This is a genomic window from Pedobacter sp. V48 (assembly GCF_000523515.1).
Lineage (GTDB): Bacteria > Bacteroidota > Bacteroidia > Sphingobacteriales > Sphingobacteriaceae > Pedobacter.
Window position 1 is genome coordinate 173,015 of sequence record NZ_AWRU01000001.1, and the last position, 184,983, is coordinate 357,997.

Here is a 184,983-nt window from a genome sequence, read left to right on the forward strand (position 1 = left end):
GCAGGTTATACCCCAGGGTAATCACCTTAAATCTTAAATAGGCTACATTCTGCATGGTGAGTGATGAGGCACGATAATCATAACTTCTGATATCATCATAACCTACACCCCCAGGTAGATATCTCGGAAATTTAGCATCGGTTCTCTGTGGCGTCCAGGTTTTTCCATTGTAATAAGAAAGCGAAGGCCAGTAAAATGTATTTGGGGTAGCAATGTTACCCTCGTACCTTACATCTCTTTTTCCTACCCCCTGCAAAAACACCTGAAGATCTAATTGTTTAAATCCTACGCTAATGTTAGAAGAAAAGGTATACCTGGGAATCAGGTTACCGAGATAAACCATATCACCATTAAGGCCCTTTGATTTGTCGCCAAAAGCAGTCAACTTTCCATCCCCGTCAACATCACGATACATCACATCACCAATGGCTACGCGTGCAGGAACACCCGTCAGCTTTTTGTAGTTATCCAGCTGTTCCTGGTTTTGAATGATACCCTCGTACACATAACCAAAATAAGACCAGATGCCATAACCTTGTCTGAATTTGTTAAGACCTTCCTGATAATTGTCCAGATTTTTCAGTTCCACCAACTTGTTCTTGCTGTCACTAAGCTGTAGCGATACGCTGTAACGAAAAGCACCCACCTGGTCTTTCCAGGTCACTGAGGTTTCAAATCCGTTGGTGACCAATTTTCCCTGGTTTGAGGAAGGTGCGGTGCCGCCATAAGTTGCAGGAACAGCAATGTCAACTAACATATCATTATTCGTTTTATTATAGTAATCAAACGAAAAATTAAGTCTGGAACTAAGTAGTGCCACATCGATACCTATATTTTTATTTTCAATTGTTTCCCAGGTTCTATCTGTAGACGCTGGATTAGCATTGGCCCCGGTTAACCCCGAATTTGGGCTGCCTATTGGATAATTTCCACCAATGGAGATCAAGGGTATGTAATCATACAGACCCAACTGCCCAATTTCCTGGTTACCCATTTTACCCCAGGATGCCCTGAGCTTTAACAGATCAAAGGTATTAAGGGACTTGATAAAACTTTCTTCAGATAAATTGTATGCCAGTGCCGCTGATGGGAATACCGCGCTCCAGCGTTTATCCGGTGAGAATTTAGAACTACCGTCAGCACGTGCCGTAAGGTCTAAAACCAGTTTCTCCCTAAAGGAATAGCTGAACCTACCAAAATAGGATCCTAATGCCTGATTGCTCAGTCGGCCCGTGAAATTGGCATACGCAGCCTTGGTTCTGTCAGCAAGGTTTAAGGTAAAGATGTCATTGCCTATAAAATTATAACCATAGGTTGTCTGGCCTTCGATTTTGGTTTTTTCAATCGATCCTCCCCCCGTAAAGTTTATTCTATGATCAGCCCCCAGCTGCCTGTTATAGTCAAGGTATACCTGATACAATTGGTTTAATGTTTTCAGATTAAGATAAGAGGCGGAATTCGGTGTGTTTCTGATGTCCTGAATGTCACCCACATAATTGTACCTTGTAAAGGTCCTGTTGGTACCATTGTCATTGAGGTAATCCAGTCCTATAGCTGCCTGTCCGATTAATTTAAGTCCCTCTAGAATGGTGTAATCAGCTTTAAAATTGGTGGCAAACCTGGAGGAGTTTCCACGCTGAGTGCCTGCCTCTTCCAGTGACTGCGCTGGGTTTTCATACCCCTGGTAGCCATAGAACTGCCCATTTGGGTTGCGCACCGGCTGATATGGGAACTGACGGGTAACATTGGTCAGCGCATTTCCAAGCATAGTTGGTGTAATGGTAGACTTATTCTCAAAACTGGTTCTTGTTTCAAAGTTGAACTTAGGGGTCAGTCGAAAATCATAGTTGAGGCGAAGGTTATACCTTTCGGAATTGTTTTCTCCGAACCGGAGTGATCCTTCATCTTTATTGTAGCCCATAGATACTACATAATTATTGTTTTCCCCGCCACCTGATATGGAAAGGTTATGTAGTTGCTGAGTAGAATTTTTATAGATTTCTTTGTTCCAGTCCGTATAACCATAAAAACCAGGATAGCTAGTGATTCCATAATTCCAGCCACCATCAAGTTCCGGCGCTGCATTAGCCCTGATCTTATCAAACACTTCCTGAGGAAAACCATTGATACCTGCGTTACGAAGTCCCTCATCCATAAATTCAGCGTACTCCAAGGTGTTCTGAATTTTCCTCAGGTAAGTTGGTGTTTTCAGACCAACTGTACCACTATAGATAATTTCCGGTTTTCCGCTTTTTCCTTTTTTAGTGGTCACAATTATCACCCCATCAGCTGCCCTTGCCCCATAAATGGCTGCAGAAGCATCTTTCAATACAGAGATTTCAGCAATGTCATTTGGGTTGATGTTATCTATGTCTCCAGGGATGCCATCAATCAGCATCAGAGGTTGGCTTTCACCTATGGAGGAATACCCACGGATCTTTATGCCATAGCTTTGATTTCCAGGCTGTCCGCTACCCTTAGTAATTGTCAATCCGGGTACCGTACCCTGCAATGCATCCAGGCTATTGTTAAGCGGGCGATTCTCAAATACATCAGACTTGACCGTTGAAATAGCCCCAGTGATAGCCCCTTTAACTCTTGTACCATAACCCACAACAACAACCTCATTCAGGCTGGTGTTCATCTTGCTCATTTTAATCTCGATAGATTGTTGGCCGTTAATGGATATCTTTTCGGTACGATAACCTAAATAGGAAATCACCAAAACAAAATTTGGCTCGGGATGGCTGATAGTAAAATTACCATCCTTATCAGTGACCGCCCCGGTCTTTGTTCCTTCAACCATGATTGACACCCCTATCAGCGTTTCATTTGTGGCAGAATCCCTGACAATCCCCTTAAGCACCTGCCATTTTTCAACAGCTGGCCAGAGCGTATTATCCCAACGCCTTTTAGCTGTAATCAGTACCGTTTTATTTCGGATCTTATAGTCAAAGGGTTGTTTTTCAAAACAAAGATCCAGAACCTTTTTCAAATCGAGGTTTTTAATATCCAGAGTAACCGGCTTAGCATTTTTTAGCGTGGCATTGTTGTAAAGGAAATCAAAATCTGTCTGCTTCTTAAGCTCGGAGATGACATCTGTTATCTGTGCGTTCTGAACAGATATACTTATTTTCTGCGCAAAGCTTTCGGCCCTGAGCTGAAAAACACTAAAAAACAATAACATATAGGTTAGTCTCATCTTTAGGGATATTAGTCGAAACATACAGGAATCCCTCCTGAAAACTATTTCAGTATTTTTTTTATACATTTGGTCGGTTGGTTTTTTAAATTATTCGTTTAGTTTGATCAGACCTCCACTCCAGTTCACTCTGGCATACCAAGGGCGGCTCAAACGTCCTTGGTTCTTGGTGTCCTAATTTTTCATTAGTAATTACACATCTTACTCCTTTCTTTAGCTTTAGTTATATAAAATTTATTGGCTACTAACAATGATATTTCGGTTGGTAACCTGAAAACGGACACCCCCAAGTTCCTGTAGGTTTGCAAGGAGCTCAGACAAGTTTGCATTTCTGGAGAAAGTACCTCCAAACCGGTCACTCCCTAAGCGATTGTTATAGGTAACGTCTACATTATACCAACGGCTGATAGTCTTCATCACACTTTTTATATCCTGGTTGTCAAACAAAAAATAACCGTTTTTCCAGGCAATTGCCTGATCGGTTTTGACATAAGCGATGTCAATATCTTTTCCGCTTTCTTTAACATTCGATTGTTGACCGGGTAGCAGCATTTTGGCACGACCGGTGGACAGCTTACTAATGCGAACACTACCTTGCAATAAGGTGGTCGCAATATCAGCATCCTCTAGATATCCTTTTACGTTAAAATGAGTTCCCAATACACTTACCAACTGATCTCCGGTTTGTACCTTAAAAGGCTGCCGCTTATTATGGGCTACCTCAAAATAGGCCTCTCCGGTTAAACGTACCTGGCGATCTTTCCCATTAGAAGTTATTGGAAAATAAAGGGTCGATTCAGAATTCATCCAAACCTTAGTTCCATCTGGCAGCTTTACCTTATACTGGCCTCCTCTTGGTACATATAAGGTATGATAGGCCATTTTATCTGGTTTAACTACCGGATTTTTTTCACTACGGTAGACCAAACTTCCACTATCCGTTTTAGTAATCAAAACACCATTCTTGTGGGAAATCTCTCCATTATTACTGTCATCAAGAATAATTTTTGTTCCATCAGCAAGTGTTAATAGTGCTTTATTCTTTCCTGGCGGTATCGGAACCTGTACCAGTTCGGCAGGAACCTCTGAGCGGCTCGGGAAAAACTTGTAAAACAAAAATCCTGTACCGAGCAAAATCAAAATCGCGGCTGCTGATACTTTCCACGACCAGCTAAGCAGCTGATGCCTCTTTTGTAGATTTTTCCTTTTGTTAAAATTACGATACAACTCTTCTGTCAACTGCTCCTCACCTCCTGCCTGGTTAATCAAATGCTCAATCTGCCCATTGCCAGCACCTAATTTTTCGTACCAGTCATTAAGTTCCTCCAACTCCTCTTCAGTACAGCTGGAAGCCTGATACCGTTCAAATAAATATTGTAACCTTTCGCTATCCATAAATGATCTATCGGGGTATGCTTATAATGGTAAGACGTATGAAAATTATCCAACCGTTATCCCTTCTTTATTTTTTTTCTGACTCGTGTATCACTTGGCTGATTTACCCAATGACAGAGCAGGATAGTAAAGGACAGTTATGATAATTATGTTGCTTATTTTCGTTTAATGGATACAGGCATCTTTCGCCTGCACTGATAATTAATTTTTGAGGATTTTCGTTGACCAAATATAGAGTTATGCCTGTGGAGCTTAGTGATGCAGAATTGATATTGCTATGGCAGAATGGAGCGGATAATGCTTTTGAAGTGCTATACAAAAGGTATGCTGTGCGTTTGTTGTCGACTGCATTGAACAAAACCCGGAGCAGAGAGTTATCTGAGGAAATTATTCAGGAAACTTTTTTGAGATTATTTACCAGAAAAAAAACGGCCAATCAAATTATCAACCTTTCTTCATTTCTGTATACCACTGTTAAACACAAAATCATAGACCATTACCGACGAGAAAAACTGTTAAAAAAATATGAAGAACATAGTTTTCACCATTTTACAGAAACAGACAATTCTACTTTACAAGCAATTGAATCAAGAGAACTGGAACAGCAGCTGGCTTTTCAGATAGAAAAGCTTCCTTTAAAGTGCAGAAGTGTTTTTAACCTCAGCCGCAACCATCACCTCTCAAATAAAGAAATCGCTTCAGAGTTGCATATTTCCGAAAACACCGTTGAACAGCACATGCGAAAGGCACTGAGACTTCTTCGAAGTTATTTCTTTGGTCACACAGAAAGAATTATCATTTTTTGCCTGTTTGTACTCTCTCTTTTTTAGCTTTTAAATCTGTAAACGTATTTCAGTATAGGACATGAGCACCCGCTTAGCTATTGCTCACGAGATTGGCTGGCAGTTACGTCGCATCATCATCGGGGTTGATTCGGTTGCAACCGAACCAACCCCGATGATGATATTGAGCAATTGTTATGCAATTGCGAAAGCAATAGCTCAACACACTTTCTCAGGGTTTATCTTTTATAGTCGTCAATAAATCCTTAAGCATTTTCACTTTATCCGGATATTTGGCAGCAAGGTTATTTTTCTCTGCCTCATCAGTTTTCAGGTTATACAGCTGCGCCTCTTTTAAACTACCCATTTCTATGCCAACCAACTTGTTATAGGCTGGCCCATTACTAGGCTCAATATACTTCCAGCCATCTTTTACAATTGAAAGTGTATTTGCATGTTCTATCAAGACAGACCTCCCCTTTTTCGACTGACCAAGAAATACCTCAATGGTGTTTTCGCTGTCAGGTGCATCTCCTGCAGGTATCGGCTGGCCGAGCAGTGCTGAGAATGAGGCTAATAAATCAATCTGACTTACAGTAGCCGCGGAAACCTGTTGGGGCTTTATTTTTCCAGGCCAACTTACAATAAACGGCACTCTGGTTCCAGCTTCCAATATGCTGTATTTCCCACCCCTAAACGCACCTGTAGGTGTATGACCATTTAATTTGGTCACTGCTTCATCCTCATAACCATCATCCAGTACAGGGCCATTATCACTTGAAAAAATGATCATGGTATTTTTGTCCAGTCCCGCTTCCTTTAACTGCTTAACAATCTCTCCCACGGTCCAGTCCAACTGTAAAATAGCGTCTCCACGTAGACCTAAACCACTTTTACCGCGAAACATTGTTGCAGGCATCCGTGGTACATGAGGCTCGGTTAATGCAAAATATAAAAAGAAGGGCTCTTTTTGATTTTTTTGTATAAAATCCTTGGCCTTGATTAAAAAGGTTGAAGAAACCTCCTCATCCACCCAGTGCGCAAGTTTTCCTCCACTCATGTAACCAATACGGCCAATCCCGTTCACAATCGTATTGTTATGGCCCTGACCTGGGGAAGATTGCAGTTTTAACAACTCCGGATGTTCTTTACCCGTTGGCTCATCCCCCACTTTCTCTACATAATTCACACTTATTGGATCTTTAGGGTCCAATGCAACCACATTATGATTTTCAAGGAAGACAGTAGGAACACGATCAGCTGTAGCCGGAAAGATGAAGGAATAACCAAAACCAACCTCATTTGGTCCGGGCTTAATTTCATTATTCCAATCTTTTGCCACGGCCTCACCCAGTCCCAGATGCCATTTACCTACAATACCAGTTTGATAGCCTGCTTTTTTAAAGAGATTAGGTAAGGTTGTTCTGTCAGTAGGTACAATTAATGCAGCGTCTCCCGGCAAGATGCCTGTTCCTTTTTTACGCCATGGGTACTCACCTGTCATTAAAGCGTAACGTGAAGGTGTACATGTTGCCGAAGTACAATGCCCATCTGTAAAACGGATACCAGAGGCAGCAAGTTTATCTAAATTTGGTGTCTTTATTCGGGTAGCACCGTAACAACTCAAATCTCCATAGCCAAGGTCATCAGCGTATATATAGATAACATTTGGCTTCTCTTCTCTTTGGGCAAAACTTAAATTAGCCATGAGGGACAATAGAATAACTAATATTTTTTTCATTTTTATTCTTTTAGATTGGGAATGTATATGCATGCATATACATTCCCCGGCCCAAATTACAAAATATTAGATAACGTCTTTATATCAATAAATCTAGAATGGATAAAAAACTGACTCAGCTCGTCCGAAATATAGCTTATTAAAAAGGGTTTTAGTCAGGGTTAACATATGGTTCGGTTCAGGTTCGTTAAGCATAAAACTAACCTCCGGATAACATACCCGCGTCATGCAGGTTTCATAGTTATGTATACCTACGATACACCTATGAAATACCTATATAACACCTTTCGTTATTATGCCGTGACCGAACCATATGTAGGCTTTGATGCTAGAAAAAGTAATCAGAAACCCCTTTTAATCTCCATGATTTAATCATTGAAATTAACCATTTGTGTTTTGCTTAACTGACCTTTAAAACGTATGCATAATCCAGAACAGGTCTTGCCGCAGCTGGTAAAGTGATGATTAGTCCATCCGCCTGACGAGAAAAATCTTTGATCTCACCATAGCCAAGCAGTGTCATCTTGTTGATCTTTCCTAAAGCCGGGTTGTTCGCATCTAGACTTTTGATTAGCAGTTTGCCATCCTCTGGCCAACCCATTGGAATGATATAAAGCTCATTGCCCTTGGTTGTAAACCTAATATCTTTCGCTTCAAAAGGCTTACCCTTGCCCTCATTAAATCCTTGTGCACTCAATGGTGCTGCATTTTCCATTGCAGGCCCCTCGCCAAATACCTTCCAGGGACGCGTACCAAAAATCGCTTCTTTGTTGATCTTCATCCATTCTCCGATTTCTTCTACAACCTTTAATGCATCTGAATCTATGCTGCCATCTCCTCTTAAAGGAATATTTAACAATAAGTTACCATTTTTACTTACTACATCCGCAAGGGTATGGATAACAGTTTTGGCTGTTTTATAATGGTGATTATCAAAAATCCTTCGATCATAGTGCCATGAACCAATACATGTATCTGTTTGCCAGGTATAAGGCTCTATATTATTACTCTGTCCGCGTTCTATGTCCCAAACCATGCATTTACGCTGCTGTTCATCCAGAATTTTACCATTTACAACTGCAGTAAGCTTCCCATCCTTTTTAATACTTTTATTATACAAATGGGCCGCAATACGTAATCCGGCATCACTAATTGGCCATAGCGGCAACACAGTATCATCAAAGTAAACAAGATCTGGGTTGTATTTATCGATCAGATCGATGGTGCGTTTATAAAACTTTTCAATATATGCTGGAGTAGGTGGAGTAACCCCGTTTCCCCAGTTCCACTGTCTGTGAATGGTACCGTCGTTTTCGCTATCCTTACTTAAAGCATGATCCTGGGCATACAGTCCTTGAGGGTCTTGTCCGTCCCACCATTTACCTTTTCCATGAACCTTGGTCACTTTGCCATCATAAGGCACCCCGGCCAATGGGCCTTTTTTATCGGACCTTTGAGCGGTTTCCATCCAGCTCCAGGCATGGGCTGCATGCACACTCACGCCAAAATGCAAGCCATTTTTTTTAGCCGCTTTCGCCCAGCCTCCAATAAGATCCTTCCTGGGACCCATTTTGGTAGAATTCCAGTCCTGATATTTACTATCATAGAGATCAAAATTATCATGGTGATTAGCCAGTGCAACAAAATATTCTGCACCCGCTTTTTTATAGAGCGCCACCAGATATTCAGGATCCCATTTATCCGCTTTCCATTCGTGGATCACATCTTTAAAACCAAACTTTGATGGATGCCCATACTTCTCTACATGATATTTATACTGATCACTTCCCTCTTCGTACATTCCCCTTGCATACCAGTCGCCACGTTCAGGCTGGCACTGAGGGCCCCAATGGGCCCAGATACCAAACTTGGCGTCTTTATACCATTCGGGAACTTTATAAGTTCTCAAAGATTCCCATGTTGGCGAAAATGGAGGTTTGGTAAATGCTGTATGTCCTAGCGGATCGAGTGTGTAAATAGCAGCGTTAAGCGCTTTAGATAAGATTAATGAAGGAATTACAATAGCCATTCCTTTTATTAAAGCTCTTCTTTTCATCAGTGTTTATATTAGTTGGTCATGAATTCACCTGCAACAGCAAGCGTAGTTCCAGACTTCAAAGAAATGAGTTCTACAGCTTCTTTGAAGCAATATATTAACCACTGATTAAGCGATATTAACATAGTTAGCTCTTAAAATCGAGCATATGCAATTAATTAACCACAACATTGCGTTTGGGTGGTTCTGCATGCAATAAATGCTTTACAAAAAAATCTCTTTTTCTTCGTCTTCCGTATGCGCCACCATCACCGTGCCCCATTCCGGGTACTGATAGGAATTCAAAATCTTTGTTTGCTTTAATCAAAGCATTAGCCAGGCGGTAAGTAGATTCCGGTGGCACATTTTCGTCCGCTTCACCAACAATCAGAAACAAATCACCTTGTAATTTCGCTGCATTGGTGATATTGGACTGCGCATCATAATGAGGCCCAACCGGATAACCCATNCAYTGCWCWYWNCCACCATTGTTTATCTATCCTGTTATCATGACATCCGCAAGCCGATACCGCAGCTTTATAAAATTCAGGATGGAACAGCAAAGCGCCCGTTGAATTTTGCCCTCCGGCTGAAGTGCCATAAATACCTACTCTGCTGATATCTGCATTAGGATATTTTTCGGCCATTGCTTTTATCCACAGTATACGATCTGGAAATCCTGCATCAGCCAGATTTTTCCAACATACATCATGAAAAGCTTTAGAGCGGTTCGCAGTACCCATGCCATCCATCTGCACAACAATAAAACCCAGTTCAGCAAGGCTCTGCATTTCGCTATAAGGCGTAAAATTCTTGGGTACAAAGCTATCCTGAGGGCCTGCGTAAATATATTCAATAACCGGATAGGTCTTACTCTTATCCATTTTCGATGGCTGCCATACTACTCCCCAAATATCTGTTTTGGCATCTCTTCCTTTAGCAACAAATACCTCAGGTAATTTAAGCCCGGCTTCTGTAAAACCAGTGGTACTACCCCGCTCTAATTCCATGATGCTTTTGGCATCTGCAGTTCTTTTAACAACGGTTACAGGTGCAACATTGATCTGTGAATAGGTATCCACATAGTAGCTTCTGTCGGGAGAAAATACTACCCGGTGATTGCCCTGCTCAAGATTGAGTGGTATTGTATTTTTACCATTAAAATTAACCCTATACTGATGTAAAAAATAAGGGTCCTCTTTTTTATTCACACCACTGGCACTAAACCATATCTCCCTTTTCTCCACATCAACACTATCAATATCACGCACTACAAAATCCCCCTTTGTAACTTGAAATTGTTTACCGGTTAGTGTATTTACCAAATAAATATGGCGGTAACCGTCTTGCTCGCTTGTCCAAATTACTTCATTGGTTTTGGGCAAATAATGTGTGTAAATACGATCTTCATAAATAAAAGTCTTTGCCTTCTCATCTATAATATTTCTGGTTTGCCCCGTTTGTATGTCTACTTCAATCACTCTAAAATGCTGATGGCCACGATCTACTTTTTCATAGAGATAATACCTGTTGTCATTATTCCGCCAATGCAAAGGTTGTGGTCCAAAAAAATCGATTTGCTCTGTATCTACCCTTATTTTCTTCTTTGTATCCATATTGAAAGTAAAAGGCTCATAACTGGTGAAGGCATCGCCAGGTTGCGCATACTCATGTGATTTTAACTGTCCTCTGGTTGTTCCAGCTACTGCGCTAAGCACATAATAGACGCGATCTATCTGCTTAGGATTCGTCAGATAACCTATAACATTTTTGCTATCCGGCGACCAACTGAATTCAGCATAAGGTCTTTCTTCTGTTCCGTCTGCTGTTAACTGCACTTCTGCTTTACTTTCGGTATCTGTTACAAAAAGATTCCCGGCCTTTAAGCTGAGTGCTTTTTTTCCATCCGGGGATAAGAAGCGCGAAGGGGTTCCCTCCCATCTCGATCTTTTTCTTTGCAATAATTTCCTGGGATCGTAATTAACAAAGCCGGTATCTTTAGCTTGCTTAAAACTATAATCGTCTAAATTAATTTCTAGCCATTTTCCATTCAAGTTGAGTGTTAATAGGGTTCCCGAATTGCCCAAAAATAGCCTGTCAAATTTCAACCTTGTAGCTTCCTGAACTTTACCAAAGAACTTGTTTGATATCATGGCAACTCTGGCATGATCAAAAGCCTGTTTATGTCCACCTTCTGTTATATCTGCATAAATAAACTCCCAGTTGCGATCGGTCAGGTTTCTTTTGTACCAAAACGAATGTCCGTCTGCGTTCCAAAATGGAATTATTTCATTGTTTACGGCTACCTTTCTCACCGTACTGTCCAGCTGTCCAGCCTGAGAATAGGCTTGTTCCATTTCCGCACCTGATGGGCTAAAGGGTAATAATTGATTTTGTTGAGCTTTGGAACTGAATGAAATAACTATTAAAAAGAGATAGATACTACTAATTTTCATGTTTATTATTTTTAAATTTTCCGATCACAAAGTAAACCGGGATACCGATCAACGTGATGATCAAGCCTGGCCAGGTGAAACGGGGTTTATATAGGATCAGCAGGACGCAAAATGCTAACCCCATAATGATATAAATAAGTGGCAAAATCGGATACCCAAAAGCCTTATATGGACGTTCAATATCAGGGCGCTTTTTTCGGAGGATAAAAATACCACCAATTGTAAGCATATAAAACATCACCACAACAAAGGAGATCATATCAAGCAGATCGCCATACCTGCCGCTAAGGCACCACAATGAAGCAACCAAACACTGAATCCAAAGGCCAAAGGCAGGTACAGAATTTCTGTTTAAGGCACCTACTTTCTTAAAGAAAAGGCCGTCTTTAGCCATAGAATAATAAACCCTGGCGCCTGCCATGATCAGTCCATTGTTACATCCGAAGGTAGACACCATGATCATTAGCGCAATAATAACAGTGCCGGATGATCCAAATATAACCTGCGAGACGGAGACAGCAACCCTGTCTTTATCTGCATGCGCCATGTCGTTGAGCGAAAGTATACCAGTATACATAATATTGGTTAAAATGTATAATATGGTGACCATGACCGTACCAAGTGCAAGGCTCAGCCCAACATTTCTTTTTGGGTTCCTGATCTCACTTGCAACAAATGTGACATTATGCCAGGAGTCGCTACTAAAAATAGAGCCCACCATAGCAGCGGCAATCGCACCAAAAGCAGCCATAGTTGTATAAGAACTTACRSNCTKMCGATCYKNNMRSTGGTTTCAACTCCCAGGCATCTTTCCAGTTACTCTGCCAGATATCTTTTTGCAGAAAAAACAAACCGAATACAATCAAGCCGAAAAGGCTCAATAGTTTGGCCATCGTAAAAACTGTTTGTATTGACTTGCCTGCATTAACGCCCCGGCTGTTTACATAAGTTAAAATAATGATGACAACTATTGCGAGCAGCTGTGCGGGCGAAACATGTAAAAAACCAAGGTCAATGGCTATATGATCTTCACTAAGCTGAGGTAATAAATAAGCAGTAAATTTTGCAAAAGCTACCCCAACAGCAGCAATAGTTGCTGTTTGAATAACCGTAAAAAAACTCCAGCCATATAAGAAACTTATCAACGGATTATATGCCTCTTTTAAATACACATATTGTCCGCCTGCTTTCGGATACATGGAGCTTAATTCGCCATAACTTAAAGCTGCAGTTAGTGTCATAAACCCCGTAATCAGCCAAACCACCATTAACCAACCTGAGCTCCCTACATTCCTGGTAATATCAGCACTTACAATAAATATTCCTGATCCGATCATACTGCCGGCAACAAGCATCGTTGCATCAATTAACCTGAGTGAAGATTTAAATCCGCTAGGTTCCTGTTTCATAATTTGTAGAATTTCCATTGGGTTGTAAAATCTCTTTTCAATGGCTGACCAGTTAATGTTGCCCTCACCATTTCCATCGGAATCAGGTTCTCTTTCATCACCCGTTCATGAAATTCATTATAGCTCATTTTTCCACTATCTACGAGTTCTTTTTTTAAAGCCATCAGTTGTAGTCCGCCAATCATATAGGCGACCTGATATAAAGGACTATAGCCACCTTCAAATGATCTTCTAACTTCTCCCTCTGCATTGGCAGGCTCATGACCCACTCGATTTACAAGAAAGTCGACACATTGCCCTGGCGTCCATTTACCTAAGTGATAATTTAGCGAAAAAATAATCCTCGCACAGCGATGCATCCGCCAGAACAGCATACCGATACGCTCTTCAGGACTTTTAGCAAAACCTTTGTCATACAAAAGAAGCTCCCAGTACAGGGTCCACCCCTCAATTCCGAAGGGTGTAGTAAAAAGCTCTCTGTAGTTCTTATAGCGGCTGTTCATATAATACTGCAGATGATGACCGGGCAGTAACTCATGTTGTACGGTGCCTCTTGAAAAATATGGATTGTTGCCACGCATGCTCATCAGCTTATCGCCTTCATTCATTGTATTTGTTGGATACGATACACTAATTTCTCTCCCTCCTGTAAAAAACGGATTGACCAGCTGTCGTTCAGCCGACATCATCACCATCCCCCATGTTTCTTCTGCAAGGGCAGGAATTTTAATTAAATTATGCTCTCTTATGAAATCAAGGGCCTCTTTCTGTAGCTGCACAATCAGTTCAGGCTGCTTACCGGGAGCAACAAAGCTTTCTTTGACTTTCTCCTGCGCTTTTTTCCAGTCTTTCCCAAAACCCATTTCCGCCGAGGCTTTTAATAACTCCTGATCACAAAATGCAAACTCTTTTTCTGCAATTTTAACGAGTTCTTCGGGGGTATAGGGGATCATTTCCGCACTTAATTGCCTGATCAGTTCTGTTTGCCCAATTGGGGTTCCTTTTATTCCGTAATCACTATCCTTTTGATCAGGTTCCTTAGTGGTTTTCCCGGAAAATGATGATGCATAATTAGTTAAAGCCACGGTTAATGCATCATAAGGTTTTGGCACCCACCAATCGAATAGCGGATCATACCCTTTATAAAATTCGTAAAAGCCTCTCAATCTCGTTTTCAAGCCAGAAATTGCCTCATTTGCAGTTGCTGATAATTTCTTAGTCAACGTTGTTTCTTTTGATAAGGATGTATTTGAAGCCTCCACTACTTTGAGTATTGCCTTTAGCTTTGTGGCCACTGCCTGCCAATCCATCGCCTTCCCTCTTCGTCTTTCCTTTTCTAATGCATAGATATCCGGGGCAAAAGGAATATATTTGAGGATAGCCTGATCGTTAATTTCCGCATCCTCCAATTGACCAATTTCTTTACCGATCTCCTTTTTCAGCAACAAATAATCAACCTTACCATAAATACTAAATGAATCAAAATCCAGATGTTCCAGCCCTTTCAGGTATTCCTTATGGACGGCAAGCAATCGCTCCCTTTGCTCAGGTGAATAATAAACACGCTCTACTTGAGGATAAGTACCTTCTATAATATATGGTGAATAGAAGTCCTGAATAGCTTTTACATCCCTTTGGTAAGTAATGATTGTGGTTCCCATCTCGCTGGTTTGCTCGTATAGAGCAGAGGCCATTTTTTCCTGCGCAAAAATGGGCGATGACCATAAACACATAATTAGGAGTCTGCATAAATGTTTTTTCATAAGTATAGCAATTTTCCTTATTATACTGCGATAAGACCTACTCTACTTACATTATTATAGGCATCTATGTATGCTCTTGGCGACTGCCCTATGATGTTCTTAAAAACACGGTTGAAGTTTGTAATGCTATTAAATCCAGCCTTGTAGGCGACTCCAGAGATACAATCCGGCTTTTCGCCTGATACCAGGCTTTTACATGCATCATTGATCCTCACTTCGTTTAAAAAAGAAATAAAAGTATGTCCAGTATGTTTTTTAAAGTACCTGCAAAATGCCTGTGGGGTCATATAAGCAGCATTTGCCACGTCTTCAAGATCAATCTGGTTGTTATAATTACGCATAATAAAATTGATAATATTACTCAACCTCATTCCCTCACGTTCCGACAAATTTGAAGAATAGAAGTCTGAACAAAGCTCCTCTGCACTTTCCCCGATATTCAGGAGCAGTTCAAACAGGCTCAAAAAATTAAATAATACATCGGTGCCAGATGTCTGATGGACTTCAAGCATCTTTGATGCTAACTGTGTCTTGTATTTTTCAGGAATTTTAAACCCGTGCTTATTATTCCTCAAAAAAGAACTGGCTGTTTTTAACTCAGGTAGATTAAACAAACCGGCCAATATTCCTGAAGGATTGAAATAAATAGAACAAGCCTTGATATTTTTTCTTTCATCACCCATAAAATATTCGGGGTTGCTTTTGAATAAATGCGGAAGATTAGCTCCTATTAAAAAAAGATCTCCGGAACGAAATGCATGCATGTTATTGCCTGCAATCAGTGTACCTTCACCACGCTCTACCCAGGTTATCTGCCACTCGTCATGTCTGTGGAGATATTGATAGAAATGAGGTAATTCAATTTGTTCAGATATCACACTCTTGTCATTCGGTACAAGTAAAGTAAACGGGAGTACTTTCATGGTCGGTTGTTTAGGTGGTGGATTAAGTTGGTTGATTAGTTGTTGAGCGTTAATATACAAATGTTACCACTTAGCTGATTACAAGCACGTTAAATTGGTTAAGATATGGTGACACATTGCTAATATACGTCAAAGTAACGCTTATTAAGAAACATAAACCTTTCTCTCACCCACCCTATAAACATAGCTTAATAACCAGGATTTTGCTTCAAATTGGGATTTTTTGCCAGCTCGTCTTGCGGTATTGGAAACAATGTACGTGTTTGTGCCTGTGGGTGCGGAGAATGGTTGAACCATCGCTTGGTTTGGAATACCCCGAAACGGATCAAATCTTGCCTGCGATGAGCTTCTGCTGCAAACTCCCAACCAAGCTCATCTAAAAATCGACCATACGCAATATCTGCCCCGCCGTTCACCACAGATACTTTTCCATCAGGTGCCTGTAATCCGTACTGATAGTTGCTGCCTTTTAAAAGATCGGCTCCGGTAACAGTTGCTTTTCCAGGATTGTTTTTGAAAGCACGTTTCCTGATCTCAGTTACGATTACAGCAGCCTCATTTGATTTGCCTGTCCTTAACAGTGCTTCTGCCTTCATCATCAAAACATCTCCATATCTTAAAAGCGGAAAATCGTTATCCATGGCTCCCGTGGCTTTAGGTTTGATTACATACTTACCTATTCGAAACCCCTGGTTACTGGCTGCAACAATTCCGTCAGTTCCACCCATACCAGGAACAAATTTCACGTAATTGATCATCACCTGACCAGAAGTAGGGTTGATCTGTGGGCCCTGTATCCAGGAATCTTTCATACGGCTGTCATCAGCATCATAGGTATCAATAAATTGTGGCACCGCACAATTCCCACCCCATGGCTGGGCGGTCATCTGGTATACACTCTGACTTAGCGGATCAAGCGTTTTTAAATGAATCTGGTTTCCTACTCCATAAATTTCATCATATGGAATGGCAAATATGATTTCTTTTGAGTTCTGATTGGTATAGGTAAATACATCGCTGTAATTATTATCTAACTGATACTTATTGCTGCTTATCACATCATCGGCTTCCTTAATACATTTTTCATATTCAGGTGTTCCCACATAGACCTCCGAATTGAGGTATATTTTAGCAAGAAGTGCCTTTGCTCCCCATTTATTCATTCTTCCATAAGTAGTGGCAGCATCTTCACTTAGCACAGGCAATACTTCATTCAATTCCTTTAATACAAATGCGTACACTTCGGCCCTTGTATTTTGTTTAGGTAAAGAAACATCCTTAAAACTTGTAACTATCGGAACATTGCCATGGTTGTCCATTAAAAGATAATAAGCAAGTGCCCGTACAGCCCTAAGCTCTGCAACCGCGCTTTCTTTAATCGCTTCTAACTTGAGGGTACCCTCTTCTATCTGCGAGAGGATCATGTTGCATTTTGTGATACTTGAATAGGCATTTTGCCAGGTATTAAAAGGTTGGTATTCCTGGGTAGTCCAGGTATGCTGATGCATCCGGCGGTATGTTCCGGCATCGTCCCAACCATTAGGACGAACTGGCGTGATGATACAGTCGGCAGCTTCTTCCTGCAAATCAAAATATCCCTGCCATCCGCACATAACTGTTCTTAAAGAAGCATAGGTAGGTGCAAGAATAGATGGGAGGTCTTTCTCTGAAGGATTGAACTTAGATGGAAGGACTTCGGAATATACTTCCTCATCCAATTTGGTACAGGAAATGATAACGCCAGAAACAAGCGTTGCAATTATTACATATTGGAATATTTTCTTTTTCATGATATTTATAACTTAAAATGAAACATTAAGTCCGGCAGTAAAAGTCCGTGTAGTTGGATAAGTATCCCGATGTTCAATTCCAGGTGCAAAAGTGAAATCACCTGAATAGCTTACCCCTTCGGGATCAAGACCTTTATACTTTGTGATGGTAAATAGATTAAGTCCGGAAACATAGATCCTGAGGTTACTTATCTTTTTGATAAAATCTTTAGGTAAAGTATAGCCAAGCGTAATGTTATCTATCTTAATGTAATCACCTTTTTCAATATAATGGCTAACATAAACCAGGTCGGTATTGAGTTGTTTGCCATATACTGGATCATATGCGGTTTTTAAAACGTTATAGGCCTTGTTAACGGGATTTTCATAATACATTCTTTGCATATTCAGCACATCATGACCAAAGGCTCCCCTAATGTTTACCTGCAGATCAAAGTTCTTAATCTGAAAAGAGTTATTCCAGCCCAGCAGGTATTTAGGAATCCCGTTCCCATAGTACTGGCGGTCCTCAGCAGTCGATTCTGCAATCGGTATAACCTGTCCATCCTTGTTCTCTACCAACCATTTCCCGTTGTCGTCTACGCCAACACTTTTAAGCACAAAGAACTGGCCGATGGGACCACCAACTTTTACACGATGGGTTGATGACTGAATGGGCTCGCCTGTGTATCCTGCATCAAAAAATTCAGTGGTTACGTCAAACTGCTTATTAGACAAATCAACCAATTTGTTTTTATTAGTCGAATAGGTTAGGTTAGTGTTCCATTTTAGCAATTTGCTGTCTACCGCTTTAACATTTAAAAGTGCTTCAAATCCAGAATTTTTCATTGTTCCCGCATTAAGAAACATGTTGCCGGTTAAGTATGGAGGAACAGGTACTGGGAAATTATAAAGCAGGTCTTCTACATTCCGTGTATAATAGTCAAGGGACCCGGTAACTCTGTTTTCTAATAAACCAAAGTCGAGACCAACATTATATTCTTTCTTTTTCTCCCATCGCAAATCCGGATTAAAGTTTCTTGTTGGAACAAATCCCTGAACCCATTTACCATTAATAAAGGCACCTTCGTTATAAGTAAAGTCGTAACTGCTCTGAGACATATAGGGTTCATTCGCAATTGTTCCTGTAACACCATAGCCTGCCCTTAGCTTCAGATCTGATACTACTGCAATATCACGCATGAAATTCTCTTTGTTTATTCTCCAACCAATAGACGCAGCTGGAAAAGTTCCCCATTGATTGTTCACACCAAATTTTGATGATCCCTCCCGTCTCACGCTTGCCATAAAAAGATATTTTTCGTTCCAGTTATAAGTAAGACGTCCGAAAAAACCGGCAAGCTGCCATTTGCTTTTAAAGCTGGTCATTTCGGCTAGTCCTCTTTTTAATGCGGAACCAGCTTCCAGTTGATTCCAGGTATACGCGTCTGTAGGAAAATCAAAATTATAAGCACTGAAATTTTCAAAAGTTGCATCTTGCCAGCTGTACCCACCAAGCAATGTAAAATTGTGTTTATTGATGCTCTTCGTATAATTAGCAGTTAACTCTATCAGATTTTCTTTATTGGAATATGTAGACCGGGATGCAGTTCCATTCAACTGACTTTTAGTGGTATTTACATGATCGAAAGTAGTACTATTGCCATTCAGATTATTGTTTTGCACGTTAGAAGCCAGTATTTTTAGACTCAAATCTTTTATCGGGTGGTAATCTAAACTTCCGCTAACCCGCATTTCCCGAAAAGTGTTGTCGTTTGTTGCCTCGTTGATTCTGGAAAGCGGGTTATCGTAAAAATAAACTGCTCTTTCCTGCCATTTTCCGTCCTCAGTTAAAATTCTGTCTGTAGGATTACGTATCATCGCCTGTCTGTAAGCATATCCATCAGCTCCCCCCTGAGTGGAGGATGTGGTTCGGTTAATTACCTGAATATTGGTTTTTAACTTATCATCAAACATGGCGTGATTTAAATCGGCTCGAATGGTAAGTCGCTCCTGACCGGTTCGCAGAAATATGCCCTCCCAGTTTCTATAGTTGACCGACCCCGTTAAGTTTGTAGTTCCGGTACCACCAAAAAAACTTAGGTTATGATTCTGGCTAACCGGATTTTGTAGAATCTCATCCAGCCAATCGGTATTACTTCCAAAATCTGTATAATTTTTACCCTCGGTAATTAATCGCCTGTAATCATCAGCGGTCATCAGTTCGGGCCTTCTTGCAATCTTTTGAACGTTTACATAATTCGTATATTCAATTGTTGCCTTGGATTTACCACGATTTTTCCGGGTAGTGATCAGGATTACACCACCAGTTGCACGTGTTCCATATATGGCTGCAGCCGAACCATCTTTTAAGACATCTATTGATTCAATATCTTCCGGAGAAACTGTATTTAAGCTTCCCGGAATTCCATCTACCAGCACTAAAGGTTCAGAAGATCCATTGATGGAGTTCAAACCCCTCAGATTGATTTGCGTACTGGCAGTGGGATCGCCAGAAGGGGTTGTAATCCTTAGCCCTGCAACTTTACCCTGAACAAGCTGTGCGGCATCTCTTACTGCCCCTTTTGTGAAATCTTCAGATTTTACCGTGGCGATGGAACTTGTTACCTCTCCTCTCTTTTGGGTACCGTAACCGACTACCACAACTTCATTTAGCCCTCTGCTTTCGGGTTCCAGCTTCACACTAACTGTGTTTTGCCCATTGAGTGAAACCTCCTGAAGTTTATACCCAAGATAACTAAATACAAGCTGCGCATTGGGATTCGAAACCTTAAGGATAAAACTACCTTTATTGTCTGTACTTGACGCATTTGTTGTACCTTTTTCATTAACAGAGACCCCAACCAGCGTAGTTCCGTCTGCAGAATCATAGACTATTCCTTTTATTGTAATTGTATTTTGGGCATACAATTGACAGGGAAGAAGGAAGAGCAAAAGAAACCATAATCCATTGCTACGGTGTTTGTAACACTCATTTTTTGCTTTCATACTTAAACCTAGTTTAGTTAATTGACTGTTATATTTAACTCGGTTAAAGTTAGAAGCAAATAAATGAGGATAGTTTTCGTATTTTATCAGGTATCAATCCATTTTTACCCCGTTTGTGGCCATGGATTAGTTAAAAGGCGGAGCGCCTGATGTCTTCAATTTCTGAAACAGTGTTTGCCAGGTGTTTACCCAGCATGCGGGCTCCCCCCTCCTCGATCACAAAATCATCTTCAATCCTGACACCTCCAAAATTCCGGAACTTCTCTACAGCTGGATAGTTTATAAAATCTGTGAACAAACCTGAAGCGGTGTAGCGGTCAATTAATTCTTTATTAAAATAAATCCCCGGCTCAACTGTGACCACATAACCCGGATCAAGTTCCTTACCCATCCGCAAGGACTTTAGACCGAACTGAATAGTATTTTTTTCCAATTCATCTGAATACCCTACATATTGCTCACCCAGATCTTCCATATCGTGAACATCAAGTCCCATCATATGCCCCGTGCCGCATTGAAAGAATAAAGTGTGTGCTCCGGCGGCTACTGCATCTTCGACATTCCCTTTCATTAATCCCAATGCTTTCAGACCGAGAGTTAAGCTCTTGCAAGCTTGAAAATGGACATCAAGATACCTTGTTCCCGGTGAGAGCATTCCCGAAGCATCCTGATAGGCCTGCAGTACAATTTCATAAATGTCTTTTTGTTCCGTGGTAAATCGTTTGGAAACGGGGAAAGTACGGGTAAGATCGCTGGCATAACCACCTGCGGTTTCCACGCCCGAATCGTTCAATACGAGTTGTCCCTCCTTTAAGAGGTTACCCTGATAATGGTTGTGCAGTATTTCTCCATTTACCGTTAATATAATGGGATAGGCCAGATTACCTCCTGAGGCGAGGGCTGCCTGATGGATGGCTGCTGCAACTTCTCTTTCGTACATTCCGGGTCTGGTCGTCTTCATCACGCTCAGGTGTATATCAGCAGATAGTGAGACCGCCCTATCTATCTCTATCAGCTCTTCCTCCGACTTTACAGATCTTTGTGAAGCGACAGCTTTCACAAACTCAACCGACGATGCTGCATTTAATTCCTCAATATTAATCTTGAGCAGGGCAGCCAGCTTGATCTCGTTATCTGCGCGATAGGGAGGTAAGAAATGAACACTTCTTCCACTGTGTTCAGCCTTCTCCAAATAATTTTTTAGGACAATGGGTATCTGGACTTCATTTATTCCGCAATTTTCACACTTGCTCTTCAGTGACTCTTCTCTTCCCATCCACACCAGTTCATCTAAAGTCATTTCTGTACCAAAAATAATTTCCCTGTCTTCATCAATATCTATGATCGCCGACAGCGCTGGTGCATTGATCCCAAAATAATACAGAAAAGTACTATCCTGTCTAAAGTGATAGGTATTGTCTCTGTAATTCATCGGGCTTTCGTTGTTGCCCATGAAAAGTAGAATCCCTTTATTAAATTTAGATTTGAGAACCTGTCTTCTTTTGATATAGATCGATTTATTGAACATAAGATAAGTTTGATTGACAAATATGTTGAATTACCAGATTTCTTCTTCAAGAAAAAATGCAATTGTTAAAATATAAGTTATATCAGCAAAATAATGCAATATTCAGCGCCTGTTTATTGTCTAATTTTATTCCACAATAACAAAGACATCAAAGCAAAAAACATGAATAGAATCTTTTACATAAACCTGCTGGCGGTTGCATTGCTCTATACTTTACCGGCGAGCGGCCAATCTTATGTGCCAAAATTTAAAGATGCAAGAATGACCGTTAAAGATGCCATTCCGATGAAAGCTTATACTTTCGACCTTTCGGAAGTATCGCTGTTAGAAAGCCCCTTTAAAGAAGCCATGAAGGTGGATAAGATTTATTTACTTAAAATAGCTCCTGATCGTTTATTAGCTGGCTTCAGAAGTAATGCCGGACTGGCTGAGAAAGCAAAAAAATACGGCGGATGGGAATCAGATGGTCTGGCTGGCCATAGCCTTGGACACTATTTATCTGCCATCTCCTTTCAATATGCCTCAACCAAGGATCCCGAATTCTTAAAAAGAGTCAATTATATAGTAAATGAATTGATTGCCTGTCAACAAGCGCGTAAAACCGTATACATTGGTGCCATTCCGAAAGAAGATACCATTTGGGCTGAAGTGGCAAAAGGCAACATTGAAACGCGGGGTTTTGACCTGAACGGCGGATGGGCTCCCTGGTATACCGTCCACAAAATTATGGCAGGCTTGCTGGATGCCTACCTCTACACCGGAAATACAAACGCGCTAACAGCATCCAAAGGACTGGCCAAATGGACTAAGGCTACGATTAATCACCTTAGTGATGAGCAGGTACAGAAAATGCTCATTTGTGAATATGGTGGAATGGCTGAGACCCTGGTAAATTTGTACGCAATTACTGGCGAGAAGCAATATCTTGATCTTTCCTACAAATTCTACGACAAACGAATTCTGGATCCGCTTGCAGCGCAAAAGGATATCCTGCCGGGAAAACACTCCAATACACAAATTCCAAAAGCCATCGCAAGTATTAGAAGACATGAGCTTACCGGCGACAAAAAAGATCTGGCAATTGCAGACTTCTTTTGGAAAACAGTTGTCAATCACCACTCGTATGTAACTGGCGGCAATAGCAATTATGAATACTTGAGTGAACCAGATAAGCTAAGCGATAAGCTTACAGAGAACACAACAGAAACCTGTAACACCTATAATATGCTGAAACTGACACAGCATCTTTTTACCTTGAACCCATCTTCAGAACTCTTTGACTATTATGAAAAAGGACTGTACAACCATATTCTGGCTTCGCAAAACCACAATACTGGTATGATGTGTTATTTCGTTCCATTACGAATGGGCGGCAAAAAAGAATACAGCGATGAATACAACAGCTTTACCTGCTGCGTAGGTACAGGGATGGAAAATCATGTTAAATACAATGAAAGCATTTACTTTAAAGGTGCAGATGGCAGTTTATATGTAAACTTGTTTATCCCATCTGTATTGACCTGGAAGGAAAAAGGCCTGAAGGTTACACAGGAATCCAGCCTTCCATATGGAAATAAAAGCAGCCTGCTGATCAACACGGGTAAGACCACAAACTTTACTATCCGAATCAGAAAACCCAAATGGTCTGCCGATGTTCAAGTACTTGTCAATGGTAAACCAGAAAATGTAACCGAAGAACAAGGCTATTATGTTATTACCAGAAAATGGAAAAACAACGATAAGATTGAATATATAACACCCGAAAAACTGTATACCGAGGCAATGCCAGACAACCCCAATCGCAGGGCCGTATTTTATGGTCCCGTTCTCCTGGCAGGTGACCTGGGTTTAACAGAACCAGATCCTGTGCAGGGTATACCTGTATTTGTAAGTGCCGAAAAAGATCCTGGAGAATGGCTAAAAATGATTGATCCAAAACAGCTCACCTTTAAAACTACAGGAATTGCTAAACCTCATGACGTAACGCTCATGCCATTTAATCAAACAGAAAATCAGCACTACAGTGTTTATTGGGATGTTTTTACACCTGAAAAATGGGTAGTACAACAAAAGCTATATGAGGAACAAAAACGCCTGCAAAAAGAACTGGATGACAGAACCACAGATCTTTTCAGATTTGGAGAGATGCAGCCTGAACGTGATCATAATTTCAAGGCAGCAAAAGAACAGACAGGTGAAGAGCATGGAAAAAAATGGCGCATGGCAGGCGAAACCGGCTTTCTTCAATTCGATTTGAAAGTCGATTCAGCACTATCAAACACACTCATAGCCTCTTATTGGGGAATGGACAACCGGGGAAGGAATTTTGAAGTATTTGTTGAAGGAACAAAGATTGCAACAGAGGATTTGAATAAGTATAAAGAAAGTCGTTTTTATGACATATCCTATCCGATTCCGGAAACGCTTACCAAAGGCAAAAATAAAGTAACGGTAAAATTGGTCCCGAACTCAAAAAACAGTGCCGGGCCAATTTATATCATTCGAGCGGTAAAAAAATGATAAATCATTTCACTTTCCATTCATGAATACCCGAAGATTGTTCTACAGGCAGCTGAACTTCAAGTTTCAAGGCTTTGGTATTTACAGGTTTAAATTTAAGAACATTAAACTGGTCCTTAGCGATTCCCGAATCACTTAATATTTCAACGGGTACCCAGGCGCCATCTTTAAAATACAACACCTTATATGAAAGCGGAATCCGGCAACCGCCCCATGGCCCATCGTCATACCAGTAAACTCTGGATTCTGAAACGGTGTGGTTTTCAGAAAAATCATATTGTACATATTCTGTGGTATTCTTTTTTGGCCACCAATGCAAATATGGATAATTCGTGTCCTTTGAATCGGCAGGCTCATATTGATCTTTGATTGCTTCCAGTAAACGCGGGTTATCTAATGAAGAACTCACCTTACTTAAAGAAGCAATAGTTGGTGCAGGCTGTGGTCTGGCCGAGGAAGCTTCATAAGGAATCCAAACGGTCATATCACTTGATCCGCGATTTGCCCAGGCATAATATGGAATTGCGGTAACCTTTTGTTTTACCTGAACCAATTCGTCGGAGTTAACTTGTCTTTTAGTACCTGTCCCTTCAACTGAGATCTCCTGGATTTCGTTTAATTTTTCTTTATTAAATGCGGTAGTAGCTTTTGCCTCTTTATCGACCATGATGTTTTGAACCAGCCCGTCTTTGTTGTCTTGCCCCTCAAGGCAGTATACAATTGGTCCACGCTGAAAAGCAAATCTGCCAACATCATCTTTTACCTTAGCATTGGCAATCACCTTCTGAACTTCCATTGGCAGATCGAGTATAAGTTGGTCTCCTTGTTTCCATTGACGCTCCACAACGGCATACCCTTTGATCATTTTATAAACTGCCGGCTTTCCGTTCAGCAGTAATTTAAAGGGCGATTTAATCTGATCCATATAGGTATACAAATCGCCCGGTACAGGTGACTGAGCAGCCCATCCCGGAATCCGAATATTGAGGGCAAATGTGGATGATTTCTCCGGTTTGATAATGATCTTTACTTTTCCGTTCCAGGGATAGCCTGTTGTTTGAGTAAGTGTAACTTTGGTTGCTTTAAGATTAACATCTGCTGTATTACTCATAAACAGGTTCACATACAGGTCATTGTTGTTCTGTGCATAAACATAGCCGGGTACAGAGGGCAAAAAACGGGTCATATTAGAAATACAACAGGCACAGGCAAACCACGCACTGCGTTGATGTTGGTGCATCGAAGCCAGGGGATTGGGGTAAAAGAAGCGATCGCCACTTAAAGATACACCAGAAAGTAAGCCATTGTAAAGTGTTCTCTCTAAAATATCCATGTATTTGGCATCGCCATGCAACTGGAACATTCTGCTATTCCAATAGATATTAGCGATGGCCGCACAAGTTTCTGCATAGGCAGACATGTTTGGCAATTGATAAGCCTCTCCAAATGCCTCTCCGGCACCCGTAGCTCCAATACCACCGGTGATGTACAGTTTTTTATAAACCACATCTTCCCAGATCTTATCTATGGCATTAAGATAGTTCTGATCGCCGGTCAATGCGGCCACATCAGCCATCCCTGTATACATATAAGTTGCCCGAACTGCATGTCCAACGGCAGTACGCTGGTCTATAACTTTGGCATTTGCCTGGTTATATGCATCACCCTTAGGCCCCCTTACGTCCAGGAAAAACTTTGCAAGATCCAGATAGTTCTGATTGCCCGTAATGCGATAAAGACGAACGAGACCTATTTCAACTATCTGGTGACCTGGATAGATCTGGAGTTTACCCGGGCCGAAATCTTTGACCAGCAAATCAGCATTCTTAAGGGCAATATCAAGTAAAGTTTTTTTCCCAGTTGCTTCATAATAGGCTGTTGCCGACTCAAATAAATGGCCTGAGTTGTACAGTTCATGACTCAGTTCCTCTTCCTTTTCCCATCGTTTGGTTCCTATCCATTCATGAGGTTTCTTTGCATTTGCCGTACGGAAAGTAAATAGGTAACCATCTTTTTCCTGTGCTTTGCCTATGATCGTAATCAGTGAATCTATATAATGCTCCAGGGCAGGATCTTTCTTCACCTGCATCGCATATGAGGCACCCTCAATTACTTTGTAGACGTCTGTATCATCAAATGTAAATTGAGAAAGCTTACCTTCCATTTCATGTGCAGCCATTAAAAAGTTATCTATCCTTCCATTTTCTTCACATTTTTGTAAAGTGTAAGGGATCGTGACTGCTGCATTAACTTGCATTTTTGGGGCCCAGAATTGATCGTTTACATGGACATGCGTAAAAGCCACAGGCTGTATAGGGTAATCTTTCTTCTGCTGCGCACTGGCAGGAAGGGCAACGATTCCGACAGCCAGTATATGGAGTGATGATTTCATATTAATATATTTAAATTCTCAAAAAACCGGTTGTACTGAAGGTTCACCTTCAAAAATAGGTCTATTAACCAGCGCTAATGAGGCGTTTCTTAACATTTACTTCATGAAAATTAACTATTTAACCAAACTAATACCCTTCAATGTAGGCTGTACCACTTTTATATTGCCCTCGGCATCAAACTCCAACTTATCAATGCAGACTTCTCGATTATAACCTGCGGACTGCCCCATATTTAATCCTGTCGGACGAGTAAAGCGATGGTAAACAATATACCATTCATCCTTACCCGGCACCTGAATTACGGAGTTATGACCTGTTGCATAGATCGCCTGTGTTACATCCTTAGAAAGGATCAGGTTATTTTTTGGTAAGCTGATTTTGCCTGTTGGCGTATCAGAAATACCATACCTCACACCATAGTCTGCATCTCTTGTATCGTTCTGCGACCATAGAAAATAGTACTTACCATTGCGATAGAAGACCTCGGTTCCTTCTCTAAATGTACTATCAGGAGTAATTACCTTAACAGATGATGAGTCTATTGATACCATATCATTATTCAACAACGCCACTGCCATATATCCATTTCCCCAATACAGGTAGCTTTTCCCGCTCTTCGGATCTGTAAATACATCCGGGTCTATTTCTTGCCCACCTTTTATTCCTTGAGGTTTTCCGCTTATTAAGGCTTTCCCACTGTCTTCAAAAGGACCCGAAGGATTATCTCCAACAGCAACTCCAATTTTCTGCCCGGCGGTAAAATAATAATAGTATTTATAGCTGTTATTGATCTTCTTTTCAGAGATCGTTGGCGCCCAGGCATTTTTCTTTGCCCAACTTACGTCTTTTGGTAAATCGAGGATTACCCCTTCATCTTTCCAATTCACGAGATCCGGTGATGAAAATGTTTTAAAGTAGGTTCCAGACCAATCTGTAAATCCATCACTTGTAGGATACAAATAATATTTTCTGGTCTTATTTGAGTACAAGATCTCCGGATCAGCATAATAACCATTTAATACAGGATTCAGATCAACGCTGGCATTAACTTCGTATAAGCGCGGTTTGGTACCTGGTAAGCTGATCTTTAACTTAACCGGTCCTTTTGTAAAATCATATGGCGCTTTGGGGCTAATTTCCATACCAGGGAACACAACAAACCCAGGATTAAACGATTGAAGGGAAGTTCCGTTCTTTACGGGCAGGTAAAGTTTAGCGTTTGCCGTGTCCATTACGACATTATTTTTCTTGATTGCGGACGATTCGAAAGATCCGACAACGTTCTCAGCGGTGTACCATTTTTTTAAAAGTACAGTAGCTTCTTGAGTAGTAATTGGAAGAACTGTTCCATGACGAGGATGAAAATTCATCTTCATCTCATGATCCACTACTGTAAACTGTTTCAGATCCTTCGTTTTGGTAAACTGATAGCGACCTTTAGTATATACATCGTACATTAGGATATATCCTTCTCCATTATTGAGTTTAAAGACCCCTGCTCCTTCCACCGGATCCTTTGTTTGCTGCACATTGCCATCGCGCAAAACATATCCTTCCTTCAGCTTATCCGAAACGGCAACACGTATGCCTAATCCTTCACCTTCGGTTTTAAAGAACAAATGGTATTTTCCATGGTCAAAGATGATATCTCCGTCGATGCAAGCTCCATTGGTTGGGCTAAAGAAAAGTTGTTTAGGCTCCGTTTCAAGATCTGTAAAGTCCTTATTGGCGTAAGCCCAGTAGATTTTATCGGGATCAGAACCATGTTTCATCGACCAATAAATCATGTATTTACCCGCCTTCTGATCATATATGGTTTGTGGGGCCCATACCCGCAGTAAGTCTTCCTGGTCAGGAAAACGTTTCTGAATATTGATGGCACTTGAGGTCCAGTTAACAAGATCAGTTGATCTTAACAATACCATTCCGCGGTTCGAGTCCCAGCCTTTAGCAGCCACCATATCGGTTACAACCATATAAAAGGCCTTGCCATCTTGTCCGCGTAAAATATGTGGATCACGCACCCCTCCGGTTAAACTGATTGCAGCCGAACTAATCACTGGTTGGTTGTTATTCAGTGCGCGGTAGGTATAACCGTCACTACTAATCGCAAAACGAATAGACTCTTCCAAACCGTTATTACCTGTAAAGTAAGTAAAAAGATAAGCGGTATTTTTTGATTTCTGGGCAGTAGCAGGCCGCCCAGTCAGCACAAGAATACTACCGATTAGCGTTAATGTGAAAAAATAATAGTTAAGCTTTAGTTTCATTGCACCAATTTATTTCATTTTTTATTTGTATTTAACCTTAAGCATCACAAAAGAGTTTGCCGGCAGTTTTATAATAGCATTTTTCCCTTTCAACTTTAGGATTGATTCTACTGGAACAATCACTGAAGGGTTTTCCATAGTATTTCTGTCTCTAAGATTTCCCTTTACTATCGTCAAACTTCCATCAGTTGCCAATTTCTTTATTCCCTCGAAAGCAACCTGCCTTGTCTGTTCTGTTTCATTGGTATTGACCATTTTCACGATCACTTCATTATTAAGGTCGTTCAGCACAGCAGAAGCATATAAACCCTGCTGTCCGGAAAGTGCCTGGCCACCCGCTAGTGCAGAAGTAGCCTGCGTACCTTTATTGATCGAGAAGAGCTTTTGAATATAGTAATTTGGTGTCCCATATACGCTCAGATTATCTACCCAAATTAAGTCGGGAGCCCACTGCCAACCTTCTGTATTGGCAAACAAGGGCGCATAAGAGGCCATATTTACCACAGCGGCATTCCGCTCCAGTCCAGTCATAAAGGCTGCTTCGGCTATTGCCGCCTGCCAGACGTTTCGGTTACTTCCTACAGTTTTTCCATCTATATGAGCGGCATACTCACCTGCAAAAACCTTTGCTCCTTTACGATCGTAGCTGTCGTATCGGGAGGCATTTTTCAGAAACCATTCAGGAGAACGGTAATAGTGTTCATCTATGATATCTGCCCCGATTGTACGCAGTTCTTTGTCCAGAAAATGGAATCGTTCACTATCAGGATCTGTACCCGAACTGTAAATCAGGTTTATCTTTGGATATTTTGCTTTGATAGCCTTCTGAAATGCTTTGGCACGTTCAATATACTGCGGCCCCCAATTCTCATTGCCTACACCCAAATACTTCAAATTAAAAGGTTCAGCATGTCCCATTGATACCCGGACCTTACCCCATTCAGAGGAAGCATCACCATTAGCAAACTCAATCAGATCCAAAGCATCCTGTATATAAGGATCCAACTGATCCAAAGGAACTAATTCAGCAGTGTTATACTGACACGCCATTCCACAATTCAGAATTGGCAATGGTTCAGCACCAATATCTTCCGCCAATTGAAAATATTCAAAAAAGCCTAGTCCAAAGGTCTGAAAGTAATCAGGTGAAGGACGATGCGCAAACTCAACATTCCAACGGTTCATGATCAACTGACGATCCTCTATAGGGCCTATTGTTTTTTTCCATTGATACCTGTTGGCCAGGTCAATTCCCTCTACAATACAGCCGCCTGGAAAACGGATGAAACCAGGTTTCATGTCTGCCAGCATTTGTATCATATCTGCACGCATACCTTTCTTACGACCCTTCCAGGTATCAGCGGGAAATAATGAGATCATATCCATATCCAATACTCCGTTCCCCTCAAACCAAATGTTGAACTTAGCCTTTACTGCGGCTGAGGTGGCTCTAAAATTCACCTCTTGTTTCGCCCATTTCCCTGATACATCAGCCGGTTTTAATACACCTGCTCCTAAGACATTATTTTGCTCATCTACCAATTCTACGTGCAGCGTGATTCCTGGATTCTGCTGTCTGTACATTAGTGAAAACTCATATTCAAGGTCTTTTTTTATACCCATCCCACCTTTGAATCCCTCATTGGTCAATCCAGCCTGTCCTTTTGCTGCGTCTTTTATACTCGCTCTAAGAAACCTTGGATTAGCAAGGTGAGCATCTTGTCTATTCAACACAAGTAGGTCACCCTCTCTGATCTTGTCCCCTTTTACAGACCAACCCATCATTGGCTTTAAAAATTCAAAGGACCGGTTCTTTACCATTTCGGCATAAATCCCACCATCTGCTCCCATGTTGATGTCTTCAAAAAAAACGCCCCACATGGTTGGTGATATCTTCCCCTCAGATTTAGCCGCATTAACTACAATAACTTCCTGTTGCTGTGCACTCGCGCTAAAAAAAGTCCCCGCAATGAGCAGAGCGATTAAATTGCTTTTGTATTTCATCTTAACCGAAATTTAAAAAACTCATACTTGGTTATCCTATCTTGTTTGTCAGGCTGTCTTCACTGAAGAAATCTCAGGATTTTCAGCTCAACTAAGGGCTAATGTAGGAATTTTAAATTAAACGTCAAATTAACGATTATTAATTTTGTAGCTTTGATAATTATTTTTATAAATTGCTTTTAAAATCTATAAAACAAGTAATCTACTTTTGACAAACGATCCCCTACACATGATAACCTATTCTGACCAAGTACGCGTTTTGGTTGCAGTCGACTGCATCATCTTTGGCTTTGACGGCGACCAACTACAAATATTATTGATTAAAAGAGGGTTTCAACCAGCAAAAGATCAATGGAGTTTAATGGGTGGTTTTGTGGGGAAAAAGGAAACCCTGGACGGTGCAGCCGAACGCATCCTGTTTGAACTGACCGGATTAAAGGATGTTTACCTGGAACAGTTGAGCGCCTATGGAAGCCCGGAACGAGACCCAATTGAACGTACCGTATCGGTAGCTTACTTTGCATTAATAGACATCAATACTTACAAAACACAGATCAGCGACAGGTATCATGCCGAATGGTTCCTCATCAATGAAGCCCCATCGCTTATCTTTGACCACAACAATATGGTTGAGGAGGCCAAAAAAAGGATCCGTTATAAAGCTGCACTACACCCCATATTGTTTGAGCTGATGCCTACCAAATTTACCATTCCGCAATTACAGAATTTATATGAACAGGTTTATAATGCTAAAATTGATAACCGGAATTTTATCCGCAAAGTAAATTCAACAGACTTATTAATCAAACTTACTGAAAAAGATAAGTCCAGTTCCAAACGTGGGGCTTTTTACTATACCCTTGATAAGAATAAATACAAAGCTAAATTCCAATCCTTTTTAAATTTCATACCCAACCCAGAGAATCTTATTAGCTGATAATCGAAATAATGAAAAAATAATTTCATAATAATTTTCTTTTGTTAAAAAAATAAACGTTAATTAGACGTTTATTACAATTACTATGAATTTAACCAAATATGTCATCGGTATAGATTACGGATCGGATTCTGTTCGCTCTGTAATTGTTAATGCGGAAAATGGAGCAGAGGTATCCTCTTCAGTTTATTATTACAAAAGGTGGCAAAAAAATCTCTATTGTGAGCCATCATTAAATCAGTTCCGACAACATCCGCTTGACTACATTGAGGGATTGGAGCATACCATTAAAGAGTGCGTTGCAAAAGCGGGTGGTGCGGCAATAGCTGATTCCATAAAAGGAATTGCCGTAGATACCACAGGTTCTACTCCGGTAGCAGTTGACAAAACAGGAACACCCCTTGCCCTCACTCCTGGTTTTGGAGAAAATCCAAATGCCATGTTTGTATTGTGGAAAGATCATACAGGAATCAAAGAAGCAGCGGAGATCAATGAGCACGCGACAAAATTTAAAACAAACTACCTTAAATACGTGGGTGGAATCTACTCTTCTGAATGGTTCTGGGCAAAACTTCTTCATGTATTAAGAGATGATCCTGCTGTTCGTGATGCGACCTTTTCATGGGTAGAGCATTGTGACTGGATCCCATTCTTGCTAACCGGAGGCGATGACGCCAGAAAGATGAAAAGGAGCCGCTGTGCTGCAGGACATAAAGCCCTTTGGGCAGAAGAGTTTAACGGTCTTCCGCCAGATGAATTTTTCAGCAAATTAGACCCCCTATTGTCTGGATTTACCGAAAGACTATTTCAGGACACCTATACTTCAGATGAACCTGCTGGAAGATTAAGTGAGGAATGGGCTGGCCGACTGGGGTTATCAACAGATGTTGTTGTTGGCGTAGGCGCATTTGATGCACACATGGGCGCTGTTGGTGGACAGATATTACCTTATCATCTTTGTAAAATCATGGGTACAAGTACCTGTGACATTCTTGTAGCCCCGTTGCAAGATCTGGAAGGCAAACTGGTAAAAGGCATTTGCGGACAAGTAAATGGCTCAGTTATCCCAGGAACAATGGGACTTGAAGCGGGTCAATCGGCCTTTGGTGATGTATATGCATGGTTCAAGAACTTAATCAGCTGGCCATTGAATCATCTCCTCACGGAATCTGCTTTAATCGATCAGGCTACAGCCCTTGCTTTAAAAGATGAGCTGGAAGCAAAAATTATTTCCCGTCTAAGCGAACAGGCTGAACAATTAGGTGACCAAGACTATGCAGAGCTAGCCGTGGACTGGTTAAATGGAAGACGAACTCCCGACGCCAACCAAGAACTTAAAGGAGCTATTGCCGGTTTAAGCCTGGGGACTGACGCACCAAAATTTTTCCGTGCCTTAGCTGCAGCGACCTGTTTTGGGGCAAAGAGTATAGTGGATAGGTTCGAAGACCAGGGTGTACCTGTAAAAGGAATAATTGGTATAGGTGGAGTAGCCCAAAAATCACCTTACATCATGCAAATGATGGCTGATGTATTAGAAATGCCAATAAAAATCCACCGTTTTGAGCACACCTGTGCGCTCGGTGCAGCCATGTTTGCCGCTGTAGCAGCTGGTATCCATTCAAATATTGAAACTGCAATGGAAGCAATGGGAACAGGATTCGAAGCAGAATATCAGCCCAATCTGAACAAACGAAGGATGTATCGCCAACATTACCAGGAATACCTGGCTTTAGGCAGATATCTGGAGAAATACAATAAGAGAGAAATCAAACCTTATGTATCATGAGCATTTATAAAATAATACGAGAAACTGCCTATGAGGCCAATATGGAATTACCAAGGCTGGGCCTTGTGTTATTCACTTTTGGAAATGTTAGCGCAGCCGACAGAGAGGAAGGTGTTTTCGCTATCAAACCAAGTGGGGTTCCATACAAAGATCTTTCACCGGATAAAATGGTCATTGTTGACTTTGACGGGAATACCGTAGAGGGAACGCTCAGACCATCTTCTGATACCAAAACCCATGCTGTGCTATACAAACATTGGGACGGAATCAATGGCATTGTACATACCCATTCAACCTATGCAACGTCCTGGGCACAGGCACAAATGAATATACCCATTTTTGGCACTACCCACGCCGATCACCTTACTGTGGATGTACCCTGTGCGCCACCAATGAATGATGACATGATTAAAGGAAACTACGAATACGAAACGGGTTTTCAGATCATCAATCATTTTAATGAGCTCGGTTATAGTCATCATGAAATTGAAATGATACTGGTGGGAAATCATGCTCCGTTTACCTGGGGCAAAACTGCAGAAAAAGCAGTGTACAATAGTGCAGTACTGGAATCAATTGCACATATGGCCTTGCTGACAAGGCAAATCAATATGCATTCACCAAAATTAAAAGATGCATTAATAAAAAAACATTTTGAACGTAAACATGGTCCGGATAGTTATTATGGTCAGTAAAAAAATAATACTAACAGGGGTACTACTGATTGGGGGCCTGGTAGGCGTGAATGCGCAGCAAAAAGACTTTCATGATTGGGCTAAGACACCTCCGATGGGCTGGAACAGCTGGGACTGCTTTGGTCCCACGGTAGTGGAATCTGAAGTGAAAAGCAATACGGATTATATGTCTAAAAATCTGAAAGCTTTTGGATGGGAATATGTAGTGGTAGACATTCGTTGGTATGTTGGAAACGACAAAGCGCATGGCTATAATGAGACGGATCCAGATTATGTACTGGATGAATATGGCAGGTTTCAACCAGCAGTAAATCGTTTCCCTTCCGCGGCAGGCGGTAAAGGATTTAAACCTCTTGCAGACTATATTCATAAAAAGGGATTGAAATTTGGCATCCACATCATGCGAGGCATCCCGGTAGAGGCCGTAAAGCGTAATCTGCCGATCATGGGGAGCAAGGCTACCGCCAAAGACATTTACAGTACAGACCTGCAATGTAAGTGGCTACATGACATGTATACTGTAGTGGCCGGACGTGATGGAGCACAGGAATATTACAACTCGCTGTTTAAGCTATATGCATCTTGGGGCGTAGATTTCATTAAAGTAGATGACCTCTCCAGACCTTACCATACCGGGGAGGTAGAAATGATCCGCAAAGCAATTGCACTCACAGGCAGAAAGATTGTGCTGAGTACCTCGCCAGGAGAAACACCAATTGCAAGTGCTCCCCATGTGCAGGGTCATGCCAATATGTGGCGCACAGTAGACGATTTTTGGGACAACTGGCCAATGCTGAAAGATCATTTTAATGTATTTGAGCGATGGAACAAATATCGTGCGCCTGGAGCCTGGCCTGATGGAGACATGCTTCCTCTTGGGAAAATTGGAGTCCGCGCAGAACGAGGAAACCCAAGAATGACGGCTTTTACCAAAGATGAGCAATACACTTTGATGACACTGTGGACGATATTCCGTTCTCCACTGATGTTTGGTGGTGACCTGCCAAGCAATGATGCATTTACCCTTTCGCTATTAAACAATGGAGAAGTGCTCAATATCCTGAACAACAGTACCAATAACAAACAGCTGTTTCGTAATGAGGATGGGATCTGCTGGGTGGCAGATGATCCAAAAACTGGAGATAAATACGTCGCTTTGTTTAACCCGGGCGATGGCAATGAGCCAGTAAACATTTCAGTAAACTTGAATGACCTTGGATTTACCGGGGCGTGCAAAGTGAGAGATCTTTGGAGCAAGAGTAACAAGGGTACGGCCAAAGGAACATATACAGCGGCAATCAATAAACATGGAGCAGGTCTGTTCCGTATTTCAGCAATTAAGTAAAACACAGTATTAAGATATGATAAACTTAAAAGAATTAGAAATTTGGTTCATCACGGGTAGTCAGCACCTGTATGGAGAAGAGACGTTAAGGCAAGTAGCTGATCATGCAAAACAAGTAGCTTCCTCACTCGATGCTGCTCCACAAATTCCCGTTAAAGTTGTTTATAAACCAATAGTAAAAACACCTGACGAGATATTTGAAACCTTGCAACAGGCCAACTTAACTACCAATTGCATTGGCGTAATCACATGGATGCATACTTTCTCACCTGCAAAAATGTGGATAAGAGGACTGAATATTCTTCAGAAGCCTTTATTACACCTACACACCCAATTCAACAGAGATATTCCCTGGGATACCATTGATATGGACTTCATGAACCTAAACCAGAGTGCACATGGAGATCGTGAATTTGGATTTATAGTAACCAGAATGCGTAAGGACCGAAAAGTAGTGGTTGGACATTGGCAGGACCAGGAAGTATTAAATGAAATTGACACCTGGACACGGGCCGCAGCTGGCTGGCATGACTGGCAAGGTGCTAAATTTGCGCGCTTTGGCGACAATATGCGCTATGTAGCCGTTACAGATGGCGACAAAGTAGAGGCTGAACTTAAGTTTGGTTTCCAGGYRMMYWCNTMCGGCANWYSSWKAYCYTGYRGCYRTTATCAACAGCATCTCAGAGGAAGCTATTCAGGAGCTGCTAACAGAATACGAAGCAACCTACCTTATGACAACTGACCTCCATCGTGGTGGAGAAAGACATGTTTCTGTTTATGAAGCTGCAAAGATAGAGCTAGGTCTTAAGAAATTCCTGGAGGACGGCGGCTTTAAAGGCTTTAGTGATACCTTTGAAGATTTGCACGGGATGATTCAGCTACCGGGTATTGCTGCACAGCGATTAATGGCCGCAGGATATGGATTTGCCGGAGAAGGCGACTGGAAAACCGCAGCACTAGTACGTGCTTGTAAAGTAATGGGTGCCGGATTACCTGGGGCAAACGCCTTTATGGAGGACTATACCTACCACTTTGACCCCGCCAATTCAATGGTATTGGGCTCTCACATGCTGGAAGTAGATGCATCGTTGGCCAACGAAAAACCACGACTTGAAGTACATCCTCTTGGTATCGGTGGGAAAGCAGATCCTGCCAGACTAGTATTCACTGTAGCCGGTGGAAATGCACTAAATGCTTCCATTATTGATATGGGTAATCGCTTTCGACTACTTGTAAATGAGGTAGAAGCAGTGGAGCCTAAGCACAAGCTACCAAAGCTCCCTGTAGCACAGGTTTTATGGAAGCCGCTCCCTGATATGAAGACCGGCTGTGCAGCCTGGATCTATGCTGGAGGTGCACACCATACTGCATACAGTCAGAATCTAACAACAGCGCATTTACTGGATTTTGCAAACATTGCAGGCATAGAATATGTAAACATCGGAGCTGACACCAAGATCAACCAGTTCAGAAACGAACTTCAATGGAATGAAATCTTTTATAAATAAGGGAAGGTGCGCCGGATAGAAGTACCGGCACATTAACCATTTGTTCAAAATAACCAAATAAGCCTAATATGAACAACAATTTAGTAACTACAGATTACGTAGTTTTCATCATCTACTTTTTAATCGTTTCTGGTTATGGATATTTTATCTATCGTCAGCGTAAAAAAAATGAGCATGATGCCAAAGCATTCTTTCTAGCAGAAGGAACACTCACCTGGTGGGCTATTGGTGCCTCCCTTATCGCCTCCAACATTTCTGCCGAACAATTTATTGGTATGAGTGGTGAAGGTTTTTTTCTTGGTATTGCAGTGGCAGCGTACGAGTGGATTGCCGCAATCGCACTTATTATTGTTGCCGTATGGTTCATCCCGGTCTACCTTAAGAACAAGATCTATACCATGCCGCAATTTCTAAAGACCAGGTACAATGAATCGGTAGCATTGATCATGGCCATTTTCTGGCTGTTTTTATACGTTTTTGTAAACTTGACGTCTATTCTTTATTTGGGTGCAGTAGCCATTAACGGACTCACAGGTGGGGATTACCTGCATGTAATTATGATAGGGCTTGCTGTATTTGCACTGATCATCTCTTTAGGAGGAATGAAGGTAGTTGCCTATACTGATGTAATCCAGGTAGCGGTATTGATTTTTGGGGGTTTAGTAACCACATACATCGCGCTGACTGTTGTMKGCRAKANMSKKTRGYRTGGSKRCCAATGCCATTGCCGGTTTCAATGTTTTAATGGAACAGGCCCCGGAACACTTCAAAATGATTATCCCTAAACCTACCGCAGAATCCACTCAAAATGAGATCAGCAAATACCTGACTTTCCCAGGATTGGCTTCTTATGTAGCTGGTATCTGGATCATCAACCTCAATTATTGGGGATGTAACCAGTATATCACTCAGCGCGCGCTTGGTGCAGATCTGCAAACTGCAAGAACCGGAATACTTTTCGCTGGCCTTTTGAAGCTGATGATGCCATTGATCGTGATGCTACCGGGTATTGCAGCCTATGTATTGTACAAAGGTGGGCACCTCCCTCAATTGATCGGTGGCAAAGATGGTGCATATTCAGCTATCCTTACCTTTTTACCTACAGGTCTTAAAGGATTATCCGTAGCGGCACTTACCGCAGCCATTGTAGCTTCACTTGCCGGTAAAGTAAACAGTATATCCACAATCTTCACTCTCGATATTTATGCAAAATATTTCAAAAAAGGTACAGAAGAAAAGAACCTGGTATTAGTTGGCAGATCAACAGTATTTATAGGTATGATCCTGGCAGTTCTCTTTACCTGGAACGATTTGTTAGGCATTGGTGGTGAAGGCGGTTTTACTTTCATTCAGAAATACACCGGTTTCATCAGTCCGGGTGTATTTGCCATGTTTATTCTTGGTATGTTCTGGAAAAGAACCACTGGTAGTGCAGCCATCGCCGGGGTATTGGCAGGTTTCCTGTTTTCAGTTTTCTTCAACGAAATGGCACCGAGTCTGTTGGGTAACGACACTTTCTTATATACGGCCTATCCTAATGGCAAAGGCGGTTTTGAGATTCCATTCCATATCTGCATGGGTCTTTCTTTCTTCTTTACAATGGCCATTATGATTGCAATGAGTTTGGCCGGTCCTAAAGTAAATCCTAAAGCATTTGAACTGGATAAATCCATGTTTAAAGTTTCTCCATCTACATTGGCTCTGATCGTGGTAACGCTACTGATCATTGCTGCATTATATGTGAAATTCTGGTAGGTTGAACTTCGCTAGCCGATGTAATTTTATATTGAGGGTATATCATAAAATTATGATATACCCTCATCAATATTTCTCATATATTAGCCATAAATCATTTCCTATGTTTAGACGCTATTTCGCTACTCTTACGGTTATTTTATTTTTCAGTTCTTTTCTTGCAACAGCACAACAGGTAAAAGAACCAAAAGATACACCAATAGAATGGTCTAAATCTTATAAGCCTTTTCGCATTGCTGGCAATTTATATTATGTGGGTACAGAAGATCTTGCCTGTTATCTCATTGTTACTCCGAAAGGGAATATCCTCATTAATACCGGACTTGCCTCTTCTCTGACAGTGATTAAGGCGAACGTTGAAACCTTGGGTTTTAAATTTAATGATATCAAGATATTACTGACCACGCAGGCACACTATGACCATATGGGAGCGATGTCTGCAATTAAAAAAGCAACCGGAGCTAAATTTATGGTAGATGAAAAGGACGCCGCGGTTGCAGCTGATGGGGGCAGTTCAGATTATGCATTAGGAGGCCATGGACCTACTTATGAACCAATAAAAGCTGAACGCTTATTGCATAATGGTGATACCGTTCGGTTAGATGGCATGAAGCTGGTTATGCTTCATCATCCAGGCCATACAAAGGGTTCTTGTAGCTTCTTGTTTGATGTAAAAGATGGAGGCCGGATTTATAAGGTTTTAATTGCCAATATGCCTACAATCGTTACTGAAAAAAAATTCTCTGAAGTAACTTCATATCCTGAAATCGCTAAGGACTATGCTTATACACTAAGCGCTATGAAAAAACTCACATTCGATATCTGGCTTTCCTCTCATGCCAGCCAGTTTGGGCTTCATAAGAAGCACAAACCCGGTAGCGCTTACAATCCTAATGCTTTCATTGACAGGAAAGGATATAATAAGTCACTCCGGGATTTGGAAATTCAATTTTCCAAAAAAGACTGATTTTCGGCCAGATAAGAAATTGAAGGGTTACTTCCCTCCCAGTCTCTTTTGTTCCGCGTCAAGCCCTGTCTGCCTGCTTCTTTCAGACTTAACACTAGTTTTTCCGAAACGATACGTGAAAGTTAACCTCACATTGGTCGAAGTACCCCATTGCTCCAGGCTGTATACGTTATCTGGCAATGTGCTAAATACCCTGCCCCTCTGACTATGAAAAATATCGCCAACACCGAGTTTCAAATTACCATTCTGGTTTGGAAAGCTGTAACGCAGACCTGCATCAGCAGTTAGCATACTTTTTACTTTAAATCCTCCATCTATCTGCGCCGTACTGGCATATACGGAAGCATCTGCACTGAACAGCTTGTTTAGCGTAAAATTGTTCTGAGTATACAAACTGGCACTGAATTGCTTTGAGTTAAGATCTGTTCCGTTAAGATCCGGTGCCTGGATTTGTTTATGATAACCAACCAGATTGTTATTCAGGTTCCACCATTTACTTATTTTTACGGGGAAATTAAGTGTAAGTGATATCACATCATTAGAAGCAAGGTTTAATACCGTCTGGTACATCGATTTTTTGGCTTCATTCTGTAATAAGATCTGTGTGATTACATCCGAAGTGTGCGAATAGGCAAGCGCCACGCTATATTTTTGTTTCCATAAATAAGTCGCCTCAAAATTTGTAGAGTATTCTGGTTTAAGATTAGGATTACCCTCGTTATAGGTATACTGGTCAAGGTAAAAAATAAATGGGTTAAGGTTTTGATAATTTGGCCGGTTAATCTTCCTTGAATAAGATAAACTAGCAACGTTATCTGCATCGAAATTTCGGCTAAATGTTACGGAAGGAAAAAAATCAGTATATGTTCGCTTATTCACCTGATTTATCGTAANNRAATWANNNGTARATKGNRGWWCSTKMWKMACNNANAYCTGNTTTGSAMMGNWGNAACNNWKACCKGNSMTSANNWGTTNAGMATANCWTWWKMMKYWMWWWCCNNTYCWTCNTACTTAAAGCGGTTGCTACGATTGTTGTCCTGTATCCACTCTCCGTTAACATCATTCTCATAAACAAAATTGTTATCACTTTTCACACTGGCTACCTTGATACCTGTTTCAAGCTTGAACACTTTATTAAGGGGTAATACATAATCTGCTTTAATGGCTTTAATGTTGATATCCGAAGGCGAAAAATTCCTATATATCTGTCCGTCCTTAAAAAAAGTTCCATCAGGAAGGAAAAAGCGATTCACAAAACTCGCCTTATTATTGCCATTAAATGTTGAGTAGTCAGCGTCAATAGTAATTTCCTGCCCTGCTGTATCCAATATCCCCTTATAATTGATATTGTAAGAAAAATTATTGCGATCTGTTGAGTTTCTGCCTGGAGTTTGCAATATGGAATCTGGTTTTGCAAACGAATCGCCGATTGCAATTCTGCTAAAACCATTTTGATCGAATCCATTCAAATTACCCTTAAACAGAACACCAAGGGTATGGTTTTTGGTCAGAAAGAAATCTGTTCCAATTTTAAAATTATTCGACGCAAAAACTGAAGTATCTTTATTTTTCTGGCTAAAATACAATTGTTTTGAATTCATACCGGGAGTTACCCTGTCAATAGTAAGGTTCTCCTGAAAAGGCCACCTGTTGTAGTCATAAGACCCAAATACATTAAAAAATTGCCTGCGATAGTTTAGATTAATACCTGGATTGGCCTGCAAACGTTTATTATAACCAACACCGAGCGTCAAATTACCATTAAAGCCAATGGCAAGGCTTTTCTTTGTTTTGATGTTGATGATTCCACCCGTACTATTTGCATCGTATCGCGCGCCCGGATTGTTGATGATTTCAATACTTTCTATCTCAGAACTTGGCATCGACTTCAGCAGGCTTACTACTTCGGCACTACTCAGGTAAGTCTGTTTGCCGTCAATAGTTACCAGTACATTGCCTTTGCCGGCAAGAGAGATATTCTCATTATGATCAATGGTGACTCCTGGAGCCTTTCTGAGCACCTCGAGGCCATTAAGTCCTGCGGCTGAGGGTGTAGCCTCAATATTAAAAATCAGTTTATCCCCTTTTCGTTCCAAAACAGGCTTTGATGCTGTAATACTCACCTCATTTAGTTTATTCGTATTTTCCTTAAGCACAATCGCCGGCAGCTCATATGTTGAGCCCTTAAGTTCAAAAACTGGTGTTTTCACTTTATTATAACCAACAAAAGTGGATAAAACATAGTAAGATCCAGGTGCAGCTGGAAGGTTAAATTTGCCCTGTCCATCKGTYAYWMMWSKRGTAANNCCANNGNTAYCNARKSWTWRRMMGTAWATRWRWKTWCNMTTAYCGAWGNGYRKGKTTNTRMYWATMANNSMTGANYYSTWCNCGGYTRTKKTKMMKTTYTGNTTSYGYWRCANMWTCRANNAARKCMAMWSATATNAAGCATAAAAAGAATACAAAAAGTAAATGTGTTTTCATTATCGATGTGTGTGTTTATAACAATAAGATGAATTCTACGCGAATAGGTTACGAAGAAATGTAAAATTCTTTTCGAAAACTGTTTATGAAACTTAGATCTAGGTAGATGATTATCTAATGGTTTATTGTTTGTAACTTTAGTATGAAATGGAAACAAAAGGTCTGCTTTTTATCCCTGATATCAGTGGATTTACTCGATTTGTAACAGAATCAGAAATTAACCACAGCCGCGTAATCATTCAGGAATTGCTTGAATTGCTTATTAATGCAAATCAAATAGGCCTCGAAGTTTCCGAAATAGAGGGCGATGCCATTCTTTTTTACAAATTTGGCGAAGCGCCCCAACTTAAAGAGCTGTATAAACAGGTAGAAAAGATGTTTTGTCTGTTTCACAAAAATCTAATGACTTATGACCAAAGAAGGTATTGTCAGTGCAAGGCCTGTATTTCGGCAGCTAACCTTTCTTTAAAAGTAATTACACACTATGGTGAGTTTGCCGGATATAATGTAAAGAATTTCAGTAAGCTGATTGGTAAAGATGTTATTGTTGCACACCAGCTTTTGAAGAATGACATCGCGCAACATGAATATTGGCTGGTAACCAAAGACCTTTTGGATGATCAGCAACCTGCTGATTTTACAGACTGGATGAGTTGGACTGACAGCATGAAGCAGACAGAGGCAGGGGAAATACACTTTCATTACACACAGTTAAGCCAATTAAAAAATGAAATACCCGATGACCCTTTACCTCCATTAGACCTGTCTGGCAAAAAGAAAACACACTCCGTTTCAAGGGTATACGAAACCGACATCATTACCTTATTTCATGCTTCAGGTGCATTTGAATTTCGGCACCTCTGGTGGGAAGGCGTAGAAAAAATAGAGGCCCTTAATCACCTTTTACCACGGGTGGGTATGAAGAGCAGGTGGACATTTACCAACGGAAAAACACTTTACTATTCGAGCAGTTACTCCTATTCGGATGATAAGATTGAATTTAGCGAAACGGATGAAAAAGGAGAACAGGTGACTTACTTCACGCTGACAAAAGTGGCAGACAAGGAAACCAAACTTACCATAGATATCTATAAAGTCAGCAACTGGATTACAGATTTTATTTTAGGATCATCAGGTCAAAAAAAACAGGAAGCTATGCTCCAAAAGTCATTAGAAAATATCATTCCGCTGTTAAAAAAGATTCCTTTGTAATCTGTTATCCAATTAAGATATAACAAAGAATGATAATGCACTCAGGTACTCTTCTTAACAAGATAGTTTTGAACTAATGAGCCTATAAAGGCAAATAATAATCCAGTTAATACCGCAGTAATAACTACAACTCCCGGTGCCAGCTCATCTGATGGAGCAATATTTCTAAGAAAGATCATTTTAAACATCAAAAGGAAGCCTGCTGCCCCTAAGATAAACCCGCTAATTTTACCTGCTTTGTTTTTCATGATTGATAATGGTTAAGATTTTTCAAATTATTCAAATATGAAGGTAAATAAATAACTTTGTATTACAAAGTACTTTTTAAAAAAAATACTGTGTGCCTCAGAATAACGGAAACACGTGTTTTTATTTTTTTATTTAAAACCGCCTGCGTTTTCAGTTGTTCTACCACCCTAAAACCATTTACCATGAGCACAAAATCAGTATCAGTATTAAACGATCTCACAGAGATCAACAACGACCGCATCGCGGGATTTGAAAAAGCTATCGCAGACATTAAAGATGAAAATGTGGATTTGAAAGCCTTATTTCAGGAGTACAGCAGCCAGAGCCGTAAATTCAGTCAGGAATTGACTGCGATTGTCGCAGGATATGGTGAAGATGTGGAAACAGGCAATAGCGTTGCAGGCACCCTACATCGTGCCTGGATCGACGTAAAATCACTCTTTGGTGGCAGTGATCGTGCCAGCATACTTTCTGAGGCAGAGCGTGGAGAAGATGCGATAAAAGCAGCCTATAAAGTGGCATTAGAAAATGGTGACCTTAGCGGCACAGCATTAGAAACGGTTAGCAACCAGGCCTCAGAGATTAAGTCTGCCCATGATGCAATTAAGGCATTACGTGATGCGGCAAGATCAATGAATTAAGCAATTTTATTTTCGGGGCAATTCTCCTGACAAAGCCACCAAATGGGTGGCTTTGTCGTAAACGATTTCAATTTCCTCATTTCACCTGCACAATTTCCACAAGATGCGATTTTGGCTTATTGATCTGGTAAATCCTCTCGGTTAATTGTTTGATATTATCTTCCCACATTGCCCTCACTTCCGGAAAACGGGCAGTTTGATAAGTTCCCATCTTACTTCTCACAAACCAGTCGGTCTTAGCTTTTTCGGCTACTTTATCAAATGCCTGCTGCGAATCATCAAATAACATATTTTGTGCTTTGAAATAGTTAAAATGCAACCAATAGTACTCCCTAATTTTTTTCTCCAGTTCCAACCTTAAGTCGTTAAGATACATGATCGAAACCGCTTGCTGGTATTGTGGCGTATTGCTCAACAAAGCCATATTGATGCCCTTTACAAACGCATCAGCACTAAATGTCCTTATTTTCTTACCATCAATCATCAGGTCATAATTTCCATTTTCCAGATTTTCGACTTTTAAATTTTCCTGATTGAACTCCATGATAAAAGGATATACGGCCAATACATCTGCCTGTGTTTGTGGATTTTCCCATACACCATTAACAGAATCTATTGGAAAAGGTAATGCACTGGCAAAATAGTTGAAACTTAATCCCTGCTCACTTTTTTTCTTAATGTTAACCTTTGCATTCTCTGCTTCAACAAGTCCATTCTTTGTGTCGATGTGAACACTTGCCACGGGTTTACCGGACAGACCCTGACTTTTAAGAAATAATGCTGCCATCACCAGATGTCCACCCCTACCTGGATGGATACGATCTGGCCCTGTAATGGTAAAATCAGGCTTTTTCTTTTGTTCCCTTACGTTGATTTCGGTCATGGGATGAAACAGATCTACATAAGCCCACCCGTTTTTTTTTGCGGCTTCTTGCTGAAAGGCGATAACCTGCTCCATGGCCTTACTTTTGCCCTTGAAATAATTGTTTTTGTTTTCCATGGTCTCGTCATAAGGCGACGAGGACATCATCACAGGTTTGATCTTGGATTGAGCCTTCAATTTATCTGCAAGCAGAACGAAATTCTGCTGTGATTTTGCTACACGCTGTTTTGCTGTTTCGTCGGCATTTGTTTCATTAAACTCAGAATAGCCGCTATCGTTCATTCCAAAGGTAAGGACCACAATATTCGGCTTTTTCGGCAATACATCCTGCTCAAAGCGTTCGTTCATTTGCCCTACAACATCGCCTCCTATCCCAACATTAATTATTGAAATCTTCCGTTCCGGAAAACGTGTCATGTAATACAGCCAAATATTGGATCCGTAGTATCCGGCCTCGGTAATGCTATTCCCCAAAAAGGCGACTCGATCTCCATCGGCAAAAGGTAGAAGCGACTGTGCTTTGATTGTTGTGTTACTTAAAACAGCCAAGAATAAAACAAGGATAATTTTTTTCATGATCATATATTAATTTGTGCTTGCTGGGGTTTACCCGGCAGATGGCTATTTTTTTTTGCAAACTACTCAATACATCTTTTTTTAGCAATTCATTCTAAACATTTTAGAATGATCACTGTACAATATACTTTTGTTTTACCTTAGCTCCGCCAACAAATAATGATCAATAACATAAAATGTACTCAACAGTATTAGCACTACATTCTCTGGTTCGCTGGCTGGTATTGGCAAGTTTACTTTTTGCTATTTTCCGTGCCTTTAGCGGCTGGAGTTCAAAAAGAAGTTTCTCCAGAGTCGATAACGCCGTAAGACATTGGACTGCGACCATAGCACATATTCAACTTATCTTCGGTCTTGTGCTTTATTTCATCAGCCCCATTGTCAATTATTTTTTGCACAATTTCAACGACGCAGTTCATCGGAGGGAAATCCGTTTTTTTGGGATGGAGCACAGCCTAATGATGGTCATAGCAATTGTTGTAATCACCATAGGATCGGCCAGGGCAAAACGCAAACTAACAGATCGCGAAAAGTTTCAAACAATGGCGCTATGGTTTAGCACCGGGCTTTTGATCATACTTTCTTCGGTTCCCTGGGCTTTTTCGCCACTAATAAGCCGGCCATATTTCAGGCCATTTTAACCCGCTTCCCAATGAGAGTGCTGTAAACTAAGCGCCTTTGTTGATTTTCTTTTGTTGTCTATATTGGTATATAGATCCCGCTATAAACAAAATGAGTATAACCAGTAAGGTTTCACCAATCAATGGGTCAGTAGGCCCATTTGCAAGTGGCGCGCTTAACGGAACACGGGTAAGTGTTTCGTTTACTGTAGGAATCATAGAGAGAAAAAAGCTGAACGAAAGGAAAAATTGTTCAAAATACCGGGCTTTATTATTTCCTGTTTTTCGCCGGTGAAGAACAAATGCGCCAACCACAAGAACCAGTACAAGTAGTGACAATACGTGCCCTGGATTGAATCCTCCATGTTTACTTAAGCCCAAAGCAGTTACGGATGTAATTATGGTTCCGACCAAGTACGTATTCCCACTTTTGCTTGCGAGGTTTATTTTTCCATGCTTTACATAAGATGCTAATGCTGCGATGATGGCAATGATACCGACTACGGTATGAAAAATGCCTAAATTTGATAATCCCATTTTATTTTTTTTACAAGTTTCGGAAAAAGCAGAATGAGTTTTTTTCACTTAAGTTAAAATACGATGGAATGTAATTTACCTAAATTTGAGTTGTTTTCCCAGCTAGAATTAATAGCAGTGAAACGCTTCATCTACTAATAAGACTATCATGACTAAAAAAAACGAGATCATAGCACAGTATCTGCGGGATTTCGCCGCGTTGACAGATAAAGACATTGAGGAGGGTCAGGCATTCTGGAAACCACGAAAAATCAATAAAGGTGATTTTTTTAATATGCAGAGTATGGTTTGCAATGACCTTGGATTAGTGATAAAAGGGATTTTCCGTATTTATTACCATGATCCAAAAGCGAAAGCGGACAAAAATATTTTCTTTTTTTCTGAGAATCAGTTCGTTGTTTCTTTTAGAAGTTTTATCTCTCAAAATCCCTGCTGGTACTTCATAGAAGCTATGGAAGATTCTGAAATTGTCTTTATTTCCTATAAAGATCTCAGCAGCCTCTATGAATCCAATAACAACTGGCTGAAATTCGGCAGGCTGCTGGCGGAATTGTTTTTTGCTTATGCACAAACACGCGCCGAGGAATTCATGTTTTTCTCACATGAAGAACGATACCTGAGGTTATTGGAAGAACATCCGAATATCATCGAGCGGATTCCTGCATATCATATCTCATCCTTTTTGGGTATAACTAATCCTTCGTTGAGTCGAATTAGAAAGCGGGTAAAAAGATAAGTTCTAATAAGAAGAGCAGAAATATTATTTTGCAGGCATATTGATCACGCTCAATTCATAAATTGAGGGAGGAGCAGCTGCTCTTAGGACTTTTAGTCTCAACTTGCTTGCATTATAACTAAATGGCAATCTAATCACCTTACAATCTCCCATAGGTTCGTCGGAAAGGTAGACGGTTCTCCATTGCCCATTTTGCATAATATCGATACTATATTGTTGTATACGTGATACTCTTACCTGAGAAAAGCCATCAGGTAATCTCTTTGTATCCTGATATTCAAATATACTGATCTTATTAAACGACTCTGAGGGATTTAACTCCATTTCGACTGTAGCCAGAGTATCTTTAGCTGCCCAACGACTATTCATTTTCCCGTCGTTTATAGCATTACCTGCATATTGCCCGTTTTTATCATCCCAAACGCTACTTGCTGTAACCGGCTTGTTCATTGAAATGAATTTGCCATTTTTAGGTAAGGGCTTATTCAAAGATAGATTAAGTCGTTTACCCAGTCCAATGGCAGTATTAGCTACATATTCACGTATGCGTCCGGTCTGATCCGGAGGAACATTCATCACAAGACAATTGTCATTGTCTGTACTCCAGTAAAACAGTTCCTCCAATTCATCTAAATCCCGGGTTGGTAATGGCTCTGATTTTTCAAACCAATTCAATCGTTTACTGATACAAATGGTATGTTCAAAAGGCAGGTAATACGATTTCCCTTCGTGCAAGTATTGTTTCTTATCTGATTTGGCTGCTAATTCCGGATCCCATAAACGAAAATCAGAAGGGAAGTACTGAAAGAAATACTTATTATCCTCAGTCATGTTGGCTGGAGGCGTGTAATTTCGTTTTCCTTCTTCATTTACAATGGTATGGTTAACACTCACTGCACAATCAGGATTGTATTTTTTCACCAAGCTATAAATCTGATCAATACCCCAGTCTGATGGCTTTTTATCCCATCCCCCATCCAGCCACAACTCACCAATTGTTCCGTAATTGGTGAACAATTCTGTTAGCTGGTTGAGCATGTAGTTAATGTATTTTTGCGGGTCCTTATCCTTATATGAAGGTTCTTTCCTATCCCACAATGAATAATAAACTGCAAACTTGATTCCATATTTCTTACAGGCATCGGATACTGCTTTTACAACATCCATTTTTACCGGAGATGACGCCACATCATAAGCTGTATATTTACTATCCCATAAACAGAATCCATCATGGTGCTTAGTGACCAGCAATACATAACGAAAGCCTGCCTTTTTTGCAGTGAGCACCCACTGATCAGGATCAAGATTTGTAGGGTTATAACTCTCTAATGGCAACGTTCCGTCAGACCATTCCGTATTGTTAAATGTATTAATACCAAAGTGGATAAACATGCCATAGCCCCTTTTAATCATTGCCTGCTGTGCTGAATTGGGTTTTGTAGCCGGAACCAATAATTGAGCTACACAGCAATTACATGCCCAAGCCAATAGAAGAGTTGTAAGTATATGCTTTCTTATAAGTTTCATATGGTGTGAATGGTATCTGACGTAGAGGATTGATATTATAATTGCTTAGTATTAAAGAAACTAAATTAAATGAGATTTACGTTATAAGAAATGGACTAAATGGCTAAGTTCATGAATTATCCGCTGAAATTCTAACCATGTGATGTTCAGCACCAATAACTATCGGCGGCATCGCAGCTCAGTTCGTCAATCACGCGATTCAGGTTTTCCGGTCTGTAATCGGCATCTTTATGCCAGCGGTAAAATGCAGAAGCGTCCACACGCTGATAATATTGGGGCAGCCTGCTCAATTCCCGCCTCACTTTCGGCAGCAACTTAAACCAAAAGCCCAGGGAGTCATATAATACCCCATTCTCAGGGTCTTCAAGGATAATCCTTGAGAGCATATTTTCATCAAAGGCGAGTCCTGTCTTTTTTGCATGATTAACCATCCATCTGAAGGCAATATCACTTATTCCAGCATCAGGATAACCCCCTCCTATATTGGAGTGTACTCCCGGAAACCAGCGTTGTTCAAGTATCTGTACCGGATTTTTTTGAAGTGAGTTTCCCTGCTGAATCCATATGGCCGGTTCAAAACTCATCCGGTGTTCATCAATAGCCAGGGCCTGAAAAGCATTATCCACATACGAACTAAGGTCGGTATCATGGAAACGGTATTTTCTATGGTTATATAGGTTAAAGATTGAAAACGGGATGCCAAGCGACCCCACTGTATCCCAAACTCCAATGAATTTAATATTGGTTTCGTGGCTGTTCTGTTTTCTGAAGTCCGTTGCCTTCTTACCGCTAGGTGCCCAGCCTTCGTTCCTGCTACGGTAATGTGTATATGCTGTTTTGGCCAAAGTCAGATCATCGTTCCTGATGATCCCGCAATTTCGGATCAGGCCTGCAATGCTTCTTGCCGTATAAGCACCGCGACTGAAACCGAAAAAGTATATCTCATCTCCCGGAAGATAGTTCCAGACCAGAAACTTATAGGCATTCAGAATATTCTCATCGAGTCCAAATCCCGTTGCGCCATCAATCAGCCTCCGAAGTTTACTCCCCGAGGTGCCCACCCCGTCGGTATAATATTTGAGCTGCATTACACCGTCTTTACCAATATTACAGATGCTCTCGAAAGTCTTCTGCACATTGGTTTTTACCCGGAAACCTTTATCGGTTTTGCCGGGTTCGTTCCAGGTGCCGTCGCAGCAGATCACAATTCTCTTATTCTTTGCCTCGTTCATTTCCTAAGCCAGTATCAATACACTCAACATAGGTAACATAGCAATCCCTCACAACACCTGCAATAGTTATTTATGACTATTCGCATCATGAAATAGCCTGCGCCCTTTGAATTAGGGAGCGCAGGCTATGTAATTAATTTGCATCCCACCAAAGTGGTGTGAGCAATCGATATTTTTCAGAATTATCTCCAACATTATCAGGGTTCCGGGTCTGCTCATTACTTTCGTAAACCATCCCTCTAATCCACTGGGTTGGGTTATTGGCATCAAATATAACAGTATTTAGGTTTAAAGGTCTAACCAGTGAAGGTCCATATATGGCCTGGCTAAAATCGGATCTGCGCATATCTACCCACGTTTCAGGATTTAAACATAATGAAATGTATTTCTGTCTCATGATATGACTTAAACCTTGGGTCAGGTTCGCAAAATGTGCATTCAAGCCGTCAGCCAACTGCGCCGTCCAATAGGTATTAATATCTGCACCTGTAACTCCAAGCTTGCGCATGTTAGATTTCACACCTTNNNNCCTMATAGGCAGCCAATGCCCCCGGTATATCCCCCGATCTCAATCGAGCTTCCGATTCAATCAATTTCACTTCAGAGTAAGTGATGAAGGGATAAGGTGAAGTTTGCTWSSKATNGAAACCGCTGTTGCTAAAAAGCCCATAATCATTACCGTTCTTTTTTGTCGCATCACCATTCTGCCCATTAGCTAAAATACCTTGTCCTCCAACCAAACCGCCTCCAGATCTTAGACCCCTGTACTGGCCATCGGAAACGGCTGGCTGCATGATCTTGCTGATCCGTGGATCCTGAAGAGTAGCATTGGTGACAGGCAATGTTGTAAGCATATTCACAAAAAACTGGCTCCATGCGAAGTATCTGGGATTATAGCTATTGTCATTTGGTGTAGAGCCCACCGGCACGGTAAATCCGCCCCAGCTGTACCATGGGTTTTCATCGGTCGGCAATGCACCTGCCAGATATGGAAATTCGGCATCCATTCCATCAGCATTAAACGCATTTCCGCAGGCTTCAATAATCTTTGTGGAATTATAAAGCGCTCCTTTTTTAGAAAGATGGTTTAGGTACCGGGCTTTAAGTGCCCAGGCAAAACGTTTCCATTTATCTACATTTCCCTGGTATATGATGTCCCCTGCTGCAGAATTTAAGGTTGTATTGTTTGTCGGATTATTAAATGCGACAATGGCTTCATCCAGCAATTTATCTATCCGTTGATAAACGGTTTGCTGATCCTGCATTTTAGGTGTCAAAGAAAGCTGAGTCTTCCCATTATAAAATTCATCAATTACAATGGCACCATACTGATCGGCAAGCAAGCCAAAGTTCATCGCCAATAAAGTTTTTCCGGCACCAACAAAAGACGGGCTCCCCTCTTCTTCTCCCAGATTGATCAAATCGATACAATTAGGCATCGTAAACACATACGTATTTTGCCAGGCAAAATAGCTTGCGGTAAAGCGCCAGGTCTCTGCATTCAGGTTGGTTCCCGTTAAAAGTTTGGTTACACCATACTGGGTTAAGCCGGCAATCTCTCTGCCTCCTCGCCACATTGCGGCACCATTAGAAGTGGTAATGGCACCGACCAGTCTGTTTGCTGCAGTTACCTTAGTGGGGTTATTCGGATCTGTATTTACATCCAGAAATTTCTTACATGAAGGGGCTATAATGGCAGCGACCAAAACCAGACAAACCAGCCCTTTTTTATATATCGTATTCATAATTAGTCCTCCTTATTACAATGTTAATTTTAAACCTAAATCAAACCCTCTGGTAGCTGGAACACCCAGATTATCAAAACCAAAAGAACCCGTTCCCCCTACTCCTGCACCACTACCCGAAACTTCCGGATCAACACCGGAATAATCTGTAATCAATAATAGGTTACGACCTGTTACGGTAAATGAAAGTCCTTTGATTTTTAATTTACCAAGGTACTTTGTGGGCATATTATAGCTAAGTGTAGCATATCTCAGTCTTACCCAGCTCCCATCTTCTACAAAATCGTAACCCTGGTTGGCGTAAATGGTCTGGTAGTAATTCTGGTTTAAAGGAACTGCAATTGTATTCTGAGCGCCGGTTGATTCAATAATTCCCTCAAACACCTTAGTTCCTCTATCCAGGGTTTTCAGGCTCAAGCCCGATCTTACCAAAGCATTCTCTGTTGCATTGAATACCTGGCCGCCCGAACGGACATCGACCATAAACGAGAACATAAAGTCCTTATAATTGAAAGTATTGGTAATTCCCATTGTAAAATCAGGATTTCTGTCACCAATATTAGCCAGGGCAGTCTGAACCTGTGGATAACCAGCATTGTTCAGCAATAGTTGTCCCTGTGCGTTTCGTTTCCAGATATTTCCATTTATACCGAATAAACTACCGTTTAAAAAAGCAGCTCCCTGTGCTACGTTAGAAGCGGCCCAGGCATCAGACAGTTCAATCCTGTCAATTTTTGCGGGTAATACCTTAACAACAGAGGTATTGTGCGCAAAGTTGATGTCTATTGACCATTTAAAATCATTGCCCACGATTGGTCTTCCATTCAGTATCACCTCTATGCCCTTATTTCGTATAGACCCTCCGTTTAGGGTTGCTAAAAAAGAGCCTGAAGATGGTGGCGTACGCAACTGCAAAATCTGGTTATCAGACTTGCTTGAATAATAAGTTACATCTAGCCCTAAACGGCTTTTAATGAACCTCAGGTCTGCCCCTACTTCAAAGGCACGTGTAAATTCAGGAACCAGCAACGGGTTACCAAAAGCATTATTAGAGTTGATAATAAACCCTCGTGGATTAATAGTGAAATCATTTGTTAGGGTAGCCAATGAGGTGGTAAGTGAATATGGCGAAGCATCCTTACCCACATTAGAATAAGCAGCTCTTATTTTACCGTATGAAAAAATACGGTCATCAGATTTGGTTCCCATTTCTTTTAGCAGGTCGGTCAAAATCAATGCCCCACTTAACGAAGGGTAAAAGAACGATTGATCTTTTACCGGCAAAGTAGACGACCAGTCATTCCTTCCCTTAAAATTCACATAAGCGATCCCTTTCCAATCCACATTAAAATCCCCAAACCAGCTGAATATCCTTCTGCGTCTCAAATCTTCTGAAGTTGTTCTATCAGAAGGCTTGGTGTTATTAAGACTGGCAAATGTAGGGTCAATAAAATTAAGCGCACTGGAGGTAGAAGTCTGCAGAGAGCTGACTTCAATATTGTTACCTACAGAAAGACTAAGATTTATGTCGGCTCCTATTTTCTTTTTACCTGTCAGAATAGCTGTTGACGTAGTGATCTGATTATTGGCTACGGATTGTGCAATAGACCCTTTGATTACATTGGGTTCCAATGTTCCCGGCATCCTTACAGATTTAAAATTCTCGGTATAATAGTCTGTACCTATCCTATAGGTAAAGTTTAAAAAGCTAACGGGATTATAATCCAGGTTACCTTGTACAATTATCCTGTTCACCTTACTGGTAAAAGGTTTATTATTTATGGTCCAGTAAGGATTGTCTGTCCCCGTAGAGTTGATAATTTTCTGAGAGCCATCAGTATTAAGGTAATCTTTCATATCTAGACTACGAGGCCAGGAAAGCGCTCCCATAATGCCATTAAAGCTTCCTTGAGAAAGATACTTCCTGTCTGTGCGGATATAATTAGCACTTCCTCCGACGGTTAATTTTTCTCCAACTTTGGTATCTGCATTTATTCTGAACGATTTTTTCCCAAAGGTAGAATTGTCAATAATCGATCCCTGTTCTAAAAAAGATCCGGAAGTATAATAATGGGAATTGTCTGTGCTGCCACTTACCGAAACATCATGTGTTTGTGCAAAGGCATTTTTAAAAATAGCACCAAGGTTATCATAGATAGGTTCCCCTGAAGAAAAGGCTGGTCCCCAGGAGCCCAATGCTGTTACATTGGCAGCACCTTGCTCGCCTTGTTTAAACTGCGATTGAAGTTCAGGAAGTTTATTGATGTGATCAAATGAAAAATTATTCTGATACACAATTCTTGCAGCTCCACCCGAACCTTTTTTAGTGGTAATAACAATTGCTCCTGAAGCTGCCCTGATTCCATATAATGCCGCAGCCGCAGGTCCTTTCAAAACAGTGATGGTTTCAATATCTTCCGGATTGATGTCTATTGCCCGGTTTGAAGCTGGAGCCACTGAAGCCACCAAACCACCCTGAGAAACGGGAGTACTGTTATCTACAGGAATACCATCCAAAATAAACAAGGGCTGGTTACTGCCGCTCAGTGAACTTCCTCCCCTGATCATGATGTTGGCAGATGAACCAGCAGCACCGCTGGAATTGGTGATCTGCACACCTGCAACCTTGCCTTGTAATGCATTTACGATATTGGGTTGCTGAGAATCTACGATATCCTGGGCCTTAACATTTTGGGTAGAAAAGCCCAGTCCCCTCACTTCCTGTTTTACACCAAAGGCCGTAACCGCAACCTCATTTAAGATTCTGCTGTCCTCAGCCAGCTTTACATTGATCACCTTGTTTACTGTTACCTGAACTTCCTGGCTTATGGTACCAATAAAACTAAAGACCAGTACATCCCCGGTTTGTGCGCTGATGGAATAATTACCCGATTCATCGGTACTGGATCCACCGGACTTGTTTTTGATTTTTACTGAAACACCGGGCAGTGGGCTATTGTCGTTTGCCGAGGTGACTTTACCTGATACGGTTATCTGCTGGGCGGCGACATGTGTAATACACAATCCTATACACAGAAATAACAAGAGTAGTTTTCTTTTCATAAAATGCCAATTTTAGTAAAATTTAAACTGTTAGTTAACGATTGTAATGCTTATTGGTTGGTTTTGCCTGGTAGGAACTTACATAACACGCATTAACCTGCATAATAGTAATCCTTATAGTAAATATCCATAATAATTTTAATAAAAATAGCTAAAAACAAACTATTTCAAGTATCCATGTACTTTATTCATTGCAAAAAACCGCAAATACCTGCATTTTTATCTCTACAAGTTCTTTTCTTAGCTTTATCAATGGTAGCCTAGACAAATTCTTTCATTATATACGTATGCCGCAGAAAATATCTGACGGATTGCGCAAAAAAAAATGGCTATCAACATTATTAACCAGGTTAATAATGTTGATAGCCATTTCTTAATCCTGAGTGGATTATTGACCATTTTCCCAAAAAAATTATCGAAAGAGCCGCGACAAGATTACTAATACCCTGCAGCTCTTTTTAGCTTTACAAACATTTTTTTGTTCGAGCCATCTCTTTTAGTCTTGTATAAATTCCAATTATTGGCATCAACACTTTCCAAGTGAAATGATAGCGCAGGATCCGACAGCTGATTTTTTACCCATATCGGAAAAGCATTGGCCGCTCTCGCATCTTCCCATGTTCTTATCGCTTTAAAAATGGCGTCTTTTTGAGGACAGCCTTCAACATCCTTTTGATTTATTTTTAAACTGTATGTTGTGCCAACCCCTACTGAAATGGCTTGTATATGTTCATATTCTTCAACTTTAGATTTGGGATTGATAGGGAAATTACCGCCCATTCCCACAGGGAAATAGTTAGCATAGGTTACGTCACGAAGGTCTTTTCCCTGACTGGTTGTGCTGCCCCATTCGCGGGTTTCAGCATCGTACAAATTCTTTCCGCCACCAACATTCCAAATGCTTTGATAATGCCAGGATCCTTCAGATAAAGTAGCGCCTGTGAAACGGATATATGGAACGCCTAATTGCTTTGCCTTTTCAAACATTTTTCCAAAGAAGCGTTTGGTCGAATAGTAACCGTGTCCATTATTAAACAAAAACTCTTGTCCATCGAAATCGTAATAAGCAAGGCCATTGATCTTACAAATCTCTGCAAAGTGCTCTGCAATTTTGTCTTGCAATTGCATATTCGGGATAAGCCCATCGTAACCATAATTAACCGTGACCTGAAGTTTATAAATGGTATCTCTGTTAGCGTGATTTGATGGAGTGGTCTTCCAGTATCCTCTCTTTACATTTAAAAGTCGGTAAGGTTTATCCTTCGAAACTCCAATATAATGGATAAGTTCTTTACCAATTTTTATCATATTTAAGTCGGCACAATGACCCTCCCAACTGGCAATCTCATCAAGATGCGTTGGATCGTCAACAAGAATGACCGTGTCAGTTGCACTGATACTTTTTACAAGTAAGCGCTTTTGCTGATAACACAAACTATCGCTGGGCGTTGGACTGGCATCCAGCGTACCTGGAGCTAAAGAATTTGTAATAGGAGTTCTGCCTATGGTAATACCATGTTTAGCGGCCATATCCGAAAATTCCTTATGCGAAACATTCCCGCTTGTTAATTTTATTGGTTTTTTCCCAAAATTCTTTCCGTCAATATATCCATTGTTACCGCGATCAGCTTTCAGAAAGCCCTGATCATATAAACTGATTGTTTTAAAACCCAATCTTGAAGTATAAGAGATAATGCTATCATTTAAATTACCACTGGTAAGGGCATCAGGAACAAAAGCTGCTGGATCTTTTATCCATTTGCCGTTAATAGTTGGATGAGGGAGCTTTTCCGCCAAGACAATTTTTTGAATCACATCCAACAAAGCTGTGCTATCCGGACTTCCCCATAACGCGACAGATGATCCGACATAATCTATCGGCAGTGGTTGCACCTGTATATGGTTTGGTTTATTGGCGGCCATAAGCGGCATAAGTGAAAAATTGATTTCTCTTTCAACAGACCTGTCTCTTGATTGATAAGCAATAGATATTTGGCCTTTTTTGTCTACCAAGGCTGCATTACCATACATAATTCTATACCAAGGTTCTTTGTGCGCATAAAAAGCTACATCACTAATACCATCTCCTCCTAGTGTAAAAATCTGTCCTTCGTGTAGATCTTTAGGTAAAGGAAAGCGCTTGGCGTCTGGTGTATGTATTATATATTGAAAAGGAGCTGCATCACCAATAGTTTCGGCTAGCCCGCTAAGGGTTTTGTCGTTCAGGGCAAGCATGCCAATTGCATAGTTAACCGTTTTGCTGGTGTCGCGCGCAACGCCAATAATTTCACCCATTAGATTGGTAATATTGGTATGGTAGTTTCCCCACTGGATCACATCAATTCCATTACGTGGTGAGAGTGATTGCAACGTAAGTTTAAAATATTTCTTTTTAGGTACAATACTAATTTTGGCAACAGAACCATTTGGATACTTAAGTACCATTGTCTGGCTGGTCTGAGTATAGGTTGCACTGGTGGGCTGGTAGTAAACATTCTTTTTACTATCATATAAACTCATCACCGGCGATGGCTTATCTGAAGGACTAAATTCGCGATTAGGCTTCACCGTAATGTTTTTCATACTGGTGATCAAGCCTTTGTTATTGATCTGGATTTTAAAATAATCGGTATTAAAATTGTATTGCGCAAAAACCGATATTGGAATTGTCGCAACAAAAAAGGCAATTACGAATTTTATGAAGTTTAGTTTCATAATGGATGTGTTATTTCAGTTGTGTGTTTTTATATCTAAATTCTACTATTTTACTAAAGTTGACTTATTCTTTGCATAAAATATAAAATCATGGCCAGAATTTCTTCCGACCACGACTGGAGCGCTAATCTCCATTTTTAAGTGGATTAACTGTTTAAAAAACTACTGTAAGGGATCAAAAGAACCACCCCACTCTTTGTTTTGCGGCAATTGATCAGGTTCAATAGAAATCTGCGCAGGATTTAAAGAATTAAACCAGTGATTCAAACTCAACTTGTAAGTCTGATTAGTCGAAGCCGTTTTATCAAGGCTTTCTACAATAACGGCAGAAAATTTAGATCTTACTGAAGCGGTCATAATATTATCGGTATTCCCGGGCAACGCCTGACCTTTATTTAGCATCAGGAATAAACCCCTTCTGGTAGATTGCGTGTTCAGGATATCGTAACGTTTCCATCTTCTTAAATCACTAAATCTAAATCCTTCAAAGGCAAGCTCCACCTGACGCTCATTCATGATCGTAGTACGGACATCGGCCTGCCCAGCCACAGTAATACCATACTTCTGGCCTCCACCAGGAGAGATGCCTGCACGTTGGCGAATAGCATACAAAGCAGTTAATGCCTCATTAGTACGACCTGTTTCATTGGCACATTCAGCAAGATTTAAGAGCAGTTCGGCATAGCGCATTGGCGAAAACCAACTTTTAGCACCAGCAGCTACACCCACTAAGGCATTTCTGTCTAAAAGCGTGTCTAAACCTTTACGCTGGAAAAATCCTGACACCCCGTTTTCATCGCCATTTTGGACAAGTGGAGAAATACCAGAGAATAAAGAATTATCTCTTGCCGGAACTACCGTACTCGGTGTTGCTGCTGCTTTCCAGGTCCAGGCCTGCCAGTAAGAATGTGATCTTGGGCTTGTCATGCCAATCGTATTTACATCGGGTGTAGGGTATACTGTACCGCCGCACCAAATAGTTGCGTAAAAACGATCATCACGGTTGGTATAAAAGTCTGTTAAAAACTGTTGATTATAAGCTGGATTAGACAATTGGTTTTTATCAAACTGCATAGGGCTGCCATCCCGTTTTGGATAAGCAATCAATAGTGGCAGTATTGGCTGATCCGTATTGGTATCTCCATTTGTAAATGGAAGTGGTCTTATGGAGTTAAAGTTCATGTAACTGTCCGGGTAGTAGTACTGCCTGGTCATGATTTGCTCTTTATTCCTCGAATACCAAATCAACTTGTAGTTTTCAAACAGGCCAAAACCTGCATCATCTGCAGCCTCCACTGCAGCTTTAGCCGCATTGTAAGCATTTACCCATCTATTCTGATCGTTTGTGGGGTTAAATAATGGGCTTGCATACCATAAAAGTACCCTGGCTTTAAAACCAAGTGCGGCAGCGCGGTTAATTCTGCCGTAGTCAGCCCCGGTATAATTGGGTGGCAAAACGGGAGCAGCTTCATCCAGATCTTTAATGATTTGTGTGACACATTCCGACGTTTTGCTGCGTGCTATTTTCAAGGAGTTTGGGTCGTTACCATTCTGAGTGTGCAAGATCAATGGTACACCCCCAACTGAACTTACCATTCCCCAATAAGTCCAGGCCCGCCAAAATTTGGCCTCGCCTATCAACCTGTTTTTGGTACTTGGACTTAACACCGATTCCGATACATTTGCCAATTGATCCATAAAATAATTGGTTTTGTCGATATAAGTATAATCCAGACTAGTGAAATTTACTGCCACATCGACTATACCTTGTTGGAAATTACCTAAGTTTCCCCCCGATGCGTTGATACCCTCGTCAGCGTTGGCTCCGCTACCAAGTGGCCATCTAGGCATAAGTCCACCGTACACGTCGTTCAAATAAGCCTTAATTAAGACGGAATCGGTCCATACATTCTGTGGATTTATGGCACCTGTGTTTTCGTAGTCCAATCCTTTTTTACAAGACGAGCCGAATACAATTAGGGCCACATAAAGGATAAATTTATTTTTATTTAGATACTTCATTTTGATTTCCTTTTAATGTTAAAATTTAAAACGTTACACTAACACCGGCATTGAATGATTTAACAATAGGGAACGCCGTGCCGCCATTCATTTCCGGATCATAGAATTTTTTATTGAATTTACTGATCACAAAAAGGTTAGATCCTGATGCATAGAAACGAACATTGTTTAAATATTTCTTATACAATCTGTTCGGAACATTATAGGCAACATTCAAAAACTTTAGGCGTAGAAAACTTGCATCAGCCAGCCAAAAATTACTTCCACTTGTATTAACCGATCTTACATCGTCATTTGCGCTGTAGCGAAAAGGTAGCCAGGCATTAGGATTTTCTTCGCTCCATGATTCATCAGACCACGGACGCCACATTCTGTTCCATTCTACCCCCCCTGACAAATCCCGAAAAGATTTTTTGTAGCCAAATGAGCCATTAAAATTAGCCGTCACGCTTAACCCTTTCCATCCCACATTTAGGTTTAAGCCCAGGACTTTAGCGTTATTGCTTTTATTGAGTACAGTGATGTCATTATCATTGATAGTATTGTCTCCATTGAAGTCCTTATAGGCAAACTGGCCAGGTTTGGGCACATTCCCATTGAAATTATACCCCGGATGAGCCGCTAGCAAAGCATCAACATCAGCTTGTGATCGAAGCAAATGATCAACAGTATAACCTGTAATCATATTGGCAGAACGACCACCTCCTATAATATTTTGATAATCATAGGTGATATTTTGATCCCTTAGGACATACCAGGAATTACCGTAGGTGGCATTTAGACCTATATCATACTTAAATTCTCCAATGTTATTACTATAGTTCAAACTTAGATCAATACCATTTGCTTTCATTTTTCCATAATTTACTGATGGTAAAGGGCGGCTAAAAGTTGGGGGTGTACTTTGAATCCTTGTACTTAAAATATCATAGGTAAGGGTATGCCAATATTCTGCAGTGGCAGTGAAGTGTTTTAAGAAACTGATATCAACACCAAAATTCTTGTTCAGGTATTTTTCCCAGGTAATATTAAGATTCGGAAATACATTGTATCGTATTCCCGGATTAAGTGAAGGGGACTCGCCAAAAATTGCATTATTCCCTGCAATGTAATTATCTTCATACTGCCAGCGTTTCGCATTCGAATCATCTTTCGCACCATTTGGGTCTATTCCCACAAAGTCATTCCCGGTTAGTCCAACTGAAGCCCTTAATTTTAATGACTCTACCCCTTTTACGTTGCTAAAGAAATTTTCTTTTGAAATGATCCAAGCTGCGGAAGCTGAGGGGAAGAAACCCCAACGTTTATCTTCTGGAAAATTTACCGAACCATCATAACGATAAGTAAATGTAGCGACATACTTATCAGCATAATCATAAGCAAATTGCCCAATATACGATTTACGACCAGTTGTAGGCAGGAAACCGTAAGTATTACTAATCCCCTTTGTAGGTGTACCATTTACTACACCCGCCCCTCCGGTAGATGCCCACCATTGATCAGTCATATAAATAGGAAAACCATTGATGACGGCATCTATACCATCATAACTCCTTTCCTGACGCTCGTACACCAATGCCGCATTTACGTGATGTTCACCAAAACTCCTTTCAAAATTTACCTGAAGGTTCAACTGTCCCTCCTGATTCCAGGCCGACAGTTTTTCTAAACTAGGTGAATGTGCAGTAAGACGCTGTCCTACAATCGTATTCAAATCCCAAATAACAGGCTCAACCTGTTTCAATTGGTAATAGGTGAAAGGATGTGTATATATTTTTTGATTGCWGWTRWWWMWRGTTTTTATATAACCCACTTTAGCACTTAACCCCTGCAAGAAGGGTGCTTTGTAAGTTAAATTTAAATTAACAACAGATTTAATGGCTTCAGAATTGTTATATCCTGCCAATCCATCTGCTTCACCAGATTTATTCGAAATCCAAAAATAATCGACCGGTAAACCAGTCGCGGTAAACGAGGGCATATAAGGTTGCCACAGTAGGAGCTTAGGATACATATCTCCTGACCAATCGCCCTGAGGGGAATTAAATTTATTATTATTTAAGCTAAGACCAGCAAAAACAGTTACATCTTTGGTAAGGTTAGCTGTTATATTTGCCCTAACATTGTATTTTTTTTCATTAGTATTCTTGATGAAAGTTTCTTGATTTACATAAGAAGCTCCAACAAAATATTGAAGTTTATCTGTACCTCCAGATGCACTTAAATTATGTGTAGTAATAGAAGGGTTTACATAAACATCTTTTAATAGATCAAAACCATATCCCTTGCCCCCACCAAAATCTGTATCTTTAAAATACGCTTTTGCAGTCTCAGTCCAGGGGGTATTTGCCGGTCCGCCGGCTTCACCCCAAATTCTGTTTTGAATAACTCCCCATTCCATAATATCTGTTAGCTCCATATTTTTTCCCCGGACATCTCGCCCAGTATTCACGGAGTAATTAACAGTTGCTTTACCTGCTTTACCACGTTTGGTAGTAACTAATACTACACCTGCGCCCGCACGGGCACCATAAGCAGCAGTAGTAGCTGCATCTTTTAAAATAGTTACTTCTTCAACGTCATTAGGACTTAAGTTGTTGAATTCCGCAGCGTCACTAGTAACTTTTCCATCAATTACATATAAAGTCGGCGCAGCATTCCACGAACTTGGTGTTCTTATACTAATACCAGGTTGCTCTCCAGGTTTACCACTAGGGGTAGAAACATATAAACCTGCCATTCTACCTGCCAATAAGTTACCAACTGAGGTCGTCGGAATTTCAGTGTCTTGTTCTATAAATTTGACGGAAGCTACTGAACCGCTCATGAGGGTTTTCTTTTGCTTTGAATAACCAACAATTACCGTTTCCTGTAATCCAATAGTAGTAGAAACCATTTCTATTACCATTCCTTGTTTAGGTGCAACAGTTACAGTCTGATAACTAATCATTGTAATTTTTAGCATTGACCCATTAGGCACGGCAATTGTAAATTTACCAGATCCATCCGCTTTTACTGATGATGCAACCTCAGCTTCGTTGGCTTGTGTCCCCGTAACGGAGATAGTTGCCCCGGCCAATGGAACCTTCCCTTCTGAATCAACTACTGTCCCAGATATTTTTTCTTGCGCAAAAACATAATGGGATTGTAGTAACATGAAGACGATTCCGAGCACCCGCAAGTGCATTTGTAATACCTGTTTCATAATTTAAATTATTTGGTTGTTGGTTATTTGACTGTTTTATCTCCTATACGAAAACAATCGATTGCTTACGGAGTAAATCTCTTAACAATAGTTATTTACAACTACCGTTAATTTGATTAATTGCAATGTTTTTTTTGCATCAAGCCCTTACATCTAACCATAAATAGACTATATTTAATTAGCTTTATATATTAGACCCAATAAACCATAGAAATGCAGTATATCTACGAGAACTTTACCTTTCCCCCTGACCAATCATTTACTGTGCGATCAGAAATTCTGGAAGTAAAAAAGTATACTTCATTAAAGTCTCATGTTAATTTTGAGATTGCATTAATTGAAAATTGTTTTGGTAAGCGTTTTGTCGGCGATCATATCGAAGATTTCAGTGGCACAGAACTCGTGCTTTTGGGAAGTTATTTACCACATTGCTGGCAATACTATAATACTATAGACGACAAAGTACAACCGCAAGCAATTGTTGTACACTTTTTCCCGGATTTTTTGGGAAGAGATTTACTATCGAAGCCAGAAGCCTCTGCTCTAAATCATCTATTCGAAAATGCTTCAAAAGGTATTTTATTTTCAGGACCTACAGTAGCAAGAGCAAAAATGATTCTGAATCAAATGTTATTTGAAACAGGGTTATCCCGGGCTGCATTAATGCTCCAGCTTTTAGATGTTTTATCTCAATCTAACTCATGTAGAACGCTGTCATCCCCTTCTTTTAATATCATAGAAAGTTCAACTGAAGCAAATAAAATCAACCGTGTGTTTGATTATATATTCAATAATTTCAAAGAAGACATTTCTTTACAGGATGTTGCTTCAATCATCCCCATGTCTACAGCCGCTTTCTGCCGGTTTTTTAAGCTTAAAACCAACAGAACTTTAGTTGAATTTATAAAAGAAATAAGGGTTGGGCATGCCGCTAAATTGTTAATTGAAGGCAACCATAATGTAACAGAAACCTGCTACATAAGTGGCTACAACAACATCTCTAATTTCAATAAGCACTTCAAAGAAGTAAAGGGCTTATCGCCAAGAGACTTTATTAAGCAATATAAAATTACTGCTTAAACTTGTAAAAAGGAATTACCTCAACCCATTTCTGTCCTTCAGAAGTACCATTAACTCCTTTTTGATAAGTATTCATTAATTTATTCCATTCTGCACAACGGGGGCTATAAGATTCTGCCAACTTTCCCATTTCGTTTAAATCTGCATTTTCAGGAACCATGATCGTCATCACAATAAGATCATTAAAATGGTAAAGTGTAATACTTTTATAACCTGCTTTCTTAAAGCCAGCCTCTACCTCCGGCCAAATTTGCTTATGGTATGCTAAATACTCATTCAGTTTTTTATCGGTATCCACTGTATTTACTACAAATACTTTTTCAACAAGTGCAGATTCCTTATCAGAATTAGCCGGGCTGCACATGATAAAGGAACAAGTAAAAATTATTGATGCCAACTGAAGGATTTTTTTTTTCATCAAAGTATTAGTTAAAAAGTAAGTAAATTATAATCATGACAGATGCCAAGCCTAACCATGCCAGCCAAATAGGTTTGGAATTGTAAGCATCTTCTTCTGTCGGCTCATTTTTTGACTCAAGAAGTGAAGGGATTACCGAGTTTATTGCCGGTTTTGTAATTAATGTTACTACTATAATAACAATACTTAACGCTACGAACAGATAAAATGAAAGCAAAAGGAAATGAGGCCAATAACCTTTATAAGGATAATTTAATACATGACATGCCCCAAGAATTAAGCAAACCAACCCACCACCATAAAGAACTATCTCCACAGATGTGCTATTCACACGTTTCCAAATGATGCCTGCCAGAAATACGACAGACAGCGGTGGAGCAAGTATAGAAACCAAGCCTTGACTTAATTCAAAAAAATTTTTCCCTGAATAGGAAAAAACCATGGCGATACCTACACCTACTATTGCGGCAATAATAGTTATCCATTTTCCCATTTTTATCTGTTGCTTCTGATTAAGCACCTTAATCTGCGAAACAACATCCAATGTAAACACTGTACAAAAAGAATTTAAACTGGAAGATACCGTATCAATCAATGATGCTATTAATGCCGCAATGCTTAGACCCAGTAAACCATGAGGCATTAATTCTTTAATCATAGTAATGTAGGCATTATCGGCCTGGGCTGTATCTTTAAATAAAACATAACACATAATACCAGGAAGAATAAATATTAATGGCATTATGATTTTAAGCGCTCCAATGAATATTGCTCCATACTGGCCTTCTTTTAAATTCTTTGCCGCCAGCACTTTTTGCACAATCGTCTGATCGGCACACCAATAATAAATAGCCACCACCGGATAACCTAAAACAATAGCTATCCATGAGTATTCGGGGTTTGACGCAGGCAAAAATAACTTCCAAAAAGAGTCTGGCGTTTGGCTAACCAGTAAATCTACGCTGCCAATTTTCTGAAAACCCAAAAAAGTAAGCAGTATTGAAGAAACTATAATAATTATCGATTGAAAAACCCCTGTACGGACTACCGCCTTTAGTCCTCCAATAGCAGTAAAACTAGTGGCCACAATAGCAATTATAACAACGGCTATAAATAAGKAACAATTAAATATTCCCGAAATTAAAAGCCCCCCCGCATACAAAGCACTGCCTAACCATACGACTAATATTGAAATTAAGCTATAGATAACCAGAAAATTATACGATCTTTTACCAAATCGAATCAGTAAAAACTGGGGGATAGTACTTATTTTGGCTTTTAAGTAGTAGGGCAAAAAAACCATGGATAACAGCATTAAAAAGACCCAGGCCAGCAATTCAAAATTACTGCCAACAATACCATGAGAAAAACCAATACCTGCAAATCCAATTAACATCATAGGGCCGGCATTGGCACTAAACATAGAAAAACCAATTTGCCACCACTTCAGCGTTCGGCCACCCAAAAATATATCTTCCTGATTTTTCTCTTTTTTACTAAAGCGAAAACCAATACAAAATAAAGCAAGGGCGTATAGCCCTAAAATTATATAATCGATGTAATTGAATGATAAACTCAAAGTTGGTCCCCTAGTTACATAGACACAACAGGGTTATATTTTGAAACATCTTGTTTTTCCCATAACCGCTCTTGTACTATCTTATTTTCTTTATAACAATAATCCCAATCAATTCTTACCGGCAGCCCCTCTATTTCGGACAAGTAGAATCTGCCGTTTTCCCAGACTGGTCTGACTAAAAAATATTTTTCTAACCCATACATCAGCGGATATAAGTACTCAATCATACTATCCCTATTTGCGGAAGTCATGAGAAACGCTGAATATAGGGAATATCCACCAGAAGAGAATTGCAAATTTTTATTTTCGCAAAGGTCTCTTATTTCCATCCACTCTTTCATTCCACCTAATTGTGTTGGAACAGGCTGTAGGTGTCTAACTCCGGAATCAACAAGGGTTGGGAAGATCTTTGATGTCCGCTCGGATTCCCCATAAGCTACAGTAACCGATAATTTTTCACAAAGTAGTTCAATTTGATCATAAGCAGCTGAATGTATAGGCTCTTCTAACCAACATAAATTTTCTTCTCCAATGGCATCAACAAATTTAAACACATCATTACAGTTCCAAATCTGATTTACGTCCACCGCGATCTTCATTTTATTACCGGCCAAACTCTTTACAAATTTCACTCTGTTAATGTCCTCATTTATTTTTGCCCCAAAGTCTTTTCCAATCTTCATTTTGTAGCAGTCAACACCTTTATTCATCAAAAAACTCACTTCGGTTTCCAGTTCCTGGAGTGTATAATTGGTACCTCCTCCACTGCCATACATTTTCACATCATTTTGAGTACTGCCAATATATCTATACAATGGAACTTTTCTACGCCTTGCGGCCAAATCATACAAAGCCATATCAACCTGGCCCAATATTGCCCCAGCCGCACCTTTAAATCCTTCATTTCTAATAGACCAATATAATTTAGGATAAAACTCTTTATAAGGGACCGATCGGCTGTGAAAAAGTATTGGGAAAATACAGGATTCCAGAATGTTCATATAGCTATTATAAACCGGGGCTTCTCCCAAGTTCCCATCCTCATCCTCTATGGTTATAATTGATATTCCGAAGTTGGGGAAAGGCCCCATAGTAGCATCCTGAAAAGGAGTTATTGCTGCAACCTGCTCCAGAACTCTTATCCTAATTCTTTTTATATTAAAAATCTCATTATCTATATCGTACATCTATTGTCAATTAAGCGTTAGTAGTATTTCATTATAAATTTCCGTAGGCAATTCACCCAATTTCATTGCATCAAGGGTGTCCCTTAATTGCATCCTGTCTGCAGCACCAATTACAATTTTAAACTCAGCCGGAATGGTTAAAAGAAATCGATGTGCAAGCTCCTGCAGCGAAATGTTATATTTATCTGCTATTGAATTAACTCTTTTCGCCTGCTCAATATTTTTTAATCCGAGCCAGTTGGGAGGAGAAGTTGTGAATTCAGAAAAACTACAACCTAACAATCCCATGTTTAAAGGACTGGCCGCGTAATATTTTCTATTGTTATCTCTACAAAAAGGGATAGTATTGTCCAAAGCATCAATACAACAAGCATTAAGCCTGTTATATTCCATAATGACATCGAACTGGTTAGATTTAAAATAGGGTTCAAACCATTCGGGTGCGTTACCACCCAAACCAATTCTTTTTGCATAGCCTTGATGCATAAAGAATTCCATCTGCTTCAAAACCTGTTCTATATCAGATGGAGGAATTGCAGCAGGGTCATGTAAAAATAGAATGTCTATAATCGGAATGTTTAATGATTTTAAGCTGTTTTCCACACTCCTTTTCATGCCATCGGCGGTGTAATTATAGTGTGCTTCGTCAACCTTGTAACCTTTTAAGCGACCCACTTTTGTACTAATCAACGGTCTTTTACCAGTCCATTGTTTTAAAGCTTTTCCTACCAGCTCCTCCGCATCTCCATAGGCAGGAGCAGTGTCTATAGCCACTATTCGGCATTTAAGGGCATCCAGAATTGTCAATATTGATTCCTGAGCATCAATCTCCCTCCAAATACCGCCAAGTCCGGCAGTGCCCAGCACCAATTTATTTGTCTCCTTTATCATAATTATAGCATTGTTATGCCATTTGCAGGGTTAACTTTAATCATTATAGTTCCGCCAGTTTTAACCTTAACCTTAGGCCATCTTAAAAATGCCGTATAACTTAAGGGTTTTCTGGCCTGTTTTTCAGTTTCGGCCAGTACCGACACACTTGCATCGTATTCCGTTTCATTTTTGAGTTGAATGGTAATACCTGATTTATCAATTGATAATACCTGAGCTTTTACATGATCAAAAACGTATAATTTTTTATGATTCATATTAACATAAATGCCAGGGATTTCCAAAGCCATCAGTACCCCATTTGTTTCTGTCCACGAGTTACGCGTGTTTATAAAATTACCAATACTTCCTTTCCCTTCGGCATCACTTAGCTGAATTCTTTCCATTGAAGAACCAATCAGGTTATTAGTTGTTAAATGCCCCGGCATATTTACTGCTTCGGCATGTGCGTGCTGAATATCTCTGATCAAATCTGCATAAAGCGGATTACCTGTAGCCCTGAATAGCTTAAAGATATAATCTCCCGAAGCCGTGCAAATACCGGGAGCCGCATGCTTATTTTGAATACTGGCCCAAATAGCGCCGGCCATATTGCTCTTAAGCTTTCCTATTTCACTATTTGGAGGAAAAACAGGGTCATAAGAAAACGTCCACGTAGCACCTAATGCAGCTTGAACTTCTGCCCTATTCAACCATTCTTTTTGTCCTGTGTAATAATACAAAGCCATTAGCGATTCTAAGAACCCAAATGCGGATTCAGAATCGGCATCTTGAGATATATCTCCACAATGACCTCCTGTTAAACCTTGCTTTTCAACATCCCGCTGATAATAAAATTTAGCTGCATCCCGAGCCACCTTCATCCATTCCTTATTGTGAAAATAATCGGATGCCATTGCCAAGCCTGCCGGAACAATAGCACCAGCCGTTGAATTATATACAGCAATTTCGCCCGTTTCAGGAACAATGTACTGACCAAATTCTCCATCTTTATTCCAGGTATTTACGAAGGCAGCAGCGAGCTTTTCAGTTGCATTTTCCCACTCCGGTTTAACACTTTTGCCATAGCCCTGAGCTTTTAACAGTTGCATATGTTTTATGAGCCAAAGCAACGCATCCGCATTTTTCCTTACCATGGCCTGAATTGGTTTAAAATCAGGAGACATCTTTTCAGGAATAATTTCTCCGCCAGCTGTAATTCCTCCATAAAAATATCCGCTTTTTCCTTGCAATTTATTTACCACAAAATCCAATTCAGCAATAACCCTATCTCTCTCCTTTTTATCATTAAGAGTTAACATTGGGTAGGTATTCATCATTCCACTAACCCATCCAAGCTGAAAATTCTTATTGTTTTCAGGTCTATAAAATGATCCTGCAGGAACATCAACAAAGTTCCCTTTACATATATTTGTAGCTACTTCAAACAATTTACTCATAGGTATTATGTTACGAGGGTGGTTTAAACCTGAAAGCGCTTTACGTACCTGCATAAACTTCTTTAAAAGATCTGGAATGTTGGCAGCATTAAAAACGTATACTTTAAAGTTTAACGTTATCTCATCACCAGAATTCCAATCGGGTGCTTTGTCACCACTTATGTGAAAATCACCAAAGCCGGTTGCCATTTTACGAACTGCAGGTGCAGAAATACTGAAAGAACAGCTGTCTTTTGCTGCATTTTCCGTAATAGTTAATCCGCTGCTACCCAATCTGGTCATTTGCTCAGTAAGTACAACAAATCCTTTTTGTTCCTTTTTTGAGAAAAAACACAATGCGGGCGTAGCCACATTTCCTGTTGTCAACTCTACAAGCGAGGCTTTATTTGATTCAATTGAAAGTCGGGGATTGTTAGAAATAGTAAGCGGCACGGAAGGGTTATAATACATATCCTTTGGGTATTGTGGACTGTAACTGTTTCCAATTGCTCGGTAACGGTTTCCATTGTAAACAGAAGCAGGTACTAACACATAGTTTTCTGGATTCCATTTACTAAAATCAAAGGAAACTGAAACTGCTGATGACTTAGCAACACCACTGTTTAAGCGAAATGACGTAGAAACATCCATAACTCCGGGATGCTTCGAAACCGGACTTGCCTTAAATTGCATACTCCAATTACCTGTTTTTGTCTGCAACAACTCTTTGTTAAATGGCTGTTCGGATAGTAAGTCTGTTCCATTAAATTCCTTTACCGACAATCTTAATGAACCGTTTATATCTCTTAATAATTCATTAAGGGATCCAACTGGTTCTTGTGCTAATGAAACCGTTCCACTGCTTAAACAAAGAAAACCAATCAACGTCACCCTTAAATTCTTCATTCCCATAATCTATTTTACTAGTTTAGCGTAAAGATTAAACTATAGGTGGCTTAATACCACCCATAATTTGACTATTAGTAATGTTTTTTTTGCATGAAATGTAGATCAGTTTTTTATAGGTCTGATAATTATTGCCTGACCATTTTTAGGCTGTAACTGAATATTTAAAACAGCTGATGCATTTACATTCATTTTCTTTATTGCGAGTTTGGTTGGTGTTAAAAGAGAGGCGTCATCATTATAAACCGTGGCTTCATACTGTTTATTTTTATTTAAAAAAAGGAGTGGCAACGCGAAGTTTCTTGCTTTATACGTTAAAGTTCCAACATACCAATCGTCTCCGCTTTTACGTGCGATAGTTCCGAACTCCCCTATCTTTGCTTCTATCACTTTTGTATCGTCCCACACAGTAGGTAGAGCATCGTAAAAACTAAGATCAGGGATTTCACTTATAACAGAAGCAGTAGATCCCGCTCCACCTTTTTGTCTAGGTGAATCGTCGGGTCGGTCGTACCAATACACAAATTGCCATGGGCTGTAAATACAAATTGCCTTTGCCATTTGAGAGGCATGAGAACCCATATTGTTTACTCTGGGGGCAAAATAACAATTGGTAAAATCCCCAGCACCTGCAATCATCCGAGTAAACATGGTAATTAATACCTGATGGTTATCTGGACTTTCTTCTTCTCCACGTATTCCTTCCTGAGTTAATAAATTCGGATAAGTTCTGGAATATCCTGTTGGCCGGTATTCATCATGAATATCAATCATCAGCTGATTGTCGGCAGCTTTTCTGACTGCTTCATGCAACCAGGACGTATTTTGTTGCGATCCTACATTAACAAAACCGTATTTAATACCTTTTACACCCCAAGATTTAAATAATGGCAGTATCGAATCTAACTGTCTGGATAATGCCCTCTGATTTACATAAAGAATTACACCAACATCTTTAAGCTTTCCGTAATCTATTATTTCCTGCAGCGCCAATGGCCCCGCAGATCTCGAAGGATCGACATTTACAGCTAATGCACTTGATGCGTTATCGTACTCATGGCCATACCAACCAGCATCAAATTCTATATATCGTAAATTGTGTTTGGCGGCAAAATCTATGCTCGCTTTACCACCTGTTGTGGTAAGTGTTACTTCACGAATTACTTTGCCAGGTTTTATCCATGATGCATCTACTAGGGCAGAAGAATGATTAAGATTCAGAATAAAATAATTGTTTTCTAACAGTTTACCGGCTGATTCTGCAATCATGACAAAGCGCCACGGAGTTGAAAAATCGGTATTATAAACTGCTTTACCATCAAGAGCAGCAACAAGCATTAAACTATCTTTTGCAGATCGGCTAAATTTCATTCTAGCATGATCTACCAATGCTGCTTCCCCCAAAGCAATGAAACGGTTTTGCCCCATTTCAATTACATATGGCCGCTCAGTTCCATTCACAGTTTTACTGATATTGCCCCGGCTGTATTTTGCCTGCGCAGCTCCGGTAATCCAGGAAGGGTAGTCCTTAGTAAACTTGAAACCAGTAAGTTCACGGGAAACAATAACTTGCTTAGTGGCAGGCACATTATATTTAAATGCGACACCTTCATTATAAACTCTTGAAGTAACCGAGAACAAACGAAAAGGCTCTTTATGCTCTTTAAATTGAATGGTAACTTCATTATAATTATCAGAATACGTATTTTTTTCTCCGTATACCGGGTTCCATTGCTCATTTACAAGTTTTCGTTTTGCAGAAACAATTGCAAGGTTTTCTGACAATGGATTGTCATTTTCAAATTCGAGTCCTAAAGGAGAATTAGCGATAACCTGAACACCTGCATAAGAAATAGAATAGCTTAAAGAATTGCCTGTGCTAAAGATTAATACTGTTTTTTTATCGGGGCTTAATACTTTTACCTCTTTTGCCTGAAGTATTAGAGAATTACTTATAAAACACAGTACCAGCAGAAATTTATTCATATTTTACAATGCTCCTATATAAGGTTTTGATTTACTAAATGGAATAAACTCTACACGGTAAGGTGTGTTGGCACACATCATACTCCAAAACACTTTGCCATTTTTATTGATAAGAAACACCTGATTTTGTTTAGAAACGCAGGTTAAAATAGTACTATCGTTAATTAGATAGGCACTTCCCATTCTATCTGTAAAAGTTCCTTCATGTAATTGAGTCTGCAATTTTAAAGATATTCGTTTGGATACCGGATTTAAATCAAAGACTAATATCTGCGAACGCTTTTTGCTGGTCCCATTATCAAATAGCACGAGGTTGCGTCTACTATTTATATGAACTGCATGTCCCTGATCGAACTCAGCACCTTTAGGCAATGCAAAATCTCCTCCCTTTCCGAACTTCCACATCACTTTTTTGTTTGTGGCATTAACTTTCCAGATCTGGCCGTTATTGTAAAATGAAATGATGTAGTTTCCATCCGTATCAATAAAAAGGCTGTTGGCATGCATCCAATCTTTTGCCTCTTTTAAAATGTTTTTTTCTTTTAAAGGATCAAGCGCTTCAAATACACTCCAGCTCCATATTTTTTTTCCTGATTTATCTAACACCAAGATACCATCCCCTTTAACTGTATCGGCTTCTTTGCCTCCTACAGCCCTTAAATCGATAAGTTTTTCATCTGCGCTTAAGGTAACGTATTGATTTTTCGCATTAAGTAATATTTCATGATGAATTGTTTGTTTAAAATCCATCACTCCTTTCTTTAAATGAAAAATGGTATCACCGGTTAGAGACAATTCCAAAATTTCATTTCCATAGCTCGTTGGATAGTCCATTGGGGCTAAAATTGAAAGAATAGTTTTGTTTTGTGTAAAATGAGCTACCTTAACCCCGGTATTATGGAATCTCTGATACCACCTTAAGGTACCCTGAAAATCTATCATCCCAATACAACCCGGTGTTTCTCTGTTGTAAACCAACATGCTACCAGCTTTAAATTCAGTTGGTAATTCCTGCTCATTTTGAAGATTTACATGATACAAGCCAAGTAATTGGTCGGGAACATCTTTTGTTTTAAAAGTATATATCTCAGATTCGAACCTTACACCGCCATTTCCCGATACAATACGATATTGATAAGTGGAATTAAATTTCAAATTGGTTAACACAATTTTAAAGTCACTTCTTTGTTTAGAAACAGGAGTTGCATTTAATTTATCCTTTTGGCCATTTAGCCAATATTCAATGTATGCATCTTCAGGTTTAGCACAAGAAAATTGAACTGCAACTCTTAGTGAGTTTCCATCTGCTGTTTCATTCAATGAAATATTTTTGAAAGTACTAAATACATAATCATTACACGCATTAACACAGATTACAATGATCATTATTCCAATAACAAATATTCTTGAGCGGTTTATTTTTGAAAACATTTAATATAAATATATATGACTTTAAATCTGTGGGTTTAAAGGTGAGGCCGTCATCATCATGATGACCACAATCATCATAATGACGACCTACCTTTTTTAGGCACCCAAAATGGGCACCCATTTTTGAGAGCCTATTTAAAGAACTACCGCCATAAGGGGTTTTGTTCAATTTTGTTATTGGTTTGTAACTCAGCTGTCGGAATTGGGAAAACATAATTCCTAGGCTGTAAATATTGGGCACCTTGCTTGTTTGTTTCCATAAAATGCACCTTTAACTGTGCAGGTGTATACCAGCGTTTTAAATCTTGCCATCTATTTTGTTCAAAAAACATCTCTAACAACTTTTGATGACTAATTTCGTTCATAACACTTGTTAAGTCAGGAAGGTTTGCCCCAGTTTTCTCTGGTAGTCCTGCTCTTACTCTAATTCTGTTAATATCAGCAATTGCTTTTGCTAAATCTCCATTTTGAGCAGCAGCTTCGGCATGCATAAGCAATACCTCTGCATAACGCATAATTACATTATTAGCAGTAGAAGGCGTTGCCGACCAATAATTGTCTGCACTCTCTTTACCGCTCCAACCATTGGTAAATTTATTGATCAAGAACTGATTAGTTCCTGATATATCTAACAATGATTTGGGGTCGATTTTCGATATATTAGCCTGAGCAGAAGCCCATAGGTCATCAAAAGTTTTGGTTCCGCCATACCAGGTGATATCGGTTTCGCCGAAATTCGAACGTTTCCATGATAAGGTATAATACATTCTTTTGTCGAATTTAGTATCCGAGCCAGCAGGTCTTTTTTCCAACATAAATTGATTGATAAGATAATTGGTTGGAACATATTTAAACCATCCGCCTCCAGCAGGAGGGCCAATCAACTGAGGTAAATAATTATACATAGGTGAGTTTGCTCCTTCTACACCCCAAGGACCATAAGGATCGCCAAAAGGGCCATAAACCCATTGAAAAACAGCTTCTTTGTTAAACTCATTTTTATCGGTAAAGTTTTCAGAATATTCAGAGATTAAATCGTAAGCATATGGAGCAGTATTTAACAAGGCCAACGTGGTCTCCGCTTTTTGATAATCTTTGGTATACAGATATGCTTTACCTAAATAAGCAATGGCAGCACCACTTGTTGCTCTGCCCAAATCTGCAGAAGGCCTTGTAGTTGGCAACCCATTTTGGGCATCTGTAAAATCTGAAATTGCCTGTGCATAAACCTCCGCGACAGGTTTGCTTGGCATAAATTGATCATCGGCAGTTTTTGCCGGGGCAATAATAAGTGGCACGTCTCCGAAATTAGACGCCAATGTAAAGTAACAAAGTCCACGCAGAAATTTGGTCTCAGCAATATATGACTTCTTCAAATCATCACTAACCTCCACCTTATCGGCATTAGCCAATACTAAATTTGCGCGATAAATGGATTTATAAAGCGATGAAAAAGTAGAAGATGCATCTGAATTTGTAGCTTCATTTGTGAATAAAGCAATATTAGTAGTAGCAGCTTCACCACCTGGAAATGTAAGCACATCATCGCCCAACGAATTGATGTTCTGGATACCAGTAAATGCACCCCAATAACCATATAAAGGCTGTCTTAAAAGACTATAAACGGAAGCTACAGCCGATTTTAAATCAGCTTCAGTTTTCCAGAATTGTTCTTCAGTAATTTTATTTGGATTTGTTGTTTTAAGAAAATCTTTTTTACAACCATATATCGTTAACAACGCAAGTGGAAGTACCACTGCCATTGTTTTAATTATATTTCTATTCATAATTTCTTTAATTATTCAGTTAAAAAGATACGTTTAAGCCTACGGAAACAATTCGCTGCAGCGGGTAACCACCGCTGTCGAAACCTCTATTAAGTGGATTACCATCATTTCCTAAATCCGGATTATACCCTTTATACTTTGAAAAAGTAAATAAATTTTGACCTGAAAGATATGCCCTTATTTTCCCAACATTTAACTGTTTTGCTATATCTTCTCCTACTGTATAACCCAATTCGAGCCTCTTAACTCTAACGTAAGCACCGTTTTCCAACCAACGATCACTATTTCCACGGGAGTTTAAATTTACATCTGCGAGTGTGAATCTTGGAAAATTTGAGTTGCTGTTTTCAGGAGTCCAGGCATTTAAAACTGAGGTAGATAAATTGGTATAAGCCGTCATTTGCTCTGTCCAGATCCTGCCTCCATTATAGATTTTATTCCCAAAAACCCCTTGCACCAATAAATTAAAATCGAAATTCCTCCAACCCAGTGTCGCCGCTATTCCTGTTTCCAGAGTTGGAATAGGACTTCCGCTATATTGTTGATCGTTGTTATCAATTTTACCATTATTATCGAAATCAACAAATTTTATATCTCCAGGCGAAGCGTTAGGCTGTATTTTTTGACCGCTTGATCCTTTATAAGCGTCAATCTCTGCCTGTGTTTTGAATATGCCGTCAGTTTTTATTAAGAAGAAACTTCCTATTGGATTGCCAACTTTAGCACGTTCTAAATCACCAAATTCCTGATTACCACTTCCTATAGTAATGGCGGTCATTCTATTGCGCATAGTAGTCATATTCCAACCTATTTTATAAGAAAAATCACCGGCTGCATCTGAGTAATCCAAAGCTAACTCGATCCCTTTGTTATTAATTGTACCGGCGTTAACTGTTGGTGTGCCACTAATCCCTGTACTGAGCGGTATTGGAACCGCCAACAATACACCACTTGCTGTTTTGTTAAACCAATCGAACACCAATGACATTTTCCCGTTAAGAAATGTTGCATCAAGGCCTGCATCAACCGATTTTGATTCTTCCCATCTTAAATTTCGAGGAGAAGCATTACCACTAGGAATAGATCCCACGATCACTCCACCGTTGGTAGCAAAACTTAAGTTGTTACTAATCCCATTAATTGTAGAATAGTTTGGTATCTGATCGTTTCCTAGCAAACCAATGCTACCTCTAATTTTTAATGAATTCATAAAGGCTGAAACTCCTGAGTTACCATAAAACTTCTCATTACTGATATTCCAACCTGCGGATAAAGCCGGGAACACACCGTAATAATAACCTTCACCAAACTTAGAAGATCCGTCTCTGCGAATTGATCCACTGATCATATACCTGGAATCATAAGAATAAGAAACCCTTCCGATAAGAGATTTCCTCCTGACATCGGCTAAATCTCCTCCTACTGATTGGTTGGACTTTTCAGATCCAAATGAATAAACTCCATTTGGGAGGTTATTTCCATTTGCATTAAAATTATTGCTTGTATCCTTTTGGGCAGTAAAACCGGCAAGCAATGAGATATTATGTAATCCAATCTTTTTATCGTAGCTAAGGGTATGTTCTAATAACCATGAACTAGAAACTCCGCTACTTTGACTTAGTCTTGGTTTGGCAAGTATTACATTACCATCATTATAGGCAAAGTCATAATTATTACCAAAGCCTCTATTTTCTGATATTGCACCATTGATTTTATACTTCAATTGATCAATCAATCTAATTTCGGCAAATACATCCGCAGTTACAGAGCTATTGTTATTTCTATAATCACTGGAATTTAAAATAGCTACAGGATTTGAAAGGTTTTTCATCCCAGAGTTTACTCCACCCCAACCGCCTGGCTGGTTTGCAGGATTATAAACCGGAACAGTTGGAGGTACAATCAATGCACTCAATATGTTACTATGAGATTGATCTCCTCCCGGAGGTAGTGTGCGTCCGCCGGTTTTATTGTAAATAAAGGTCTCGCCAATTCTTATCCTACCTTTTTCGTATACCGATTTCGCTCTAAAATTAGCACTATTGAAATCAGTTTTTACGATTGTACCCTTTTGGTTCAGATAGCTTCCTGATAGGCTATATTGAAAATGTTCTGATCCTCCAGTAACATCGGCATTAGCTTTGTAAATTGGAGCGTTCCTAAAAATTTCATTCTGCCAATTGGTATTCGTTCCATTGTAAGCAGGAAAATTTCCTCCAACAGAATTTAATAATTTAGTCCATTGCTCACCGTCAAGCACATCCATGCGCTTAGCAATAGATTGGCTACTGTAAACTGCGTTAAACTGAACTTTAGGTTCCGTATTCTTTCTACCCAATTTTGTAGTAACTAAGATAACTCCACCTGCGGCTCTTGATCCGTAAATGCTGGCGGCCGCGGCATCTTTCAGCACTTCAATATTCTGTATATCAGAAGGATTCAACCCATCCAAACTACCAAAAGGCATCCCATCAATAACAACTAATGGACCGTTGGCACCAAGAGTTCCAGTACCACGAATTGTGATGTTGGACTTTGAACCAGGTGCACCTGTACTTGATTCAATTGAGACGCCGGCCACACGTCCCTGAAGTGCATCAGTTACATTGTTAGAAGCATTTGCGCTAAGTTCGTTTACATTTACAGATGCTATTGAACTTGTAATTTCGGTTTTACGTTTGGTTCCATAACCAATTACAACTACTTCAGTTAAATCACGCAACTGAGGTTTAAGGCGGATATTCATTACTCCTCCTTCTTGGACCTTTATTCTGGCTACTTCATATCCCACATAGGAAACCAATAAGATGGCACCGTTATCAGGGACATCTAGTTGAAATTCTCCATTCTGGTTGGTGGTCGCTGCTATCGCTGTGCCTTCTATCTTTACAGACGCTCCTGTAAGTGAAGTACCGTTTTCATCCGTGACTTTACCTTTTATCAATATTTTCTGTCCAATTATTTCCGACAGGGAAAGTATTGTCCTTGTTTTAATTACAACTGTTTTATCAACAATAGAATAAGCCAGCGGTTGATTTAAAAAACATTGGTTAAGTGCATCCTCAATAGATGCATTCTTAATGTTAATATTTATAAGGTTAGCCTTTCTGATTAGATCTGTATTGCCAATAAAGTAATAACTGGTTTGGCTTCTGATTTTCCGGATAATGGTTTCCAGTGAAGCGTTTTTTTCGCTCAGGGATATCTTTTGTGCCTTAGTTGAAGCACTTACCTGGAGTAAGCATGTTACTAATATGAGAATGGTTAGCCTCATTATACGTATAATTTGTCCAGAATTTAATGCAAGCAGCTTAAATCCGGATTGATCGTAAAATTTCATACATTTGGTTTGTTTTGGTGGTACAACGAAGCACTTTACTCTTTTAAGAAGAAAGTCTACGTCGATAAATTGATTAGTTGTTTAGCTGAATTTTTTATCATGGCAAATCCAAACATCGGTCAGGGGTGTTCCCGCATCCCTGACTTTGTTTAAACTACCGTTAGTTCTGTATTTATTATGGCATAACGATAATTTTCCTCCCTTCTATTTTAAAGTGAACATTCCCTGTTGATTCTAACACTTTTAATAAGGATGATATATTTTTTGTTCGTTCTATTACACCTAAAAACGATAAATTTCCTTGCTTACCTTCAAATTCATAATCAACGTCGTACCATCTGGACACGCGATGCATAATGCTTTCCAGTTTTTCATCATTAAATACGAAATAACCATTTTTCCATGCAACGGCTTCTTCCAGACTGACCTGCATAACTTTAATCTCTTTAGCATTTTTATTAATCTGAGCCTGATCACCAGGAGTAAGCACCTTTTGGTTGCCCTGGGCTGTTACTTTAACTGACCCTTCTAATAAAGTTGTTTTTGTTGAAGCTTCATCAGCGTAGCTATTGATGTTAAAATGAGTACCCAATACTTCTACTTCCTGATTTTCAGCATGTACTATAAACGGCATCTCTTTGTTTTTAGCTACTTCAAAATATCCCTCTCCACTAAGTTCTACCAAACGTTTTTTCCCTTTAAAAGCAGCCGGGAATTTAAGTGATGATGCCGCATTTAACCACACATGAGTGCCATCAGGTAATATTACCTGATACTGTCCTCCGCGAGGTGTACTAATGATATTAAATACTTTTTCTCCTGTTTCAGAATTTCCAGTCATAGAATTTGCCTTATAAACAAGGATACCATTAGCGGCTTTAATAATTGAGCCACCAGCTTGATTAGCGAGCTGATTGATAGTTGAATCAGTGAGCACCACACGTTCGCCATTTGGCAACGTAAGAGTGGCCTTATTTTCTCCAGGCGGGATATCCTGTTTCTTATAGGCTATATTTGTTTTTATCGGCAATAAGTGTTCGGATTTAAAGAAAATTAATCCTGCGGCAAGCATCATCAGAAGAATAGCCGCCGCAGCTATCCATAATCTGTAATTAGATTTTTTTGAGTTCCCCTGTATTTCGGCTTGAATACCAGCCCACATTTCTTGCTCAATATTTGTTGTCCAATTATTTCTCTTTCCTGCACTATCCAGCGAAATTAAAATATCATCTTCCAACTGGTCTTTATAACGACCGGTTTTTATCATTGCCAGCAATTCATGCCATTCTTCCTCAGAAATGATATCTTCTTTAAAGTATTGTAATAGTATATGAAAACGGGCGCTCTTCATTATTGTAATTGAATTTTAACTAAAGACGATTCAAAAATGCAAATGGCCCAATCAGGNAAAAAAAATAATTAAAACAGCAAGAAAGGAAAGACTAATAGCGGTATCAATATGAGATTTAAAATAATCGCGTACACTTTTGCGACTCAACTCTAAATGCCGTTTAACTGTTAATTTAGAAACGTTCATTTTTTCAGCAATTTCAGCATAACTAAGCTCCTGTTCATTAACCAAAAGCCATGCTTCCTTTTGCTGAGGAGGTAATTGTCCTATCGCATTCTGCAATAATTTGTCGTATTCTATTTGCTCAATCTTTTCGTCTGTCGTATTTACAACATCACTCCCCCTTAAGGTTAATTCAGCAAAAAATTTAGTCTCTTTGGTGACTTTCTTAAAGTGATCGAGTGTTAAATTTTTGGCGATGATAAAAAGATAATCCTTTAAATTCTGTACGCCTTTTAATTTCTGACGATTGTTCCAGAATTTGACATAAACTTGTTGTACAAGTTCAATGGCTATGTGCTCATTTTTCACATAAGCCATTATAGCATTATAAATGTTCTTATTGGTCTGGTAGTACATTTGATTAAATGCCCGTTCATCGCCGGCAAAAATCTGTCTTAACAGTAAATTGTCATCATCAGCATTTTGCTTATCCAATCGTAACATATACCATAAAGCCCTAAGTTTATCCAGAGATATAACATCTCTAATATAAATATTTTAATCAACTGTTCAATCAATTATCCTACAATCTAAAATAGATTATTCAGCAAGAATTTTAGACACCCTTCACTTTTTTCGTTAAAGTATTGGTACTCAAAATAAAGCTGGCAGGTGCATAGGCTTTAAGCAGGAAAGACAATTTACCTCCAATGATATTGAGTGGCTTGCCAATTGCCTCCCCACGAAGATTTACAGGCGTAGCTTTGCGATAACCTGATCCTTTAGGCAGTTTAACACTAACATTATCCGAAATGCCACTTTGCTCCCATAAGCGCAAAACAATTTCTTTACCATCAGGGTTCTCTCCAAAGGCCGTAATTAACACTCCTTTTCTCGATATAGAAATACCTTCATTTTTTAAAGGTAATTGTCCGGCATCTTCATCTGAAACCCCAGTTAATAATGGCAAACGGGCCTCCCAGGATTTTTCCGTTAAGTTTGCAACTGTTTCGGAATTTTTATCTATAGGCCAGATTCGCACTCTTTCACTCCATGAACCTTCCTGCCATAATGGGAAATTCGTATTCCACATATTGTTATAAACATTTACAAACACAGAAGGTATTTTTGGAACATAATCTAAAGAGAACTTCCACAATCCCGGTTCACCTAAAGAAATTAAAGGAGAATCCTGGGGCATTAGCCCGATTCCTGATCTATCTTTCTGGGTAATTGAAACACCTGAATTTACTGCCATCAAATATTTATTACTACCCGAAATAAGATCGGTTGCGGGATTTATCGGGCCTCCCAAACGACCAACTGTAAATTTAGGGTCCTTAGCAGCAAAAGGAAAACACAACCAACCACCTTCAGGTTGTTTATCTGGGGCTTTACCATCTACAAACCACTCTATATCAACATAAGCTGAATTTCTAGGAAATGAAAACACTAAAGTGTACTTCTTTGCAAGCCCTTTAGTATCCATTGCAGTTAGGGTAGCCACATCGGCAATATCTGAATGAGTAACTGAAATTCCCCAATTATCAGGAGTAAACGCCATATACGGAGCTTTATCGGCACCAAGCATACCCGGCTTCCCTAGATCATTTAAACCCCATCCCTCTTTTATCCTGCTATAAACATTAAACCATAGGCCAACCTCAGTGGTACTGAATCGTTCATGCAAAAACTGACCAACAACATATTTAGAGGATTGATCTACTAATTCACGACCAGTCGTATTTTCTGTCAAAGAAGATATCCCTCCTCTTTTTAAGTCTAATACAATTTTAAAATAGGGCGTATTGAATTCAGCATTCTGATCATTCGTAATAGTTGCTTCCTTTAAATCATCTTGATTATAAGCAACATAGCCAGACGGCGCAATTTCTTTAACATAAAAATAACTTCCTTTTTTCCATGGATTTTCAACAATTCCAGATCTCTTCCATGGTAGAGGATTGTACACTACCAAACGTTTCCCTGCCACATTTACTGACTTGGCCAGTAAATCAAGATCAGTAGTTAACTCAGCATTTATAATGTCATTGGTGTTATGGATGTATTGCCGTTTTACATCGTAAGAATGCAACCATTTCTTTTTACTTCCTGTGTTTGTATTATGTGCATTGCTGTTTTTCAGTTTCGAAAAATCGCCATTTTCAGGCTCGGGTTCTGCTGCTGCTTCAGTTAGCCATTTCTTCCAATCTTCGCCATAACTATAACGCGGGCCATACTCTGCATTCATGCCCCAGGTATGTTCGGCATACAAAAGACTTTGTTCATAAGCTTTATCCAGTTTGGCTGCAATACTGTTAACAGGTATTCCCCAGATTCCCATCTGGGTATTTAATCCATCAAGAGCAGATTCCAGAGGACGAATATTGCGTCCGATCTTTGCTTCCCGTGGGTTTGAAAGCAATCCGTGAATCCAGGAATCTGGTGTATCGCCTTTAACAGTTGGCAAATCTGGTTTTTCTGCTATTACTGCTTTTGCAAAATCATCAAGGGTTCCAAGATGTATTGTTGCGCCGGGCATTTCTTTATTAATCTGAGCAATGATAGCTTCAACTTCTTTCTGATTTGGTGGCCCATGGTTGTCGCCGGTCATAATCATTGCGAGGTAATTCCTGGATGGCCAGTCTGATGGTGCTTTTATTCCGGATCCATAATCAGCGGTGTACTGGCATAGGATTTTAGACCCATCCGCCCCCTCCCACCAAAAAATTTGAGGGAAACGTGGACTCTGGCTTGCCGGATTACATCCCAGTTGCAAAAACTTGATGCCAGCGTTATTCAATAAAGTTGGCATCACCCAGGAGTGGCTGGGAACATCAGTCATTTTAGCGCTTATTGGTAAGGGTTGCCCGTACTTACGGGCAACCCTGGATGAATAAACCAATCCACGAACCAAATCTTCGTAATCAAGAGATTCAGTATGGGTAGTAAATGCTAAACCATGAGCCACAATTGACCCTTCTCTAACGGCCTTTTCTATCCTTTTTTTACGCTCCGAATCCTGTTGAGGCCCCAATATTTGTGCATAAAGAGGCCATCCTGGTACAGTCCATGCGAAATGCTGATTCTTAGGTAAGGTTGCATTCTTCTCAATTACACTTAATGCCTTATCCATCATCTCTCCCCGATACCTTGCAAAAACATTTTCAGGTAAATCAGTAAAGCCAAGATCAAAGTGAGTCTTAAATACTACCCATACATCAGTCACTTTTGGGGTAAATGCATTACTTGTTTTTTGCTTTTGGGCAACTGCCACTGCAGCAGTTAACAAAATAATAAGCGATAAAGTCTTCGTTTTTGCTATCATAAAAAAGATGGATTATTTTGCATTCCTGTTTCTATAGGCATTTGGAGAAGTTCCCATTAATTGGGTAAATAGTCTTGAAAAATAATAGGGATCGTTATAACCAAGCTGGGCTGCAACTTCCTTTACCAAGCCATTGGTTCGATAAAACAACTGACAGGCCTTTTGTATTTTTAACTGATTAAAATAATTTATAGGTGAATAACCTGTGATATTCTTAAAAATGGTTGAAAGTTGGGAGTCTGAACATCCCGCAGCAGTTGATACATCCGGAAGGAGAATTGCCCGATGAAGATTAGATTTCATATACGCCATTGCCTTTTGAATAATAGCATCATGAGAATTTGCTATATTCTTTTTAATAATTGAACCTCTTTGAAAAAGAAACAGCGTTAGACAATTAATCAATTTCATATTTACATAAGCAAGATACTCTTTATTATACCCTTGTTCCAACACACTAAATATCTCTTCGAACAACAGTATCGCATCATTTTTATAAGGGAAGTGCTTGGGGTTAAAGCAATCCCTGGTAAAAGACATGTCGTTTATGCTAGCCAGCATGTTACCTCCAAATTCCATCCAGTATATTGTCCATGGATCATCGTCAGATGCGCCATATTCATGCTCAATATTTTGAGGAAGAATAAAAAAACTATTTCCAGTTACCTTTTGAATTCCACTTGCATTTCTAATCCAACCTGTTCCTGCAACACAATAAATTAAAATATTGTGTGCATTTCCGTTCTTTCGATGGGTATAATGTTTTGACGCAACGGGATAATATCCTAAATCCTTAATGAATAATCCATTCAGCAATGCATTATTTAGCTGTTGCTTGTCTAATATCTGTTGGGGAATTGCAATGATCTTCCTTCCCTTACCCTTCCAATAATTTACTGGGATATCATTTTCCATATCTAGTTATGATGCTTACTAAATTTTTACAACATTAGATTTTTTCACCTTTACCAATACTATTCACTACTAAATCAATCTTAATCTTCTCGCTTCCTTCATGCAATGCTGCAACAGCAATATCGGATTGGCCATTTGGCAGCATCAGGTTTCGTTCATTCAATATTTCTTCACGTTTCTTTCTAAACCGGTCAGCAACGTATAACGAATTTCCTTTAAATATGATGAACTCCCCATCAGAGAACTTCCTGTCAATTAAAAATTGCTTTCCATTTTGCAAGGTAATTTTGACTCCATTTGCTTGTTCGCCTTTTGGTGTATGTATGCGAATTGCAAATTCAAGTGGCTGGCTCTCAAATTCATTTTTTAACTGGTACAACTTTCCTTCTGAGGTATAAGGTTCATTTCTGAAACGGTTTTCACGTACGGGGTATAAGATAAATGCTTTTTTTCCGGTCTGTTCCAGATGAAACTTGTAATTAAGATCTTTCAATTTCTCCTTTAATGTCTTTGAAAAATCTATTTCGCTTCTCAGATTTTCCCAGGTGCGGTAAGCTTTAAAAATCGCATTCTTTTCACTACAATTCTCTACAGCCCTTTCACTTAAACCTAGCATATAGGTAGCATCCCATCCAATTGATTTCGCCTGTAGGTTTTCAGCATCGTACATGGTCCATTCACTGTCCAGGTTAATAATACCAAATGTTGCCGGCAGGTAACTGCTCTCAAAAACGTAACGCATGTCTTTACCTTCTATACCCCACTTATTGTTTACCGGACTAAACATATGATCGCCACCCCCTACGTTGCATACACTCATATAATGCCAGCTCCCTTCGCCAACAGCACTACCCATTACACGCAAATATTTACCTCCGTTCCTCTTGTAACTTTCGAAAAGCTTACCAAAGAAACGCTTAAACGAATACTGCCCATGCCCTTGATAAATACAGCTTTCAAGCCCGTCAAAATCAATATAATCCATACCACCATCAACCAACCATTTTCCATAAAAATCTGCATAAACCTCCTGCAAATTCATGTCTGGTGCAAAACCATGATAGCAATTAGGCTGCAGCTTAACAATGGTTGTTCCAAGGCCAAAAGATCCTCTGGTTGTTCCATGAAATCCTCTTTTAACATTTAAAAAGGTATAGGGCTTTGTTTCTGTTATGCCGTTATACTCGATAAGCTCTTTACCTATCTTAAGTACATTGGTATGGTTTCCTTCCCATCCTCCAAATTCATTGAAATAGGCCCGGTCTGCTACTGTAATAACTGTATCCTGAGGAGAAAGCTGTTTGGTGATCACCGTGCGCTGCATGATGGAAAGGCTAACATTAGGAACTGGTGCAACATCACTGTTATTATCCGGTTGTAAGAATTCACAAAGGGTATGTAAACCCCAGCGTATACCTTTTTCTTTCATTAATGCGCCATATTCAGGTATGGTCATTGCAGGAGCAGATTTAAAATTAACTTTTTTTCCGCCCCATCTGTTTTGCCTGTTCGGATAATATTCGCCCATGCCTTCATCCTGAACAGATTTAAGTCCTAAACGCTGAGCATAATTTACAAGGCTGTCATGAACACCACTCCATGCAATATCAGGACGATAAGCTTTGGGGTCTTTAATCCATTTGCCATCTATTTCCGGGTGAGGAAGCCCTTCGGCTAAAACTATTTTCTCTATCGTTTTAAGGCCAAGAGAATCCGGACAAGCATACAATGCCATTGCAGAACCGATAAATCCGGCATCTGTAGGCAATACGAGTTGGTAACGGGCAGAGTTTGCTTTTCCATCCATGTTGTCGGGCAATACAGGAAAACGTATCATTTGCTCTTTTTTCCTGTCTCGAGAATGCATGGAAATCGAAGATCCAAATGTTGGTTCTAGAACAGCACCATTTCCATAGTTCATCCTATAGTATTCTTCCGGATGCGAGTAAAAGGCCACATCACTAATACCATCGCCACCAATTGTAAAAGTTTGCCCTTCTTTTAGGTTAGGAGGAAGTGGGAATTTTACAGGGTCAGGAGAGTGTATAAAATAATACATGAAAGACATATCACCGTCCGTTGGTGGGCCTCCTGTAGTATTGTCATTCAGTCCCAGCATACCTATCGCGAAATCATCATCCCGCACCACTCCAAGCACATCTCCAATGGTTTTTGAAATATTCGTTTTATAAGGGCCCCATATGATATTATCAACCTGTTCTTTCTTGGTTAGCGAAAGTAGTTGAAACCTAAAATATTCATTTTTCTGTTCTGCTTTTATTGTTGCCACTGCACCATTGCTAAAGCTAAGCAAGATTTGATTGCGCTTCGGGCTATAAAAGGATTTTATCGGATGAATATAACCCTTGTGATTAGAAAGGCTCATCAATGCTGAAGAAAACCCCTTTGGATTATATTCTTTTTTCGTATTGACATCTTTAATGGATGTAATAAAACCTTTGCCATCTATACTGATAGATGAATATCGGGTTTTTAAATTGATGGTCTGCGCATGTGATAGGTTACTGTAGCTGAACACCATTATCCAGGCAATAATTACCCTGAACATGACAATGTTAAAATTATTCATAGTGTTTGTGTGTTGTCTTGTGCGAATTTTCGCTTTGTTTCATTTGTTTGTATGTACAAACTGTTCGCTTGTTTATTCTCAAAAAAAATTTATGACAATACTGCCGATCAGTCTGTTCAATGCTAAAATTAAATATTTTAAGAGCTATAAAAATGGTCTTATATTGATCAATATCGATGCTTTTTTTGCTCATCAACTCAATGTACTTACATGACGATTCAAGCTATTAGGTAGAAAAATCCGGCTGGGGCATCCCCAACCGGATTGCTGCGCTTCATTATTATTGTTTATAAATCCACTATTTTAATGTGATTGTTTCCTCTACTTTACGTGGAGCAGCAGTATTATAAGAGTAGAATAAATGAAAAGATTTAGTTGCAGGATCGTAATAACTTGGCCCCCAATGCTGGTCAATATTAGGTGTAGCTCCAGCAGGAGTAATGGTCACTGATAAATCTCCATTAACTTTCAACTGCATGAGATAACCTGAGGAGCCCAGGTCACCTAAATTACATTGAACAATTTCATCCGTTATCCGGGCAAGGACTTTCGCTTCGTCAATATTGCGATCTCCATTGTCCGGATGATGAAACACACCTGTGGCCTGGTAATTCCCTGCGTATGCATTAAATGTTTGAATAACCGAAGGACTGTAAAATGTATCAATGCCTTTATCAGGTACGAATGCAGATTTCAATTCTATTTGCTTTCCTTTATTGTCAGCAATAGTATAAGTATCAACCGTTGATGGTACACGAACAGTTGCAGTTTTCCCTAAGGCATTGGTATAGGTTACTTCAGTTGACACATTAAAAGTTTCAGCACCGGAAAAACTCAATTCTAATCCTGCCAGGGTATTCCCAATAATCACTCCCCTATTCAAAAGCTCAGATTCGTAGGTAGTACCATAAACCTTACCACTCTTTATCACCTCTAAAGAGGAATTCCCTAATTTATCGAAGGAAACAATTTCGAAATTATATGACTGCTCTTTTAATCCGGGGATAATGGTTTTAAGAATACCCAATTCAGCTGTCGGCAATGTAATTACAGAATCAGCTCTATCGTTCCAGTAAATTACATACTTAGCAATATTTGGATCCAGGCTTTGTTGAAATTGTACTTCAATTCTGTTTCTTCCGGAATGGAGTTCTATCCCACTCGGCTTTCCGGGGTAATATTTTTCTCCCTCTGCCAGGTATGGTTTGTAGGTATTATCCATTTTGGTGCAAGAGGTAATTATCCCGATGCACACTATAAGAAAATATATTTTATTTTTCATAATCATATTTTTGTTGAAACGGTTATTTAAGATTATTGAGGATCACCCCAGAACTTTAAGCATGAAATCTCCATTCCAAGACTCTGTGAATAATTTGATACCATTACAAATCTCCAATATCTGATAGGCTGCGCTGGCAATGGCAAGGTAAATTCAAATCCCTCCTGCTTGGCAGCATCATCTTCAGCATTTCTTTTGCCATATGGTAATCCTGAGGGTTTTTTCAATTCATAAAGACCTCCCAATTGCGTCCAGGTAGCATCTAAGCTTCCATCCGGATTCGGATTGTTACTACCATATAATTTAAAGGTTTTTGGAGTACCATTTGCAAATTCTGCAATACCATTTACCCTAAACCACAACCTAAACCTGCTCATTTTAACAGTTCTACCTAAATCATATGTTATACGTGACGGGACTTTTGTATCAGGGAGGGTAATTCCATAAAGGGCCCAATCAGAAGCTCCATTATTAGATAACGGAACACTCAAAGACGAGCCGCAACATCCAGTCATATCTCCAGGTAAGTATAACCCGGATATTTTTGATCTGTCTAATTCAACTTCCCTCAAAGGAGATAATTTTGAGTATACTGTATCCGACACATTCCCCCATCTATCTCTCACATAGGCACCAAAAGTTCTCTCTTTTGTTGGAAGCCCCCTCACCGAAAAATTACCTTCAGGCTCTTTCATGTATTTTGTATCCAGATACTCAAAACCGTCAAGGGAGTCCACAATAACGACGACGCCCAACTCACTCTCACTAGGATTTAAATAGCTCACATTTACACCTCCGAAATCTGCAAATAGTTTTAATGAGGCACCTACAGTAAGGTAGTTTGGCGTAAGTGGATTAACGGTAACCTCAACAGGATCTGATTTTATTTCACTCCTGCTTATGGCATGTAATACTACCTTATAAGCACCGGCTTTAGCAAAACCACTTACCGTGATGGTATCAGAATAATACGAAGATTTTGCCTGTCTGCTAACTTTATCGTTTACCGAATAATCTGCTTGTACATACAGTATAGAGGGATCGGCATGAACATCATAAGTGATAATAGCCCCTCCTTCAACATTAGTTACTTTTATATTGGTTACAGGCGAAGGTTTTGTTTTGTCGCCAAACAAGGGAGCATGATCTAACACTTCATTCTTGCAGGAAAAAATAAATCCTGCAAGAAATAAGACCATTAAAAAAATATTAATCTTTTTCATAATCATTTGAAATTATATTTTACCATTTAGGGTTTTGAACAAGGTTAGGATTTACTGACAAGTCGTATTCCTTTATAGGAAATAGAAAGTCTCTATAGCTATAATTAGGAGTGAAAATGGTCTTAAGCCTATAAAAATTCTCTGTAGTAGTTTGAAATACGTCCCAACCTTTTATAGGTCTATTCATAATATCCAAATTTTTCCATCTTCTTACATTCCAATAGTTCTCGCCTTCAAACATCAATTCTATCATCGTTTCCTGATGAACAATTGACCTGAAGCCTTCTTTTGTACTTGGTTTTGAAGGATTTTTCGCATAAGTTGCCCAGGATTCAATGACACCTTTTAAGCCTGCTCTTAAGCGCACCAAATCTATATACTTATAAGCCTCAACTGAAGGACCTTCTGCCTCATTAAGTGCCTCTGCATATAAAAGATATAAACTAGCTAAGCGGATGGCAGGCCACACATAAGAAACAATGTTGTAATTACCACTGCTACCGCTATTCTTATAGTTAATCAATTTTTTTGGCCAATAACCCGTACAAGAAAATCGGCTATTAGTACCGGTAGAATTACTTTGTCCCCAAATGGTATTGATGTACAATAAATTGGTTTCATCTGTGCGCCCAAAACCAAATAACGAAGATCTGTCAAAAGCCAGGTCGGCATAAAAACGATATTCCCTATCCATATTAAAACTTGCAGTAATATAATTCGGATTCAGCAAACTGCTTTCAGATTGAGGAATTGTTTTCAATTTGGTAAACCTACCTGCATAATCCCAGTTCTTATCTTCATCGATAGGCACTCCATTTCGTGTATAGAACATTTCAGCTGCATTTATAGATGCTGCAAGAAGCGCACCTGAAGTCTGCTGCACATCATTTCGTGGAGTGCACATATTTTGAAGATTTCCTGTGCTCCCCTTAGAATTGGAAAACCCCCAGATTGTTTCATTGTTCCACTCTTCTGTTATTGTAGACCTTACGTTCATGCAATAGGTTGTGGCATCACTTATTGCCCCCATGTTAAAGGGCTTCTCAAAATAATGAATTGCATTCGAAGCCTCATGACAGGCATCAATTGCAGCTTTACACGCATCGGCGGCTTTTTTCCATTTTATATTGTCAACTGTAGGATTTAGCAAGGCTTGTCCATCTTTGTTTTTGAAATTTGCGTAGTCAGAATTTCCATTAAATAGTGGGCTCGCGGCCAATACCAGTGTTTGGGCTTTTATAGCTAAGGCAATAGGTTTTGTAACCCTTCCAAGCTCCTTCGCCTGATTAGAAATCTCAAGAGGCAGATCTGGAATCGCTTCATCCAAAGTTTGTACAACATAGTTCACAACAGAATCCACAGGTTCACGTTTTACCCTTACCTCTTCTACCGAGGCAGATATTGGCAGGTTTTTACGGATTACCGGAATAGGTCCGTACATCTTTAATAAACTGAAATGATAATAGGCTTTCAGAAACTTCACTTCTGCAATCCATTTGTTCCTTTCAGAAGTCTGTATATCAGGAACCTTAACAATGTTTTCCAGAAAAATATTACAATGACGTATCGCTATATAATAAGACCTGGCTCCATTTTCACCATCCCAGGTATTGCCAATTGGTAATACCCCATTCTGGCCTCCATAAGCCAGATCAATAATATTCTGATAGCCATCCATTGGCGATATTCCCGGATTAGGAGTAACCATTTCTCCGGAACCCATAAATGTTGGATTTTCGATATCACCAAGCCTTGGCAAAAATGAATAACAAGTAAATAAATACTTTTCAGCCTGATTACGCAGCGTAAAAGCATTGTCGATGGTGGCTATATTATCTGGAACGACATTCAGATATTTTTTACACGAAGAGAGCGAAATTACCATCAATCCGAGTATTATAATTTTATAAAATTTCATACAATTACAGTTTAATTTTAAGGAAAGTGGACATTGTTTTAATTAATTGAGATGAGCACGCCAAGATTCATCACTCTTTGAACAGGATAGCCTAGACCGTTGCCACCCATTTCAACATCCCATAATTTAAAATTGCTCCATAGAAAAAGGTTTGTTCCATTTAAATAGAACCTTACATTCGACATATGAGCTTTTTGGGTGATCCTATTTGGCAATGTGTAACCAAGTTCAAGCGATTTTAAACGAAGAAATGCGCCATTTTGCATTAACCAGGTGCTTGTCTGGGTGTTATTAACATTGACCGTTGTACTCAATCTTGGCCAAAGGGCATAAATATTTCTATTTTCTTCACTCCAGTGATTATCAGCATAAGCCTTTAACAATGCCCCCTGATTATTTACAAAAGGAGAAGTTTTTATGCCATCGATCCAAAAAGACTCACGTCCCAACCCCTGGAAGAAACAAGATAGGTCAAATCGTTTGTAACCTGCAGAAAGACCAAAGCCATACACAATCTCGGGAGATGTCGGGAACCCTATTGGCACCTGATCTAACGAGGTAATTTGTCCATCATGATTTACATCTCTATATTTAATATCACCTGCACCATAAATTCCGAAGTTTTGTTTTGGGGAATACGCAACGTCATTATCATCAACAAACAGGCGCTCAGCAATGTATCCCCAGTTTTGTGATAAAGAATAACCAACATGCGATTTGTTTTTCTCGGCATATTCAGGTTCTTCATATACCTCAAATTTGCTTGTCGCATAAGTAAAATTGGCCATTCCTTTGATCCATATATCTGAACCAATATTTTGGGAATAATCCATAGAAACATCTACACCATGCGATGACGCTTCGCCAACATTAGCCCTTACATTTGCAGACAATCCCATTGTGCTAGGAATAGAAGTCCTATCCATTAAGATGTTTGTTCTTCTTTCTTTATAGATATCTACCTGAATGCCTAATTTATTGAAAAGGTTGGATTCAATTCCGAAATTGAATTTTTTAGCGGTCTCCCAGGTAATGTCATTATTTGCATATCTGGTAATATCAACTCCACTAAGAAAATTATCAGTTAATGTTCCAAAAACAGCGCCATTTGAAGTACTGTTCATATTGACATTTGACAAATAAAAGAACCTGTCCTCCGGACTTCCTATCTGGTCATTCCCAACTAAACCATAGGTTGCCCTTAATTTCAATGTCGGCATAACCTCTTTGAGTGGCTTCCAGAAATCCTCATTTGACACGGTATAGGCTACACCTGCTGAAGGGAAAAATCCAAAACGATGAGAGCTATGAAAACGTTCAGAACCATTGTAGCCAAAATTAAATTCAGTAGCATAGCGATCATTATAGACATAAGTAAATCTACCCGACAAACCCATATTCCTGAAAGGAAGAGAGCTTTGTAAATCTCCGGCACCTCCTGTTAAGCTACTTTTGGCAATACCTATTAACATACCACTGAGGCTATGTACCTGATTGAAAGTACGTTTATAGTTTAGCGCTGCTTCACTATAAAAACTGGTAGAAACTTTTTTCTCTCCTTCATCATATCCCAAATATTCGGTACCTGCAGGAACTCCGGAAATTGTTGATTGAAGTTCATTAAGCCCTCTAAGTGAATAAGTTTTGTTTACCCTGTCATAGTTACTAAGTGAGTAATAGTATGGATTATAAAATCTGCTAACATCAAAGAAAGCATAACGCTGAGTATTAACCATAGCTCTGGCACTTAGTCCTTCTGTTATAAAAGAGAAATCCTGCGACAATTGAAGCTGAGCCGACATTGTTGACTGAGAGTAGTCTTTATAACCTTTTTGCAAACTTGCATAAGGGTTATTAAACTGTCCATCTCCATAGTTACCAAACATAATGTGTCTCACAAATCTGGTATCTTCTGTAGGAGCATATCGGGCTGGAAATAGAACTGGGTTAGCATTAACGATTTCGTTATATATTGCTGTCCCACTATTTATAGGCCCTCTGTAATCATCAAAAACACCTGATATACGTGTAATTAACTCTGTAGTTTTGGTTAGATTAATATTTACGTTACTTCTTAATGAATATGTTTTTAAATTGGCATTGCTATTAAAGTTATTCATAGGATCAACTTTCATGATACCATGATCCTGCGACAATGCCCCTGCAACAAAATATCTTGCTACTTTTCCGCCACCATTAACATTCAGATTATACCTTTGGTTCATGGTGTAATCTTTCAGTAACATCTTTTGCCAGTCAGTAGTTGGGTAAGCAACCGGATCTGTTCCTCTTATGGTATTGTCTATTTTGCTCTGCTGATAAAGATATCCTCCCAAGGGATTTCTGGTTAAATTGGCTTCATTAGCTAAAGTCATATAGGTCACAGGGTCTGCAAACTCTACGTCCCTGGTTGATTGTGATAAAGAATTCTCCGCTCTGAAAGATAAATTCACTTTACCCTCCTTACCTTCTTTAGTTGTAATCAAAATCACTCCGTTTGCACCTCTAGCGCCATATAACGCAGTTGATGTAGCATCTTTCATGATGGAAAAACTAGCAATATCGTCTACCTGAAGTCGCGCTAAATCAGTGGACGTTGACTCAATACCGTCAACTAAAATCAAAGGAGACACTTTATAACCAAAAGTGGTAACTCCCCTAACAAAAAAGTCTGCATTATCAGCGCCCGGCTCACCGCTTCTTTGATAGGCAATTACACCTGCCAGTTTTCCTGCAAGAGCAGCAGTTAAATTACTTGAGGGTATTTTTAAATCCGCAGGCTTTATTGTAGTCATTGATCCTACTACTTCAGTTTTCTTTTGCTTTCCAAAGGCCACAACAACTACATCATCAAGCTGAGCATCAGCCGATTTCAAGGTTACATTAATAATTGTACGGCCGTTAATCTCCACTTCTTGAGATTTCATCCCCACAGACGAGAAAATAAGCACTTTAGCTCCATCAGGAACATTAAGCACATATTTCCCATCAGTATTGGTAACCGCTCCGATACCAGCCCCTTTAGCGGTTCCTTTAACAACCACACTAACACCAGGCAATGTGGTTCCGGTTGAGTCTGTGACTACACCGGTTATTTTAATATCCACTATAGATTGTTTCTCCTTTTTTCTAATCACTACTGTCTTATCTGTGATAGAATAATCCATAGGCTGATTAGTAAAGCAAAGACTGAGTACTTTTTCTATGGAAACATTCTGAACATTAATATCAATAGGCTTTGCCAGCCTGATTAACTTAGTGTCTCCTATAAAAGAATAATTTGTTTGGTCTATTATCTTATTGATAATGGTCTCCAAAGAAGCATTTTTTTCATTTAATGATATCTCCTGCGCTTTTGACGCAGCGCTTATTTGCAAAAAACAAGCAGTAATTATGATGACTGTTAATCTCATTATGCGGAATAATTGCATAGTACTGAAAGCCCAAAGCTTAGCTCTGAACAGATCGTAAATTTTCATACATTTGTTTGTTTGGGTTTAAACTGGTTTGGTTGTGTAGTAACAATTTTAAATGGGTAGATCTAAACATATGGTCAGGGATGGTTCGAAGCATCTCTGACTTTTTTTGATCACCGTATTCCTGAGTACTATTATGGCATAACGACGACCCTCCTTCCTGAAATTTTAAAGTGAACATTCCCACTTAATTCTAAGACATTTAATATGGATGATATTTTTTTTGATCTTTCTATCTGTCCCAAAAATGATTGCTCCTCCAGTTGACCTTTATAAACTACCTCGATATCATACCATCTTGCGATTTTGGCCATAATACTTTCCAACTTCTCATCATTAAAAAAGAAATAGCCATTTTTCCAAGCAAAGACTTCTTTCATATTTACCTTTTCTAGAGCAGTCTTTCCAGTTTTCTTGTTGGTTTGGGCCTGCTCTCCGGGACTTAACAACCAGGACCTGGCAGGAGCTGCCGGATCTGATATTTTAACTGAGCCTTCCAATAAAGTTGTACGGACAAAGTTTTCATCAGCATAGCAATTCACATTAAAATGAGTACCTTTTACTTCAATCTCTTGATGAGCTGTAATTACCTTAAAAGGGACATCCTTATTTTTTGCAACCTCGAAGTAGGCCTCTCCAATAAGTTCAACCTTTCTTTCCTTTGTGCCGAATTTTACTGGAAAACGCAATTCTGACATCGCATTAAGCCAAACATTAGTACCATCGGGCAATTGTATGTTGTATGTACCACCGCGAGGAACAATTAGTGTATTGTACAATACTTCCTCTTGTTCAGATGCAATATCATTCGAATAAGCCAAGCCTCCCTGATTACCTGATACCTGGGTACCATCCTTTTCCCGCAGTGCTACCGCTCCACTATCCAGGCTTACTCTTTTTCCATCAGATAAAACCAACACTGCAACATTGCCACCTGGTAACACATCCAGTATCTGTTTATCGGCAGCAAGTGATGTGACCAACTTATTGTCCTTTGTACCATAAGCCAACCACAATGCCACAGCACTTACCGTTATAGCAAGTATGGCCACATATTTTAGAAAACTGTAATTGCTGCTTTTACCTAAATTACCATCATGGCGCTGACGAACCTTATTCCATGCTGCATCAACATCCAGACTATTCATATAATCAAGTCTTTCCTGAGCAGGAGCCGTTTGCTTATAGTATTCCAGAATTTTACGTTTATGCTCATCTTTTTCAAGTATCTGCATAAGATGAGCTTCTTCTTCTTTTGAAAGCTCATTACATAAATATCGTGAAATTAGCAGGGCAAATTCGTAAGGCTCGTTTTTCATAACTGGTTTCATCTCTATATCTATAAAGAAACCTGAAATTGAAAAATGGGTGATTTTTTTTAGAAAAATTATTTATGCAATAAAAGACTGACAAACAGCAAGTAAACAGCATCACCGAGCAGTACTCTCATTAAGCTAAGCGCTTTCTGCTTCTGATATTTAACGGAATCTATACTTATATTCAACTGTTCTGCAATTTTACGGTTTTGCAATCCCTCCAGATATCCATATCTAAGTACCATAGCACAATCTGCGGGCAACATATTAATTGCCTGATGTATTTCGGCCATGATCTCGGCATGAACAATCCCGTCTAATATTTTAGGATCGTCAAACACCTCAAATGGGAATTTTTTATTGTAGGTATCTACAACTTTGTGATGACGGAGCTTATTTAAGCATGCATTCCTGACTGATGAATATAAAAATGATTTTACGGCATTAGAATTCGATGAAATATGCTCCTTTTGCTCTAAAAACACAATAAATGCATCCTGAACAATATCTTCAGCTGCGTCCTGATCCTTTACTAAATAACAAGCAAAATCACAAAGCCTGGGATAAAATTTCTTAAAAAGCACCTCCGGAAATATTTCAGTATCCTCTTCCTTATGTCTTGTAAACATTATTGCATAGTATTAAGTTCATCAAATAACATTTTTTTATTGTATGAATATTCAATCATTTAATCAAAATATTAAGTGGTATTGGCATGACATATGACGTGAATCTTTTCCTGATTCTATTTGGTTGTACTTGTACCACCAATCATATGGCTACCCTAAAAAACACTCAAAATAATTCTGTAGATCAACAAGTTAGTTTCTAAAATTAAACATTTTAGAAACTACAAAAATTGTATTATATTGATCAATATTGATGCTTTTTTTGCTTAGTGATTTGACTTATACGTCTTTTCAAGAGAACAATATTTATAGAGCCTGCAATTTAACAATCTCATTTGGAACTGTTTTAAAGGAAATCCGAGTCCCATTAAGGATATCTGACTTTTTCCCGTTTCTGATCAAAAGTACCTTCTTATCAGGCCATGGATTTACCATCGTACAAAGCCTTCCTTTCTCACTTACTATTTGAACATCAGTAACTACCTCATTTTTCAATCTGGCGGAAACCAGAAATGCACCCCATGCTCTGATATTTTCAAAGCTCGCATTCTGTTTTTTTGATAAGCCATTGAATAAGCGGATTACATTCCCTGCGCTCATGCAGAGCATTTCATTAAGGGCATTAGCTACTGTACAACTATTTTCTATCCCATGAGGATTATTTAGCTGGAAACCGTTGGGATAAGTGCGCAAAGCATATTCATGTAATTCATTTAAGACAATAGATGGATCATACCCCACCCTGATTGCCGCCATAAAAAAACTACTACTGGTATTATTATCCTTCCAGCGTTTCATTTCGTCAATAGTATTGCGAGAACGGGTCAATAATTCAGGCCTACTGTCCAAATTAATCGCATTAGAAGGATAAATATGTTGTATTCCCAATCCATTATCCGGCCACCAATCAACACCCTTTTCCGTGTACCGAAATACATCCTTGTTATTTCGCGTTTGAATCGGAAAATCACTAAGCTTATCGAGAATATCTTTCCATTTTTCCTGTCTGTTCTCATCCATTTTCAAGGTAGAACTCAAATCAAGGATGAGATCAAAAGCATTTCGAATCAATCCAAGTGATAAAATTGGGTTTTTATCATTCCCAGAACCTTCATGAATTGCATCACCATAAATAACAAATCTGCCATTCTCAAATTTTAGGTAATCTTCCCAGAAATTAACCACAGCCAGCGCATAAGGATATATCTTTTTACCATACTTTTCATTGTAAGTGCAGCGCCACTGTTGTGCCATATTGAGCAATCCGTATGCAGCATTAGAACGTTGTCCAAAAAATAGTCCCCCCGCTTCTTTTTCATAGGTTGGAAAGTTACGGGTAACCTCAATTCCTAAAGGGCCAATTCCTACAGGATAAAGAATACCTCTTGTGTGTGTTATCTGATGTGCATACCATTCGCCTCTTGGTATAAAATCAAGAAGCGGAGCATCGTGGGGTTCTCCCTGTTCCAAGCGATTAGCTGCATATAAAGCATAAAAAGGAGCCTGGAAATTATAATTCAAATGATAATCACCATTCCAAGCCGGGTTATCTGTAGTAGTCCAACCAAATATTYMMGSWKGNNGARMKKTSGATYRCRACWGYAAKSARYMAWCRTATATAATCCCTGATAGTAGGCTTTCATTAATACCGGATCTTCAACAGCTATATTTGATTTGCTCCAATAGCGTTTCCACCAATTATTATGTTTATTCATTACTGTTGCAATCGACCTCTCATCAAGCTTACTTATTTGGTTAAATGCATCATCCAAGGGTTTCGTGTTTTTAAACTTACTTTCAATAGAAAGTCCAATAACTATTTTCTTCCCCGGCTGTAATAAAACGGTACTGTCTTTATGATTAAAGGTTTTTAAAGCAACTGCTACTTCTGTTGAAATATCTACACTATCCACGAAAGAACGTGTAAGCCAATAAACATTATTTGCTTTACCGCTTTTTAACCTGGCATGTTGATGTTCAGGAGCGGTTAAACGAATAGAAACTTTTGTTGCTTTTCCTACCGCAGTCAGTTCAATAAAAATCAGGTTTTCTGTCGCCGACACCCATGATCTTGCAGTTACGTTTTGCCTGTCCTTGTGCAGCACACAAGAAGTGACACCATTCTCAAGTGACTGTTCCGCAGAAAACTCGCCACCATTAAAACCATTAACGCTCACATCTACAAAACCAATCACTCTTGGACCCGATAAACCATCGGCTTTTGAACGCAACCGCCAAAAGTCATTCTTTGAAAGATAATACCKYARCNCGGTCTTCTTTAAACCCTACACTCATGGTCACATCACCATTCCCCATTAATGGAGCATCAACTGAAACATCATTTGGAATATGCGTTGGGGGTTTTGTCCAGATATTTTTTAAAAACCTTTTTTCCTCATTTAAAGGCGATCTACTTTGTGCCCACCCATTTAAGGAACATACGATTAAGAAAAAACTAAGCTTTACGACTTTCATTATTTTTATTTCTGATATTAACTGCTTGTTTACTAAACCTAATTCTCCATTTCACCAAGCCACTCTTATTTGATTTAATAAGTACCCTTAACCATCCATTTTCTTGCTTTGGCAACACATGAATGGTAGTTTCATCTTTATTTGCAATTAGGGAGGCGCGATCTGTCTTCCATTTTCCGCCATCATTTAGTCCTGCAATTCTAAGTTCATAATCATCACCTGCAATCAATTTACTCGTGCCTGAGAGCGTTCCGCTTTTCCATTCTTCTTCCATCAAATCAATGATGCCTTGTGTTACATGCTGAGAGGTTGAAACCACTACCGGATGATTTGATTTTGCACGTACCGCTATTATCCTGCACGATTCAGCGGGAAGGCTCATTGCAAATGAACCTGAAATATCAGGTAATGGTTTATTCTCCCAAAAATCAAACGCATGATAAGCAGTCTTTTCGGCCAGGCCGGCCCATTTTATTGAACTGCTTATAGTTTGAGTAGAAGTAGCCCAATTGAATAAACCAATTACATTTCGCTTAACACCGGCTTTCTGATCAGTGGCAATCCAAATTGAAGGAAGAGATTTATCAAAAGCATCAACGGGTCTGGCAACCCCGTTATGTGAGGCCATGCAGCGTTTCATGATTTCAATTCTGTCATTTGGCAAATCCGGAAGCCAGTCGCTACTTAAGAAAAATTGCTTTGAGACAGCAACATAGGATGGCAATAACCGTGCTCTGGTTAAACTTCCTATACCATCAGCTGCAGGATCTGCTGTTGATTTACCTTTTTCTCTTAGCATAGACGGATCCGGGTCATTCCACCAAACTCTTCCGTTTAAAAAATATAATCTGGATGCACGTATTACCCCAGTACGAATGCTCTCTCCATCATGATTAAAATCCGGGCCAATGCGCATTGAATTTACCAATCCCATTGAAGCGCCAAACGATCTCATATTCTGACTAGCACAACATCCGGAAAGAAACACTTCATTTCCAACTGCGTGCCGCAATAACCTTAAGCCATCACGGTATGCTTCGATCTGTGTTTTCATTGGATTAAATAGCGGTTTATTATTTCCTATACTGTCATTTTTATAACCATCATTGATGTAAACCTGCTCAGTAACTGTGCCCGTCCAAAGTCCATCCATTTTGAAATAATTATATCCCCATCCCTGCATTTTTTTTGCAACGTAAGAAATATGATCCTGGACTTCTGGATTAGTAAGATCAAGAGAAGTCCCACCCCATGTTGTTTCGTAAGGCTTCCCATTTTTCCTGTGTGCAAACCAATGTTGTTTGTCCCGATACTCAATATCCTGATGATTTCGTGCAAAAGGCATCCACCAAATTCCTGCCATCAGACCCTCTTTTTTTACAGTTGCAGCAACTGTCGACATTCCGTTTGGATAACCACCTTTTGGATCAACACGATCAAAGCCGCGATGAGGTCCATTATATTGTCCGCCTGGCTGCCACTGATCATCAATTTGAATCGCTCCAAGTCCAAAAGGCCTTAACTTTTCTTTAACAAACTTTGCAAGTTCAATAGTTGATTGTTCGGTGCCCGCTCCTCCGTTTTTTTCTGAATACCAGGTGCAATAAACGGCAGTTCTGGGTTTCAATTTAATATTTTTTTGCTTTGCAATTGCATCAGCAAAACGTTCTTCACCTAAACGCGCATCATCAAAATAACCAATAAGCAAAGTTTCCGTAGCTTCAGTTGTTCCAACAGGTAAAAGAAAACGCCCGTAATCAATTTGTGATTTTATTTCTACCAAACCATTATTAATTCCAGAAAACAAAACACCACTCCCCTTTTCATTTGTAAGCCAACCTGCCACCACTCCATTACGCGTAACGGGATCAACAGTGGTAAGAAACACATAGCTACCCGGGTTCTGATCTGGAGCAAGCAGTCCTCCGGTTCCTAAGGTTTTTAACCGTGACGCCGGCTTATTAAGATCAACTGAAAAAGAAACCGGATTGAGCTTCTGAATATCAACAACATCCTTTCCAGAATTTTTAACAGTTTGCTCTACAAATAAAAATGGTTGTAAAGGGTAAAGCGTAAACGATATAGTACCTCCATCGGTAGTCGAAAAAATCAATGCACTACCCTTACCAAAAACGGGGCTAAGAAGCTCCTTCTTTTTAATGATACCATTGGCATTCTTTGGAATAATATTTTTCAAAAAAGTTTTATTACCTGCCTTAAATACAACCGCCAGATTCTTTTCCACAGCATTATAATTTACTGTTAGAAACTGGTTAGTGATTACCGGGCTTTCTTTAAACCTTTGAACAGCAATACTATTTATTCTTTCCTCCGCAGCAAACACCCGTGTTGAGCATATTAGTGCAATAAAAAACAAGAGTTGAATTTTTCTTATCATAAAAACGATTAAAACAATCAACTAAACTATTAATTAATAGCACGAAACACAATAGAGTATTTTGCAAATACGATGGACTATTTTAGACAGCCAAAAGCGATCTTACTTACTTTCCAGACTCCCCATAAAGGCAATGATATCCTCTTTTTCTTTTTCAGTGAGATGAAGATTTTCTTCGGAAAGCGTTTGATTAGAAAGATTTATTCCTAAGCCTGCGCCTCCCCCATTATTATAAAATTCCATTACCTGATCTAAAGTCTTATATACTCCATTATGCATATAAGGCGCAGTTTTATTGATATTCCGAATAGTAGGAACCTTAAAAGCATTTTTATAGGAATCAACACCGATCACGTTATAATAACCCAAATCCGAGTCGAGCGTAGAATCCGCAAGGGATACGGGAACGCCCAGCACTTCCGTTTCGCTTTCTACATACTTTGGAGGAGTAACTCCATTAAATAAAGGAACGAAATGACAGGTGGCACATTTCGCTTTTCCCATAAATAAATTAAAACCTTTCAATTCCGGCTTTGACAGAGCATCTCTATTACCAAGCATATATTTATCAAACCGGCTATTTAGTTTTGTTAAGCTGCGAATATAGCAGGCAAGGGCATTTGTCACTTGGTCTGAACTGATTCCTTTTCCGGTCTTTTCAGAAAAAGCCGTTACGAATAACGAATGATATGATTTATCTGCAGAAACATATTTTAAGATCGCATCCATTGAGCCATCCATCTCCTGTTTACTACTGATTACATCATGCACCTGATCCTCCAACGTTAGCGCCCTCATATCATAGAAATAATTTGATTGTAAAGCCGCGTTGAATAACGTGGGTACATTCCTTGTCAGCAGTTTTGAAGGAACATGAACATCTGTATGCTTAGCCATTCCGTCTGTAAATGCTAAATCAGGGTTGTGACATGAGGCACAGCTTCTTGTGCCGGTGCCGGATAACAACGGATCATAAAAAAGTCTTTTCCCTAACCCCACTTTAGCACCTGTTATGCGATATTCAGGGCCTGGTGAAAATGCATCTACATTAAACGCATCCGAATCAAATAATGTCCTTACCTGCTGCCTAAGCATCCGGTTATATTTAATTTTATCGCCCGGTAAATTCTGCTCCAACTGTGCTATCCCGGCGCTGATCTCGTTCCCAAAGCTTGTAATAAATGTAGCTCTGTCGAACGAATCAAAATCAGGGTTATGATTAAGATATGCTATTGAGCCATTCAGATCCTGCAATAAAGTCGTTTTTTCCTTTTTGCTGATATATAAATAAAGGATATCCCGCAGACTTTTTAGGGATTCGGACGATTCTTTCATACTGTTCAAAGAAAGAGAATTGTCAAATCCGGTAATTCCCAAAACGATTATCCTGAATACCTCTAACTTGGCTGCATCCAATATTCGCCAATCCGCAAACTGATGATCAGTAAAATAAGAAATCAGATAGTCCGTATTTGTTATTAAATGTCTGACTTCGCTAATCAGCACTTTTTTGCCGGCTGAATCGTACTTCGGATAGATAAACTGTTCTATCACCTGGAGTCCCATTGGATCAACAGCACGGGCTAAAGAAGGATCTAGTAAATCTGCATTTTCGATCTCTTGTACAGGAGGACCATTTAACCTCTTAGTTAGGTCGGCAGTAAAATACTCTGCCGCCCATTCAAACTTTTTGAACAGTAATCTTGATTTTAAAAAGGCTTGCTGAACACGGTGTGCGTCAACCTTTTCTTTACTGACCTCAATAAATAAGGTATCTTTTACATACTCCTGGAAGGATACGATCTGACTTAAAACTTCTTTTTGAATTTTTCGTTCACGCGCGCTGGCTGGTATTTGTTCTGTTTTATTCGAATTAACGGAGGTAAAGCTTACAATAAGTAGCACTGTAAACAGAATTGCTACTATTCCAATCTTCTTATACATAACATATCCCTCCTCCTCCTGATTAACAGTAACTTATTTAAATACCAACGCATTCCGGAACGGGTTCGCATTTTTATCTCTTTCAGCCAATGGTTCTATTCCCCATCTATGCTCTATAAAAGAAAGAATGCTTACGGTTTCATATTGTGTGTGATCTACAATACCCTTTTTGGCAAATGGCCCTATAATAATTGCGGGGATACGACTACCAGGGCCCCATCTGTCTATAATTGGTGGGGTTACATGATCAAAAAAGCCACCAAACTCGTCATAGGTCAGAATAACCAATGCATCTTTTGCATTAGGCCCCTCCAATACTGCATTGATCAGGTTTACTGCCAGTTGTTCTGAAGAATATACAGCAGAACCACCCGGGTGTTCGTCATTTCCTCCGCCTGGTTTCACAAAGGAGACGCTGGGAAGGGCACCTTCTTTCGCTGCTTTAATGAAATCATTTTGGTCCTTCATGTGTTTTCGGCCTTCTGTCCCCTCTTCATATTGGGCAAAATATAGGAACGGTTCATGATTATAGGCAAAATTATTCTTCTTTCCTGCCACTGCATCGTCCCAGCCCTCAGAATACCATGCCCATGATATATTTTTTTCGCTCAGTTTGTCGCCAATAGTCGGCATCGTCTGAGATGGCAATAATTTGGAAGTATCCGATTTAGGAGGGTAAGGCTTGTTTCGTGAAAGAACATGATTTACAACATACCCATCGGGAGTAACTATGCCATCGTCTATCATTTTACCATCAGCATCAACTTTTGCGATCATTGATTTAGGGGCATCCGGCCAAACCGGCACAGCCGCAGAAATCATATAAACGTGGTTAAAATAAGAGCCGCCATAAACACTCTGAAAAAAATTATCACACAGTGTGTATTTTTGAGCCATCGGATAAAGAGGTAATTTTTCCGTGTTATAATAACCCATCGCTAGTCCTTTGGAGTCATTATATACCGCAAACTTATCCATCTTTCCTCCGTTAATTTGCAACTGATTGTGAAAAAAACGGTGAGTAACATCAGGCGTTGTCTTGTCAGACGGAACGTATTGGTCTATATTAAAAAGCTCATTTGGCAGGTTGGTCGGGAAAGAGTTGTTTCTCGGAATCTCAGGAAGGTACTTATAAGGTTTTCCATCTTTGTCTACCTGTACAAAATTTCCTCTTTTGGCATTTTCAATACCATTTGCTCCTTTGAATTCCCCGTAAAGATTATCGAAACTATGGTTTTCCATATAGATAACCACCACGTGCTTAATCTGCTTGATGTCATTATCAAATGAGGTTTCCTGATGTTTCGCTTTTTTGCTGATCCCACAACTACTGATCATCAAAATGATAAGAAACAGATAAAAAAATCGCTGTAAATACATTCCGTTTTCTTTTTTAGATTCGATTAAAAGTTATGTTACAAACATATGATATTATATTTTGTTGAAAAATCATCAGACTAAAACAGGATAGGATTGTTTGTAATTTATTGCTTACAATAGCTTAGGTTATTTTGGAAGTTTGACCCGATAAATGCGATAAGGATAGCTTGTCTTATTCATACCATCATTCCATTGGGGCAAACGGTTCATCTGAGCACAAGAGAAATATAAATACCCGTCGCTGCCAATTCCTAAAGAATCTGGCCATATTAACCTGCTATCCTGTACCAGTGTGATAAGTTCACCATTTGTGGTAAAATATTTTATGCTATAATCTGTAGAAGACGTGAGATATATGTTGCCAGCTATATCGGCTTCCATACCATGGCAAACTCCTGTTTCGCCTAAATCCTGAACATATTTAGCCAATTCATCAGCTGTTAATTTTGCATCTGCAAGATGTTTTGTTTCTACACGATAAAGATGCATGCTGTTGATTGGTCTGAAATAAAAGAACTTATTGTCCTTGGTTATTGCAATCCCATTTACATTAGATTTAAAGATATTGCCATTTTTGTCTGCCATTATCTTCCCCCCGTAAGATAAACTAAATCCAGGAACGGCTAATGTTTGAGGCTTATTTTGAAGTGCCAGCCTTGTTTTACCGCTTTTAAGATCTAATATCACAATTGCAGCCTGGCCGGGATCTGAAAGATAAGCCAGTTGTTTATCTGTATCGACTCTAACATCATTTAATGCTGATTTATCTTTTGCGAGGTCGTCAAACTGATAGACTCTTTTCACCTGATTACTTTTAAGGTCTATCTGTACCAATTTAAATTTATGCTCATCAGGTTTAGGGTCCAATACCCACAGTTGGTCTTTCGTATCTATGTAAATGTCCTGAACATTTAAAAAGGTTTCTGTTTCCTTTCCCTCTTTCCGATTCCAGCGCTCATCGGGATAGGCAACATACTTTCCATTTACAATCTCAATTAATCCATACTGGTAGGGTTCCCTTTTGGGAAATGAAACGAAGACTCTGTTGGTGGAGGAAACGCTAACACCGATAGGCTGTGACTGACCAAACTCAGCTGCTACTTCCAATTTATCTGAATGATAAGATTGAGCTTGCACGTTTAAAGCCATGCTAATTACAATTAAGCATAAAATTACTTTCATCTTGAAGGGATTATTCAATATCTTCTAAATTACGTAATTCTTAACATATTGAAATAGGACCTCATCAAAGCGCTATTACATATAAGTATACCCTTGTTCGGCAGTATACTGATCTATGTAACGAAACTCAGTATCAATTAAATTTGCGGTAACGTCCAAACTTACAAACTGCAAATTCCCGAATATACTGGCAAATGCGGTATCGGTAGCATCAACTCCGGTAGCAATCTTAACTAATCCATTTAACGGAACAAGTTTGGTTGCATCTACGATAATCCAATAACCACCAATATAAGCCTCAAAACAGGCATGGAAATCTGCAGGCTGCAATTGATATGCATAACCGGTGTAATATCTTGCCGGGATGGTTAACGCCCTGCACAAAGCAATACCTAAATGTGCAAAATCACGACACACCCCTATTTGCTCTGTAATTGTATCATATGAAGATGTTTGGGCATTTGTATAGCCTCCGCTGTATTCTACGTTAGTATAAATCCAATCACGGATAGCCATAACCTTATAAAAAGCATGATCGATATGCCCAAATTTGTGAAATGCGAACTTATATAACTTGTCGGATTGACAGTACCTGCTGGGATTTAAATACGACAAAGCGCTAACCGGCATGTTGCCAATGGGTATATCATCCAAATGTTCTGCATCAACCGCACGGACCTCTGTTTCTACTAATGCCCGATAATGAATCATTAAGTTCCCTGCATCAGGAATTTCTATGATTTTGAATCTCTTTTCACCGGAAATAGAAAACAGCTCTCTCATTTTCAGTTGCTGATTCAGTTCCATATGTTCTTCTACAAGAAACTGGCCTGCAGATTTAACGGGCTGTACATTCAAAATCAATGTTGAAGACGAAATTACCTCGTAAACTACCCTAACAGAAACCTCTAACTTCATAAATATTTAAAATACAAAATAAAAAATAGACTCAAATCAATTTTAAATCAAAAAGAAACATAAAAAGATAAAAAAAATCAATTTCAACACACAAAAAATTTAATAAATAAAGTAAAATAACATTTTATTTGATTTAAAAATCAATTTAAATAAAGATATAACTATATTTCAGAAGATTTTAACATAAAATGATCGAATATGGAAACAAAAAGCTACACAAAATCATACGATCTACCCAAAAACACCTGGGATGAAATGTTTAATGACTCAGAAACGGTAAGAGAAGAGTACAAAACTGTTATGAACTACCTCGATCTTGAGTCGACCGAAGAGCTCAACAAAAAAGAAGAACTATCTAAAGCACTTTTCATGAGCCAGGGCATCACCTTTACCGTATACAATAGCGGCGAAGGCGTAGAAAAGATCTTCCCTTTCGATATCATCCCCAGAATTATTACTGCTGAGGAATGGGCTTTTATAGAAAAAGGAATTAAGCAGCGAGTTACCGCGCTGAACCTCTTTCTGAAAGATGTTTACAGCGACCAGTTTATCATCAAAGACGGAATTGTTCCGATCGATGTAATTTACTCTTGTCCACATTTTTTACGAGAGATGGTCAACGTGAAAGTCCCTCACGACATCTACATACACATTGCGGGGATTGACCTAATCAGGGACAACGACGGCACTTATTATATCCTTGAAGATAATGTCCGCACTCCTTCGGGAGTTAGCTACATGCTGGAAAACAGGGAAATTACCAAACGTCTATTCCCCGATCTTTTACCTCAATGCAAAGTAAGAAGTGTGATTGAATACCCTACTGTCCTCTACAACAACCTGCTTTCACTTGCACCACATGACGTTGCCGATCCTACAATAGTTTTGTTAAGTCCGGGTAGTTTCAACTCAGCGTATTTCGAACATACCACACTGGCCCGTTTAATGGGAATTGAGCTGGTGGAGGGACCTGATTTAATTGTCGAAGACCATAAGGTGTATATGAAAACTACCGCAGGACTGCAGCAAGTGAATGTGATTTACCGGAGAGTAGATGATGACTACCTTGATCCGCTAGCCTTTAATCCAACCAGCCTACTTGGTGTTGCCGGGTTAATGAATGCTTACAGAAAAGGAAATGTAACCATTGTAAATGCGGTAGGAAATGGTGTAGCCGACGACAAAGCTGTATACGTCTATGTGCCAGACATGATAAAATACTACTTGAATGAAGAACCCTTACTTAAAAATGTACCAACTTACCAATTAGGAAACGCAAGTGAGCGGGCCTACGTATTCGAAAATATTTCCCGGATGGTAGTTAAGCAAACCAATGGCAGCGGGGGTTATGGCATGTTAATGGGACACGCTTCAACGGAAGAAGAAATTGAAGCATACAAGTTGGAAATACTGAAAGATCCACGACAATTTATTGCACAGCCTACCATCAGCTTATCATCCTCACCATGTTACATGCAAGGTAAATTACAACCCAGAAGGGTCGATTTTCGTCCGTTTGCACTTTGCGGCCCTAATGGGATAGACATTATTCCCGGAGGATTAACAAGAGTAGCACTTAAAGAAGGCTCACTGGTTGTAAACAGCTCTCAGGGAGGCGGCAGTAAAGACACCTGGGTACTTTCTAAATAAACAACAATAAGATTAAACACAGAATCACTATGTTAAGCAGGGTTGCTGAAAGCCTATACTGGCTGAGCCGTTATATCGAAAGAACAGATGGCATGCTACGCATGCTTAAAATAAATTACGCTTCCTCGCAAGATGCGATCTCAGAGTTTTCATGGAGTCCGGTTATGCACTTATTTTGCGACCGGAATGACGAAAGACTGGAGGCCATGGAATTTAACAGTCGTACTGTACTACAATACATGGTGATTGACAAGGAGAACCCCAACTCTATCCTCAACATCATCACACAAGTACGGGAAAATGCAAGAAGCGTGCAAGACCACATTACCAAAGACGTATGGCAGTGTCTAAATGAATATTACCATACAGTAAAGGACCCTAAACTAAACGCCATGTTGAAAAAAGACGACCCGATATCCGTATTAGACATTCTGATTAAACAAGGAATGCTGTTTTATGGCATTACAGAAATCACCATGGCAAGGAACGAAGGAAGTAGCTTTATGCGCATCGGGAAATACCTGGAGCGCAGTATTCAATCGGTAAATATATTGGACATTAAATTTGGATCGGTAGACCACAACCCGGACTTACTGACAAACACCAACTACTGGAAACACCTTTTGTTTTCTATAGGCGGATACGAACTGTACCTAAAAACCTATAGACAGGGTTTTGAAGCCGAAAACGTACTTGACCAGGTTGTACTGAACAATGAATTTCCGAGGTCTGTTATCTATTGTATCAATCAACTGTTCAAATATTTTGAAAGATTAAAAGGCGACGGGCACATTACCGCAGGAAATCTTGCTTTCCTTATTGGCAGGCTCCAAAGCAAAGTAAAATACAGTTCTATAAAGGGTTTAAAAAAAGGAGACCTTCACCTATACCTCGCGGAAATAAAATCCGAACTCTATGGCATAGGAAATGCCTTTAATCAAACTTGTTTCAACATATACTAAGCACCATGCCGGAATTTAAAATCAAACACATCACCAAATACACTTACGAATCTCCGGTAAGAGAAAGCGTAAACCACATTATCCTCTACCCTATTGAAGATCAATTCCAGAGCGTAATTAAGCACACCCTTAAAATTTCGGGCAATCCGAAAGTAGATGTATTTACTGACTATTATGGCAATAAAATTGGCTTCTTTGCTTATAGCGAGCGACACAGAGAGCTAGAAATCTATTCAGAACTTACTGTGGCCACCATAGCTAAAGAACTCCCATCAGAAACCATGTTCAGTGAGATGCAGTGGATGGAACTTGAAAAACTACGGTATCAGGTTCCCTATATTGATTACCTGAAATGGGAAGCTTTTAATGAACTTGATGAACTCAAAAAGATCACAGAACAATTCCTGCAGTCGGATTTAACGCCCTATCGGGTAGCCATGGACTATTGTCAATATGTATATGGACATTTCAAATACATACAGGGTGTAACAACAGTACAAACTCAGATAGATGAAATCTGGCAAATCAAATCAGGTGTCTGTCAGGACTTCGCACATATTCTCTGCCAGATGTTGCGTATGGCTAAAATCCCGGCAAAATATGTAAGTGGCTACATTTGTCCCAATAAAAACGGCATTCGCGGAGAAGGTGCCACCCATGCCTGGGTAGAAGCTTACATACCCGACTATGGCTGGCTGGGTTTAGACCCGACAAATAACTGCATTGCTAACGAAACATATGTAAGATTGGCGCTAGGCAGAAGTTTTACGGACTGTTCTCCGGTAAAAGGTGTTTACAAAGGTCCATCCAATCATAAGCTTACCGTTCAGGTAATTATTGGTTACGACAACGGGACATCAGATACACAAGAATCTTTCGCCGAAGAGAATGACTTAATCGCAGTGTCTGTGATTCCTACACAAGGCAATAGCTACCGTCGGAATCTGGAGCTTATGCAGCAAATTCAACAACAACAACAACAACAATGAAAAGTACTAGATAACACCAGATCAGTGCACATCAAAATCTAAGCGATAATTGAACTTAAACTTCAAATCACTGTTGTCGGTTATTTTACTCACATAGAAATTAATAGGAACACCATAATCTGCATTTGAATAGCTTCCTCCGGCCGCTAGGGACTTAACGAACAGCTGAACCTGATCATAGCCCCTAGCGGCCTCAATGTTACTGACATCCACAGCTTTAAAACCCCGCATGTATACTGTAACAACAGCCTCAGTAAATAAATTTTTATCTTCAACACTTCCCTGGCCGTTTTGAACGTTCTGGAAAGATGCTTTTATTTGCTGGAAAGAAGCATCAGATTCAATGGCAATGATGGCGCTGCGACCATAAGTTACATTACTAACATACACCGGATTACCTGATATTAACGCCGGATCAACACCAGCCTCAAAAATCCTATGCTCACTGGCAGGAAAGTCAACCGCAATATTGAACAATGACAGTTCATAATTAATAAAAAAACCAGTTTTCTTTTTGATATTACCCTTATCGTTAGCTTTTTTTTTACTAACTGGGAAAAATCCCAGTTCTTGCCGGTTGTGATCGAAATTTCACTATAATTCCTGAATTCAGTGCCATTGCTATAAGTGAAACCATCTACTTGTTTTCCGTTAGCCTTTAAAGAATTTTTAATAAAGTCATTTGAGCCCGCCAATGAAGGTATGAGCGTTGTCATAAATGGATCAAAACTAGGTGAGGTACTGTAAATAACCAGCGGATTTTGCTTGTAAACAGTGAACACAAATGGCTTATAAAGCAAGTTCTCCATACTGTCCCCCTGAAGTAAGGCTCCTGGAAATATGTTGTTATTAACCAACCCCGGAAAAGACAAAGCGCCATCCCTAAAATCTTCAGCCGTTTGCACCTTAAAAGAGATGCCAGCGCTATCTGCCCAAACACTATCGGACACCACTGCATACCAGGCGTTTTTATTCACGGCCGATCTTATAGAATCAATTTTAAAAGCCTTAGCACTCACCTTAGGTTCTTCAGTAACCGGAGGAGTAACGGTTGGCGGTACAAGAGATTCAGTTTTCTCTGCCTTTTTACAGGCAATAAAAGTAGATGAAAGCAATAAAAGCAGAATGAAATAACGGATCATAGAAAGCGTATAGTGGTTTTACATAGAGAGATGACAGCAAAGATATCATTATATAGCTATCAATTCCTTTTAGGGGGCTGAACTGATAAATTCATAGTCAAGGGTCTGCCCGTTGCCGGAAACGATTGCTTTTACGGTTCCACCTTTCCGGGTATAAGCAATCTTTTTAGGAAAGTCGTGTTCGGGGTTTTCACATACGAAGGCATCTTTGCTGATGGAGGTCAGCTTGAAATTAACAGGTCCAGAATCACCGGTAACAGTAACGGTATAAAAGATATCGCCTCCCTTGATGCTTAACTCCAGTTCTTCTACAAAAACAATTTCCTTTCCCTTAAGCGTCACACCCTTTCCTGTGAATTTAGTATTAGACACCTTAGACCAGTTTTCATACCCTGATTGCCCGGGTTTGGAATTTGTGCGCTGCCACTTACCGATCAGCCAATGTAGTCTTTTAAATTTTTGAGCCGTGTTTTCCTGTCCGCATACCATGTTACTGAAGCCGAAAATAAACATAACAGAAATAAGGAGAGAGAATCGTTGAATTTTCATAATCTTTTTCTTTCAAAATTACGATTGAGCAATGTTTGTGTATTGTACAAAACCGACGATGGTTACAGAAAATCATTTATTGAGAAAGAAGTTGGCCATATTTGGCGCTTCAAAAAAATAAGCAGAGGGATCTTCACCCGTAAAAGCTTTAAAGTTGCGAATGAAATGAGATTGGTCGTAATAACCTGACTCATAGACAATATCTGACCAGCTGCGTTTTTTATCCCTGATCAGCTGAAATATATAATTGAAACGGATGATCCGTGCGTAATATTTCGGCGGGAGCCCTATGTACTTTTTGAAAAGCCGCTGAAGCTGACGTTCGCTCTTCTTCCCTGCCAGACACAGATCCTTAACACTTGCCTTACCGTTGGAATCAAAGATAAGCTGCAGCACTTCCTCTAAAGGATTTTCAGTAGCTGATTTACTAAGCGCGAGAAAATGGTCATCCAGACGCTGTTTAAGAATCTGCTCGTTTTCAAAAGGAAGAAATCGATCCTTCAACCCGGCCAGCTCCGGATGAGGAAAGGTATCCAGGGCAACAATCTGATCAAGATAACATTCCATGTTCAGACCGAAGAGCTGGGTAAGCGCCGCGGGTTTGAGTTTAATGGCAAAAGAGCCGGTCTCTGCTGTATTCTCCAGGTGAAAATTGCTGCTGATCTGCCCAGCCAGCAGGTTTGCTGTTTGCGTATACCAGGGTCCGCTTGTTTTGGCCCTGTAGACGCTGCCGTAGTTAAAAATAAGCTCTGTAAACCCATCGGGAATAATTTTCTCTACCCGTGGCGCAGGATCATCACTGTGCATCATCCAGTAGCATTCGATCAACTTTTCTAAACTTGGATGAGGTGATATCCTGGTGAATTTCATGAGATAGTAATTGAAATATAAATATATAAACGATTGCCAAAAAAATTGATTTTAAATTTGCGTAACCAAATGGTATCCCATATATTTGTAACCACATGGTTTCGAATATATGGAATTAAGAAGAGATGTATTTCAGGCAATCTCCGACCCCACCAGGCGTGAGATTATTGATTTACTGAGTGATCAATCCTTGAACCTCAATGCAGTTGCAGGACATTTCAGCATCACCCGGCCAGCTATATCCAAACACATCAAAATTCTGGAAGAGTGCGGGTTAATAACGGTGAAGCAGGACGGCCGGGAGCGCTATTGCAGAGCTGATGTACATAAGCTAAAAGAAATCGACAAATGGCTGAATCGATACAGGAAATTCTGGAACCATAAACTAGATGCCCTTGGCGATTTTCTGGAGCGCGGGGAAAACGAAAAATCATCAGAAGATAATCCACTTAAAAACAAGTAATTATGGAAACAAAACCACTAATTGTAGAACGCAGCTATAATGCACCAATTGAAAAGGTATGGAAAGCCATTACCAATAAGGACCAGATGAAAGAATGGTACTTTGAACTTGAAGAATTCAAAGCAGAAAAGGGATTCAAATTCCAATTTAGCGGGGGTGATGAAAAGGAGCAATACCTCCATGTTTGCGAAGTGATTTTTGTGGATCCACCCAATAAGCTAAGTTACAGCTGGACTTACCCTGAACATAACGATGGGTATTCCGTGGTCACCTGGGAACTTTTTAAGGATGGAGAACAAAAAACCCGGTTAAAACTGACCCATGAAGGGCTTGGCAGTTTCCCTAAAGACAGCCCGAATTTTGCTGTCACCAGCTTTACTGAAGGTTGGAATTTTATACTTGGAAAGTCACTAAAAAATTACCTGGAGCAGGATAGCAAGCAGCCATAAGTTTTATAGCAAACATCGTCATCTTCTTTGGTTAGCCAAAGGAGATTTTTTATTTAATGGCTACGTTGATCACCATGGCAATGTGGCTATTAAAGAAACTAAATAGGAAATGAACAGCATTTTTAAAAAAAGGCAGGGTGAACTTTCGTTATCTCTGGTTTATCGTGACTTAGCGTTGCATAAGTCCCTGTTTTATCATTATCCAAGGCCTGACCAGAAAACTTTCCCGACCTGAATTCATACCAAAGATTCATCCAATTTTTCGGCAATCAACAACACTACTTTCCGCTCTCATTAAAAAGAAACCTGTCGATAAGATTGTCTAAATATTCCCTCGACAGCAATGCAGGATCGTGATACTGCATTGTCATCGTCTCTTCATCCACAATGAGTTTGCCATTAGTGGAATGGATCACAAAAGTATTGTCCTGAACAAAACTGGAAACATAAGTGCCAATTTTCGGAGAGATTTCTGAGAGCCTGAACATTAATTCGTGAAAGATAAATACGGGATAATTCATAAGCCAAAATTAAATGAAGTAAACTTGAATTTGAGATTGTCATTTTGTAATCAGCACCAATTTTGATTACATAAATTTAATGGTAAAAAACGAAGAGGGTATGCGCATTGGAAATAGTCAGGCCCTCTATTTTTTAGTATCGGAATGTAACAGTTCGTCGGACTGCTTCTTCAACTCATCCAGCTTTTGATTAGTTTGCTGACTTCTTTTTCTTAGCTTAATCAGTCGTGTCAATAAATCGAGCATTTTCCCATTCGCAAGGGGCTTTTTTTCATTTAACTTTTCCATAAGCCAAGAATTCATTACCCGAATTTACGAGCAAATCATCAAACAATCAACACTTTAACACAAAACTTACAAACATTTATGAATTAGGCAAGCTACTATCTCCAGCATGGAAACAAAAATAGAAATGCACTAAAATGGCTTAAATAAACTTAATTCTAACGATATTGAATATTTTTTTTTGCCAGATAATATGAAAAACAAGCAAACTGCAAAGCATAAAAACATTGCCAGGACAAGTGCCATCTTGCCTTTTGTGATGGTGTTTACTAATCTTTGTTATGCGCGGGAAACTGTAGCACTACAAAGGAACAGGATTTATGGCTCGGGTAAACGGAAAAAAACGGAGCGGCCAGGACACCTGCTAAAATGATTATTAATATTTGGTAAGGATTCGCCCGTCATTTGGTTAGCCTCAAAAGCCCGATGGGTGTCGCGGCTTTTTACTGTAAAAAAATAAATTAAAAGCTGACCAGACGCTTAAAAATGCCTAGTCAGCTTTTAATTTCCAGCCTGATGTTAAAGAAACTGCAAAGCAGCACGAGTCCAAAAGAACGCTTGCTTTTTCCAGTTTTATATCTTTACCTTTTTAAATCTGTAAATAATGCAGCCTTCTCTTTATTTGTTTTTTTAAGACTAAAGGAATCAAAGACTTCTCCAGAAGCCTTATATGCCGTGTAAATTAGTTTATCATGGTCAACAGATATGATTTGGAACAGTTGTGTATTTTCTGCAAATACATCCATCCACCGTGGTGTTACATCTATTTTGTACATTTTTGGGCCCGCTACTGAGACCACATACATGGGACCTCCTACCTTTCCTGAAACACCAGTCGGTAAATTCTGTCCACGACTGTAGGTATGATCATGTCCCTGCATCAGTATGTCTACATGGTACTTATCAAACAGCGGCTTAAACAGCTCTCTGAATTCTTTATTGTCCCTACCTTTTGCTGTAGAATAGATTGGATGATGATAGGTGATCATCGTCCATTGTTTAGGATTGTTCTTCAACACCCCTTCCAGCCATATAGCCTGAGCCTTCATGGAGTTGGAATCCAATACGATCATCTGGGAGTTCAATGAGATGAGACGAACATTTGCATAATCGATGAAGTATACAGATTCTTCCAAACCTTTGGGTCCATTCTCAGGCAAGGTATATTGGGCACGCCAATGTGGATCTAAGGTCAGGGTCTTTTGTTCATCTCTGAAGTATTCATGATTTCCAGATGACGGGATACTTGGGATCATTCCGTTAATGAAACCACCACCAAAATGCCACTCTCCCCATTCATTATCATTGTTGGAGCGATTGATCAAGTCGCCTGCATGAACAATAAAACGTGCATCGCCATGGGTGGCAAATGCTCTTCTGATTACCCTCGACCATTTTGACTTGATATCATTCTGAGCATCGCCCAAATAAATGAATGAAAACGGTTTCACTGTTGCCGGTGCAGTCCGAAACTGAAACCACTCGCTCCAGTTCTTACCATCTCCTACGCGATAGGTATAAACTTGATCAGGTTTTAAACCAGTCATGATCGCGCTGTGGTAATTTGCTTTTTCATATTCTACTCCCTGGAGCGTGGTCGACAGGGCCACAAATTCTCCGGAATTGTCTTTTCCGAGATCGGGCGAGCTGTCTTCCATTAATACCTGGGCATAGCTTTTAAGTACGGTAGTGTCGGTACGCCAGGTAACTGACTGTGTAGTCATCGGATCGGCCGACCAGGTCAGGATAATTCGATCTGGAAATGCTGAAGCTTTGAACGACTGTCCATTAGCCAATTGAAACCCTAAAAGGGCTATAATGACCATGATAATTTCTCTGGTAATGTTTTTCATCATTAAAAAGGGTTGTATTTAAAGCCTGCGTTGGCCCACGTTGAAAAATATTTATGGTCATTTGGTCTGCCATCGCCGTAATCCAGAATGGTTTGGGCATTGTTGATGTTACTGATACCCATAAAGATGGTAAACTTCTTGTTGATCCGCTGAGAAGCAGAAAAGTCTAGCTGTACTCTGCCTTTTTCCATCAGGTCATTGGCTTGCTCTTCTGCAAGCTCACTGATAAAAGTTTCATAGAAATTTAACGAAATGCGGCCTGAAAAACCATATTTCTCATAAGACAGAGAAGCGTTACCTACCTTAGGACGCATGGAAGGCAAACGTACGGTTCGCTCACTTACAATGCCGGGCACTTTAAACTTCGACTGGATCTGTGTAAAGTTTCCATAGATACCCAAACCGTTTAAAAATCCAGGCAGGAAAGTTAGCTGCTGCTGCCAGGCAATTTCATAACCATACACATGTGCGTTGGCACCATTCACAGTCTGCGTTACCTGATACTGATCAAACTGGCCACCCTGTTGTGTATAAATACTTTCATAAATATAATTTTCTATGTTCTTATAAAAGATACCTCCTGATAGTAAACCGAGTGATTTCAAGTAGTGTTCAAATAGGAAGTCGACATTGGTGGAAGTAGCCTGATCCAAATCCGGGTTCCCTTTCTTCATTCGCTTTCTTCTGGGTTCAACTTCCTGCCATGGAACCAGGTCATAATAACCAGGACGGGAAAGCGATCTGGTAACCGCTGCCCGCACGTTGGTACGCTGATCTATGGCATACTTCAGGTTCAGACTTGGAAAGAAGCCCTCAAATGCAGACTTGGTGTTTACTTTATTTGTACTTACGTATTTTCCTTGATTGTCAAACGATACAATGTTGCCACGGTAGTCAAACCCCGTGCGCTCATACCTCAGTCCGGTAATGATGTCAAGTTTATCCAGTGTCAATTTACCCATTACATAACCTGCTCCCATGGTTTCCTTACCGCTATAAGAATCCGGATCAGTATTTTGTCTGATATAAGTTTCATCACTTTCAAAAAGCGACAGGTTTTTCTGATAATAATCTTCCATCAGGTACCCATTGGCAATCGCTCCTGAAAGATCATACTTGCCATTGAAATAATCTTTTCTGGAATAATCAGACAAAAAATTATCCATAGATACCTTACCTGTCTTCAGGGTGTATTGGAAATAATCTCTGGTATGGTCATCTTCTTTATACCTGTAACGTCCTCCGAACTTAAACATCAGTTTATTCTTCTGGCTCAGGTTGAAAGTCCGCTGCACATTGAATGATCCTTGTCCATCTTTGTCATGAGCGATCTGGTGCCTGTTGACATAAGAGGACGTGGTATAATTGGCCGCATTGTTCACATCGCCATTTGTAAAGGCAAACTGCGGAGCGCGCGGATCGCTGATGTCTATGCCTGCATTTAAACCACTATAAGTAAAATATCCGTCATAGTAAATCGGCTGATCGTATAAACCACTAGCATAGGTGAGGTCTAAATTCAACCTCCAGTCATTGACAATCGCTTTAGTACCAACTGAAAAGCTCAACAAATCTCTATGGTAATCTCTGGGCGAACCACTAGCGCCTATGCTGATGTCTGAAGCTGTGTTCTCATCTGTATATTCCCCAATGTTATAGCTTTTTGTGCCCCTTGTTTGTAGTTCGTAAAACTTGTTGTACGACGTTCTTGCATAGATTTGGATTTTCTCTGTAGGAAAGAAGCTTAGTTCAGCCTGGAGCCCGAGGTTCTCACGGTGCAGGTCTGAGCCTTCCAATTCAAGATTAGATAACTTCATTTTTTCTACTCCCGCAATCTCGTACGTATCATAATCTTTCTGAACCCGATCTTCCCCTCTGTAGGTATTGCTATAATTTACGCCGACCAGGTAACCCCATTTGGTATCTCTGCGACTAAAATCAAATGAGCCGTCAAAGTTTTGCTTACCCAATAGAAAATTATTACCAAATGAACCCTTCACCTGCATTTGCTGAGTACCCGACTTTGGTGTCTTAGAAATGATGTTCACTGAACCAGATGTTCCATCAGCATCCATATCGGGAGTGAGGGTTTTGTTGACTTCTATGGCCTCAACAGTAGACGACAAAATACCATTCAGATCAATATCCCTTGAATTGGTTTGTGTAGAAGGCAGCCTGTTTCCATTAAGTGTGATAGATCCCATACTCTGATCCAGTCCTCTGATGATGATGTTTCTTGGCAAGCCATAACTATAGTCCATCGCAATCCCTGGCACACGTTGCATGGCTTCCCCAACAGTAGCATCGGGAAAGCGCTCAATCTGCTCCTGAGAAAGCACATACTTGATGTTGTCTGCGTTACGCATATTGCTCAATGCTATGGCCTCTCCTCTTCTAATCCCTGTTACTGAAATTCCCTTCATATCGTTACTTTGGCTTTCCAATTTCAGTTCCATCTTTGCCGTTTCACCATCGGTTATATCTACAGTAAATGATGTTGCTACATAACCAATATAGTTCACCAAAAGTGTAGCTTTTCCTGGTTTTATGTTGTTGATTACAAAATAGCCATTGGCATCGGCAACGTACTTTTGGTTGGTTTCTTTCAAAAGCACTGTTGCATAAGGCAAAGTCTGGTTACTTACCTTATCCTTTACATAGCCTACTGCCGCACCGGGCTTTGGAGCTCGGATCTGCAGTTCTGCTTTTTTAAGTACAACCATAGTCCCGTCTTCAATAAGGCGCAGGTTGTTTTTTTGCAATAAAGGCGTCAATATTATCCTAGCCGTTTTGGCCTCATCATGGATAGTTACTTTTGTATCGACAGTTTCCTTGTTCGTATACACAAAACTGACCCCTGTTTTCCTTTCAATTTCCTTAAGCAGATCGGTGAAAGCCACATTACGCATATTAATACTAATGCGCTTATCCAGTCCGCTTTGACCACGTACTGCAGAAGCCGCTACCAACTGAATGGAGATCACTGAAATAAGACTAATTACTAAACATGCATGCATAATTATTTTCATAAGGCGCCTAGCCTCATTAATTTTTTTCATAAATTTGAGTTGTTTAAATTTTTACGATTTAAATGATAAGATATAGTCAACGGTTCGCCGCCGTTTGGCTAAGAATTAAGGCCGTTCCTGCGCAAACAGGATCGGTTTTTTTATTTGTTGCTACTGCATGATCCTCCTCCTTCTATGTAAATGGTTTGTCCTACAAATTTTGATCGTATGTTCATAGAGAGATTTAGTGTTTTAAGAACTTCGTTTATAGATTTGTTCCTGAATCTTGCAGTCAGCTTGCAACCGGTATAGTTAGTTTTTCCGGTATTGATTTTGATGTTGTACTTTCTTTCTAAGGCTTCAAAAACTTCATTAAACGGAGTCTGTTCAAAGATCAGTTCACCTGACACCCAAGAATCTACATCACTACTGGAAATGCTTATTTTATGGGCCACAGACTTTCCCCTGTCATATATCAATTTTTCACTTGGCAATAGAAATACTGCCTTAGTAGTTTCAGATGTGGTTACCCCGACCTTACCCGAATTGACGGCAACTACCATAACCCCTTCGGTATCATAAGCCCGTACATTGAAACTGGTTCCATAAACCGTAGTATTCATTCCTGCGCTACTGACGACAAAAGGATGTGATGAATCATGCGTGACTTCAAAATATGCTTCTCCTTTCAGTTTCACCAACCTTAGCTTATTGTCTCTAAAGTCACGTTTATAGCGAATTTCACTTCCTGAATTCAACCATACAGCTGTACTATCTGGTAGTAAAACCCTGCTCATCTTGCCTGGGCCGGCACTTTTCGACACCCATTCTTCAGACTGTGCTGGATTTTGAGCTGCTTGGTAGTAAAAAAGCGCTGTCAGCAGGAAGATGCCAGTCATTGCTGCTACCAAGCCGTACTTCCACCAGCGAGCGACATTATCTGCCAGTGTGAGCTGAGCTGCCGGACTTGTTTCAGAAATTCTTTCCCTTACGGTTTCAAAATCTAGTTGTTGTTGAGCCGGTAATTTCCCTGTCAACCTCCAGAGCACCTGTATCTTTAGATATTCCTCTTGGTGTCCTCTATTTTCGATAAGCCAGGCATCAAGCATGGTCGCTGACTCGACTGTCTCTTCATCAGACAAACGTTTGACAATACAATCCCATAATTTATTATCCATAATTATCCTCTTTCAACAGTAAAGACAATTGTACGGGCAGAAAATACGGGCTGTACTTGGTTAAGCTTCTGTTAACTTTCTATGAATTAAATGTTGGGACTGATCATAGATAAACTGCATACTTTTTGAAAGATGGTCTTCTACAGTTCTAACCGAAATCTGCAGCAATTCCGCTATCTCTGCATAGCTGAATCCTTCAATTCTATGCATTTTAAAAACCAGTTGCCGCCGCTCAGGAAGTTTACTAATAAGAAAATGTAGAAAAACCAATTGTTCAGATTCATTTGTAACCACATCCTTAAAGGAAAGATCAGAAATTGCAGTGAGATCATCCTGCTCAAGTAAGGTCAGTGAGTTGTTCTTATGCTGCTTCAGATAATTGAGCGCGGAGTTTTTTATCGCCCTGAACAGATAACCTTTTAGGTTATCAGGCTTGGTTTTGTTAAACCAAAGCTGCACAAATAGATCGTTAACTAAACTCGCTGCGGCTTCTTCATCCTTTACAAAATAAAGGGCATATTGATGCAGCATGCCACTCCAGCGTTTATAGAGCACCTCAAAATTAACCAGCTCTTTATTTGACCCCATGATATTATCCGCAAAACTCGACAAGGGATATAAATAAGATATTAATTGTGAGTTACTTTTACTTTATTGTAAAAAGGAGGTTGTATCACATAATATGATGACGCGCCCTCCTTTTTTGATATTGCTTTTTACAGGTTGTTTACTTCAAATCCACCATAGCTTATCATTTCGGCGTTGTGCGACACAATGAGCTTAAGCTTCATTCTTTCAATAAGGTCTTTCGCCTGGGCGATATTTCTGTGCAGATCGTTAATGCCCCTGATCTCAATCCCTTTGGCCATAAGTTTAAATTTGCTGGGCTCAAATTTATCAATGAATTTTTGCAGGTCTGAGCTCATGCTTACTTGTGTTTTTTCCATGTTAATTTTTAATCTTGCTATAGGCGCAAAACAAAACAAATCGTTTAAACTCATTGGTCAGCCAATGTTATCTTATCGATCACAGCTAAATTTCGAAAAGCATATCCATGTGCCTTTCTTATTGAAACTGATCGGTTAGGATTAAAATGATGCTCTACCGCTATTGATGACCTCGGCTACTTTTAGTTGATATCTTTTAGGCGTATCTACCGAACAACCCATAGTTAGGGTGGCTGTACCTTGAATATTAAAATCAATAGCCACTTTTTCGCCAACTTTTTTTAAAGATTCAGATAGACCAGTAGCTTTTATCGCATTGGTATACTTAACTCCGTTAAGCGTAAGGGTATCACCATATTGCTGAATTGCCGAAGCAGAAGACACAATTTCAATCAACCAATAATCTTTGGAAACATCCTCGTTACAGCGCTCCCTTCCGATTACGTATCCGCTGGCCATGTTGTAGGGCACCTTAAATGGGTATTTGTTGTTGCAGCCCTCCACGATAAAGAAGATCAGGATGGAAAGAATTAGCATGATATTTTTTTGATTCATCACTTACTAAAAGTTAACATTAAATTATTATCGTAAATTAAAATGAATGCTTGAAAGGTTAGATTAGAGGTCGCCTATATTGGAAGATGGTATAAGACCAGTTTTCCTTTTTTTAGTTTGTATTTCAATGGTGTACCTGCCAGTTGGTGATCAAGGATCTGCTTTAACGAGACATCTTTGTAATTGCTCTCTTTTGCCTGATAGGCTGCCAGCATCCTGACATCGAATTCAAAAGTTGTGCCTACGCTCAACTGAAGGCGATAGATGACACTTTCAAGGATTTCTTTCTGGTAAACGATGATGTTGATCTTTTTTTCCAGCATTGTCACTTCATCATATCGATATCTTAGATCTGCAGGCCAGCAGGTGATTATCCAACATAACAATAGGATTATATTTTTAGGCATATGGCTTATTCATTAATTATCAGAGATGATCTTTATTGTGCTTTTCTGGCTTGAGTTCTGACTCGTTTAACTCCTGCTCTACTTTTTTCTGGTCTTTTCTGTTCCTGCAGATCAGGAATAGGATCAGGGCAATGACCAAGATCAGGACGGGCACGACAACCAGGTAATTGATTTCCATAATACATTTACTAAACTGATACAGAGACAAATATAAAAACGGGATATGAACTGTGTGTTAACCATGAATTTTTTAATTGCTCAGGTGATGTGTTCGTAAATAAACCGGGCCGGCGACTACCGGCCCGGAATTGAGCATAATCAAATTTAAATCCCTTATTTTAAAAACATTTTCCTGATCGCATTATTTCCCGGATCTACAATGTAAATATTGCCTTCACCATCTATCGCCATATCATCCCTGCTAGAAAACGCTGCTTCATTTAAGCCTCCATCTTTAAACCCTCTGTCAGACTGCGTTGAAACGGTATTTAACTCATTTAAGGTCATGTTCAACTTTCTTGTCTTTTGTGCAAAACCATCAGAGAAATAAAAATTACCTTTACCATCATAAATAAATCCTTTTGGTGAAACCAGCATCGACTGGTTTTTAGGCCCATCAGAATTTCCGAATTCACCATTCCCTGCCCAGCCACGCAGATTTGACTCATCCACCAGGCCAAAACGATTAATATAAAGATTATCGTTATCTGTATAGTACAGGTAAGAGCCGATAATAACCGGTCTTGCTTGTTCATTCCCCCCGTAAAATCCTCTTACAGCTGATCTGACTCCAGATTTATCTACCTTGGTCATGCTGTACTGTGTCAGCACATATAAAACTCCATCATCATCAATGGCCACTTTACTAGGACCATTAAGGTTTACCGCATAAGTATTTACCACACCAGCAGGGGTAATTTTACGGATACTCTGATTAAAACCGTCAACGACGTATAATATATCCTGCTTATCAATCACCATACCTGAGTTAAAGCTAAAGTTAAACCGGGCCGCGGTACCCGTACCATTCTGATTGCCGGCTTCCTTTGCCGGACTTCCCGCAAATACTGAGATAACGCCTTGTGGAGTAATTTTTTTAATCACATGGTTACTAACTTCCATCACAAAAACGTTTCCATGACTATCCACAGCAATACTTGCACCGCGTTCACGAATATCCAGACCAGTTTGATTTGGCCCACCTGCTAAAGTCATTACACCTGCACGATTGAAGTTAACCGGTGACAATGCACTTTGACCTGCATTTATCACTTTTACGGGGCCAGATGTTAAAGCAGGTGGTGTAATTACCACCAAGCTGGTAGCTGTTGCGCTAACTACCTGTGCTGTTATCCCATTAAAAGTCACTGTATTTGCGGCAGCAGTAGCACTAAACCCCGTTCCGGTAATGGTAACCTGTGTGCCGGCCAGGCCATTATCAGGAGTCATTTTAGAAATACCTAAGCTCTGGTCTTTAAAATCAGGACCTTGAACAATCTGATCATTTACATTTAAAATTATCTTCCCATCACCTGTTCCACCTGGTATATTTAAGGTAATCTTAAAAGGTGTTGCAGTCAGAACAACGGTACTTTTTCCATTTATAGTTATCTTATTTTCATCTGTATGGGCACTAAAGTTTAGCCCTAAAATGGTCATTTCAGCACCTGAAGGTCCGCTCAACGGCGTTACCGATTCAATTACCGGCATCGGTACAACTGTAAACAAAGGTCCCGTCACTTTTTGATCATTAGTGGTAACTGATATCGGGCCGGTCTGTACATCGGCAGGCGCAACAACTACCAGGTAATCTGCAGTTGCTTCAGTTACCAATGCAAGTTTACCATTAAAATCTACATGGTTACCAGCAATTACCTCATCAAAACCACCTCCGGAGATTTTAACGCGTGTACCTTTGCCACCACTTGCAGGCTTAATGCCCGATATAACCTGGAACTTAAAGGTTTGTCCTGAAGCCTCTTTTCCATTTACCTTAACAGTTACTGGTCCAGTGCCCGCTTCTTCAGGTACTTCAGCTACCAGCAAATTATCGCTAGCACTAACTACAATGGCTATTTTTCCATTTATATACACTTCCGCAGGGCCTGTTGTACTGCTAAAACCCGCACCGGTAATGCGAACATGTGTTCCTGCAGCCCCGTTTACCGGACTGATCGCCTGTACACTTAGCTCCTGATAAGTATAGTTACCAATATTGATGCTTTGCTCATTTACTTTCATTTCAATGGCCCCGCTTGTTGCCGAAGCCGGTGCACGCATGACCACAGCAGTAGCGGTTGCACTAACAATGTCGGCCTTTACACCAGAAAATGTGGCTGATATTTCATCGGCCTTATTGCTAAATCCAGTGCCTTCTACTGTTACCAGTGTGCCTTGTGCACCACTGTTCGGATAATAATCTGTAACTGCCAGAGGCACTTTAGTTAATTCTGTCCTGTCCTTTTTACAGGCACTGATCAACAAAATAAAAAGGCTTAGCATACCGAGCCATTTATGCATCCCGGTATTAAATTTTCTTGAATAACTCATATCGTATATCATATTTCGATTGATCTGTATCACTTAAAAAGTATATCTCGCTCCCAGTTGCAACTGTGTTCTTGAACCATAATAGTCAATACTATAAGGCTTGCCGGGCGATTTAAACTGGTACAATGGATATTCACCGGAATTTTGGGATGGAGGGAATAGTACCGGGGTTAAACCAACACTGGAGGTAGAGTTGAATGTATTTGGAGAGAAATACTGAACTCCCCAGCTTTTATTAATCAAATTGGTAAGGTTCATTACATCAGCGGTAAACGTAATAAACTGTTTTTTGCTTGCATTAATAAACAGGTCATGAGAAACATGAAGATCTGCCTGTACATTCCATGGCGTACGTCCTTCATTTCTTTCAGTAAACCCACCACGTTTGCTGCTTAAATATTTATCTGCATCAATAAAACTATTAAAAGCCTCTGCCTGCTTAATGGCTGTTGAGGTAGCGTTGTCCTGGAAATAACGAACCGCTTCTTCTTTGTAAGGGATATAGGTCAGACTTACTTGTTGTGGCAACCCTTGGATGCTATTATTAACCACACCATAAGTAAACGGACTGCCAGATTGTGCACTTACAAACAGGGACACATTGGTTCTACCCGCCTTAGCCCACATTTTATTGTAACTAATGGTACTTACAATACGGTTTCTGATATCGAAGTTGCTATTGGCCAACGTAGGGTTATTGGGTACCAGCGACTGATTCAACTGCCAGTTCGATTCCATTGAGTTACGCACGCCATTGGAAAGGTCTTTTGATTGGCCATAGGTGTAAGACACCGAAGCCTGCAGCTGATCAGCAACGTTTTTGCTAATGCTAGCCGTTAAGCTGTAACGATAACCTTTGCTGGTATTGCTAAGCAGATAGGTATTTGAAAAACGCTGATCTACTGTTCCGCTATATACCGGTTGCTGATGGCTTTTATCATAGCCATAATAGGTTGGATTATCCTGCACGTTCAATTGCTGAAACAATACATCCTTAATATTTTTAGTATAGATAGCCTCTACGCCAAATTTCCACTGGCTAGCTGTATTATAGTCCAAACCTAAGCTGGTACGCAATACCTGCGGCATCACAAAACCATTATCAATTAAATCGATCTGGGTTTTACCACTATTGGGATTATTAATCGTTGCGCCATTTTGCTGTATAAAATCAGCAATACCATTTGCACCACCGGCAAGCGGATTGCTACCGGGGACAAAAGGTTTCTGATCAGCCTTCTGGTCAAAACCTCCAAAGCTATCGCCATTGTTATAGAATGCATAAGCCAACCAGGCCATAGGAATCCGCCCTGTAAAAAGCCCTGCACCACCACGTAGAATCAGGCTTTGATCACCGTTCCAATCATACCTGAAACCTACTCTCGGCGACAGCTGTATTTTATTCAAATAGTTGTTCGTAATCCTGCTTAAAGGTGTATAGGTATAAGAATTTCCAAAATAAGAATCGGCCATTGCCTTACGGGTCTTTTGGCTCAATTCTGGCCTGTCACCCAGATAAGCCATATCTGCTCTCAGCCCTGGAATTACCTTCAGCTTGTCAGATACACGGATTTCATCCTGAAAATACAAACTGTACAAATTGATGTTAAACTTAGCTCCGGGGTGCTGTTCAATATACGAACGGTTGTTATTTTTATAACTATATGCACCACGAACACGGTAAGGATTGTTGCTGAGGTAATCTTCAATACTTAAATAATCTACCCTTCCGTTCCATGCGTTTACAAAACCATAGTTGATGTTATAAAACTCATTGTGTGTACCCATGGTAAGGGTATGCCTACCGATGTTCCAGTTTAAATTGGCAGTAAGTTCTAAGGTTCGCTGTTTCATATTAAAGACACTTGCTTCGCGGTCTGTTCCAAGGTAAATGGTAGTACCAGGCGTTCTGCCGGCAATTTGTACCTGAGGCAAACTTGGATCGCCAAAAGGATCTCTCGAATCGTTTACAGTAGTAAAGCCTGCCAGTAAATTACCCGATAGGCTATTACTAAACCTGCTTTTAAGTTCGGCCACGGTAGAGCTCTGGTTATTCTTTTGCAAAAAGGCCATACTGCTAAACCTAAAATCCTGCTGATCCCTGTCCATATGGGAAGCTTCAGAAATAATCGTGTTATTTCTAACAGCAAGCTGATGCTTGTCGTTTATGTTCCAATCTACACGGTTAAAAAACTTGGTCGACTTTGCATAGGTATTAAACGACCCTGCAGTTCCGGCGTTAAAGAAATTGGCAGCAGTAATGTCATCGGCATCTTTAGCACTTAAAATATGGCTGGTTTCGGCAATACCCGCAATAAGTTGTGAGGGATCTTGTCTGTGGGTAACCTCCTCATTGCTAAAGAAAAACAATTTGTTTTTAATGATAGGAAACCCAACGCGAAAACCAGTCTGGTAATCGTAAAAGTCGCTGTTCATTTTCCCTAATGATCCTACCCTATCCTTGCCCGTTATCGTAGCATTACGACCAAAACCATATATCGATCCACTAAGAGAATTGGTCCCGCTTCTGGTTACCGCATTTACAGATCCTCCGGTAAAATTACCGATCTTCACATCGTAGGGAGCTAAATAAACCTGCATATCTTCAATTGCATCAATGGATATCGGATTGGTTCTGGTTGAACTTCCGGCCATTCCAGATGTGCCCGATTGGCCTCCCAAAGAAGGGCTAAATCCGATTGCATCGTTATTAATGGCACCATCAATTGTTACATTGTTATACCTAAAGTTGGCACCACCAAAACTATTGTCTTTACTGGCCTGTGGTACTAAACGGGTAACATCAGTTATACTCCGTGACACCGTAGCCATATTACGAACCTGATCGGCACTGATGTTTTTCCCTGAGCCATAAGTACTGGCCTGTGCTCCTTTCTTTGTAGCTTTAATTGCTACTTCCGTAAGTTGCTGTGCCTGATCACTCAATGCAAAGTTTAAAACGACTGCCGCACCCAAACGGATAGAGATTCCATCCCGCTTATCGCTTTTCATGCTCATCATACTTGCTTCTACAGAATACGGACCTCCAATACGAAGATTGGGCAAATAATAATGGCCGTTTTTATCTGTAGCAGTCGCATATTTAGTACCTGAAGACTGATGTATCGCCGTAACAGAAGCACCCGGTAACGGTTGCCCTCCGGCATCAAGTACCTTTCCATTTAAAGTACCACTGGTTTCCTGACTTACCGCAACAAAGGGCAGCAGCATACACAGGAGTAAAAATATTTTGTGAATTGTATTTCTTACTGTCATCTCTAAAATCTTAATTACTGTGTAATTTTCAAAAGGCTTCCAATGGTATGCACTACACCGTTCCCGGTAAGTACATCCTGTTTTGTTAATTGGATAACCGACGTATTTCCTGTTCCTTTCAATTCTATACCTATAAATGCGCCCGCTACTTGTGGATTGGGCTTAAGGATCACCTGAATAGATTTGCCATCAATCATGGTTTGGTCGCTATGGTTAGAAGCACCCGTGCTCAGTACATAATCGTACACAAACCTGCGGTCAGATAAAATATGATAGCGCATTAAACCCTGCAAAACTATAGGATCCATACTATTGATCTCTTCAATAGTATTCAATCCGAAGGCAATCATTGCAGCATTACTTGGCGCAAACACAGTATAGGGGCCCTGGTCATTTAATGTTTCTGCTAAACCAGAACGTTGCAAAGCCTGATAAAACAAACTTAGATCTCTATCTGAAGCGATGGCCTCTATAACCTTATTATGGCTATATGGCTCCAGTACACGATCTATCACCTGGATTAACCCATTAGATGCACTTACATTTTTTGAGACTATTTTAGACCCATTAATTGTTAAAATGGTATCACCTTGCTTCACCCAGTGTGTTACAAAAAGCTTACCCCCGTTGGCAGATTTAACTTCCTGATTAAACAGAAAAGGCAATTTATCAAACTCGTAAACTCCATTCAGGATGTGGTAATTCATGATAGAGGACACCCTGGAAGGGTCCATACTTAAGATGGCTGTTGCATTTCCAAAACCAGCAATCTCAAAAGCAACGTCCGAGGGTGCAATAGCGGTATACAAACCTTCCTTGTCAGTAATTTTTGCCAATCCTGTCCTTATCAAGGCAGTATTATAAACAGAAAGGTTAAAATTATCTGCTATAATTGCACTGATCTTATTGTTATCGAAAACTTTAACCGCATCATCCTTTTTACAGCCGCTAAGGATCATGCCACAACTGATCAGCATAAGGAAAATGCCCAATGGTCTTATTGATATTCTATGTAAATAATTCATGTTTCTATTAATCTTTATGAGCTAATGATACTGGTCAGAATTTAAAATCCTTAGGCGGCATTAACCGGTTTACCGCATGTATTGGCCCCATTAATGTGTTGATGTCTCCCTCAACAATAGTGGCGGCCGAGTGAGTGGATGATTTGACTTTTAGAGTTACTTGTCCTGCTTCATTTTTACCAAAATCAAATGGCATATACATAATTGGAATGGTTCCTGTATACCCAGAGGTTGTCAGCGCATAGTCCGACAATAGTTTATTGTTCAGATCGTTCGAATAAAAACTATCCGGATTGTCGTCTCCGGGCCCCCAACCATCCTTTTCTTTAAAAAGCCTACCCCAACGATGCATGGCCAATAGGGTATCGGTAGCATAACCAGTACCTACCTGCTCATAGGTATCCCAATCAAAATACGGAAGAGGATTACGGTGATTCAATGCCATCAAATCATCTACAGTCTTAAATCCTGCCTGATGAAAAGCTTCATCCGTAGGAGCAAAAATAGATTTGAAGACCAGGTAATTATAGTCGATAGACAATCCTTTGGGAAATCGATCGCGATCAACTGCTCCCATCATAGCCTCATCCCAAAGCATATCGGTTTTGGTCATAATTTCCACATACATTCCAAAACGGCCATCATCCTGCAACGCCTGTAACATGGTTTTTTCTGGTTTTTTCAGCACATGGTCTATTGGCCAGAAGGTTCCGTTTTTTGCCAGTGTAGCTGCTGCGCTTCCGCTTTTCTTACCGTTAATCAGCAGTTCGTTGCCTGATACATTGATGTATTGCCTGTAGAAATAAGGATCAGTCTGATACTGATTATCGTATCCCTTTACTTTTATATAGGTATTTTCGAGTAAGCTGATACCAATCGTATTCTCTCCCCTTTCACTTAGGTCTTTAGGGTTAACAGCGATCGATAAAGCATGGTAAAGCAGTAAGCTGTCCAATAATTCGGGGCTGGTATTATTTATCACCTCCAATGTCATTCCATCGGCAATAAATGCAGCATCACTTGGCACCAATAAGGTTAGCGGCGTATTATTGCCCCTTTTTTCCAAAATGCTATTCATGGTACTTCGTTTCCACGCTGCTTTAAAAAGTGTATATGGTGATGCCTCCAACACTTCATTCAGTGTAATCGTTAAATCTTCTGCAGGTACCTGCACCCCTTCTACTTCAGGCTGAAATTCAGCTTTTCTGCAAGATGCCAGTGTTACAAATAACAGGCAGATGGCAATTAGTTTTAAATTCATCTTATTCATGTTATGGATCATCTAATTATTCTTTACTGCCTGCTCAGGAAGGATCAAGATCCCCTGAAGATCCTGTACCAGGCCATTATCTGTAAGGTTATCTATCGCTTTCTGATCGTGTCCTTTTACACTGGTAATAATATCATAAGGGTAGTTTTTATTGGTCCTTACTTCGACATTATAGCCAATAGATTGATCGTAAACATTTCCGTAGTTGAATCTACCGGCAGTAATTGTCAAGATATAAGTATCGTTAGCTACCGGATGGAAGTAAAAGGAATTGCCGTTCATGATACTGAATACCACAAAATCTGACACAAAAAAATGTTTCTTTCTCATCACGTAACAGCCAAACAGACGATCGCCCATATAACTATTTACATTTAGCTCAGCAATTGCTTCAGCAGTCATACCTACAGCTTCAAACTCCTGGTTTTTGGGGGCCAGTATGGTATACGGTCCTTCTGTTGACAATTCATCCCAGAATCCAAACTTCTTTAATCCGCTTACCAGGATGCTATATTCTGGTCTTGCAGATAACCAACCTTGTACAGTGGTATTTGTAGTAGCTTTCATTACCCTATCCAGTACATGTAATGTACCATTGGCCAGCGTTACATCTTTCCTGCTGGCAAGGGAGCCGTTAAAATATAAGGTATTGCTGTTGTCTCTGGTTACAGTTGAGGTATACAGCTCAGTACCCGCCATGGTACGGTAGCGTACATCAATCCCATTAAAAGGGATATCCTTTACCATGATCCGCTCATCTAAAATATGGCGTTGCACCAGGAATTTTAAAGTATCCGGATTCATTTTATCAAGGTCACCCGGGCGGTTTATCCCGAGAATATTAAAAGCGGCATTATTGGGTGCCAAAATGGTTAACTGCGTGGCGCTGTTTAATTGCGGCCCTATTCCTGTTTTCTCTATTGCCGCGGCAAATAAGCTGAGGTCATAGTTGTTCTTTACAAAGTCGAAGCCGGCTCTGAAATTTTCATTCGTCTTATCAATATGCAGATCATCGTGCTTACAGGAATTTAAAGCCAGTAACCATAACACCGACAAGAGGTAAAGAAATTTCTTTAATGATTTGTATTTCATTGTTCTATTTTTTGGATTAAATCATTAGTAAATTGGAGGTGCATATTTACGCTGTATGGTGCTGAGGTAAACATTTCCGTTTACAATCTCGATGGTATTTACCGTGGCAAACGACCGTGGATTATATGTGCCGGAGTGGATGTTTACAAGCATATTGGGTAGTACAATTTCGTTCCATCGCGTATAATTCGGGTATGGTGTTAAACAGTTTATAGAAGCCCAGTTTCCATCCGTTTGATTTACTGTGGGGCCATAAGGAATGTTTCTAATGTCCATTCCGGGGGCCAGAAAATCAAATCGTTGCCACATGTCAGTAAAAATACCTCCTGCGCTTGCATCGGCAAACAACGGAAAGCTGTAATACGGGCTAACTTCTAGCACATCAGCATTTCTGGTTAAATTGCCCAGGTATTTCCCATTGTAACCAGCTAATTTTGGCGAAGAAACAGTCCTGTTTTTATACAGGGTTACAAAAATGTTCATCTGGTCTTTAATTCCATTTCCCATGGCACCTTTACCGTATTCATTACCTCCTTTAGCATCGTTATCTGCCTGCCAGTAACCTTTGGCACTCATGTTATAGAAATTGACATAGACTGAAGAATCGGATAATGGCAGTTTGTGAAAATTCTCTTTCCGGAGATAAATGCCATTCCTTTTGGTCAAATAATCTTTCTGTAATACATGCAGCGTATACACTTCCTTGCTATCTAATACCATCGTGGTATCAATCAGGAAACTCTTTTTCAGTTTAGCATCCAGGTTAAAAAACGGAACCGTATTTTTTGGCCGGAACATGAAAACAACGCGGTGCTTACCTGAAGGAATCTGTGCCCAGCTGCTCAAATCGAAACCATTTAAAACAGGCCCTACCAACACATTTTCCCTGCCCGGATATTCAGGATTGTTTACACTAGTGCCACTCCCGATATGAGATGGGTAAGGTGGCGCATAAGGATCACGCTGATCCAGAAAATCTCCTTTAATCTTAGCGTTGACAGGCATACCATTCTGATCCATTTCCGGATCAATCAACATGGTTAAAAAAGGGAGCATTTCATCTTTATTATCGATCCCGATCTTATAATTCAGGTTGTTAAAAACCCTTAGATAAGCCGGATCATCGATTTTTTTATACTCTACTTTGGAACAGCCTGTTGCAAACCACAACAGGACAATAGCAGCGTAAAATATGCTATTCTTCATTCTTGATGGTAACATATGTTGTCTCTTTTATTTGGTGTGTTTCAGAATAATCATCTTTGCTTTTTGACCTGCAGGGGCTGATGCACTGGTGCTGCCAACCAAAGCAATGGTATAAATACCCGGCTCATGGTTGGGCAAACCGCCTCTTACGTATAAATCTGGTCGGGCAATAAGGTGTTGTCCTGTTAATACGGGTATATCACTTGCCCAGCTTCCAGGAATTACACCTGGCGCAGAACGGAAAGCCATAATTTTATATGGAATGTTATCCTGATCACTTTGTACATAGGGCGCTTGGGTGGTAAAAACACCTGGGGTCAGGTTATTTACTGCTGCCGGATTCTTATTAAAATTATGGAGAAAAGATTGTCCGTTGTCTTTTGTAAAAGTGACATACGGTAAATCAGGACAAAGGTTAAGAAAACGGATACTGAAAGGATAGTCCAGCTTATTGCGCACATAAGTGGCGTCATCTGTGGCCGTATTACCCGGAATTACCCTGCTTAAATCGTTAGGCACCGCACTAATGGTTGCCTTACCACTGGCATCAGGATGAATCCATAAGGTAAAATTAGTATTGGGATCTAGTGCCAGCTGATTTCTTGCCAATACATTTCCCGTAGCATCCTTAGCCTCGATCGTATAATTACCGGTTATATAATTCTGGTAATCTGTATGTTCGGTATAGGCCAGCGCATTTCCCAATGCATTTCCGTTCAGGGTTATTTTAACTCCATTTATGCCGGTCAGGGTATTCACCGCCTGCACCCTTGCATAGGTTACATTCAGTGGCTCACTGATGTCGTTCAAAATCGTGATGGCATTCTGATACCCTGAAACCTGTTCACCAGGATTACCATTTAAATAAGGGACATTAAAATTGTACGGGGCAATAACAATGGTATAAATCCCTCCCGGCACAAAACTTTTAAATGCCGTAAAAGTTAGGTGCGTGTCTTCAGGTGGCCAGCCACGGACAGAGGTAAGGGTTGATGTTGCCGGAAAAATCGGCATCTTAGTAGTACCTGGCACCTGAATCCCGGCTGGGGTTAACACCTTCAGCTGCGCTGTAGTATAGGGCAGTTCGATATAATCAGAATATTGTCCCGGCAAAATGTTATTGGTCGTAGGACTTACCAGTGTACCATCAGCCCATGCAAGGCTCATTGGCCCTACCAGGTTCTCCATATCGCTAATCTCAATAGTTGAAGAAAGATTGAGCAGCCTTACTTTAAACTTAGCAGGATCTGAGGGAGAAGAAACCGCACGCGGAATTTTAAGATACTTCGGTTCTCCGCCCGCAATACGCTCTGTAGCGAGCAGGTAATAATCCATAGCCTGTACTGCATCTTCCTGGAGATCGATCGCTAGCTTATCACCCGGGGTATTATAACCTCCTATTTCGGTAAAAAAGCGGGCCTTACCATTCTTTAAAAGCGATTGAGGAATGTTCCAGGTTGACCCCAGTTTACCACCATTTTCAGGAAAATATTTAGTACCGGACACTACTGTAGATATTGGATCCGTTGGTAAAAGATATTTATTATTGGTCAGTGTATCACCATCCATTATCACCTGTCCATAACCTCCCAGGTTTACGATACGCAGTGATGAACTTTTACGAGCATCTGTGATCAGCCTGTTGTCGTACTCAAAATCCTGCTTTTCCTTTTTACAGGAACCTAGTCCCAGCAATATTAAAAACCCAAGGAATAAGGGCAATTGCTGAATGTATTTTGTTAATTTCTTCATCTTTAATACAAATTATAAGTGAACCCCATCATAAATTCTCCCCCACGTTTATAACTGCGGTTCAGGTACTTATTTCCATACCATTTACCACCGGTACCGGGGTTGGCATATACGGTTTCAATAGCAGGGTTCAATAAGTTTTTAGCATAACCCTTAAAAATTACGCGCTTTGTTACCCGCTGACTGAACACAAAATCCAGCATAGGTACCGGGCGGGTATACAGATCCGGCTCGCCGGTTAAATTAATCTGTATCAAACGCTCACCTACCATATTAAATGTTCCGGTAAGGCTGGTACCTGATTTTTTATTATCGTAATTTATCCAGCCGTTAATGGAAAAGGGTGCCTGCTCAAACAAAGGGCTGTTGTCAGGCGTATGTCTGTCTAACGATCTGTTGGCCTCCAATCTTTCCGGTGATTTTTTGATATCACTCTGTGCCAGTAAAAGGTTAGTTCCTGCAAAGAAATTGCGAAATGGATCCCAGATCTTACCCAGATCTTTTACAATCTCGAATTCTACCCCCCATACCTTACCCACGTTTGGATCATTTTCAAATCTGATGGTTGGATATTCAGGATATGTTGCTGCTAAACCACTGGTTTTTAAGCTAAACACCTTATACAACTGATTTTCAATCCTCTTACCAAACAGAGACACAGCGATAACCTCTCCACTATTAGGAAACCATTCCCACCTAAAATCCAGGTTTTGAGTGTATTGATTGATCAGGTTGGGATTACCCACAACCAGTCCCATTTGGAAAGCATCAAATTCAAATACATTGGTAATCTCTCTTAATTCGGGCCTGGCCAGTGTGGTATTAAACCCTGCCCTGAAATTCATATTTTCCTTAAAATTATAAGTGGTGTTCAGAGAATAGTAAGGCTTATAACCAGGTTTATAAACGGAGTTAGGACTCATTAAAGTAAGCGGGATATTGGTACCCGGCGCGGTTAAGGCAGGATCCAGGAATACACCAGCGGTATCTACCGCCGACTGGATATTGGTAGATTCGAAACGAACACCACCGGTTAACCTTAAATCTTTTGTTACTTTTAAATCCAGCATGGCATAAGCCGCCTTGGTCTCAAAAAAACCGGTATAGTTGTTTGGCGATTTCTGACTGTTGTACAAAAAGCCCCCTACCGGACTTGCGCCTTCGCCCATGCCTGCAGTTGGTGCGTGAATTCCAATAATCTCATTGCTCACCAAACGATCCAGGTTTCCGGAAACCGTATACAATGGCAAAGATTTGTTGGAAGAGAAATTAGACCCTGGTAAGAACAACACATTCTCTGTAAATACACGGTCGCGGTTCAGGTAATTAACCCCAGTTTTTAATTCCTGCTTTTGTCCGAATAATTTAAACGGCACCGATAAATCAGCCTTATAGTTGTAATTGGTTTCATCCAGGTTCCTGTAACGACGACCATTGGGCTCGGCCTGAATAATTCCATAGGCCCCAAAGCCGTTCACATAACCAGAAGAAAGTGCATATAAATGCGTGCTGAATACCTGGTCCGGATTGGTGTTACCATTGCCGGTGGTAGGGTTACCATAATACCCACCATTACGTGGGGTATAATCTGCCAGGGTTACAAACCGGTAATCCGGATCATTCTGACCTGCTTTAGAAGAGGAAATGTTATAACTTAATTTAGGCGAATAGTCTGATTCCAAAAACTTATGCTCTCCCTGAAGGTTAAAGGTATTTAGTGTACGATAACTCTGTTTTAAAGAATAAATGGTACTTTTCACTTCTCCTGGCAACCCCGTATACTGATAACTACCATTCATATTGGTGGCTTGTGTTTCGCCTCCCCAACTACCCAGGTATTGCATACTGATTTCATTTCGGGCATCGAAGCGATAGGTTAAACCACCTAAAACACCGTAATTAAGTGTTTCGTTACCGGTATTTTCCTTATAGGTTTGGTAGCGTCCCATGTATAGATTGTTCGGAGTGATGTAATTTGGAATATTTCTAGGGCTGCTTACCTGCGGATTTCCGGTTACCACACCTTGATAGATACTGTATTGCTGAATATCACCACCGGAAATATCTGTAGTACGGCGATAATAGTTACCGCCGGCTATAACACCCAGTTTGTGCTTTTTAAACAGGGTGTAGCTATTACCAAAAGTGGCAGAGTACAACTGGTTTAATGGGGCCTGTTTATACCTGGTAGTCAGCACCGGATCAAAGCCCTGCATTATCCCATTAATGCGGCCAACTTCCTCCTTTGCTGCGGGACTGTACCCGCTGTTGAAGATCATATTCTGGATCTGGTTTAACCCACCCTTATATTGTGTGGCCAGGTTTAAGAAATCAGCAGACAAGTTCTTTTTATTGATCTTATCGCCCAACAAACCCATATCGCTGTTATAGAAACTATTATACTGACCACCTATCCCGATATTTGAATTAAAACCTGATTGAATAATTACATTCACCACCATGCTATCCGGTACAGACTTGGTTTTCAACTCTACAATACCCGCTGCTGCATCTGCAGGTTTATCAGGTGTAACTGTTTTATAAATTGTCACATTATCTAAGAGAGAAGCAGGTACCAAATCGAAAGGAATAGAACTTCTGTCCGGATCAGACGAAGCCAAACGCACACCATTCAGCTGACCAACTACACTCCTGTCTCCCAAACCACGGATGGCCACATACTTATCATCAGTTACCGTTACTCCAGGCACTCTTTGCAGGGCCTGTGTTGTAGTAATACTTGCGGTACGCTCTATCTGAACTGCAGATATGGCATCCTGTACAATGGCCGATTTTTTACGCTCATCGAGCACCGCCACCTCCGTATTTGTCTTTCTACGGGCCTGAACAGTTACTTCCCCTAATTGTGTAGAGGATGATTTCAGTGCTATTTTTAGCTCCTTAGTGTTGGCATCAACCTTAATCTCTCTGCTCTGGTAACCGATGTAAGAAATCACAAGTATTGCTCCGCCCTCGGGCACGGTAATGCGAAACTTACCATTCATATCCGTAGATGCACCACCACCCATTGTTTTAATGCGAATGCCGACACCAATCAATGTTTCACCCGTTTTCTCATCTACAATTGTTCCTGAGATGATTATAGGCACGGGCTTTTTGGTAATTACAACATACCCCTCAATTACCTTATACTCCAGGTTGGTATTGGTTAAAACTTTGGCCAGCGCATCAGCCACAGTAATCTCTGCAGCATCTATGCTTATTTTTTTTGTGATTTTATTTAACAAGCTAACCTGGGCATTGATCTGTATGTTCGATTGTTTTTCTATCTTACTTAAACAATTTTCGACACTTGCATTTTCCAGCTTAAGCTTAATTTTCTGATTCAAATTCTGACTGCGAACAGAACTGGCACACAGCACTCCAATAAATGTGAGGTTGACAGCGATCAGAAGGAACGAGCATTTCATAAAGAAATAAATTTTATCTGTTACCAGATTGTTATTAGCCATCTCGCTAAACTTCTTTCCGATGATAATAGCACCTTTTAATAACATGCTAATAAATCGAAAAGAAGAACGCAGATGTAATCCTTTTTGCATATTTTTGATCATTACGGGTTTTCGCCAATGGCGGATATCTGTTAATATTTATCGCTGAGCTGATGCGTCTTCGAAAACAACCAGCTCTTTGATGATTTTTGCGTCCTCCTTTGCGGGAGGGCGTTTCTTTTTTTTAGTCCAGGTGTTACATATCTTGTCCTTTCCGATTAATTAATAGTAATGTGATTGCCTTGAATATGATATTTAAACTGCCCCGAGACACTTAAAATCTTCATTAGGGTGTTGATAGGCACATTTGCCGTCAGATTAACTTTTAACAACTTTGAAGCGGTTTTTTTGCTTTTAAAACTGATTTCCACGTCATACCATCGCGCCAAAATATTTGCGATTTCTGATAGAGGGACTTTATTAAACACCAACCGTCCATCCTTCCATCCGCTGATATCCTTAACCACTGCAGCACCTAATGTTTTTATATGATCAGTTTCATTCCATGTTACGGTTTGTCCGGGCATCAATACGGCAATTGATTCTGTTTTTTTAGCGCTGTGCCTATCCACGCTAACCTTACCTGTACTTACGGAAACCGTAACCGGCTTATTAATAAATGCATCTACTTTAAAAGAGGTACCTAATACTTTGGTTGTGATTATTCCGGTATGAATAATGAATGGTTTCTTTGGGTTTTTAGTAACTTCGAAAAAGGCCTCGCCTTCCAGCTCTATTTCTCTGGTACTTCCATTAAATTTTTCTGCATAACGCAATTTGCTCTCAGGGCCAAGATAGACCTGTGAGCTGTCAGGCAGCGTTATAATCGTTCTGCGTCCGCTAGGATTATGTTTTTCTACATAAGCAACTACTAATGGCTCGCTACTTCTTTTAGATGTAATAACCCAAAGTCCGGCTCCAATAAATAATGTTGCCCAAATTGCGGCGTATTGCCAATTCGTAATTCTTTTTATAAAGGGAATAGGCGTAATTTTTTCGACGGTCGTTTCTGTGTGTAAAGATTCCCCATCAATCCGCTGATGTATTTTTCTTTTCCACTCGGACATTTGCTGCGCATCGCCGTCTGTATTATCGGCACCAATTTCACCTGACCACTGTTCATTCCACACTTCATCAAATAGTTGCTGAGCATTTTCCTGCTTAAGAAAGTCTCTTACTAATTTCAGTTCCTCCTGATCACAGAGGCCGGCAAGGTATTTTTTAATGAGCGCCTTATCTATTTTTAAATTCATTGTATCTATCCTTCACCTACAAGACACCAGGAAAGCTTAGGCAGGGTGAGCGGAAATGAAAAAAAATTAAAAAAAGAAAATAACGGCCAGTAGGATAGTTATGTCGATGTGTTCTTTCAAACTCTCCCGCAGATATTTGAGCGAAACCAGCATCTGGGTTTTGATTGTATTGACGGAAAGGTTCATGCTTTCTGCAATTTGTGGATAAGTCATTTGTTCTTCACGACTTAGTTTAAAGATTTTTCTTCGTTGTGGACTTAGCTGGCTTAGTTTCAACTGGTATACCTGTTCCAACTCCTTGTATTGGAGACAGTGATCTGCTAAATGCCCAACAGTTGCCGCCTGCTCCTGCAAAAAGCTAATGTCTGTGGTGAGCAGCTCCTTTTTGCGGAGGTGATTGAACATCACATTTTTCATTGCTGTGAATAAGTAAGCACTGAATTCTCCATTGATCTGCAAATCCTTCCTTTTTTTCCAGATATTGAACATTAAGTCCATAACCAACTCCTCGGCCACTGCAGCATTTTTAACGTAATTCAAGGAGAAATGGTAAAGTTTAGCAAAATACCGTTCAAACAACTGGTCATATGCCCTCAGGTTGTCCTGGCGACATTCTTCAAGTAGGAATTGGTCGGATAATTTCTGGTAATCTTTTGTCATTCGCTGAACAAATAATTCTTTCAGCAAAACTAAATGTTTAAAAAACCTCCTGCATTACCATAGTGTTAATTGTAAGATTGTTCTTCGGGTTTTATTGATATCTACATCTCAAACGACATTTCAATCTATCTTTAAAGGGGCAATTTTGGTTTATACGTTGTTAAAAGGCCTAAAATATCATCATCACTAATTAGGGCTGGGTTATTGAACTGTTTATCCAAAAGATAAGCAGGGATATCAAAAGAGTCTCTGGTGGTAATCACTGAAATCCCTGCATTTATTTTTCTATATGACTGATAATCACCTATTTCTGACTCAAGCTCCTGAACTTTCATTAGCAGTTCATAAATTACATATACAGAGAATTTCATGCTATAAAATTACATGATTTAAATAACATTAAATTATCATTTCTTTAACAATGGACGCTGTTATGGATAATATCCTGGAAAAGGACGTTAACTTTTTCCTATGGCTATTAAACCTTAACCATTGTTTTCAGCATCTTTATCGTTGATTTACTGTCGATAAACATACTGAGTTCCATGGTTAAGGTATCAACAAAACTTTCGGATGCCAATCCAGTCTTGATCCAGGTAAAACCCTGAAGGAAGTTATCTATGATGAACCAGTCTTTATCGCTTACAGTCAGTTTATCATCAGCAGTTCCCATTCGTGCCCAATCATCTATATCGCCATTGAACTTTTTATATACCGCTATCATTTTATCTGTAATCATTTGCCGTTCCTCCATGCTTCAAAATGCACCAAATTACTTTCAGTATTTTTGTTAGGCAGATAATATACTGCTGCTGACTGTTCAATAAGCACATCACTGGACGGAAACTCGTCGCCGTCATGCGCCAGGCGCTTATTGATCTTGCCCTTATAATCGATACGCATACCAAAGGGAAAGCACTCATCTGGCTTGTTAAGAAGGAATTTTGCTATTGAACAACTACGATTCAATAGCTCAATAACCTGAATAGGGATGGAATTCATGGTGAATTGAAATAAATAATCAGCCTAATATAACAGTTTGCAACCATTCCTCCATATTCATTTTAAGCATCTGCTGTTCAGAACTGAACAAGCCATATCCACCTTAAATATGAGTAGGTTGAAAAAAGCCATGTAATGCATAGCTAAGAGGTAACACATGATAAAAATTTAATACTGAATTAATAAACGGGCTTTAGCTTTGTCGTATAAATATTTGGTTAGTATTATATGTTTAAGTTAGTTGATAATGAAAAGCTCGGGTGGATGTCGGAGCTTTCCATATTAGGTTTTTAATATGAAAGTAAACACTGTTTTAATTGTATTTGTGGTGATCGCTTTAACAGCGCCAATCCTTTATTTGTTTCGGTATATTCAGATGGACAACGACCCTTTGGAAGAGGAGATGCTCTGGATCTGAGAGATTAAGATCTGCAAGAATACCTATTTTGCTGACTTCACATTAAACTCACGAATATCTCTCGCGTTATTAAAAGTTGCCAGACAACTATCCAACGGCTGGCCTTGTTTATAAATGCAATCGCAGAAGATTTCGCAAGCTGCTGGGTTTTTACTGCCAGCACACTGATTTCTGCAGGCAGCTTCAGAATTGCACGGGCCTATCGCAAATAAATAGAATGTACCGAAGATGACAGCGGCTAAAACTGCGAAGGAAGCCCCAAAAAAGACGAGCCTAAGGCGATTGCCCAGCGGTTTTTTGAATACAGTCGGCGATGCCACTCTGGGCTGCCCAAATGGCAAAACGTGTTTCAAACGGTCATAGTCCCAAATCAATAAAAACAGATTTGCCAGTACCATCATGGTAACGAGCCTGGTCCCTTCAAAGCGAGTAGCATAGGTCAGTACACAAATATTGACAATCATGGGAAAATACATCAGTGCACCAAGAAGGGAAGTTTTCGGAATCAGTAAAAATACAGCAGTGATGATTTGGGCAATTCCTATAAAAGTATAGTAATAGCCTGTCAATTGTAAGGCATCGAAGTAATGCCCTAAAGGATTATTGGACGGCAACCCGGCGGCGAACCGTTCACCCATGACTTTAACAAAGCCGGCAGGAAGAAAGCCAGCTGCTAAGGCTACGCGGCAAAAAACAGCAAAGTTTTGAAACCACTTGTCAGACTTTGCTTCGTAGTACAGTTCCTCAAATCTGCTCATGTTTTTTACGAGGGATTATGTTGCTCAACAGAAAATGAAGAACCAATGCGATCACAGTCCAGTATAAAGCACAGGCAAGCATCCGAATCGGTGGTGCCGGGTCCGGATCATTGAGTATTGGTGCCAGGGGCCCTACCAAAACAACTTTTACAGGATATATGATTGTAGCCAGGGTGCGCTTCCAGGCTATTGATGAGTCAGTTCCCGGGAACCACTCTCCGTTTACGGGTTGCAACAGTAAATTAGTGATAATAATAAAGGCGAACGCCGAAACAAGAAAGATGACAACAAATCTTGTTCTTGAAATTTTCATGGTGTTAATTTTATACTTTGCAGTATGCAAGTTAATTAAACAACTTTGAATTTCAAAGCACTTTTAAAAATATATCGACGAGTGAGTCATTCTTTTGCATAGTTTAACTGACATTAGCTTTCGACAAGTAAATGTCTGACGGGAAACCCTCTTATCTCGTTATTTGGAACAGCTGCATATTTCATCAAAAAAGGTGACCCCTCTATTTTGGTGCAAAGTAGCCGGTAAGTTGATTGCCAAGTAAATAATTGACATAAAAAAAGTGGAACCACAATTGTTAACGAAGGTTAAGAATTTAATAGGTAACGAATATTAAAACTCATTCCATTTTTTTTTTTCATTCAACCCTTTCAATAGGCACTTTATTTTGGATCCAGCCGGTCAGTTGGCAATTGAACGCATTGGAGACATTCTTTTTTCATAAACAAAAATGAAAAAGGGGAGATATCATATTTCCGATTCGGGTATTAATGTTGATGGTTCGCGTAGGTAAAGACTGCCGAACAAGCGTTATGAATTTGGACAAAAAGTTACTTGCAATGGTAAAAGAGGTAGCCGTACAGGAGCAATTCTTAGCGATTACAAGAGTGTCGCTTTAAGTAACGCAAAACCTTAATTTTTAGTCGATCTTTTGAAATTTTCAACCAATAGCTTGGAGTTAGAATCAGAATTCGTGGCAAAATACAGAATAACCTCCAGTCTAACATTAATATAGCCAACTACACTTACGTTTTGATCTTTTTTAATAAAACACGGAAATCACAGGTATAAAATACATTTATAGAGTTTTGATTCCTGCCAAATCCCTATCCCTTTCAATGAAAAGCAGTATATGATGTTTTAGAGATTCCTTAAATGTGAGTCTTATTTTTTCGTTGAAATGGAACTTGTTATGCGAAAAAAATCAAAGTCAGCCGCGCCGCCTATATTTTTTGTAGCGTAATTAAACAAAGCAAAACGATAGCCCATGAAATGTGGGAAAGTATAGGCCATTTTTAATTGTGTGCCCAATGGCATCCACGTTTTCCCGTCCAGGCTATAATAGAAATCTGCTACATCTTTTCTGTTCCTAAAATTACATTCCGCCTTAAAGTATACTACCTTTTGGTTTAAGGGGATTCTTTGTCCTTCTACAGGTTTTCCGGTGCTTGCATTGATCATTACTAGTGCTTTGCTATCCCCTGTTATTTTGACACCAGCCAATCCATATTTTTGTTGCAGAAGGCCCAAGCCTGCAAAATCACCATCTTTCATTTTAGAAATGTCAAGCGAAATTGTCCCAGAACATACAGGTCCGATAGTGCGTTGTGTCAATGAGTTTTGTGCCATCTCAAAATCGATGTCAATTCTACCAGTGGTGAGTCGTAGATACCCTTTCCGCTCTTTAACAGACCACAGGCTATTATCCGGGTTATGGTTCCATTGCCACGCCAGCGGCAAAGTAGGGTGCCCTTTTTACGGGTAAACTCGTCTGAAGCTACAATGCCTGGGATCAAACCTTTAGCAGCCGGCAGATCGAGTGTATCGGGCACTTTGCCTCTGGTGCCTAAAACGGGCCATCCATCCTCCCATTTTACAGGGACCAAATAGGGTATACGACCCACCGCGCCATAATCACGGAACAGATAAGAATACCAGGCCCCGTTTGGCGCTTCTACCAGCCCTCCTTGTGCCACACCTAAATCCTGGAGGCCAATTCGTCCTTCATACGGACCGGTAATTTTATCTGCCCGGTGTATGATAACAGTGCGTATGCTGCCTGGTGGCCATGTAATATTGAAAAGATAATATTTGCCGTTTATCTTAAACAGCTGAGAGCCCTCCGGACCGAGGCCAGCGCCGCCCGAAGGCGCGCTGGCCTTTTCAATGATAACCTGGTCCGTTCCTCCAGGCTTTATGCCCGAAAGGTCCTTTTTCAACTCAACTAACCTTAAATTTCCGCTCCCGCAAACCATATAAACCTTCCCGTCATCATCAAAAAACAAGGAGTGATCACCCAGGTCGGGGGCAAATGATCTTGCTTTCCACGGCCCTTTTTCGATATTCCTGGTAGAATAGATATAAGTTTTGCCCGTGGTTTGCGCAAATGTGCTTACATAATAGGTGCCATTATGGAAACAAATAGAACTTGCCCACGAACCAGCCCCATATGCGTTTTTGCCATTTGTAAGATTTAATGCGTCAACATTTGCTAAAGTATCATATGCATAATTCACCAGCTTCCAGTTCACCAGGTCGTGAGACTTCATAATTGGTACACCGGGACTCATGTGCATCGTTGTGCTACTCATGTAATAACTATTGCCTACACGGACTACTGAAATATCCGGTACATCTGCATAAATAATGGGATTAATGGCTTTTTGTGCGTATATACACGGTGCTATCAGGGAGATAATTAATGCTGTGGCGCATAACCTGTAAATCGTATTTTTCATGTTGACATTTAAGATTTTCATTCTTACCTTATTTTAAATTATTTTAATAAATGAATTTCCATTCATCAAACAAAAAATCCTCTCCATTAAATACAAAATAAATGTTCTCTACTCCTTTATCTATTTTCAGTTCTATTTTCTTTGAGAGCGTGGTCCATTCCTTTACATCACATATAAGGGAAACAAGAGGCTTACCTTTAAGATTATTTACATAAACATCAATTTTACCTTTTCCTTTCAACCTGGCTTCAAATTTGGAAGGAATCTGTTTGCTAAAATTAGCTCCCCGGACCATAAGACATTGTTTATCTGCTTGGCCTTTGACAACCATATTACCCGGACTACCAACAGCTTCGAACTGGACCTGTCCCGAGGTGCCTCCAGTGGTTTCTGCTTGCTGAAGAACAAATGGATTTAATGGGTTAAGCTGTGATGGACCTTTAAAAGTTGCTTTGCCCATGCTGATATTTACATTCTCTTCATCCACCTGCATTTCTTCGATACCTACATTACGAAAACCACCCTTAGTGCCAAAATAATCCTGCAAATACATGGCATGGTAGGTAATGTAATATTTCTCTTTAAACTTGAACAGGTGAGTATGATTGTTTGTCCAGGGGCCCACATTATCTTCGCCAGTATTCTTAAAGTAATTATCACGATATTTCCAACTACCCGGATTTAAGGGTGTTTTACTCGTCATATAAGAAATGCCGCATTTGGTGGGTTTGTCAATGTTGTTATAAGACCATTCTGTACGTTCTTCCCAACTCGTATTATAGGTATAAACCCAGGTTCCATTGATAAAGTTAAGGTCGCTTGCCTCAAAATAATAAGGAGCGGGTATCTTAGCAACATCGCTAGCCAAACTAATCATATCTGCTCCTAACTTAACGATTCTGGCATTATCTGGCATATATTTCGTTTTAGGTGTTCCGCCTCCAAAAGTCAACCAGCCTGTACCTTTATCGTCAATAAGAACTCCGGGATCGAATGGAGCATCGACATCCACACCAGGGACAGAATGGTCGACTATGTTCTTTCCTAATGGGTCGCTCCACGGGCCAACGGGAGAGATGGAAGTAAGCACGGCTGATCCACCACCGCCATTGGAGTAATACAAATAGAAATGCGTCTTACCATCTGCTTCCAGTCTGGATGTAATGGAAGGCGCCCAGGAATTCGTACTCCATGGTGCCAGCTTTGCCGTATTTATGAGGCCATGATAAGTCCAGTTGACCATATCATCGGAAGACATCATGACCAGTGAGCGGATATGTTCGTATGAGTTTTTCCCATTCTTTCCCACATGCTCATACTGCTGATGATCATTCGTGGCGTAAACATAAATCCTTCCATTGTATTCTACAGCTGTTGGGTCGGCCGTGAATATAAAATCTAATAAAGGATTCGCATTATTTGAGATAAGTTTCGGGGAAACATTTGCGAATTTTTCTTCCAGATTTTCTTTAACCTCTTTCAGTTTATCTGCATTGGTCTGAGCTTCTACATCTTTTTTACATCCCAAAAAAGAGATAGCGAAAACCGCACTTAACAACACTTTTTTTCTAAACATGTTTTTTTTATTTTACCTAAAAAACGGATACTCGTTAAAGGCTAATTTCAATTGATTAATTATGCTTTAAGCTACTTTAAGAGGCTAACCCTTCCCTGAGACTGGCGAACGCTTAACTAATCTCAGGAAAGGGAAATAACCTTACGCTATAATTCACACTATGCTGTTACTTAGATCCCGTCATAAGGGCATCTAACATAGGCTGGTCCTTCACCACATTATTCGCTCTGTCTAACATAAAACCTATCTCCCAATAGAAGGGCAGAATACCATTCGCTTTAGCCTGTTTGGTCACATAATATGTCCAGTCATTTACAGACTTGTTGTGCATAGCCAGATCCTTAGGAAGAAAATCGCTGTTATTGATGGCATTCCTCCTCCAGGCTGCATATTCACCAAGCAACACAGGGATACCTTTATCAACAAACTTTTCTTTCATCTTTTGGAATTCAGAATCGATCACATCCTCTTCTCCATAGGTAGCGTTGCGTTCTGGCTCAATAGTAGAATGATTCCCTTTCCCCCAGTAGTAAAACATTTTGCCCCAAGTTGCATCTCCACCAGTGAGTATGGTAAATGTAGCAGGCGTGTAGTCATGCACCTCGACCATCAATTTGTTAGGAATTTCGTCTATTGGCAGCGTATTCATCAAAGTAAAAGTTTTACTAGGGTCAGTGCTGGGACCCTGCACAACCAGCACCCGGTAACTGTTCCTGCCTCCCGTAGCGCGAACCGCCTTGATGAATGTTTGGTGATAACTATTGAGAATGGACATCTGCTCAGCATTTTCAACCGCAGGTTCATTCGTGCCGGCAAAAATAAGATGCTCATCAAAATCACGCATGGTTGTAGCAATCTGCTCCCAAAGCGCCTTTAGCTTCGCATTAATAGACTCTTGCTTTTCCGCATTGACATTATTTTCAAGCCAGCCATTATCTCCGTGGGTATTCAGCATCACATACATATCATTATCCACACACCATCCCACCACTTCTTTCACCCGGTTAAGCCATGCCGGGTCAATTTTAGCTTTATCCGGATCGCTTAAATGAGTCCAATTCCAGTTACACGGAATCCGTACAGTATTGAATCCCAATTGTTTTACAAATTTCACATACGACTGGGTCAGTTTACTATTCTGCCACTCCCCTTCGACTGGGGATTCCATGGTATTGCCAAAATTTATTCCCATATGCATTTTTGCTGCCAGTTGTACCGCTGTACTGCTCATACCGGTTGCATCGGGTGCTTGGGGTGAGGTATTATACGTTGGATATAAATTACCTATTTGCGTAATCTTAATTCTCCTGGCCTGGCCATTACGGGATGTAATCGTCACAATGCCATAACGCGGTGCACCGGTACCATTACTGGAAAATTTCAAGCGCAACTGTGTAGAACCCGCTTCGCCCCTTGTGCGACCGATCTCAATCCAGGGTGTCATGTCATTGATAGTTGCTGTCCATACCTCGTTGCTGCGAATGGTCACTTCTGTACTATCATCTTCCGCCTGCGCTGTAACATCCAGGGCAGAAACTACGAGTTCTGCCGGAACCTCCGGCTTCTTACAGTGTGAGCAGAATAAGGCGAGAACCGTCAGAAAACCTAAAAACATCCTATGACTTCTATTTCTCATATTTATAATATTGTTCATTTTTGTTGGTTTATATTTTATCTTTTCACCACCCTCAAATTGTCGATGGCTTTTTTTACAACCGATCTTTTGAAAAAGTTATTTCAGCGTACGTATTGTCAAAAACCGGTTTTCTTTAACTTCAGTCAGGTCATTTTTCTTATTTGTGTCCTAAGTGCATACTGAACAAGGGTACAGCCAGAAATTGCTTATTTTTTCAGTCTCTGCAGCCTACATTTTCAGCAACGCCCACTGCTGGTTACGTCCTCCATAGTAGTCCCATTGATTAGCACTGCCGCCGTTATTCAGCAAATAGCCTGAAATTTCCAGCGCCTTTCCACTATTTACATTGATCAATTTATAGTATCCGTTGTCAGTTGCCTGTATTGACCATTTTTGATTATTTCCGCCTGAATAATCCCACAAATCCGCCTGACCGCCATTGGCTACTGACCAGCTATCGATCTCTAAACACTTGCCTGAGACATGCATTGGCGTTAACCTGTAATAGCCGCTGCCTGCATCTTCAACTTTAAACTGCTGATTTGCTCCTGCTAAATATTCCCATTGATCGGCCAGGGTATGGTTGGCCGTCCCCCATCCGGCGAACTCCAGTGCTTTAAAACTATTTCTATTCATAATCTGATAGACACTTCCTACCTGAATTCCGGGCGATGCACCGTTTTGCTCCCCTTGCACAAGAGCAGCTAAACCTTGTTGATCGCCCACCGTGTTTGTTTGCCTGTTCAAGATTGCCCCTGTGTCCCAATAAAAAGGAAGAATGCCGCGTGACAACGCCTGGCGTGTAACCTGATTTAAAAAATATGCTCTGGAAGCCTGATTGAGCGTTAGCGCATCGCCTGTCAGCGACGACCGGGTATATGCTCCGAATTCTCCCAAAACCACAGGAATGCCTTGATCAACAAACTTTGTTTTCATCGATTGGAAATACGCGCTTAGGTCGGCTTCCTCTCCCCAGGTGGAATTTCTCGAAGGATCGGTGGTGGAATGATATCCGGACCCCCAGTAATAAAACATATTACCCCATGATTGGTCCGAGGACATCAGACAAAATTGGAAAGGGGTATAGTAATGAACTTCAACCATCAGGCGATTGGCTACCTGGTCTGTAGGAAGCGTGTTCATCAGATTATTTGTTTTTTCAATATCTGTTGAGGGTCCCTGGACAACCAGCACTCTGTAACTGTTGCGTCCTCCAGTCGATCTAACTGCGTTGATAAACGTTTGATGGTAAGAAAGCAGGACGTTCATCTGGGTGGCATCCTCTACGGCAGGTTCATTTGCACTGGCAAAAATTAAATGTTCATCAAAACCACGCATATGTGTCGCAATTTGCTCCCAAAAAGCTTTTTGCTTGGCATTGACTGCAGCTTGCTGGGCGGGCGTACAGTTGTTCTCCAGCCATCCACCATCCCAATGTATATTTAATATCACATACATATCTTTGTTAACGCAGTATTGAACAACCTGCTTAACTCTGTTGAGCCATACTTGCTGAAGCTCTGCTGTATTGCTGTTGGCCATATATTGATCCCAGGAGCAGGGAATCCGAATGGCGTTGAAACCGCTTTTTTTAGCCAGATCGACATATGCCTGGGTAACCAAAGGATTACCCCAGGCGGTTTCGCCACCTATTGCTTCGAGTGTGTTTCCGATATTCAATCCCAATCGCATTTTGGCAGCGAGCTGCGCTGCTGTGCTGGCCACTCCGGATTGATCCGGCGGAAGCGGCGAAGTGTTGTAGCTGGGGTAGCTGGTGATGGTTAAAGCATTCATTGCTTTTGCAAGAGACTGTTTCTCGGCCGGACTTCCGAGTTCTTGCTTGTGGCACCTGGTAAACATAAGGATGATTACGATACCAAAAAGATAATTTAGTGTTCTCATATAGGGTTATAATTGGTTTCTTGTAAAAAATCAGTCGGCAGAGGGGCATTTTTTTGCCTGGTGTTCTGATTTTGAATGCGGTTTGGATCTGCCGGCGACGGTGTTCGCTTTTGATTTGCTATAATTTCCTTAACCAGATATTGCGATAGCTGATCGGCTCACTTTTATCGCCATGGCTCTGTAATTTAATTGGTGAGGCGCCATGCTTTCTGTAGGCTGGCTGGCCAATATAAGGGGTATCCCCTTTGAGCATGGTCGCATTCTGAACGAGAATGCCATTGTGAAAAACTGTCGCTACAGCCGGTGATTTTACAGAACCATCCTCGTTAAAACGGGGAGCCGTCCAGGCCACGTCATATGTCTGCCACTCTCCTGGTTTTAAACAGGCATTTACCATTGGTGGCGACTGTTTGTAGAGACTACCCGCCTGCCCGTTTACATAGGTCTTATTGGTATAATTATCCAGCACCTGCAACTCATACCCACCTGCACCCCAGGGAAGCGCAGCCAGAAAAATACCGCTATTGCCCCGACCCTGACCAATTCCTGTTATATTTTCCGGAATCCTGTATTCAATGTGAAGCTGAAAGTCCATAAATTTCTCTTTTGTCTGGATATCACCCACGGACTTATCTACCGTCATGATCCCATCAGCTAACTTCCATTTTTTTGTTGAAGCAGTATCTCCGGAATTCACCCACTGACCCAGATCTTTCCCGTCAAAAAGAACTATGGCATCTGAAGGGGCTCCCCCATACAGCTTAGCCGGACTTACCTTTGCAGGTACCGGGGTCCATATTTCCGTATCTTCTGGCTTTGCCGGTTGCTGTGCCTGAACAATCAGGGAATTTGTTACGAGCATCCCAACAATTAATATTGATCGTTTCATATTATCGATTGATTTTCTTTAGCTATTGATGTGTTATTTATTTAATGATTTGATCCAGGTCGCAATTTTGGTAACCTCATCTTTTGGAACATTGGACATAGGCGGCATCGGAGTGGAATAATCCGGCCAATGCTCTGGTTTAGGCGTATAAATCAGGCTTATTAGTTCCTCGACCGTATATTTTTTGGTAGAAATCTCTTTAAAAGACGGGCCAACTTGTCGCTTCTCTGCATTGTGACAGGCAAGGCAGGTATTTTTAGCGAGAAGCCCTTTCACCTGATCGTAAGTTGGAATTTTTGTCGTTAACATTTTTTTACCCGACAAGGAAGCTCCACTTTGTCCCGGGGACAGTTTGTTAACAGAAGATGAATTTCTGGTGCTTACTTCGGTAAGGCTAAGTGCCTTTCCTTCCGGGATATTGTTTAAAGTATAATATGCTGTTGGATGTACAAGGCTATAGTAATTCTCCTGCGAGCGAATCCCATTTAAGGTGATATTGTGAACATATCCTTTGCGGAGGTTGGCTACGATAATACGGGCAGTCAGGCCATCAGCTGAAACGCGAACGCCTTTAACACTACACTTCTGGGTATTGACCGGGGGACTTCCATACACACTGTGGTATTTATAAATGAAGCTTTCCACTGAATAAGAAGCAAGATCCAAGGCATATTTTTTATCAACAGGTTTGGTAAATTCTATTTCAAACCCATCAGGCATGGCTTTGATGCTGAGCATTTCAAAAGGGGTTTTGTTGTTCCAAACCAGTCGCTGGATCCCCTCTGTGGCCTCACCGGCCGAACCCCATCCCCGGTTGGTCTCCCCGGCAAACAACGACCCATCCTTTCCCCAGGCCAGACGAACGATACCCGACTGAAACCCACTTCTGAAAGGCCACGCGGCCCCCTGATACTCACCGTTTATCTTCTCCATAAACACACGGCTAACCATACTCTGTCCCTGATCGCCCACCAGAAGCTGTCCAGCAAAAGGACCAAAGGAACCTGGAGGAATTTTTACAATCTCAGAATTTGAAATACCCAGAATTCCGTGAGGTAGCCACACTGCGGGTATTTGCAGTTCAGGAAAGTTCTTCTTCATATCCATCTCGGTTACCACCTTTGCATTCACATCGTTCTCTGGCTTTACACTGTTCCCCTTGCTATCGTAAATCATTTTTGTTTCATTCTTAGCAAAGAACTGTTCTGTGGTAAGTTTTATTGGAGAATGTGGTAAATTAGCCCACACCAAGCTGGATGGATGCCCCATAAATGCGCCTTTTTTCACTTGCATGATACTTCCAGAGCCAACCCAATCCCCCTGATTATCAGTATAGAAAAGCTGATCATCAATCATACTAATTCCGCAAGGCGAGCGCATACCTGCAGCCCAAGGCTCGACTCTTCCATCTTCAAAAATATGAAGTGCCCAGCCCCTCCATGGAACCATACTTATCGGGTTCCACCAGGTTGGCGGAAATCCAAGATTCAGGGTTACAAAAAAAGATCCATCGGCAGCTAGCTTAGGGCCAAAACTATACTCATGGTAATTTCCTGACAATGGCCATGCATAAACAGTTTCAAAATCATCCGCCACTCCGTCGTTGTCTGTATCTGTCATTTTAGTAAGTTCCCCGCGTTGAACACAATAAAATGATCCGTTTTTGTAGGCAAGCCCTAGCACCTCATGAAGACCCGAAGCAAACTTTTGGAATGTTGGCTTCAGTGAAGAAGGGTTTTTCACAATGAAAACATCGCCCCTTCTGGTAGTGACCCCCAAATCGCCGTTAGGCAATGTACAGAGTCCACCTACTTCGAGAATTACTCCTTCCGGAGCGGGCACTTTCATGATCTTAAAATAATCATCTTCCTTTGGAGATTCTGCCTGGGCTAAGCATATTATTGACATCAGTATAAATGTCATCATCAACAGGCACGAAATACCGTTTTTATAATAATTGAAATAAATATTCATCTGGCTATTGGTTAAAAAGAATGGAGTAAATGATCTTACCTTGGAACGGAACCAGAAGTTCCTGAGTTCCTTGTATGGTTCTGACGACAGGTTTCAATGCCTTCTCATCCTCAACGGTAATGGAATAAGCTTTATCTGAAATGACATATTTACCATCTTTCTGTTCGATAGCATTTGCTCTGGCAAGGCACAAGTATAAATCTTTGGCACTTCCCTCTGCTTCGATTTCGCGCCGGATGCCCTGGCTACCATCAATAACCCTGGTCATATCCTTAACACTTAATCCGTAAATCCGGTACTTAAACACTGGCAGACCTGATGCATCAAGTGTATAGCCCTTAGGTTTGAAGCCCGACCCAGTTGTGTCTTTTTTTAATTCACTTTGTAGTGTTGCTAACCGCTGAATCTGTGGTATGGCATCACCGATCTGGATCGCTTTTCCGAGTGGCCGCGAAGAACCATCTCCTCTATCATGCCACATTGGTGTTGCATCCAGAAATTCCCCTTTCCACAATAGCACTAATTCGCCATTGTCGGCGTCGTAGGTGTAATGCACTTGCATAGGACTACCTATGCTGATGGCATGCGAAACTCGTTTACCACCATCAAGATCGATGAAACTACGGAGCAGGGTATTGCGGTCTGCCTTAATGATTATTGGGTCGACTTTGGTCTCCTGCGCAGCCGCCGGCCGGCTAATTAGAAAACAAAAGGCCGATGCACCGGCAACAAAAAAATAAGAATATAAATTCATGCTTATCTGTATAATATTTGGTTAATTAAGCGTATTGGTTTAGTACTATTTTCAAAATTAGACTACTGATTAGCACACAACCTATCAATAGGATACCGTTTCCTTCTGTAGATCGCTGAGCATTATTTAACAACGATCTTTATTTTTTGAGAAATATTGCCTGAGGAATTTCCCATTTGGAGCATAAAGTCTCCTGCCTCAATGTTCCAATCCTTTTTCCCCTCATCATAGAAAGCAAAATCAGCAACTTTTACGTCCAACTCAACAGTTTTCGTTTCTCCGGGCTGCAGAAACACTTTCTCAAAGGCTTTCAACTCTTTAACCGGGCGGGGCACCGTACATATCGGATCATTTACATACAATTGAGCAACTTCAGCACCATACCGTGAGCCTGTGTTCTTCAGGGTGAATTTTACCCTGATAACATCGTCTTTGCTATAAGTTAATCTATCCGTAGAAAGTGGTCCCAAGTCAAAGCTGGTATAAGAAAGCCCAAACCCAAAAGAAAATTGAGGGGCTATTTTTTTAGTATCAAACCAGCGATATCCTACCAGGATGTCTTCTTTGTAATATTGATTAACGCTGTCCCCGGGATAAGAGATTTTTCCATAAAAATGTGCAGCATTATCCTCCAGTTTTTTTGGAAAAGAGAAGGGCAGTTTACCCGATGGGTTTACCTCACCCGAGATCACGTCAGCCAATGCATTTCCGGCTTCAGCGCCGAGATACCAGCCCTGGATAATGGCAGGGACTTTATTGACCCATGGCATCGACACGGCATTACCACTAAGCAGTACCACAGCCGTGTTTTTGTTCACTTTCAACAACGCATCAATCAGTTTATCCTGACCAAAAGGAAGGCTCAGCGACTGGCGATCCCCACCTTCACAATCCTGAAAGTGATTTTTGTTCAGCCCTCCGATAAAAAATACAATATCGGCGTGCTTTGCAACGTCCATGGCAGCAGCAATCAGCGAATCTGCGTTTAGCTTCGAAGGTTCTTCACGTCCGTATACTGCCGGCCCGGAGGCATAGCCAAGACTGTAAACAATATGATCTTTTCCGTATTTAGCGGTTAATCCTTCCAATGGTGATTGCTCATAGGCCACCTTGAGTGATGATGACCCGCCACCGATTACCAGACTACGGGTTGCATTTTCTCCGATCACGGCAATCTTTTTGTATTGACCCGCAGGAACGGGAAAGAATTGCTGCTCATTCTTCAACAGCACGATTCCCTCCTGAGCAATCCTAAGGGCTGCTTCGCTGTGCTGGGGAGACACGAAACGGCCAAAAGGCCTGTTGGGGCTCATGGTGGTCCGGAAAATTAAACGCAGTATGCGTCGGGACTTGTCATCGAGTAAAGTGATGTCATACTTTCCCTCTTTAATTCCTTTAAGGAAAGGATTAGCCAGATAGTAATCTGAGTAAGGGAACTTGCCCTTGGTTGTCAAACCATCGGTATAGGTACCCATTTCCAGATCCAGCCCATTATTGACCGCCTGGTCAGTATCATGAACACCGCCCCAGTCACTAATCACCACCCCGTCAAATTTCCAGTCACCCTTTAGAATCTTGTTCAAAAGCAAGTCATTATGGCAACAATGCCGTCCTCTGAATTGATTGTATGCGCCCATGATCGACCATACTTTCGCTTCCTGCACTGCTGCCTTGAAAGCAGGCAGATAGATCTCGTTAAGGGCGCGATCACTTAGGTCAACATTGATATGACCACGCCAGGCTTCCTGATTGTTCAGTGCAAAATGTTTGACGCATGCCGCTACGCCGATGGATTGAACGCCTTGTATATAAGGCACCACCATACGGGAACTGAGGTAGGGATCTTCACCCAGATATTCAAAATTCCGGCCGTTTAATGGTGTACGGTAAATGTTTACGCCAGGCCCTAATAACACTGTTTTATTGCGGTAACGCGCTTCTTCTCCGATGGATGTGCCGTAAAGCAAAGATAATTTAGGATTGAATGTAGCCGACAGGCAGGTGAGTGCCGGAAAAGCGGTACAAGAATCGTTTGTCCAATTTGCCCCACCCCATTCATCCCACAAAACTTCTTCCCGTATGCCGTGCGGGCCATCGTCGGTCCAAACTTCAGGGATTCCCAAACGAGGCACCCCTTTTGAACTGAATTTAGACTGGGCATAGCAAAGGGACACCTTTTCTTCAGCAGCCATCAGCGAAAGCGCATTTTCAACCCGCTCTTCAATGGGTTTGCTTAGGTCAAGGTAAATTGGCTGTTTCTGCTGCGCCGTTACCAGTAACGAGGCACCTATTGCTGCGACAGCTAAAAATATCGATTTCATTTAGTTTATATTCTTTGGTTTTGGTTTTCGTTTCTCTCCGATCAGGTGCCTGTCACAATTTTACAACAGATTTAAAAGTTGAGGAGCTACCGGATTTTACCACACAAAACTACACTCCGCTATACTGGCCGCAGAGCAGTAATGTTAAAGAAGTAAGCAGAAATGTTAACCAACCAGCGGTGGACCCGGAAAGATCTCCGGCTCAGGAAGGAGATAAAAAAGAGTTAAAACAATGATAATCTAATTATTATATTTTTTTATTTCTCTTTTCCGCGATATATTCAGAAGGAAGCACATTGTATTTTGCCTTAAAGGATTTCGCAAAGTAATTAGGAGTACTGAAACCGACCATATAGCAGATCTCAGCAATAGTTTTATTGCTTTTTTCCAATAATACTGCTGCTTTTTCCAGCTTAACCGATCTGATAAAGTCTACCGGAGTTTTACCGGTCACCTTTAAGCATTTTTTGTACAGGGAGACCCTGCTCATGGCAATATGCCTACTCAGGTCCTCTACAGACAACTGGGGGTTGTGAAGATTCTCTTCAATGTAAACCAACGCAGCGTTCAAAAATTTAGCATCGTCCGATTCAATTTCCATTTCCGGCGATGAGATGTTAATTTGCCTGGTATAAGTTCTTTTAAATGTCTGATGAAGAGTGAGCAGGTTTTTGATCTTGGAATGTAGGATCTCAAAATTAAAAGGCTTTGTCATATAATCGTTCGCCCCTGTTTCCAATCCCTTAAGTTGTTCTTCTTCGGTCGTCAATGCCGTTAACAAGATGATGGGAATATGCTTCGTCCGTTCATCTGATTTTATTTTTCCGCACAATTCGTTACCATTCATTTCAGGCATACTGATATCGGAAACAATCAAATGTGGGTGCAGGGCAAGTGCCTTTTGCCAACCTTCTTTGCCATTTGAGGCCTCTTCTATTTTATAAAAAACGCGTAAATTATCCTTGAGATAAAACCTGAAGTCCTCGTTGTCCTCAACCAACAATATCACAGGTGCATTTTTCGTGCGCAGACGCTCACCAGTGGACTCTTTTCCTTCATTTTTTTTATCCGATCTCCCCTCGTCCGGCCAATCAGCACATTCCGCATCTTTTTGCTCCAGCACAACAAGGGATACAGGTGCAATATTAAGGTGTACCGTAAAACAACTACCCAAACCTGGCTCACTTTCTACCCTGATTTCACCGTCATGCATCTTCACAAATTCTTTTGTAATGGAAAGGCCAATTCCCGAACCCTGATTAAGAATAGAAGCGGAAGTTTCATTTTGAAAAAACCGCTCAAAAATATGCTCCTGTTTATCTTTTGGAATGCCAATTCCTGAGTCTAACACTTTTAACTCCAATAAAACCCTTCCATCTGATGTCGGGTTCGGGAGTGTTTGTAATTCTACACTCACATTTCCTCCTGAAGGCGTAAATTTAAAAGCATTCGACAGTAAGTTGAACAATATCCGCTCGACCTTATCCTGATCATAAGAGACGTATAAATTGTCAATTGCACTTTTGAAAGTTAATTTGATTTGCTTCCGCTCTGCCAGGTCATAAAAAGATTCTGTTGCCTCCCTAATAAAGGAGACAATTTCGCCATCACTCCTGTTCAGCTGCAATTCCTGTTCTTCCATTTTACGGAAGTCGAGCAACTGGTTTACCAGATTTAACAAACGCCTTGCATTTCTTTTTATCATAGACAGCTGACCATGACGCTCCTTCTCTTTGGCTTCAACTAAAAGTTTATCTACAGGGGCCAGAATTAACGAAATAGGCGTCCTGAACTCATGGCTCAAATTGGTCAAAAATTTAATTTTCAATAGATCAAGCTCCCGCAGTCTTTCTGCTTCCTTACGATCCTGTTCCCGCAATTGCCTGGCCTGAATTCTTTCTTGTACCAAAGCAAATTCCTGTCGTAGCTTATTGATCCCCCGGTTTCGGATAAATAACAATAAAAAGCCGATGGCGAAAGCGTACAATAAATATGCCCACGTGGTGCGCCAGAAAGGGGGCAAAATTGTAATTTTCAGTTGCGACTCCGCTATAGGTATAGTATCACTTTCATTAAAAGCCTTTACGTGAAAGGTATACTCTCCTGGGTCAAGGTTTGTAAAAGTGGCCTTGCGTATTTCTGAAGGAACGGTAAGCCAGCGATCATCAAATCCTTCCAAATTATATTTATAGGTAATCTTGTGGGGGGCAAAATAGTTGAGCAACGCAAATTGAAGTGAAAAAATATTTTCTTTATAGGTAAGGGTTAAATTTTTAAGGGCTGTGATGGATTCGGGCAGAATGATACGCCTATTTAGATTCTCGCCAACATGCACTTTATGATAAAACACCTCTAATTCGGTCATGGCCATGGCGGAAGGCGGCTGGATGTTTTGGATTTGGCTTGCTCTGAAAATATTAAAGCCATTTGGTCCTCCAAAAATCAATTCGCCAGTTTTTGTTTTATATGCGGCATTGAAATTAAACTGGGTATTTTGCAACCCATCGGATTTATTGTATTTACTATATTGGAATTTATAGCTTTTGCCTTGTGCAACTACAGAAATCTTGTAAAGTCCTTTTCGGGAACTATACCAAATTTGATGCTGCTCATCTTCAAGAATTGCAAACACGGAATTTTCGGGCAGACCCGTATTTTCGTTTAAATTATTGAACTTACCTGTTAGCGGGTTGTAGATACTTATGCCTTCTCTGGTCCCTATCCAGATCCACCCTCTTCCATCTTCTATAATTGAACTTACATCATTCAGTATCAAACTGTTTTTATCCTTACCATCATGTACCAATTGCGTAAATTTAGCCGTTTTATGATTCAGGATGTTAACACCCCCTGTAGTACCAATCCAGATATTTTTATTTTTATCTTCATATAAACAGGAAATACCATATGAGTTCAAGGTATTTTTCACTGATGGATTAAAATGCTTAAATTTCTTGGTACTCCGGTCAAACAGATCTAATCCCCCAATTAAAGTGCCTACCCAAAGCCTGTTGGAAGAATCTTCTAATAAGGCATAAATTCGGTTATCTGAAAGGCTGGAAGGTTCTGCCGTATGTTTGAAATGTGTAAACTTCTGTCCGTCAAATGAATTAAGCCCGCCTAAAAAAGTTCCTATCCACAAAACACCCGAATGATCGATGCAGAGGCTTACCACAATATCATTACTTAAGGAGTTGTCATTTTCCGGGTTATTACGGTAGGTTTTAAACTCACCCGTACTCCTGTTCAAATGTATTAAACCCGAGCCATTTGTTCCAATCCATAGGTTGCCCATATTATCTTCTGCGAAGGCATTCACATCCTTCTGTAGGGCGTTATTTCTGGTTAAATACTGATTTCCAGGAAATTTATAGATGCTTTTATGATAGTAACAAATTCCTTTCTTAGAAGTACCAATCCAGATGATACCGCTATTGTCTTTATACAAAGAAGCTATGCTGTTGTCGCTTAAAGCCCTCTGGTCATCTTCTCTACTTAAAATATAAGTGAATGTATTGGTCCGCTTGTCTAATATATTAACTCCTCCATGATCAGTCCCTATCCAGATTTTCCCATCCTCTCCTTCCAGAACAGAGCCGACATTTTTAGAGCTTAGCCCCGAATAGTCTTGTTTTTTCCCAAAATAGTGGAATTTGTCGCTCGCCACATTGAGGTAATATAATCCAAAAAGATCACCCGGACTATAAATAAAAACATTGCCTTCAGCGTCAAGGCTGAGCTTGAGATTGAAATAATTCTCCTTTGTTCCTAGACGGTTTTTAACATCAAAATATCTGCTTGTTACCTTTTGTTGTTTTAAGTTAAACTTCTCCAGTACACCATTGGCGTAAATAACCCATAAATTACCTTTTAAATCCTCGATAAAATCACTTATTATACCAGAAGACATGGAAGTTAATACGTCACTTTTAGGGGTATAACTCGTAGTGGTTTCGCTTTTAGAATCATAACAAAAAATACCTTGATTTTCTATATAAAAATAGAGGCTACCCTTATTGTTGGTTTTTATCTCTCTAAGGTATCCACCAGGAATTTTATATTTTTGAAAGTGTTTATTCTGAAACCGCTCAAACTTTTCGGTTAAGGGATAGTATATACTGAAGCCACGATTAGATTTAATCCACAATTCTTTCTCGGGTCCCCCAAATATATTGATAATGTAACCATCGGGTAAGCTGGTGCTATCCTTTGAATTATGTTGAAATATCTTGAATTCATGTCCGTCATAACGACTGAGCCCGGCGGTGGTACCAAACCACATAAATCCTTTTTGATCTTTGTATATCGCATTTACCTGATTGTCTGATAAACCATTTGAAATATCTAAATGGGAAAACTGGTATACATTATCCTGCGCAAAAAGAGAATTATACAGCAGGAATGCGCTGATCAGGGCTAAAAACCGAAACATATATTTTTCTATTAAATGCTTTAGTCATTCTCCGGATGCCAGGAACAATTAAAGCTAAAACCCAAACAGGTTATAATTGGTTGCGTAATATTGGTATAGCTAAGCTACACTTTAATCTGGATTTTTTTAATAACCCTCCTCCTTAACCATCAGTTGATGGGCCGGAAGTTTTTAGGGACTGTTACTAGAGTTTAAACGCCAGATATAGCAAAAGGCTATAACCGACGTTTCAGAGCGTGCATATTGCAAATTCGATAAAAATCCTATTCCCGGTCTTTTCTATTTAAACCAAGTCTCCACCTAAAATATTTATCCAATACCTGAAGTGACTTTTCGTCGGGAACTGGTCCTACATGAGGTGTCTCCGCGAAACACATCACTGCAGGCTTATCGCCGGTAAACGCAGGCCATAGCGGAAGCTCCTTACCGTTAGGGTTTCCGTATTTCACAAAGTTAATCCAGTAACTCCCCATCGCGGTTGAAATTTCCAGATCTGATTCAGAAGTTTTCGGGTTCAAAGCATCTATATGCTGAAAAACATACGAAACATCCTGTGCATGAGGAGAGCCCTGCCCATATTCAGGAGTACCTTCGGGATAGTTTGGATGCTGATCAAAAAAATAATAAAACACTTTCGATGTCCCAGTTTTTGACTGGAGTCTGGCCCACGTCCAACTGTGCCATCCAAAAGCAGCATCTCTTGACAAATTCCTTGCAGCGCGTGTAACAGAATTCTCGCCTAGGGGATAGGCCTTAATCAGATCATCGGCAAATTTCCCATAACGTGCTTTTACTCCATCAATATATTCTTTAGGGTTTGCTCCAGGCGAAAAGCTCAGTCCTTCGTCAGAATTGTAGCCAATAAGCACTGGTACATCATTGTACCTACCTGCTTCGTATAGTTTATATTGAACATCAGGAATCACATGTCCATCTATAATAGGCCATGAACTGCCAACACCCCAACCCATAGGGAGTTTGTCGGCTTCTATCTTTCTAAGTTCTTCTATGGAAGCAGCACCTGCTTTTGCTGCATAACCTAATCCGTCATTCTCCGCTTCCTGAAGGGCTTTCATATTTTCGCCCGGATATGTTTTGATACCGGCAGGTCCAAAGGATCCGCCACTTTGCGAGATTGCCGCTCGGAAAAGACCCTTAGCCAGAGGAGAAGCACACAGCATACTCACTGAAATCCCTCCGGCGGATTCGCCAAAAATGGTTACTTTTTTGGGGTCGCCACCAAAAGCAGCGATGTTCTTCTGCACCCATTTAAGGCCTGCAATCTGGTCCAGTAAACCATAGTTTCCCGATGTATGCTCAGTTCCCTCTCTGCTTAATTCCGGGTGTACTAAAAAACCAAGCGGACCTACACGATAGGCAATACTGACAAATATAACTCCCTTTTGCGCCAATTTTTGTCCATCATACCATGCTTCGGCAGTTGATCCGGAACTGAACCCTCCCCCATAGATCCATACCATAACAGGTAAATTCTCTTTATTTGATTTTGCGGGGCTCCATACATTCAGATATAAGCAGTCTTCGCTTTTGCCTGCAACCGGGCTGCCTCCTTGCATCGGTGAGGCAGCAAAATGAACAGCCTGCTTTACTCCATCCCACTTTACTACTGGTTGTGGGGCTTTCCACCGTAATGAACCAACTGGCGGAGCCGCAAAAGGAATTCCACGGAATATACTCAGATTATTTTCTGATATCCCTTGTATCCTACCCCCTTCAACGTCTAAATGAACAGGCAATTGAGCATGGCCTGTTAGCGCTGTGAATACCATCACCAGAACTATAAATGCACCATTTTTCCGTATCCTCATAAATTACTTATAAATCTATTGGAGTAAATTTAAAATTTTTAAACGTTACACTTCCTTCGCCTATAGCACACAAGCCAATTCTTAGGCTTAAAAAGCCACTCAGCACGTTATGATGTATGGCAGAAACCTCAAGCGAAGTTTCAATTTTATTCCATTTAATACCGTCTGTACTATAATACATATTTACCGTATTATTAATGTTTTTAAGACGAAGGAATACATGATTTTTTATAACGCTCTTTTCAGTTTGAAACTGCCAGCCACGTAAATTGGCAAATATGTTTTTATCGTCGGCCAGGATCCCTGAATAGGCATTGTTGTTGTAAAAAAGAACTAATCCACCTGTTGCTTTTCCTTCTATTAATAATTCCACGTCTACATTATATGAATGGCCTGATGGAATGCACAATAAGGGCGAGCTACCGGCTACATTATTTCCTTTTCCCTTAATGGATAAACCATTGTCAGATAAGTTAAACCTGCTGGTATCCAATCCTTCGAAGAATTCCCATTGAGGCCGTAATTTATTGCCTTTAAAATTATCATTCAATGTAAAGTCGGTTTTAAAGGGAGCTAAATTGGGTTTCCTGATGGGTTTACTATCTACTATATTATCCGGCACTTTATACCAGCCATCTTTTGTCCATTCTACCGGCAACAATAAAGTCTGGCGACCTTTATTGTAAAAACCATCTTCGTAAGCATGAAAGATCATCCACCAGTTACCTTTTGCATCATCGAATAGCGTACCATGCCCTTTCGATTTCCATTTTTCATCTTGTTTAGTTGTTCTGACAATCGGATTATAAGGAGAATTTTCCCACGGGCCCGATAGCGATTTTGATCGAGCAGAAATGACCATATGGCCAGTAGCAGGACCTGCTGTTCCTCCCTCGGCTACAGTAAGATAGTAGTATTCTCCTCTTTTTATCAACTTGGGGCCTTCCAGGCAAAAGCACTCAATGGTCCAGTCTTTAGGTATAGGCCATCCGTTGTATGAGCTCTTTTGATTTCCTGTAATTGAAAGACCATCATCAGACAAGGGCACAAATCCCCCGTTACTGAAAAACAAATACCTTTTGCCATGTTCGTCGGTTATATGACCAGGGTCAATGTTGCCAATTTTCAGATCGACCGGATCACTCCATTTCCCATCGATCGAGTCCGCTGTTACCACATAGTTAGTCCCGTTTGCCGGAAAATAGATATAGAACTTATTTTTATACTTCACCAAATCAGGAGCATACACCGAGCCTACGTATTTATGCAGGGCGTGGGTCAGTGGTTTCCAGTTAATCAGGTCTTTTGAATGCCAAATCAATAAACCTGGATAGTATTCAAAGGAGGAATGGACCATGTAAAAATTATCGCCATCACGTAATATACTTGGGTCAGGATAATCTCCTGCAAAAATGGGATTTAAATAAAATCCATTACCTTTTTCATGAGGTTGGGTTTGGTGCTGTGCTTTTGCAAAAAAGCTGAGCTGAATCAGCAAAAAAGTTATTAATAGTTTGTTCATATTAAGTTATTTCAAGGTCTCCTTTTTTCATCTTCCTTATTAATGGCCATTTCATTGGAAAACAAAAGGTTTTTTTTGCATGCGTGAATTTATGTATTTACCTAGTGAGTTCCTGCAATAAGCGCATTTATACTACGCTGATCAAGCAAGGTATTGTTTCTGCGGTCCAATGCTCCGCCAGTATCCCAATCATCTACCACATTATTGTGTGCTGACTGATCTAAAGGAATATTGTTAGGACCTCCCCGACGGTAGGCGCTGAACTCGCACATTATTACAGGGATTCCTCTGTCTATAAATTTAGATTTCATTGGTTAGTTGGATAGGATTCAATTTTAATTGTTTTGTATTTAGCAATTAGTTTCCTCTCTATTCAATACTTTCCTCTTCATCTGTATCCGATCTTCATTTCAGTTAATTTGGCCATAAGGATCAAAACTAACCGGAGATGCGATGCAGAGGTAGACCAAATGTTTCTATTTGAAGAACAAATGTTAACCTACAGATGTGAAGACTTCAGCCTCAATCCGTTTTTACTCTTCTTTAATAATCATGACATCCCAGGGATCAAACTGAATTAAACCGTTTTTTTCAACCATTGTGTTGTCTATAATGCTTTTTCCTGTTTTATATGGGTATTTAAACTCCATAATGTTATCTGAGAAGTTATAGTAAAAATGAACGGCTTTTCCCGATGCGTCAAAGGCATGTTTAACCTTCAGTTTTTCAGGCAGATTTTGGTCAGCCCCAATTAATTTCAGCTCATCAAGCGAATTCCGGAGGACTTTCTTCAATATTTCAAGTGAGACCACTGTTCCAAAATAAGTGACCACTCCTTTACCTGCCTCATTCCTGGTTATCGCAGCATACTTTCCAAAAAAGGGATGATCATAAGCAGCGAGCGTTTTTGCCGTGGTTGGTACGATGAATTCAGCCCATTGTTCAACAAAATTCTTGTCGCCTACCTGGAATGGATCTCCTTTTAGCGGAATACGATCACGAAGGCTGGAAAATTCATTGTAGGTAAATCCACAGATTTCGCTTAGCGCCCCCGGCATTACCTGATCACGAATTTTAGAATTTTCATCGGCAAACCCACTTTTGAAATTAAGTATTAAATGACCTCCATTTAACACATATTGATTCAGTTGCTGTAACAATTTATCAGAGGCAATATAAAGTGGTGGTACGATGATCATATCGTACTTCTCAAAGTTCTTGCCGTCGGGAAATACAAAATCAGCTTCAATATTCAAATCATAAAGGGCTTTGTAAAACCGGTTAATGATTTTAAGGTAAGAATCGTTGCCACTTTCATAAGGTCCGTTGACAAAACCTTCCATGTTGTTATCAAAACGCTGTTGAATCAAACCATTTTGTGAATCAATACTGTATAAAATGGCTACCTTATTTCTCTTGGTCAGGTTTACGAGTTCCTTTCCTACTCTTGCCCTTTCGTTTCCAATACGGCTAACCTCGTTATAGATTCTTCCTGGTTTTAGATCGTGCGGTAAAATACCCCTCCAATACTGCTCAATCCCAGTATGAAGCGAATGCCAATGCCAGTAAGAAATCAGGTTTGCACCACTTCCGATATGTGAATAAAAATTCAACCGGAGTTGGCCATCATAGGGAGGCAACTGATCTGCTGAGTTCCAGCCGATCGATGCTGCATTGGTTTCGGGAACCAGGTAATTGCCAGGTTTCAGAGATCTGGCAAAACTTCCAAATAGGGATATCCTTAACCCATCGGATTTATCCTGATCGTAATGATAGATATTCATGCCAGGATAATCTATAAATTGTGCAATTGCCCGCTCATCGATATCATTCCGGAAAGCTCCAGGATGGTCGTGCATGATAAACTGATGGGCACCTTTATATTTTTTTACCAGATCAGCCTGTCTTTCCAAAAATTCTGTGGTCATATTTTCCTGAAATCTAGACCATTCTAACCTGTAGTTGGGATGCATAAATCCATCCACAGGCTGCAATTCATCCCATTTTGTGATCGCCTGCCCCCAGTAATTTAATCCCCATGCTTTATTAAGTGAGTCAGGGCTAACAAATTTCTTCTTTAAATTGCTAAGAAACGACTAAATACTGCTGGGCCTGAAGCTGCTTTTGCATGTGTTTCATTATCTAACTGATAGCCGATTACCGCCTGATTATTTTTGTAATGATCTACTATTTGCTTGATGATCTTTTCACAATAGACATTAAAAACCGGATTGGAAAGATCAACATTTTGTCGCATTCCGTATTTCTGTTGCTCCCCATTCTCGTTAATAACGGTTATTTCCGGATGCTTCTTATAAAGCCAGGCAGGAATGGAATAAGTTGGGGTGCCCATAATTACCTTGATACCGGCTTTATGCATCTTATCCACAACCCTATCCATCCAATCGAATTTAAAAACTCCCTCTTGCGGCTCCCACAACTGCCATGTAGATTCTCCCAGCCTAACGAAATTAATCCCTGCGGCTTTCATCAACCGAACATCTTCATCAAGCCGTTCTGTAGGTAAATACTCATGATAATAAGCTGCACCATATAAGATATCATCGAACTTATAGGTTTGTGCTATGACAACGGTTTTTAATGAAAAAAGAAGGATTGTCATGACAATTCTTCTAAAAATCTGATTAAAATAATGCATGAATTTCTAAATTGATATCCTTTCAGTTTTAATTATTTTCATACTCATTATATTCTGTTCCTTAATGATTAAAAGAGGCTGTCCAAACCTTATTCGGACAGCCTCTTCAACTTATTTAATTTTAACGACTCTCAAATTATCAATACCGCCATAAAAACTGGCTGAAGAAGTGGTATAGTTATGTATATATATGATGCACGATGTATTTCCTGATTCACCTGTTAAATCGGCAATTTTGGTTAGTGAAGCCCCCATACCCTCGCCAAGCTCAGGATGTGATGCACGGAACGATGTTAAAGGAATAGTTACTGTTGACCACCCTTTTGTACTGTACGGTACCGTGGTCGTAGCGTTTATCCGCCATGGCTCCCATCGGGCCATATAGCCACCTACTCCACTTACAATGTTAACAGTAGTACCTTTCCAGGTTTTTGGGATATTTACTTCAAATTTAAATGCCCAATGGCTAACCGTGTCGGCAATATTGGTTTGTGGTACCCACTGTATTGCATTCATGGGTATGTTAGTAGACCAGGGCCATCCGTCGTTGCTGGATAATCCATTAATATCGAACACAAAATAGGTGCTTGAGTTGCCAGGAAAATTAGAATCGCCTTTAGTTTGTTTGCCGGCACCCCAGTATTGCCAATTAAAATTACTGTCCCAATTTGATATGGAGCCTGTTGCTACATCATGTACATTGTACACGGTAGTAGCGGTGCCAAACTGTGTGGTAAGGGATACAGGTCCGCTTTGTGTTATCGTTGGCAAAACGAATCCAACATTACTCCCATTACTGGATGATACAAATGAAGTAATCGCTGTACCCGCAAACGTCAGCGTTTGAATACCTTTAAGATAGGTACCATAAATATAAACCGAATCACCGGGGTTGGCATTTTCATTGGTAATGCCTGCTATGACTGGGGTCGCAATTATTTTATGATTCAACGTACCGCTTTTGGTGATTATTGATATCTTATCGTCGGTCGTTGCAGCCGGCATCAAAAATCCAATAGAATTCCCGCTAGTGTCTGATTTAAAGGATTGGATTGGGGTGCCCCTATACGAAAAGCGTTGAATAAAAAACAGGTCCTTTCCGTAGACATAAACAGAATCGCCTGGATTGGCATATAAATTGGAAATTCCCACAAAGGTAGGTGCTGCCGGACCTAATTTAAAAGAGAACCTTGTGGAACCTGCTTTTGTAGCATACTCTACAATATAGAGCTTAGCAGTATCAATTTTTGAAAACTGCATGTCAGGTATTCGCACCACGGCACTGTTAGGCGCAAATAAAGCGCTGTTAAAAGGAGCAGACACACCATTGAAACTTATTTGTGTAGCATTCTGCAAATTATTCCCGGTTATTACCACATATTGCCCGTTTGGCGCAGCACTGTGCAAAACGGTATCATTAGGTGAGGCTACATAACTCTTAATACTTGAAATCACTGGAGCAGAACTGCTTTCAGTATCTTTTTTACACGCAGGTGATACAGCTACTATTATTAAGAAAAGCAGCAAAGAGTACAAGGTTAGATATGATTTTATTTTCATAACAATATCTTTTAATTTTTTTAATTAATAATATGGTACCGGTGGTTCTGCCAATTTAGGGGCAGTGGTTAGCTCAGATGACGGAATTGGCAATGTAAATGAAGCGATAGTTGCCGGTAGCGCAGAGGGTAGCGCAGTAGTATCCCTTGTAGCTATTTTCGTTACAGGGTCATAAGTAAACGAAATCCGACCGTGAGTAGCATCSTRAWCRWWAWSMRACNYSWSAGYAKYAKCCKGATCRTNNTAAGAANYWTCNYARCANWRGYCNKATCNYAATANKWRTMYYTMANAARGNCWANTYCAANMYYKTCYTTCANWAMGCANNRSWKCARSSSTYMKYWCAGNMCRCARTNNAKCNSRSGYCRGCMCNKYYWCMRYAYCNCAYKSMRRYMSTTTWSCGCNWCMKCATYGNNMTAGTNWRKCGYRTYAKYRYCSMWARTAGNNTCGKMWTANYRCCMAAWAYANCWTCGGNCAWWCWMMRAATNYRCATNNKMYRWTCKANAGAWKWSCATNYATNSWTMGWTNRGRWRWYSWTSYMTYYWTMGTTGNNSMAWTRWYGTSTTTTTNKYWGSCMMKWACSTGTNKYYTTMARRCCMSYACCTGNTYGMYTYAANNMRSSAYMAYSWKCTYSRTTSANNATWMKRGWKRMTKWKCKCCNTTNASCRTAWYMKTKGCTNKRMKMCWTMCSGTATNMMTYWKMTGNWTRSMTSYRRKRYWWRYCATNNAYSTTGKCTKTRAGGMWKGMCWTCCNWCSWTGKCNKWRARRWARRAYTKYMRWSSATKGCSANNWMMRTAAMMYWSWMMWGCNKKSCCATTNWMSGKAANNMAYANMTGCKKCCSRKTKAWSGKWRWWTWRYGCYTYSRRRWKATCRTNNWWTWRCKSSKWRAMAAKRTCANAAYMRCTNKKKWWACAMWSWYWRMCCGCNTAYTTTTNNWSRCAYTGYCNMGCNAKRCYTKKTSGCNRCTGYCANKYWWKRCCTNNRSYCGCSRYYGYCAWWTWTRCCTWRMCCMRCMWTCSTYRWRYMKRCCWTGNNSYYAMCMTWCCTTKTNYCGWCYRTKTWGNKRMMSKWSYTKWKYYGYSTRWKTYRGGWMRKTRKYRASSWRYKTANAGWCANNTCWKWARCAAYGNNTTKMKAKWSAKCWGNRRAYMWTKTWKCRRTTKANCWGNKKATCTTYWATMANTTKRCWSTKMWCYYCAATAAWTNGSCNAMTGNAYMMYAWKMWATCGCNCRAANSAWAWTWTGNCTNAKCKSWSGMMSMAWTTTTGYCTNNGCTKYRGMMRYRKWYKKRTCWGCKTNRSWRWTGKAYGGNANTMAKMRYSSTRTTRYATKGCRCWANRKWAYYGTATWACMYWRCSCAACNNYATTNTRTMACNMSAMCMYWWYSMKYKGTMANSRWGMSYRTWWWRMGCKGTANNATRKYGCSKSTAWAAAGNWRWACNTMYRKYRCCGCTMWAWASANMRMCWWSCGGTAYCNMWSRMKMCATCGCCAAGCGGTATCAAGGCGCCATTGTTCCATTGCCACCAGTGTGCACCGCCGTAAAGGCTTGCCGTAGCCAATCGTAAATCGGCGGTGGTTTTATAAAAATTATTAGAACTTATCTGCGAGTTGGACGGACGGTCCAAAAAACTCTTTTTACATCCGACAATTGCTGCTGCACATAGCAGAATGATGATAATTTTGTTAATTAATTTCATAAACATATGTTTTTAATCGGTGATTGTTTTATTATTTCAAGGCTATGTTTGCGCCAATAGTAAATACTCTTGGCTGCGGATAATAACCGCTGTCCCAACCTCCCTGAAGCGGATCCCATGAACCAATTTCAGGATCCATGCCTTTATATTTTGTAATTATAAATACATTGGATACATTGGCATACACCCTAACGGAACGCATAGATATTTTTGACAAAAGACTTTCTGGCAAGCGGTAACCTAAAGTGATATTTTTGCACCGCAGGAATGAACCATCCTCGATAAACAAACTATTAGGACGAAGATTGCCATTGGTCTTGTCATTTCTCAGTCCTGCAACTGTTGTATTTGGGTTGGTCACATATACGTTGTTGACATCGGATGGAGAGCCATTAGGATCTACCATACCCAATTTTGCATAATCTAATACTGATGTAAAAAAGGTGCCATGGTTTTGCGGATCGGTTTGCGGTATAGCCATTTGATTGAACACCTTGCCGCCATAACTACCACTGAAGAAAACGTTCAGATCTAAATTTTTGTAGTTAAATGTATTATTGATACCAAACTGGAATTTGGGGATCGGCGAACCCAAGAAGGTTTGATCCTTTGAGTCGATAATACCGTCGCCATTCAAATCCTTGAACATACGGTCGCCATACCAGATACCACCACCTGCTGGAGAGATCGGATAAGGCTTACCGCTTGGGTCAGCAGGACGGGCATGGTTTTTAAAATCTTCTGGAGTTGAGAAAATACCATCAAATATATAGCCATAAAATTCGCCAATGGGCCGGCCCACCATCGTTTTTTGAATGATATCGTTAATCACATAAGATTTCTTACTTAAGTTAGCATCAGTTCCACCTGCACCTAAGTAGGTCACTTTATTGTTATTCCGCGATATGGTAAAACCAGTTTTCCAACTGAAATTTTTACCATTAATATTAGTAGAATTGATTTGGATGTCAAAGCCTTTGTTGGTTATCGAGCCGACATTGGCAAAAGGTGCTTGCATGGATCCTGGCCCATAGCCCGCTACAGAACCAGAGTATCCTGGAAGCGGTACCTGTAATAAAAGGCCTTGTGTTCGGCGGTCGTAAGCTTCTAATGAAAAACTTAATCGCCCATTGAAAAGCGTTCCGTCAAGCCCGGCACTGTAGTAATCCGTTTTTTCCCAGGTCACCTCCGCGTTTGCCAAATTGTTCTGAAACTGAGCTATACCTGATAGGCCATTGGCTATTGTTTGAAGCTGGGTTACAAAGGTATTACCCGGTATGCCCTGGTTGTTGGTAAGCCCATATCCAATCCTTAGTTTCAAATCATTTATACTCTCCACACCTTTCAAAAATGCCTCGTTTTTAATTTTCCAGGCAAATCCACCTGAATAGGTAGTAACCCAACGGTTGTCGGACGGAAAATTTGAAGAACCATCGTTACGTATATTGGCGGTGAACAGATATTTATCACTCCATGAAAAATTGATACGGCCAAAATAAGATTCCTGTGCAGAGCCTCCCTTAGGGTTTGATAATGAATTATTGCCGAAGTTTGTGGCCGTGGTAGCATCGCCGCCACTAATTGCCTGCACATTGTCTGAAGGAAAATTCCTTCGCGCACCGCCAAGATTTTGAAAAGTGCTTTCCTGCGATTCATGCCCTGCCAAAGCATCAATATGAATTTTTTTGAAATTATGGTTATAAGTTAGAAAATTACGTATTACTAGATAAAAATTTTGACCGGCGCTGGAGGACCCAAAGTTAGGGCTTGGAGTACCTCTGCCAAAACTATAAATTGGCGAATACCTATCTTCTGTATTAAAATCGAAATTACCGGATAGCTCATTTCTTAGCGATAACCCTTTAGCTAATTGTATTTCTGCATACACATTTCCGAATACCTGATTTCGCTTTCTTAAGTGTTTGATAATTTTCGCCAATGCCACCGGGTTGGCAACAGGTTCTACCCAACCGTCGGTGTTCGTAACCCCTCCCCAGGTGCCGTCAGAGTTGGTTACCGGAACATCAGGGGTAAGGCTTAGTGCCGTGCCAATTACATTACTCGAAGTTGAGTTTACTTTTTCATCAACATGTGCCAACTGAAGGCTTGTTCCTATTTTCAGCCAATTAGTGGTTTTATTGTCTAAATTCAGCCTTAATGAGTATCTGGTAAAATCAGATCCAATGGCTATTCCTTCCTGGTTAAAATAGGAGGTTGACAGTAAATATTGGGTTCTGTCATCTCCACCGTTTACAGTAAGGGTGTGATTCATCTGTGGAGCTTTCCGGAATAATTCTTTTTGCCAGTCCGTACCCTTACCTAAATATTGAGGATTAACAAATTCGGGTCTTTGATCAAAGCCCCAGGAAGCGGCCCGGGCGTTAATGAAAGTAGCAAGTTGTGGCAAATCTACTGTAGGGAGTCGTTTAAGTATTTCCTGGTAACCGGCATAGAAATCATAAGTTATCTGCGGTGCTCCGGCTTTCCCCCTTTTTGTGGTGATCACAACAACTCCATTGGTTGCCTGCGAGCCGTATATGGCCGTTGCCGAAGCATCTTTCAATACATCTATTGATTCAATTTCGGCAGGATTGATGGCATTTAATGGATTAGAGCCACTACCGGGATTGTTTACTGGTGGAATAATAATACCATCTATTACGTAAAGCGGCGAATTGGAGCCACTTATTGAAGACACACCACGTATTTGGATAGACACGCCACCTCCCGGTTGGCCCGATACCTGTTGAACCACAACCCCCGCAACTTTACCTTGCAGGGCCTGGTCAAAAGTAGTTGGTTGGGTTTGGCGTAAGTCGTCTCCCTTGATCGAGCTTATTGAGCCTGTAACATCCTTTCTTGCTACCTTAGAATAACCAACAACAACTACTTCATTCAGATTAGTATTGTCTACACTTAATACCACATTAATGACACTGCCGCTACCTACTGCGACCTCCTGTTGTTTAAAGCCCATCATCTTAAAAACGAGGACATCACCAGTATTTGCCCGTATTAAAAACCCTCCTTTTTCATTAGTAGATACGGCTGTATTTTTATTTTTCACCTGCACTGTAGCTCCCGGAATTGGGGCAGAATCACCTGCTGTTACGATCTTCCCTATAATTTGCCGTTCCTGAGCATACCCCGTTAAATGCAGGAGCACGATTGAAGTTACCAACCACAAAAAAATTGGTAATTTCCTGATAGAAATTGTTTGATTCATATTTGATTTAATTTGGTTTATTTGGTTGTGGTTACTGCTAACCATTGCATTAGTTTTTATGGAAAGCCTATGTTTAGTCCTTTCCCTTTTGGCTGAGCATTTAGGCCCCGATAAGAAAATTGCAGAACTAAAAAAACTTAGACATATTTTGCTCGGATTTATAATTAATAAATGATTTCAACATTTGCGAAAAGGTTGGTTTTATCAAATCTCCCTGCGATTTGATCGGTTTACTATTGGTTAGGTGAAAATCAAATATAGGCCCGAATTAAGCCCACGAATGCCTCAAATGATAAAGAGAAGAGCACTTATGTTAACCTAAAGAAAACGTATTCGCCCTACTTATTTTGACCATAAATCGATACAGCATCACAATGGAAGCACATTTTTTTGATGAACACTTTGCAAGTTGGATTGGAGAGCTCTTTTAAGTCTTTAGGCAGGTCTATACCAACGGTAAAGAAATAGATATCCTGTCTGAATTCGATTTTATGCTTTGACGTAATAGTTAGGTAATAGAAGAGCTCACAGCCCAAACTCCAATTTACATAAAAAACTATGGCAGGACTGTAAACAAATAATAAACCTTAAAAATCTGTTTTGTACAAAAAAAGGTCCATTTAAGTAAAATGAAGAGTGGATTTTGGGATTAATTTTGTAGCACCTCAAACTGATACTAGAAAAAAAGCAACATATGATTAAGAAAACTTTTTTCACTTTACTCTTTTGCACAGTCCTATCAAATATAGCAAAGACGCAAACTAATGCACCCAAGTCTTTTGGACCCGTTCCTACAAACCAACAAATCAATTGGCAGGAAATGGAGTACTATGCATTTGTTCATTTTTCTACGAATACATTCACAGATCAGGAATGGGGCTACGGCGAAGACGATCCGATAATATTTAATCCCACCGACCTGGACTGCAGACAATGGGCAAAAGTTTGTAAAGAAGCCGGCATGAAGGGCATCATCATTACTGCTAAACACCACTCTGGCTTTTGTTTATGGCCATCGAAATACACGGACTATTCGATCAAAAATTCTCCCTGGAAGAACGGCAAAGGGGATATTGTCGGCGATCTGGCGAAAGCCTGCAAGGAGTATGACCTCAAATTAGGTATTTATTTATCTCCATGGGACAGGAATAGTGCCGAATATGGACGTCCGGAGTACATCACTTATTTCAGAAATCAGCTGAGAGAACTGCTAACAAATTATGGTGAAATCTTCGAAGTATGGTTTGACGGGGCAAACGGAGGTTCTGGTTATTATGGAGGAGCCAATGAAACCCGAACCATCGACCGAAGAACCTATTACGACTGGCAGAACACTTACAAATTGATCCGGGAGCTTCAACCCAATGCAGTCATCTGGAATGACAACGGCGACAGGGCCGATTTGCGATGGGTTGGCAATGAAGCCGGATATGTTGGTGAAAGGAATTGGAGCCTGCTGAACAAAACTGGTGATGTTCCTTATGAAATGCTGCATCATGGCTTGGAAGATGGGGATTCCTGGGTGCCTGGAGAGGTAAATACCTCGATCCGGCCGGGCTGGTTTTACCATAATTATGAAGACAGCAGGGTCAAAACCCTTCCACAGCTCCTAAAAACTTATTACAACTCTTTTGGACGAAATGGTACCTTGTTGCTAAATTTTCCAATTGACCGCCGAGGTAGGATTCACGAAAACGACGAAAAAGCGGCCATTGAGCTAGCAAAAGCAGTTAAGGAAGCGTTTTCCGTTGACTTAGCGAAGAACAAAAAGGCGGTAGTATCTAATGCCCGCGGAAAAAATTATGCTGCGAATAAGGCACTGGATGGGGACAAAAATACCTATTGGGCTACGGCCGACAATATCATCGGAGCTACCCTAACCATTGATTTCGGACGTCTTACCTCATTTAATCGCTTTTTAGTCCAGGAATATATTGCGCTGGGACAACGGGTTAAATCATTTAAAATTGAAGCGCTGACAGTGGATGGAACATGGAAGGAACTAGACAAACAGACTACCATTGGCTACAAGCGAATCCTGGTTTTTCCCACGGTAAGGGCGACCAAGCTCAGATTTACCATTTTGGATGCCAAAAGTAATCCAGTTATTTCCAATATTGGTGTATATCTTGCTCCCCAGATACTGATACCACCAAGTATTGTTCGCAACCAATCAGGCGCAGTTTCCATCCATGCTGCAGATGAGGAGTCGACCATATACTACACGCTGGACGGAACGACGCCTACTATTCAATCAAAGCATTACACAGGTCCATTTGAAACTGATGGAAAGTTAATCGTTCAGGCTATTGCATTCAATAAGGAAAGCGAAAAAAGTAGTCCGGCGTCGAGGGAGGAATTTGACCTTTCGAGGAAAGACTGGAAGATCATCAATGTTACAGATCTGGAATCAAAGCATCTTATCGATGGAAATCCAAATACTGCCTGGTATCAAAAAAAGGATGGAAATGCACCAACAGATATCACCATCGATATGGGACGACAAGCTGATCTGAACGGGTTCCGCTATTTACCTGGACAGGACCAAAACTCAGGATTAATAAGTGCATACCAGTTCTTTGTTTCCACAGACAATAAAAATTGGATACTTGCCGATGAAGGAGAATTTGCCAACATCAAGAATAACCCTTTATGGCAAAGTAAACACTTTAAACCGGTTAAGGCGCGTTATATAAAATTAAGAAAACTCATGACTGCGGATGCTGGCAATACCGTCGGCTATGCAGAATTAGAAGTAACCACATTATAAAGATTCAGCGCATGACTAATAGAACAGCTTATTAACAGATAAAAATTTAGATGGCAAAATCAGGTCAGACCGGAACTTAATCTCAATAGCACTTTCAGGGGGGAATGACCGGAAAGCCTTATTTTTCAAGGATGAACCAGATACTCAAACACACATTCGAAAGCCTTGTTGGCTTCGAAGAAAAAGAATGGTCAACGATAGCTAGCGCTTTCACACCAGTACAGATTTCCGCAAAACAAACACTTACCCATATTGGCAAGATAGAGGATAAGCTTTATTTTATCATCAAAGGGATTTTGCGGCTTTACTGCCTTGATACCAAGCAGGAGGAAAAAACTATATTTCTTTTTAGTGAAAACCATTTTGCAAGCTGCTATCAAAGTTTTCTCACCAGACTACCCTCTGCCCAGGCACTGGAAACATTGGAAGATTGTACCCTACTCAGCATCTGCAAAAGAGATTTTGACCAAATGCATCTTTCTGTGCCAAAGATGAACATTGTAACCAGGATGATCGCCGATCAGCGTTTCATCAATGGACAGAATATTTTCATGGGGCACATTACCCGTACCCCGGAAGAACGATATCTTGACTTTCAACGAGAGCATGGCAATCTAATGTTAAGAGTTCCACAAAACATCATCGCTTCTTTTCTTGGCATCACTCCAGTCTCTTTAAGCCGGATCAGGAAACGGGTATACCGCAAATAATTTTTCTTATCTTTTGTTAACTGTGTTTTTTATAAGCGGGCCATACCTTTGGCACGAACATTAAAAATCACGGTTTATGAACAAAAAAAAATTCAGCACACTCATTATCCTCATCGCAGTTGTCTCATTTATTTACAGTCCTGAATCCCATGCTCAGGAAAAAGAGGCTGCCCGGCTTGAGGTAGAGGCAGACCCCCTGGCTTATATATTAAATGGTTATTCTGTACATGTAGGTGTAACTTATGGAAAGTTTCGAAGCAGTATTGGAACCTTCGGTATCAAACAGCCATCATTCCAGCTCGACAATGACGCCTTTTCTGTCTACTCTTCAGGTTTTGACCTGAAGACCGATTACCTCTTTGGCAAGACCAAAGGCTTTCATGCAGGTCTTCAGCTTACGTATGGTAAAGACAAAATAGGACTCAAAGGAAGTTCGGATCAAGAAGATCTATGGGGCTTAAACATTGGCGCTCGTGGTGGTTATCGCTTTATGTTTGGGAACGCCGAAAATAAATACAGGGGACTTTACCTTAATCCATGGGCAGCGTTGATTTATTCTGCAAATGCCAAAACAATCAGCAAGGGCAAAGAAGCCTATAAGCAGTCTTCTGCTTCTATATTTCCTGCAGTACATGTTGGATGGCGATTCTGAGGGTAGTCATTTAAAAAACAACTATGGGTAGCGGCAAAAACGAAAAGAGAAATTCATCGAGGATCGCCAAAGTAATTAACAGTAGAAAACGCTATCAGTGCTCAATATTTATAGTTCCTAAGTGTAGAGCTGACTGATCGTTTTCTATCCTGGATGGATTGGATTTTCGATTAAAAATCCGAGCAATACTTAACCAATTGCATGTATCATTTTACCATTCCCTGCTTTTCATTCAGATCCTGAAAACTCTTCTTATACACTCCAGGATTCATTCCTGTGATTTTTTTAAATGTCCTTGAAAAGTGGGAAAGGCTTTCAAATCCGGTCATTGCTGCTACTTCAGTGTATTTGGACGTACTTGTCATGATTAAATACTGGGCACGCTCGATACGCTTTTCAGTAATATAGGCAAGGGGGCGTGAGCCTGTATATTGCTGAAAAAGCCTGGAGAAATACTCTGGGTTTTGATGCACCCTCTCAGCAAGTGATTTAACTGAAAGCGGCAAATGTAAACTGACCACAATATGGCTTATGGTATCCAGAATCTTTATTGGAATGTGTTGCCTTTCTTTTTGGACAATGATCTCCGGCTGGGCAAACCGGGAAATCAACTGGAGCAGTATACCTTGAGTTTCTAAAAATTGAGCAGCAGTTTGCTGATTGTTGAGTTGCTGATATTCCTTATAATAAACATCTTTTTCGTATATCCTGGGGTTATCTGACCGGTTGATTCCACGTCCGGGATTGATATGGACGAGCCGCTCAAAGTTGACAAGATCAATCTCCTTTGCCGGAACCTTAAATATAGATCTGTTGTCGGCAAAAAGCGATATTCCATCAGAGGAGTCCTCAAAAAATTGCACGAAATACTGATCCAGAAAACTGGCGCAGGTCAAGTTACACAAGGTAAAACTAGGAATGATATATAGGTATCCTGCTTCTAGCTTCAGTTTCTTTTCAAAATGAGAAATCCCCCCTTCTCCTCCAGTTATATAATATATCCGGTGATAAGGACTGATCACGTTCGCGTAATTCCAACGTGAGTCAAGCTTAACATGGTCGATGTTTAGTAAGGAAAAGTTATGAGTCAGTATGCGTTTAATCATATGAGCTAATATAATACAATTCAAGTAATCTGTTTTAGTAAAAATTTAGTCTAATTTTATCTAGTATGCTCAAGTACAATGCTCGTATTTTTGGTCTGTATCTGTTTAGTACTAAACAAAAAACATACTAATGAAACAAAACTTCATTTCTTCAATGACCAGGCTGGTGGTTGCCCTGAGTTTACCCATTATCTTCTTCGGCTATTCACTGATAAAGTCATCACCAAGTCCAAAATGGGAACAGATGTTCAATGGAAAGGACTTGAGTGGTTGGGATATTAAAATAAGAAAACATGACCTGAACGATAATTACAATAACACTTTCCGCATTAAGGACCGAAACGTTCAGGTAAGGTAGACCAGTATTCAGAATTTGATGGGCAGTATGGCCACTTGTTTTACAAAAAACCTTACTCCTATTATCTTATAGGAGTAGAATATCGTTTTGTCGGTGATCAGGTAAAAGGCGGTCCGGGATGGGCATTCCGCAATAATGGCATTATGATCCATGGCCAGGAAGCTGCAACTATGGGAAAAAATCAGGACCTTCCCACCTCGATTGAAGTTCAGTTACTCGGTGGCAAAGGGGATGGTGGGCGCTCAACAGCGAACATCTGTACCCCCGGGCACCCAATTTTTAAAAGACGGTAAAATCATCCAGAACCACGAAATGCAATCGAATTCGAAAACTTTCAATGGTGATCAATGGGTACGCGTTGAAGTTCTTTTACTTGCAGCTTCTCTGATCGTTCACTGCGTAAATGGTGAAGAGGTATTGCGTTACAACAGACCACAATTAGACCCTATTGGTGGCGCTGCAGAAGGCCAGCTTTTAAAAAATGGTTCGATTTCATTGCAAGCCGAAAGCCGCCCTATAGATTTCAGAAAAGTTGAGATCATCAACTTAGGAAATATGCCAAGAACCCTGCAAGACTACAAGAAGTGGTTCAAAAACTAACGGCAGAAAAAAGAATTGCCAAACAATAACACACTTACATTAAAGACTAACAACAAATTTTCCTAAGGCCTTATTTGTTCCCGGACTATATTTCCGGGACCTAACAGCTTTATTGGCAAATATCATTTCTTCCAATTTCCACAAAATGGTCTATCACTACCTCCTCAATTACCAAACGTCGGATGTACCAGTAAATTTTTTGTTGATATTTATTTAAAAGCGGGTTAAATGCTTCATTTATTCTATTTTGGTTGGATAGGTGATATTATTTTTTTGCTCTTTTAATTACTTTTTGAGCTGCTTCAATAATATTAATTGAATCTAATCCGTATTTAGTCATTAACTGGTCAGGAGTACCACTTTCTCCGAAGCTGTCGTTAACAGCAACAAATTCCTGAGGAGAAGGAAGTTCCGTTGAAAGTAATCTTGCAATACTTTCTCCTAATCCACCAAACTTATTGTGCTCTTCGCAGGTAACCACACATCCTGTTTTCTTTACAGATTTTAGAACGGCTGCTTCATCTAAAGGTTTAATGGTGTGGATATTGATGATTTCAGCGTCAATTCCCATTTCTGCTAGTTTTTCGCCAGCTTCAATTGCTTTCCAAACCATGTGTCCGGTTGCAATAATGGTTACATCAGTACCTTCATTTACCATCCATGCTTTACCGATCTCGAATTTCTGATCAGGATCAGTAAATACAGGGATTACAGGACGACCAAAACGCAGATAAACCGGTCCATGATGCTCAGCTATAGCAATAGTAGCTGCTTTTGTTTGATTATAATCACAGGGGTTAATTACAGTCATGCCCGGAAGCATTTTCATTAAACCTATATCTTCAAGAATCTGGTGAGTTGCACCGTCTTCTCCAAGGGTTAAACCAGCATGGGAAGCACATATTTTTACGTTTTTATCAGAATAAGCTACCGATTGGCGGATCTGATCATAAACTCTGCCTGTGGAAAAGTTGGCAAAAGTTCCTGTAAAAGGAATTTTACCGCCAATAGTTAAACCGGCTGCAATACCGATCATGTTTGCTTCAGCAATACCGATCTGGAAAAAGCGTTCAGGGAATTCTTTAATAAAGGCATCCATTTTTAAAGAGCCCACTAAGTCTGCGCATAGTGCAACTACTTCAGGATTTTTTTTACCTGCTTCAAGTAATCCTGCTCCAAAACCAGAGCGGGTATCTTTTTTTTCAGTGTATGTATATTTTTTCACGAGTTTTCTATTTTTGTTTAACGGTGTTCAAGCTTGCTACGCAGGTTTTCATTCTTAATAATCTTTTAAGGTACTTGGTAATTGGGCAAGAGCTAGTGCAAGTTGCTCGTCGTTTGGCGCAACACCATGCCATTTGTGCGATCCCATCATGAAATCAACACCCGCGCCCATTTGGGTGCTCATTAAGTTCAAGATCGGCTTACCTTTTCCTAAAAGTGACTTAGCATAATGCAATGCTTTAACTATAGAATCCATGTCGTTACCATCAGAGTTGATCACATGCCATCCAAAAGCTTCAAATTTTGCCTGTAGATTTTCAAGAGATAATACTTTTTCAGTAGGGCCATCAATTTGCTGTCCGTTATAATCAACTGAAGAGATTAGGTTATCTACTTTATTAAAAGGAGCATACATAATAGCCTCCCAATTTTGACCTTCCTGTAACTCTCCATCACCATGTAAAGAATACACAACCGAGTGATCTTTATTTAATTTTTTTGCAAGGGCCGCTCCAATAGCAACAGACATTCCCTGACCTAAAGATCCAGAGGCAATTCTAATGCCTGGAAGTCCTTCGTGAGTTGTAGGGTGACCTTGTAATCTTGAATTTAATTTTCTGAAAGTTGCCAGTTCACTAACATCAAAATATCCTGACCTGGCCAGAACGCTGTAGAAAACTGGTGAAATGTGTCCGTTAGAAAGGAAAAACAAATCTTCGCCTTTTCCATCCATTGTAAAATCAGTAGAGTGGTTCATTACCTCAAAATACAGTGCGGTAAAGAAATCTGCACAGCCTAGAGACCCTCCCGGGTGACCAGATTGGCAGCCGTGTACCATTCTAACAATATCCCTTCTTACCTGAGAAGCAATATCTTCTAATTCTTTGATTGTATGTTTCATTAATTGGGGTTGTTGATTAATATGACAAACTTAACTAAAACTGCGCAAGCATTCATGCGCACAGTTAAAATAAATATCCCAATAATAGGGCTTATATTTTAAAAAATACTCAGATAATAATAAAAAGGAATATTAAAAGACATGGGCAAAAAAAGTAGATCTGAAAATGCCTGTTTTGGGTACGACTAAATTGTTTTTTGTTGATCTAAACTGAAATGGTATAATATTAAACTATGCCGATAATTGAAAAATAATTTTTTAACATTTAGAAAATATTTGTTTATATTTATGTTAGTCACGTACCAAACAAAGAAATAGATGCATGCCAACAAATTAAAATATTGGAGTGAATCAGATCTTTTCGTTAAACTCGGTGAGGGGAACGAGCGGGCTTTTGGCCAGGTATTTAAGCAATACTTTTCTTCTCTTTGTTATTTTGCAAACAAGTATGTATTTGATGTGCAGGAAGCTGAAGACATCGTAGAAGAGGTTTTTGAGAAACTTTGGAAATGCAATCATCATATCAGTTGCTCGGAGCATTTAAGATCGTATTTGTATATGGTTACCAAGCGCACCTGTATGGATCATCTAAGTAAGAACAATCATGCTAAAGAAAGACAATTGAATTTTGCCATGCGAATTGGAGATCAGGAACCAGATTTTATTTATGAAATGATCCGTGCCGAGGTTTTGAGAGATATTTACCTCGAAATTAATGGTCTGCCAGAACAATGTAGTAGGATTGTTTCTATGAGTTATATTGAAGGACTGCGTAACGAGGAGATCGCAGAAAAGCTTGGCCTATCTGTTCAAACAGTTAAGAATCAGAAAACCAGGGGGGTCTCTATTCTTAGAGGCAGGCTTGTATAATTAAAATAGCTCCACACAAAGTAAGGTTGCTTCGGCGCTTAAAGCTTCTATCTCAATTGACTTTACTTCCCAAAGAGCCAATCCATCTCTAGGGTGCATTAATCGACCATTAATTTCAAAAGCCCCAGCTATAATGAATGTGAAAAAAGTATTGTTTTTGTTTTTTAGATTATAAATTGTTTCTGCCCTGCCTCCAATGTCACACGCGATTCGTCGGGACATCTCATTTCTCCTCTTATCTTAATGACTTTTATAGAAAATGTATTTAAGTATGGACTGAGCAATCATGTTGAGGCTCCTATTACGATTAGTATAGATGTGTTTGAAGATAAGATCGTATTTAAATCAGAGAATAGAATTTTTGAAAATATGCAAAATAATGATCGGCTGGGTGTTGGGATTAAGAATACCAAACAGCGTCTTGAACATTTATATCCGGGTAAACATCAGTTAAATATTGATGATAAAGATGGAGTTTTCAAAGCAAACCTGGTTCTTTTTTCTTAAATGATATCTATATATTAAGGTTAAATATTAAGTATGTCTTTAACATGTGTAGCAATTGACGATGAGCCTTTGGCCCTAGAACTGGTACGTTCTTATGTTGAGCGCATGCCAGAAGTACAGTTGCTAGGAACTTTTGAAGATGCAATTTCTGGTATTGAATTTCTGACACGCAAGCAGCCTGATCTGGTTTTTTGGATATTAATATGCCTGATATTTCAGGTATAGAGCTTGCAAAAGCCTTAAAGGAAAAACCAATGATAATATTTACTACTGCACATAAACAGTTTGCTTTTGACGGGTTTGAATTAGAGGCTGTTGATTATTTGTTGAAGCCAATAGATTTTGATCGCTTTTCAAAGGCTGTTTATAAGGCTGTCGATCTGAAAAGATACAGGGCCAATGTTTATTCAACCGGGGAAGAACCAGTTATTTATGTACACTCTGAATATAGAATGATTAGGATTGTAGTTAAGGATGTTGAATATACTGAGAGTATGGAGGATTACATAAAGATTCATTTGACAAATGATAAGCCTGTTTTAACATTAATGTCTTTGAAAAAGATACTCGAACTTCTTCCAGAACAACAATTTGGAAGAATTCACAGAAGTTATATCATTCCTGTAGCCCGGATCAAATCTGTTCAAAATAGAAAGATGCAATTGAGCCATATTGTACTCCCAATCGGAGAAAGTTATGTCGAACAGGTTGAGGGTTGGCTTGGGGCTAAACTATTATGAGGATTTCTTGTTATAAAAGGCCTTAATTGACGTCCTTTTTCTAATTTAGTGAAAATTTAATTCCATTTG

Annotated in this window: 132 protein-coding genes and 7 pseudogenes (1 of these 139 running past the window's edge); 31 read left to right on the plus strand and 108 right to left on the minus strand. The window is 40.1% G+C overall.

Annotated features, from left to right (window positions below; all coding sequences use genetic code 11):
- Both N824_RS00685 and N824_RS00690 read right to left on the minus strand, forming a co-directional pair.
- Positions 1-3,202: the 5' portion of a TonB-dependent receptor gene (locus tag N824_RS00685; protein ID WP_161662235.1), read on the minus strand. The gene continues 182 nt to the left of window position 1, outside the view; 3,202 of the gene's 3,384 nt are visible here — the first part of the coding sequence; its start codon is at positions 3,200-3,202; its stop codon lies beyond the left edge, outside the window.
- Positions 3,203-3,436: 234 nt separating this feature from the next.
- On the minus strand, positions 3,437-4,597 hold the full coding sequence (locus N824_RS00690) for a FecR family protein (RefSeq protein ID WP_048903206.1): 1,161 nt from the start codon (positions 4,595-4,597) through the stop codon (positions 3,437-3,439).
- Positions 4,598-4,818: 221 nt separating this feature from the next.
- Here N824_RS00690 and N824_RS00695 point away from each other — a divergent pair, with 221 nt between their 5' ends.
- Positions 4,819-5,427 carry an RNA polymerase sigma factor gene (locus N824_RS00695; RefSeq protein ID WP_161662236.1) on the plus strand — a complete coding sequence of 203 codons (609 nt, stop codon included), beginning with the start codon at positions 4,819-4,821 and terminating at the stop codon, positions 5,425-5,427.
- A gap of 184 nt (positions 5,428-5,611) precedes the next feature.
- On the opposite strand, the gene N824_RS00700 is transcribed toward N824_RS00695, so the two are convergent.
- From N824_RS00700 to N824_RS00740, 11 genes are all read right to left on the minus strand, one after another.
- Entirely contained in the window at positions 5,612-7,120 is a 1,509-nt protein-coding gene (locus tag N824_RS00700; protein WP_048903340.1) for an arylsulfatase, read from the minus strand.
- Between the two features lie 400 nt (positions 7,121-7,520).
- The gene (locus N824_RS00705; RefSeq protein ID WP_048903208.1) at positions 7,521-9,176 is read right to left on the minus strand and encodes an alpha-L-fucosidase; all 1,656 of its coding nucleotides are present in this window, start codon (positions 9,174-9,176) and stop codon (positions 7,521-7,523) included.
- Positions 9,177-9,330: 154 nt separating this feature from the next.
- Positions 9,331-9,624, minus strand: coding sequence for a S9 family peptidase (locus tag N824_RS35320; RefSeq protein ID WP_052334027.1), 294 nt, complete (start codon positions 9,622-9,624; stop codon positions 9,331-9,333).
- On the minus strand, positions 9,596-11,611 hold the full coding sequence (locus N824_RS00710) for a DPP IV N-terminal domain-containing protein (RefSeq protein ID WP_052334028.1): 2,016 nt from the start codon (positions 11,609-11,611) through the stop codon (positions 9,596-9,598). The genes N824_RS35320 and N824_RS00710 overlap by 29 nt, the downstream gene beginning before the upstream one ends.
- On the minus strand, positions 11,601-12,362 hold the full coding sequence (locus N824_RS37185; protein WP_306413871.1) for an APC family permease: 762 nt from the start codon (positions 12,360-12,362) through the stop codon (positions 11,601-11,603). The genes N824_RS00710 and N824_RS37185 overlap by 11 nt, the downstream gene beginning before the upstream one ends.
- A complete protein-coding gene (locus tag N824_RS37190; protein ID WP_306413872.1) occupies positions 12,313-13,020 on the minus strand; it encodes an APC family permease in 708 nt (235 codons plus the stop codon). Before N824_RS37190 ends, N824_RS37185 begins: the two co-directional genes overlap by 50 nt.
- Positions 13,017-14,783, minus strand: coding sequence for a DUF885 family protein (locus N824_RS00720; protein ID WP_048903209.1), 1,767 nt, complete (start codon positions 14,781-14,783; stop codon positions 13,017-13,019). Before N824_RS00720 ends, N824_RS37190 begins: the two co-directional genes overlap by 4 nt.
- Positions 14,784-14,803: 20 nt before the next feature.
- Positions 14,804-15,706 carry an AraC family transcriptional regulator gene (locus N824_RS00725; protein ID WP_048903210.1) on the minus strand — a complete coding sequence of 301 codons (903 nt, stop codon included), beginning with the start codon at positions 15,704-15,706 and terminating at the stop codon, positions 14,804-14,806.
- Between the two features lie 188 nt (positions 15,707-15,894).
- A complete protein-coding gene (locus tag N824_RS00730; protein WP_048903211.1) occupies positions 15,895-17,496 on the minus strand; it encodes a RagB/SusD family nutrient uptake outer membrane protein in 1,602 nt (533 codons plus the stop codon).
- Between the two features lie 12 nt (positions 17,497-17,508).
- Positions 17,509-20,484: a SusC/RagA family TonB-linked outer membrane protein gene (locus N824_RS00735; protein WP_048903212.1), complete on the minus strand. Its 2,976-nt coding sequence runs from the start codon at positions 20,482-20,484 to the stop codon at positions 17,509-17,511.
- Positions 20,485-20,614: 130 nt separating this feature from the next.
- Positions 20,615-22,012 (minus strand): aminopeptidase P family protein, encoded by a 1,398-nt coding sequence (locus N824_RS00740; RefSeq protein WP_048903213.1) that lies wholly within the window; start codon positions 22,010-22,012, stop codon positions 20,615-20,617.
- A 162-nt stretch (positions 22,013-22,174) separates the two neighbouring features.
- Here N824_RS00740 and N824_RS00745 point away from each other — a divergent pair, with 162 nt between their 5' ends.
- A complete protein-coding gene (locus N824_RS00745) occupies positions 22,175-24,532 on the plus strand; it encodes a glycoside hydrolase family 127 protein (protein ID WP_048903341.1) in 2,358 nt (785 codons plus the stop codon).
- A 4-nt stretch (positions 24,533-24,536) separates the two neighbouring features.
- On the opposite strand, the gene N824_RS00750 is transcribed toward N824_RS00745, so the two are convergent.
- From N824_RS00750 to N824_RS00760, 3 genes are all read right to left on the minus strand, one after another.
- On the minus strand, positions 24,537-26,924 hold the full coding sequence (locus N824_RS00750) for a glycoside hydrolase family 127 protein (RefSeq protein WP_048903214.1): 2,388 nt from the start codon (positions 26,922-26,924) through the stop codon (positions 24,537-24,539).
- 114 nt (positions 26,925-27,038) lie between these two features.
- The gene (locus tag N824_RS00755) at positions 27,039-29,195 is read right to left on the minus strand and encodes a family 43 glycosylhydrolase (RefSeq protein ID WP_048903215.1); all 2,157 of its coding nucleotides are present in this window, start codon (positions 29,193-29,195) and stop codon (positions 27,039-27,041) included.
- A 21-nt stretch (positions 29,196-29,216) separates the two neighbouring features.
- A complete protein-coding gene (locus N824_RS00760; RefSeq protein ID WP_048903216.1) occupies positions 29,217-31,199 on the minus strand; it encodes an alpha-L-arabinofuranosidase C-terminal domain-containing protein in 1,983 nt (660 codons plus the stop codon).
- 229 nt (positions 31,200-31,428) lie between these two features.
- On the opposite strand from N824_RS00760, the gene N824_RS00765 reads away from it, so the two are divergent.
- From N824_RS00765 to bla, 9 genes and pseudogenes are all read left to right on the plus strand, one after another.
- Positions 31,429-32,136, plus strand: coding sequence for an NUDIX domain-containing protein (locus tag N824_RS00765; RefSeq protein WP_048903217.1), 708 nt, complete (start codon positions 31,429-31,431; stop codon positions 32,134-32,136).
- 85 nt (positions 32,137-32,221) lie between these two features.
- Positions 32,222-33,922, plus strand: coding sequence for a ribulokinase (locus N824_RS00770; protein ID WP_048903218.1), 1,701 nt, complete (start codon positions 32,222-32,224; stop codon positions 33,920-33,922).
- Complete coding sequence (locus N824_RS00775) at positions 33,919-34,617, plus strand: L-ribulose-5-phosphate 4-epimerase (protein WP_048903219.1); 699 nt, start codon at positions 33,919-33,921, stop codon at positions 34,615-34,617. Before N824_RS00770 ends, N824_RS00775 begins: the two co-directional genes overlap by 4 nt.
- Positions 34,589-35,962 (plus strand): glycoside hydrolase family 27 protein, encoded by a 1,374-nt coding sequence (locus N824_RS00780; RefSeq protein ID WP_200869782.1) that lies wholly within the window; start codon positions 34,589-34,591, stop codon positions 35,960-35,962. Before N824_RS00775 ends, N824_RS00780 begins: the two co-directional genes overlap by 29 nt.
- A 16-nt stretch (positions 35,963-35,978) precedes the next feature.
- Positions 35,979-36,704, plus strand: a pseudogene (locus tag N824_RS00785) (hypothetical protein).
- Positions 36,664-37,470 carry a hypothetical protein gene (locus N824_RS35325; RefSeq protein WP_255327386.1) on the plus strand — a complete coding sequence of 269 codons (807 nt, stop codon included), beginning with the start codon at positions 36,664-36,666 and terminating at the stop codon, positions 37,468-37,470. Before N824_RS00785 ends, N824_RS35325 begins: the two are co-directional and overlap by 41 nt.
- Positions 37,471-37,538: 68 nt before the next feature.
- Positions 37,539-38,255, plus strand: a pseudogene (locus N824_RS37195) (hypothetical protein).
- Positions 38,215-39,225, plus strand: coding sequence for a hypothetical protein (locus tag N824_RS37200; RefSeq protein WP_306413873.1), 1,011 nt, complete (start codon positions 38,215-38,217; stop codon positions 39,223-39,225). The pseudogene N824_RS37195 and the gene N824_RS37200 overlap by 41 nt, the downstream one beginning before the upstream one ends.
- A gap of 103 nt (positions 39,226-39,328) precedes the next feature.
- Positions 39,329-40,192 (plus strand): subclass B3 metallo-beta-lactamase, encoded by an 864-nt coding sequence (bla, locus tag N824_RS00795; protein WP_084498136.1) that lies wholly within the window; start codon positions 39,329-39,331, stop codon positions 40,190-40,192.
- Between the two features lie 27 nt (positions 40,193-40,219).
- Here the strand turns inward: bla and N824_RS35330 are convergent, their stop codons facing one another.
- Together N824_RS35330 and N824_RS38155 are read right to left on the minus strand one after the other, a co-directional pair.
- Entirely contained in the window at positions 40,220-41,071 is an 852-nt protein-coding gene (locus N824_RS35330) for an outer membrane beta-barrel family protein (protein ID WP_048903221.1), read from the minus strand.
- Between the two features lie 5 nt (positions 41,072-41,076).
- A pseudogene (locus N824_RS38155) lies at positions 41,077-42,402 on the minus strand (outer membrane beta-barrel protein).
- Between the two features lie 418 nt (positions 42,403-42,820).
- On the opposite strand from N824_RS38155, the gene N824_RS00810 reads away from it, so the two are divergent.
- Complete coding sequence (locus N824_RS00810) at positions 42,821-43,885, plus strand: DUF2652 domain-containing protein (RefSeq protein WP_048903223.1); 1,065 nt, start codon at positions 42,821-42,823, stop codon at positions 43,883-43,885.
- A gap of 41 nt (positions 43,886-43,926) precedes the next feature.
- On the opposite strand, the gene N824_RS00815 is transcribed toward N824_RS00810, so the two are convergent.
- Positions 43,927-44,133, minus strand: a complete 207-nt coding sequence (locus N824_RS00815; protein WP_048903224.1) for a hypothetical protein — start codon at positions 44,131-44,133, stop codon at positions 43,927-43,929.
- 183 nt (positions 44,134-44,316) lie between these two features.
- Between N824_RS00815 and N824_RS00820 the strand changes: the two genes are divergently transcribed.
- Positions 44,317-44,775, plus strand: coding sequence for a PA2169 family four-helix-bundle protein (locus tag N824_RS00820; RefSeq protein WP_048903225.1), 459 nt, complete (start codon positions 44,317-44,319; stop codon positions 44,773-44,775).
- 76 nt (positions 44,776-44,851) lie between these two features.
- Here the strand turns inward: N824_RS00820 and N824_RS00825 are convergent, their stop codons facing one another.
- Positions 44,852-46,234, minus strand: coding sequence for an SGNH/GDSL hydrolase family protein (locus tag N824_RS00825; RefSeq protein ID WP_084498148.1), 1,383 nt, complete (start codon positions 46,232-46,234; stop codon positions 44,852-44,854).
- Positions 46,235-46,410: 176 nt separating this feature from the next.
- Between N824_RS00825 and N824_RS00830 the strand changes: the two genes are divergently transcribed.
- Positions 46,411-46,875 (plus strand): hypothetical protein, encoded by a 465-nt coding sequence (locus N824_RS00830; RefSeq protein ID WP_048903227.1) that lies wholly within the window; start codon positions 46,411-46,413, stop codon positions 46,873-46,875.
- Between the two features lie 27 nt (positions 46,876-46,902).
- Here N824_RS00830 and N824_RS00835 read toward each other — a convergent pair whose 3' ends face one another.
- Positions 46,903-47,391: a hypothetical protein gene (locus N824_RS00835; RefSeq protein ID WP_048903343.1), complete on the minus strand. Its 489-nt coding sequence runs from the start codon at positions 47,389-47,391 to the stop codon at positions 46,903-46,905.
- Between the two features lie 148 nt (positions 47,392-47,539).
- On the opposite strand from N824_RS00835, the gene N824_RS00840 reads away from it, so the two are divergent.
- Positions 47,540-48,127 (plus strand): Crp/Fnr family transcriptional regulator, encoded by a 588-nt coding sequence (locus tag N824_RS00840; RefSeq protein ID WP_048903228.1) that lies wholly within the window; start codon positions 47,540-47,542, stop codon positions 48,125-48,127.
- A gap of 24 nt (positions 48,128-48,151) precedes the next feature.
- On the opposite strand, the gene N824_RS00845 is transcribed toward N824_RS00840, so the two are convergent.
- From N824_RS00845 to N824_RS00880, 8 genes and pseudogenes are all read right to left on the minus strand, one after another.
- Positions 48,152-49,654: a crotonobetainyl-CoA--carnitine CoA-transferase gene (locus tag N824_RS00845; RefSeq protein WP_048903229.1), complete on the minus strand. Its 1,503-nt coding sequence runs from the start codon at positions 49,652-49,654 to the stop codon at positions 48,152-48,154.
- A 146-nt stretch (positions 49,655-49,800) separates the two neighbouring features.
- A complete protein-coding gene (locus tag N824_RS00850; RefSeq protein WP_052334029.1) occupies positions 49,801-50,886 on the minus strand; it encodes a DUF2235 domain-containing protein in 1,086 nt (361 codons plus the stop codon).
- 133 nt (positions 50,887-51,019) lie between these two features.
- Entirely contained in the window at positions 51,020-51,394 is a 375-nt protein-coding gene (locus N824_RS00855) for a SusD/RagB family nutrient-binding outer membrane lipoprotein (protein ID WP_048903230.1), read from the minus strand.
- A gap of 1 nt (position 51,395) precedes the next feature.
- On the minus strand, positions 51,396-52,631 hold the full coding sequence (locus N824_RS00860) for a SusD/RagB family nutrient-binding outer membrane lipoprotein (RefSeq protein WP_048903231.1): 1,236 nt from the start codon (positions 52,629-52,631) through the stop codon (positions 51,396-51,398).
- A gap of 15 nt (positions 52,632-52,646) precedes the next feature.
- Positions 52,647-55,694: a SusC/RagA family TonB-linked outer membrane protein gene (locus tag N824_RS00865; RefSeq protein WP_048903232.1), complete on the minus strand. Its 3,048-nt coding sequence runs from the start codon at positions 55,692-55,694 to the stop codon at positions 52,647-52,649.
- A 438-nt stretch (positions 55,695-56,132) separates the two neighbouring features.
- Entirely contained in the window at positions 56,133-58,409 is a 2,277-nt protein-coding gene (locus N824_RS00870; RefSeq protein WP_052334030.1) for a hypothetical protein, read from the minus strand.
- A 162-nt stretch (positions 58,410-58,571) separates the two neighbouring features.
- Positions 58,572-60,431: a RagB/SusD family nutrient uptake outer membrane protein gene (locus N824_RS00875; protein ID WP_048903233.1), complete on the minus strand. Its 1,860-nt coding sequence runs from the start codon at positions 60,429-60,431 to the stop codon at positions 58,572-58,574.
- Between the two features lie 25 nt (positions 60,432-60,456).
- Positions 60,457-63,636: pseudogene (locus N824_RS00880) on the minus strand (SusC/RagA family TonB-linked outer membrane protein).
- 213 nt (positions 63,637-63,849) lie between these two features.
- Here N824_RS00880 and N824_RS00885 point away from each other — a divergent pair.
- Entirely contained in the window at positions 63,850-64,716 is an 867-nt protein-coding gene (locus N824_RS00885; protein WP_048903235.1) for an AraC family transcriptional regulator, read from the plus strand.
- Here the strand turns inward: N824_RS00885 and N824_RS00890 are convergent.
- From N824_RS00890 to N824_RS01025, 26 genes are all read right to left on the minus strand, one after another.
- A complete protein-coding gene (locus N824_RS00890) occupies positions 64,706-65,134 on the minus strand; it encodes an L-rhamnose mutarotase (protein WP_048903236.1) in 429 nt (142 codons plus the stop codon). The genes N824_RS00885 and N824_RS00890 overlap by 11 nt on opposite strands.
- 7 nt (positions 65,135-65,141) lie before the next feature.
- Positions 65,142-66,713 carry a sodium/solute symporter gene (locus N824_RS00895; RefSeq protein ID WP_048903237.1) on the minus strand — a complete coding sequence of 524 codons (1,572 nt, stop codon included), beginning with the start codon at positions 66,711-66,713 and terminating at the stop codon, positions 65,142-65,144.
- A gap of 14 nt (positions 66,714-66,727) precedes the next feature.
- On the minus strand, positions 66,728-67,900 hold the full coding sequence (locus N824_RS00900) for an enolase C-terminal domain-like protein (protein WP_048903238.1): 1,173 nt from the start codon (positions 67,898-67,900) through the stop codon (positions 66,728-66,730).
- 6 nt (positions 67,901-67,906) lie between these two features.
- Positions 67,907-68,791: an aldo/keto reductase gene (locus N824_RS00905; protein ID WP_048903239.1), complete on the minus strand. Its 885-nt coding sequence runs from the start codon at positions 68,789-68,791 to the stop codon at positions 67,907-67,909.
- Positions 68,792-68,793: 2 nt separating this feature from the next.
- Positions 68,794-71,115, minus strand: coding sequence for a hypothetical protein (locus N824_RS00910; RefSeq protein ID WP_152541955.1), 2,322 nt, complete (start codon positions 71,113-71,115; stop codon positions 68,794-68,796).
- A 105-nt stretch (positions 71,116-71,220) separates the two neighbouring features.
- On the minus strand, positions 71,221-73,101 hold the full coding sequence (locus N824_RS00915) for a glycoside hydrolase family 97 protein (RefSeq protein ID WP_048903241.1): 1,881 nt from the start codon (positions 73,099-73,101) through the stop codon (positions 71,221-71,223).
- Between the two features lie 3 nt (positions 73,102-73,104).
- A complete protein-coding gene (locus tag N824_RS00920) occupies positions 73,105-74,532 on the minus strand; it encodes an aryl-sulfate sulfotransferase (protein WP_048903242.1) in 1,428 nt (475 codons plus the stop codon).
- A gap of 143 nt (positions 74,533-74,675) precedes the next feature.
- On the minus strand, positions 74,676-76,319 hold the full coding sequence (locus tag N824_RS00925) for a RagB/SusD family nutrient uptake outer membrane protein (RefSeq protein WP_048903243.1): 1,644 nt from the start codon (positions 76,317-76,319) through the stop codon (positions 74,676-74,678).
- 19 nt (positions 76,320-76,338) lie between these two features.
- Complete coding sequence (locus tag N824_RS00930) at positions 76,339-79,659, minus strand: TonB-dependent receptor (RefSeq protein ID WP_048903244.1); 3,321 nt, start codon at positions 79,657-79,659, stop codon at positions 76,339-76,341.
- Between the two features lie 175 nt (positions 79,660-79,834).
- On the minus strand, positions 79,835-81,010 hold the full coding sequence (locus tag N824_RS00935; protein ID WP_052334031.1) for a FecR family protein: 1,176 nt from the start codon (positions 81,008-81,010) through the stop codon (positions 79,835-79,837).
- Positions 81,011-81,061: 51 nt separating this feature from the next.
- Positions 81,062-81,676 carry an RNA polymerase sigma factor gene (locus tag N824_RS00940; RefSeq protein WP_048903245.1) on the minus strand — a complete coding sequence of 205 codons (615 nt, stop codon included), beginning with the start codon at positions 81,674-81,676 and terminating at the stop codon, positions 81,062-81,064.
- A gap of 112 nt (positions 81,677-81,788) precedes the next feature.
- The gene (locus tag N824_RS00945; protein WP_048903246.1) at positions 81,789-84,500 is read right to left on the minus strand and encodes a hypothetical protein; all 2,712 of its coding nucleotides are present in this window, start codon (positions 84,498-84,500) and stop codon (positions 81,789-81,791) included.
- Between the two features lie 12 nt (positions 84,501-84,512).
- Positions 84,513-85,415: an AraC family transcriptional regulator gene (locus N824_RS00950; protein WP_048903247.1), complete on the minus strand. Its 903-nt coding sequence runs from the start codon at positions 85,413-85,415 to the stop codon at positions 84,513-84,515.
- A 34-nt stretch (positions 85,416-85,449) separates the two neighbouring features.
- Positions 85,450-88,005, minus strand: coding sequence for a hypothetical protein (locus N824_RS00955; RefSeq protein ID WP_152541956.1), 2,556 nt, complete (start codon positions 88,003-88,005; stop codon positions 85,450-85,452).
- A gap of 298 nt (positions 88,006-88,303) precedes the next feature.
- Positions 88,304-89,287 (minus strand): DUF4998 domain-containing protein, encoded by a 984-nt coding sequence (locus tag N824_RS00960; protein ID WP_161662237.1) that lies wholly within the window; start codon positions 89,285-89,287, stop codon positions 88,304-88,306.
- Between the two features lie 32 nt (positions 89,288-89,319).
- A complete protein-coding gene (locus N824_RS00965) occupies positions 89,320-90,510 on the minus strand; it encodes a DUF4959 domain-containing protein (protein WP_161662238.1) in 1,191 nt (396 codons plus the stop codon).
- Positions 90,511-90,529: 19 nt separating this feature from the next.
- The gene (locus N824_RS00970) at positions 90,530-92,428 is read right to left on the minus strand and encodes a RagB/SusD family nutrient uptake outer membrane protein (RefSeq protein WP_084498139.1); all 1,899 of its coding nucleotides are present in this window, start codon (positions 92,426-92,428) and stop codon (positions 90,530-90,532) included.
- A 38-nt stretch (positions 92,429-92,466) separates the two neighbouring features.
- Positions 92,467-95,907, minus strand: a complete 3,441-nt coding sequence (locus tag N824_RS00975) for a TonB-dependent receptor (RefSeq protein WP_084498140.1) — start codon at positions 95,905-95,907, stop codon at positions 92,467-92,469.
- A gap of 131 nt (positions 95,908-96,038) precedes the next feature.
- Positions 96,039-97,223, minus strand: a complete 1,185-nt coding sequence (locus N824_RS00980) for a FecR family protein (protein WP_235206950.1) — start codon at positions 97,221-97,223, stop codon at positions 96,039-96,041.
- Positions 97,224-97,291: 68 nt separating this feature from the next.
- On the minus strand, positions 97,292-97,849 hold the full coding sequence (locus N824_RS00985) for an RNA polymerase sigma-70 factor (RefSeq protein WP_048903253.1): 558 nt from the start codon (positions 97,847-97,849) through the stop codon (positions 97,292-97,294).
- A 306-nt stretch (positions 97,850-98,155) separates the two neighbouring features.
- Positions 98,156-99,370 carry a hypothetical protein gene (locus tag N824_RS00990; protein ID WP_048903254.1) on the minus strand — a complete coding sequence of 405 codons (1,215 nt, stop codon included), beginning with the start codon at positions 99,368-99,370 and terminating at the stop codon, positions 98,156-98,158.
- Between the two features lie 934 nt (positions 99,371-100,304).
- Positions 100,305-102,722, minus strand: a complete 2,418-nt coding sequence (locus N824_RS01005; RefSeq protein WP_048903257.1) for a glycoside hydrolase family 36 protein — start codon at positions 102,720-102,722, stop codon at positions 100,305-100,307.
- A 102-nt stretch (positions 102,723-102,824) separates the two neighbouring features.
- Positions 102,825-104,666: a cytochrome-c peroxidase gene (locus N824_RS01010; RefSeq protein WP_048903258.1), complete on the minus strand. Its 1,842-nt coding sequence runs from the start codon at positions 104,664-104,666 to the stop codon at positions 102,825-102,827.
- Between the two features lie 33 nt (positions 104,667-104,699).
- Positions 104,700-106,046 carry an alkaline phosphatase family protein gene (locus tag N824_RS01015; RefSeq protein WP_048903259.1) on the minus strand — a complete coding sequence of 449 codons (1,347 nt, stop codon included), beginning with the start codon at positions 106,044-106,046 and terminating at the stop codon, positions 104,700-104,702.
- A 126-nt stretch (positions 106,047-106,172) separates the two neighbouring features.
- On the minus strand, positions 106,173-107,228 hold the full coding sequence (locus tag N824_RS01020; protein ID WP_048903260.1) for an L-dopachrome tautomerase-related protein: 1,056 nt from the start codon (positions 107,226-107,228) through the stop codon (positions 106,173-106,175).
- A gap of 75 nt (positions 107,229-107,303) precedes the next feature.
- The gene (locus N824_RS01025; protein ID WP_048903261.1) at positions 107,304-108,146 is read right to left on the minus strand and encodes a transglutaminase family protein; all 843 of its coding nucleotides are present in this window, start codon (positions 108,144-108,146) and stop codon (positions 107,304-107,306) included.
- 198 nt (positions 108,147-108,344) lie between these two features.
- Here N824_RS01025 and N824_RS01030 point away from each other — a divergent pair, with 198 nt between their 5' ends.
- The 3 genes from N824_RS01030 to N824_RS01040 are packed head-to-tail and all read left to right on the plus strand — an operon-like array spanning position 108,345 to position 111,747.
- The gene (locus tag N824_RS01030; protein ID WP_048903262.1) at positions 108,345-109,796 is read left to right on the plus strand and encodes a circularly permuted type 2 ATP-grasp protein; all 1,452 of its coding nucleotides are present in this window, start codon (positions 108,345-108,347) and stop codon (positions 109,794-109,796) included.
- Between the two features lie 29 nt (positions 109,797-109,825).
- Positions 109,826-110,758, plus strand: a complete 933-nt coding sequence (locus N824_RS01035) for an alpha-E domain-containing protein (RefSeq protein ID WP_048903263.1) — start codon at positions 109,826-109,828, stop codon at positions 110,756-110,758.
- A 5-nt stretch (positions 110,759-110,763) separates the two neighbouring features.
- Entirely contained in the window at positions 110,764-111,747 is a 984-nt protein-coding gene (locus N824_RS01040; protein ID WP_048903264.1) for a transglutaminase family protein, read from the plus strand.
- A 21-nt stretch (positions 111,748-111,768) separates the two neighbouring features.
- On the opposite strand, the gene N824_RS01045 is transcribed toward N824_RS01040, so the two are convergent.
- From N824_RS01045 to N824_RS01060, 4 genes are all read right to left on the minus strand, one after another.
- Positions 111,769-112,224, minus strand: coding sequence for a thiol-activated cytolysin family protein (locus N824_RS01045; RefSeq protein ID WP_161662239.1), 456 nt, complete (start codon positions 112,222-112,224; stop codon positions 111,769-111,771).
- Entirely contained in the window at positions 112,152-112,889 is a 738-nt protein-coding gene (locus tag N824_RS31115) for a hypothetical protein (RefSeq protein ID WP_048903266.1), read from the minus strand. Before N824_RS31115 ends, N824_RS01045 begins: the two co-directional genes overlap by 73 nt.
- A 69-nt stretch (positions 112,890-112,958) precedes the next feature.
- Entirely contained in the window at positions 112,959-113,438 is a 480-nt protein-coding gene (locus N824_RS01055; protein ID WP_152541957.1) for a DUF6265 family protein, read from the minus strand.
- A gap of 72 nt (positions 113,439-113,510) precedes the next feature.
- Positions 113,511-114,308, minus strand: a complete 798-nt coding sequence (locus N824_RS01060; protein ID WP_048903268.1) for a helix-turn-helix domain-containing protein — start codon at positions 114,306-114,308, stop codon at positions 113,511-113,513.
- Positions 114,309-114,417: 109 nt separating this feature from the next.
- On the opposite strand from N824_RS01060, the gene N824_RS01065 reads away from it, so the two are divergent.
- Both N824_RS01065 and N824_RS01070 read left to right on the plus strand, forming a co-directional pair.
- Complete coding sequence (locus N824_RS01065; protein WP_048903269.1) at positions 114,418-114,771, plus strand: helix-turn-helix transcriptional regulator; 354 nt, start codon at positions 114,418-114,420, stop codon at positions 114,769-114,771.
- A gap of 2 nt (positions 114,772-114,773) precedes the next feature.
- A complete protein-coding gene (locus N824_RS01070; RefSeq protein WP_048903270.1) occupies positions 114,774-115,220 on the plus strand; it encodes an SRPBCC domain-containing protein in 447 nt (148 codons plus the stop codon).
- A 278-nt stretch (positions 115,221-115,498) separates the two neighbouring features.
- On the opposite strand, the gene N824_RS01075 is transcribed toward N824_RS01070, so the two are convergent.
- The 45 genes and pseudogenes from N824_RS01075 to N824_RS01275 form a co-directional block, all read right to left on the minus strand.
- The gene (locus N824_RS01075) at positions 115,499-115,741 is read right to left on the minus strand and encodes a hypothetical protein (RefSeq protein ID WP_048903271.1); all 243 of its coding nucleotides are present in this window, start codon (positions 115,739-115,741) and stop codon (positions 115,499-115,501) included.
- 126 nt (positions 115,742-115,867) lie between these two features.
- Positions 115,868-116,029: a hypothetical protein gene (locus N824_RS31120; RefSeq protein ID WP_161662240.1), complete on the minus strand. Its 162-nt coding sequence runs from the start codon at positions 116,027-116,029 to the stop codon at positions 115,868-115,870.
- A gap of 578 nt (positions 116,030-116,607) precedes the next feature.
- Entirely contained in the window at positions 116,608-117,882 is a 1,275-nt protein-coding gene (locus N824_RS01085; protein WP_052334032.1) for a metallophosphoesterase family protein, read from the minus strand.
- Positions 117,882-120,938, minus strand: a complete 3,057-nt coding sequence (locus N824_RS01090; RefSeq protein WP_048903274.1) for a TonB-dependent receptor — start codon at positions 120,936-120,938, stop codon at positions 117,882-117,884. The genes N824_RS01085 and N824_RS01090 overlap by 1 nt, the downstream gene beginning before the upstream one ends.
- Before the next feature lie 110 nt (positions 120,939-121,048).
- Positions 121,049-122,029, minus strand: coding sequence for a FecR family protein (locus tag N824_RS01095; protein ID WP_161662241.1), 981 nt, complete (start codon positions 122,027-122,029; stop codon positions 121,049-121,051).
- Between the two features lie 96 nt (positions 122,030-122,125).
- Positions 122,126-122,653: a sigma-70 family RNA polymerase sigma factor gene (locus N824_RS01100; RefSeq protein WP_048903276.1), complete on the minus strand. Its 528-nt coding sequence runs from the start codon at positions 122,651-122,653 to the stop codon at positions 122,126-122,128.
- Positions 122,654-122,781: 128 nt separating this feature from the next.
- On the minus strand, positions 122,782-123,012 hold the full coding sequence (locus N824_RS01105; RefSeq protein ID WP_048903277.1) for a hypothetical protein: 231 nt from the start codon (positions 123,010-123,012) through the stop codon (positions 122,782-122,784).
- Between the two features lie 141 nt (positions 123,013-123,153).
- Positions 123,154-123,570 (minus strand): hypothetical protein, encoded by a 417-nt coding sequence (locus N824_RS01110; protein WP_161662242.1) that lies wholly within the window; start codon positions 123,568-123,570, stop codon positions 123,154-123,156.
- A 71-nt stretch (positions 123,571-123,641) separates the two neighbouring features.
- Entirely contained in the window at positions 123,642-123,974 is a 333-nt protein-coding gene (locus tag N824_RS01115) for a hypothetical protein (protein WP_048903279.1), read from the minus strand.
- Positions 123,975-123,993: 19 nt separating this feature from the next.
- Positions 123,994-124,152 (minus strand): hypothetical protein, encoded by a 159-nt coding sequence (locus N824_RS32905; protein ID WP_200869783.1) that lies wholly within the window; start codon positions 124,150-124,152, stop codon positions 123,994-123,996.
- Positions 124,153-124,307: 155 nt separating this feature from the next.
- Positions 124,308-125,684 carry an IPT/TIG domain-containing protein gene (locus tag N824_RS38160; RefSeq protein WP_373419271.1) on the minus strand — a complete coding sequence of 459 codons (1,377 nt, stop codon included), beginning with the start codon at positions 125,682-125,684 and terminating at the stop codon, positions 124,308-124,310.
- Between the two features lie 24 nt (positions 125,685-125,708).
- Positions 125,709-126,101, minus strand: a pseudogene (locus N824_RS38165) (IPT/TIG domain-containing protein); the annotation flags it as partial.
- Positions 126,102-126,185: 84 nt separating this feature from the next.
- Positions 126,186-126,536 (minus strand): annotated as a pseudogene (locus N824_RS38170) (IPT/TIG domain-containing protein); the annotation flags it as partial.
- 21 nt (positions 126,537-126,557) lie between these two features.
- On the minus strand, positions 126,558-129,755 hold the full coding sequence (locus N824_RS01125; RefSeq protein ID WP_235206951.1) for a carboxypeptidase regulatory-like domain-containing protein: 3,198 nt from the start codon (positions 129,753-129,755) through the stop codon (positions 126,558-126,560).
- Positions 129,756-129,814: 59 nt separating this feature from the next.
- Positions 129,815-130,825 (minus strand): fasciclin domain-containing protein, encoded by a 1,011-nt coding sequence (locus N824_RS01130; protein WP_235206952.1) that lies wholly within the window; start codon positions 130,823-130,825, stop codon positions 129,815-129,817.
- Positions 130,826-130,859: 34 nt separating this feature from the next.
- Entirely contained in the window at positions 130,860-132,086 is a 1,227-nt protein-coding gene (locus N824_RS01135; protein ID WP_161662243.1) for a fasciclin domain-containing protein, read from the minus strand.
- Between the two features lie 21 nt (positions 132,087-132,107).
- On the minus strand, positions 132,108-133,187 hold the full coding sequence (locus tag N824_RS01140) for a fasciclin domain-containing protein (RefSeq protein WP_048903283.1): 1,080 nt from the start codon (positions 133,185-133,187) through the stop codon (positions 132,108-132,110).
- A gap of 24 nt (positions 133,188-133,211) precedes the next feature.
- On the minus strand, positions 133,212-134,408 hold the full coding sequence (locus tag N824_RS01145; protein WP_048903284.1) for a hypothetical protein: 1,197 nt from the start codon (positions 134,406-134,408) through the stop codon (positions 133,212-133,214).
- 12 nt (positions 134,409-134,420) lie between these two features.
- Positions 134,421-136,145, minus strand: coding sequence for a DUF4397 domain-containing protein (locus tag N824_RS01150; RefSeq protein ID WP_048903285.1), 1,725 nt, complete (start codon positions 136,143-136,145; stop codon positions 134,421-134,423).
- Between the two features lie 2 nt (positions 136,146-136,147).
- Positions 136,148-139,708 (minus strand): TonB-dependent receptor, encoded by a 3,561-nt coding sequence (locus tag N824_RS01155; protein WP_235206953.1) that lies wholly within the window; start codon positions 139,706-139,708, stop codon positions 136,148-136,150.
- Between the two features lie 167 nt (positions 139,709-139,875).
- Positions 139,876-140,910 (minus strand): FecR family protein, encoded by a 1,035-nt coding sequence (locus tag N824_RS01160; RefSeq protein ID WP_048903286.1) that lies wholly within the window; start codon positions 140,908-140,910, stop codon positions 139,876-139,878.
- 66 nt (positions 140,911-140,976) lie between these two features.
- On the minus strand, positions 140,977-141,597 hold the full coding sequence (locus N824_RS01165; protein WP_152541958.1) for an RNA polymerase sigma-70 factor: 621 nt from the start codon (positions 141,595-141,597) through the stop codon (positions 140,977-140,979).
- 104 nt (positions 141,598-141,701) lie between these two features.
- Positions 141,702-141,941, minus strand: a complete 240-nt coding sequence (locus N824_RS01170) for a hypothetical protein (protein ID WP_048903288.1) — start codon at positions 141,939-141,941, stop codon at positions 141,702-141,704.
- 107 nt (positions 141,942-142,048) lie between these two features.
- Positions 142,049-142,309, minus strand: a complete 261-nt coding sequence (locus N824_RS01175; RefSeq protein WP_048903289.1) for a hypothetical protein — start codon at positions 142,307-142,309, stop codon at positions 142,049-142,051.
- Positions 142,306-142,572: a hypothetical protein gene (locus N824_RS01180; RefSeq protein ID WP_048903290.1), complete on the minus strand. Its 267-nt coding sequence runs from the start codon at positions 142,570-142,572 to the stop codon at positions 142,306-142,308. The genes N824_RS01175 and N824_RS01180 overlap by 4 nt, the downstream gene beginning before the upstream one ends.
- A 441-nt stretch (positions 142,573-143,013) precedes the next feature.
- The gene (locus N824_RS01185) at positions 143,014-143,748 is read right to left on the minus strand and encodes a hypothetical protein (RefSeq protein ID WP_048903291.1); all 735 of its coding nucleotides are present in this window, start codon (positions 143,746-143,748) and stop codon (positions 143,014-143,016) included.
- Positions 143,735-144,061, minus strand: a complete 327-nt coding sequence (locus tag N824_RS01190) for a hypothetical protein (protein WP_048903292.1) — start codon at positions 144,059-144,061, stop codon at positions 143,735-143,737. Before N824_RS01190 ends, N824_RS01185 begins: the two co-directional genes overlap by 14 nt.
- 864 nt (positions 144,062-144,925) lie before the next feature.
- Positions 144,926-145,459 (minus strand): hypothetical protein, encoded by a 534-nt coding sequence (locus N824_RS33945; RefSeq protein ID WP_235206958.1) that lies wholly within the window; start codon positions 145,457-145,459, stop codon positions 144,926-144,928.
- A complete protein-coding gene (locus N824_RS01195; protein WP_235206954.1) occupies positions 145,372-146,520 on the minus strand; it encodes a glycoside hydrolase 43 family protein in 1,149 nt (382 codons plus the stop codon). The genes N824_RS33945 and N824_RS01195 overlap by 88 nt, the downstream gene beginning before the upstream one ends.
- A 22-nt stretch (positions 146,521-146,542) precedes the next feature.
- Positions 146,543-148,075 (minus strand): glycoside hydrolase family 43 protein, encoded by a 1,533-nt coding sequence (locus tag N824_RS01200; protein ID WP_048903293.1) that lies wholly within the window; start codon positions 148,073-148,075, stop codon positions 146,543-146,545.
- A 166-nt stretch (positions 148,076-148,241) separates the two neighbouring features.
- The gene (locus tag N824_RS01205; RefSeq protein WP_084498150.1) at positions 148,242-149,711 is read right to left on the minus strand and encodes a cellulase family glycosylhydrolase; all 1,470 of its coding nucleotides are present in this window, start codon (positions 149,709-149,711) and stop codon (positions 148,242-148,244) included.
- Positions 149,712-149,939: 228 nt separating this feature from the next.
- A complete protein-coding gene (locus tag N824_RS28820) occupies positions 149,940-151,613 on the minus strand; it encodes a cellulase family glycosylhydrolase (RefSeq protein WP_084498144.1) in 1,674 nt (557 codons plus the stop codon).
- A gap of 118 nt (positions 151,614-151,731) precedes the next feature.
- A complete protein-coding gene (locus N824_RS01215; RefSeq protein ID WP_048903294.1) occupies positions 151,732-152,502 on the minus strand; it encodes a DUF1080 domain-containing protein in 771 nt (256 codons plus the stop codon).
- A 33-nt stretch (positions 152,503-152,535) separates the two neighbouring features.
- Positions 152,536-154,476 (minus strand): c-type cytochrome, encoded by a 1,941-nt coding sequence (locus tag N824_RS01220; RefSeq protein WP_200869784.1) that lies wholly within the window; start codon positions 154,474-154,476, stop codon positions 152,536-152,538.
- 4 nt (positions 154,477-154,480) lie between these two features.
- Positions 154,481-155,230, minus strand: coding sequence for a hypothetical protein (locus tag N824_RS01225; RefSeq protein ID WP_052334034.1), 750 nt, complete (start codon positions 155,228-155,230; stop codon positions 154,481-154,483).
- Positions 155,231-155,352: 122 nt separating this feature from the next.
- The gene (locus tag N824_RS01230) at positions 155,353-157,551 is read right to left on the minus strand and encodes a glycoside hydrolase family 3 C-terminal domain-containing protein (protein ID WP_048903295.1); all 2,199 of its coding nucleotides are present in this window, start codon (positions 157,549-157,551) and stop codon (positions 155,353-155,355) included.
- A gap of 247 nt (positions 157,552-157,798) precedes the next feature.
- Positions 157,799-161,983, minus strand: a complete 4,185-nt coding sequence (locus N824_RS01240) for a hybrid sensor histidine kinase/response regulator transcription factor (RefSeq protein WP_048903297.1) — start codon at positions 161,981-161,983, stop codon at positions 157,799-157,801.
- 263 nt (positions 161,984-162,246) lie between these two features.
- Positions 162,247-163,812 (minus strand): carboxylesterase/lipase family protein, encoded by a 1,566-nt coding sequence (locus N824_RS01245; RefSeq protein WP_048903298.1) that lies wholly within the window; start codon positions 163,810-163,812, stop codon positions 162,247-162,249.
- A gap of 7 nt (positions 163,813-163,819) precedes the next feature.
- Entirely contained in the window at positions 163,820-165,334 is a 1,515-nt protein-coding gene (locus N824_RS01250) for a family 43 glycosylhydrolase (protein ID WP_048903299.1), read from the minus strand.
- Positions 165,335-165,435: 101 nt separating this feature from the next.
- The gene (locus tag N824_RS01255) at positions 165,436-165,645 is read right to left on the minus strand and encodes a hypothetical protein (protein ID WP_048903300.1); all 210 of its coding nucleotides are present in this window, start codon (positions 165,643-165,645) and stop codon (positions 165,436-165,438) included.
- A gap of 222 nt (positions 165,646-165,867) precedes the next feature.
- The gene (locus N824_RS33950; RefSeq protein ID WP_373419272.1) at positions 165,868-166,851 is read right to left on the minus strand and encodes a beta-galactosidase; all 984 of its coding nucleotides are present in this window, start codon (positions 166,849-166,851) and stop codon (positions 165,868-165,870) included.
- Positions 166,843-167,367, minus strand: a pseudogene (locus N824_RS35340) (beta-galactosidase); the annotation flags it as partial. The gene N824_RS33950 and the pseudogene N824_RS35340, both read right to left, overlap by 9 nt.
- A gap of 44 nt (positions 167,368-167,411) precedes the next feature.
- On the minus strand, positions 167,412-167,957 hold the full coding sequence (locus N824_RS35345) for a beta-galactosidase (RefSeq protein WP_048903302.1): 546 nt from the start codon (positions 167,955-167,957) through the stop codon (positions 167,412-167,414).
- 147 nt (positions 167,958-168,104) lie between these two features.
- Positions 168,105-169,553, minus strand: a complete 1,449-nt coding sequence (locus tag N824_RS01270) for a glycan-binding surface protein (protein ID WP_048903303.1) — start codon at positions 169,551-169,553, stop codon at positions 168,105-168,107.
- Positions 169,554-171,281: 1,728 nt separating this feature from the next.
- Positions 171,282-174,476: a TonB-dependent receptor gene (locus N824_RS01275; protein ID WP_048903354.1), complete on the minus strand. Its 3,195-nt coding sequence runs from the start codon at positions 174,474-174,476 to the stop codon at positions 171,282-171,284.
- Between the two features lie 694 nt (positions 174,477-175,170).
- On the opposite strand from N824_RS01275, the gene N824_RS01280 reads away from it, so the two are divergent.
- The 3 genes from N824_RS01280 (at position 175,171) to N824_RS01290 (ending at position 178,608) form a co-directional block, all read left to right on the plus strand.
- The gene (locus N824_RS01280; protein WP_048903304.1) at positions 175,171-177,246 is read left to right on the plus strand and encodes an alpha-L-fucosidase; all 2,076 of its coding nucleotides are present in this window, start codon (positions 175,171-175,173) and stop codon (positions 177,244-177,246) included.
- A gap of 131 nt (positions 177,247-177,377) precedes the next feature.
- Entirely contained in the window at positions 177,378-177,956 is a 579-nt protein-coding gene (locus N824_RS01285) for a Crp/Fnr family transcriptional regulator (protein WP_161662244.1), read from the plus strand.
- A 76-nt stretch (positions 177,957-178,032) separates the two neighbouring features.
- A complete protein-coding gene (locus N824_RS01290) occupies positions 178,033-178,608 on the plus strand; it encodes an autotransporter domain-containing protein (RefSeq protein ID WP_048903306.1) in 576 nt (191 codons plus the stop codon).
- A 206-nt stretch (positions 178,609-178,814) separates the two neighbouring features.
- On the opposite strand, the gene N824_RS01295 is transcribed toward N824_RS01290, so the two are convergent.
- Positions 178,815-179,714 carry an AraC family transcriptional regulator gene (locus N824_RS01295; protein ID WP_048903307.1) on the minus strand — a complete coding sequence of 300 codons (900 nt, stop codon included), beginning with the start codon at positions 179,712-179,714 and terminating at the stop codon, positions 178,815-178,817.
- A gap of 130 nt (positions 179,715-179,844) precedes the next feature.
- Between N824_RS01295 and N824_RS33960 the strand changes: the two genes are divergently transcribed.
- From N824_RS33960 to N824_RS35355, 3 genes are read left to right on the plus strand one after another with little or no spacing between them, the layout of a single operon-like run.
- Complete coding sequence (locus N824_RS33960) at positions 179,845-180,072, plus strand: DUF1080 domain-containing protein (protein ID WP_235206955.1); 228 nt, start codon at positions 179,845-179,847, stop codon at positions 180,070-180,072.
- A 35-nt stretch (positions 180,073-180,107) separates the two neighbouring features.
- On the plus strand, positions 180,108-180,365 hold the full coding sequence (locus N824_RS35350; RefSeq protein WP_255327382.1) for a family 16 glycoside hydrolase: 258 nt from the start codon (positions 180,108-180,110) through the stop codon (positions 180,363-180,365).
- 19 nt (positions 180,366-180,384) lie between these two features.
- Positions 180,385-180,672, plus strand: coding sequence for a family 16 glycoside hydrolase (locus N824_RS35355; protein WP_255327383.1), 288 nt, complete (start codon positions 180,385-180,387; stop codon positions 180,670-180,672).
- A gap of 265 nt (positions 180,673-180,937) precedes the next feature.
- On the opposite strand, the gene N824_RS01305 is transcribed toward N824_RS35355, so the two are convergent.
- Entirely contained in the window at positions 180,938-181,897 is a 960-nt protein-coding gene (locus tag N824_RS01305; RefSeq protein WP_048903308.1) for a transketolase family protein, read from the minus strand.
- A gap of 54 nt (positions 181,898-181,951) precedes the next feature.
- Entirely contained in the window at positions 181,952-182,818 is an 867-nt protein-coding gene (locus N824_RS01310) for a transketolase (RefSeq protein WP_255327388.1), read from the minus strand.
- 297 nt (positions 182,819-183,115) lie between these two features.
- Here N824_RS01310 and N824_RS01315 point away from each other — a divergent pair, with 297 nt between their 5' ends.
- Positions 183,116-183,667: an RNA polymerase sigma factor gene (locus N824_RS01315; RefSeq protein ID WP_048903310.1), complete on the plus strand. Its 552-nt coding sequence runs from the start codon at positions 183,116-183,118 to the stop codon at positions 183,665-183,667.
- Here the strand turns inward: N824_RS01315 and N824_RS01320 are convergent, their stop codons facing one another.
- Positions 183,668-183,889 (minus strand): hypothetical protein, encoded by a 222-nt coding sequence (locus N824_RS01320; protein ID WP_048903311.1) that lies wholly within the window; start codon positions 183,887-183,889, stop codon positions 183,668-183,670. It lies immediately after the preceding gene.
- A 21-nt stretch (positions 183,890-183,910) separates the two neighbouring features.
- Between N824_RS01320 and N824_RS01325 the strand changes: the two genes are divergently transcribed.
- The 3 genes from N824_RS01325 to N824_RS01330 are packed head-to-tail and all read left to right on the plus strand — an operon-like array spanning position 183,911 to position 184,914.
- Positions 183,911-184,174, plus strand: coding sequence for a hypothetical protein (locus N824_RS01325; protein ID WP_048903312.1), 264 nt, complete (start codon positions 183,911-183,913; stop codon positions 184,172-184,174).
- A 33-nt stretch (positions 184,175-184,207) separates the two neighbouring features.
- Positions 184,208-184,399 (plus strand): hypothetical protein, encoded by a 192-nt coding sequence (locus N824_RS32910; RefSeq protein WP_200869785.1) that lies wholly within the window; start codon positions 184,208-184,210, stop codon positions 184,397-184,399.
- Positions 184,378-184,914: a LytTR family DNA-binding domain-containing protein gene (locus N824_RS01330; RefSeq protein WP_200869786.1), complete on the plus strand. Its 537-nt coding sequence runs from the start codon at positions 184,378-184,380 to the stop codon at positions 184,912-184,914. Before N824_RS32910 ends, N824_RS01330 begins: the two co-directional genes overlap by 22 nt.
- The last annotated feature ends 69 nt before the right edge of the window (positions 184,915-184,983 follow it).

Excerpts from the sequence above, each read along its gene's own strand:
- N824_RS00690 (WP_048903206.1), bottom strand. The coding sequence starts at position 4,597 with ATGGATAGCGAAAGGTTACAATATTTATTTGAACGGTATCAGGCTTCC.
- N824_RS00700 (WP_048903340.1), bottom strand. The coding sequence starts at position 7,120 with ATGAAAAAAATATTAGTTATTCTATTGTCCCTCATGGCTAATTTAAGT.
- N824_RS00705 (WP_048903208.1), bottom strand. The coding sequence starts at position 9,176 with ATGAAAAGAAGAGCTTTAATAAAAGGAATGGCTATTGTAATTCCTTCA.
- N824_RS35320 (WP_052334027.1), bottom strand. The coding sequence starts at position 9,624 with ATGGGTTATCCGGTTGGGCCTCATTATGATGCGCAGTCCAATATCACC.
- N824_RS37185 (WP_306413871.1), bottom strand. The coding sequence starts at position 12,362 with ATGGCTGCTTTTGGTGCGATTGCCGCTGCTATGGTGGGCTCTATTTTT.
- N824_RS00720 (WP_048903209.1), bottom strand. The coding sequence starts at position 14,783 with ATGAAAAAACATTTATGCAGACTCCTAATTATGTGTTTATGGTCATCG.
- N824_RS00725 (WP_048903210.1), bottom strand. The coding sequence starts at position 15,706 with ATGAAAGTACTCCCGTTTACTTTACTTGTACCGAATGACAAGAGTGTG.
- N824_RS00730 (WP_048903211.1), bottom strand. The coding sequence starts at position 17,496 with ATGAAAAAGAAAATATTCCAATATGTAATAATTGCAACGCTTGTTTCT.
- N824_RS00735 (WP_048903212.1), bottom strand. The coding sequence starts at position 20,484 with ATGAAAGCAAAAAATGAGTGTTACAAACACCGTAGCAATGGATTATGG.
- N824_RS00740 (WP_048903213.1), bottom strand. The coding sequence starts at position 22,012 with ATGTTCAATAAATCGATCTATATCAAAAGAAGACAGGTTCTCAAATCT.
- N824_RS00745 (WP_048903341.1), top strand. The coding sequence starts at position 22,175 with ATGAATAGAATCTTTTACATAAACCTGCTGGCGGTTGCATTGCTCTAT.
- N824_RS00750 (WP_048903214.1), bottom strand. The coding sequence starts at position 26,924 with ATGAAATCATCACTCCATATACTGGCTGTCGGAATCGTTGCCCTTCCT.
- N824_RS00755 (WP_048903215.1), bottom strand. The coding sequence starts at position 29,195 with ATGAAACTAAAGCTTAACTATTATTTTTTCACATTAACGCTAATCGGT.
- N824_RS00760 (WP_048903216.1), bottom strand. The coding sequence starts at position 31,199 with ATGAAATACAAAAGCAATTTAATCGCTCTGCTCATTGCGGGGACTTTT.
- N824_RS00765 (WP_048903217.1), top strand. The coding sequence starts at position 31,429 with ATGATAACCTATTCTGACCAAGTACGCGTTTTGGTTGCAGTCGACTGC.
- N824_RS00770 (WP_048903218.1), top strand. The coding sequence starts at position 32,222 with ATGAATTTAACCAAATATGTCATCGGTATAGATTACGGATCGGATTCT.
- N824_RS00775 (WP_048903219.1), top strand. The coding sequence starts at position 33,919 with ATGAGCATTTATAAAATAATACGAGAAACTGCCTATGAGGCCAATATG.
- N824_RS00780 (WP_200869782.1), top strand. The coding sequence starts at position 34,589 with ATGGTCCGGATAGTTATTATGGTCAGTAAAAAAATAATACTAACAGGG.
- N824_RS37200 (WP_306413873.1), top strand. The coding sequence starts at position 38,215 with ATGGAACAGGCCCCGGAACACTTCAAAATGATTATCCCTAAACCTACC.
- bla (WP_084498136.1), top strand. The coding sequence starts at position 39,329 with ATGTTTAGACGCTATTTCGCTACTCTTACGGTTATTTTATTTTTCAGT.
- N824_RS00810 (WP_048903223.1), top strand. The coding sequence starts at position 42,821 with ATGGAAACAAAAGGTCTGCTTTTTATCCCTGATATCAGTGGATTTACT.
- N824_RS00815 (WP_048903224.1), bottom strand. The coding sequence starts at position 44,133 with ATGAAAAACAAAGCAGGTAAAATTAGCGGGTTTATCTTAGGGGCAGCA.
- N824_RS00820 (WP_048903225.1), top strand. The coding sequence starts at position 44,317 with ATGAGCACAAAATCAGTATCAGTATTAAACGATCTCACAGAGATCAAC.
- N824_RS00825 (WP_084498148.1), bottom strand. The coding sequence starts at position 46,234 with ATGAAAAAAATTATCCTTGTTTTATTCTTGGCTGTTTTAAGTAACACA.
- N824_RS00830 (WP_048903227.1), top strand. The coding sequence starts at position 46,411 with ATGTACTCAACAGTATTAGCACTACATTCTCTGGTTCGCTGGCTGGTA.
- N824_RS00835 (WP_048903343.1), bottom strand. The coding sequence starts at position 47,391 with ATGGGATTATCAAATTTAGGCATTTTTCATACCGTAGTCGGTATCATT.
- N824_RS00840 (WP_048903228.1), top strand. The coding sequence starts at position 47,540 with ATGACTAAAAAAAACGAGATCATAGCACAGTATCTGCGGGATTTCGCC.
- N824_RS00845 (WP_048903229.1), bottom strand. The coding sequence starts at position 49,654 with ATGAAACTTATAAGAAAGCATATACTTACAACTCTTCTATTGGCTTGG.
- N824_RS00850 (WP_052334029.1), bottom strand. The coding sequence starts at position 50,886 with ATGAACGAGGCAAAGAATAAGAGAATTGTGATCTGCTGCGACGGCACC.
- N824_RS00855 (WP_048903230.1), bottom strand. The coding sequence starts at position 51,394 with ATGCGCAAGCTTGGAGTTACAGGTGCAGATATTAATACCTATTGGACG.
- N824_RS00865 (WP_048903232.1), bottom strand. The coding sequence starts at position 55,694 with ATGAAAAGAAAACTACTCTTGTTATTTCTGTGTATAGGATTGTGTATT.
- N824_RS00870 (WP_052334030.1), bottom strand. The coding sequence starts at position 58,409 with ATGAAACTAAACTTCATAAAATTCGTAATTGCCTTTTTTGTTGCGACA.
- N824_RS00875 (WP_048903233.1), bottom strand. The coding sequence starts at position 60,431 with ATGAAGTATCTAAATAAAAATAAATTTATCCTTTATGTGGCCCTAATT.
- N824_RS00885 (WP_048903235.1), top strand. The coding sequence starts at position 63,850 with ATGCAGTATATCTACGAGAACTTTACCTTTCCCCCTGACCAATCATTT.
- N824_RS00890 (WP_048903236.1), bottom strand. The coding sequence starts at position 65,134 with ATGAAAAAAAAAATCCTTCAGTTGGCATCAATAATTTTTACTTGTTCC.
- N824_RS00900 (WP_048903238.1), bottom strand. The coding sequence starts at position 67,900 with ATGTACGATATAGATAATGAGATTTTTAATATAAAAAGAATTAGGATA.
- N824_RS00905 (WP_048903239.1), bottom strand. The coding sequence starts at position 68,791 with ATGATAAAGGAGACAAATAAATTGGTGCTGGGCACTGCCGGACTTGGC.
- N824_RS00910 (WP_152541955.1), bottom strand. The coding sequence starts at position 71,115 with ATGAAGAATTTAAGGGTGACGTTGATTGGTTTTCTTTGTTTAAGCAGT.
- N824_RS00915 (WP_048903241.1), bottom strand. The coding sequence starts at position 73,101 with ATGAATAAATTTCTGCTGGTACTGTGTTTTATAAGTAATTCTCTAATA.
- N824_RS00920 (WP_048903242.1), bottom strand. The coding sequence starts at position 74,532 with ATGTTTTCAAAAATAAACCGCTCAAGAATATTTGTTATTGGAATAATG.
- N824_RS00925 (WP_048903243.1), bottom strand. The coding sequence starts at position 76,319 with ATGAATAGAAATATAATTAAAACAATGGCAGTGGTACTTCCACTTGCG.
- N824_RS00930 (WP_048903244.1), bottom strand. The coding sequence starts at position 79,659 with ATGAAATTTTACGATCAATCCGGATTTAAGCTGCTTGCATTAAATTCT.
- N824_RS00935 (WP_052334031.1), bottom strand. The coding sequence starts at position 81,010 with ATGAAGAGCGCCCGTTTTCATATACTATTACAATACTTTAAAGAAGAT.
- N824_RS00945 (WP_048903246.1), bottom strand. The coding sequence starts at position 84,500 with ATGATAGCAAAAACGAAGACTTTATCGCTTATTATTTTGTTAACTGCT.
- N824_RS00950 (WP_048903247.1), bottom strand. The coding sequence starts at position 85,415 with ATGGAAAATGATATCCCAGTAAATTATTGGAAGGGTAAGGGAAGGAAG.
- N824_RS00955 (WP_152541956.1), bottom strand. The coding sequence starts at position 88,005 with ATGAATAATTTTAACATTGTCATGTTCAGGGTAATTATTGCCTGGATA.
- N824_RS00960 (WP_161662237.1), bottom strand. The coding sequence starts at position 89,287 with ATGAAAAATAAAATATATTTTCTTATAGTGTGCATCGGGATAATTACC.
- N824_RS00965 (WP_161662238.1), bottom strand. The coding sequence starts at position 90,510 with ATGAAAAAGATTAATATTTTTTTAATGGTCTTATTTCTTGCAGGATTT.
- N824_RS00970 (WP_084498139.1), bottom strand. The coding sequence starts at position 92,428 with ATGAAATTTTATAAAATTATAATACTCGGATTGATGGTAATTTCGCTC.
- N824_RS00975 (WP_084498140.1), bottom strand. The coding sequence starts at position 95,907 with ATGAAAATTTACGATCTGTTCAGAGCTAAGCTTTGGGCTTTCAGTACT.
- N824_RS00980 (WP_235206950.1), bottom strand. The coding sequence starts at position 97,223 with ATGAAAAACGAGCCTTACGAATTTGCCCTGCTAATTTCACGATATTTA.
- N824_RS00985 (WP_048903253.1), bottom strand. The coding sequence starts at position 97,849 with ATGTTTACAAGACATAAGGAAGAGGATACTGAAATATTTCCGGAGGTG.
- N824_RS01005 (WP_048903257.1), bottom strand. The coding sequence starts at position 102,722 with ATGATAAGAAAAATTCAACTCTTGTTTTTTATTGCACTAATATGCTCA.
- N824_RS01010 (WP_048903258.1), bottom strand. The coding sequence starts at position 104,666 with ATGTATAAGAAGATTGGAATAGTAGCAATTCTGTTTACAGTGCTACTT.
- N824_RS01015 (WP_048903259.1), bottom strand. The coding sequence starts at position 106,046 with ATGTATTTACAGCGATTTTTTTATCTGTTTCTTATCATTTTGATGATC.
- N824_RS01020 (WP_048903260.1), bottom strand. The coding sequence starts at position 107,228 with ATGAAAGTAATTTTATGCTTAATTGTAATTAGCATGGCTTTAAACGTG.
- N824_RS01025 (WP_048903261.1), bottom strand. The coding sequence starts at position 108,146 with ATGAAGTTAGAGGTTTCTGTTAGGGTAGTTTACGAGGTAATTTCGTCT.
- N824_RS01030 (WP_048903262.1), top strand. The coding sequence starts at position 108,345 with ATGGAAACAAAAAGCTACACAAAATCATACGATCTACCCAAAAACACC.
- N824_RS01035 (WP_048903263.1), top strand. The coding sequence starts at position 109,826 with ATGTTAAGCAGGGTTGCTGAAAGCCTATACTGGCTGAGCCGTTATATC.
- N824_RS01040 (WP_048903264.1), top strand. The coding sequence starts at position 110,764 with ATGCCGGAATTTAAAATCAAACACATCACCAAATACACTTACGAATCT.
- N824_RS31115 (WP_048903266.1), bottom strand. The coding sequence starts at position 112,889 with ATGATCCGTTATTTCATTCTGCTTTTATTGCTTTCATCTACTTTTATT.
- N824_RS01055 (WP_152541957.1), bottom strand. The coding sequence starts at position 113,438 with ATGAAAATTCAACGATTCTCTCTCCTTATTTCTGTTATGTTTATTTTC.
- N824_RS01060 (WP_048903268.1), bottom strand. The coding sequence starts at position 114,308 with ATGAAATTCACCAGGATATCACCTCATCCAAGTTTAGAAAAGTTGATC.
- N824_RS01065 (WP_048903269.1), top strand. The coding sequence starts at position 114,418 with ATGGAATTAAGAAGAGATGTATTTCAGGCAATCTCCGACCCCACCAGG.
- N824_RS01070 (WP_048903270.1), top strand. The coding sequence starts at position 114,774 with ATGGAAACAAAACCACTAATTGTAGAACGCAGCTATAATGCACCAATT.
- N824_RS01075 (WP_048903271.1), bottom strand. The coding sequence starts at position 115,741 with ATGAATTATCCCGTATTTATCTTTCACGAATTAATGTTCAGGCTCTCA.
- N824_RS31120 (WP_161662240.1), bottom strand. The coding sequence starts at position 116,029 with ATGGAAAAGTTAAATGAAAAAAAGCCCCTTGCGAATGGGAAAATGCTC.
- N824_RS01085 (WP_052334032.1), bottom strand. The coding sequence starts at position 117,882 with ATGATGAAAAACATTACCAGAGAAATTATCATGGTCATTATAGCCCTT.
- N824_RS01090 (WP_048903274.1), bottom strand. The coding sequence starts at position 120,938 with ATGAAAAAAATTAATGAGGCTAGGCGCCTTATGAAAATAATTATGCAT.
- N824_RS01100 (WP_048903276.1), bottom strand. The coding sequence starts at position 122,653 with ATGGGGTCAAATAAAGAGCTGGTTAATTTTGAGGTGCTCTATAAACGC.
- N824_RS01105 (WP_048903277.1), bottom strand. The coding sequence starts at position 123,012 with ATGGAAAAAACACAAGTAAGCATGAGCTCAGACCTGCAAAAATTCATT.
- N824_RS01115 (WP_048903279.1), bottom strand. The coding sequence starts at position 123,974 with ATGCCTAAAAATATAATCCTATTGTTATGTTGGATAATCACCTGCTGG.
- N824_RS32905 (WP_200869783.1), bottom strand. The coding sequence starts at position 124,152 with ATGGAAATCAATTACCTGGTTGTCGTGCCCGTCCTGATCTTGGTCATT.
- N824_RS38160 (WP_373419271.1), bottom strand. The coding sequence starts at position 125,684 with ATGCCGGTAATTGAATCGGTAACGCCGTTGAGCGGACCTTCAGGTGCT.
- N824_RS01125 (WP_235206951.1), bottom strand. The coding sequence starts at position 129,755 with ATGCTGCTGCCCTTTGTTGCGGTAAGTCAGGAAACCAGTGGTACTTTA.
- N824_RS01130 (WP_235206952.1), bottom strand. The coding sequence starts at position 130,825 with ATGAATTATTTACATAGAATATCAATAAGACCATTGGGCATTTTCCTT.
- N824_RS01135 (WP_161662243.1), bottom strand. The coding sequence starts at position 132,086 with ATGAATTTAAAACTAATTGCCATCTGCCTGTTATTTGTAACACTGGCA.
- N824_RS01140 (WP_048903283.1), bottom strand. The coding sequence starts at position 133,187 with ATGAAATACAAATCATTAAAGAAATTTCTTTACCTCTTGTCGGTGTTA.
- N824_RS01145 (WP_048903284.1), bottom strand. The coding sequence starts at position 134,408 with ATGTTACCATCAAGAATGAAGAATAGCATATTTTACGCTGCTATTGTC.
- N824_RS01150 (WP_048903285.1), bottom strand. The coding sequence starts at position 136,145 with ATGAAGAAATTAACAAAATACATTCAGCAATTGCCCTTATTCCTTGGG.
- N824_RS01155 (WP_235206953.1), bottom strand. The coding sequence starts at position 139,708 with ATGCAAAAAGGATTACATCTGCGTTCTTCTTTTCGATTTATTAGCATG.
- N824_RS01160 (WP_048903286.1), bottom strand. The coding sequence starts at position 140,910 with ATGAATTTAAAAATAGATAAGGCGCTCATTAAAAAATACCTTGCCGGC.
- N824_RS01170 (WP_048903288.1), bottom strand. The coding sequence starts at position 141,941 with ATGAAATTCTCTGTATATGTAATTTATGAACTGCTAATGAAAGTTCAG.
- N824_RS01175 (WP_048903289.1), bottom strand. The coding sequence starts at position 142,309 with ATGATTACAGATAAAATGATAGCGGTATATAAAAAGTTCAATGGCGAT.
- N824_RS01180 (WP_048903290.1), bottom strand. The coding sequence starts at position 142,572 with ATGAATTCCATCCCTATTCAGGTTATTGAGCTATTGAATCGTAGTTGT.
- N824_RS01185 (WP_048903291.1), bottom strand. The coding sequence starts at position 143,748 with ATGAGCAGATTTGAGGAACTGTACTACGAAGCAAAGTCTGACAAGTGG.
- N824_RS01190 (WP_048903292.1), bottom strand. The coding sequence starts at position 144,061 with ATGAAAATTTCAAGAACAAGATTTGTTGTCATCTTTCTTGTTTCGGCG.
- N824_RS01195 (WP_235206954.1), bottom strand. The coding sequence starts at position 146,520 with ATGAAAATCTTAAATGTCAACATGAAAAATACGATTTACAGGTTATGC.
- N824_RS01200 (WP_048903293.1), bottom strand. The coding sequence starts at position 148,075 with ATGTTTAGAAAAAAAGTGTTGTTAAGTGCGGTTTTCGCTATCTCTTTT.
- N824_RS01205 (WP_084498150.1), bottom strand. The coding sequence starts at position 149,711 with ATGAGAAATAGAAGTCATAGGATGTTTTTAGGTTTTCTGACGGTTCTC.
- N824_RS28820 (WP_084498144.1), bottom strand. The coding sequence starts at position 151,613 with ATGAGAACACTAAATTATCTTTTTGGTATCGTAATCATCCTTATGTTT.
- N824_RS01215 (WP_048903294.1), bottom strand. The coding sequence starts at position 152,502 with ATGAAACGATCAATATTAATTGTTGGGATGCTCGTAACAAATTCCCTG.
- N824_RS01220 (WP_200869784.1), bottom strand. The coding sequence starts at position 154,476 with ATGAATATTTATTTCAATTATTATAAAAACGGTATTTCGTGCCTGTTG.
- N824_RS01225 (WP_052334034.1), bottom strand. The coding sequence starts at position 155,230 with ATGAATTTATATTCTTATTTTTTTGTTGCCGGTGCATCGGCCTTTTGT.
- N824_RS01230 (WP_048903295.1), bottom strand. The coding sequence starts at position 157,551 with ATGAAATCGATATTTTTAGCTGTCGCAGCAATAGGTGCCTCGTTACTG.
- N824_RS01240 (WP_048903297.1), bottom strand. The coding sequence starts at position 161,983 with ATGTTTCGGTTTTTAGCCCTGATCAGCGCATTCCTGCTGTATAATTCT.
- N824_RS01245 (WP_048903298.1), bottom strand. The coding sequence starts at position 163,812 with ATGAGGATACGGAAAAATGGTGCATTTATAGTTCTGGTGATGGTATTC.
- N824_RS01250 (WP_048903299.1), bottom strand. The coding sequence starts at position 165,334 with ATGAACAAACTATTAATAACTTTTTTGCTGATTCAGCTCAGCTTTTTT.
- N824_RS01255 (WP_048903300.1), bottom strand. The coding sequence starts at position 165,645 with ATGAAATCTAAATTTATAGACAGAGGAATCCCTGTAATAATGTGCGAG.
- N824_RS35345 (WP_048903302.1), bottom strand. The coding sequence starts at position 167,957 with ATGACAATCCTTCTTTTTTCATTAAAAACCGTTGTCATAGCACAAACC.
- N824_RS01270 (WP_048903303.1), bottom strand. The coding sequence starts at position 169,553 with ATGAAAATAAAATCATATCTAACCTTGTACTCTTTGCTGCTTTTCTTA.
- N824_RS01275 (WP_048903354.1), bottom strand. The coding sequence starts at position 174,476 with ATGAATCAAACAATTTCTATCAGGAAATTACCAATTTTTTTGTGGTTG.
- N824_RS01280 (WP_048903304.1), top strand. The coding sequence starts at position 175,171 with ATGATTAAGAAAACTTTTTTCACTTTACTCTTTTGCACAGTCCTATCA.
- N824_RS01285 (WP_161662244.1), top strand. The coding sequence starts at position 177,378 with ATGAACCAGATACTCAAACACACATTCGAAAGCCTTGTTGGCTTCGAA.
- N824_RS01290 (WP_048903306.1), top strand. The coding sequence starts at position 178,033 with ATGAACAAAAAAAAATTCAGCACACTCATTATCCTCATCGCAGTTGTC.
- N824_RS01295 (WP_048903307.1), bottom strand. The coding sequence starts at position 179,714 with ATGATTAAACGCATACTGACTCATAACTTTTCCTTACTAAACATCGAC.
- N824_RS33960 (WP_235206955.1), top strand. The coding sequence starts at position 179,845 with ATGAAACAAAACTTCATTTCTTCAATGACCAGGCTGGTGGTTGCCCTG.
- N824_RS35355 (WP_255327383.1), top strand. The coding sequence starts at position 180,385 with ATGCAATCGAATTCGAAAACTTTCAATGGTGATCAATGGGTACGCGTT.
- N824_RS01315 (WP_048903310.1), top strand. The coding sequence starts at position 183,116 with ATGCATGCCAACAAATTAAAATATTGGAGTGAATCAGATCTTTTCGTT.
- N824_RS01320 (WP_048903311.1), bottom strand. The coding sequence starts at position 183,889 with ATGTCCCGACGAATCGCGTGTGACATTGGAGGCAGGGCAGAAACAATT.
- N824_RS01325 (WP_048903312.1), top strand. The coding sequence starts at position 183,911 with ATGACTTTTATAGAAAATGTATTTAAGTATGGACTGAGCAATCATGTT.
- N824_RS32910 (WP_200869785.1), top strand. The coding sequence starts at position 184,208 with ATGTCTTTAACATGTGTAGCAATTGACGATGAGCCTTTGGCCCTAGAA.
- N824_RS01330 (WP_200869786.1), top strand. The coding sequence starts at position 184,378 with ATGCCTGATATTTCAGGTATAGAGCTTGCAAAAGCCTTAAAGGAAAAA.